General features: G+C 68.3%; 186 protein-coding genes, 1 other RNA gene and 1 pseudogene (1 of these 188 only partly in view). 101 read left to right on the forward strand and 87 right to left on the reverse strand.

All coding sequences use genetic code 11. The annotated features are described in order from the left end of the window. Positions 1–447 precede the first annotated feature (447 nt). The 4 genes from SYV04_RS18075 (at position 448) to SYV04_RS18090 (ending at position 3,728) form a co-directional block, all read left to right on the forward strand. A complete protein-coding gene (locus SYV04_RS18075; RefSeq protein WP_321547062.1) occupies positions 448–672 on the forward strand; it encodes a helix-turn-helix domain-containing protein in 225 nt (74 codons plus the stop codon). Continuing rightward, positions 669–1,892: a tyrosine-type recombinase/integrase gene (locus SYV04_RS18080; protein WP_321547063.1), complete on the forward strand. Its 1,224-nt coding sequence runs from the start codon at positions 669–671 to the stop codon at positions 1,890–1,892. The genes SYV04_RS18075 and SYV04_RS18080 overlap by 4 nt, the downstream gene beginning before the upstream one ends. A gap of 163 nt (positions 1,893–2,055) precedes the next feature. Further along, positions 2,056–2,973: a DUF6310 domain-containing protein gene (locus SYV04_RS18085; RefSeq protein WP_321547064.1), complete on the forward strand. Its 918-nt coding sequence runs from the start codon at positions 2,056–2,058 to the stop codon at positions 2,971–2,973. After that, a complete protein-coding gene (locus SYV04_RS18090) occupies positions 2,970–3,728 on the forward strand; it encodes a DUF5953 family protein (RefSeq protein WP_321547065.1) in 759 nt (252 codons plus the stop codon). The genes SYV04_RS18085 and SYV04_RS18090 overlap by 4 nt, the downstream gene beginning before the upstream one ends. A 376-nt stretch (positions 3,729–4,104) precedes the next feature. Here SYV04_RS18090 and SYV04_RS18095 read toward each other — a convergent pair whose 3' ends face one another. Both SYV04_RS18095 and SYV04_RS18100 read right to left on the reverse strand, forming a co-directional pair. Further along, positions 4,105–5,004 (reverse strand): DMT family transporter, encoded by a 900-nt coding sequence (locus SYV04_RS18095; RefSeq protein WP_321547066.1) that lies wholly within the window; start codon positions 5,002–5,004, stop codon positions 4,105–4,107. A gap of 14 nt (positions 5,005–5,018) precedes the next feature. Continuing rightward, complete coding sequence (locus SYV04_RS18100) at positions 5,019–6,506, reverse strand: asparagine synthase-related protein (RefSeq protein WP_321547067.1); 1,488 nt, start codon at positions 6,504–6,506, stop codon at positions 5,019–5,021. A 215-nt stretch (positions 6,507–6,721) separates the two neighbouring features. Between SYV04_RS18100 and SYV04_RS18105 the strand changes: the two genes are divergently transcribed. The 9 genes from SYV04_RS18105 (at position 6,722) to SYV04_RS18145 (ending at position 15,887) form a co-directional block, all read left to right on the forward strand. After that, positions 6,722–7,582, forward strand: a complete 861-nt coding sequence (locus SYV04_RS18105; RefSeq protein ID WP_321547068.1) for an enoyl-CoA hydratase/isomerase family protein — start codon at positions 6,722–6,724, stop codon at positions 7,580–7,582. After that, the gene (locus SYV04_RS18110) at positions 7,569–9,008 is read left to right on the forward strand and encodes an aldehyde dehydrogenase family protein (RefSeq protein ID WP_321547069.1); all 1,440 of its coding nucleotides are present in this window, start codon (positions 7,569–7,571) and stop codon (positions 9,006–9,008) included. The genes SYV04_RS18105 and SYV04_RS18110 overlap by 14 nt, the downstream gene beginning before the upstream one ends. A gap of 53 nt (positions 9,009–9,061) precedes the next feature. Beyond that, the gene (locus SYV04_RS18115) at positions 9,062–10,111 is read left to right on the forward strand and encodes a class I adenylate-forming enzyme family protein (protein WP_321547070.1); all 1,050 of its coding nucleotides are present in this window, start codon (positions 9,062–9,064) and stop codon (positions 10,109–10,111) included. 14 nt (positions 10,112–10,125) lie between these two features. Continuing rightward, on the forward strand, positions 10,126–11,559 hold the full coding sequence (locus SYV04_RS18120; protein WP_321547071.1) for a B12-binding domain-containing radical SAM protein: 1,434 nt from the start codon (positions 10,126–10,128) through the stop codon (positions 11,557–11,559). Positions 11,560–11,604: 45 nt separating this feature from the next. Further along, complete coding sequence (locus SYV04_RS18125; protein WP_321547072.1) at positions 11,605–12,342, forward strand: NRDE family protein; 738 nt, start codon at positions 11,605–11,607, stop codon at positions 12,340–12,342. Then, positions 12,339–12,977, forward strand: a complete 639-nt coding sequence (locus tag SYV04_RS18130) for an NUDIX hydrolase (protein WP_321547073.1) — start codon at positions 12,339–12,341, stop codon at positions 12,975–12,977. Before SYV04_RS18125 ends, SYV04_RS18130 begins: the two co-directional genes overlap by 4 nt. Beyond that, a complete protein-coding gene (locus tag SYV04_RS18135) occupies positions 12,940–14,202 on the forward strand; it encodes an ATP-grasp domain-containing protein (RefSeq protein WP_321547074.1) in 1,263 nt (420 codons plus the stop codon). The genes SYV04_RS18130 and SYV04_RS18135 overlap by 38 nt, the downstream gene beginning before the upstream one ends. Positions 14,203–14,334: 132 nt before the next feature. Continuing rightward, positions 14,335–15,054 carry a lysophospholipid acyltransferase family protein gene (locus SYV04_RS18140; protein WP_321547075.1) on the forward strand — a complete coding sequence of 240 codons (720 nt, stop codon included), beginning with the start codon at positions 14,335–14,337 and terminating at the stop codon, positions 15,052–15,054. A 95-nt stretch (positions 15,055–15,149) separates the two neighbouring features. After that, a complete protein-coding gene (locus tag SYV04_RS18145) occupies positions 15,150–15,887 on the forward strand; it encodes an alpha/beta hydrolase (RefSeq protein ID WP_321547076.1) in 738 nt (245 codons plus the stop codon). Positions 15,888–15,912: 25 nt separating this feature from the next. Here the strand turns inward: SYV04_RS18145 and SYV04_RS18150 are convergent, their stop codons facing one another. Then, positions 15,913–16,833, reverse strand: coding sequence for a polysaccharide deacetylase family protein (locus SYV04_RS18150; protein ID WP_321547077.1), 921 nt, complete (start codon positions 16,831–16,833; stop codon positions 15,913–15,915). A 249-nt stretch (positions 16,834–17,082) separates the two neighbouring features. Between SYV04_RS18150 and SYV04_RS18155 the strand changes: the two genes are divergently transcribed. The 5 genes from SYV04_RS18155 (at position 17,083) to SYV04_RS18175 (ending at position 26,613) form a co-directional block, all read left to right on the forward strand. Beyond that, on the forward strand, positions 17,083–17,937 hold the full coding sequence (locus SYV04_RS18155; RefSeq protein WP_321547078.1) for a hypothetical protein: 855 nt from the start codon (positions 17,083–17,085) through the stop codon (positions 17,935–17,937). Between the two features lie 64 nt (positions 17,938–18,001). Beyond that, positions 18,002–19,846, forward strand: coding sequence for an OPT family oligopeptide transporter (locus SYV04_RS18160; RefSeq protein WP_321547079.1), 1,845 nt, complete (start codon positions 18,002–18,004; stop codon positions 19,844–19,846). 30 nt (positions 19,847–19,876) lie between these two features. Beyond that, a complete protein-coding gene (locus tag SYV04_RS18165) occupies positions 19,877–23,665 on the forward strand; it encodes a serine/threonine-protein kinase (protein WP_321547080.1) in 3,789 nt (1,262 codons plus the stop codon). After that, a complete protein-coding gene (locus SYV04_RS18170) occupies positions 23,649–25,040 on the forward strand; it encodes a serine/threonine-protein kinase (RefSeq protein WP_321547081.1) in 1,392 nt (463 codons plus the stop codon). Before SYV04_RS18165 ends, SYV04_RS18170 begins: the two co-directional genes overlap by 17 nt. Positions 25,041–25,134: 94 nt before the next feature. Beyond that, on the forward strand, positions 25,135–26,613 hold the full coding sequence (locus SYV04_RS18175) for a hypothetical protein (RefSeq protein WP_321547082.1): 1,479 nt from the start codon (positions 25,135–25,137) through the stop codon (positions 26,611–26,613). A gap of 19 nt (positions 26,614–26,632) precedes the next feature. On the opposite strand, the gene SYV04_RS18180 is transcribed toward SYV04_RS18175, so the two are convergent. After that, the gene (locus SYV04_RS18180; protein ID WP_321547083.1) at positions 26,633–27,994 is read right to left on the reverse strand and encodes a sigma 54-interacting transcriptional regulator; all 1,362 of its coding nucleotides are present in this window, start codon (positions 27,992–27,994) and stop codon (positions 26,633–26,635) included. 239 nt (positions 27,995–28,233) lie between these two features. Between SYV04_RS18180 and SYV04_RS18185 the strand changes: the two genes are divergently transcribed. The 3 genes from SYV04_RS18185 (at position 28,234) to SYV04_RS18195 (ending at position 31,399) form a co-directional block, all read left to right on the forward strand. Next, a complete protein-coding gene (locus tag SYV04_RS18185) occupies positions 28,234–30,264 on the forward strand; it encodes a S8 family peptidase (RefSeq protein WP_321547084.1) in 2,031 nt (676 codons plus the stop codon). Positions 30,265–30,563: 299 nt separating this feature from the next. After that, positions 30,564–30,872, forward strand: a complete 309-nt coding sequence (locus SYV04_RS18190) for a hypothetical protein (protein WP_321547085.1) — start codon at positions 30,564–30,566, stop codon at positions 30,870–30,872. Beyond that, positions 30,848–31,399, forward strand: coding sequence for a hypothetical protein (locus tag SYV04_RS18195; RefSeq protein WP_321547086.1), 552 nt, complete (start codon positions 30,848–30,850; stop codon positions 31,397–31,399). Before SYV04_RS18190 ends, SYV04_RS18195 begins: the two co-directional genes overlap by 25 nt. A 75-nt stretch (positions 31,400–31,474) precedes the next feature. Here SYV04_RS18195 and SYV04_RS18200 read toward each other — a convergent pair whose 3' ends face one another. Then, positions 31,475–33,523: a membrane dipeptidase gene (locus SYV04_RS18200; protein WP_321547087.1), complete on the reverse strand. Its 2,049-nt coding sequence runs from the start codon at positions 33,521–33,523 to the stop codon at positions 31,475–31,477. A 115-nt stretch (positions 33,524–33,638) separates the two neighbouring features. Beyond that, on the reverse strand, positions 33,639–34,367 hold the full coding sequence (locus tag SYV04_RS18205) for a hypothetical protein (protein ID WP_321547088.1): 729 nt from the start codon (positions 34,365–34,367) through the stop codon (positions 33,639–33,641). A gap of 71 nt (positions 34,368–34,438) precedes the next feature. Between SYV04_RS18205 and SYV04_RS18210 the strand changes: the two genes are divergently transcribed. Beyond that, positions 34,439–34,762 (forward strand): immunity 53 family protein, encoded by a 324-nt coding sequence (locus SYV04_RS18210; protein ID WP_321547089.1) that lies wholly within the window; start codon positions 34,439–34,441, stop codon positions 34,760–34,762. A 38-nt stretch (positions 34,763–34,800) separates the two neighbouring features. On the opposite strand, the gene SYV04_RS18215 is transcribed toward SYV04_RS18210, so the two are convergent. After that, on the reverse strand, positions 34,801–35,415 hold the full coding sequence (locus SYV04_RS18215; protein WP_321547090.1) for a hypothetical protein: 615 nt from the start codon (positions 35,413–35,415) through the stop codon (positions 34,801–34,803). A 215-nt stretch (positions 35,416–35,630) separates the two neighbouring features. After that, positions 35,631–39,962, reverse strand: coding sequence for an Ig-like domain-containing protein (locus SYV04_RS18220; RefSeq protein WP_321547091.1), 4,332 nt, complete (start codon positions 39,960–39,962; stop codon positions 35,631–35,633). A gap of 279 nt (positions 39,963–40,241) precedes the next feature. Here SYV04_RS18220 and SYV04_RS18225 point away from each other — a divergent pair, with 279 nt between their 5' ends. After that, positions 40,242–41,756, forward strand: a complete 1,515-nt coding sequence (locus SYV04_RS18225; protein WP_321547092.1) for a carboxylesterase/lipase family protein — start codon at positions 40,242–40,244, stop codon at positions 41,754–41,756. A 116-nt stretch (positions 41,757–41,872) separates the two neighbouring features. Next, entirely contained in the window at positions 41,873–42,232 is a 360-nt protein-coding gene (locus tag SYV04_RS18230) for a type II toxin-antitoxin system PemK/MazF family toxin (RefSeq protein WP_321547093.1), read from the forward strand. Positions 42,233–42,234: 2 nt separating this feature from the next. On the opposite strand, the gene SYV04_RS18235 is transcribed toward SYV04_RS18230, so the two are convergent. From SYV04_RS18235 to SYV04_RS18245, 3 genes are all read right to left on the reverse strand, one after another. After that, positions 42,235–43,587, reverse strand: coding sequence for a hypothetical protein (locus SYV04_RS18235; protein ID WP_321547094.1), 1,353 nt, complete (start codon positions 43,585–43,587; stop codon positions 42,235–42,237). A 105-nt stretch (positions 43,588–43,692) separates the two neighbouring features. Beyond that, positions 43,693–44,235, reverse strand: coding sequence for a superoxide dismutase family protein (locus SYV04_RS18240; RefSeq protein ID WP_321547095.1), 543 nt, complete (start codon positions 44,233–44,235; stop codon positions 43,693–43,695). Positions 44,236–44,355: 120 nt separating this feature from the next. Beyond that, on the reverse strand, positions 44,356–45,924 hold the full coding sequence (locus SYV04_RS18245; RefSeq protein ID WP_321547096.1) for an N-6 DNA methylase: 1,569 nt from the start codon (positions 45,922–45,924) through the stop codon (positions 44,356–44,358). A gap of 185 nt (positions 45,925–46,109) precedes the next feature. On the opposite strand from SYV04_RS18245, the gene SYV04_RS18250 reads away from it, so the two are divergent. The 3 genes from SYV04_RS18250 to SYV04_RS18260 all read left to right on the forward strand — a co-directional run bounded on the left by SYV04_RS18250 (position 46,110) and on the right by SYV04_RS18260 (position 50,614). Next, entirely contained in the window at positions 46,110–48,176 is a 2,067-nt protein-coding gene (locus tag SYV04_RS18250) for a neutral/alkaline ceramidase (protein ID WP_321547097.1), read from the forward strand. A 62-nt stretch (positions 48,177–48,238) separates the two neighbouring features. Then, positions 48,239–48,967: a DUF4476 domain-containing protein gene (locus SYV04_RS18255; protein WP_321547098.1), complete on the forward strand. Its 729-nt coding sequence runs from the start codon at positions 48,239–48,241 to the stop codon at positions 48,965–48,967. A 108-nt stretch (positions 48,968–49,075) separates the two neighbouring features. Next, entirely contained in the window at positions 49,076–50,614 is a 1,539-nt protein-coding gene (locus SYV04_RS18260; RefSeq protein ID WP_321547099.1) for a GspE/PulE family protein, read from the forward strand. Positions 50,615–50,623: 9 nt separating this feature from the next. On the opposite strand, the gene SYV04_RS18265 is transcribed toward SYV04_RS18260, so the two are convergent. From SYV04_RS18265 to SYV04_RS18285, 5 genes are all read right to left on the reverse strand, one after another. Beyond that, positions 50,624–51,586 carry a zinc ribbon domain-containing protein gene (locus SYV04_RS18265; RefSeq protein WP_321547100.1) on the reverse strand — a complete coding sequence of 321 codons (963 nt, stop codon included), beginning with the start codon at positions 51,584–51,586 and terminating at the stop codon, positions 50,624–50,626. 10 nt (positions 51,587–51,596) lie between these two features. Beyond that, the gene (locus SYV04_RS18270; RefSeq protein ID WP_321547101.1) at positions 51,597–52,496 is read right to left on the reverse strand and encodes a TFIIB-type zinc ribbon-containing protein; all 900 of its coding nucleotides are present in this window, start codon (positions 52,494–52,496) and stop codon (positions 51,597–51,599) included. Then, a complete protein-coding gene (locus SYV04_RS18275) occupies positions 52,493–52,615 on the reverse strand; it encodes a hypothetical protein (RefSeq protein ID WP_321547102.1) in 123 nt (40 codons plus the stop codon). The genes SYV04_RS18270 and SYV04_RS18275 overlap by 4 nt, the downstream gene beginning before the upstream one ends. A 155-nt stretch (positions 52,616–52,770) precedes the next feature. Further along, positions 52,771–53,268 carry an endonuclease V gene (locus SYV04_RS18280; RefSeq protein ID WP_321547103.1) on the reverse strand — a complete coding sequence of 166 codons (498 nt, stop codon included), beginning with the start codon at positions 53,266–53,268 and terminating at the stop codon, positions 52,771–52,773. 8 nt (positions 53,269–53,276) lie between these two features. Then, positions 53,277–53,753, reverse strand: coding sequence for a GNAT family N-acetyltransferase (locus tag SYV04_RS18285; protein WP_321547104.1), 477 nt, complete (start codon positions 53,751–53,753; stop codon positions 53,277–53,279). A gap of 98 nt (positions 53,754–53,851) precedes the next feature. Between SYV04_RS18285 and SYV04_RS18290 the strand changes: the two genes are divergently transcribed. From SYV04_RS18290 to SYV04_RS18300, 3 genes are all read left to right on the forward strand, one after another. After that, positions 53,852–55,030, forward strand: a complete 1,179-nt coding sequence (locus SYV04_RS18290; protein ID WP_321547105.1) for a GNAT family N-acetyltransferase — start codon at positions 53,852–53,854, stop codon at positions 55,028–55,030. A gap of 78 nt (positions 55,031–55,108) precedes the next feature. Continuing rightward, positions 55,109–56,083, forward strand: a complete 975-nt coding sequence (locus SYV04_RS18295) for an NAD-dependent epimerase/dehydratase family protein (RefSeq protein WP_321547106.1) — start codon at positions 55,109–55,111, stop codon at positions 56,081–56,083. Positions 56,084–56,137: 54 nt separating this feature from the next. After that, positions 56,138–57,013: a WGR domain-containing protein gene (locus SYV04_RS18300; RefSeq protein WP_321547107.1), complete on the forward strand. Its 876-nt coding sequence runs from the start codon at positions 56,138–56,140 to the stop codon at positions 57,011–57,013. 37 nt (positions 57,014–57,050) lie between these two features. Here the strand turns inward: SYV04_RS18300 and SYV04_RS18305 are convergent, their stop codons facing one another. Continuing rightward, entirely contained in the window at positions 57,051–57,833 is a 783-nt protein-coding gene (locus tag SYV04_RS18305; RefSeq protein WP_321547108.1) for a hypothetical protein, read from the reverse strand. A gap of 203 nt (positions 57,834–58,036) precedes the next feature. On the opposite strand from SYV04_RS18305, the gene SYV04_RS18310 reads away from it, so the two are divergent. Then, on the forward strand, positions 58,037–59,233 hold the full coding sequence (locus tag SYV04_RS18310; protein WP_321547109.1) for a substrate-binding domain-containing protein: 1,197 nt from the start codon (positions 58,037–58,039) through the stop codon (positions 59,231–59,233). Between the two features lie 17 nt (positions 59,234–59,250). Here the strand turns inward: SYV04_RS18310 and SYV04_RS18315 are convergent, their stop codons facing one another. The 4 genes from SYV04_RS18315 to SYV04_RS18330 form a co-directional block, all read right to left on the reverse strand. Further along, positions 59,251–60,132, reverse strand: a complete 882-nt coding sequence (locus SYV04_RS18315; RefSeq protein WP_321547110.1) for an aldo/keto reductase — start codon at positions 60,130–60,132, stop codon at positions 59,251–59,253. Further along, a complete protein-coding gene (locus SYV04_RS18320) occupies positions 60,132–60,932 on the reverse strand; it encodes a M14 family metallopeptidase (protein WP_321547111.1) in 801 nt (266 codons plus the stop codon). The genes SYV04_RS18315 and SYV04_RS18320 overlap by 1 nt, the downstream gene beginning before the upstream one ends. A 144-nt stretch (positions 60,933–61,076) precedes the next feature. Then, positions 61,077–61,514 (reverse strand): Spy/CpxP family protein refolding chaperone, encoded by a 438-nt coding sequence (locus tag SYV04_RS18325; RefSeq protein ID WP_321547112.1) that lies wholly within the window; start codon positions 61,512–61,514, stop codon positions 61,077–61,079. A gap of 132 nt (positions 61,515–61,646) precedes the next feature. Beyond that, the gene (locus SYV04_RS18330; protein ID WP_321547113.1) at positions 61,647–63,701 is read right to left on the reverse strand and encodes a sulfatase family protein; all 2,055 of its coding nucleotides are present in this window, start codon (positions 63,699–63,701) and stop codon (positions 61,647–61,649) included. 243 nt (positions 63,702–63,944) lie between these two features. Here SYV04_RS18330 and dnaE point away from each other — a divergent pair, with 243 nt between their 5' ends. Beyond that, entirely contained in the window at positions 63,945–67,514 is a 3,570-nt protein-coding gene (gene dnaE / locus SYV04_RS18335) for a DNA polymerase III subunit alpha (protein WP_321547114.1), read from the forward strand. A 30-nt stretch (positions 67,515–67,544) separates the two neighbouring features. Here the strand turns inward: dnaE and SYV04_RS18340 are convergent, their stop codons facing one another. Beyond that, positions 67,545–68,807, reverse strand: coding sequence for a serpin family protein (locus tag SYV04_RS18340; protein ID WP_321547115.1), 1,263 nt, complete (start codon positions 68,805–68,807; stop codon positions 67,545–67,547). Positions 68,808–68,997: 190 nt separating this feature from the next. Here SYV04_RS18340 and SYV04_RS18345 point away from each other — a divergent pair, with 190 nt between their 5' ends. The 4 genes from SYV04_RS18345 (at position 68,998) to SYV04_RS18360 (ending at position 75,943) form a co-directional block, all read left to right on the forward strand. Continuing rightward, entirely contained in the window at positions 68,998–69,825 is an 828-nt protein-coding gene (locus tag SYV04_RS18345; protein WP_321547116.1) for a crotonase/enoyl-CoA hydratase family protein, read from the forward strand. 3 nt (positions 69,826–69,828) lie between these two features. Next, complete coding sequence (locus SYV04_RS18350; protein ID WP_321547117.1) at positions 69,829–70,632, forward strand: SDR family oxidoreductase; 804 nt, start codon at positions 69,829–69,831, stop codon at positions 70,630–70,632. 108 nt (positions 70,633–70,740) lie between these two features. After that, positions 70,741–73,914, forward strand: coding sequence for a lamin tail domain-containing protein (locus SYV04_RS18355; RefSeq protein ID WP_321547118.1), 3,174 nt, complete (start codon positions 70,741–70,743; stop codon positions 73,912–73,914). 85 nt (positions 73,915–73,999) lie between these two features. Further along, positions 74,000–75,943 carry a M3 family metallopeptidase gene (locus tag SYV04_RS18360; RefSeq protein ID WP_321547119.1) on the forward strand — a complete coding sequence of 648 codons (1,944 nt, stop codon included), beginning with the start codon at positions 74,000–74,002 and terminating at the stop codon, positions 75,941–75,943. Between the two features lie 16 nt (positions 75,944–75,959). Here SYV04_RS18360 and SYV04_RS18365 read toward each other — a convergent pair whose 3' ends face one another. After that, positions 75,960–77,318 carry a phosphoribosyltransferase family protein gene (locus SYV04_RS18365; protein WP_321547120.1) on the reverse strand — a complete coding sequence of 453 codons (1,359 nt, stop codon included), beginning with the start codon at positions 77,316–77,318 and terminating at the stop codon, positions 75,960–75,962. 271 nt (positions 77,319–77,589) lie between these two features. Here SYV04_RS18365 and SYV04_RS18370 point away from each other — a divergent pair, with 271 nt between their 5' ends. Then, on the forward strand, positions 77,590–78,057 hold the full coding sequence (locus tag SYV04_RS18370; RefSeq protein WP_321547121.1) for a DUF2383 domain-containing protein: 468 nt from the start codon (positions 77,590–77,592) through the stop codon (positions 78,055–78,057). 62 nt (positions 78,058–78,119) lie between these two features. On the opposite strand, the gene SYV04_RS18375 is transcribed toward SYV04_RS18370, so the two are convergent. Continuing rightward, entirely contained in the window at positions 78,120–80,624 is a 2,505-nt protein-coding gene (locus SYV04_RS18375) for a glycogen/starch/alpha-glucan phosphorylase (protein WP_321547122.1), read from the reverse strand. Between the two features lie 155 nt (positions 80,625–80,779). Between SYV04_RS18375 and SYV04_RS18380 the strand changes: the two genes are divergently transcribed. Continuing rightward, complete coding sequence (locus SYV04_RS18380) at positions 80,780–81,367, forward strand: DUF2378 family protein (protein WP_321547123.1); 588 nt, start codon at positions 80,780–80,782, stop codon at positions 81,365–81,367. 9 nt (positions 81,368–81,376) lie between these two features. Here SYV04_RS18380 and SYV04_RS18385 read toward each other — a convergent pair whose 3' ends face one another. After that, complete coding sequence (locus SYV04_RS18385) at positions 81,377–82,579, reverse strand: peptidoglycan DD-metalloendopeptidase family protein (RefSeq protein ID WP_321547124.1); 1,203 nt, start codon at positions 82,577–82,579, stop codon at positions 81,377–81,379. Between the two features lie 232 nt (positions 82,580–82,811). On the opposite strand from SYV04_RS18385, the gene SYV04_RS18390 reads away from it, so the two are divergent. The 4 genes from SYV04_RS18390 to SYV04_RS18405 all read left to right on the forward strand — a co-directional run bounded on the left by SYV04_RS18390 (position 82,812) and on the right by SYV04_RS18405 (position 87,440). Beyond that, positions 82,812–84,722, forward strand: coding sequence for a sensor histidine kinase (locus tag SYV04_RS18390; protein WP_321547125.1), 1,911 nt, complete (start codon positions 82,812–82,814; stop codon positions 84,720–84,722). Next, positions 84,719–85,333, forward strand: a complete 615-nt coding sequence (locus tag SYV04_RS18395; protein WP_321547126.1) for a response regulator transcription factor — start codon at positions 84,719–84,721, stop codon at positions 85,331–85,333. Before SYV04_RS18390 ends, SYV04_RS18395 begins: the two co-directional genes overlap by 4 nt. A gap of 62 nt (positions 85,334–85,395) precedes the next feature. Next, positions 85,396–86,310, forward strand: coding sequence for a dienelactone hydrolase family protein (locus SYV04_RS18400; protein ID WP_321547127.1), 915 nt, complete (start codon positions 85,396–85,398; stop codon positions 86,308–86,310). A 29-nt stretch (positions 86,311–86,339) separates the two neighbouring features. After that, entirely contained in the window at positions 86,340–87,440 is a 1,101-nt protein-coding gene (locus SYV04_RS18405) for an aminotransferase class I/II-fold pyridoxal phosphate-dependent enzyme (protein ID WP_321547128.1), read from the forward strand. A gap of 27 nt (positions 87,441–87,467) precedes the next feature. Here the strand turns inward: SYV04_RS18405 and SYV04_RS18410 are convergent, their stop codons facing one another. The 3 genes from SYV04_RS18410 to SYV04_RS18420 form a co-directional block, all read right to left on the reverse strand. Next, positions 87,468–88,052: a hypothetical protein gene (locus SYV04_RS18410; protein ID WP_321547129.1), complete on the reverse strand. Its 585-nt coding sequence runs from the start codon at positions 88,050–88,052 to the stop codon at positions 87,468–87,470. A 76-nt stretch (positions 88,053–88,128) separates the two neighbouring features. After that, positions 88,129–88,554 carry a VOC family protein gene (locus tag SYV04_RS18415; RefSeq protein ID WP_321547130.1) on the reverse strand — a complete coding sequence of 142 codons (426 nt, stop codon included), beginning with the start codon at positions 88,552–88,554 and terminating at the stop codon, positions 88,129–88,131. A gap of 179 nt (positions 88,555–88,733) precedes the next feature. Then, complete coding sequence (locus SYV04_RS18420) at positions 88,734–89,195, reverse strand: carboxymuconolactone decarboxylase family protein (RefSeq protein ID WP_321547131.1); 462 nt, start codon at positions 89,193–89,195, stop codon at positions 88,734–88,736. A gap of 118 nt (positions 89,196–89,313) precedes the next feature. On the opposite strand from SYV04_RS18420, the gene SYV04_RS18425 reads away from it, so the two are divergent. Then, entirely contained in the window at positions 89,314–89,925 is a 612-nt protein-coding gene (locus SYV04_RS18425) for a pyridoxamine 5'-phosphate oxidase family protein (RefSeq protein WP_321547132.1), read from the forward strand. A 157-nt stretch (positions 89,926–90,082) separates the two neighbouring features. On the opposite strand, the gene SYV04_RS18430 is transcribed toward SYV04_RS18425, so the two are convergent. From SYV04_RS18430 to SYV04_RS18450, 5 genes are all read right to left on the reverse strand, one after another. Beyond that, entirely contained in the window at positions 90,083–90,286 is a 204-nt protein-coding gene (locus SYV04_RS18430; RefSeq protein ID WP_321547133.1) for a DUF5953 family protein, read from the reverse strand. 92 nt (positions 90,287–90,378) lie between these two features. Then, positions 90,379–90,942, reverse strand: a complete 564-nt coding sequence (locus SYV04_RS18435) for an imm11 family protein (RefSeq protein ID WP_321547134.1) — start codon at positions 90,940–90,942, stop codon at positions 90,379–90,381. Positions 90,943–90,951: 9 nt separating this feature from the next. After that, on the reverse strand, positions 90,952–92,322 hold the full coding sequence (locus SYV04_RS18440) for an AHH domain-containing protein (protein WP_321547135.1): 1,371 nt from the start codon (positions 92,320–92,322) through the stop codon (positions 90,952–90,954). A gap of 83 nt (positions 92,323–92,405) precedes the next feature. Beyond that, positions 92,406–93,422: a hypothetical protein gene (locus SYV04_RS18445; protein WP_321547136.1), complete on the reverse strand. Its 1,017-nt coding sequence runs from the start codon at positions 93,420–93,422 to the stop codon at positions 92,406–92,408. Between the two features lie 676 nt (positions 93,423–94,098). Then, positions 94,099–94,581 (reverse strand): hypothetical protein, encoded by a 483-nt coding sequence (locus SYV04_RS18450; protein WP_321547137.1) that lies wholly within the window; start codon positions 94,579–94,581, stop codon positions 94,099–94,101. A gap of 942 nt (positions 94,582–95,523) precedes the next feature. Between SYV04_RS18450 and SYV04_RS18455 the strand changes: the two genes are divergently transcribed. Beyond that, positions 95,524–95,739 carry a hypothetical protein gene (locus tag SYV04_RS18455; protein WP_321547138.1) on the forward strand — a complete coding sequence of 72 codons (216 nt, stop codon included), beginning with the start codon at positions 95,524–95,526 and terminating at the stop codon, positions 95,737–95,739. Positions 95,740–95,823: 84 nt separating this feature from the next. On the opposite strand, the gene SYV04_RS18460 is transcribed toward SYV04_RS18455, so the two are convergent. The 4 genes from SYV04_RS18460 to SYV04_RS18475 are packed head-to-tail and all read right to left on the reverse strand — an operon-like array spanning position 95,824 to position 101,141. Beyond that, positions 95,824–96,402: a hypothetical protein gene (locus SYV04_RS18460; protein WP_321547139.1), complete on the reverse strand. Its 579-nt coding sequence runs from the start codon at positions 96,400–96,402 to the stop codon at positions 95,824–95,826. Between the two features lie 32 nt (positions 96,403–96,434). Further along, positions 96,435–97,928, reverse strand: a complete 1,494-nt coding sequence (locus SYV04_RS18465) for a SpoVR family protein (RefSeq protein ID WP_321547140.1) — start codon at positions 97,926–97,928, stop codon at positions 96,435–96,437. Positions 97,929–97,962: 34 nt separating this feature from the next. Continuing rightward, positions 97,963–99,075 carry a DUF444 family protein gene (locus tag SYV04_RS18470; protein WP_321547141.1) on the reverse strand — a complete coding sequence of 371 codons (1,113 nt, stop codon included), beginning with the start codon at positions 99,073–99,075 and terminating at the stop codon, positions 97,963–97,965. Between the two features lie 2 nt (positions 99,076–99,077). Next, a complete protein-coding gene (locus SYV04_RS18475; RefSeq protein WP_321547142.1) occupies positions 99,078–101,141 on the reverse strand; it encodes a PrkA family serine protein kinase in 2,064 nt (687 codons plus the stop codon). 542 nt (positions 101,142–101,683) lie between these two features. Between SYV04_RS18475 and SYV04_RS18480 the strand changes: the two genes are divergently transcribed. Continuing rightward, positions 101,684–103,258, forward strand: coding sequence for an ArnT family glycosyltransferase (locus SYV04_RS18480; protein ID WP_321547143.1), 1,575 nt, complete (start codon positions 101,684–101,686; stop codon positions 103,256–103,258). Here the strand turns inward: SYV04_RS18480 and mltG are convergent. Beyond that, on the reverse strand, positions 103,255–104,310 hold the full coding sequence (gene mltG / locus SYV04_RS18485) for an endolytic transglycosylase MltG (protein WP_321547144.1): 1,056 nt from the start codon (positions 104,308–104,310) through the stop codon (positions 103,255–103,257). The genes SYV04_RS18480 and mltG overlap by 4 nt on opposite strands. Next, positions 104,311–104,763, reverse strand: a complete 453-nt coding sequence (ruvX, locus tag SYV04_RS18490) for a Holliday junction resolvase RuvX (protein ID WP_321547145.1) — start codon at positions 104,761–104,763, stop codon at positions 104,311–104,313. A 207-nt stretch (positions 104,764–104,970) separates the two neighbouring features. Here ruvX and SYV04_RS18495 point away from each other — a divergent pair, with 207 nt between their 5' ends. Together SYV04_RS18495 and SYV04_RS18500 are read left to right on the forward strand one after the other, a co-directional pair. After that, positions 104,971–106,104: a hypothetical protein gene (locus tag SYV04_RS18495; RefSeq protein WP_321547146.1), complete on the forward strand. Its 1,134-nt coding sequence runs from the start codon at positions 104,971–104,973 to the stop codon at positions 106,102–106,104. A 6-nt stretch (positions 106,105–106,110) separates the two neighbouring features. Continuing rightward, positions 106,111–106,632 (forward strand): tetratricopeptide repeat protein, encoded by a 522-nt coding sequence (locus SYV04_RS18500; protein WP_321547147.1) that lies wholly within the window; start codon positions 106,111–106,113, stop codon positions 106,630–106,632. Between the two features lie 67 nt (positions 106,633–106,699). Here the strand turns inward: SYV04_RS18500 and SYV04_RS18505 are convergent, their stop codons facing one another. The 4 genes from SYV04_RS18505 to SYV04_RS18520 all read right to left on the reverse strand — a co-directional run bounded on the left by SYV04_RS18505 (position 106,700) and on the right by SYV04_RS18520 (position 111,296). Beyond that, the gene (locus tag SYV04_RS18505; RefSeq protein ID WP_321547148.1) at positions 106,700–107,896 is read right to left on the reverse strand and encodes a M48 family metalloprotease; all 1,197 of its coding nucleotides are present in this window, start codon (positions 107,894–107,896) and stop codon (positions 106,700–106,702) included. Positions 107,897–107,964: 68 nt separating this feature from the next. Further along, positions 107,965–109,104, reverse strand: coding sequence for a tetratricopeptide repeat protein (locus tag SYV04_RS18510; RefSeq protein WP_321547149.1), 1,140 nt, complete (start codon positions 109,102–109,104; stop codon positions 107,965–107,967). A 162-nt stretch (positions 109,105–109,266) separates the two neighbouring features. Next, the gene (locus SYV04_RS18515) at positions 109,267–110,385 is read right to left on the reverse strand and encodes an ArsA family ATPase (protein ID WP_321547150.1); all 1,119 of its coding nucleotides are present in this window, start codon (positions 110,383–110,385) and stop codon (positions 109,267–109,269) included. After that, entirely contained in the window at positions 110,382–111,296 is a 915-nt protein-coding gene (locus SYV04_RS18520) for an ArsA family ATPase (protein ID WP_321547151.1), read from the reverse strand. Before SYV04_RS18520 ends, SYV04_RS18515 begins: the two co-directional genes overlap by 4 nt. A 164-nt stretch (positions 111,297–111,460) precedes the next feature. Here SYV04_RS18520 and SYV04_RS18525 point away from each other — a divergent pair, with 164 nt between their 5' ends. Together SYV04_RS18525 and SYV04_RS18530 are read left to right on the forward strand one after the other, a co-directional pair. After that, positions 111,461–111,760 (forward strand): hypothetical protein, encoded by a 300-nt coding sequence (locus SYV04_RS18525; protein ID WP_321547152.1) that lies wholly within the window; start codon positions 111,461–111,463, stop codon positions 111,758–111,760. An 18-nt stretch (positions 111,761–111,778) separates the two neighbouring features. After that, entirely contained in the window at positions 111,779–112,585 is an 807-nt protein-coding gene (locus tag SYV04_RS18530; RefSeq protein WP_321547153.1) for a ParA family protein, read from the forward strand. 6 nt (positions 112,586–112,591) lie between these two features. Here the strand turns inward: SYV04_RS18530 and SYV04_RS18535 are convergent, their stop codons facing one another. Then, complete coding sequence (locus tag SYV04_RS18535; protein WP_321547154.1) at positions 112,592–113,260, reverse strand: polyhydroxyalkanoate synthesis regulator DNA-binding domain-containing protein; 669 nt, start codon at positions 113,258–113,260, stop codon at positions 112,592–112,594. A 148-nt stretch (positions 113,261–113,408) separates the two neighbouring features. Here SYV04_RS18535 and SYV04_RS18540 point away from each other — a divergent pair, with 148 nt between their 5' ends. Continuing rightward, positions 113,409–116,249: a zinc-ribbon domain-containing protein gene (locus SYV04_RS18540; RefSeq protein WP_321547155.1), complete on the forward strand. Its 2,841-nt coding sequence runs from the start codon at positions 113,409–113,411 to the stop codon at positions 116,247–116,249. 7 nt (positions 116,250–116,256) lie between these two features. After that, complete coding sequence (locus SYV04_RS18545) at positions 116,257–117,027, forward strand: hypothetical protein (RefSeq protein ID WP_321547156.1); 771 nt, start codon at positions 116,257–116,259, stop codon at positions 117,025–117,027. Here the strand turns inward: SYV04_RS18545 and SYV04_RS18550 are convergent. After that, positions 117,024–117,239: a twin-arginine translocase TatA/TatE family subunit gene (locus SYV04_RS18550; RefSeq protein ID WP_321547157.1), complete on the reverse strand. Its 216-nt coding sequence runs from the start codon at positions 117,237–117,239 to the stop codon at positions 117,024–117,026. The two genes, SYV04_RS18545 and SYV04_RS18550, sit on opposite strands and share 4 nt — an antisense overlap. Positions 117,240–117,350: 111 nt before the next feature. On the opposite strand from SYV04_RS18550, the gene SYV04_RS18555 reads away from it, so the two are divergent. Further along, the gene (locus SYV04_RS18555; RefSeq protein WP_321547158.1) at positions 117,351–118,076 is read left to right on the forward strand and encodes a glycerophosphodiester phosphodiesterase; all 726 of its coding nucleotides are present in this window, start codon (positions 117,351–117,353) and stop codon (positions 118,074–118,076) included. Here SYV04_RS18555 and SYV04_RS18560 read toward each other — a convergent pair whose 3' ends face one another. The 3 genes from SYV04_RS18560 to SYV04_RS18570 form a co-directional block, all read right to left on the reverse strand. After that, the gene (locus SYV04_RS18560; protein WP_321547159.1) at positions 118,077–118,997 is read right to left on the reverse strand and encodes a hypothetical protein; all 921 of its coding nucleotides are present in this window, start codon (positions 118,995–118,997) and stop codon (positions 118,077–118,079) included. 160 nt (positions 118,998–119,157) lie between these two features. Next, positions 119,158–122,397: an MXAN_5808 family serine peptidase gene (locus SYV04_RS18565; RefSeq protein WP_321547160.1), complete on the reverse strand. Its 3,240-nt coding sequence runs from the start codon at positions 122,395–122,397 to the stop codon at positions 119,158–119,160. Between the two features lie 243 nt (positions 122,398–122,640). Beyond that, the gene (locus SYV04_RS18570) at positions 122,641–123,456 is read right to left on the reverse strand and encodes an EI24 domain-containing protein (protein ID WP_321547161.1); all 816 of its coding nucleotides are present in this window, start codon (positions 123,454–123,456) and stop codon (positions 122,641–122,643) included. A 58-nt stretch (positions 123,457–123,514) separates the two neighbouring features. Here SYV04_RS18570 and SYV04_RS18575 point away from each other — a divergent pair, with 58 nt between their 5' ends. After that, on the forward strand, positions 123,515–124,855 hold the full coding sequence (locus SYV04_RS18575; RefSeq protein WP_321547162.1) for a glutamate--cysteine ligase: 1,341 nt from the start codon (positions 123,515–123,517) through the stop codon (positions 124,853–124,855). 33 nt (positions 124,856–124,888) lie between these two features. Here SYV04_RS18575 and SYV04_RS18580 read toward each other — a convergent pair whose 3' ends face one another. From SYV04_RS18580 to alaS, 4 genes are all read right to left on the reverse strand, one after another. Continuing rightward, on the reverse strand, positions 124,889–125,506 hold the full coding sequence (locus SYV04_RS18580; protein WP_321547163.1) for an outer membrane beta-barrel protein: 618 nt from the start codon (positions 125,504–125,506) through the stop codon (positions 124,889–124,891). Positions 125,507–125,649: 143 nt separating this feature from the next. Then, on the reverse strand, positions 125,650–128,346 hold the full coding sequence (locus SYV04_RS18585) for a TIGR02266 family protein (protein WP_321547164.1): 2,697 nt from the start codon (positions 128,344–128,346) through the stop codon (positions 125,650–125,652). 24 nt (positions 128,347–128,370) lie between these two features. Beyond that, complete coding sequence (locus SYV04_RS18590; RefSeq protein WP_321547165.1) at positions 128,371–129,009, reverse strand: DUF4352 domain-containing protein; 639 nt, start codon at positions 129,007–129,009, stop codon at positions 128,371–128,373. Continuing rightward, positions 129,006–131,693, reverse strand: a complete 2,688-nt coding sequence (gene alaS, locus SYV04_RS18595; protein WP_321547166.1) for an alanine--tRNA ligase — start codon at positions 131,691–131,693, stop codon at positions 129,006–129,008. Before alaS ends, SYV04_RS18590 begins: the two co-directional genes overlap by 4 nt. 108 nt (positions 131,694–131,801) lie before the next feature. Between alaS and SYV04_RS18600 the strand changes: the two genes are divergently transcribed. The 3 genes from SYV04_RS18600 to SYV04_RS18610 are packed head-to-tail and all read left to right on the forward strand — an operon-like array spanning position 131,802 to position 133,659. Continuing rightward, positions 131,802–132,533, forward strand: coding sequence for a HEAT repeat domain-containing protein (locus SYV04_RS18600; protein WP_321547167.1), 732 nt, complete (start codon positions 131,802–131,804; stop codon positions 132,531–132,533). Positions 132,534–132,536: 3 nt separating this feature from the next. Beyond that, positions 132,537–133,265 carry a methyl-accepting chemotaxis protein gene (locus SYV04_RS18605; RefSeq protein ID WP_321547168.1) on the forward strand — a complete coding sequence of 243 codons (729 nt, stop codon included), beginning with the start codon at positions 132,537–132,539 and terminating at the stop codon, positions 133,263–133,265. A 1-nt stretch (position 133,266) separates the two neighbouring features. Further along, complete coding sequence (locus tag SYV04_RS18610; RefSeq protein WP_321547169.1) at positions 133,267–133,659, forward strand: hypothetical protein; 393 nt, start codon at positions 133,267–133,269, stop codon at positions 133,657–133,659. On the opposite strand, the gene SYV04_RS18615 is transcribed toward SYV04_RS18610, so the two are convergent. The 7 genes from SYV04_RS18615 to trmB all read right to left on the reverse strand — a co-directional run bounded on the left by SYV04_RS18615 (position 133,647) and on the right by trmB (position 141,899). Continuing rightward, on the reverse strand, positions 133,647–135,002 hold the full coding sequence (locus tag SYV04_RS18615; protein WP_321547170.1) for a cytochrome P450: 1,356 nt from the start codon (positions 135,000–135,002) through the stop codon (positions 133,647–133,649). The genes SYV04_RS18610 and SYV04_RS18615 overlap by 13 nt on opposite strands. 22 nt (positions 135,003–135,024) lie before the next feature. Beyond that, positions 135,025–137,961 (reverse strand): helicase C-terminal domain-containing protein, encoded by a 2,937-nt coding sequence (locus SYV04_RS18620; RefSeq protein WP_321547171.1) that lies wholly within the window; start codon positions 137,959–137,961, stop codon positions 135,025–135,027. Positions 137,962–138,012: 51 nt separating this feature from the next. Beyond that, positions 138,013–138,426 (reverse strand): cupredoxin domain-containing protein, encoded by a 414-nt coding sequence (locus tag SYV04_RS18625; RefSeq protein ID WP_321547172.1) that lies wholly within the window; start codon positions 138,424–138,426, stop codon positions 138,013–138,015. A gap of 9 nt (positions 138,427–138,435) precedes the next feature. Beyond that, a complete protein-coding gene (locus SYV04_RS18630; protein ID WP_321547173.1) occupies positions 138,436–139,395 on the reverse strand; it encodes a hypothetical protein in 960 nt (319 codons plus the stop codon). 296 nt (positions 139,396–139,691) lie between these two features. Further along, positions 139,692–140,096 (reverse strand): hypothetical protein, encoded by a 405-nt coding sequence (locus SYV04_RS18635; RefSeq protein WP_321547174.1) that lies wholly within the window; start codon positions 140,094–140,096, stop codon positions 139,692–139,694. Positions 140,097–140,143: 47 nt separating this feature from the next. After that, the gene (locus SYV04_RS18640) at positions 140,144–141,190 is read right to left on the reverse strand and encodes a diguanylate cyclase (RefSeq protein WP_321547538.1); all 1,047 of its coding nucleotides are present in this window, start codon (positions 141,188–141,190) and stop codon (positions 140,144–140,146) included. 88 nt (positions 141,191–141,278) lie between these two features. Further along, positions 141,279–141,899 (reverse strand): tRNA (guanine(46)-N(7))-methyltransferase TrmB, encoded by a 621-nt coding sequence (gene trmB / locus SYV04_RS18645; RefSeq protein ID WP_321547175.1) that lies wholly within the window; start codon positions 141,897–141,899, stop codon positions 141,279–141,281. Between the two features lie 80 nt (positions 141,900–141,979). On the opposite strand from trmB, the gene SYV04_RS18650 reads away from it, so the two are divergent. The 6 genes from SYV04_RS18650 (at position 141,980) to SYV04_RS18675 (ending at position 150,269) form a co-directional block, all read left to right on the forward strand. Then, positions 141,980–142,915: a bifunctional riboflavin kinase/FAD synthetase gene (locus SYV04_RS18650; RefSeq protein WP_321547176.1), complete on the forward strand. Its 936-nt coding sequence runs from the start codon at positions 141,980–141,982 to the stop codon at positions 142,913–142,915. Positions 142,916–143,107: 192 nt separating this feature from the next. After that, positions 143,108–144,808, forward strand: a complete 1,701-nt coding sequence (pilB, locus tag SYV04_RS18655) for a type IV-A pilus assembly ATPase PilB (protein WP_321547177.1) — start codon at positions 143,108–143,110, stop codon at positions 144,806–144,808. 51 nt (positions 144,809–144,859) lie between these two features. Then, the gene (locus SYV04_RS18660) at positions 144,860–145,969 is read left to right on the forward strand and encodes a type IV pilus twitching motility protein PilT (RefSeq protein ID WP_321547178.1); all 1,110 of its coding nucleotides are present in this window, start codon (positions 144,860–144,862) and stop codon (positions 145,967–145,969) included. Positions 145,970–146,025: 56 nt separating this feature from the next. Beyond that, positions 146,026–147,270 carry a type IV pilus assembly protein PilC gene (pilC, locus tag SYV04_RS18665; RefSeq protein ID WP_321547179.1) on the forward strand — a complete coding sequence of 415 codons (1,245 nt, stop codon included), beginning with the start codon at positions 146,026–146,028 and terminating at the stop codon, positions 147,268–147,270. Continuing rightward, complete coding sequence (locus SYV04_RS18670) at positions 147,257–148,897, forward strand: two-component system sensor histidine kinase NtrB (RefSeq protein ID WP_321547180.1); 1,641 nt, start codon at positions 147,257–147,259, stop codon at positions 148,895–148,897. Before pilC ends, SYV04_RS18670 begins: the two co-directional genes overlap by 14 nt. Before the next feature lie 10 nt (positions 148,898–148,907). Beyond that, positions 148,908–150,269: a sigma-54-dependent transcriptional regulator gene (locus SYV04_RS18675; protein ID WP_321547539.1), complete on the forward strand. Its 1,362-nt coding sequence runs from the start codon at positions 148,908–148,910 to the stop codon at positions 150,267–150,269. A gap of 22 nt (positions 150,270–150,291) precedes the next feature. Here the strand turns inward: SYV04_RS18675 and SYV04_RS18680 are convergent, their stop codons facing one another. The 6 genes and pseudogenes from SYV04_RS18680 to SYV04_RS18700 form a co-directional block, all read right to left on the reverse strand. Beyond that, positions 150,292–151,059, reverse strand: coding sequence for an ABC transporter permease (locus SYV04_RS18680; RefSeq protein ID WP_422723955.1), 768 nt, complete (start codon positions 151,057–151,059; stop codon positions 150,292–150,294). Then, a complete protein-coding gene (locus tag SYV04_RS18685; RefSeq protein WP_321547182.1) occupies positions 151,059–152,030 on the reverse strand; it encodes an ABC transporter ATP-binding protein in 972 nt (323 codons plus the stop codon). The genes SYV04_RS18680 and SYV04_RS18685 overlap by 1 nt, the downstream gene beginning before the upstream one ends. Next, positions 152,027–152,974 carry a tetratricopeptide repeat protein gene (locus SYV04_RS18690; RefSeq protein WP_321547183.1) on the reverse strand — a complete coding sequence of 316 codons (948 nt, stop codon included), beginning with the start codon at positions 152,972–152,974 and terminating at the stop codon, positions 152,027–152,029. Before SYV04_RS18690 ends, SYV04_RS18685 begins: the two co-directional genes overlap by 4 nt. Positions 152,975–153,055: 81 nt before the next feature. Then, a complete protein-coding gene (locus SYV04_RS18695; RefSeq protein WP_422723956.1) occupies positions 153,056–153,625 on the reverse strand; it encodes a pilin in 570 nt (189 codons plus the stop codon). Further along, positions 153,598–153,691: pseudogene (locus SYV04_RS43765) on the reverse strand (type IV pilin protein); the annotation flags it as partial. The gene SYV04_RS18695 and the pseudogene SYV04_RS43765, both read right to left, overlap by 28 nt. An 83-nt stretch (positions 153,692–153,774) precedes the next feature. After that, a complete protein-coding gene (locus SYV04_RS18700; protein WP_321547185.1) occupies positions 153,775–154,425 on the reverse strand; it encodes a prepilin-type N-terminal cleavage/methylation domain-containing protein in 651 nt (216 codons plus the stop codon). A gap of 246 nt (positions 154,426–154,671) precedes the next feature. Here SYV04_RS18700 and SYV04_RS18705 point away from each other — a divergent pair, with 246 nt between their 5' ends. The 18 genes from SYV04_RS18705 to SYV04_RS18790 all read left to right on the forward strand — a co-directional run bounded on the left by SYV04_RS18705 (position 154,672) and on the right by SYV04_RS18790 (position 179,977). Continuing rightward, positions 154,672–155,658, forward strand: a complete 987-nt coding sequence (locus SYV04_RS18705; protein ID WP_422723950.1) for a prepilin peptidase — start codon at positions 154,672–154,674, stop codon at positions 155,656–155,658. Between the two features lie 16 nt (positions 155,659–155,674). Then, the gene (locus tag SYV04_RS18710; RefSeq protein ID WP_321547187.1) at positions 155,675–156,793 is read left to right on the forward strand and encodes a sensor histidine kinase; all 1,119 of its coding nucleotides are present in this window, start codon (positions 155,675–155,677) and stop codon (positions 156,791–156,793) included. Between the two features lie 55 nt (positions 156,794–156,848). Next, positions 156,849–158,252, forward strand: a complete 1,404-nt coding sequence (locus SYV04_RS18715) for a sigma-54-dependent transcriptional regulator (protein ID WP_321547188.1) — start codon at positions 156,849–156,851, stop codon at positions 158,250–158,252. Between the two features lie 203 nt (positions 158,253–158,455). Further along, positions 158,456–159,538 carry a type IV pilus assembly protein PilM gene (pilM, locus tag SYV04_RS18720; RefSeq protein ID WP_321547189.1) on the forward strand — a complete coding sequence of 361 codons (1,083 nt, stop codon included), beginning with the start codon at positions 158,456–158,458 and terminating at the stop codon, positions 159,536–159,538. A 33-nt stretch (positions 159,539–159,571) separates the two neighbouring features. Further along, positions 159,572–160,261, forward strand: a complete 690-nt coding sequence (locus SYV04_RS18725; protein WP_321547190.1) for a PilN domain-containing protein — start codon at positions 159,572–159,574, stop codon at positions 160,259–160,261. Positions 160,262–160,276: 15 nt separating this feature from the next. Beyond that, a complete protein-coding gene (locus tag SYV04_RS18730) occupies positions 160,277–160,909 on the forward strand; it encodes a type IV pilus inner membrane component PilO (protein WP_321547191.1) in 633 nt (210 codons plus the stop codon). 21 nt (positions 160,910–160,930) lie between these two features. Continuing rightward, a complete protein-coding gene (locus SYV04_RS18735; RefSeq protein ID WP_321547192.1) occupies positions 160,931–161,491 on the forward strand; it encodes a pilus assembly protein PilP in 561 nt (186 codons plus the stop codon). A 49-nt stretch (positions 161,492–161,540) separates the two neighbouring features. Beyond that, positions 161,541–164,303, forward strand: a complete 2,763-nt coding sequence (locus SYV04_RS18740) for a type IV pilus secretin PilQ (RefSeq protein WP_321547193.1) — start codon at positions 161,541–161,543, stop codon at positions 164,301–164,303. 30 nt (positions 164,304–164,333) lie between these two features. Further along, on the forward strand, positions 164,334–164,951 hold the full coding sequence (locus tag SYV04_RS18745) for a hypothetical protein (protein WP_321547194.1): 618 nt from the start codon (positions 164,334–164,336) through the stop codon (positions 164,949–164,951). A 36-nt stretch (positions 164,952–164,987) separates the two neighbouring features. Next, positions 164,988–165,350, forward strand: coding sequence for a roadblock/LC7 domain-containing protein (locus SYV04_RS18750; RefSeq protein WP_321547195.1), 363 nt, complete (start codon positions 164,988–164,990; stop codon positions 165,348–165,350). 105 nt (positions 165,351–165,455) lie between these two features. Beyond that, positions 165,456–166,034: an elongation factor P gene (gene efp, locus SYV04_RS18755; RefSeq protein WP_321547196.1), complete on the forward strand. Its 579-nt coding sequence runs from the start codon at positions 165,456–165,458 to the stop codon at positions 166,032–166,034. Between the two features lie 34 nt (positions 166,035–166,068). After that, positions 166,069–166,662 (forward strand): acetyl-CoA carboxylase biotin carboxyl carrier protein, encoded by a 594-nt coding sequence (accB, locus tag SYV04_RS18760; RefSeq protein WP_321547197.1) that lies wholly within the window; start codon positions 166,069–166,071, stop codon positions 166,660–166,662. A 43-nt stretch (positions 166,663–166,705) separates the two neighbouring features. Continuing rightward, a complete protein-coding gene (gene accC, locus SYV04_RS18765; RefSeq protein ID WP_321547198.1) occupies positions 166,706–168,091 on the forward strand; it encodes an acetyl-CoA carboxylase biotin carboxylase subunit in 1,386 nt (461 codons plus the stop codon). Positions 168,092–168,269: 178 nt separating this feature from the next. Further along, entirely contained in the window at positions 168,270–171,476 is a 3,207-nt protein-coding gene (locus SYV04_RS18770) for a tetratricopeptide repeat protein (RefSeq protein WP_321547199.1), read from the forward strand. An 18-nt stretch (positions 171,477–171,494) separates the two neighbouring features. Continuing rightward, positions 171,495–172,436, forward strand: a complete 942-nt coding sequence (locus tag SYV04_RS18775; RefSeq protein WP_321547200.1) for an ExeA family protein — start codon at positions 171,495–171,497, stop codon at positions 172,434–172,436. Between the two features lie 5 nt (positions 172,437–172,441). After that, positions 172,442–176,353, forward strand: coding sequence for a translocation/assembly module TamB domain-containing protein (locus tag SYV04_RS18780; protein WP_321547201.1), 3,912 nt, complete (start codon positions 172,442–172,444; stop codon positions 176,351–176,353). An 8-nt stretch (positions 176,354–176,361) separates the two neighbouring features. Further along, positions 176,362–179,430, forward strand: a complete 3,069-nt coding sequence (locus SYV04_RS18785; RefSeq protein ID WP_321547202.1) for a POTRA domain-containing protein — start codon at positions 176,362–176,364, stop codon at positions 179,428–179,430. Between the two features lie 10 nt (positions 179,431–179,440). Beyond that, complete coding sequence (locus SYV04_RS18790; protein WP_321547203.1) at positions 179,441–179,977, forward strand: hypothetical protein; 537 nt, start codon at positions 179,441–179,443, stop codon at positions 179,975–179,977. On the opposite strand, the gene SYV04_RS18795 is transcribed toward SYV04_RS18790, so the two are convergent. Then, positions 179,949–181,568, reverse strand: coding sequence for a hypothetical protein (locus SYV04_RS18795; protein WP_321547204.1), 1,620 nt, complete (start codon positions 181,566–181,568; stop codon positions 179,949–179,951). The two genes, SYV04_RS18790 and SYV04_RS18795, sit on opposite strands and share 29 nt — an antisense overlap. Before the next feature lie 128 nt (positions 181,569–181,696). On the opposite strand from SYV04_RS18795, the gene SYV04_RS18800 reads away from it, so the two are divergent. From SYV04_RS18800 to SYV04_RS18810, 3 genes are read left to right on the forward strand one after another with little or no spacing between them, the layout of a single operon-like run. Continuing rightward, complete coding sequence (locus SYV04_RS18800) at positions 181,697–183,583, forward strand: hybrid sensor histidine kinase/response regulator (RefSeq protein ID WP_321547205.1); 1,887 nt, start codon at positions 181,697–181,699, stop codon at positions 183,581–183,583. Next, a complete protein-coding gene (locus tag SYV04_RS18805) occupies positions 183,580–184,038 on the forward strand; it encodes a YaiI/YqxD family protein (protein ID WP_321547206.1) in 459 nt (152 codons plus the stop codon). The genes SYV04_RS18800 and SYV04_RS18805 overlap by 4 nt, the downstream gene beginning before the upstream one ends. 22 nt (positions 184,039–184,060) lie before the next feature. Then, a complete protein-coding gene (locus tag SYV04_RS18810) occupies positions 184,061–185,377 on the forward strand; it encodes a lysophospholipid acyltransferase family protein (protein WP_321547207.1) in 1,317 nt (438 codons plus the stop codon). On the opposite strand, the gene SYV04_RS18815 is transcribed toward SYV04_RS18810, so the two are convergent. Genes SYV04_RS18815 through SYV04_RS18845 form a run of 7 tightly spaced genes read right to left on the reverse strand, consistent with a single transcriptional unit; the run spans position 185,378 to position 192,013 of the window. Further along, the gene (locus tag SYV04_RS18815) at positions 185,378–186,640 is read right to left on the reverse strand and encodes a spinster family MFS transporter (RefSeq protein WP_321547208.1); all 1,263 of its coding nucleotides are present in this window, start codon (positions 186,638–186,640) and stop codon (positions 185,378–185,380) included. Next, positions 186,637–187,566, reverse strand: coding sequence for a Ppx/GppA phosphatase family protein (locus tag SYV04_RS18820; RefSeq protein ID WP_321547209.1), 930 nt, complete (start codon positions 187,564–187,566; stop codon positions 186,637–186,639). Before SYV04_RS18820 ends, SYV04_RS18815 begins: the two co-directional genes overlap by 4 nt. Before the next feature lie 15 nt (positions 187,567–187,581). Beyond that, positions 187,582–188,769 (reverse strand): aminotransferase class V-fold PLP-dependent enzyme, encoded by a 1,188-nt coding sequence (locus SYV04_RS18825; RefSeq protein ID WP_321547210.1) that lies wholly within the window; start codon positions 188,767–188,769, stop codon positions 187,582–187,584. Further along, positions 188,766–190,040, reverse strand: coding sequence for a DPP IV N-terminal domain-containing protein (locus SYV04_RS18830; RefSeq protein ID WP_321547211.1), 1,275 nt, complete (start codon positions 190,038–190,040; stop codon positions 188,766–188,768). The genes SYV04_RS18825 and SYV04_RS18830 overlap by 4 nt, the downstream gene beginning before the upstream one ends. Then, positions 190,037–190,813 (reverse strand): TonB family protein, encoded by a 777-nt coding sequence (locus tag SYV04_RS18835; RefSeq protein WP_321547212.1) that lies wholly within the window; start codon positions 190,811–190,813, stop codon positions 190,037–190,039. The genes SYV04_RS18830 and SYV04_RS18835 overlap by 4 nt, the downstream gene beginning before the upstream one ends. Before the next feature lie 3 nt (positions 190,814–190,816). Further along, positions 190,817–191,293 (reverse strand): protein TolR, encoded by a 477-nt coding sequence (tolR, locus tag SYV04_RS18840; protein ID WP_321547213.1) that lies wholly within the window; start codon positions 191,291–191,293, stop codon positions 190,817–190,819. Positions 191,294–191,305: 12 nt separating this feature from the next. Continuing rightward, complete coding sequence (locus tag SYV04_RS18845; RefSeq protein WP_321547214.1) at positions 191,306–192,013, reverse strand: MotA/TolQ/ExbB proton channel family protein; 708 nt, start codon at positions 192,011–192,013, stop codon at positions 191,306–191,308. A gap of 155 nt (positions 192,014–192,168) precedes the next feature. Between SYV04_RS18845 and SYV04_RS18850 the strand changes: the two genes are divergently transcribed. Together SYV04_RS18850 and murI are read left to right on the forward strand one after the other, a co-directional pair. Next, a complete protein-coding gene (locus SYV04_RS18850; protein WP_321547215.1) occupies positions 192,169–193,176 on the forward strand; it encodes a hypothetical protein in 1,008 nt (335 codons plus the stop codon). A gap of 115 nt (positions 193,177–193,291) precedes the next feature. Further along, entirely contained in the window at positions 193,292–194,104 is an 813-nt protein-coding gene (gene murI, locus SYV04_RS18855) for a glutamate racemase (protein WP_321547216.1), read from the forward strand. On the opposite strand, the gene carF is transcribed toward murI, so the two are convergent. Next, entirely contained in the window at positions 194,101–194,949 is an 849-nt protein-coding gene (carF, locus tag SYV04_RS18860; protein ID WP_321547217.1) for a plasmanylethanolamine desaturase, read from the reverse strand. The two genes, murI and carF, sit on opposite strands and share 4 nt — an antisense overlap. Positions 194,950–195,181: 232 nt before the next feature. On the opposite strand from carF, the gene SYV04_RS18865 reads away from it, so the two are divergent. From SYV04_RS18865 to SYV04_RS18905, 9 genes are all read left to right on the forward strand, one after another. Next, on the forward strand, positions 195,182–195,733 hold the full coding sequence (locus tag SYV04_RS18865; protein WP_321547218.1) for a hypothetical protein: 552 nt from the start codon (positions 195,182–195,184) through the stop codon (positions 195,731–195,733). A gap of 86 nt (positions 195,734–195,819) precedes the next feature. Then, complete coding sequence (gene ftsE / locus SYV04_RS18870) at positions 195,820–196,512, forward strand: cell division ATP-binding protein FtsE (RefSeq protein WP_321547219.1); 693 nt, start codon at positions 195,820–195,822, stop codon at positions 196,510–196,512. Beyond that, on the forward strand, positions 196,509–197,411 hold the full coding sequence (locus SYV04_RS18875; RefSeq protein WP_321547220.1) for a cell division protein FtsX: 903 nt from the start codon (positions 196,509–196,511) through the stop codon (positions 197,409–197,411). The genes ftsE and SYV04_RS18875 overlap by 4 nt, the downstream gene beginning before the upstream one ends. Further along, positions 197,408–198,523 (forward strand): murein hydrolase activator EnvC family protein, encoded by a 1,116-nt coding sequence (locus SYV04_RS18880; RefSeq protein WP_321547221.1) that lies wholly within the window; start codon positions 197,408–197,410, stop codon positions 198,521–198,523. Before SYV04_RS18875 ends, SYV04_RS18880 begins: the two co-directional genes overlap by 4 nt. 69 nt (positions 198,524–198,592) lie before the next feature. Then, complete coding sequence (locus SYV04_RS18885; RefSeq protein WP_321547222.1) at positions 198,593–199,453, forward strand: alpha/beta fold hydrolase; 861 nt, start codon at positions 198,593–198,595, stop codon at positions 199,451–199,453. A 46-nt stretch (positions 199,454–199,499) separates the two neighbouring features. Further along, complete coding sequence (locus tag SYV04_RS18890; RefSeq protein ID WP_321547223.1) at positions 199,500–200,840, forward strand: S41 family peptidase; 1,341 nt, start codon at positions 199,500–199,502, stop codon at positions 200,838–200,840. Between the two features lie 65 nt (positions 200,841–200,905). Beyond that, the gene (locus SYV04_RS18895; protein ID WP_321547224.1) at positions 200,906–202,849 is read left to right on the forward strand and encodes a PEGA domain-containing protein; all 1,944 of its coding nucleotides are present in this window, start codon (positions 200,906–200,908) and stop codon (positions 202,847–202,849) included. A 2-nt stretch (positions 202,850–202,851) separates the two neighbouring features. Then, positions 202,852–203,088, forward strand: a complete 237-nt coding sequence (locus SYV04_RS18900) for a hypothetical protein (protein WP_321547225.1) — start codon at positions 202,852–202,854, stop codon at positions 203,086–203,088. Positions 203,089–203,278: 190 nt separating this feature from the next. Further along, complete coding sequence (locus SYV04_RS18905; protein WP_321547226.1) at positions 203,279–204,256, forward strand: D-alanine--D-alanine ligase; 978 nt, start codon at positions 203,279–203,281, stop codon at positions 204,254–204,256. A gap of 14 nt (positions 204,257–204,270) precedes the next feature. Here the strand turns inward: SYV04_RS18905 and SYV04_RS18910 are convergent, their stop codons facing one another. Genes SYV04_RS18910 through SYV04_RS18925 form a run of 4 tightly spaced genes read right to left on the reverse strand, consistent with a single transcriptional unit; the run spans position 204,271 to position 213,987 of the window. Continuing rightward, positions 204,271–204,864, reverse strand: coding sequence for a DUF2378 family protein (locus SYV04_RS18910; RefSeq protein ID WP_321547227.1), 594 nt, complete (start codon positions 204,862–204,864; stop codon positions 204,271–204,273). 5 nt (positions 204,865–204,869) lie between these two features. Continuing rightward, entirely contained in the window at positions 204,870–207,170 is a 2,301-nt protein-coding gene (locus tag SYV04_RS18915; protein WP_321547228.1) for an AAA family ATPase, read from the reverse strand. After that, the gene (locus tag SYV04_RS18920) at positions 207,167–210,640 is read right to left on the reverse strand and encodes an AAA family ATPase (RefSeq protein ID WP_321547229.1); all 3,474 of its coding nucleotides are present in this window, start codon (positions 210,638–210,640) and stop codon (positions 207,167–207,169) included. The genes SYV04_RS18915 and SYV04_RS18920 overlap by 4 nt, the downstream gene beginning before the upstream one ends. Then, positions 210,637–213,987, reverse strand: coding sequence for an AAA family ATPase (locus tag SYV04_RS18925; protein WP_321547230.1), 3,351 nt, complete (start codon positions 213,985–213,987; stop codon positions 210,637–210,639). The genes SYV04_RS18920 and SYV04_RS18925 overlap by 4 nt, the downstream gene beginning before the upstream one ends. A gap of 131 nt (positions 213,988–214,118) precedes the next feature. On the opposite strand from SYV04_RS18925, the gene SYV04_RS18930 reads away from it, so the two are divergent. Both SYV04_RS18930 and SYV04_RS18935 read left to right on the forward strand, forming a co-directional pair. Continuing rightward, complete coding sequence (locus SYV04_RS18930; protein ID WP_321547231.1) at positions 214,119–214,703, forward strand: pilus assembly protein N-terminal domain-containing protein; 585 nt, start codon at positions 214,119–214,121, stop codon at positions 214,701–214,703. Positions 214,704–214,950: 247 nt separating this feature from the next. After that, complete coding sequence (locus tag SYV04_RS18935; protein ID WP_321547232.1) at positions 214,951–216,468, forward strand: cellulose synthase family protein; 1,518 nt, start codon at positions 214,951–214,953, stop codon at positions 216,466–216,468. A 34-nt stretch (positions 216,469–216,502) separates the two neighbouring features. Here the strand turns inward: SYV04_RS18935 and SYV04_RS18940 are convergent, their stop codons facing one another. The 4 genes from SYV04_RS18940 to SYV04_RS18955 all read right to left on the reverse strand — a co-directional run bounded on the left by SYV04_RS18940 (position 216,503) and on the right by SYV04_RS18955 (position 220,751). Beyond that, positions 216,503–216,973: an SMI1/KNR4 family protein gene (locus SYV04_RS18940; RefSeq protein ID WP_321547233.1), complete on the reverse strand. Its 471-nt coding sequence runs from the start codon at positions 216,971–216,973 to the stop codon at positions 216,503–216,505. After that, positions 216,973–218,262, reverse strand: coding sequence for an HNH endonuclease (locus SYV04_RS18945; protein WP_321547234.1), 1,290 nt, complete (start codon positions 218,260–218,262; stop codon positions 216,973–216,975). Before SYV04_RS18945 ends, SYV04_RS18940 begins: the two co-directional genes overlap by 1 nt. A gap of 69 nt (positions 218,263–218,331) precedes the next feature. Beyond that, positions 218,332–219,738: an NAD(P)/FAD-dependent oxidoreductase gene (locus SYV04_RS18950; protein ID WP_321547235.1), complete on the reverse strand. Its 1,407-nt coding sequence runs from the start codon at positions 219,736–219,738 to the stop codon at positions 218,332–218,334. A gap of 470 nt (positions 219,739–220,208) precedes the next feature. Further along, positions 220,209–220,751: a hypothetical protein gene (locus SYV04_RS18955; protein WP_321547236.1), complete on the reverse strand. Its 543-nt coding sequence runs from the start codon at positions 220,749–220,751 to the stop codon at positions 220,209–220,211. 82 nt (positions 220,752–220,833) lie between these two features. Between SYV04_RS18955 and SYV04_RS18960 the strand changes: the two genes are divergently transcribed. Continuing rightward, positions 220,834–221,802, forward strand: a complete 969-nt coding sequence (locus SYV04_RS18960) for a PEGA domain-containing protein (RefSeq protein ID WP_321547237.1) — start codon at positions 220,834–220,836, stop codon at positions 221,800–221,802. Positions 221,803–221,810: 8 nt separating this feature from the next. On the opposite strand, the gene SYV04_RS18965 is transcribed toward SYV04_RS18960, so the two are convergent. Next, a complete protein-coding gene (locus SYV04_RS18965) occupies positions 221,811–222,347 on the reverse strand; it encodes a hypothetical protein (RefSeq protein ID WP_321547238.1) in 537 nt (178 codons plus the stop codon). A gap of 108 nt (positions 222,348–222,455) precedes the next feature. On the opposite strand from SYV04_RS18965, the gene SYV04_RS18970 reads away from it, so the two are divergent. Together SYV04_RS18970 and SYV04_RS18975 are read left to right on the forward strand one after the other, a co-directional pair. Next, complete coding sequence (locus SYV04_RS18970; RefSeq protein ID WP_321547239.1) at positions 222,456–224,234, forward strand: M1 family aminopeptidase; 1,779 nt, start codon at positions 222,456–222,458, stop codon at positions 224,232–224,234. A gap of 5 nt (positions 224,235–224,239) precedes the next feature. Further along, a complete protein-coding gene (locus SYV04_RS18975) occupies positions 224,240–224,527 on the forward strand; it encodes a hypothetical protein (RefSeq protein ID WP_321547240.1) in 288 nt (95 codons plus the stop codon). Between the two features lie 384 nt (positions 224,528–224,911). On the opposite strand, the gene ftsY is transcribed toward SYV04_RS18975, so the two are convergent. Beyond that, positions 224,912–226,492, reverse strand: a complete 1,581-nt coding sequence (gene ftsY, locus SYV04_RS18980) for a signal recognition particle-docking protein FtsY (protein ID WP_321547241.1) — start codon at positions 226,490–226,492, stop codon at positions 224,912–224,914. 68 nt (positions 226,493–226,560) lie between these two features. On the opposite strand from ftsY, the gene SYV04_RS18985 reads away from it, so the two are divergent. Further along, on the forward strand, positions 226,561–227,115 hold the full coding sequence (locus SYV04_RS18985) for a hypothetical protein (RefSeq protein ID WP_321547242.1): 555 nt from the start codon (positions 226,561–226,563) through the stop codon (positions 227,113–227,115). Positions 227,116–227,123: 8 nt separating this feature from the next. On the opposite strand, the gene rnpB is transcribed toward SYV04_RS18985, so the two are convergent. From rnpB to SYV04_RS19000, 3 genes are all read right to left on the reverse strand, one after another. Next, positions 227,124–227,518: RNase P RNA component class A (gene rnpB, locus SYV04_RS18990), an RNA gene on the reverse strand. A 51-nt stretch (positions 227,519–227,569) separates the two neighbouring features. Then, complete coding sequence (locus tag SYV04_RS18995) at positions 227,570–228,196, reverse strand: ribonuclease HI family protein (protein ID WP_321547243.1); 627 nt, start codon at positions 228,194–228,196, stop codon at positions 227,570–227,572. 5 nt (positions 228,197–228,201) lie between these two features. Beyond that, positions 228,202–228,927 (reverse strand): zinc ribbon domain-containing protein, encoded by a 726-nt coding sequence (locus tag SYV04_RS19000; RefSeq protein ID WP_321547244.1) that lies wholly within the window; start codon positions 228,925–228,927, stop codon positions 228,202–228,204. Positions 228,928–229,223: 296 nt separating this feature from the next. On the opposite strand from SYV04_RS19000, the gene SYV04_RS19005 reads away from it, so the two are divergent. Beyond that, a protein-coding gene (locus tag SYV04_RS19005) for a hypothetical protein (RefSeq protein ID WP_321547245.1) crosses the window boundary here: on the forward strand, position 229,224 shows a 1-nt sliver of it. The gene runs 644 nt beyond the window's last position; only 1 of the gene's 645 nt is visible here; its start codon straddles the right edge of the window (only 1 of its three bases is visible, at position 229,224); the stop codon falls past the right edge of the window.

The following is a 229,224-nucleotide window of genomic DNA, read 5'->3' on the forward strand; positions in this document are numbered from 1 at the left end:
GCTGCGCTTCCTGACGGAACTGCTCCAATTCCTTCTCCAACTCCATGGACCACCTCCCTGGCGTGTGGCCAAGGGAGGTCTCATGAGAGGCCGGAGCCCGTCACGACGGGGCACGGCGAGGTCTTACGACAGCACCCGCAGCGCAACGTTCCCCCTCCGCCCCCCGGACGCGCTCGGGTTGCCGCACAGCTTCGAGCTGGGCGGCTCCTCTCTCCTCACGGCATGGCGCCGCGCGTCCTGGCTACGGGTGCGCAGCGTCGGTCACTCGGCAGCCGGGAGCGTTTCACCCATGCAGGGGCAACACGGAGCACACAACCATTACCCACAGGCCAGCGCTGAGGAACGGCGGGAACCTCACGCGTCCGTGGCCAAGAGGCGCGGCATTCTCAGGAGTGCGGCCCTTCCTCGAACCGAGAGAGCAGCGCCAGTGCGGGAGGGGAGCCAGCCATGAGCACGCCCCTCGTTGCTGCCGACACGGCGCCTGCGTTCCTCACGGTGGAGGAAGCCGCCGAATTGCTCCGCGTGAATCGAAAGACTCTCTACGAAGCGATCCGGCTGGAGCAAATCCCCGGCGTTGCTCGCATCGGCAAAACCCTACGCATCCGCCGCGCTGCCTTGCTAGAGTGGACAGCCGGTAAGGGCCGTGATTCTGCGCTTGGGAGTCGCAAATGAGCGTCAGAATGCGGAAGTGGCAGAACAAGGCAGGGAAGGCTGAGGAGGCTTGGCAAGTGGATTTCATCTTCCACCACCCGGACGGACGGCGGCAGCGAGTCGTGAAGTTCTCGCCTGTGCAGACGCGCCGGGGTGCCGAGCAGTACGAGCGCGAACTCCGCGCCTCTCTCCTCAATGGGACCTTCGGAAAGGAGAACACAGGGGAGCGCCCTATGACGTTGGCGGATTTTGCGCCGCGATTCCTCACCTACAGCGAGAACAACAACAAGCATTCAAGCGTCGTCACCAAGCGGCACCTGCTGGATGATCACTTGCTCCCGTTCTTCGGTCAGATGGCGCTGTCTGCCATTGGTCCGGCACAGATCGAGGACTTCAAAGCGCACATGCGCAAGAAGAAGTCCGCAGCGCGCGCCCGCAAGGAGGCCCCCACGAGGGCCGCCCTTCTTAAGCGCAGCGACGTGGAGCCAAAGCCCTTGAGCCTCAAGACGATCAACAACGTGCTCTCGGCGTTGAGCAAGCTGCTGGCACTGGCGCAGGAACAAGGGGAGATCGCGCAGGCTCCGCGCGTGAAGCTGTTCGGCAAGCTGCCCAAGCCCACGTTCGATTTCCTCAGCTTCGAGGAAGCCGCGCGGCTGATCGACGCAGCCGAGCCGGAGTGGCGGGCGCTGCTGCTGGTGGCGCTGAAGACGGGGCTTCGCCAGGGAGAACTGATCGGACTCCAGTGGAGCGATCTGGATTTGGCACAAGCACGGCTCAACGTGCGGCGTACCATCTGGCGCGGGGTGACGGACTTGCCCAAGGGCGGACGTGAAAGGACCGTGGACCTGCCCGCGTCGGCGGTGGATGCGCTCAAGGCGCACCGTCACCTGAGGGGCCGCTACGTGTTCTGCCAAGAGGATGGCCAGCCGCTTACTGAGGGCAAGATGAAGCAACCGCTTCGCCGCGCGCTCAGCCGGGCGGGCATCAGCCGTGAGGAGGGGCGGATCGGCTGGCATGATCTCCGCCACACCTACGCCAGCCACCTCGCCATGCGGGGCGTTCCGCTCAAGGTGATCCAGGAGTTGATGGGACACGTCACGATCGAGATGACCGAGCGCTACGCCCACCTGAGCCCCGACACGCGGCGAGAGGCGGTCGGTGTTCTTGACCGGCCCCTGCCGCTTGCGCCCGCATGCGACATACGTGCAACACGGATGGAGGAAGCCGCTAACCATCTGTAAAGACGTACTAAAAAAGTGGAGGCGGCGGGAATCGAACCCGCCGCTCGGAGCTTCGGACGAGCGCGATCCAACGCTCTCGCTGCTGGGGCATGCCGATACGCTCCAGCGGAGAACCGGCGTAGCCTTGACCCGCAGCACCTCGCTTGATTGAAAGGACGTGGCCATGCGTGCGCGAACTTGCAGCGCTCCCCTGCTCCTGTTCCTGCTCTCGGCCTGCGCCACGATGGATCCGGGCCCGGGAGAGTTGGAGGACCCGAGTCCCCTGAGTCCGAGATTCGCCAACCTTCAGCGAGCGGCGCAGTACCCGTGGACGGATGATGGGAAATGCGTGGTGCGGGAAGCCTCCAACGAGTGGCCGATCCTTGCGGAGCGGTGCTTTCATGCTCTCGATCGCGACAGGGTCAGGTTTCGGGATGTCACCAAAAGATGCGCTGTCGCCTACGCGGATGCAGCCGCTCCCGCCGTCGTGGCCCTCTGTGTTTTCGCGGCACCCGAGATCGTCGTCGGTGCAGTGATTGTTATTGGCGCGGTGGTGGTAGCCGCCGCCATCCAGGAGGGGATTGATGCTTATCAACGGAACGCATCCCGCGAGCGCGTGAAGCCCAAGGCTCAAACGCAGACCGCTCAGGAACCGTTATCGAACCGAACGCCAAAGCCAAAGGGGTCACCCACCGGAGACATCTTCCCCCCTCCGCCAGAAACCACACCGCGCCGTCCGTCGTGCGAGCCCATCCCGGTGCCGCACGCGGGCGGAGATGTCCCGCATAACGAGTGCGCTGATAAGTTTCCGCCCAACCGTTATCCCGGCATGGACGTATTCGTGGGCAGTGAGCGCTTCGATGCACTGCAAGTCGGTGTGCGCGTGCTGTGGGAGATCAAGACCCACCGGTTTGACACCTACCCTGACTTTATCCAGGAGCGGGAGCTTGATAAAGAGATCGCGCAATTGACTAAGGAACGCGACGCTGCGCGGGTCTGTGGATACGACTTCATCGTTGGGGTGAGCACGCAAGCGCACAAAGATGCGCTGCTGCAACGGGATGAGTCCCTTAAGATCGTCGTCACGGGGTGTAAACGATGACTAGGCGTAGAGCCCTCAGCGTCAGAGTCTACGCGCCTGCGCTCGTGGGCAAAGACGGCCGCACGCTCGATGTCATCCATGGGATGGAAGCGGCACTTCCCGGTTTGCGCATGGCGTGGAGGATCTCCGAAGGCGGGCGCCCCATCGCCTTGCCGCATCGCGACGCGTGGCTCGCGGAGAGGACGCAGAACGGGGGGTTCCCTCTTCTGTGCAACGGGGACGAGAGTTACCCCGTGACGGTTTCGGGGAGGGGAACCTCGGCACTCTTCAGCCCGGGCGGTCAGTCCCTGTTTGAAGTGAACGCAAAACTGCCACTGGACGAGCCCGTCATCGTGGCAGCGGCGGCTATGCTTGAGGCCGTGGCGGAGGGGGCGCGCTCGTTCTGGGGGCGTGCGACGCCAGACGACGCTGCGCTGGACATCGCGTATCAGACAGCACCCACGCAGGAAGGGCCGCCGTCCCCACGCCGGGGGCTGCCCGCACTGAAGCTCTCCCAGCACATCCGTTCGCCTGAGATTCCCTCCTACCTCGGGTGGCTGAACTATTGGTCTGCCGCTGCCGGGCAGGCCATCGGCTTCCCGGATCCTGTCCGTGATGCCGAACTGCTTACGCGGGCGCGTCGCACCCCGTCGGGCGGTTGGGTTGTGAAGCTCACGAATGAGCCGCTCAATCTCGACAACCCCGCCCACCTGGACGCGCTCAAGCGGGCCTACGAGCGCTTCCCGGAGATCGGCGGGCGCGACTCTCCACGCTGAAGGAGGCTGCTGCGCGTCTCCTGCCACACTCCACCGGCCCGAGCTGGCACTGAGGGACGCGACCTGCGCCCGGGCCGAGCTGGCGCTATCTGACGCGCGCCACCATGGCGAGGTGGCGCTGTCCAACGCGCGCGCCCCCAGGCCGAGCTGGACGCGGCGACCCTGGCTGCCCGCCCTGACGAGGCCACTGTCCGACTCGGCCACCTGAGCGCGTGCCATGAGCCTTGGGGACTTGGACCTGGTCCTTTTTTTGGTCCCGAAAAATCGGATTTGGTCCCCACATGCGAGCCCCGACCCCGTTCTCAGAGGGCGGCGCCTTGAAAGCGGTGGGTTGCTCGGCTTGGAAGCGACGGCAATCGAACCCGCCGCTTCGCTCTCACCGAGATGCAACGCTCAGGAACCCCTTCAGCCGCCCCTCGGCCAGCACGACGCCCGTGATGACCAGCCCCGCCCCGGCGAACAGCCTCCAGCTCAGGGGCTCGTCCAGGACGAGCACCCCCAGCGTGACAGCGACGATGGGGATGACGTAGGTGACCAGGGACGCGCTGGTGGCCCCGGTCTCCTCCACCAGCCGGTAGACGAGGAGGTAGGCGACGCCGGTGCCAATGGCGCCGAGGATTCCGACACTCCCGACCACGACCGGCGTGAGATTCATCTCGCCTCGTGCAATCCCTGGCGCTGCAATCCAGAGGAGGAGGGCCGCCAGGCTGATCTGCCCGGCCGAGAGCGCGACGGGCGCGAGGCGACGCCCCGTGATGAACTTCCGGGCGTAGACGAAGCTCACGCCATAGCAGACCGCAGCTCCGAGGCATGCGAGCTGTCCGGCGATGGAGTCCATGGCCTGGCCCGAGTGCCAGGGGTTGATGATCACCGCCACCCCGACGAACCCCAGCAGCAAGCCGCTGATCCGGGCGGAGGAGAAGCGCTCCTCCGGAAGGAACAACCCGGCCAGGATCATCGTGAAGAGGGGAGTGGTGGCGTTGAGCACCCCCGCCAGGCTCGAGGAGATCCGAAGCTGGCCCCATCCGAAGAGGAAGAAGGGGATGATGTTGGCCACCAGCGCCATCACCGTCAGGTGGAGCCAGAAGGTGGGCTCCCTCGGCAGGGTCTTTCGCTGGCTGAGCGCCACGATCAGGAGCACCACTGCCCCCGCCGTCAGCCGCCCGAGCACGATCTGGATGGGACTCAGCCCGCCCAGGGCGAGCTTGATCAGGAGGAAGCTCGCGCCCCAGATGCACGCCAGGACGCCGAGCCGGATGAGGTTGCGACCGGACATGGAAGGACTTCCACTTAGCACGCCTCCGCGCGCAGGCGGTCCAGGTCCAGCTCCTCCACCTCCCGGCGGCCGATGAAGAGCTCACGGAAGACCGCATGGACGAAGCGGTCCTTCGCGCGGTAGTCGCGCACGTTGGAGAGCCCGAGGTAGCGGGCGAAGATGGCGTTGGCGCCGGAGCCCTCGTGGACTCCGATCTTCGTCCGGTACGCCACCTCGTGCGGAAGCCAGCCCTCTCGGAACGAAAGGTCCCGGAGGACCTTCTTGACCTCCTGGCCCTGAAGCTTCATGCGCCCCGGCACCGACAGCGCGAACGCCATCAGGCGGGAGTTCCAGTAGGGATTCCTCACCAGGAGCCCGAAGCGGGACGCGAGGAACGGGGAGAACTCCCCCGTCCACAGGGTCCTGCTGACGAGGCCGAAGAGGTACGCGTTCGCCTGCTCGGGGCCGATCTCCGGTGGGCATACACCCGCGAAGAGGAGGTCGGCGCCGTACCCGGTGAGCAGGACGTCCGCGCGGCCCTCGATGCTCTGGTACAGCAGGTAGAGCGGAGAGGCGATCTCCGCGGAGAGGGAGTCGAACAGCTCGTTGTAGAAGACGGCATTGACGATGCCGTGGATGATGGTGGCGGAGCGGACCTCGTGCTCCTGGTGCTCCGAGCCGGCGAACCGGGCCGCGACCCGTGCCTCCGGGAACTCGTTGGCCAGCTCCGTCCCGACCGAGAAGGTTCGCGTTCCCTTCTGCCGCCGCACCGCGAGCGAAGCCACGAGGCTCGAGTCCAGGCCGCCCGACAGCGACACGCCCAGCTGGCCGCTCGCGCCCCATCCCTGGGTGCATTCGTCGAGGCTCTGCTCGACGAGCTGCTTGAGCCTGGCGCTCACCGCCTCGACGCTGCCGGTGAGCGAGCCCGGACGGTGGATGCGGAAGTATCGCCCCGCTCCCGTCTGGATACCCTTCACCGAGAACTCCACCCAGCCGCCCGGCGCGACCTTCCGCACGTTCTCGAACATGGAGAAGTCATCCGGGAGCTCAGCGCTCGAGTCGAACGCGGCCAAGGGCTTGAGCACCAGGGGGCCCAGGACGCCCGACCGGAAGGCCTTGGCCTCGGTGGTGAAGACGACCCCACCGGGCACGGCGAAGAACATCAGGGGCATGAGGCCGAGCGCGTCCCGGGCCGCCACCACTTTCCCCTGTCGCTTGTCGAAGACGAGCAGGGCGAAGCGCCCCTCCACCAGCTGGAGCGCCTCCAGGCCCAGGAAGTCCACGAGCGCGTGGACGAGCTCGAGGTCCGAGGCCTGTGCCAGGGACGGATTTCTCGCCATCAGCACGTAGGCCAGCTCTCGCCGGTTCAGCAACTCACCCGACCAGACGAAGACGCGCTCGCCGAAGTCCTGGACGTGCGCCTCCCATGAGTCGTCGACCGCGCCCGCGTTGAACCCCACCTGCAGGGCGCCAAAGGCGGAGCCTTTCCCCCCCGCGGCTTGGGGGCTGAGCTGAGCGGCCATCTCGAGGAGCGCCGGCTCGCGAGGTGAGCCAAGTGTCGCAACAAAGGAAGGAATCGGGAGCTTCGTCGGGGGAGTCGGGCGTCTCATTTCGGCGCCGCGTTCTCCTCAATTGGTACGCTCGGGGAGATACCACTTTGGTGGTATCGCTCGGCTCCAGCGCTCTCCCTAGCCTGCGCATCCTCTGACGTTTGTCAGGTGATCTGGCTGAGGAGTTCATGGAGAGCATTCTGCGCGAAGAGTTGGACCAGGGCGTCCTGGTCCTTACCTTTCATAGCGCTGGCCCGCACAACCCTGTCAGTCGCGCCCTCGAGCGCGCGATCATCGCCGCGTGCAAGCGGGCCGAGGAGGACGAGTCCGTCCACGCCGTGGTCCTCTGGGGGGGGCCGGAGCGGTCCTTCAGCGCGGGGGGAGACTTCAACGAGGTGAAGAACCTCGCTGGAGGCCCCGAGGTCAAAGCGTGGATCGAGGGCACGCTGGAGCTCTACCGCTCCATCCTGGACCTCACCAAGCCCACCGTCGCGGCGGTGGATCGCTACGCCATCGGCATCGGCTTCCAGCTGGCGCTCACCTGTGACTGGCGGGTGGGCACCGAGCGGTGCCAGTTCATCATGCCGGAGCTGAAGCACGGCATCGCCTGCTCGCTGGGCAGCTACATGCTGGAGAAGAGCTTCGGACGGCTGGCGATGACCGAGCTCATCTATGGCGGTGAGCCGGTGGATGCCCCCACCGCGCGCCGGATGAGCCTCCTCAATGAGCTCAGCTCCGTTCCGGAGCTCCTCGCTACGGCCCGTGCGGCCGCCGCGCGGCTGGCGGGCTATCCGCAGCTTCCGCTCCGAAGGACCAAGCGCTTCGCCAACACGCGCTTCAGCGAGGGGCTGCGCGAGATCGCCAGTCAGTCGGTCGCCATCCACTCGGAGGCCTTTGCCCACAAGACGGCGCAGGCGCACTTCAAGGCGGTGCTCGGCGCGAAGTACGCGGCGGGGGCTTCTCCCGCCTCCGGTACGGCCGCCCAGGAAGCACCCGCCTCCCTGGAAACGAAGCACGCCGATGGAGCTTCCTTGAATGGCCACACCTGAGCACAGCGGCCTGTCGCACGGACCGAGCGAGCTGCGGCTTCCCTTCAAGGTGGGGGCTCGCACCCGCTTCAGCCATTCCAGCCGGGTGGTGAATGGCATTGGGGATCTCCGGCTCCACCTCTCCCAGGCGCCACGGCTGGCCCAGGTCCAGATGGTGGAGCGGTCCCGTCAGGCGTTCGAGCACCTGCGGAAGCTCCCGGATGAGGAGTGGTTGGCACTGCTGCGGGAGGTCGGGCGGCTCCTCGACGAGGAGTCCCTGCCCATCGGAGACACTCCCGTGGACCCGGAGACGCATGTGGATCTCGTGACGCGCGTGACGGGCGTTCCCACGGTCCGGGTCCGGAGCGCGCTCAAGTCCCTGGTGACCGACCTCCAGCGGATGGAGACCATCCTCTCCACGCAGTCGCCGGATGGGACGGCCGCGGTGTTCCGGACTGGCAGGAGCGAACGGGCGGAGCACGCCTGGACGCTCGCGCCCCAGGGAGAGCAGCTGGCCGTGCGCGTCCCGGCCAACTCCCCGGCCATCAACATCACCTGGCTCATCGCCTTCGCCCTGCGGCGTCCTGTTCTCCTCGCCGCGTCCGCCTGGGAGCCCTTCACGCCGCTGCGCCTGATCGAAGCCATCTACAGGGCGGGCGCTCCGGATGGCGCGGCGTCCCTCGCCTTCGGCGACCTGCTGCCCTTCATGGAGATGGCCGACCAGGTGCTCTGGGCCGGTGACGTGGCTGATCAGCTCTTGTCTCGCGGCCGTCGACTGAAGACCTACCACCAGGGGCGCAGCAAGGCCGTGGTCGTGGGCGAGTTGACGCCCGAGCGGGTGGATGCGCTCACCCGCATGGCCCTCAGCGGCGCGGGCAGGCTGTGTACCAACCTGAGCGGTCTGCTGGTGGTGGGAGATGCCGAGCGCGCGGGCCTGATGCTGGCGGAATCGCTGGCGAAGCTTCCCATCCTTCCTCTCACCCATCCCCACGCGGTCGTCCCTGCCTTCCCCAACCCCGCGATGGCCCGGGCCATCGACGCGGAGATTCGTGCCGCCGAGGCGCGGGGCGCCATCGACCTCAGCGCGCGCTGCACCGCGCAGGAGCGGCTCGTGACCGTGGACGGCGTGAGCTTCCTGCGGCCCACGGTGCTGCTGGTGGACGGGGAGGACCGCTTCTTCGGTGCGGAGCTTCCCTTCCCGTTCGTGACGGTGGCACGGGCCCGCGCGGACGAACTCCCGGCGCGCTGCCGCAACTCCCTGATCATCTCCACCTTCAACGCGGACCGCGAGCTCGTGCGACGGCTGGCCCAGGAGCCGAGCGTCGACAAGGTCTTCCAGGATGACTTCGCCTCCCGGGGCTACGACTCCACCGACCCGCACGAAGGCTTCATGTCCGAGTTCCTCTTTCTCAAGAAGGCCATCTGGCCTTGTCCCGCCGAGGTTTGAAGATGCCGTCCGGAAATCTCTACTTCCCTGACACGACTTTCCTCCGGAGGGTGATGCAGTCCCACTTCGAGCCGGAGACCGGGACACCGTACTGGCTCCAGCGGGACCGGGCGCTCGAGGCCCAGGCGTTGGAGCGCGTACAGACCTTCGAGGACTTCAAGCGGCTCGTGGGCTTCCGGAACATGGAGGAGCAGCAGCGCTTCGAGCGTGACACGCGCTTCATGCCGCTGGAGACGTTCATCCCCCGAAGCGCGCTGCAGAAAGAGTCCTTCATCTGGGCCTCGCAGACGGGGGGGACGACCGGCGCGCCCAAGCATGGCACCTGGGGCTCCTCGTACTGGAAGTCGGTGCTCCAGTTCTCCGACGAGATGCTGGACGCACACGGCGTCCCCCGGGGCGTGAACTGGCTGTTCATCGGTCCCACGGGGCCGCACACGACGGGACGATGGGTCATCTCCATGGCGGAGCGTCGGGGAGGCCGATGCTTCTCCATCGATCTCGATCCGCGCATCGTGAAGATCTTCGGCACGGAAGGGATGTGGTCGGCCTACGAGCGCTACGTCCGGCACATCTGGGAGCAGGTCGACCCCATCCTCAAGCACCAGAACATCGGGGTCCTCTTCGCCACCTCCCGGCTCCTGGAGATGATTCCGGAGAAGGTGGGTCTGGCGCAGTTCAAGAAGCTGAAGGCCATCGTGCATGCGGGGACGACGATGACGCGGGACACCCACCAGATGCTCCGTGAGGAGTGCTTCCCGGGCGTCCCCATCGTCGGCGTCTACGGCACGTCCACCACCAGCGTCAGCTACCAGAAGCCGCCGGATCCGGACGATGACGGGCGGGTCATCTACATCCCGTCCTCGCCCCACGTGGTCATGGAGTGCGTGGACGAGCAGGGCCAGCTCGTGGAGTACGGGCGGGAGGGCCGCGTGGCCACGTACCGGTTCACCGAGGACTCCCTCATCCCCGGCTTCTGGGAGCGGGACATGGCCTTCCGGGTCAAGCCGTTCGGGCGCCATGCGGCGAAGTACCCCTGGGACTGGATCGAGGACCCCTACAGCCCGGAGTTCACGGTCGAGGGCAAGGTCGAGGGCGTTTACTGAAAGGCGGCGGCGTCATGAAAGTTCTTCTGGTCTGGCCTCGAAGCGAGTCGGTGGTGTTGAGCGACGAGCTGAGCTGCTGCGAGCCCCTTCCCCTGGAGTACCTCGCGGGAGCCCTCAAGGGACGCCACGAGGTGGAGATCCACGATTGCCGCCTCGATCCTCCGCTCGAGCAGCGCGCTCGAGAGGGCGCGGCCTATGACGTGGTGGGAGTGGCGGTTCCCTTCACGTGCTCGGCCCGTGCGGCGGTGCAGACCGCCCGTGAGGTGAAGCGACTGTGGCCTCGCGCGCTGCTGGTGCTGGGCGGCCACCACCCGACGGTCTCCAATGAGTGGTTCGCCGACTGCCCCGCCGACTACGTCATCCTCGGGGAGGGCGGAGATGCGCTCCGCGGCCTCTCCGATGCGCTGGAGCAGGGCACCCCCCTGAGCGACGTGGCCAACCTCGTGCCCTTCGAGCGGTTCCTCAAGGACGGACCACCGCCCGTGGGGGCGACGGCCAAGGATGTGAAGCACCTCGCGAAGCCGGACCGGAGCCTGCTCACCCGCCACGCCCAGCGGTACTTCCATTCCTATTACCGTCCCACCGCTCTCATCCGTTTCTCCGCGGGGTGCCCGTACCGCTGTGACTTCTGCATCCTGTGGAAGCTCACCGCCGGGCGCTATTTCACCAAGGCCGTCGACGGCGTCCTGGAGGAGCTCTCCGAGATCTCCTCCGAGAACATCTACGTCGTGGATGATGAGGCGTTCATCGTCGCCAAACGCATGCATGAGCTGGCGGACGCCATCGCCACGGCGGGTTTCCGGAAGAAGTTCCACATGTACATCCGGGCCGACACCGCGGTGCGGAACCCCGCGCTGATGGAGAAGTGGCGCGGCGCGGGGCTGGACTCGGTGCTCATCGGGGCCGAGTCGCTGGAGGAGGACGAGCTCGATGCGTACAAGAAGGGCGCTGGGGCCTCGGAGACGGTGCAGGCCATGCGGCTCTTCCACTCCCTCGGGGTGAAGGTGCGCGCGAACTTCATCGTGCGTCCGGACTTCGAGCGGAAGGACTTCGCCCGGGTGGCGGCCCAGGTGAAGACGCTCGGCGTGGACCTGCCCAGCTTCTCCGTGCTCACCCCACTGCCCGGCACCAACCTCTACGAGCGCGTCCGCTCCGAGTTCTTCGTGGACGGTCCGGAGCTCTACGACTGCTACCACACGCTGCTCCGGACGAAGCTGCCCCTGGAGGAGTTCTACAGCGCCTTCGCCGACCTGATTCAGGGCACGGCCGCGCGCACCGACGTCCCCGGCGCCAGTCAGGCCCCCGTCTTCTATTACTCCACCGGCTCCGCCTTCACTCGGATGATCCAAGCAGTCCGAGATGGCCACAAGCTGGGGGAGCCCGTCTCCGGGACTCCGCACCTGCCACCCGCCGCTCCGGCGAGCTACCCGCTCCCGGTCGTGAGCTGAGGCCGGGCGGGATCGCTCCGAGCAGTGCCAGAGGGAACAGGACGGATGTGCACGGCAATCTTCGTGTTTCGTCCAGGGGAGGCCTGGCCTCTCCTGTGTTGTGGCACCCGGGATGAGGTACGCACCCGCCCCTGGCGTCCTCCCGGGGCGTGGTGGCCCGCACAGTCCCCTCGCGTTGTCGGAGGACTGGATGAGCAGGCGGGAGGTACCTGGCTGGCGGTGGACCCCCGCTCGGCCCGGGCCGCCGTCGTGTTGAACCGGTCGGAGCCGACCGGGGCAGAAGCCTCCCTCAGTCGGGGCAGGCTCCCACTCTGGGCTGTCTCCCAGCCAGACTTCAGCCTCTCCACGGCGGAGGCGGAGCTGTTCCCGCCTTTCAACCTCCTGCTCATGAGCCCGACGCGCTGCTCCTGGTGGAGGTGGGACGGCACCGGGCTTCGCTCACGGAGTCTGGGCCCGGGCACGTACATCCTGACGTCCGCGGACCTCAACGACACGGAGGCCAGCCCGCGGCATCGAAGGTGGCTTCCCCGCTTTGTCGAGGCGGAGCTGCCAGAGCCCTCGCGGGAGGACTTCCTGGGGGCGTGGGGCGGCTGGCCGGAGCTTCTCGCCGACCCACACTCACCGTTCGACGACTGGACCGCGCTGAACGTCAAAGGCTTCTCGCACCTCCCAGGGTACGGGACGTCCTCCGCGGCGCTGGTCGCCCTGTCCGCCCAGGGGACTGCCCGATATGACTTCTGCCAGGGCCCTCCCCACTCTGGCACGTGGCGGCGCGTCCTGTGAGCAATGAGACGTGCGAGCTCCGAGGCCTCCTCGAGCGTGAGCTCCAGTCGAGGCCCAGGCGCTCGCTGGAGATTGCCGGCTTCCGGCGTGCGGCGGTCCTCGTCCCTCTCAGATGCGAGGGCGGAGCGCTGCGGACGACGCTGATCGTTCGTGCGGCGCGTGCGCCCACGCATGCAGGGGATGTGGCCTTTCCTGGGGGATTGGTCGCGCCGGGTGACCAGACCTCGGTGGACACCGCCTTGAGGGAGGCCGAGGAAGAGGTTCACCTCGCGCGCGCGTCGGTCAAGGTGCTCGGCCTGCTCGACGACACCCCAAGTGGCGCGGGCTTCATCATCACCCCGGTGGTCGGATGGGTGCTCGGGGATGCACACCTCGGACACGATGGCTGGGAGGTGTCCGAGTCCCTCGACGTCTCGGTCCAGGAACTCTCGGCGCCGGAGCGACTGACGCGAGCCGGAGTGCGCCAGATTGGCGGACAGCGCTACGCTGCGCTCGAGTATCGCCTGGAGCGGCACCGCATCTGGGGAGCCACTGCCCGGGTGGTGCAACAGCTGCTGGAGATCCTGGAGCGCGCGGCGACGTCGCAGGGAGGGGCATGTGAAGCAGAAGGCCTGCATCATCATCTACAGGAATGACAATGCCTATCACCGCTCGAACCTCGCGGGGTTCATGCGTGCCATCCGGGAGGCAGGTGCCCTGGGCATCTGCCTGGCTCCACAAGGCGTGACCTTCGCCGATGGAGAAGTGGACCTGAGCCGCTCGTACCGCAGTGGTGGCACGCTGCTACTCGCGCCAGGCTCATCGGACGTGCCGGAACTCCGGCGGGAGGTGGGGTTTCTCTGCGAGAGCTTCGAGGTCCTGCGGATCTTCCCGTGTGTGGAGGATGACGTCTTCACCGCCGCGCTCTGCAGGAGGGACTTCCAGGTTCCGGGGCTGCTTCCCGAGGACGCCATCCACTTCCGCGACAAGAACGTGATGGCGCGCCGGGCGGAGGAGCTTGGCGTCCGGGTAGCGGGGTGGGGACTGCCCCTCACACTTCAGACGATCCAGGACTTCATCCGCGACAACGGATTCCCGATCATCATCAAGCCCTTCGATGGACTGGCCGGGCGTGACACCTACAAGGTCTCGTCCGAAGCAGCGCTGGAGCGGGTCTGGACGGCGGTGCGGGACACGCGGCACGACTACCGCGTCGAGAAGTTCGTCGTGGGCTCGCAGTACCACGTCGACATGCTGTTCCGAGAGGGCGAGCCCGTCTTCCAGGCGGTCTGTCGCTACACACATAACGTCCTGGAGTACCAGTCCAACAAACCTCTCGGGAGCGTGCTCCGGATGGACCTCTCCCATGCACCCGAGTCGGACATGGTGCGCGACTGCTGTACCCTGGTGCGCGGGTTTGGCCTTGGAACAGGCGTCATCCATGCGGAGTTTTTCCTGCCCGAGGACGGGCAGCCCGTTTTCGGGGAGGTCGCTGCCCGACTGCCGGGGGGCTACATCGTTCCCCTCTATGCCGAGGCCTTCGGCGTACACCTGGCCTACGAGTGGGCGCGTGCGGAGTTGGAGCCCGCCTACTCGCTGGTGCCTCCCAGGAGGCGTCCCATGGCAGCGGAGTTCATCACGACGTCGAAGCGGGGCAAGCTCGTGCAGGTCGCGGCCCCCGTGGAGCCGCAGGTGGCCAGCCACATCGCCGAGGTGAAGTTCACCCGAAAGCTCGGCGATGTCATCACCGATCCCCGCTTCGTCGCCCACGACACCCTGGGGTACTTCCTCGTCAGGGGTGACTCGGAGGAGGACGCCTTCCACGCGCTCTCCAGGGTCCGGGAGCACTTCACGATCGAGCTGGAGCCCACCCGGGGCTGACGCCCCGTTCTCCTCTGCCCAACGTATCATCCGGAGGAGGCCGTACCTCATCCGAGGGACATGATGCGTGAAGCCACAGCTGGGTCGGACGAAAACCCTCGCCCCGGTGTCGTCTCGAGCCTCGGGCGATGGATGGTGGCCGCGCTCGTCACTGCTGGACTGATGACCGTCTCGAGCGTGGCGTACCCGTTCAGCAAGCAGGGTGCGTACCATCTGAGGAAGGTTTGGGGGCGAGCCCTGTTGCGGATCTTCGGGGTACGCCTGCGGGTGGAGGATCGGAACAGGGGAGCTTACGAGCGACCGCCGTACCTGTTCGTGTTGATGAACCAGACGAGTCTGTTGGAAGCGATCTCGATCTCCGCGGTTGCCCCGGTCCCGATGAACGCCTTCCTCAACATCGAGTTCGGGCTGATCCCGTTCCTGGGCTGGGGAGTATGGCTGCAGGGTGGGGTCATGGTGGTGCGCCAATGGGCGGCTCAGGCGAAGCGCGCGGCTCACAAGGCCAATCAACTGCTCCAGCGGGGAAACAGCTTTGCCATCTCCATCGAGGGGCGGAGGAGCCCGACCGGCGCGCTGCTCCCCTACAAGAAGGGCCCCGTGATCATGGCGCTGACCACGGGCGCGCGGATCGTCCCCTTGTACATGGTGGACGCGCGCCGGTTGTGGCCCTACGGCGAGTGGCGCGTGCGCCCGGGGGAGTTGACCGCCGTGCTCGGCACGCCCGTGTCGCTCGAGGGCCGCGCTCTTGAAGAGCGGGACATCATCGTTGCCGAGTTGGAGGCTCTGGCACGCGCGGAACTCTCGCGCCAGGGCTACAGCGGCGTGGCGCCTCCGCACCCAGAGGGGAGGTGACGGTTGCCGCTCGGCCCGGTCGAGCTCGTCAGGCAGTGAGCGACGGTGCTCGGGAGCCATTTGGGGTGTGTCCGTCACGCTGGCACAATTCCCCCATGGCTCCCGAATATCGCTTCTGGGTGGATGGGCGGATTCCCGTGCTCAAGGTGCATCACGAGCCCCGCCCATCCCCGGCGGTCATCGTTCTGCACGGACTCCGCTCCAAGGCGGATGACCAGCGCTACGATCTGGATCTGCTCGCCAACGCGGGGTTGACCGCCGTGGGCATCGACGCCCCGCATCACGGCGCACGGTGGGACGGGTGGGTGGAACGGATGGCCGACTGGGGCCCGTCGGCGTACCACGAGAACATTCTGCGCCTCGTCCTCGAAGCGGCACCGGATGTGAGCCGTGTCATCGATCATCTGAAGGACGAGGGCCACGGCCCCATCGGGGTCGTCGGTGTCTCCCTGGGTGCGTACACCGCGCTGACCGTGGCGACGTGGGACCCGCGGGTGGAGGCCACGGTCTCCATGCTGGGCTCTCCGGACTGGGCGCCTCGCGACGCGCCCATGACGCACGAAATCTACCAGCTCATGCAGCAGGCGCCGGTGCATCGCCCGGCGGACTGCGCGCGCAACCCGCTGCTGCTGATGAATGCGGGGCGGGACAACCTGGTGTCGCCCCACGGGTCTCGCGAGTTCGCGCGGAGAGCTTGGGACAACCACCCCTGGCTTGGCCGCTACGTCGAATATGTCGAGTACCCCGAGTCGGACCACTTCGTCCGCTCGGAGGACTGGTCGGACATGTGGAGCCGCGCACAGGGCTTTCTGCGCTGGCACCTTCGCGCCTGACGACAGGCCTTACCCCTGAGTCTCTTCAAATGCCCTGCGCTTTCAGGGCTTCGATTTCGAAGTCGCCATCGTCCACCAGTCGCTCCCAGCCTTCGAATTTGCCGAGTCCGAGCGAGCGGGCCATGGACAGCAGCAGGCTTTGGCCGGCCACGGTGCGGTCGGGCTGGAGCTGGTAGATGGGGTCGTTGAAGGCGGCTTGTGGCGTGGTGAGGGTCCAGCCCATCTGTTCGAATTGGGCAATCACATCGTCGAGCCACATCGCATTGATGAGGTTGTGGTGCAGCAGGATGACCTGCGGGATGTCCCTGCCCTGCAGCTTGTATGCGAGTTCGCGGTAGGCGATGGCGCGCTGCCGCACGTGCGCCAGATACGCGGCCTTGATGGGGGTGACGTCGGCCTTGGGGTTCTTCTTCAGGACCTCGATCAGCTTGTCGTTCAGGCGCCAGTCACTGGTGTCCAGTGAGACGTAGGCGTTGCGGTAGCCCTGCTCCTTCAGGAAGGCGCGCATGCCGTCGCGCTTTTCCAACGTGTCCCCTTCACGCAGGTACGTGAAGCGGAACCACTTCGTATAGCCGGGCAGCGTGGAGATGATGCGATCGCATTCGAGAATCTCCTGCTGGTACTGGGCCAGCGTGCTCTTGTGGAGGTCCGGATGCGACATCGTGTGGTTGCCGATGACGTGGCCGGCCTCGCCCCAGGCGCGCGCCAGGGCCAGGCCTTCAGGGCGGTTCGCGCCTCTGTTGGCGGTGACCATCAGCGCGGCCTTCGCCTTGTGTTTGGCCAGGGCGGCCAGCAGGGCCTGATTGCGCTGGGCGGCTGTCAACCGTGGGGTCTCTTCAAGGGAAGGGCCGTCGTCGAACGTGAATGCGACGGACTGTGCGAAGGCCGGAAAGGCGGCGAGCAGGAAGAAGGCGGCGGGGACGAGGTGACGAAAGGTCATCGGCATCGGAAAAGGAGGTTCAGGTTCGGGTGGCGGCCGAGACCTCGGCAAGCGGGATGCCTCCGGGCAACCATCATGGCCCGGGGATCAAAGCCTGAGCCGCCGACGAGCCGCTGCCCCGGCTTCCTGGAGGTTACCGCACTCAACCGTTGTCACGACAACCCTCGGTGAAGTCCTCCGAACATTCGGACGAGAAAACCCGGGCGTGCCAGCGCGGACATGCGCATCAGGTGGGGCACTTCATAAGGAAGTGCCATGAACCGACTCCCTCTCCTGATCCTGCTGCTGGGCCTATCCACCGCCGCATTCGCGCAGGAGCGCTCGCCCGACCCGAGCTTCCAGGCGAGCGTCATGAGCGAGCTGGGCTTCTTGAACGTGCATGCCAACACCGTCCGTTATGGCCAGGGCGGCTCCCTCTTCCGCTTCACGGAGGAAGGAGGCCAGGACAATCTCTTCCTCTTCACCCGGCTGAGCGCGGAGCTCTCCTGGCGCGGGCGGCACACCGCCGTGCTGCTGTACCAGCCGATTGATCTCCGGGGCGAGACGCTGCTGTCGCGGGACATCACCTTCTTCGATGACATCACCTTCCCTGCGGGCACGCCCATGGATGTGCGCTATGGCTTCTCGTTCTGGCGGGCGAGCTACCTCTACGACTTCCTCGCGGGCCCGGAGTGGGAACTGGCCGTGGGCGCCTCGCTGCAACTGCGCAACGCCACGCTCACCTTCACCTCGACGGATGGCCTCCGGCGGTGGTCCAGCCGGGACGTGGGGCCCGTGCCCGCGCTCAAGGTGCGTGGGCGCTACAGCTTCACTTCCGGGATGTGGCTCGGGTTGGAGGCAGACGGCATCTATGCCTCCGGCGGCTTGCTGAACCGGAACAATCGAGCGGATAGCTTCGACGCCGCGATCCTGGATGCCAGCGTGCGCGCGGGGATGCGAGTCACCCGCACGGTGGATGTGTTCCTCAACCTCCGCTACCTCGGTGGCGGCGCGCGCGGCACGGACGACGAGGAGGCCGCGAGGGGTCTTGGTGACGGCTACAGCAGCAACTGGTTGGACACCGCGAGTGTTACCCTGGGATTCATCTATCGGTTGCCCACGGGAAGCTGAGCCTCCCGCTCTCCGCGCGCGGTGGGACCCGAGCCGCCTGCAAACGTGAGAGGATGGGCGCTTCATGGCACGGCCTGTCTCTCGCCTCGAACCCGCGCCGCCCGCGCCTGCGGCGTCGATGCTGTTGCGCATCCCCGGTACGGACCCGCGGGAGGTGGACACCTTCTGGATTCGCGAGGTGTTTCGAGCGGATCGAGTGCCCCAGTTCACCCTTCGCGCGGTGCTGCTGGGGAGCGCGATGGGTGTCGTCGCCTGCGCCGTCAACCTCTACGCGGGGCTGAAGACGGGCATCATTCCCGGCGTGGCGATCATGGCCGGGTTGATCACGTACGTGAGCCACGACGCGATGCGACGCCTGACTCGGGGCATGCCCTTGTCACCGCTGGAGACCTGCTGTGCGCAGGCGGTGGCCTCCGCGGCGGGGTATGCGACGGGCAGCGCGTTGGTGTCCTCTCAGGGCGCCTATCTTCTCCTCACGGGACACCATCCGCCGGGGTGGACGCTGCTGGCGTGGACGTTCGTCCTCTCCGCGCTCGGGGTCTTCTTCGCGGTGCCCCTCAAGCGCCAGTTCATCGATCGCGAGCAGCTCCCCTTCGCCACGGGCACCGCCGCCGCGCTCACGGTGCGCGCCCTGCATGACACGGACACCGAAGGCCGCCCTCGGCTGCGCAGCCTGGGGTTGGGTGTGCTGGTCTCCAGCCTCGTGACCACGGGGCGGGATGCGCTCCAGCTCATGGCCTATACGGTGTCCTTCCCCGGGAGGCAGGGCGGGGTGCCGCTGGAGCGCCTGGGCTTCGGGCTGGACTTGAGCTTGATGCTCATGGGCAGCGGCGCGCTCCTCGGGCTGCGCATCACCGCCTCGGCCCTGCTCGGAGGGCTGCTGATGTACGGAGGGGTGGCGCCGCGCCTGGTCGCCGCCGGCATCCTGCCGCCCGATGCGGAGCTGAGCACCTTCCGCGAATGGAGCATGTGGCCTGCCGCCGCCGTCTTCATCTCCGCCGCGTTGCTGCGGCTGGTACTCCAAGGGCCGGCACTGTTCCGCGCCCTGCGAAGCCTTGCTTCCTCCCGTGACGCCTCCGCGCCACATCCCGTGGACGCGCTGCAGATCCCTCAGCGCTGGTGGGTGGGAGGAGTGGTGGTGCTGGTTCCCGCCACCGTGGCGCTGGCGAAGGTGGGCTTCGGCGTGCCGGTGCTCCACGCCACGCTCTCCGTGGCGCTCTCCTTCATCCTGGCGCTCATCGCAGGCCGCATCACGGGAGAGACGGATGTGACACCCGCGGATGCGCTCGGTTCGGTGACGCAGCTCACCTCGAACCTGCTCCAGCCACGAGACGCGGCGGCTGGCCTCGTCACCGCGGGCATCACCGTCAACACGGCCTGCTCCGCGGCGGACCTGCTGAGCGACTTGAAGACGGGACACCTCCTGGGCGCCCACCCACGCTGGCAGTTCCTCGCACAGCTGCTCGGCTCCGCGGTGGGGGCCGCCGCCGTGGTGCCGCTCTTCTATCTGTTGGTGCCAAGCCCCTCCGCGCTGGGCGGTGAGCAGTTCCCCGCCCCAGGCGTCACCGCCGCCGCGAAGCTGGCCCAGGTGCTCTCCACCGGCTTGGGCTCGCTGCCTCCCTCGCTCCTCGTGGCGTCGGGGTGTGCCGCGCTCCTCGCCGTGCTCCTCACCGGGGTGGAGCACCTGCTGCCGGAACGTGCCCGGCGCTGGGTTCCCTCGCCGGTGGGCCTGGGACTTGGGTTCCTCCTGCCCCTCTCCGCCACGATCAGCATCTGGCTGGGCGGGCTGGTCGCGGAGGGTGTGCGGCGCACGCGCCCCGTGGCTTGGGAGAGGCGCTTCCTCCCGCTGGCCACGGGCTTCATCGCGGGCGAGGGGCTCATGGGGGTCGCCCTGCTGCTGCTGGGATGAGGCCGGTCTGATAGCGTCATGGGGTCTCCCATGCGTTGTCCGACCTGCCACCGCCGGCTCGCGCTCGGGGCTACGTGCCCCGTGCATGCCCAGCGTTCCCAGCCGGCTCCGCTTCCTGAGCCGCTCCCCCCTCCGGATGTGCCAGGCCTGCGCGGCTTCGCCTTGCTGGGGACCGGGGGGTTCTCCCACGTCTTCACCGCATGGCGGGAAGCAGATGGGCGCGAGGTGGCATTCAAGGTGGGCCTTGGCCCACACCGCCAGCGCTTCGCCCTGGAGGCCCTTGCGCTGAGCCGGGTGGGGCCTCCCACGGTGCCGGAGCTGCTTCAACATGGTACGGCGGGAGGGCGGCCCTTCCTCGTGCTGGAGGCCCTGCGTGGGCAGACGCTCGCCGCGTGGATGGCCACGCTCCCAGGGGCTGGGGCTGCCTCCTTGCTTAGGGTGCGAGAGCTGCTCGCCGGCGTGTGCGCGGCGCTGGAGCACGTTCACGCCGCCGGGCTGGCCCACCGCGATCTCAAGCCAGAGAACATCTTCCTACGGGAGGGAGGTGAGCTCAGCCTCCTCGACTTCGGGCTCGCGCGCTTCCTGGAAGCTCCCAGTGAAGGTTCGGGAGAGGGCGCGGTGGAACTCACCCGGGCGGGCGAGCGGCTCGGAACGCCCGTCTACATGGCGCCCGAGCAGTGCCTGGATGCGCGGGAGGCGGGGACCGCCGCTGACATCTATGCGCTTGGGGTTCTCCTCTTCGAGCTGCTGACGGGAGCGCCGCCCTTTACCGGGAGCGCCGATGAGATTCGCCACGGCCACGTCAGCCTTCGTCCGCCCAGCCTCTCGCGGCATGCCGAGCTGCCACCCGCGCTCGACGAGGTGCTGCGACGGTGTCTGGCCAAGTCTCCCGCCGAGCGCTTCGCCCGCGCCGCCGAGGTGCTCTCCGCCTTCGATGCCGCGTGCCGGCTCACCGGGAGCGCCGCGCCTGAGAAAGTCACCCGGGCCGCCGTTTCCGTGGGGCCCGGCTCCGGTGTCCGGTCCGTGGCGCTGTTGGGAGTCCAGACCCGAGCGCCCGTGGATGCGCTGCTCGCGGCGATCGAGCCGCACGGGGGTTCGCTCGCGCGCGCGGGAGTCGGGGGCTACCTCGTCGTCTTCCCCGAATCCCTCTCGGCCGAGGCAAGCCTGCGCGCCGCCGCCCTCGCCGCGTGGCGGCTGATCGAGGAACACGAGGCCGCCGCGGTCCTCCACCTGGCGGAGCTGCACGTCCGCCCCGGGGTGACCAGGACGCGCGTGGCGGGCCGCGCCCTGGAGTCCACGGAGGGCTGGTGGTCCCATGCGCTCCAAGCAGGGCAGGTGCGTGTCACCGCCGAGGCCACGGCGTGTCTCGACGCCGACGCAACAAAGGAGGGGCCCGGAGGCGTCCGGGTGCTGGTCCGTGGCACGGAAGCCTCGGCTCCCACGCCCGAGGCGCTCCCTCTGGTGGGGCGCGAGTCGCTATTGGAGGCGCTGAAGGAGGAGGCCACTCGCAGCCTCGGCCAGGGCGTGCCGGGACTCTGTGTCCTCACCGGAGAGATCGGCTACGGGAAGACCCGGCTCCTGGACGCGCTGGCGGCGAGCTTGGAGGCAGATGGACGGACGCGAGTGCAGCGCCTGCGCGCTCTTCCCCCGGACACCACCGTGCCACATGCGCTGCTCGATGCCCTGAGGGGAGCACCGGCCCCGAAGGGCGCCCCACGTCATGCCGCCGCGCGGGCCCTGGCAGAGCTTCTCCGTCAGCGTGCGCGGGAGGTGCCCCAGGTGCTGCTGCTGGATGACGCGCACCTGGCGGATCCCACCACCCTGGACACGCTGGAGATGGCCACGCTGGCCGGAACCCAAGCGCCCCTGTGGATCTGCGTCGCCGCCCGTCCCACACTGCTGGGCCTGCGCCCCCACTTCGGCGAGCGGAGTGGCCACGTCTCCCGCCACGCGCTGCCGACCCTGTCGCCAGAGACCAGCCGCGCCCTGCTCCTTCAGTTGCTACGCCCGGTGGAGCACATCCCCGAGCCGGTGCTGGCGCGCCTGGAGCAACTCGCCCAGGGCGTGCCGCTGTCGCTGGTGGAGCTGGCGCGGGCGCTGAGGGCCGCCGGGGCGCTGCGCACGTCGCCCGGAGGAGGGTGGTACCTCGCCCCGGATGTGCTGTTGGACGTCTCGGTAACGCCCCTCTTCGAGCGGCTGGCCACGCGCGCCCTCCTCGCGTTGCCCGAGAGCTTCCAGGTGCTGGCACGGCTGTGCGCGGTGCTCGGCAACGAGGTGGACGCGGCTCGGGTGGACCTGGCGCTGCGGAATCTCGACCCACGGGAGGGCGGAGCGCGGGTCGCCTCGCTGGACGCTGGAGCGGGGTTGGCGCGGCTGGAGCGCGCCGGGCTGCTGCGCTCCTCCAGTCCCGGGCGCTTCGTCTTCCGGCACCCACTGTTGCGGGAGGTACTGGAGGCGACGCTGCCGCCGCCCACGCGTCGAGCCCTGCATGCCGCCGCCTTGCGCGCCCTGGGGGGAGAAGGCCTCGCCGAGCGACGCCGGCGTGCTCACCATGCCGCGGGCGCGGGCGCGCACGAAGAGGCCGCCACGGCCTTCTTGGGGCTCGCCGAGGAGGCCCGTCACGCCCACCTCCCCGTGGAGGCCGAGCAGCACTACACCCGGGCTCTCGCGCTGCTACCGGAAGGGGGCACCGAGCGCCGCGCGCGGGCGCTGACAGGTCGCGGACGGGTTCGGCACCGCCTCCAGCGCTTTCGCGAGAGCCTCGAGGATCTGACGTCCGCGAGGGCCCTGGCCGAGGCCCGCGCGGACCACGCCCTGGCCGTGGACCTGCTGTTGGAGGAGGCCACCGTCCGGGACTGGATGGAGGACGTGGAAGGCTCGGCGGAGCGCACGCGCGAGGCGATGGAGCGCATCGAGCAGCTGGATGATCCGCGCCTCTCGGTGCGCTGCACGCTGGCCCGTGGGCGACTGCACGTCCGGATGGGAGAGTGGGAGGCAGCTTCCCGGGTGTTGTCCTCCGCGGTGGAGGGGGCGATAGCGGCCCGGGACTCCGAGACGCATCTGGTGGCCCTGGCGCTGTGGGGGGCGGCCCTGACCTTCCTGGACCGGCCGGAGGAGGCCGCCGCGCGCTTTGGGGAGGCGATCGCGCGCTGCGAGGAGGCGGGGGACGCCCTGCATCTGGCTGCTGCCTGCATCAACCGCGTGCTGCTGTGGCTCAAGCTCGGCGACGTGGGCCGGATGGAGGAGGACCTGCGCCGGGCTCGGGCGCTGGGACGCGAGCTGGGCCACGCGCAGGTGGAGCGCTGGTCCACCTTCAACCTCGCGGAGGTGCTGTACGTGCAGGGCCGTCTGGAGGAGTCACTGCCACTGGCCCGCCGCGCTCACGAGCTGGAGGTGCGCTTCTTCCGAGACCAGCCCGTGCCAGCGGAGGCCCTGCTGATCGCGCGCATCGCCGCGGCGCTGGGAGACATGGCGGAGGCGGCCCGGCAGCTCCGGTGGATCGAGGAGCACTGTCCCCCGCGTTCCCTGCCGCCAGCGGCCATCATGCGGCGATTGGTGGAGCTGCAGGTGCGGGAGGCGGAAGGCGGAGGTGTCTGGGACGCGGAGGCTTGGCGCACGCTGGCGGAAGAGGCCAGGGAGTTGGCCTCCTCGGACGAGATGTCGGAGATCCTGCTTCAAGCGGCCCAGGGCGCGATGCGTCATGGGAACGCTGAGCAGGCACGGCAGTGGCTGGCCCAGGCGGCTCGGGCCGTGGAAGGTGCGCCCTTGTGGCGGACACGCTTGGAGCGCCTGCAAGGAGCCCATGTCACGGAACGATGACGAGCAGCTCTACGGGGAAGTCCTGGCGGTGGGCGCCCAGGTGGGCTCCTGGGTCGTGGAGCGCGTCCACTATTCCGGTCCGGTCTCCATCCTCTACCGCGCGAGAGACATTCGCACCGGCACCCCAGCGGCGTTGAAGGTGATGCACGCACGGTTCTCCGCCGCCAGCACGGCGCTGCGCCGGTTCCGGCGCGAGGCGGCGACCCTCCAGCGGCTGCGCCATCCTCACATCGTGGGCATCCTCGAGCATGGCGCCCTTCCGGATGGGCGGCCCTTCATCGCCATGGAGTGGCTGGAGGGCGGGGATCTCGCCGCCGAGCTCGCCGCGCGCGGCCCGCTCTCCCCTGGCGAGGCGCTGGAGGTGCTGGAGCAGGTCGGCGCCGCGCTCCAGGCCGCGCACCAGGCGGGCGTGGTGCATCGTGACCTGAAGGCACAGAACGTGGTGCGGCTGGCCGGAGGAGGGGAGACGCCGCGCGTGAAGCTGGTGGACTTCGGCATCGCCAAGGGCTTGTTTCCAAGCTCCCCAGGAGCCTCCCCACTGACGCACACCGGCTCGGTCCTGGGCACGCCCCTGTCCATGGCGCCGGAGCAGATCCGCGGCGAGCCGCCGGATGTCCGCACGGACCTGTACGCGCTGGGCGTGCTCCTCTTCCAGCTCGTCACGGGACGGACACCCTTCCAGGGGAGCACGCAGCACGAGGTGGAGGAGCAACACCTGCATGCGCCACCTCCTGGGGCCAGCGAGTACGCCCCGGTGCCCACCGCGCTGGATGCGGTAGTGCGACGGTGTATGGAGAAGCGCCGCGAGGACCGCTACCCGGACGTGGAAGCGGTGCTCGAGGACCTGCGGCGCGGGGTGCGAGGCCTCTCCCCGTCGGTGCCGGTGGAGCAGGCGGTGGCGCTCTACCTGGAGGCGCGCGTGGACAGCGAGCCGGATGACGCGGACCTGGAGCAGCTGGACCAGTTGCTGACGCACGCGGCCAAGAGGCTGGGGGAGCTGGGACTGGAAGTGCGGATGGAAGGCGTGGGCTGCCTGCTGGCCGTGGCTCCCCTGCGAGAGGACCCGGCCCCAACGCGTGCCCGGGTGCTGGAGGAGGCGCTGGCGCTCGTGGAGGACACCGGGGGGCTCCCGTTCCCAGGACGGGTAGGACTGACGGCCATGGTTCACGAGGGTGAGCTGACGCGAGAGCTGCTGCGCCTGCCGGCGTGGGTCGTGACCGTGCCGGAAGGAGGACTGCTGGCGACCGAGGCGGTGCTGCGGGGAATGGGAGCCAGCTTCCTCTCGGAGCCCCTGTCGGGTGCGGCGGGCCTGAGGCGAGTAACGGGAAAGGCTACAACCCACGCGCCGCTGTTGCCGCTCACGCCACACGAGTAGAGGCGCGCGGTTTTCGACCCACGCAGGACGCCATGGCGGCGTTGGCCCGCAACGTGCTTCAGCGTGAGGCACGCAACATTTCCGGAGGAAGCTCGTGACGGTTCGTTCCCAGTCCAGGCTGCTGCGCACGCTCGCCCTTGGGGCCTTGGGGTTCACGCTCCTGGGGGGCTGTGAGCCCTACCCCGTGGATGACGCCGAGCCCATGCGGGCGAGCCAGGAGAGCGACATCAAGATCGCCAACTCCCTCTCCACGGCGGCGCTGGTCTTCAACGGCATCTCCACCAATGCTCAGGCCAACCTGTTGATGAGGACGAACGCGCTGAGCACGCTCTTCAACAACACCTCGACGGCGGACGGGAACTTCATCCGCAACCAGCTCACGGACCCGAACGCGCGCCAGTTCATGAAGTACCTGGTGGGCTGCGCGCTGTCTTCCTCCCAGACGCTTCCCTGGCAGTCCTCTGGGGGGCATTCGGGCGTGTGGATGGGAGGAGCGGGGCTCTGTACGCAGTGGCGGGACATCCCCCCGAGCGCCGCCTGCATGAGGCAGGTGTCCGCCTGCATCCTGGCCCGGAACAACGCGGTCAACCGGCGTGTGGAGCTGTCCGTGCGTGGCGCTCACCTGGATGGGACGGCCTTCAGCCTGGAGGAGGCCCCCCTGCTCGTCGAATACGACCCGGACGTCCCCACGACCGACATGCCCATCCAGAGCTTCAACGCGTGCGCAACCCCGACCGTGGGCGGTGAGCGCGACTGCGGATGGATCAAGGACCGTATCGGCACCTGCACGCCGAACTCATGGGTCCGCTTGGGCGCGGGAAGCATGGCCCAGGATACGAGCGGCCTCTGTACGGGACCTGTCCTCGGTAAGAACAAGGACATCCGGGCTGTGCTCCGGGTGTGCTCTGGCATCGCCGGCTGTGACGACGAAGGCCCCCGCTTCGTGGCGAAGAGCACGGGGGTCTGCAGCCCGGTGCAGAATCCCTCGGTGTCCTTCCAGTGTCCGGCCTCTGGCTACTTCAACGTGATGATGGCCCCCTGGAATTCCACGGAGTCGCTGGGGCTGCTGTACGTGGGCGAGGATTCCACGGCGCAGAACGCCGCGTATCCCGTGTCCGAGGCGCAGGCCTTCCGTATCCGCGAAGGCGCGTTCTACGGCAATCTCTTCACGCGAGGGGTGGCGGCGGAAGTCACCGTCATCCCCAGCAAGACGGGGAGGGGAGATGGCGCGCGGGAGATCACGCATTCGCTGATGTCGGGCTCTGTGTATCCCCAGATGTACGTCTGCCATGATCCGGGCTGGGTGCAGGGGGCTGCCTATGCCACCCATCGCGTGTGCGCGATTCCCGACATGGGTGCCAATTGTGCCGCCAAGCTCGTGGGCTCATGCCAGGCGCCTACAACGGGGTGCGGCACGTTCGACGCGCCTCCCGTCACGGGCGATGGCGACTATGACGACTGCAAGGACCCGGATCTCACCACCTGGAGTGAGCCTGTCACCGTGTATCTCAACGGCCCGTGTGACTTGATGCCGGCAGGCCAGGTCAACCTGTGCAAGCGGCATTTCCCCTGACCCGTACGGCCGCCGAGGCTCAGGGCTTGATGCCGTGGCGGCGCAGCAACCGGTAGAGGTGGACCCGGTCCACCCCCGCCGTGGTGGCCGCCTGGGCCACCTTGCCCTGGTGCTTCTCCAGCAACGCCCGGAGGTAGCGCCGCTCGAAGTCGTCTCCCACCCGGCGGCGCTGCTCGGCGTAGGGCTGGGTGGGATCCACCTCGAACGTGGCGCCCGGCTTGGCCTCCTCCTCGGAGAGGGCCAGCGCGTCCTCGAAGACGAGGCACCGCTCCAGGTAGTTGCGCAGCTCTCGCACATTGCCCGGCCACGCCGCGTGTTGGAGCCGCCCGAAGAACTCCGGGGTGCGCAGGGCCCCGGTGTGCTCCGGAGCCGCCTTCATCGAGGCGAGGAGCTTCTCCACCAGCAAGGGCAGGTCCTCGGGGCGCTGGCGGAGCGCGGGCAGCGGAATGCGCAGCACCGCCAGCCGGAAGAAGAGGTCCGAGCGGAAGCCGCCGGTGTTCACCTCGGCGCGCAGATCGCGGTGCGTGGCGGCGATGAGGCGGATGTCCACCGGCACGTAGGTGTTGCTGCCCACGCGGCGGATCTCCCGGGCCTCCAGCACGCGCAGCAGCTTGGGTTGGAGCTCGGTGGGCAGCTCGCCGATCTCATCCAGGAAGACGGTGCCGCCCTGGGCCTCCTCGAAGGCGCCCTCGCGCCGGGCCATCGCGCCGGTAAAAGAGCCCTTCTCGTGGCCGAACAGCTCGCTCTCCAGGAGGTTGGGCGGGATGGCGCCGCAGTCCACCACGAGGAAGGGCTTGTCGCGCCGGGCGCTGGCCTGGTGGATGGCCTGGGCCGCCTGGCTCTTGCCGGTCCCCGTCTCTCCCTCCAGCAGCACGGTGACATCGCGCGCCGCGGCGCGCTCCAGCAGCGCGAAGCACTCGCGCATGGCCACCGAGGTGCCCACCAGGGAGCCGAAGTGCGTCTGCTCGGAGATCTGGAGCCGGTTGGTCTCCGCGCTGAAGTCGAAGCGCAGCACGACGCGCCCCAACCGCAGCAGGCTGCCGCCCCGCAGGTAGCCCTCCACGACCTGCACGCCATCCACGATGACGCCGTTGGTGCTGTTCAGGTCCTTCACCAGCGAGCCGCGGGGCCCGATGCGCACCTCGCAGTGGAAGCGCGAGACGGTGGAGTCATCCAGCGTGAAGTGGTTGAGCGGATGTGAGCCTATGGAGCACACGTCCGAGGCCGACTCCCAGATGGTGCCGGCGCCAGGGCCCTCCAGCACGGTGATGCGGAAGCGGCGCACGGTGGGCAGATCCCCCGGGCGGCGCGCGTGCTCGTACGGCAAGGTCTGGTGGAGCGGTTCGCTCTCGCTGGGCAGCTCCCGGTCTTGCTCAGGCATGGGGGCAAAGTACCACGCACGCTCCGCGAAACGCGGGCTGTGTCCCACCCCCTCCGGTCCCTGTGACGCGAAAGGTGACAACGGCGCGGGGTTGTAACCCGCGGCGCTACCCGCCCCCCGGGCCGCTTCTCCGTCTTCAGAGCGAGGGACGAGTCCCCGAGGCGTGGCCTGGTTCGTGCTCTGGGGTGGAACTCCCTCGGTGAGTTCGGCCGGCGGGCCCGCTTCACAGGAGACACGCAATGAAACTCAAACACGTGGTGTTCATGACGGCCGCGCTGCTGGGCGGCGTCGAGCAGGCGAACGCGGCATCCTCTCCCGCCTACGAGGCCCCACTGATTCGCGCGCAAGGGGAGGGCATCGAGGGCCAGTACATCGTCGTGCTGAACGAGGGCGCGGACCCCGGCATCATGGCCCGGGGCGTCCAGATCGCGCCGCTGCATGTGTATAACCGCGCCCTGGTGGGCTTCGCCGCGAAGCTGTCCAGCGACCAGCTCAGCCAACTCCGGAAGGACAGCCGGGTGAAGTACCTCGAGCAGGATCAGGTCGTCCGGGCGGATGCCACTCAGCTGATGGACGCCAACGGCGATCCCTGGGGCCTGGACCGCATCGATCAGCGCAACCTGCCGCTCAACGGCCAGTACACCTACACCAGCACGGCCCCCAGCGTGACGGCCTATGTCATCGACACGGGCATCCTGACCAGCCACGTCGACTTTGGCGGCACGGCCACCAACGTCTTCGATGCCTTTGGCGGCACGGGCCAGGACTGTAACGGCCACGGCACCCACGTGGCGGCCACGATCGGCGGCGCGACGCACGGCGTGGCGAAGAACGTCAGCCTCCGGGGCGTCAAGGTACTGGACTGCAATGGCTCTGGCTCCTTCTCGGGGGTCATCGCGGGCATCAACTTCGTGCAGGCCAACGCCGTGGCTCCCGCGGTCGCCAACCTGTCGCTCGGCGGTGGGTACTCGGCCGCCGTCAACGCGGCGGTGACGAGCCTCTCCAACTCGGGAGTCTTCGTCGCCGTGGCCGCGGGCAACAACAACGCGAATGCCTGTAACTACTCTCCCGCGAGCACCCCCGAGGCCTACACCACCGCCGCCTCCACCAAGACGGACGCCCGAGCCACGTACTCGAACTACGGCACCTGCGTGGACGGGTACGCGCCGGGAACCGCGATCAAGTCGGCCTGGCATACCACCAACACCGCCACCAACATCATCAGTGGCACCTCGATGGCCTCGCCGCACGTGGCGGGGTGCGCGGCGCTCTACAAGCAGCAGTTCGGCAACCAGCCGTCGGCGACAGTCGCCAGCGCCATCGCGGGCCTGTCCACGCCGAACAAGATCACCGGAAACCCCGCCGGGACGCCCAACAAGCTGCTCTTCTGCGGCGCCGACGTGTGGAGCAAGGACAAGCCCGTCGATACCGGCAATGAGCCCGACGCGGCCACGGCCAGCCTCAACATGTGGGAGAGCGATGACATCTGGAACTCGCTCTCGGCCTCGGGCCCCAGCCACCAGAACCCGGAGTTCGGCCAGAGCAACTACCTCCATGTCCGGCTGCGCAACCGCGGGCTGACGCAGGGCGGTGGCCCGGTGACGTTCTACTACGCCAACGCCTCCACGGGCCTGGGCTGGTCCGGAAGCTGGACGCCGATCGGCACCTTCAACACGCCTCCGATCAACCCCAACTCTTCCCCGCTCGAGGTGGTGATGCCGTGGACGCCTCCCGCCACCGGCCACTACTGCATCCTGGTGCGCTACACCGGCGAGCCCATGGCCTACGCCGAGACGGCGGACGTCAACTACAACACGCGCCAGAACAACAACATCGTGTGGCGCAACATGAACATCGTGGATCTGGTGGCGGGTCCGCAGCTCGTGAAGTTCATCGTCCGCAACATCCTGCGGCGGCCCTCCTCAATGTCGCTCCGGCTCCAGGACAGCCTGGTGGGTCAGGTGCCGTTCAGCCGCCACGGAGTGCTGACGGCCTACCTGCCGCCGGAGCTCCATGAGCGTTGGTTGGCCGGCGGGGGCCGGGCCATCGGCCTGAAGGACATGGGGCGCGGCTGGTTCCAGGTGGTGACGACGGATGCCGAGTTCCAGGGCATCGCGCTGGAGCCGGGTGAGGCCTTCACGGTGGAGCTGGAGTTCCGGGCCACCGTCCCCACCACGCAGGGCTTCAAGATCGACGCGATCCAGTTCGACAAGGAGCAGGTGGAGCCCATCGGCGGCGTCACCTACCAGGTGCGCATGCCGAGCAAGTAAGCCCTCCTCGAATGAAGCACCGCTGACTTCAGCGGTCAGGGGCCCCATGCCGAGCTGGCGTGGGGCCCTTTCTTTTTGTGCCTCTTCCTCGAACGGCGCCAGTTGCGCGCGAGGCTACAACCCGCGTGCCGCTGTTTCGTTTCAGGTTACCCGGCAAGAGCCGCGAACCCTTCTCCGCTCCGAGAAGCACAGGGGTAGCGTTGGCCCGCTCCGTGCTTATGGGGCGCGTGATCAGCTGAGAAAGGAACACGACTTGAAAACGAGATTGTTCGCGGTGCTGTTGGGACTGGTTGTTGCGTGTGAGCCCGGCTCTGTGGGAGAGGCGGGCCCGCCTGGGCCTCAGGGACCCGAAGGTCCAGCCGGCCCGCAAGGGCCTGCGGGCGCCCAGGGGCCTGCGGGTACACAGGGGCCTGCGGGGCCTCGAGGGCCTGCGGGTGAGCAGGGACTTGCTGGCGCCCAGGGCCCCGCCGGTGCCCAAGGGCCCGCCGGTGCCCAAGGGCCTGCTGGCGCTCAGGGATCTGTTGGACCTGCGGGTGCTCAAGGCCCCGCGGGCCCTCAAGGACCCGCGGGGCCTCCGGGACCCGTGGATTCCGCTAACGTCATCCTGAACACCACCTTCCCCCAGCCCGCCAACTTCAACATCACGGGGAACGGGAAGGTGGGCGGCGATATGAACGTTGGCGGAGAGATGATCGTCGACGGCGATCTGTCGGTCACCGGCCGGGTGTTCGGAGGGCAGACCGTCACCGGCTACCTCCAGCCACAGAACTGGACCTACTCGAAGGTCAGTCCGGTGACGACCTGGTGGCCGCTCTGGTCCGGGCAGATCTCCGTCGCACGCCCGTCGCTTCTCTGGCTCTCTCTGAACGGCTATTGGACGCCTGGCGCAGGTGAGTGCTACGCGACGATCCTCGTGGACGAGGTGCCGCTCGCGGCACCGTGCGGGACGAACCAGGGCCAATGCTGGGGGGCCACCTACTCGAGTGGAAGCGGCGAGAGGTTTCCGCTCGGGTATACCGGCTTCGTCTCCGTCGCCGCGGGCACGCATACGCTGGCCGCCGCGGTGGTGCCAGGGGTAGGCGACACCTGCAGCATCATCGGTGCGCGCATCTTCTACGCGATCATTCCGCAATAAGGCGCGCGGGCCGCGGCTTCATCGGCCCGAGGCCGGGAGAGACACCCCGGACTCGGGCCGAGCACGAGCCGCGACTCAGGTGCAGACCAGCCAGCTGCACTTGCCCGAGAGGCACTCGCGGCCGGCGGTGCAGAGCGCACCCTTCGGCTGCTTGTTGCGGCACTGACCGAGGTTGAGGCCCACGCCGCAGTACTGGTTCGAGGCGCAGTCGTTGTCACCGTCGCAGATGCAGTTGCCAACAGTGCCGGAGCAGCCCTCGCTGGTGTTGCAGGCACCGCTGACGCACTCCTGGGCGAAGCGGCAGGTGTCGCCAATCTGCTTGGAGTTGGGGGCGTAGGCCTTGCCGCAGATGGCGGGGTACTGCGCCTCGCGGGTGGCCTTGGGCACGTAGGCCGCCACGCCGCTGGTATCGATGTCCGCCGCCGCGTCCGCCATGCCAGTGCGCGTGCTGTTTGCCCGCTCCCACATCAGGAGGAACTTCTCGGTCGAGCTCTCCAGGCCCGTGGTGTTGACGCCCAGGTTCTTCATGTCGCGCACCACGTCCGGCAGCAGGCCCACGTGGGCCAGGCCGAACTCGTCGAACTCCGTGCCCAGCCGCGCCGGGCCGGAGAGGCGCTGCTGGTTCATCTGCGCATCCGCCTCGGCCTTGAAGCCGGCCGAGCACGCCCCGTGGTTGCCGAAGCGCGGGCGGGTCTGCTGGATGAAGCCGTTGAGGTCGGCGCCAAACGCCATGTTCACCTTCAGGCCCTGGCGGCCGAACTCATAGGCCTGGGCCAGCGAGCGGGTGGAGCCCTGGCAGCTGTTGGCCACGGTCGTCTTGGTGTAGGTGCGCGTCTCGTCATGCGCGGTGCGCAGGCCGAACATGCCGCCCGTCTGCCGCACGTAGCGAACCACCCACGCGGGCGTCGTCTTCTCGTTGGCCGCCAGATCCGGGTTCATCACCTCGCGGAAATGGCCGTGGGAAATCATCAGCGGGTAGTACGTCTTCGCCTGGGAGATGGCGAAGGCGTCCTGGATGCTGCGCTCGGACATGTGCGCGATGTCGATGATCATGCCCTTGTTCGTCATCTCCTGGACCAGGGCCTTGCCCTCGGCCGTCAGGCCCTTGACGTTGCGGCAGCTCGAATCCACGTCGAAGCCCAGCGTGAAGCCAGGGCCGGTGATGGCGCAGTCGGTGTCGATGTGGCAGTTCTCCAGGAACTGGGCGGCCTGGAAGATGGCGTTGTGAGGCGCCGCGCCGCCGAAGCGGTTGTCCAGCTGATGCACCGGCTGGAGCGAGCGCACGCCGAGGCTGTAGACGCGGTTGAGCTCGGTGAGCCAGTTCTTGGTTCCGAACAGCTTGCTGGACTCGATGGAGAGCACCATGGCCAGCTTGCCGGAGGCGATGATCTGCCGGGCGTGCGCGGGCGACAGGGCGATCTCCGCCCAGCTCGTGCGGGCGTCGAAGTCGCGCGCCATCTGCAGCTGCACGTCGACGTCCATCATCTCGTCACAGGGGCGCTTGAGGTTCTGGTAGGGCAGCGCCTTGCAGAGGAACTCGTTGCTGACCAGCGAGATCATCACCAGGGACATGCCGCCCTGGTGCGCCTTCTGGAGCGAGCCCTCCCAGGACTGCTGGTGGGCGATGGTGTCCCAGCGCGGCCACTGGGTGTTCACGTTCATGCGGCCCAGGTGGATGCCCGTATCCCCCTCGGTGCCTTCGATCTTGCCGATGAACTCCGAGGCGGCGGCGCCGCCCACGCCGAAGAAGGCGGAGAGCAGGGGGACGCTGCCCAGGTTCACGTTGCCCGAGTTGGGGCACAGGTTGAGCATGTTGCTCAGGTCCATGCGGACGCGGGCGTGGTCACTCTCGGGCATCCCTCCATCGCAGCTGGCCAGGGTGCCGGTGTGGCTGCCGTGGAACCAACCGCCAGAGAACGCCTCCTCGGCGAACATGTGGTGGTGCAGCTCGGCGAAGCCCGGGGCGGCCAGCGCCTGGGCCACTTCACCCGAGGGCGCTTCGAGCTCAGCCTGGGCCTCCTGCTCGTCCTCCATCACCGGGTTGCAGCCCTGGTTCAGCGCCAGGACTGACAGGAAAGAGAGGGTTAGACAGCTCCACGAACCGAGGCCAAGACGACTCCGCATGGGGGGCTCCTTCCAATTCAATGGAATGCGCACCAGGAAGTCTCAAAGTTCGGCCGTTTTTACAAGGTTTCCATAATTTTCCTGCATCCCTACCAGACGGCATGTTTTGGAGGGCTCAGGCCGGGAGGTCTCCCACGTGGCGCAGCTCCTCGGCGAAGGAAGAGACCATGTTCGTGTACTCCGTCACCACGGCGTCGAAGCGGGCCTGACGCTCAGCGAGATCCGGGACGTGCTTGTCCTGGAGCTCGGGCAGGTGGAGGCGGAGCTGGCTGCGCAGGCTCATGAGCATTCCGTCGAAGGAGAAGTCGGCCACTGCCTCCAGAGGCTTGACCACGTGCGTCTCGAGGAGGGCCCACTGCTTGAGGAGGCGCTTGCTCACGAGCCGGGTCCTTGCCACGGCGCTGACCTCCACCAACCGTCCGTCCGTCAGCAGCCAGAGGTCGTGGCTGATGAGCATCCCGGTCTCACCCTCCTGGCTGTCCTTGGCGGCGCCGAGGAAGGGGCGGCTGCCATGGAGCCGTTGCCCCGGCACGTCGAGCCACTCGGCCTGGCGGTGCCGGGCAGGCTGGGTGCCCGCCAGGGTTTCCACCTCGCCCACCTCATCCTGGGAGGTGTAGTGGGCGCGGATGGTCCTGGCCCTGAGGCCCAGCTCGGGGAGCACGATGTCGATGAGCTCCTCGAGGACGATGGCCTCGGCACGTTGACGCTCGTCCAGGGCCACATAGAGCAGGGCGTCAGGCTCCGGGAGCGGGGCGCCGCCCGGGAGCTTCTCGCCCTTGATGATGCGCTCCAGCTCGTTGAGGGTCTGGAGCGCCTGCTCCTCGATATGCTTGCGGTTGGACATGCGTCCAGCCTAGTTCAAGCGGGGGGATGGGCGGCCGGTCGTGAAGCGGGCTCACCCGGTGGGAGAAGGTCTTGGACGATCTGACGTGGCTCGAGCAGTGGTACTCGGCCCAGTGTCGCGGGGACTGGGCCAACGACAGAGGTGTGACCATCCAATCCCTGGACAACCCGGGGTGGGTGGTGACGGTCGACCTGGAAGGCACCGAGCTGGAGGCGCGGATGGTGGATGCACTCGTCCTGCGCGCGGGCGAGCCACCGTCGGCGGAGAACGGCAATCTGGGAGGGCCTGACTGGCTCGAGTGTGCCGTCAAAGGCAAGCGGTTCATCGGGGCGGGTGACCCGGGGAAGCTGCGCGCCATCCTCCAGTGCTTCCGCGAGTGGGCGGAGTCGCGGTAGCAGACTCCGCCTTGTTCTCGAGGTCGCCGAAGCGTGCCTCAGAACGCCCTGCTGTTCTTCTGGCTCTGCTGCTCGACCTTGGCCTTCTCATTCGCCGCGATCTCGGCATCCATGGCCTTCTTCCCGGCGGGGACCGTGAAGGTCAGGGAGGTCGTCGTGGAGGGCCAGCCTCGCGATACGGTGATGACCACGCCGTCCTTCCGGTTCCAGGTATGCACGACGTTCCCGAGGCCGATGTTGCCTTTCTTGGAGCTCGGTGCTCCGTACTTCGCCTGGACCATGGATGAGATCCGAGCGACCTGTTCGGTGTCCATGAAGGAGGGGAGCACGTATTCGAGGACCGCCAACTGACCTGTGGCAGCCACGTAGCCCACCTGGAGCTTTTCGGCGCCGTCGAGCAGGTCCTTGGCCGAGTAGATGTCAAACCAATACTTGTCGTCTTCGCGCTCCGGTGTCGCTCCTTCTTTCTTGGCGGCTTCCCGGATGTCCTGTCGCTTCGCGGAGGTCAGCGCCACTCCGAATACGGTGGTTTGCGCTGCCGCCTCGTTCTTCGTTGCGGGTTTCGCGGGTGGATTTGCGCCCGCTGTGGCAGCAAGAAGGAAAACAACGGCAAACCCGGTTGTCGCAACGCTCACCGTTCGATCAAGGCTCATGATGGAACTCGCATTCTCTTTGAGAAGAGTTGACTGGAGGCCCGACTTACCGGCGTCTGGTTGAGCGAAGGAATTTGGATCAAGCCCCCAGGGCTGAGCATACCCCAGAAGTCTTGGACTTTAGTTGACGACTATTGCAGCTGTCGCCCTTCGGTAGACCCACGAGCGAGAGCGTGACGGTGTCCAGGTTGCAGCGGTTGCAGGTCACGATGCCTTCACTGTGCCGTGATCGTCGCATGAATGGTCGAGCTGACCTGGCGCGCTCCGTCCATGCCAAGGCATTCGACAGCCCACCGGTACGTCCCGGGCGGAATCGCCACGGTGGCCTCGTAGAAGTCATAGCTCGTGTGCGGCCAGCTGGGTGAGTAGGACCATGCGTCGGCGGTATTCCCATCGCTCTCCCAGATGGGAATGAACGCTTGGGGTGGATACACTAGGCCATTCTGGCTCGTTTGGACCTTGCAGCTCGAGACATGCTCTCCGTCGTACCGGAGATGGAACCGCTCCCCTGTCGTGATCGTCGGCGGAGTGAACCACTGCCCGTTCGGAATCTCCGTATCATTCACGAACCAGCGGACTTGCGGCACGGGGTAGACGGTGGCTCCAGCGCGCGTTTCCGTGGCCGTTCCATTTGCCGACACACACCTCAACTCCCAGCGGTAGGTGCTGGGCCCCAGGGTGTTGACCGGGCCCCAGTCATGCTCCAGGTCGCTGTATTCGTACCAGAACGCGTCGTTCACGAAGCCCTTGAGCAGGCAGCTGCTTGCGCCCAGGGACTGATAGCGGAAGGCAAAGGCTGGGTCATCGGTGTACCGCGAGAAGCTTGGGACCCCAAGAACGAGGGGGAACAGCGGCGTGGGATCGTCCTTGCTCTTCAGGGTATCCGCGCGGACCGCTCGTCCGTTCACGGAGAACTCCACGGAGGGGGCCGCGGTGGCCACGCGTCGACGCGTATTGGGAACGGGCAGGCCCGTGCCGGGCATGGGGAACGAGAAGGCGCGAACGGCCTGCTCGATCTGCTGCGGCGTCTCGAGCCCATAGGCCTCCGCGAGGTGTACCGCCACGGCCGCCACATGCGGAGCGGCCATGGACGTCCCCGACATCATGGCGACGTTCCCGTCGAGCCCAAGTGACTTCACGTACTTTCCCGGAGCCCACACATCCGCACAGGTATTGGAGCCCGGCTGCGTGCCCTGGAAGATTCCGTGAAACCCTCCGGTGCCATTGAGCGGAACGACCCGTTGACCGTTCTCGTCCACTGCGCCGACGAGCATGATTCCATCCAGCGGGTCGAGCGAGCCGTAGGAGTACTCGCAGCTGTTCGAGTTCTGATTGCCCGCGGCCTCCGCGATGAAGGCACCGGGGTACGCGCCCGCGGGGGTTGCCAGCTCGAGGATTTTTGCCCGCAACGCGATGAGCTCGGACGCGGAGCTGCCCTCGAAGTCCAGCGATAGGTTCACGACCGCCACGCGCCTCGGCTCAGGCTGGGCCAGGATGTCCGCTTTGACCAGGTCGAGCGCTTCCACCAGGCTGCCATTCGCACCCAGGCACCTTGTGTAATCCTGATACTTCACCCGAGTGACCGAGCGGAGTTTGGCCCCGCTCAGCACGCCCACGACCCGTTGACCTGGAGACCCGGAAGGGCTCTCCATGGCCCCGATGGTTCCCGCGACGTGCGTGCCATGGACATAGCAGGGTGGATCCATCCAGCCCGTCACCCCCGTCTTTCCAATCAGGTTCAGTCGCCCGGGCATGTCCTGAACGCCCGAATCCACGACGTACGTGGTGACTTGCTGCGTGCTCGTGACGGGCCCTCCTACCGCCTGCACGCCCCAGGGAATCAAATCGCCCGCGCCTTCGACATCTGTGGGCCAGCGGGTGTTCGTATACGTGGGAGCCGGTCCGGACGCCGCCGTGACCGTCACAGGCGCGGAAGCGGTCGTGGCTCCAGCGTTGTCCGTGGCCTTGGCCTGAAGAGAATACGTGCCCCCTTCGGAGAAGAAGAATGGGAAGCGATACGTCCCCGCCTGCAACCTGCCAGCGCCCAGCAAGGTTCCGTTCGACCAGAAGCTGACGCCCGTGATGGTTCCATCCGGATCGGAGGCGGTGGCGGTGAGCGTCACAGGGCCGAATGGGAGCAGTGCATTGTTGAGCGGGAAAGTCAGTACCACGGACGGCGCCGTGTTCGTCGGTGTGAACGTCACGGTTCTGGCCGTTGCCGTCCTCGTTGAAGCCATGCCGTTGTCGACGGCGCGTGCGTGCAACGTATAGCTCCCTGCCTGGGGCGGAGCCCACGTCAGCCGATAGGTGCCCGTGGCCGGGTGGAACGTGGCCGGGCCGAGCGATGTGCTGCCATCGAGGAACTCGACGCTCTGGATGGTGCCATCGCTGTCAGAAGCCGATGCCTCCAGCAGCACAGAGCCCGGATGAGGGAAGGAGGAGCCGTCCGGGGGCGACACCCAGCTGACCACGGGAGGCTCGTTGGCGGGCAGGGCGTTGATGAGCAGATCATCGATCGAGAGATACGAGAAGCCAGAAGCCGCCGGGTTGGTGCCCTCGATGCGAATCGTATGAACCCCGGCGGTAGCGACCGAGAACGCGTACGTCGTGAAGCCCGTGTAGGCGAAATTCGGTGGCGTGAATCGCCCTGCTTCCACGCCGTCGACCAGCACACGGAAGGTCAGATTGGACGTGAAGCCGTACTGCTTCTGCGCTGCCTTCAGGCTGAGGGTGTAGGAACCCGCGGGAAAGTAGACGCCCTGGGAGGCCCAGCCGCTGCCATTCAGCAGCAAGGTCTGCATCCCTTCCGGAGCCACCGGCCCGCTCCCGGTATAGACATTGGTATTGCCGACGATCATGGCCGAGGGCTGTGCCGAGCTCTGCCAGCCATTCGCTTCCATCACTCGGGAATAGCCGCCGAATTGATGCACGCGCTCGAAGCCCGCGTTGAAGAACGCGGGCACGGCTGGCGCCTGCACGGTGACGACGACGGGCGCGGACACCGTGGAAAGTCCCGACGCGTCGGTGACGCGCGACGTGATGGAGTAGGTGCCAGGCGGAACATTGAGCCAGTCGAGCGAGTAGGGATAGGGGGCGACTCCGAGCGAGGTGGCGCCATGGAAGAACTCCACCTGGCTGAGCGTTCCGTCATAGTCATTCGCGTCAGCCACCAGCGTGAGCGCAAGGGGCGCCTGGAAGCTCTGACCGCTTGCAGGCGCGGTCAGTTGGATCGTCGGCGGTCCCGCGGGTCCGATCCTCACATCATCCACGTACGCGCGGAACCCGTCGTACTGCGGAAGCGAGGAGGTCGCCGAGAACTGGAGCGAGTAGTTGCCTGTGGAGGGTACGGTGAAGGCGGAGGTGCCGAACGGGCGGAACGCCGTCCCCGGAGCGATGCTGGCGAGCTGCGTATTATTGAAGAGTACGCGGAGCGTCATCACCGACGAATTCTGAGCTGCTCGGAAACTCACCCCATAGGTGCCTGGCGGCAGTTGGACGTATTGAGAGATCGAAGCCGGCCCACCGTAGTTGTAGGACATGGACTGGAGATAGGCCGCATGGTTGCCCTCTCCGGTGGGAACGCCGGCGCTGCTCGAGTGCTGGTTCGTCGTGGTCCCTGCCTCGCTGGCGGACAGGGTCCACTCATACGGCGCATAGCTCCGCGTGTTGCCTTCGCCGACCCAGATGGACTCGAAGTTGTTGTTTCGGACGAAAGGCGCCGTACCCCCGGCACCTACCGTGAAGATCACCGGCGAGGAGGTCGTGGAGGCGCCGCTGCTATCGAAGGCCACCGCCGTGATCGAATACGTCCCTGGAGCGACGTAGAGGTTGGCGTGTACCCAGGGCCAGGAGGTGGCGGTGCCGATGCGCGTGGCCCCATTGTAGAAGTCGACCTTGGTGATGGTCCCATCCCCGTCGTTGGGGGTTGCGCGCAGATAGGTGAATGCGGACACGATGGATTGCCCGTGAGCCGGATACGTGAGCTCCACCACGGGCAGGGTGTTGGTGCCCTGGCGATTCAGCTGAACATGATCGACGAGCAGCGCCTGCTGCATGTTGCTCGCCTCCGTGTTCTCGATACGAACCGAGTAGGTGCCGGCCGTCGTTATCGTCACCGGGCTGAAGGTGACCTTGCCGAGTGAGGCCTCTGGCGTCCGTACCCCTGCGTTGAAAGCGCCGATCCGCGCCTGCAGCGACAGGGCCGGGTTGTTTCCAGGCCCCTGCATCGCCAGCAAGCTCAGCGTGTACGTGCCGGGCTGAAGTTGAACCTCCTGCGTGATGGCCCCCTTGGGACGGATGCGCAACCACTGGTGTCCCATCGGCGCCGTCTCGGCCAGGACCCCGTTACGCACGAGCGCGACCGGTCCCACGGTCTTCCAACCGTAGCCCTCCGGAGAGGGCTCGGCGTACTGGCCTGGGTTCAAGCGAGGTGCTTCGAAGCTGTTGTTCACCACTGCTGGGGACTGGGCGGCCGCGACGGCGGCGCTGAGCACCAGCGCTGCGAGAGTCACGTGCTTCGCGACGCGCCACGGGAGGGAAGCTGGCATCCTGAGCCTACAGAGTATTGAGAGGGTTTCTTATCTAGTGGTAAAATCTGAACACACCACCAGTGTCGGCGAGCCCCGTAGCAAAAGCGGGTAGGGCGTGAAAGCGAAAAGCGCTTCTGCCCAGCCGAGGCGCCTGTTCGTGGCCTGGGGGGGCCCGCACAGTCCTGTTCATTTGTCAATTCAACCAAGATCTAAATGGGCCATGCCCAGGCGAGTGACTTATTCCTCGCCGCCCTTTGGTGAGGCCGCAGCTTCCACTCTGGCGAAAGGTGCAAACAGATGGCGAACGAGAAGACTCCCGAGGTTCAGACTCAAGAAGGTCCGGTTCAAGGAATCGTCGAGAACGATGTGTTTGTCTTCAAGGGGATTCCCTACGCCAAGCCCCCCGTAGATGACCTGCGGTGGCGTCCCCCGGCGCCCGTGACGCCCTGGACCCAGGTCCACGCGGCGGACAAGTACGGCCCGTCCTCCTACCAGAACGCGGAGGAGTGCAAGAATGCGGGCGGTGGCGATCCCGGAACGTTGAGTGAGGATTGCCTCTACCTGAATGTCTGGACGCCCAAGTTCGCGGCGGGTGCCCCGCCGTCGGGCCTGCCGGTCATGGTGTGGATCCACGGAGGTGCCTATGTCCTTGGCGCGGGTGGACTCCCGCCCTACGTGGGCTCGCCCCTGGTGAAGAAGGGCGCGATTGTGGTCACCCTCAACTACCGCCTGGGGGCGCTCGGCTTCTTCTCCCATCCGGCGCTGGATGCGGAGAACGCGGGCAAGCCCATCAACAACTTCGGGTTGCTCGATCAGATCGCCGCGCTGCAGTGGGTTCAGCGCAACATCTCCCGCTTCGGCGGCGATCCCAACAATGTGACGATCTTCGGCCAGTCCGCGGGCGGCAAGAGCGTCCTGGCGCTGTTCTGCACGCCGATGGCGCGGGGCCTCTTCCACAAGGGCGTGGCGCAGAGCGTGTATGGGCTCTCGGAGATGTCCCAGGCGAATGCGCGCAAGCGGGGCGTCAACCTCGCGACGCTCGCGGGCCTGAAGGGTGAGAACGCGACGGCCCAGGAACTGCGAGATCTGGAGGCGGACAGCCTCTGGTCCCTGACGCCGGAGGATGCCAAGGAGACGCCCGTCTCCAACGCACCGGTGGCCATCTACGGCGACCAGGTCCTCTCCGAGAGCCTCGCCGACACCTTCCGGAAGGGGACGGAGGCACCGTTGCCCCTCATCCTGGGCAGCACCAGCAATGACTCGAGCGTAGTGCTCGCCTTCGGCGTGGAACCGGTCAAGGTGATCGAGAACCTGCGCAAGAACCTCATCTTCGTGGGGCCGCTCTACCCGGACATCAAGAACGACGACGCGGAGCTGGGCCGTCAGGTGTGCCGGGATCTGCTCTTCACCGTGGTGCCTCGACTGATCGCGCAGCAGCACAGCCAGCGGGCGCCGAGCTGGCGGTACTACTTCGACTACACTGCGGTCGAGCGGCGCCCGGAGAAACCCACTGGGGTCGACCACGGCTCCGATATCCCCTACATGTTTGGGACGTGCGAGATGTGCCCTCCCAACGCGGGTCACTTCAACCAGGAGGATCGGGCGTTCCAGGAGAAGGTCGTCGGGTACTGGTTCGAGTTCGCGCGCTCCGGTCAGCCCACGGCCCAGACGAGCACCGAGTGGCCCGCGCATACGAAGGACCAGGACTCGACGATGCTCCTGGCGCCGACCACCGAAGCCAAGGCGGACTTCATGAAGGGGCGCCTGGACATCTTCGCGGCGCTTGGCAACCTCGGCAACATCATCTCGTAGCTCCCCGCTTCCCATGACGGGGCCCTCGGTGGAGAGCTCGCGTTGATGGGGTAAGGTTGCGGGGAGGCGCGGCAGTACGCCTCTCCGCATCCTTCGGGCCCATGGCACAAGCGCACATGAAGCGCATCAACCGCGGTGACGTGTTCTGGATCGGGCCCGATGACTCGCGAGGGCCTGTCCCGAGCTACTCCCATCCCCACGTGGTGGTTCAGGACGACGTCTTCAACCACTCGCGGATTACGACCGTGGTCGTGTGCGCATTGACGTCGAACCTCCACCGGGCGAACGAGCCGGGGAATGTCCTGCTCGAGGAGGACGAGGGGAATCTGCCCAAGCAGAGCGTCGTGGTCGTGTCGCAGATCTCTTCCGTCGACAAGGACCGCTTGGGCGAACGGATCGGGTCTCTGTCAGACGCACGGGTGGAGCAGATCCTGGCCGGCCTGCGATTCCAGCAAGTGTCCTTCTTCGAGAGGTAGCCTCAGCCCCTCCAGTTCTTCGTACGCAGGAAGGCAGGGTCCCGGAAGTCCCACAGTCGCTCGGGGTGCCGGTCCACGTCCAGCGGGGCGCCATTCCAGTCAACGACCTCCTTGCTGGTGGACCCACGCAGATGGGTGAAGAAGCTCCAGCCCGAGAGCAGCACGAACGCCACCACCCATCCCCGCTTCCACACCGGCTCCGTGCTCGGCGCGCTCAGCTTCTCGACGACCGGAATCAGTAGGAAGCACAGGTACGGCGTCATGTCGGTCATGTACCGAGGGCCGTACGAGTAGCCCGCCCACCAGTGCGGGAAGCTGGAGACGATCAGCCAGTGCAGCAGCAGGATGCCGCCCAGCACCGCGGCCTCCACACGGAAGAGAGTCGAGCGCAGCGACAGGTACAGCCCATAGAACGAGAGCAGGAAGATGGGCGAGTAGATGAACAGCCCGCGCCCAGGGCTGACGAGGTTGCCCGCGAGCGCCTCCAACAGCAGGCTGGCGCTCTGGGGCAGGATCCGCTCCGGCCGGTAGTACGGCGGGAGGATCGCGGCGTACACCGACCAGTTGTAGAGGAAGAACGAAGCCGCCACGAGCAGGCCCATGGCGCAATAGGCCAGGAAGTAGCGCCGGTAGCGGATCAGCACCAGCAGGCTCAGGAGCATCACCGAGATGCTGTTGGTGGGGCGCATCACATAGGACAGGCCGATGAAGAGACCGGCCCAGGGCACGCTGCCAGGCACGCGCCGGCCCCGTACCAGGAGCCACAGGGCAATGGAGAGCATCAGCACGGAGGGCCCGTGCTGCCCCATGTCCCGGGTGGCGGTGGACCAGACGGAGCTGCAGAAGGCGAACGCCCCCGTCACCACCAGGGCCCAGCGCCAGGGGAGCAGCTCGGAGGCCATGAGCTGGATGAACACGGCGGCGAGCCCCATGAGCATGGAGGCGAGCACCATCTCCGTGGTGAAGAAGAACGACGCGTCGATGTCGCCGACGCGCTCGAAGTTCTTCTGCCAGTTGGCGACGCCCTTGCCGACCTTGGGGATGTGGCGGGCGACGGGGGCGACGAGGTTGACCGCCTTGTTGAAGGCCCAGATGGGGCCCAGGGCCACGAGCGCCGAGCCCATGGGGAAGAAGTTCCGGTAGTTCCCGTCGATCTTCTCCACGGCACCGGCGTAGTGGTGGAAGCCCGCCTGGTACTCGTTGAGGTCGGTGTTGCCCTCGCGAATGATGCTGAAGACGGTGGGTAGGCTCCAGAACAGGTCGCCGGCCCCCTTGATGGGGCAGCACTCGTACACGATGGTGACGGCAACGAAGACGGCCACACAGCCCCAGGCGCGTCCTTTCGGCGACTTCATCGGCGGGATCCTCGCAGCGCCGGGCCCCAGCTGAGGCCCGGCGGGCGGGCCTTGTACCATAGGCTCCGAACAAGGACTCGTGCGCCCTCGTCGGGGCTGGAGCTACTACAGCTCCACGACGCCGCAGGCGATGCGGCCACCGGCGTCACCGGCCGGGTCGGTCTTGTGGTCATCGGCCTTGGCGTGGACGACGATGGCCGAGCCATCCTTGTCCATGAGGCTCTTGAGCTTGAGGCCGTTGTTGGCGAAGTGCTCGAACTGGAGCTTTCCCTCCTGGCCCACGTAGAGGTTGGGCAGGTCGCCCGCGTGCTTGCCCTTGGCGGACATGATGCCGTGCTGCTTCTTGCCCGGGTTGAAGTGGCCGCCCGCGGTCTTGAACTCGGGGCCCTCGCACTTGCCCGTCTCGTGGATGTGGATGGCGTGCTCGCCCGCGGGGACGCCGTTCAGGGTGCCCCGGACCAGGAGTCCGCCGGGCGTCTGCTGGAGCGTCACCTCGCCCAGGGTCTGCCCGTTGGGATCCTTGAGGGTGGCGCGGGCGGTCTCACCCTTCTTCGCCTCCGTGGCCGGTGGCGCGGCCTGGGGCTCCTGGGCGAGCGCGGGCAGGGAGAAGGCAAGGGCGGCGGCGGTCAGCGCTGCGTACGGCTTCATACGTTCATTCCTCCGGGAAGTCGGGTGACACGAAGCGCGGGCACACTAATCACCTCGAAGCGTGCTCACAGGAGAAAGTAGGTGCTTCTGTGGAGCGGGCAACGGCAGCGCTCCGTGCCCTCACGCGCCGTCGAGTGGCACCGCGACGACCCGCGAAGCGCCGTAGACGGGCGCCCACACCTGTTGAAGCTCCGGGCCGTTGAGGAAGCGCACCAGCTCGCGGAACGCGGCGAGCGGGCCGCCGAGCCGCTGGGCCCAGGCCCGCCCTCGCGGCGAGAGGTTGGGCACCAGCGGGCCCAACGCCTCCGAGGAGGTGACGGCGCGGGTGATGTCGAGGCCCTCTTCACGGACCCGGAGCGGAACGAGCAGGGGCGCGAAGCGGGAGTGGCGGTGAGCGTGAACGCAGCCCTCCTCTTCCAGCAGCGCGGCGGAGAGCGGGAGCTCGCGCACGTTGAAGAGGAGCTTCACCGCGCCCAGGTGCGGATCATACGGCCCACGCAGCCGGTGGTCTCCGCGGGGGATGAGGCGCCGGTCCAGGTAACAGAAGGCGCGGGCCTCGGGCGGGAGAGCGCCTCGGTGGCGAGCGCCGGCGTAGCGGAAGAAGGGGCGCACGCCGGAGGCACTGACGCTCAGCTCCGGCCCCTGCTTCAGCGCGTGCAGCTTGGGAAGGTGTGCCTCGGGGATGTCATGGGCTCGGGCGAAGGCCCGCAGTCCCGATACAGGCGTCCGGACGAAGTGGCGCAGGCGTTCGAGGAGGCGCTGAGGGTCGTCATCCACGAGCAGCTCGTCGAAGCGCGTCTTCATCCCAGGCAGGCTCACGGGGACGAGCGTGGTGAGCGGCTCGCCCTCGGCTCGCCAGCGCGCGTCCAGGGCGGAGGCCTCGGTGGGAGTCGGGGAGAGCCGCCACTCGGGCGGCTCGGGAGTGAAGGTGGCGCGCTGTCCCTCCCGCTCGAAGGCCACGCGGGTCCTTCGGCCAGGCAGGGAGGTCCACACGGTGATGCAGGTGCGCACCTTGGTGTTCGCGAAGGCGCCGGAGCCAAGGTCCACGACCTCGCGAAGCCTCAACGTGCGCAACAGGGCCTGCCGCAGCGGAGCGTAGAGGAAGGCATCGAGCAGGCTGGAGGGGGTGATGAAGGCCAGCGCGCCGGGACGCTGCGAGAGTCGGTGCGCCGCGACGAGCAGGAAGAACGCGAAGTCATCGCGCAGGCTCGTCCCAGGCGGCAGGGCCAGGGGGATGAGCGCGCGCAGGCGTTCATAGGCGGAGCGGTCCTTCAACAGGGCGGAGGTGCCGTTGTACGGCGGGTTGCCCACCCACAGCTCGAGGTGATTCTCGGGGATACGAGAGAGCAGAGGGGCCAGGCCTCCCCGTAGCGCGTCCCCCACCGCCACCTGTGCGCTCGGCACGCGCTCCTGACACATTCGGGCCACTTCGGGCAGCAACTCCAGGCCACAGAGGTGGGCTCCCGGTCGCATCCGCGCCGCGGCGGCAAGAAAGGCGCCCGCTCCGCAGGCAGGGTCCACCACGGCAAGGGGCCCCTCGGGCAAGTGCGAGAGCGCGAGCCGCAGCGTGCGCTCCACCAGCGGCGCGGGCGTGTAGAAGGCGCCCAGCGCGCGCCGGTCGAGCCCAGGGAATTGGTGGACGAGCGCCTCCTCGTCGAGCACGGGCGGCGCGGGGTAGACGCGCGACATCCGCGCCCATCCTACTCCTCCGAAGAGGGGTGGCGCGGTATTTGACGCGTTGCGCGATTTTGGAGACAGAACGGTATAGCGAAACTACTGGGGATCTCTCCTCGACAATCCCCGGTCTGCTCCTCCATCAAGGGCAGGTTGGAAACGCAGTTCGACTGCCGCGGCTCCGCGGCGGGGGTGGAAAGATGCTGAGACTGTCCCGTTCCTTGCTCCCTTGGGCGCTGGCGCTGACATTGGGCGCGTGCGGCCCGAACGTTCCGTTCGATGAAGAGGCGGCTGTCACGACGCAGGAGGCGGCGCTGACGGGCCCCTGCGCGGGCAACACGTCCTTCCAGGTGGGCTCGGGCATCTACGACATCACGGGCCCGGCCGCGGAGCTGGGGATGATGGGCTATGCGATGCTCGACCAGAAGACGGCGGGCATCCACCAGCGGCTGCGGGCGCGCGCATTCGTGGTCGCCTCGCCCTGCAACGGCAAGCGCGTGGCGTTCGTGAGCGCGGATGCGGGGCAGATCTTCCAGGGCGTCAAGCAGCAGGTGGTGGAGCGGCTGAAGGCGAAGTACGGCACGCTCTACTCGGATGAGAACGTGCTGCTGAGCGCCACGCACACGCACAGCGGGCCGGGCGGCTTCTCGCACTACGCGCTCTACAACCTGACCATCCTTGGCTACGACAAGCAGAACTTCGAGGCCATCGTGGATGGCATCGTCCAGTCCATCGACCGGGCGCACACCAACCTGGCGCCGGGCTCCATCCGCATCCAGTCGGGGGACCTGCTGAACGCGAGCATCAACCGCTCGCCGGAGGCGTACCTGCGCAACCCCTCACCGGAGCGTGGGCAGCACGCCTACGACACGGACAAGAAGATGACGCTGCTGCGGCTGCAGGGCTCGGATGGGGCGGAGGTGGGCCTCATCAACTGGTTCGCCGTGCATGCCACGTCCATGGGCAACGACAACCTGCTCATCAGCGGCGACAACAAGGGCTATGCCTCGTACCTCTTCGAGAAGGCCAAGGGCACGAACTACACGGCGGCGAAGACGTTCGTGGCCGCCTTCGCCCAGAGCAACGAGGGAGACGTGACGCCCAACATCCACGGCGGCACCGACGGGGGCGGCGCCAATGACTTCGAGAGCACGGAGCTCTCCGGGCGCAAGCAGTACGACCTGGCGAAGGTCCTCTATGACGGCGCGACGCAGCTGGTGACTGGCGCGGTGGATGCCCGGCACACGTACGTGAAGATGGACGAGGTGCAGGTGGCACCGCAGTACACGGACGGCACGGCCCGCACCACGTGCGAGGCGGCCATCGGCATCTCCATGTTGGCGGGCGCCGAGGACGGGCCGGGCTTCGGCAGCGAGGGGGCCAGCTGCGAGGAGATCAAGGACATGTGGGGCGCCTTCACCTGCGCGGTGACGACCACGTCCTGTCAGGCGGAGAAGCCCGTCGTGCTGGAGATGGGCACGATGTCGCCCTATCCGTGGACGCCCGAGGTGCTGCCGCTGCAGGTGGTGACGTTGGGCAACCTGGCGGTGGTGGCGGTGCCCTTCGAGATGACGACGATGTCGGGCCGGCGGCTGCGGCAGACGGTGCTCACGCAGCTGGCTCCCATCGGCGTGAACCAGGTGGTGATCGCCGGCCTGTCCAACGCGTATGCCGGCTATCTGGTGACGCGCGAGGAGTACGCGAAGCAGGACTACGAGGGGGCCTCCACGCACTTCGGGCCGTGGACGCTGGCGGCGGTGCAGCAGGAGACGGAGAAGCTGGCGGCGGCGCTGCGCGCGGGCACGACGGTGGCGCCGGGCCCCACGCCCCGGGACCTTCGCAACGAGCAGACGACGCTGCAGACGGGCGTGGTGTTCGACGACAAGCTGCTGTGGGTGGACTTCGGCAGCGTGGTGACGAACGCGAACGCCAGCTACACGCGGGGGCAGGCGGTGACGGTGAAGTTCTGGGGAGGCCACCCGAAGAACAACCTGCGGCGGCAGGGCTCGTTCCTGCAGGTGCAGCGCAAGTCGGGCACCTCGTGGGTGACGGTGGCGCAGGACTGGGACTGGGAGACGAAGTACCGCTGGGAGCGCAACAACTGCGTGCCGACCATGGCGTGCTCGCACGTGACGATCGAGTGGAAGATCCCCTCCAATGCGACGCCGGGTACGTATCGCATCCGGCACGACGGTGACTGGAAGTCCGGCTGGGACGGGCTCATCCGCTCGTATACGGGCTATTCACGCGAGTTCACCGTCAACTAGTTGAATGCCGGGAGCCCTCATGCGTCACTAAGAGCGTATACCCCAACAAGGAAACCCCCCCCATGAGGGCTCTCGTCGTCGCTGTTGCAGTGCTGATGTCGGCCGCCGCTTCCGCGCAGTCCCCGTCCCAGGCCCAGGCGGCCCAGGCGCAGTCCCAGGATCTCAAGCGCGCTCCCCCCCCGGGGCAGCCCACGGGTCCCGTCGCCCCGCCCTCCAGCACTCCCAACTACGGCCCTGGCTACAACGGCCCCTCGGACTCATTCCGGCATGAGGGCACGCTGGTGGTGGTCGAGCGCGAGCGGATGGCGGAGCGCCTGGCCCAGATGGAGCGGCTGCTGGAGAGGGCGCTGGAACGCGCCGAACGCGGCCAGGGGCGAACCAACCTGTTGAAGCTGGGAGACGAGCTGGACGCGATGCGGGATGCGCTGAACAACGCGCCGGATGTGCGTCGCTACCAGCCGCGTCCCCAGCCGCCCCCGCCCCCGCCTGCGCCGACGCCGATGGTGCAGCCCATCACGGAGGACCAGCTCCAGAAGCTCACGAAGTCCATCAACCGCGAGTCCTTCGGGGACGGGAAGCTGCGGGTGCTCGAGTCGGCGGCGAGCCAGCAGTACTTCCTGGTGCCCCAGGTGCTGAAGCTGCTCCAGCGCTTCACCTTCTCGGGAGACCGGATGCAGGCGATGCGGGTGCTCTGGCCGCGCGTGCTGGACCGCGAGAACGCCTACCAGCTCTACGGGGCCTTCAGCTTCCCCAGCGAGAAGGAAGAGCTGCGGAAGATCATCGGTAACTGATGAACCCAGGCAGTCTCGCCCCTTCCCGTGCAAGCAAGCGCGGGAGGGGGCGTTCTTTTTACGGCGGCTCAGAGGAACAGGGGGGACCCTCGGTGTAGCCTTGAGGCCATGTCGCAAGGCTCCGAAGAAGGCTTCTCAGAACTCTCGCAGTACCAGCTCGACCGCGGTTCGATGCGGCTGCTGCCCGAGCCCTTCTGCCGTCGCCACTTCGTGGTGGTGCTGGGCAAGGTCGACCCGGCGGCGCGCCATGCACCCGTGACGGTGGGCATGCTCAACCCGGATGTGCCCCATGTCCTGACGCAGATCAGCGACTTGCTGGAGCGACCCCTCCACGCGGTGCGGCTCAACCGCTATGAGATCGAGTCCGCCCTGGAGACGGGCTTCGGCGTCGGGCCGCGCGTCACGGCGGATCTCGTCATCCGGCCCCGCCCGCCCTCGCGTACCAAGCCCACGGCGGTCGAGATGCTCGACTACATCCTCTCCATCGCCGTGGAGAAGAAGGCCTCGGACATCCACATCGAGAGCTACCCCGCGGACGTGGACCTGCGCCTGCGCATCGACGGCATCCTCCACCAGCTCTATACGGACATGAGCCCGGAGACGGTCCACGAGGTCGTCAACCGCATCAAGGTGCTCGCCCAGATGGACATCACCGAGCGCCGCAAGCCCCACGATGGGCGCATCCGGGCGGTCATCGAGCTCGGCGAGAGCCAGCGCAAGGTCATCGACTACCGCGTGAGCGTGGTGCCCAGCCCGGCGGGTGAGGACGTCGTCATCCGCATCCTCGACGCGAACGCTGGCCTCGTCCCGGTGACCCAGCTCGGGATGAGCCAGGACATGCATCGCACCTTCCTGCAGTTGCTCGCCAACCCCGAGGGACTGGTGCTCGTCACGGGGCCCACCGGGAGCGGGAAGACCACCACGCTCTACTCGGCACTGGCCCAGCTCACCGATGGGCGCAAGAAGATCATCACCGCCGAGGACCCCATCGAGTACTTCGTCCCCAAGATCAACCAGAAGCAGGTCAGCGAGCACATGCCGTACCCCGTGCTGCTGCGGGCGCTGATGCGCCAGGACCCGAACGTGCTGCTGATGGGCGAGGTCCGCGACCTGGAGACGGGCAGCACCGCCATCAACGCCGCTCGCACCGGCCACATCGTGCTGGGCACGCTCCACACCGCGGACGCCGTGGGCACCATCGGCCGCCTGCGGGGCCTGGAGCTGGATGACACGGACATCGCGGACGCGCTGCTGGCTGTCCTGGCCCAGCGGCTCGCGCGCCGCGTCTGCGAGAAGTGCTCGGAGCCGAGAGAGCCCACCGAGGAGCAGCGGGCGCTGTTCGGCCGACTCCTGGACGGCATTCAGCTCCGGGCGGGTCGCGGCTGCGACCACTGCCACCACACGGGATACCGCAAGCGCGTCGGCATCTTCGAGATGCTCGTGGTGGATCCGGGGATGCAGGATCTCATCGTCGCCGGCGCCCACAACGCACAGCTGCGCAAGTACGCCCGCGAGAAGGGCTTCAAGACCATGGTCGATGACGCGCTGGAGAAGATCGCCTCCGGCCAGACCTCGCTGGACGAGCTCGTGCGCGTGGTGCCCTACCGGCACATCATCGCCACCCGCGACGAGCGACAGGGAAAGTGAGCAGGGAGCTCACGAGCGCAGGAACAGCATCGCCACCACCAGGATGACCGCCAGGACGGCGAGGCTGGTGAGGATGACCTTCGTCCAGGAGACGGGCTTCTCTCCGAGGACGCAGCTTGCGTCCTGTCCGTGGACCACGACGCGGTACAGCTTCGAGCCGTAGCGGTAGGCGAGCACGTAGGCGGGCAGCGCGTAGTTCGTCGTGTTCAGGCCCGACAACACTGGCGACACGTGCAGGTTGCGGTGGCGGCGGCCCGGCAGCTCCGTCTGGGAGATGCGCTCTCGGGCCGTCTTCTCCACGGCGGCCAGGATCTGCTTCCGGGCGCCCGAGCGCGTCAGGTCGAAGAGCTCCACCTGCGCGCCCTCGGGCCCCTGAGGCGCGGAGGTGGCCTGGGCGATGTCATAGGACGGCGCGAGTCGGTCCGTCTCCTTCTCCGTCAGCCCTCGGGAGGCGGAGACCAGGATGTGGTGCAGCACGAGTTGGGCCATTCCCGCGTGGGGGGCCCAGGCACTGCGGTGGGCGCCCGCGTCGGTGTCCGCCGTCCAGCTCACCTCGACCCGCGCGCTGAACTCCCAGCCCGGCCACCACAGCGGCTTGAGCGAGTCCAGCGCGGCGCGGCTGGCCAGGTCCGAGGGCCGGAAGAAGCCGCTGTTGCCCAGGAAGGCCGATAGCGCCTGCCGCGCTTGCTCCGGGTTCACCGCGAAGGGGACGAAGTGCTCCGCTTGATCGATCGGGTCCTCCTGCGTCTCGAGGTGCATCTCCGAGGCGCAGTAGGCGCACCGCGGCGCCTGGGCCTCCACCGAGTACGCGATGGCCGCCCCGCAGGTGTTACAGCGGATGAGTCGGGCGCGCTCTCGCTCCGCCAGCGCTCGGGAATCGCGGGGCGTGGGGAGCGCGCAGACGGGGCAGCGGAGGTCCTCGGCCTCCAAGGCGCTGTGGCACCGCTCGCACTGGGATTCGACGGCCAGCATCGCGGTCCCCTCACTTCGACGAGAACAGCAGGTACAGCCCGCCCGCCACCAGCAGGGCCAGCAGCACCGCCAGGGCCACCTTCACCCAGGACACGGGCACCCGGCCATACACCTTCCCGGTCTGCCCGTTGACCAGGAAGCGCAGTGGCGGCTTCTGGAGATCGTGCCGCAGGGCCATCACCCACACCGGAAGCAGGCACACCACCAGGGCTTCGTTGTGGAATCGCGTCGAGAACGAGAGCTCGCGGTGCGAGTCTCCCGGCATGAAGGCGGCCAGCCGCTTCTTCACGTAGGCCGTCACCTCGTCGCGCGCCTGCTCCATGCACTGCTCCTGTGCGAGCGAGGGCTCCTCGGTGATCCATCCGGCCACGAGCGCATCGTGGTAGCGCCGCAGCCCGCGGAGATCGAACGGCTCGATGTGCTCCAGCTCGTCGTTGGGCAGGCCCGAGGAGGCGGTGACGATGACATCCGGCACGTACTCCGTGTGACGGCCCCGCAGTGGGCGCCACTCGGTCTTGGTGACCTGTCGCGTCTTGGTGACGGTCCGGCCGTTCTCGGTGGTCGTGTACGTCTCCGTCTCCGTGTAGTTCTCGCCGATGGAGGCGCTGAAGTCGGACTCAGCCAGCGCGCTGTAGAGCCACGCAGGCACGTAGATGCCGCGCAGCTCCTCGACCGAGGCGTTGCGCACGCTGGAGGGAGCCCAGAAGCTGCGCCGCAGCAGGTTCTGCCGCGCCAGCTCCTTCGCCTTCGCCGGGGTCTGCACGAAGCCCAGCGCGAACGTGGGCGGAGGTCGGTCCCGGCTCGGAGGTCGCTCCACCACCGAGGGCGCGGCGCAATAGGGGCACGTCGTGGTGCGCAGCGTCTCCGCCACCACGAGCTGCGCGCCACAGGACTGGCAGGAGAGGTTCACTCCGAGACCTCCTCGCCCGATCCACCCGTCGAGCTTCGACATGAACCAGACAGCAGGATGCGCTGCCCGTTCTGGTCCGCCCACGGGTGCGAGGCGTCGAAGAACTCATTGAGGGGCATGGCCGTGAGGTACCTCCGCGGCGGTAGGGAGCACCGGAGGGCCGCATCTTAGGGAACTCGAAGGCGTGGGGGCGAGGGTACCTCGTGGGGAAGCGTTGCCGGCCAGACGCGCAGTGCGTCCCCGCGTTACGCTCCATTCTCTTGGGCGCGAGGGCTCACGCCTCCCGGCAGAGCCGGTCCGCGCGCTTGAGCAGGGTGGGCAGGCGGGAAGGGCCATGCATGCGTTGGATGCACGCGGCGGCTGCCTGCACGTCCATGCCCACGGCGGTGACGAGCAGGGCCCGCTGGCTGGCGCCGCGCAGCACGGGCAAGGAGACGCGGCTGGATTGGAACGTCGTCTTCGCCACGCCGATGACAGGCACGCTCTGCCCGAGCGCCTCGTACAGGTGGGCGCCCAGCCCGGGCCTTTCCTCGCCTCCGAGCCACACGTAGCCGTCGATGACCACGGTCACCAGCGGCGCGGGCGCGAGGGCCAGCACCCGCAGCAGCGCGGGCAGCTCCCGGCGGTAGAACTCGCCGGGGACATAGGCCTCCGCTGGAGGCCCCCGGTCGATGAAGTGCGCCGCCTCGGCCGCGTCACCCCAGTCCTGGAAGAGGACACACGCGGCCACCGTGGCGTCGGGGCGGTAGTCCACGTCGACACTGGCGAGCATGGCGGAGCTCAGGCGGCGGTCGCGGCGAAGCGCTCGAGCGCCTCACCCGTCATGCGGCACAGCTTCCACTCGGGTGAAAGCGCCGCGCCCAGGGACTCGTAGAACTGGATGGCTGGCGTGTTCCAGTCGAGCACCATCCACTCGAAGCGCCCGCAGCCCCGATCGACGGCGAGCCGTGCCAGCCGCGCCAGCAGCGCCTTGCCGTGTCCCTTTCCGCGCTGCTCGGGCAGGACGAAGAGGTCCTCCAGGTACAGGCTCGGCCGGCCCAGGAAGGTCGAGTAGCTGTGGAAGAAGAGCGCGTAGCCCACCACCTGGCCCGCGTCCTCGGCCAGCAGCACCTCCGCGTAGGGGCGGGGGCCGAAGAGGTGCTCGCGCAGTTGTGTCTCGGTGACGACGACCTGGTGCGAGAGCTTCTCGTAGTCGGCCAGGGCGCGGATGAGCTGGAGGATGGCGGGGACGTCGTGAGCGGTGGCGAGGCGGATCATGCGCGCGATGCTAGCGCCTGGCCGCCGGAAGCGCGTGCCCTGGATGTGTCCGCCGCGTATCGTGCATGCCCTCGCGAGATGCGAAGGAGGATATGGGCATGGAGACGGGCAAGTCGGAGTTCGGTCCCCCGGCGGCGGAGGAGATGTCGGTGGTGGCGGACATCCTCTCCCAGTCGTTCGCCACGTCGGCCCAGGAGAGCGCCGCGGCGCTGGAGAAGTCGGGACCGGCGAACCTTCGAGTGTTGCGCGAGGCGGGCGAGGTGGTGGGCACGGCGTTCCCCATCCCCATGGGCCAGTGGTACGGCGGGCGTCGGGTCGCCATGGCGGGCGTTGGCGGAGTCGGGGTGGCTCCGAGTGCTCGCGGGCGGGGCACGGCCACCCGGCTCATGCAGCAGGTGCTGCAGGAGTTGCGAGGCAAGGGCTTTCCCCTCTCCGTGCTCTATCCGTCCACCCAGGCGCTCTACCGGCGCGTGGGCTACGAGCAGGCCGGGAGCCGGTTCGAGCTCCGCGTGCAGGTCCAGGGGCTGGATTTCACGGAGCGGACCCTCTCGCTGCGGCCGGTGAAGGCCTCCGATCAGGCGGCCCTCCAAGAGGTCTACCGCCGCCATGCCTCGTCGCGGCCGGGCTACCTCGATCGGGGCCCCTACAGTTGGGAGCGCATGAGCAACCCCCGAGGCGAGACAGCGCACGGGTTCCTCGTCGAAGGGGCTAGCGGCGTGGAGGGCTACGTCTACGTCGTGCGTCGCCGCCAACAGGGCTTCATGCAGGAGCTCTTCCTTACGGACTTCGTCGCGCTCACCCCTGCCGCGGCCCGGCGGCTGTTGAGCTTCTTGGGAGACCACCGCTCGCTGGCCACCGAGGTGGCGTGGACGGGCAGTTCGGCTGACCCGCTGCTCTTCCTCCTCCGGGAGCAGCGCTACCAGGCCAAGCTGCTGTTCCACTGGATGCTGCGCGTGCTGGACGTCCCCGCTGCCCTCGAGGCTCGGGGCTACCCGGCGGGGCTCTCCGGCGCGCTCCACCTGGAGGTGGAGGACGAGCTGTTCCCCGAGAACCGTGGGCGCTTCCTCCTCGAGGTGGAGGGAGGCCAGGGCCGAGTCCGGCGGGGCGGGGAAGGGCGGGTGAAGCTGGACATCCGCACGCTCGCGCCGCTCTACACGGGCTTCCTGTCCCCGGAGGCGCTCCGGTTGGCGGGGGCGCTGATGACGGATGACGCCTCCATGCCCGTGGCCGCGGCGATGTTCTCCGGGGCTCCGCCGTCCATGGCGGACATGTTCTGACGGTGCCCACACGCGCCGGGTGGTGGCGGTGGCGCGCGAACGCTGGTAGGCGTGGAGCCTTCGACGAGGAGCAAGGTCATGCGGGCGTTCGTCACCGGTGGTTCCGGATTCGTGGGCAAGCGGCTCATCGCGGCGCTTCGGGAGAAGGGGCACGCGGTGCGCGCCCTGGGGCGCTCCGTGGCGGCCCGCGGCGAGGTGGGCCAGCTCGGGGCCGAGCCCTGGGAGGGAGACCTCTCGAACGTGGAGGCGCTCAAGCAAGGCATGGACGGCTGCGAGCTCGTCTTCCACTCCGCGGCGTTGGTGAAGCCCTGGGGCGCGCGGGCCGAGTTCTTCGAGGCCAACGTGCGCGGCACGGAGAACGTGCTGGAGGCGGCGCGGGCGGCGGGCGTCAAGCGGCTGGTCCATGTCAGCACCGAGGCCGTGCTCGTGGACGGTACGCCGACGGCCAACATGGATGAGACGCGGCCCCTGCCGAGCAAACCCATTGGCCATTACTCGTCCACCAAGAACGCGGCGGAGCGGCTGGTGCTCTCGGTCAACTCGCCCGAGCTGACCACGGTCGTCGTGCGCCCTCGCTTCATCTGGGGCAAGGGGGACAATGCCGTCCTGCCCGCGATCATCGAGGCGGTGAAGTCCGGCAGGTTCCGCTGGGTGGACGGCGGTCACTACAAGACGTCTACCTGCCACGTGGTCAACTGCGTGGAGGGGATGCTGCTCGCGGCGGAGAAGGGCCAGGGAGGACAGGCGTATTTCCTCACCGACGGCGAGCCGGTCGACTTCCGCGAGTTCATCACCGCGCTGCTGAAGACGCAGGGGGTGGACCCGGGCCGCAAGACGATTCCCCGAGGGCTCGCCATGGGGGTGGCCACGGTGTCCGAGGCCCTCTGGAGCTTCCTGTCGCTGTCGAGTCCTCCGCCTCTCACCCGCTCGGAGCTGCTGCTGGTGGGCTGGGAAGTGACCGTGAACGACGAGAAGGCGCGGCGGGAGCTGGGCTACAAGGAGCGGGTCACCCGGCAGGAGGGGCTGCGCGAGCTGGAGCAGGCGAAGGCCTGAGCAGAAGCCCCGGCCCGTAGTAGCGTGAGCCACTCCAGCCCGGAGGTCCGTGTCATGCGCAGGTTCGAGTTCGTCGAGGGCTCCAGCTCCAAGTTCTGGATTCCGGAGCTGGAGGGCAGCACCTTCATCGTGACGTACGGGCGGATTGGCACCGCGGGGCAGCGCAAGGAGAAGGCCTTCCCCGACGAGGAGAGCGCGCGGCGCGAGTACGAGCGCAAGGTCGCCGAGAAGGTGCGCGAGGGCTACAAGGAGGTGAGCGCCGAGGGCGAGGCGCCCGCTCCCGCGCCGGAGAAAAAGGAGAAGGCGCCACCGCCCAAGGCGGAGCTGCCCCGGCGGGTGCGCCCGGCAAAGCCCACGGCGGAGCAGGTGACGGCGGCCGCGCAGGCGCTCTCGGCGCTGGAGGGGCGACTCGGCAAGCGGAGCTGGCAGGTGCGCGTGCAGGCACGGCGGGCGCGGCGGGTGCTCCGGAGCCTTGGAGGCATCGACCCCGCAGCGCATGCCTCGCTGGGCCCGGCGTTCGACGCGTTGATGGCGCGGGTGGTGGCGCCCAAGGGCGAGGAGCGGCTGCCGCTGCGGCTTGCGATGATGCTGCTGGCGGAGCTGGATGTGGCGGCGTTCGTCCGGGCCACGCAGCTGTGGAAGCGCGCTCCGGCGGGAGCTCCGGCCTCCGCGAGCGCCGTGGCGTTGGCGAGCGAGGTGGAGGCGCTGGGCGAGCCGGAGCTGGCGCTGCGCGTGGGAGTGCTCCTGGCCGAGCGCCCCGAGCTCCGCGGAGGCTCCGAGCCGGGCTGGCAGCGGCGGTGGAGCTTGCTCAAGCCCCACCTGGAGGCGCACTTCCAGCAGAAGGGCGGAACGCTCGAGGCGCACCTGCGCACCTTGGAGAAGGGGGGAGACCCCCACCTCGCGCAGCGTGCCTCCCGGATGGGGGCATGAGGCCCAGGAGCCCGGCTGGCCGAGCCCCGGGCCCGAGCTACTCCGCCTCTTCCTTCTTCTCGGCGCCCAGTCGATCAATCTCCTCGGCGGGGTAGGACTTCGCGGCCTCCAGGTAGCGCGAGGCCTGGATGCGGCGGCGATCCTTCTTGCTGATCGACTCCGGAATGACGAGCGTGGGGTCCGCGCCGGAGGGGGCCTCCACGGTCAGCCCATCGCAGAAGAGCCACCGCTTCTTGCCGTCGCTCTCCTGGCGGGCGAAGTACAGGTCGCCGCTGCCCACGGCCGTGCCCGCCTTGCAGAAGTCCTGCTTCGCGGTGGCCTCGCGCTTGGCCGAGTCCTCCTTCCACTTCTGCTCGGCGATGCGCGCGTCCGCGGCGGCAAGCACCTCGGGGGCCGCGTCCAGCCGGGCCTTGGCGCTGGTGAGCACCTCCTCGCCCTTCTTGGTGAGGTCCGGGAACGGCGGCTTGCGCTGGAAGTCGCATGCGCGCAGCCCCGCGATGTTCTTGCGGTGGGCGTCCACCACGGGCCCCAGCGACTGGGAACCCTCGCGCAGCAGCTCCACCTGCTCGGCCGTCGCCTCGGGCTGGGTGGCGGCCTCCGTGCCGGAGACGAACTCTTCCAGCAGCGTGTTGATCTTCGTCAGCTCATCGGAGAGCCGACGGGGATCCACGCCACAGATCGAGCCGCGTACCAGGCCATAGTCCCGGTACTCGATCTTGGTTCCGCCCAGGGTGTAGCTCTTCGAGGGAGGGGGCTTCTTTGCCCCGCACGCCATCAGGGTCAGGCACAAGGCCGCGAGAAGGATGCGAAGTGTACTCATGAGTCGTCTGAGCCTCCGACGTGACATTGCCGTGACAGGGGCGCAACGTCCAGGTGAGTTGAAGGTCCGGCCTTTTGTGGACTGGCCGTCGCGGGGGAGGAATATCACGATGCGTAAGAGCTATGTCGTCCGGATGGGAGAGACGGCAAGATCGGCTCTTCCGAGGAGCCCTTGAGGTCCTCCCGCGAGGCGCGCGTCACACCATGAACTCCAGGGCACTGATCATCATTGGCCTCATCGCGGCGGTAGGAGGAGTCCTCTACCTGTCGCGAGATAGCGGTGATGCGGGCAGGGCGGTGAGCGGGCAGGAGCGCGGGCCGAGCAAGCCCGTGAAGTACCCGGAGGTGACGGAGATCTCCTTCCTCTACAGCACGGAGAAGGAGGCGTGGATCGAGGAGGCGGCGATTGCGTTCCAGAAGGAGAACCCCTCCATCCAGGTGCGCCTGATGGGGCAGGGCTCGCTGGATGCGGCCCAGGCCATCCTGGATGGGCGGGAGAAGCCCACGGTCTGGAGCCCGGCGGACAGCGCGGTGCTGAAGTTGCTGGAGTCGGACTGGGCGACGGAGCCCTCGCGCGGGCCGCTGTTCGCGCGGGAGGGAGAGGACGCACCGCGTCCGCTGGTGATGACACCGCTGGTGTTCGTGGTGTGGGAGGACCGGGCCCGGGTGCTGCTGAAGGCCAACGAGGGCAAGTCCATCTCCTGGAAGGTGATCCACAAGGCGGTGGCGAGTGACCAGGGCTGGCCAGCGATTGGGGGCCAGGCGGACTGGGGCTTCGTGAAGCTGGGGCACACGGACCCAACGCGCTCGAACTCGGGGCTGCAGGCGATGCTGCTGGCCACGCTGGAGTACTACAACAAGCGCACGGGGCTGACGGTGGGGGACCTGTTGGATCCGAAGTACCAGGAGTGGATCCGGCAGTTGGAGAAGGGCGTCACGAGGCTCGAGGCGTCATCGGGCACGTTCATGACGGACATGATCCGGTTCGGGCCCGCGAAGTACGACATCGCGGTGGTGTACGAGAACCTGGCGATCTCGAGGATCGCGAATGCGCAGGAGCGGTGGGGGAACCTGAAGGTGTACTACCCGCCGGTCACGCTCTGGAGCGACCACCCGGCGGCGGTGCTACAGGGGGAGTGGGTGACGCCGCAGCAGAAGGCGGCGGCGCGGCAATGGCTGGCGTACCTGCGGAGCCAGAAGGTGCAGGAGCGAGCGTTGGCGTTCGGCTTCCGGCCGGCGGATTCGGCGGTACACATCAAGACGCAGGATGCCTCGAACCCATTCACGCGGCTGGCGGAGCACGGAATCCAGGTGGACGTGCCCCCAGCGGCGGAGGTGCCGGAGGGGGCGGTGGTTCGCAACCTGCTGACGATGTGGTCGCGCGTGGTGGGCAACCGCTGAGGCGGAACCCCCAGGGTTCAAATCTGTCCGTCCCACCCGTGGTCGTTGCGCCGGAACGCGTCGCGGATGTGATTGACGAGCTCCGGCGCCAATTGGCCGTGCTCCAGGGCGCGCACGTTGCGCATCAGGTTCTCCACCTTCGTGGTGCCCACGATGCAGGTGGCCACGCCGGGGACGAAGGCTGCGAAGCGCAGCGCCAATTCGCTCCAGTCCAGGCCTCGCGGATCCAGCGCCATCTGGCGCATCCGGTCCCAGTAGAGCGCTACGTCCTGTGCTCCCGGGCGCTCCGAGAACCGCCACGGTGCATTCCCCAGGGGCCGCTTGGCGATGACCCCCACGCCGCGCTCCCGCGCGCGTGCGATTCCCCAGTCGATGGCGCGCTGGTCGAACAGGTTTACAGACACCTGGATCGAACCGAACCTGCCCATGTCCAGCGCGTGCGCCAGCGCGTGGTTGTCCCCGGAGTACGCCGCCACGCGCACCTTGCCCTGCTCCACGGCCCGCGTGAGCGCGTCCACGACGCCGGGCCGCTCCAGGACATCGACGGGGCACGAGTGGAAGTGCATCACGTCGATGACGTCCGTGCGCATCCGACGCAGCGCCAGCTCGATGCCCTGGGTGATGCACGGGCCCGTCCAGTCCTCCACGCCCGGCACGCCGTAGCCACACTTGGTGGAGAGCACGAACTCCCCGCGGCGCCCCTGCAGGTGCCGTCCGATGCGCTCCTCGGAGGCCCCATAGCTGGGCGCGGTGTCGATGAGGTTGATCCCCGCATCCAAGACGCCGTGGAGCAGCGCCCCAGCCTCATCCTCGGACAGCGTCGCGTCCCCCACGGGCCCTGCCCCAAATCCAAGAACCGAGACCTGTAGGCCGGTGTTTCCCAGGGGACGGCGCTCCATCACGTTCCTCCACGCGCGGCCAGATCGATGAAGCCGCGAATCCAGATGAGATTGACTGCGTGGCAGGAAGCTAGCGGAGTGCGCGTGGTGGTCTCCAGCGCGGCGGCATAGGGCACGCCCTTGCGCAGGAAGTAGTCGGTCACGCTGCCGTCATGGGACTCGATGAGCCCATCGCCGTCCGTGTGGTTGTTCTCGTCCACCTTCTGGTTGCGGATGACGGAGACGTGGGCCGAGGCCGCCTCCATCATCGGCCGGTACGCTGCCTTGTCCCCGAACGTGTACGCGTACGTGGCGGGAGTCCCCAGGTAGTTGTCCTGGTGGATGTCGAGCGCGGCCGCGGGAGGCGGGAAGCGGTCGATGTCCGCCCGCACGGCGCGCGTCTCCTTGGGCCCCCCGTCATAGAGCGTCCACCGCAGGAAGGACTCGCCGCGACTCAGCTCTCCCTTCCAGGTGCCGGGCGACACCTCGTAGCGGAGGAAGTCGTTGTTCGGGCGCTCGCCGCTGCGGTTGTAGCGGGTGCCTACCTCGAAGCCGGAAGGATTGATGCACGGGTAGACGCGCAGCCCCACGTCTCTCGCCCGGGCGTAGGCCACCACTTCCGCGAAGCTCTCCGCCAGCGTGAGGGGCCCGGCGGGCTCCTCTCCATGGAAACCGGAGGTGATGACGAGCCACCGCGAGCCGGGGACCGTCAGCCGGAAGAGGGGATATTCCTTCCCCGCCTCCAGCACGCGGCCGTACTCGGCCACCTCCGCGAGAGCGCCATGGGACAGGATGCGGCGAGCGTAGTCCGTGTAATCCACGGCTCGAACATAGTGAGAGGCCCCCCCTCTGCCTATCTGCTCTCACCTCCGCCGTTCAGTGCGGCACTTCGGGCTGGTCCTCGGGCCCAGGGGTACCGGGCCCCCTCTCGGAGGGAGAGGGGACTTGCCGGGCCGACGCAGTGTTTACTTGATGCCCATCTTCTCGCGGTACTCGGTGGACAGCTCCTTGCGCTGGGCCGGAGTCAGGGTGCGATGCACCTCCAGCGCGGCATCCGTTACCTTGTGGGCAAACGCGCGGATCTCGTCGATGCGAGTGTCCACCAGGGCGTGCAGCCGCTGCGCGTCCGGGGCATCCGACTCGAGCTGCGTCAGTACCTCCATGCGCGTGGCCTGGTGCTCCTCCGCCAGGCGCTTGCCGTCCTCGAACAGCCGGTCCTTCACGGCATGGACGGACTTCTTCTGCGCGTCGGTGGCGTCCAGGTCATCCAGCTTGTCGTCCAGCTTCCAGGTGACCATCTGCTTGATGCGCTCGGGGTCCCGGTTCCAGCCGCCGCCGCGGAAGCCGCTGAGCAGGACGACGGCGAGGACGGCGGAAGCGGCGATGGCGATCTTCTTCTTCATGGCGTGTTCTCCTGTGGGAGCCCCGGAGAGGGCCCGAGGTGTTGCTTCGCCTCAGTGGCGACGGTGCAGAAGATGCCCCCCGGGCATTGCGAGCGCTTTGGCGCTTCGTAAAGAAGTGTGAAGCGTCCCCGCCTACCGGGCTCCGAGCCCCGTCGGACGCTCCCGGGCGAGCTGTTCCCTCAGGCGGGCCACCACGTCCGGGTGCTCGGCGGCCACCTCGCGCGTCTCCGCCGGGTCGGCGATGACGTCGTACAGCTCCACCTTCACCCCCTGGGGAGTCGGCAGCTCCAGCAGCTTCCAGCGCCCGAGGTACAGCCCTCGGTGCTTGGCGGCGTCCACCGTCTTCTCCCACTCCGGCTTCAGGGCGATGTCTCCCGAGGGCTCCACCGTCGCCGTCTCGTAGACCCACGGATAGGGGATGCGTACCTGCTGGTACTGCTGGCCGTCTCGGTCGGAGAACCAGAAGTCCGTCTCGATGAGGGCGGGAGCCTCCGGCAGCTCGGGGACCTGCGCACCCGGCGCGACGAGCGGCGCGAGCGAGCGGCCCTGGAACGTCTCGGGCGCGGGTACTTCCAGCAGCTCGAGCAACGTGGGGGCCACATCGAGAGAGCGGGCGCGCAGTTCCACCGTGCGCCCCTCGGCCACTCGGCCCGGCAGACGTAGCGCGAAAGGAATCCGGAGCGCGGCGTTCCCCCACAGGTGCTCGCCATGTCCCAGCCCTCGGCCCTCGTCGGCGAGGTGCTCCCCATGGTCGGACAGCAGCACCACCAGCGTGGAGTCCGCCAGGCCTTTGCGTTCCAGCTCCGCCAGCAGCTCGCCCACCAGCGTGTCGAAGGCGAGCACCCCCGCGTCATAGTTGCCGACGAGCGCGGCGATGTCCTCGGGCGTGGGAGGCGTGGTGCCCGGAGGCACCTCCATCTGCGGCGTGGCGCCGAACCGCCACGGGCCGCGATAGCCCTCGGCGACGAAGCGGCCCTCATGAGGGTGGGGCGCGGCATAGGGAAAGTGCGTCGTGGAGGCGAAGACGAGCAGCGCGAAGGGCGCGTCCTCTCGAAAGTCCCCAAGGACACGCCGGGCCGCGTGGCGCAGGGGCGCGGGATCGGTCAACTCGGGCAACTGGCCGCGCTCGGGAAACAGCCCCGGGGCGAGCGCTGTCCACGGCAGCAGGGCCACATGGGTGACGAGCATCCGTTGACGGATGAGGTCCGGAAAGTTGAAGGCGGGGGCCTCCACGTGTTGGAAGCCGAAGCGGAAGCGGGAGAACAGGTCCCCCGCGTAGTCGGACACCACCGCCGTCTGCCAGCCTGCCGCACCCAAGGCGCTCGCGAGCGTGACGAAGGGCGTCTGGCGCACCTCGTGCCCCACCAGCGTGTGCCGTAACGGATGCTGCCCCACCCACTGCGAGGTGAGGATCGTCGCCCACGAGGGCGCGGTGCGCGGCATCTGCACCAGCGTCTCGCGGAAGCGGGTGCCCTCGCGCATCAGCCGATCGATGTTCGGAGACGTCGGCCGGTCATACCCGTTGCCCGAGAGGTGGTCTGGTCGGAGCCCATCCGCGGCGAGGATGAGGAGGTTGGGCCGCCCGGGACGTGACGACGCGGGCGCCTGCGCCCAGGCCTCCCAGCCCAGCCACCCGAGTCCCAGCAACACGGCCAGCGAGCCAGGCACATGCCCCCAGCGAGCCGGGCCCCGGAGCCCTCGTACCAGGAGCGCCAGTGGCACCAGCACCACGGGCGTGAGCGCCACCGCGCGCCAGAGCAGGGGAGAAGCGCCACTCATCGCGAGCAGCAGCGATTGAGTCCACCCCGCGCGCTCGTACAACGTGGCCGCGTACAGGTGCGGATGGTGTGCCAGGTCCGCCAGCACCAGGGGCACCTCCACCGCGAGGCACGCGAGCGCGCTCCCCCAGAAGAGGGCCCGGCGGCTGACGCCCACCGCCCACAGCCCGGCGCCCAGCCACGCTCCCAGTGCGAGCCCCATCACCGTGTACGCCAGGATGAGTCGTCCCACCTGTCCCAGCACCACGCCCCGGAACTCGCTCCACACCCACTCCTCCAGCAGGCGGCTCGCGTTGCCCTGGTAGCCGAGCTTCATGTTGAGGACAGCGCACAGTGTGTAGAGCGCCAGGAACACCAGCAGGCCCGCCCGGCAACCGAGCAGGAGGGCACGTCCCAACGAGACAGGCACGGTCGGCTTTCGCGAATAGCGGGAGTTCAAGTGGAAATGACGCCGAATCAACGGGAAGGAGGCATTCTTTCGAGCGCCAGCCGACCCTGGAAGTTACCTCTTCCAGCTCCAACGGTGGCATGGCACAAATCGTGCCGGAGGCCGACTTCTTGGCCTGGGCGCCTCCTCAGGTCGTACTAGCGGCCCGCTGTCTGGGGTCCTATCGTTCGCTCGCCTCTTCGCTCGCAGGACGTCACTACCGCCATGTCTTTTACCCATCTCCACCTGCACACCCTCTACTCCCTCCTGGATGGCGCCATCCGGATGAAGGACCTCATCAAGACGGTGAAAGAGAAGGGGATGTCGAGCGTGGCCGTGACGGACCACGGCAACATGTTCGCCACCATCGACTTCTACAAGAAGGCGAAGGACGCGGGAATCAAGCCCATCGTCGGCATGGAGGCCTACGTCGCCGGCACCAAGGGTCGCGAGGACCGCACCGAGAAGGTGGCCCACCACCTCATCCTCGTGGCCCAGAACGCCGAGGGCTACGCCAACCTGCGCTACCTGGCCTCCATGGCGTACATGGAAGGCTTCTACTACCACCCGCGCATCGACAAGAAGATGCTGGCCGAGCACAGCAAGGGCCTCTTCGCGCTCACCGCGTGCCTGGGCGGTGAAGTCACCAGCGCGTGCTTCCGCGGGGACATGGACCACGCCCGCAAGGCGGCGCTCGAGTACAAGAACATCTTCGAGCCGGGCCACTTCTTCCTCGAGGTGCAGTCCAACGGGATGCCCGAGCAGGACAAGGCCAACGAGAACCTCAAGCAGCTGAGCCGGGACCTCGACATCCCGCTGTGCGCCACGGCGGACGCGCACTACATCAAGCGCGAGGATGCGCGGGCGCACGAGCTGCTCATGTGCATCGCCAGCGGAAAGACGCTGGCGGATGGCAAGCGCATGAAGCACTCCACGGACAAGCTCTACGTCACCAGCCCCGAGGAGATGCTGGAGTTCTTCAAGGACATCCCCGAGGCCGTCCACAACACCCAGCGCATCGCCGAGCAGTGCAACCTGGAGCTCAAGCTGGGCAAGCCCATGCTGCCCACCTTCAAGGTGCCCGACAGCCACACGCCGGACAGCTTCATGGCGGAGCTGGCCTTCGAGGGGCTGCACCAGCGCTTCAAGGAGCTGCACGCGGCCAAGGTCTCCTACCCCATCGATCCGGACCAGTACCGCGCCCGCCTCAACCTGGAGCTGGGCGTCATCCAGAAGATGGGCTTCAGCGGCTACTTCCTCATCGTCCAGGACTTCATCAACTGGGCGAAGAAGAACAACATCCCCGTGGGGCCGGGCCGTGGCTCGGGCGCGGGCTCGCTGGTGGCGTACGCGCTGCGCATCACCGACCTGGATCCGCTCCCGTACAACCTGCTCTTCGAGCGCTTCCTCAACCCCGAGCGCGTGTCGATGCCGGACTTCGATATCGACTTCTGCCAGGACCGGCGCGACGAGGTCATTCAGTACGTCTCGCACAAGTACGGCGAGAAGAACGTCGGGCAGATCATCACCTTCGGCAGCTTGAAGGCCAAGAGCGTGCTGCGCGACGTGTGCCGCGTCTTCGCGCTGCCCTTCAGCGAGGGGGACCGCATCGCCAAGCTGGTGCCCGAGGTGCTCAACATCACCCTGAAGGAGGCCATCGAGCAGGAGCCTCGCCTCAAGGAGATGATCGAGAAGCCCACCAACATCGGCGAGGTGGAAGGCAAGCCAGTCACCACCAAGGACGTGTTGGAGATCGCCCTGGCGCTGGAGGGCCTGCACCGCCAGCCCGGCATGCACGCCGCCGGCGTCGTCATCGCCGACAAGCCGCTGTGGGAGTTCGTCCCCGTCTACCAGCCGCCCGGTGAGAAGACGCTCATCACCCAGTTCGCCAAGGACGAGGTGGAGGCCGCGGGCCTGGTGAAGTTCGACTTCCTCGGGCTCAAGACGCTCACGGTGATCCAGAACGCGCTGGATCTCATCAACCGCAACCACCCCAAGGAGAAGCCGCTCGAGCGCAACGACATCCCCCTGCATGACGAGAAGATGTGGGCGCTGATGGCCCAGGGCGACACGGCGGGCGTGTTCCAGATGGAGTCGAGCGGCTTCACCGAAATGGTGATGAAGCTCAAGCCGACGTGCTTCGAGGACGTCATCGCCGCCGGCGCGCTCTACCGCCCGGGTCCGCTCGACTCGGGCATGGTGGACGTCTTCATCAACCGCAAGCACGGCCGCGAGCCGGTGGTGTACCCGCACCCGGCGCTGGAGCCGGTGCTCAAGGACACCTACGGCGTCATCGTCTACCAGGAACAGGTGATGCAGATCTCCCAGGTGCTGGGAGGCTACACCCTGGGTCGCGCGGACCTGCTGCGCCGCGCGATGGGCAAGAAGAAGGCCGAGGTGATGCAGGCCGAGCGCGCCGGCTTCCTCGAGGGTTGCAAGAAGGGCAACGTCGACCTGAAGGTGGCCGGCGAGATCTTCGACCTGATGGAGAAGTTCGCCGAGTACGGCTTCAACAAGAGCCACTCGGCCGCCTACGGCCTCATCACCATCCACACGGCGTGGCTCAAGGCCCACTACCCGGTGGAGTTCATGGCCGCCCTTCTCACCAGCGAGAAGGACAACACCGACAAGGTGGTGCGGCACATCGGCGAGGCGCGCGAGTCGGGCCTCCAGGTGCTGCCGCCGGACGTGAACCTGTCGGACATGGCCTTCGGCGCGGTGGAGGGGAAGATCCGCTTCGGCCTGGGCGCCATCAAGGGCGTGGGCGAGGGCGCCATCGAGGCCATCGTCGAGGCGCGCAAGGAAGGGCCCTTCAAGAGCCTGTTCGACTTCTGCGAGCGCGTGGACAGCCGGCGCGTCAACCGCAAGGTGCTGGAGGCGCTGGTGAAGGCTGGCGCGTTCGACTTCGAGAAGCGCCCGCGCCGCCAGCTCTTCGAGACGATTGAGAAGGCGATGAACCGCGGCTCGTCCAGCCAGAAGGACAAGGCGGCCGGGCAGAGTTCGCTGTTCGGCATGCTGGCGGGGCCGGCCACGAGTGGCGGCGGGGCCGGCGCGCTCAAGGACGAGTACGTGCAGGTGGAGGAGTGGCCGGAGAAGGAGCGGCTGTCCTTCGAGAAGGAGGCCATCGGCTTCTACGTGTCGGGCCACCCGCTGCACCAGTACGAGAAGGAGCTCAAGCGCTACGCCCGGCCGGTGACGGCGGTGCAGCGCGCGCGGCGGGACGAGAAGATCAGCGTGGGCGGCATCATCGCGGCCCTGCGCGAGCGGCCGACGAAGACGGGCAAGCGCATGGCGTGGGTGACGCTGGAGGACCTGTCGGGCTCCATCGAGCTGGTGTGCTTCCCGGGCAAGGAGGGTGGCCGCTCGGTGATGGGCAAGGACGGCAAGTGGACCAAGGGCGGGCCCAAGCCGGGCTACGAGCACTGGGAGACGCTGCTGAAGGGGGATGACCCCATCCTGGTGACGGGCTCGGTGCAGATCAGCCAGCGCGACGAGGACACGCCCACCGCCGAGCTCATCGTCGAGGACATCCAGAGCCTGAAGGCGGTGCGCGAGAAGCGCACCAAGCGGCTGGAGCTGCGCCTGCCGGCGGACCTGGTCACCGAGGAGCGGCTGACGAAGCTGTCGGCCATCGCCAAGCAGTACGCGGGTGCCACGCCGGTGGCGGTGAGCGTGCTGTTCCCCAATGAGGCCGAGGCGCTCATCGGGGGCACTGGGCTCAAGGTGCAGGTGAGCGACGAGCTGCTGCTCGCCGTGGACAAACTCTTCGGGATGAAGGTGGTGGAGCTGGGGTAGTGGCCCCAGCCCGAGTCCCGGCTGGGCGACTCAGGGCTTCACCACCCGCCCGAGGAAGAGGACGGTCTTCGTCTCCACGTCCTCGATGAGGAAGAGGAAGGGCCGGTTCACGATGATCGACTCGGGCTGGGAGACCGGCCCGATGGTGATTCCCGTGGCGGCAGCGGCCTCGGTGCCCGTCTCGTCCACGGAGATGAAGGCCTTGTGTCGAGCGCTGGTGATGGCCAGGCGCTCCTGGGTGGTGATGCCCGAGAGGTCCGCCTCGCTGCCGAAGGCGTCGACCATGCCCAGCGTCTGCAGGGCGCCGGTCAGGGGAACCTCTCCCTCCAGCTTGAACTTCGGGATGCCGAGCGCGAGGTATTCGCTCTGCATCTCCGCGCGAACGCTGTCCAGGAAGGACGCGGACAGCCGCCCCTCGATCTCCTCGAACCGGCCCGCATCCGGAACGATGAGCAGCATGCGGAAGGCCTTCCCCACATAGGGGAGCGCCAGGGCGTTGAAGCCGTCACCGCGCTTGCGCGGAGTCGAGTCCGAGCGATGCATCATCTGGACCTGCTGCTGCTCTCCTCCCAGCAGGTGGAAGGCTCCGCTCTGGGTGAGCTGGGTGGGGAAGGTGGAGGACCAGGCGCCTTTGAAGTAGAGCGCGTTGACCAGCGCCAGCCGCGTGTCCGACTTCACCGAGCCCTCGGGGAGCAGCTCCTGGATCCGGTCATTCGTGTGCGCCTCGACCCAGTCGTTGATCTGGGAGCGGATGGACTCGGGCTCCCGCTGGAAGTCCACCCCGCGGATGCCGGCGCCGTAGTGCTGGGCGAGCACGTCGAGGAAGGCGGGCTCGAGGGTGTAGCCCTTCTGGGCCCAGGTGGCGTTCACCACGCGGAGTTCCGGAGGCGGCTGCTTCTGATCGCCTACCTGTTCGGCGCGGCCCGAGAGTGCCAGATCCAGCGCGTTCATCGCGGGGTGGAGCCGCTCCTGGGGGAGGGTGAAGTGGAGTGCCTGCCGCATCTGCTGCTCCGTGTTGCCCCGGGCTCCCGCGTACACCATGGCGAACGCCTGGGAGATGCTGAACGGAGAGAAGAAGACGTTCTCCCCGGGCTTCTTCACCTGCTGGTACAGGGCCACTCCGAAATCGGTGTTCCCGGAGGCGAGCGATGCCAGGTCCTCGGTGGAGGCGGTGGGCTCTTCCACCCGCTTCTTGTCCGAGGCGATGAGCTCGCCGGGGGCTTCGGGGAGGCCTTGGGAGCAGCCCGCCAGCAGCAGCGCGGCGGCGAGCGTGGAAGAAAGCCAACGTGTCATGTCATCTCCTCGAGCGGCTGGTTGAGGTGGGCTCACAGCAAGCCGCGTGCGCGGCGCGGAGCCAAGGGACTTCGGGCACTTGAGGCGCCCACCCGCAGGCGAATGCCTCGGATTTCTGAGGCGGGGTGGTGAAGTCGTGGACGCCACTCTCTCGTTTCTGGTCAAGTGCCGCCCCCGAGGGAGGACACGTATGGCGACGGCGTACAAGGCACTGCGCATCGAGAAATCCGAGGGCGTGGCCGAAGTCATCCTCACCGGTCCCGGCAAGGGCAACGCCGTGGGGCCCGACTTCTGGCGGGAGATGCCAGAGGTCCTGCGCGAGCTCGACGCGGACGCCTCCGTCCGGGTCTTGCTGCTGCGCGGCGACGGCGCGCACTTCACCTACGGGTTGGACCTGCCGGCGATGTTGGAGTCCCTGGGGCCCATGCTGACGGGCGACAACAACACCGCCTTCGAGCGCACGCAGCTCATGCGGCTCATCGAGCAGATGCAGGGCGCCACCGAGGGGCTCGCCCGCTGCCACAAGCCGGTCATCGCGGCGGTGCATGGCTGGTGCATCGGCGCGGGGATGAACCTCATCGCCGCCAGCGACTTCCGCTACTGCTCCCAGGAGGCGAAGTTCAGCGTGCGCGAGGTGCGCGTCGGCATCCTGGCGGACCTGGGCGCGCTCCAGCGCCTGCCGCGCATCATCGGCGAGGGCCACACGCGCGAGCTGGCTTATACGGGCGGGGACTTCGACGCGGAGCGGGCCTTGCGCATGGGGCTCGTCAACCAGGTGTTCGCCTCGCCCGAGGAGATGCTCACCGCGGCGCGCGCCACCGCTCGGAAGATCGCCGACAACCCGCCTCTGGTCGTCCAGGGCGCCAAGCAGGTGCTGGAGTACTGCGCGGACAAGTCCGTGGAGGACGGCCTGCGCTTCGTGGCGGTGTGGAACTCGGCCTTCCTGCAGTCGAACGATTTGACCGAGGCGTTCGCGGCCTTCATGGAGCGGCGGCCTCCTCGCTTCCAAGGGAGATGAGCCATGGCTGAAGGGGTATTCAAGGACGGGCTGCTCGCGGGCAAGGTGGCCTTCGTCACCGGCGGCAGCAGCGGTATCAACCTCGGCATCGCCGAGCGCTTCGTGCAGGCTGGCGCCAAGGTCGTCATCAATGGCCGCAACGTGGAGAAGCTCGAGGGCGCGGTGAAGTCGCTCCAGGCCCACGGCACGGCCATGGGCGTGCCGGCGGACGTGCGCGACTACGCCTCCGTGGAGAAGGCTTTCCAGACGGCGCGCGACGCGTACGGGGAGATCGACATCCTGGTGTGCGGCGCGGCGGGCAACTTCCCGGCGCCGGCGCTCGGCATGTCCTCCAACGGCTTCAAGGCGGTGATGGACATCGACGTGGTGGGCACCTTCAACGCGTGCCGGGCCGGCTTCGAGCACCTGCGCAAGCCGGGGGCCTCGGTCATCAACATCTCCGCGCCGCAGGCGTTTCTGCCCACGGCCATGCAGGCGCACGTGTGCGCGGCGAAGGCGGGCGTGGACATGCTCACGCGCGTGCTGGCCATCGAGTGGGGCGGCGCTGGGGTGCGCATCAACTCCATCTCCCCGGGGCCCATCGATGACACCGAGGGCATGCGGCGGTTGGCGCCCTCCGAGGATGCGCGCAACAAGATCGTCCAGTCCCTGCCGCTGCAGCGCATGGGCGCCAAGTCGGACATCTCCAACCTCGCGCTCTTCCTGGCCTCCGACGCGGCTTCCTACATCACCGGCTCGGTGATGCTGTGCGATGGCGGCTGGTCGCTCCTGGGCTCGGGGGTGATCATGCAGGCGATCAGCGGCTGACCGCCTGCCTGGTCTGGGGTGACATTCCGGGAGGCCTCGCGGGTCTGGTAGAAGCGGGCAGGGTGCTCGCCGTGGCCTGGGTGCCGCGAGGGCCTACCGGAGAGACGCATGCCGCTTCGTTCCCTCTCGCTCGCCTGGCTGCTCGGGCTGAGCCTCCTGGTCCTCGCTCTACTCACGGGGTGTGGCGGGGGTGAACCGAAGCCGCCGACTCCACCCACGCCACCGACTCCGCCCACAGCGTCTCCGGATGCGAGCCGCTCCTCGGTCGCGGTGGCTCCGGCGACGGGGGCTCGGGCGGACGGCAGTGACCTGGTGACGGTGACCGTCACGGTGCGCGATGGCTCCGGTGAGCCCTTGTCCGGGTATGCGGTGCGACTCGAAGTCTCCGGCGCGGGCGTCGCCGTCACGCAGCCCACGGTGAAGAGCAATGCCAGCGGCGTGACGACCGCCTCGGTGACGTCCACCCAGGCAGGGCTCAAGCAGGTGACGGCGCTGGTCGAAGGTGGGGAGGGCGTGGTGGTGCTCGACGAGCGGCCCTCCATCGAGTTCGTGAACCCTCCCGCGACGAAGCTCGTCTTCTCGGAGGCGGCCCTGTCGGCGATGGCGGGCGAGCCGGTGGGCCCGGTGCTGGAGGTCTCCCTTCAGGATGACGCGGGGCGCACCGTGACGGAGGCGGTGGACGAAGTCTCGCTCTCGCTGGCGGCGGGGCCTCCTTCGGCGGTGCTGGAGGGCTCGCTTACGGCGCGGGCCGTCAACGGCGTGGCGCGGTTTCCGGGCGCGGTGCTGAAGCAAGCAGGCACGGGCTATGCGCTGAGAGCCACGTCGGGCGGGCTGGCTCCCGCGACGAGTTCCTCCTTCGAGGTGCTGCCCGGGGCGCCCACGGCGTTGCGGTTCGTCACCCAGCCCGTCGGCGGCCGGGTGCGTGCCGCGCTCTCTGCCGTTCGGGTCGAGCTGATCGATTCCTTCGGCAACCGCTCGCGTGTCTCCAGCCCTACGGTGGTGGTCTCTCTCTCGGGTGGAAATCCCGCCTCCCAGCTCAGCGGCACGCTGGCCGTGGATCCTGTCGAGGGCCTGGCGACCTTCTCAGAGCTCTTCGTGGACCAGGAGGGCGGCGCTTTCCAGCTCACGACGGGGGCCGGCGCGCTTCCCACGGTGGACAGCAATCCCTTTGATGTCCTCGACGGTACGCCCCCGGCCGCGGTGTCGCTCACGAGCACGGGCCAGTCCTTCTCGAGCATCACGCTGGCCTGGACCGCCGTGGGGGATGATGGAAGCCTGGGCCAGGCCACCTCCCACGAGCTGCGCTACTCGACGCTTCCCATCACCACGCGGGAGGAGTTCGACGCGGCGACGCTGGCGATGTCCGGAATTCCCCAGGCGCCTGGGAGCGCGGAGTCCTTCACCGTCGAGGGATTGAGCGCCGCCACGCGGTACTCCTTTGCCGTGGTGGTCTGGGACTCGGCGGGCAACGCGAGTCTCCCAGAGGCTCAACCTGTGGCGACCTTGGACCCCTGCGAGGGCGTGGTCTGCGAGGTGCCCGAGCCGACCTGCGCGGTGGACGCCGTCACGCGCGTCACCTTCAGCTCCACCTGTGTCCTCGATGGCAACGCGCCCACCTGCCAGGACACGGAGACGCGAGTGGCCTGTCCTGGCGCGGACGGGGTGTGCTTCGCGGGGGCGTGCGGCACCGCGTCCGGGCCGGCGCCGGGTGAGTTGTCCATCTCCGAGCTGATGCACAGCCCGTCTTCCGGAACGACGGAGTACATCGAGCTCCACAACGCCTCGCAGCGGCTGCTGAACATCGCCGGCGTCCAGGTGGAGCACACGGCGGGGGGCGCTGTTGCCGGAGGCTTCACGCTGAGCTCCGGACCGGGCCATGCGGTGCTCATCCCCGCCGGAGGCTCGTACGTGCTCGGCCAGAGCGAGGACTTCGCGACCAATGGCGGCGTCCCCGTGGACTACGCCTACGGCTCCGCGTTCGAGCTCGGCGCAGAGGGGCGCCTCACGGTCCGCACGACGTCCGGCACGCTGCTCGAGGACTTCACCTGGTCGAGCAGCTTTCCACAGACGTCCGGCCGCTCCATGAACCTCGCCTCGGCGGTGGTTGGCACGTGGGCCTATCGGCAGCCCTGGTACTGGTGCGACTCGAGCGTGGACGTGCGGCTGCTCGGAGGCGATTACGGGACACCGGGTCAGCCCAACGAGACCTGCGGGGTGAACGTGGGCCCGGCGCCGGTGTTCTGCAACATCCAGTACCCAAAGACGTTCCCCGACCCGTTCGATCCGTGGACCTATCCGGCGGTCATCCCCTACGGCTCGCGGAAGACCCTCTACAGCCAGTTCTCGGCCCCGAGCCTGACGGACCGCAACCTCGCGGGCAACGACGACTACCCGCACGTCCAGGTGGAGCTGGGCTACGGCACGAGCGCCGACCCCGCCAACTGGCAATGGTCGTCCTCTCGGTTCAATCCCTTCTACGACACGACCTCGCCCGCGTTCGATACCTATAAGGATGAGAACTGGGGCTGGCTGCGCATCTTCACCCCAGGGACGTACTCCTACGGCTTCCGCTACCGGCTGTATGACCCGGTGGGGCGCTCCTTCTCGGGCTACACGTACTGCGACCAGAACGGCATCGCCCCTGAGCCGAGCGTGGGGAATTACGGCACCGTGACGGTGGGCGCGGAGCCCCTCGGTCCCACCGACCATGTCGTCATCAGCGAGTTCTCCTCGAGGGGCACCGATGGCGTGTCCGTCAACGACACCGACGAGTTCATCGAGCTCTACAACCCCACCGAGACCGCCGTGGACATCAGCGGGTGGAAGGTCCAGTACCTGCCCGCGCAGGGGCGGCACTTCCAGGACCTCGCCACGGTGCCCCAGGGAACCAGCCTCGCGCCCCGGAGCTTCTACCTCATCGCCCACACCGGCTATGCCGGCAGCGTGGCGCCGGCGCTGCGCTACGCCCAGCCCACCTCGCACGAGGGGGGCAACATCCGAATCGGCTGGAACTGGCTGGGCTCGAACATCGTGGACTCCGCCACGGTGGACAACCTCGGCTGGGGCTCGGCCTACGCGCCCGAGGGTGAGGCTGCGCCAGTCGCCAGCGCCGCCGGCAGCCTGGAGCGCAAGGCCGCCCTCCTGTCCACGCCTGGGAGCATGGAAGGGGGGGCGGACGCCACCCGAGGCAATGGCATCGACTCGGACTGGAATGCGGATGACTTCGTGGTGCGCACGGCCCGTCAACCGCAGAACAACGCCCACCCTCCAGAGTCTCCCTAGCGGCAGGCCGGCCTCCAAAGCTGCTGCTCCAGGTCGCGCCTCGCATTAGCTTGGGGCGCGACCCATCTCCTCCAGGAGCAGAACCGTGCCTGCCACTCCCGACGCCGCCCGTCTCATCACCTGCCCGCCGGAGGAGTTCCGCCGCGCCAGTGAGGCGGCCCTGGCCACCGCGCGCTCTGGCATCGAGCGTCTGAAGTCCCTGCCGGCTCCGCGCAAGGTCCGCGAGGCCCTCGAGATCTACGACGAGGCCACCGCCGCCCTCTCCGACGCCAGCGCCCGCGCCAGCGTCGCGCGCCACAGCCACCCGGACGAGGCCATGCGCAAGGCCTCCGAGGATTCCGAGCAGCAGCTGGAGATGCTCGCCACGGAGATCGCCCTCGACCGGGGCGTCTACGACGTCATCGCCTCGCTGGATGTCTCCGGAGAGGACGCGCCCACCCGCAAGTGGGTGGAGAAGCTGCTGCGCGACTTCCGACGCGCCGGCGTGGACCGCGACGAGGCCACGCGCACCCGGGTGAAGGAGCTTCAGGAGGAGCTGGTCCGCATCGGCCAGGAATTCGACCGCAACATCCGCGAGGACGTGCGGACCGTGGAGCTGCCGCCCTCGGCCCTCGAGGGGCTGCCGGCCGACTACGTGCGGGCCCACGCGCCGGGGCCGGACGGCAAGGTGCGCATCACCACCGACTACCCGGACCTCGTGCCCTTCATGACGTACGCGAAGGATGGCTCGGCGCGCGAGAAGCTGTGGCGGGCCAACCGCTCCCGCGCCTTCCCGAAGAACGTGGAGGTGCTGCAGCGGCTCCTGGAGCGGCGCCACGAGCTGGCCACGCTGCTGGGCTACGTCAACTGGGCGGCCTACGCCACCGAAGACAAGATGATCCGCAGCGAGCGCAACGCGGGGGACTTCATCGAGAAGATCGCCACCGCTTCAGAGGAGCGCAGCCGCCGCGACTACCAGGTGCTGCTGCAGCGCAAGCGCCAGGACGAGCCGGGCGCCACGCGCGTGGAGCCCTGGGACCAGGCGTACCTGGACGACCGGGTGAAGGCCGAGCAGTACAGCTTCGACTCCCAGTCGGTGCGCCCCTACTTCGAGTACACGCGGGTGAAGCAGGGCGTGCTGGACATCACCTCGCGCCTCTTCGGGGTGAGCTACCGCCGGGTGGCGGGCGCTCCCGTGTGGCACCCGGACGTGGAGGCGTATGACGTGCTCCAGGGGGAGACCCAGGTCGGCCGCTTCTACCTGGACATGCACCCCCGGGCCGACAAGTACAAGCACGCGGCCCAGTTCACGCTGGTCACCGGCAAGCAGGGGCAGCGCCTGCCGGAGGCGGTGCTGATGTGCAACTTCCCCAAGCCCGGCGTGGAGCCGGCGCTGATGCAGCACGGCGACGTGGAGACGTTCTTCCACGAGTTCGGCCACTTGCTGCACCACCTCTTCGGTGGGCACACGCCGTGGGCGGGCCTGTCGGGGGTGCGCACCGAGTGGGACTTCGTGGAGGCGCCCTCGCAGATGCTGGAGGAGTGGGCCCGGGACGTGGCCGCGCTGCAGTCCTTCGCCAGGCACTACCAGACGAACGAGCCGCTGCCCGCGGACGTCATCCAGCGGATGAAGAAGGCAGACGACTTCGGCAAGGGCCTGTGGGTGCGCCAGCAGATGTTCTACGCGGCGCTCAGCCTGGAGCTGTACCGGCGCACGCCCAAGGGGCTGGATGCCACCGCCGTGGTGCGCGAGCTGCAGAGCAAGTACACGCCCTTCCCCTACGTGGAGGGCACCTACTTCCACCTGTCCTTCGGCCACCTGGATGGGTACTCGGCCATCTACTACACCTATATGTGGTCGCTGGTCATCGCGAAGGACCTGTTCACGGTGTTCCAGGACAAGGGGCTGCTCAACCCCGAGCCCGCGCAGGCCTACCGCCGCGCCGTGCTGGAACCGGGAGGCTCCAAGGACGCGGCGGTGCTGGTGAAGGACTTCCTGGGCCGCGACTACGACTTCCGCGCCTACGAGACGTGGCTCAACGCGGGGTGAGCGCCGGGCAGAGGCGCTAGGGAGCGGGAGAAGCCCCCAGGCCCAGGCTCGCCCGCTCCAGGTGTCGGAGGAGCCATTCGCTCGCCAGGCGCGCCACCTCATCGAGCGCGCCTGGCTCCTCGAAGAGGTGGGTCGCGCCGGGGATGATGACGATCTCCCGCTGGGCGCTGAGCTTCGCGCTGGCGCACCGGTTGAACTCGATGACGGAGGTGTCCCTGCCTCCCACGATGAGGAGCGACGGGGCACGGACCTGCTCCAGGCTGTCCCAGGCGAGGTCCGGCCGGCCTCCCCGAGAGACGACGGCGCTCACCCGGCTGGGGCGCTCGGCGGCGGCCACCAGGGCCGCGGCGGCTCCGGTGCTCGAGCCGAAGTAGCCGATGGGGAGCCCCCCGAGCACCGGGAAGGTCTCGGCCCAGTCGGTGACCTGGACCAGGCGGCGCGCGAGCAGGTCGATGTCGAAGCGCAGCTCCGCGGTCACCTCGTCGATCTCCTCCTCCTCGATCGTGAGGAGATCCATGAGGAGCGTGGCCAGCCCGTGCTGGCGAAGGATCGCCGCGACATGGCGGTTGCGAGGGCTGAACCGGCTGCTGCCGCTCCCATGGGCGAACAGCACGAGCCCCCGGGCTCCTGGCGGCAGCGAGAGCGTGCCCTTCAATGACGCATTGCCAATGGGGATGGAGACCTCCTGCTCGAGCCCCAGGACTCCCGAGGGGGAGGGCCGCGCTTCCGGGCGCTTGATGTCCCGGCGGGTGTACTCCAGCAGCCGGATGACCTCCGAGTCGGGGACCTGATGGAAGTCCGCGTACCAGCCTCCAATGGCGTGCAACTCGGAGGAGGCCTCGACACAGGCGACGTCCTCCACGAGGGGCCGCAGCTCCTCGAGGGACTGGGAGGCGGCCACGGGCACCGCGAGGACGATCTTCCGTGGCCCGACCTGCCGGAGTGCCTGGATGGCGGCTCGAACAGTGCCCCCCGTGGCGATGCCATCGTCCACGAGGATGACGGTCCGACCTTGCAGCCGGGGAGGGGGCCGGCCTGCCCGGAAGCGCTTCACCCGTTCGGCGACCTCCTCCGCCTCCTCTTCGATGATCTCCTCGACGTCCTCATCGGAGGCGCCCACCTCCTCCATGGTCTCCCGGTTGAGGTAGACGATGCCGCCTTCGGCGACCGCGCCCAGGCCGAGCTCGGGATAGGTAGGGGCGCCGACCTTGCGGACGACCCAGACATCCAGGGGAGCCTCCAGCGCCCTGGCGACTTCATACGCGACGACGACGCCCCCGCGAGGGAGGCCGAGCACGATGGGCGCCTCGTGCTTGTACCCGAGCAGCAACGGAGCGAGTCGCCGTCCCGCCTCCTCTCGATTCACGAAGCGCATGGTCCCTCCCGGCCAAAGCGAAAAGCAGTCCACGTTAAAGAAGGCACTTTCCGAGCACGGGGCCAGCAGGGAGGACGCGCCTGGAAGGAGTGAGGCCCGAGCGGCCAAGGCTCGCCCGAGCGGCCCATGTCCCCGCTCCGTGAGAGACCGAGCAGCCGCCCTGCCTCATTCACGCATGCATGCCCCAGACCCTGGGGCCATTGAGGTCACCCCGGGCCTTCCCCAGCTTGTGCTGCGCGGATTCCCCGCGTGACGGCAGCAGGAGGGCAGGATGGCGGTGATGGACAATCAGAAGATGATCGAGCGGCTCAATGATCTCATCGCGCTCGACTACGACGCCGTGGGGGCCTACGAGGCGGCCATCGATCGCATCCACGAGGAGTTCCTCCGGATGCGCCTGCGGGAGTTCCAGCTGGACCACCGGCGCCACATCCAGGACCTCTCCATCGTGGTGGAGAGGATGGGCGGCAAGGCCCGCGAGAGGCCGGACGTGAAGGGCTTCCTGCTCAAGGGCTTCACGGCCGTCACCGCGCTGATGGGGACCGAGGCGGCGCTCCGGGCGATGCAGGGCAACGAGCGGCTCACCAACAGCACGTACCGCAAGGCGATGGAGCAGGAGTGGACGGACGACGTGCGCCAGATCATCGACCGCAACTTCCACGATGAGCAGCGGCACCTGGCCTTCATCGAGGAGTCACTGCGCACCCGGTCCTGGGAGCAGACCGGCATGCACCCCTGAGCCGCCGCCGGGACAGCGCCTGCCTCGGGCCCGAGAAGAGCCCAGGCAGGCGCGTCACCCGCTTACGACTCCACGGGAGTCTGCTTCACGCGCCAGATCTCCTCCGCGTACTGCCGGATGGTGCGATCCGAGGAGAAGATGCCCGCCCGCGCCACGTTGAGGATGCACTTGCGTGTCCAGGACTCCGTGTCCTGGTAGGCCCGCGCCACCTCCTCCTGCGCCTGCAGGTACGAGGCGAAGTCGGCGAGCACCAGGTAGCGGTCCTCCTCCAGCAGCCCGTCCACCAGCGGCTTGAAGAGGCTCTTGTCCTCCGGAGAGAAGAAGCCCGAGGCGATGAGGTCGATGGCCTCGCGCAGCTCCAGCTGCTCGTTGTACACCTCGCGCGGCCGGTAGCCCGCCTTCTTGCGGGCGATCACCTCGTCCGCGGTGAGCCCGAAGAGGAAGAAGTTCTCGTCGCCCACCGCCTCGCGGATCTCCACGTTGGCGCCGTCCAGCGTGCCCAGCGTCAGCGCGCCGTTGAGCATCAGCTTCATGTTGCCGGTGCCGGAGGCCTCCATGCCCGCGGTGGAGATCTGCTCGGACACGTCCGCCGCCGGGATGATGCGCTCGGCGAGGCTCACCCGGTAGTTGGGCAGGAACACCACCTGCAACCCCGTGGTGCCCGCGTCGCTGTTGACCACCTCGGCGATGCCGTTGATGAGCCGGATGATGAGCTTGGCCTGCTGGTAGCCCGGCGCCGCCTTCGCCCCGAACAGGAACGCCCGGGGGTGGATGATGGTGGACGGATCCCTCCGCGCCCGCATCCACAGCACCACCGTGTGCAGCGCGTTGAGCAGCTGGCGCTTGTACTCGTGCAGGCGCTTGATCTGCACGTCGAAGATGGCGTTCGGATCCAGGTTCACCCAGCGCAGGTCCTTCACGTGCTGGGCCAGGTCCTGCTTGTTCTGCTGCTTCACCTCGCGGAACGCCTTGCGGAACTCGGCGTCGTCGGCGTGCGGCTCCAGCTCGCGCAGCCGGTCCAGGTTCGTCTCCCAGCCCTTGCCGATGCGCTCGGTGATGAGCTTGGACAGGCGCGGGTTGCACCACGTCAGCCAGCGCCGCGGCGTCACCCCGTTCGTCTTGTTGTTGAAGCGCTCGGGGAACATCGACGCGAAGTCCGGCAGCACGTCGCGCCGCAGCAGGTCGGTGTGCAGCGCCGCCACGCCGTTGACGCTGTGGCTGCCCACCACCGCCAGGTGCGCCATCCGGATCATCTTCTCCGGGCCCTCCTCCACCAGGCTCATGCGCCGCATCCGCTCCAGGTCGAACGGGTAGCGGATCTGCACCTGCCGCAGGAAGCGTTGGTTGATCTCGTAGATGATCTCCAGGTGGCGGGGCAGCAGCCGCTCGAAGAGCGTCGCCGGCCACTTCTCCATCGCCTCGGCCAGGAGCGTGTGGTTGGTGTAGCCGAAGGTGCCCTGGGTGACGTGCCACGCCTCGTCCCACGGCAGGCGCTTCTCATCCACCAGCACGCGCATCAGCTCCGCCACGGCGATGGCCGGGTGCGTGTCGTTGAGCTGGATGGCCGCCTTGTTGGGGAAGTCCTTGAAGTCGGTGTGCGTCTTCAGGTACCGCCGGACGATGTCCGCGATGGAGCAGGCGACGAAGAAGTACTGCTGCTTGAGCCGCAGCTCCTTGCCCGCCTGGAACGCGTCGTTGGGGTAGAGGACCTTGGAGATGACCTCCGAGTCGTTCTTCTCCACCACCGAGCGCTCGTAGTCGCCCGCGTTGAACAGCAGCAGGTCGAACTCCTCGCTGGCCCGCGCCTGCCACAGCCGCAGGGTGTTCACCGTGTTGTTGCCGAAGCCGGCGATGGGAGTGTCGAAGGGCACGCCTACGACCGTTTTTCCCCCCACCCAGCGGGCAACGCGCTGGCCGTCGGCGCCCTGGTGGTGCTCCACGCGCCCGAAGAAGCGCACCGGCACCGCCTTCTCCGGCCGGACGATCTCCCAGGGGTTGCCGAACTTCAGCCACTCGTCGGCGCGCTCCACCTGGTAGCCGTCGACGATGTCCTGCGTGAAGATGCCGAACTCGTAGCGGATGCCGTAGCCCATGCCCGGGTAGGCGAGGGTGGCCAGCGAGTCGAGGAAGCACGCCGCCAGTCGCCCCAGGCCGCCGTTGCCCAGGCCCGCGTCCGGCTCCATCTCGATGAGGCGCGTCAGGTCCACGCCCACCTCGCGCATGGCCTGCTCGGCGGCCTCGTACATGCCGGTGTTGATGAGGTTGTTGCCCAGCGCGCGGCCCAGCAGGTACTCCGCGGACAGGTAATAGGCGCGCTTGACGTCCTTCTCGTAGTAGGTGCGCGCCGTCTTCACCCAGCGGTGTGCCAGCCGGTCTCGCACCGCCAGCGACAGCGCCATGAAGCGGTCATGCGCGGTGGCGGTCTCCGGATTCTTCCCGCGCGAGTAGCGCACGTGCTCCAGAAAGCCCCGGCGCACATTCACCGGGTCCTTGCCAGTACGCGAGACGTCCTCCTCCTCGGACTGCTGCGGGGAGTTGGGGGACTGAAGCCTCAGCGGTTCTGCCATCGAAGGGGATCCTCTCTAAGGGTCCATGGGCCACGGCGGGCCGGAACCCTCCGTTTATCGCGACTGGTGGCCTGGCTCCACCCCTGCGTGAGGGTCTGCTAGAAAGGACGTCAGGCAATCGGGGGGCCTGCAACGCATCGGAGGCCAGCATCCGCATGTCCCCAGAAACCACCGAGCTCGCCCGCCGCCTGGAGCTGGCGCAGCCGGTTCATACGGTCCGAGGGTTGGCTTTCACCGCCGTGCTGGATCTGGTGGCGGAGCGCGCGGGGGAGCAGGCGGCTGACTGCCTCGCCCAGGAGCTGGGGCTCCAGCGGGTCGTCGACTTCTTCTCCTACCCGGCGGGCGACTTCACCCGCCTGCTCTACGCTGCCGCGGACCGGCTCCAGCCGCACCTGGGCTCCCAGCAGGAGGGGCTCCGGGCCTGCGGCTCCGCATGCCTGGAGCGCTTCTTCTATACCTCCACGGTGGGGCGAGCGCTGGCGAAGATCATCGGCAGGAAGGATCCGGCGCGGGCCTTCGCGCACACGCCCGTCGCCTACTCCACGCTGGTGAACTACGGCTCGCACACCTGCGAGGCGGTGAACTCCCGGAAGCTGCGCCTGGTGTTCCGCGAGGACATGCAGCCGGCGCCCTTCCATGAGGGCACCCTGGCCGCCGCCCTCCGCGTGACGGGAGTGGAGGGGAGGGTGACGAGCACCATCCACTCCCTGGACCACGCGGAGTTCTTCCTCGAGTGGGAGTAGGGGCCCCGCTCAGGGCGCGGCCGCGGCCGCCTGGGGCTCCGAGCCCGAGCCACCGGAGGCCGTCGCCACGGAGATGGAGTCGAGCTGCGAGGCCAGCTCCTTCGCCTTGACGAGGAAGTCGGGCAGGTGCGCCTTGGGCAGCGGGTCCGCGCGGGGGTACTTCTGGTTGAGCGGGTTGACGAAGGCCCCGTTGCGCTTGAGGGCGAAGTGCAGGTGCGGCCCGGTGCTGCGGCCGGTGTTGCCCGAGTAGGCGATGACCTGCTTCTGGCTCACCCGGCCGCCCATGCGCACGCCCGAGCCGTAGCGCGACAGGTGCAGGTAGCACGTCTCGAAGCCGTTGGTGTGCCGCACGCAGACGGTGTTGCCGCCGGCGCCCGTGTTGCCCAGCTTCGTCACCGTGCCGTCCGCCACCGCCCACACGGGGGTACCGATGCCCGCGCCGTAGTCCACGCCGTTGTGGTTCTTCACGTACTTGAGCGTCGGGTGGACGCGCGAGCCGAAGCCGCTGGTGACGTGGGCGAACTTCAGTGGGCTCTTGAGGAACGTCTTGCGCGCGCTGGTGCCGTCCTCCTGGAAGTAGTTGGGCTGCTCGGTGCCCGGCTGGTAGCGGAACACGCGCTTGGTGCCCACCAGTCCGCCCTCATAGGCGGCGGCCAGCACCTCGCCGTAGCGCAGCACCCGGCCCTTGGAGACGAACTTCTCCACCAGCGCCCGTGCCTTGTCGCCCTTGCGCGTGTCCCGGTAGAAGTCGATGTCCCAGGCGAACACGTCCGCCAGCACCACGCCGATGCCCGGGTCCTCCCCGGCCGCCAGCGCCGCCTCGTAGAGCGAGGTGGAGATCTCCAGGGAGACGAGCTCCACACGCTTCTCCACCTCGATGGTGCGCTTGCTGCCCACGTACTTCTCTCCGTCGCGGCGCACCTGCCACTCGTCCACCGCGCTCTGCCGGTAGTCGAAGAAGTCCAGCACGCCGCCGCTCAGCACCAGCCGGAACTGGTCCCCGGGGCGCGACTTGCGGAAGTCGAACACGCCCTCCAGGGCGGAGATGACGGCCTCGACCTGGGCGTCAGGAAGCGCCGCGTCATGCAGGGCCTGGGCGAGCGTCTGCCGCGGCTCGATGCGGCGGTTCTTCACTTCGTAGCGGACGGAAGCGGAGGCGAGCGGGGCGGCCAGCAAGGCCGCCAGGCAGAGCAGGGGAGGGATGATTCGCATGGGCGCTGATACAGGAGTGTAGAAGAGGTTCTCCTGGAGAGCCAGAATGTGGCTGGCCCACGAGAGGCCTCCAGGCAGGCGAACAGGCCGCGCCGCATCGGCACCTTCGCCTCGCAGGCGAGAGGAGGCGGCCGGGTGATCCCGTTCCCGACAAGGTCGCCCGCGGCGGCACCGCCGGCGAAGGTGCCTGCTGCCTCGGGCATTTGATACGACCCGTGCCATGGAGACTGCCATGTCCTGGCGCACGGTCCTTGTCTTCTGCCTCCTCTCGCTGCTGTCCCCCCAGGCGGTGGCCCAGGAGGCGCGTCCGGCAGGAAAGTCCGTGCTCCTGCTCATCCCCGAGGACACGGCGTTGCCTGCCATGGCAACGCTCGTCGCCAGTCTCCGCTCCTCCTTGTGGGAGACCCAGGACGGCCCGATCACGCTGGATGTCGAGAGCCTGGATCTGGGCTGGGCCCGCGGGCCTGCCTACACACACGCCCTGCACACCTGGTATCTGGCCAAGTACCGGGAGCGCCGGCCGGATGCCCTCATCGCCTTCCGCTCCGACGCCATCCAGGTGGCCCTGCAGCTGCGCCAGGCGCTGTGGCCGGACATCCCAGTGATCGTCCTCTCCGAGGACGAGCGGCTCTGGGAGCAGCAGCCTCGCCCGGAGCGGGTGGCGGGCCTCTTGCTGCACTATGACCTGCGGACCACCGCGGAGCTGGCCCTGCAGCTGCTGCCCGGCACACGGAGGCTGGCGCTCATCAACGGCTCCAGCCCCTGGGAGCGCGCGCAGCAGGAGCAACTGGTGCGAGAGCTGCAACCGCTGCTGGCGCAGCGGGGGCTGGAGTTCATCGACCTGAGCAACCTGCCGCTGGCCGAGCTGCTCGATCGCGCGAGGACCCTGCCGGACGACACCACGGTCCTCACCTTCACCTTCATGACCGATCCCAGCGGGAGACCCTTCGTGGGGCGCGAGATCGCACGCATGTTGCTCTCCGCCAGCAATCGGCCCTGCTTCGCCCTCCACGACACCGTACTGGGGGTGGGGTTCGTCGGCGGAGCGCTCGTCAGCTACGAGGCGGTGGGCCAGCAGCTGGGCATGCTCACCGCCCGCGTGTTGCGCGGGGAGCAGGAGGAATTCCTCGCGCCCCTGAAGCCGGCACCCGTGGACACGCTGACGGTCGATGCCCGCGCGCTGCGGCGCTGGGGCATTCCCCGCGATCGGGTGCCTCCCGGGGTGCGGCTCGCCTTCGACGAGCCCACGCTCTGGGAGCGCTACCGCTGGTGGGTCCTGGGGGCCCTGACGATCAGCGGCCTGCAGGCGCTGGTGGCCGGGGGGCTCGTGGTGGAGCGCCGCCGCCGCATGCGTGCCCAGGCTGAGCTCGTCGAACGCCAACGCCTGGAGAAGCTCGCGGAGCTGGAGGCGCGGCGAACCCTGGATCAGCTGGCCCACGTGAGCCGGGTGGCCGCCCTGGGTGAGCTGGCCGCCTCGCTGGCGCATGAGCTCAACCAGCCCCTGGCCGCCATCCTCAGCAACGCCCAGGCCGCGCGCCGCCTGCTGAACGCCACCCCCGCGGAGCTGGACGAGGTGCGCGAGGCCCTCGGGGACATCATCTCCGACGACAAGCGCGCGGGCGAAGTCATTCACCGCATGCGCGCGCTGCTCAAGCGGGGGGAGCCCCTGCAGGAGCTCCACTCGCTCAATGACGTGGTGCGCGAGGTGACGCGCCTGCTGGCCAACGACATGCAACTGCGCGGTGCGGACCTGCGGCTGGCGCTGGCCCCGTCGCTGCCCGCCGTCCAGGGGGACGGAATCCAGCTCCAACAGGTGGTGCTCAACCTGCTCGTCAACGCCATGGATGCCATGGTCGATGTGCCCGTGGGCAAGCGCCAGCTTCGGGTCCTCACCGCTTCGCCAGGCCCGGGGCAGGTGGAGCTGAGCGTGCAGGACTCGGGAGCAGGGATCGAGCCGGCGCGGCTGGCCCTCATCTTCGAGCCCTTCTACTCCACCAAGGCGCACGGGCTGGGCATGGGGCTGTCCATCAGCCGCTCCATCGTCGAGGCGCACGGCGGCCACTTGCGAGCCGAGAGCCCTCCGGGTCAGGGGGCTCTCTTACGGTGCTTGCTTCCCGCGGCGCACACGGAGTCCTCGCCATGACACAACCCCCTGCCACCATCTTCCTCGTGGACGACGATGAGTCCGTGCTGCGGGGGCTGAGGCGACTGCTGCGGGCCGTCGGCTATGCCTCGAAGTCCTTCGCCTCGCCCGCCGAGTTCCTCGCGCAACTGTCCGGGGACATGCCGGGCTGCGCCGTGCTGGACCTGCGAATGCCGGGGCTCAACGGGCTGGAGCTGCAGCAGGCCATGGAGTCCAAGGGCTGCCACCTGCCTGTCATCTTCATCTCCGGCCACGGGGATGTGCCGGCCAGCGTCAGGGCCATGAAGGCCGGCGCGGTGGACTTCCTCCTGAAGCCTTTTGATGAGCAACAACTGCTGGGAGCCATCTCCCAGGCCTTGCTCAAGGACGCGTCGGCGCGCGTCGGCCGCACCGAGACAGCCGCGCTGCACGCGCGTCATGCCGTCCTCACTCCCCGCGAGCGCGAGGTATGCACGCTGGTGGCCCAGGGGCTGACCAACAAGGAGGTCGCCCAGCAGCTGGGCACCACCGAGAAGACCATCAAGGTGCATCGCGCCCGCGTCATCCAGAAGCTGGACGTGGACTCGGTGGCGGAGCTGGTGCGGTTCGTGGACCGGCTGAGCCAGGGCTGAGCCCGCGCTGTGTAAGCACCAGCACCGCCCAGCCTCCCTGTACGGTAGCCTTCGTGTTCACCATGCGCGCCTCTGCTCTCCCTGCCGTGTTCCTGGTCGCTGCCTGCATTGCTTCGCCGCCCTCCGCGTGGGGCGCGGGGCCAGATGACGAGTTCAAGGCTCGGATCGCCCTCTTCACGTACGACACCCAGGCTCCGTTCAAGCTCCAGGAGGTGTCCGTCGAGAAGCGTGGGGGCGCGACCGTGCGTGACATCACCTTCGTGGCTGCGCCGGACCGCGAGCCGGTCAAGGCCTTTCTCGTCGTACCCGACGGCGCGGGCCCCTTCGCGGGAGTCCTCTGGGTGCATTGGCTCGGCGAGCCGAAGACCACCAACCGCACCCAGTTCCTGAACGAGGCCGTGAGCTTGGCCTCCCGGGGCGTGGTCTCGCTGCTGGTGGACGCCATGTGGTCGACGCCCAAGTGGTACGGGAGCCGGGTCCCCGAGCAGGACTACGAGAACTCCCAGCGTCAGGTCATCGCCTTGCGGCGAGCCATGGAGCTGCTGCTCTCGCAGCCCCAGGTGGACAAGGCCCGCGTCGGGTTCGTGGGCCACGATTACGGCGCCATGTACGGGATGCTGGCCGCCGGAGTGGCGCCGCGGGCGAAGACCTACGTGTACATCGCTGCCGCGCCCAGCCTCAGCGACTGGGCCTTCTTCGGCAAGCAGCCCCTGTCCAAGGCGGACTACCTCCGCCAGAACGCGGTCCTGGAGCCGAGCGACTACCTCCGCCAGGTGAAGAACGCGAGCACGCTCTTCCAGTTTGGAAAACAGGACGAGTACGTCTCGCATGCCAGCACCGCCATCCTGTTCGGCGCGGCCCAGTCGCCCAAGGAGCGGCGCTTCTATGAAGCCGAACACTCCATGACGCCCGCGAAGATCGCCGAGGAGCGCGATGCCTGGCTCCTCAAGGAACTCGCTCCGCCGGCGGCGCGCTGAGGATAGTCTCTTCGACCGAGGGAGGCTGCGTGCGCTACGTCCGAATGCCGATCGAGGTGGAATCACCCGAAGAGTACGGTTACGGCAAGATCCGCTACAACCTGTCCGAGAGCTCGATCGCGGACCAGAAGCTATCGGATCTGAAGGTCACGTTTCCGGACCTCACCCTTCTCTACGGCGAACATCGTGGCAACGGTGCGCTCCGCGAGCTGATTGCCGCGGGCAGCGGTGGCCTGAGCGCCGACGATGTCCTGATGACGACCGGGGCCGCGGGCGCGCTGTTCATCATCTCGACGGCGTTGCTCGACGCCGGAGACCAACTGGTCGTCATCCGACCGAACTACGCCACGAATCTCGAGACGCCGCGGGCGATCGGGTGCGACATCCGCTTCTTCGACCTGAAGTTCGAGGAGGGCTTTCGCATCGATCCCGACAGGCTGGCCGCGGCCGTGACGCCGCGGACGAAGCTCATCAGCATCACGTGCCCGCACAACCCGACCGGCGTCATGTTGACCGAGGCAGAACTTCGCCAGCTCTCCGACCTGGCGAAGCAGCGGGGCTGCTATCTGCTGGTCGACGAGACCTACCGTGACTTGTCGTACGACGGCGTGCTGCCGCTCGCGGCGTCGCTGGGCGAGCACGTGATCAGCGTGTCGTCACTCTCGAAGGCGTATGGTGTCCCCGGCATCCGAGTCGGCTGGCTGATCACCACGAACAAGCGCTTGCAGGAAGTCTTTCTCGCGGCCAAGGAACAGATCAGCATCTGCGGCAGCATTCTCGACGAGCACGTGGCGCTGACGGTGCTGCAGAACCGGCAGGCGCTCCTCGAGCCGGTGCTGGCGGAGATGCGCCGGCGCCTGGCTCAAGTCACACATTGGATGCAGGGGGAAGATCGGCTCGAGTGGGTGCGCCCCGCTGGAGGAGTGGTGTGCTTCCCTCGCATGCGCGCAGAGCCGCCGGGCGGTGTGGCCGCATTCTACGCGCGGCTGCTCGAGAAGCACGGCACGTACGTCGGTCCCGGGCACTGGTTCGAGATGCCCGACACGCACTTCCGCCTTGGCTACGGCTGGCCCACGGCCGACGAGCTCACCAGCGGCCTCGCCGCGATCTCGAAGGCGTTGCGCGGCTGAGGATGCGGCGCTCCTCCGGGGTGTCTTCTACCCGCCGATGTACCAGGTGATGCCGAGGATTCCACGCACCGGTCCTCCCTCGGCCGAGACGTTATCCTGACTCGTTCCGTTGAACCGGGTGCCCTCCGCGAGCGGTACCGCCCCATCCACTTCGAGCGCCAGCGACACCGGGCGGAAGAGGAAGACCTCGAGTCCCGCGCCCGCGGTTCCGTAGACAAGCGTCGTCACCGGATCCAACAGCCGCGCCCCTACGCGGGCGTTCAGCCGCACCGGGCCGAGCATCCCCGTCCGCAGCGTCAGCCCCGCGCCATAACCGGAGTAGGGCCCCTCGCGTTCCGCGTTCAACTCCGCCGAGGCGAACAGCCCCACGTGCGGGGTGAAGTCATAGCCAAGCCGCAGCCCTACTCCGCCGCCCTTGCGAAGCTCCACCTGGTAGTCCTGCTGCATGAAGGAGTCTTCCACGTGGAGCGTCCAGCCCGAGAGCATGTGGACATGCGGCTGGAGATACAGGCCCGAGGGCGGTGGCGCCTCTTCCTCCTCAGCGGCGAACGCAGGGGACAGCGACAGGAACACCGACAGCACCGCGCCGCGAGCCACAAACTTCTGGAGCATTTCTTGAGTCCTCTCGGGAGGATTGCGCGCTCCCACGCCAGAGCGCATCGAGCGCCCTGGACTCTTCGCCGCACCGCTACCCCGCCTCCCCGTCGCGGCTCGCCAGGACGACGTAGTACCCGTCTGGATCCCGGAGCCACATCTCCCGGTGCTGGGGCGCCGGGTTCACGTGCGGCTCCTCGACCACCGTCGCTCGCAGCTTCCGCGCTCGCTCCACGGCCGCATCGAAGTCGTCCACCTCGAACCACAACAGGACGCCATGTCCAACCGGTGCTTTGTCCCTGCCCATGAGGTTGGGGTGGTCTTCGTCCTCCCAGCTGTGGAGCTGGAGGATGAGCGAATCCCCGCTCATCAGCCGGTCATAGAAGAGCCGGTGCGGATGATCCGGGTCCCCGGAGGACTCCACGCCCAGCAGGGCCTTGTACCAGGTGCTGCTGGCCTTCACGTCTCTCACCGCGATCAGCGGTTGAGCGCGCACGGGTGCTTGTTTGGATTCAGCCATACACTCCTCGCTTGAGGCCGCTCATCATGCGAGGACCGACGCGCCGCCGTCTTGAACGAAATTGACCCAACCTTCGCGGACTTCAGGACGTCCAGGCACAGGCGCGTCATGCCCAGCATCCGGTACGCGATGTGGAGCAGCCGGGGCAGAGCGGGTCGAAGACGTCCGCAGGAGTTGAATCAGGCGGCTTCACCGCGAGGGGTTATCGGATGCACGGCCCGGAAGCCGAGGACGAGCCGGTTCGCGGTGTTGATGACGCCAATCATGAGGGTCAGCTTCACGATCTCCTCTTCGGTGAAGTGCGGTTTGAGCGCGGCGTAGTCCTCGTCGGGTGCGTGCGTCTGGGCGACGAGTGTCAGGGCCTCGGTCCAGCCCAGGGCCGCCCGCTCGCGGTCGGTGTACAGCGGCGACTCACGCCAGCCGTTTAGAAGGTAGATGCGCTCCTCGGTCTCCCCATGCGCGCGGGCGTCGCGGGTGTGCATGTGGATGCAGAAGGCGCAGCCATTGAGCTGGGACGAGCGGATCTTGACGAGCTCGCGGAGGCTCGGCTCCAGCCCCAGGGCCTCCACCTTCTTGCTGAAATCCACCATGAGATTGAGGGCGTCCGGCGCGACCGCGAAAGCATTCATCCGGGGCTTCATGTGTAGGTCCTCGTTCTGGGGGGGCGAAGTGCCCTTCCATCCCCAGGACGACGCAGCCGGTGCCGCGTGTGACATGGCCATTTCAAATGCCTAAAAAGGACCCAGGAGGCGCCCCCGGATGAAGACCGTGAACGATGTGGAGACGCTCGAACGCCTGTACGGGGTTCCCGGGAAGTCGTCCGTGCTCAAGGAGGTGGATCATCTCCACCCTGCATACCGGCCCTTCATCGAGCGATCGCCGTTCATGGTCCTCGCCACGTCCGGCCCTGGAGGGCTGGATGCATCGCCGCGAGGAGACCCCGCCGGGTTCGTGGTCATCGAGGACACGCGCACGCTGCTGCTGCCTGACCGCCGAGGCAACAACCGCATGGACTCGCTGCGGAACATCCTGGCGGATCCTCGCGTCGCGCTGTTGTTCTTCGTCCCGGGCGTGAACGAAACCCTGCGTGTCAACGGCCGGGCGAGCATCGTCATCGAGCCGTCCATGCTGGAGCGCTTCACCTTCGATGGGAAGGCGCCGCGCTCCGTGCTGCGCATCACTGTGGAGACGGTCTACTTCCAATGCAGCCGCGCGCTGGTCCGCTCCAGGCTTTGGGACCCAGCTCGGCACGTCACCCGCGCCGAGTTCCCAAGCCCCGGCTCCATCCTCGAGGCGCTGAGCCCGGATGACTTCGACGGCGACGAGTACGATCGCGAGCTGCCCGGCCGGGTGAAGGCGACGCTGTACTGAGCATCCAGCGTCCACGTCGATGGGCTCGCTCGCGAGGCAGCTCCCAGTCAGAGCGCGAGCGCGACGGCCCATCGAATGGGGACGATCAAGGGTGAGAGGCCTCTTGGATTCGCACCCTCCCATCGCCTGCACCCGCGCAGGGCGCCCCGAGCCGAGGTCACGGCGCCGAGCGCCTGCCGATCTCCGGGAAGCGCTCGTAGGCGCGCTTCAGCGCCTCCAGGTGGGCGGGGTTGTCGAGATCGAGCGGCGCGTCGGTGAGCTGCACGACCCATCCGCCCGATTCCGTGCGCCGCGCCCGCGAGAGCAGCTCGGCGTCACGAGCAGGAGCCGGGGACCCGATGGCTCGTGCGGCAGTCGCCAAGATGTCCTTAAGGAAGGAGTTCTGTCCGCCGCGGGCTCCACCGGGCCGAGCTGGCGCTGCCCGACATGGGACGCCGCCCCTCCGGGCCTTGACTAGACCTCCTCGAACCTTGTGCCTGTGGCGCCCATGCCCTCTAAGGCATTCTTGATTTCCTCGGAGACGATCAGCGGGCTGCTCCAACCCTCGCACCGCAACACCAGGGCGCTTCCCGCCTTGGCCTTGTCGATGCGCATGTCACGCACGGAGGCATACTGACCGACCTTGTGAGGCACTCCGTCCTCATGCGTCCAGAGTTCGATCCGGGACGCCTGTTCGTCGATACATCGGATGAGGCGTGTGGCCACGAGGATGAGGTACTGATCCGGTTGGCCCTCCACATCCACGGGGAGCAGTTGCACGTCCTCCGGGGCCAACCCCGCGAACGTGGAGGCGACCCGGACATGAACCACCGGGATGTTGAGGCCAGCCTCTGTGTAGTCCAGCGGCTTGCCCTCGATCTCGATGGGGATTTTCAAGCGGCTCTTGATATGGACGGGCGTTCCCCTCCAAAAATCGTAATCGTCCACTTTGACGCCCTGAGTGTTCCGGGGCATCGCCAAGTGCCAACGGTTCGGGAACTTCACGTCGTCGGCCAGTCTGAAGAAACGCTTGGGCATGGACTCCGTTTATCGCTGCTTGGCTTGAGTGACGAGTTGGTTCAGTTCAGTTTCCGGGGTGGCGATCTGCTTGGCCAGTTTCCGGAGTCGGGCCGTCAACGCCGCCCGGCAGTCCACGACGCTGCGACAGGCCGCCGTGGCTTCGAGGAGTTCGTCCAAGATGAGCTGATGATACCGCTCGGGGTGTGGTCCGTAGTGCCCGGGCAGAGGCAGCTTGTTCGCCGGATCCTCCATCGACATTCCCGCCTTGGCGAAGATGTCTCGGAACCTCGGTGTCCACGGGCCCCCGCGCACGGTGGACTTCTCGTTGCAGATGGTGGCGATGTGGTGCGTCTCGATGCAAGGGCTCGTGCTGCCACTGCCACTCGCCCCCATCGTCATTGCGGTGGCGGCCACCGTCACGCTCGCGCTCTCGGCGCTGAGCGCGATTTCCTCCACCACGCCCAACGCGGACAGCGAGATTTTTGCTGTGCCCTCGGCCTGCACGGCGACCTGGGCCGAGCCGGGCAGCGTCGGCACCTTCGCCGCGAACAGTTTCGCCGTCGAGCCAATGGCCGCCATCAGCAGCATGGCGCATGCGCGCGCTGCCTCTCGCCCGAGGAGTCTCCCGAAGCGCTCGCCCGCCTCGCGGATCTGCTCGAAGGTGGTCGCCACCTTCACCTCGTCCATCAACTGGAGCCAGCCGTTCACGAGGTTGAGGAGCGTGTCAACGCCGACATACAGAATCAGTCCCACGCCGACCACCGCCACCAGCGCCGGAGCCACCGGGTTGATCGCCATGATCAGCAGCATGGAACCCAACGTCCACAAGACCGTGTTGATGAGTGCGCGGACTTCCACCATCTCTCCCAGCGCTTTCTCCATCTCGTCGATTACCGGGCCCTTGCTCAGGGCCAGCGCCCAGATGTAGCGGCCGTGCCTGTCCAGGTAGCGTCCACCCACCAGTGCGCCCCCGAGACAGTCGCCGTAGAAGCTGTGAACGCGCTGGCACCAGACCCGGTAGCGCTCGGCTGTCTCCAGATCGTCTTGCGTCAACGTGCCGTCCCAGGACTCGCCCGGACTCATCGGCACCAGCTTCTTGTCCTCTCGCAGGTAGAGGTAGTTGCCGAACTGCGGGTCCATCTGAAACATCTTCTCGGCCGTCTGACGTGGCGTGCCTGACAGCCGCACCTCGTGCGCCAGTCGCCTCATGGCCTGCTGGAACTCCGCTGGGTCCACCACGACGGGTTGCAGGTCCACCGTGCGGGGAATGTGGACGACGGCTTTGCCCTGACCTGTGTCGTCCTCCACGTGGGAGACCCTCGGGACGCTGCTGCATCCCACGAGGAACGCGAGGGCAAGTGCGCTGATCTTTCTCCACGGAATTCGCCTCAGACCCATGTGTCACTCCTTCATGCGAGGAGGGGAGAAGGTTAGAGGGCTGCCCGGGGAGAGGAGGAGCCGCCGGCCCAGCTACGGCACCGTCACAGCAGGTTCAGCCAGGCAATGATGTCCTGCGTCTCCTGCGGAGTGATGAAGATGCCCCGGAGAGCCAGAGCGCCGGTGTAGTGGAGCAGCACGTCATCCAGCGTCTTGGCGGAGTTGTCGTGGAAGTAGGGCGCCGTGTTCTTGATGTTGCGGAGCGACGCCATCTTGAAGAGGTTGAAGTCCTCCAGGCGCCCCGTGATGAGGAAGCGGCCGGGATCCGGCGAGATGCGCACCTCCGGGAGTCCACCCGGGCGCTGGATGACGAACGTGTACACGGGAGACAGTCCGGGGTTGATCTCCGAGATGAACGCGTTGGAGAAGCGCGAGCCGGGAGGCTGGCCGAGGAGGTTGCGAGGGCCCGTTTCGTTGAGCAGGGGGCCGCCGTGGCACTGGCCACAGAGGCCATCCGGCCGGAAGAAAGCCCGGCCTCGCTTCTCCGAGGCAGTGGTGCCCTCGGGCAGCCCTGGCGCTACGCCCGTCTGTGCGTAGTCCCGCATGGCCTGTGAGGAGAAGAGGGTCTGCTCGAAGCTGGCGATGTCCGCCAACTCCTCGGCAGTGGGCTCTCGTGTTGCCTGGGCATGTCCCAGGATGGCGCTGTGGGCCTGGCTCGTGAGGGTTGGCTCACGCCCGTCCGCCATGAGCACCGGGTCCAGCGCGGGAGTGTCGAGGGTGCTCGGAATGCCGCGCCGCAGGGTGACCTGGGTGGCGAAGGGGTTGAGCAACAGCCGGGTGTTCGAGGGCAGCGGTACCGAGACGAGGATGGTCGCGTCCCTCAGCAGCCGGTGGTAGGACCTGCCCGTCGAGCCGTCATCGCTGTCGATGGCTCGGAACATGGGCTCATCCGGGTTGCTCGCATACCGTGCCTGGAGGTCCGCGGGGGTGACTGTCCCCGTGGCCAGGCTGTGGCAGGTTTCGCAGGTGCGCCCGTTGCCACCGAAGGTCTCTTGACGGAAGAGGCCCTCGCCCACCGTCAGCGTCTGTCCCATGGCCACCGCGTCAGCGCGAGTCTCCACTCCGCCTGCGTCCGTGAGAGGGGTGCCCCCACAGGCCGTGGTAAGCCACAGGGTTGCCAACGTGGCCACATGGAGACGCTTCATCGTGTTCAGTGCCATCCTGGATCTCTCTGCAATGAGGTTCTGTCCTCAGTTGCATTGAAACCGCGAGAGTGGATCTTTTGATGGCCTCGCGCTTCCGAGCGGGCACCAGGAGCCACGGACGCCTCACCCTCGGCTTGGACTCATTGGCAGTTGGCCGCCTCCTGCCTCATCCGGACCGTCTCCTTCCTCCAGGGCGACAGCAAGCCAGGCCACACGGCGGCGCGTCGTCGCAGATGCGCTCCTCGAAGAGCAGCGGCAGGTTGAGCAGGCCACAGGACTGCGGCAGGCCCGTGATGAGCCTGCCCCGGTACGTGGAGCGGGACGTCAGCCCGGTTGGAGTGCGGAGTGTGAGTGTCATTCCCAGCGAACCGGTGGGCCTGCCCGAGGCCAGGGCGTAGGCCTCCGTGCTTGAGATCGCGGAAGTGATCGCCGGGCCTGGACGCGTCTTCTCCCGCCGGCTCCAGCGTCTTCCTCCTGGCCTGGGGCACAGGAGGTCTCACGAGAGCCGGGAGCCCGGCACGACGGGGCACGGGGAAGTCTTACGACCTGCCCGACGCGTCCGGCCTGGACACTCGCCACGAGCCACGGCGCTTCACCGCTTCAATCCTACTGATGCCGCTACCCCTCGCGCATGAGCGATCCCCAGCATTCCTTCGCGGCGTAGGTAATGGCTCTTGCGGATGCGCTTTAGGGTCTGCTCCACCGCGTCCAACATGGCGAACGCTCGCCGCGCCTTCTCTGGGAAGCGGGGTAACGATTGGACGTAGAGACACGCCACGTTGATCCGATGGGTAATGTCCGCGTATCCGAGTCGCTGACAACGGCGCAAGAGCGGGCCGAACTCTTCCCACCCCGCCCCGCTCGCGTATGCCTGAGTGATGATCAACTGCATCGCCAGCCGATCGACGTGCAACCGCTCGGCGGGGGTTCTTGCCTCCTGCTTGAACTCCTCTGCCTGCGCGAGCATTGCGCGCTTGATCTCGGTGTATGGCGTGTCAGCCTTGAACAACTGGACCAAGAGATCATCGGTACGCCGAGAGACACTGTGCCACCAGTCTTTGCGAGTGCGCCGCACGCTTCAACCTCCCGGGCAGGGCTTCTCGTTGGCTTCCGCTGGCCACTCCCCCGAACGTTGGCAGAGGATAAAGCACGAGCGGCACTGGCTCTCACCGTAAACGCGCAACTCCGCGTCACCCCCCACGAACTCACGACATCTCACGTAGAACTCTTGGCATCGCTTGTTCCACTCCCTCTGTTCTTCGGGTGTGGGAATGGGGGGCGATACTGGCTCGGGGTTCCTCTTCGGAGCGGGCTGGGTCTGAGGCTTGGGCTGAGTCTTGGGGGGGCCAGCCATCCCTGTGCAGCGCTCCCAGGCTCCGGGGTGTTCCTTGAGGCAGCACGTCTCGGTGTCGTCTCCCGGTTGGCATCCCATCCCGTTCATGTAACAGCCCGTCCCCAAGAGGAGGACAGGGAGCATCAGGAGCACGCAACGCGCCGCACGACATGCAAACACGCTCGGTCGTTCCATGAGACGGCCCCCAGAAAGCTGCGGGATCAGTCAGCCCCGGAATTATCGGAACCACGGCGCCCCTGTTGCGTAGGCACGCACCGCCCGGCCCACGGCACGGGCAAGCGGTCGCACGTGGACGAGAACAGGGGGCGCGCGGCTCGCACACGTGACCAGCCAGCCGGATCGCCGCGCAGGGTCGCGTCGAAGAACGCGGTGACTGCCTAAGCCCCCGGACATAGATGTTGATCACCTGCTGCTGCCGCATCCCGCCCGGCGGGTCTCCCCGTCGAGGGCGCAGTAGAGGGCCACCGGCAGCCCTCACTTCGAGGTGTGCAACAACGATGACCGAGGGCTTAGTTCGTCCCGCGCAGGGCATCCTCGCCGGCCTGGCTGATAACTCCTGGCAGGAGGTACGGCAGGATCGGAGAAAACGCCGCCACGTCGGTGAAGTCGTAATGGGGCGCGCTAGCGATCTGCAGTCGGCACGAAGGACCGCCCAGGCGCTCGATGAAGGCCTCCCGTCAGTACCGAGAGGCGGTGACGAGCCGCTTCGCCAAGGGTGCGCTCGTCAAGGTGCAGGTGCGCAACCAGAAGGGCAAGGCGGTGGTGGACTTCAAGGGGATTCCCCTGGACCAGTTGGCCAGGCTGGTCGAGGCGCTGACGGCGGAGCTGCCTCCGGCGCGCGAGCTGCAGCCGGGGGCGAAGGTCGTGCCCCTGGCGTGAGTCCGGGGTGGAGTGAAGCGGCGGCCCCCTCCCGGTTCCAGGGGAGTGCCGCCTTTCGTCTGTGCGGGTGTTCGCGTTCAGCGATTACCGCGGCTGCTGCCGCTGGCGCTTGAGGCGCTGGTACTCCTGCCACGCCTCGTCGGCCCGGGCGAGGATGCGCGACAGCTCTTCCTCTTCCTGGGTGAGGGGCTCCTCCACGGGGCCTCCCTCGCCCGAGGCACCCACGCTGCCGCCCTCGGCCGCCGCGTGCGCCAGCCGCACCGCGGCCGACTGCGTCGCCAGGCCGGGCCACGTGGTGCGGCCCCGCTCGATGCTCACCTCGGCCCAGGGCTCGTCCGCCTCATTCTCCCGGGGGTCGAACACCAGCCGCGCCCGCAGGTCCCCGTGGTAGCGGACCATCAGCGCACCCAGCACCTTGTGGAAGAAGGCGCCCTTGGCGTCCTGGGAGATGAAGATCTCCACCAGCTCCGCAGCGTCTCCCTCCAGCTGGAAGCGCAGGAAGCTCTCCTGACCTTCCTGCTCCAGGGTCAGCGAGCCATCATCCTCACGTGCTACCTGTACCGGTAGAGCCGAGCTCAGCTCCACGGGCAGCCGCTCCAGCGCGAGCCTGGGCAGCTCCAGCCGGAACGACAGCACTTCCACTGCTTCAATACGCGAGCCCATCTGTCCTTCACTCCGGCCGCCTCTAGGGCGCGCTAGAGGTCGACCTTCTTCTCCGAGTGGTTCTGACCGTCATAGCGTAGCATGACACCCTTGCCATCGTAGCGGGTAACGATGTTCACCGGTCGACGCCAGAGCGCCTGTAGGTTTCTCAGGGTTTCCCGGGCGTAGTCGCCCTTCAGGTCCTGGCCGTCATGCTTGTGGGCCAGGAGCATCTCGCTCCGGTTCTCGAAGTTACCGTCCACCACCTCGATGATGGGCTGGCCGAAGTTGGTCAGGGACTGGAGCAGCTTGGACTTCACCTTGCGGAACTCCCGGTCGAGGATCTCCCAGGAGTTGCGCTTGTCGTTGAAGCCGTAGACGAACAGCTTCTGCTCGATGGCGAACTCGGCGGTGAGGAACGTGTCGATGAAGGTGATGTCGTTGTAGTGCTTGCGGACCTCGAAGATCTTCTCGCGGCCGGCGCCCAGCTTCTTGTCCCACGAGCTGCGCGCCCGCAGGTCATCGCACTCGTCCCACTCCTTGCCGAAGCGGCCCTTGTTCCAGCGCTCTTCGATGTCGCGCCACAGCTCGATGCCCAGCTTGTACGGGTTCAGCGCGCCGGGGCGGGTGCCCATGGTGCCGGAGTGCCGGTCCGCGTAGTCGATGATCTCGTCATCCTTCAGGGCGCGGCGCGTCATGATGGTGGAGTGCCAGTAGCTGGCCCACCCCTCGTTCATGATCTTCGTCTGGCCCTGGGGCGCGAAGTAGTAGGCCTCGTCGCGCAGGATGCTGAGGATGTCGGCCTCCCACGGCTCCAGGGGCGCGTGCTCCAAGAGGAAGTAGAGCACGTCGCGCTGGGGGCGCTCGGGGAACTTCTTGGCCTTGAGCTTCTCGTCCTCGACCTTCTTGCGCTGGGACTCGAGGAACTCGGACGGGTTGATGAAGCCGCGCATGTACTCGCGGCCGACCTTGAAGCCCTCCACGCGCTCGTTGGCCTTGGCCTCGTCCTCGGCCCGCTTGGGGTCCGGGTTGCGGCGGATGTGAGGGGCGTGCTGGTCGATGAGGTTCTCGAGGCTCAGCGCCTTGTCGATGAAGTCCTCGACCTTCTCCACGCCGATCTTGTCGATCCACCGCCGCACGCGCGTGGCGTGGTTGGCCATCTCGTCGATCATCCGCCGGTTGGTGTGGCGGAACGAGAAGTTGTTCTTGAAGAAGTCGCAGTGCCCGTACACGTGGGCCATCACCAGCTTCTGGTCCACGTCCGCGTTGCTCTCCAGCAGGTACGCGTAGCAGGGGTCGTTGTTGATGACGAGCTCGTAGATTTTGCTGAGCCCGTACTCGTACCCCTTGGAGAGCTGCTCGTACTCCATGCCCCAGCGCCAGTGCGGGTAGCGGTTGGGGAAGCCTCCGTAGGAGGCCACCATGTTCATCTCGTCGTAGGTGACGACCTCGAAGATGGTCTCGAAGAAGTCGAGGCCGAACTGGCGCGCGTAGCCCAGGATCTCCTCGTTGAGCTTGGCCAGGTGGGGTGTGAGGCTCTTGGGCATCGGGCGGGTGCTCCGTGGGGGCGGGCGGGGCGCTTCAACGTCCCTTGCCGAGGAAGTCCTTGATGGAGTTGTAGATGGCGTCCTTGTCGGCGATCTCGCTCAGGGCCACGTTCTGCTGGTCGCCCACCGCCTCGCGCAGGTCCTTGATGAACTGGCCGCTGCCGTAGGGGCTCTCCACCTGCCCGTAGGCGAACTGGTTCACGTTGGGCAGCACGTCGTTCTTGAGCATGTCGATGCACTGGCGCGTGTCGTCCGCGCTCCAGTTGTCACCGTCCGAGAAGTGGAACGGGTAGATGTTCCACGCGCTCTTGGGGTAGTCGGCCGCGATGATGTCGCGGCAGAGCTTGTACGCGCTGGAGATCATCGTCCCACCCGACTCACGGGTGTGGAAGAAGGTCTCCCGGTCCACCTCGCGCGCCACCGCGTCGTGGATGATGTAGCGCGACTCCAGCCCCTTGTACTGGTGGCGCAGCCACGTATCGAGCCAGAAGCTCTCGATGCGGACGATCTCCTTCTGCTCGTCACCCATCGAGCCCGACACGTCCATCATGTAGATGATGACGGCGTTGGTCTCCGGCAGGTCCTGCAGCTTGTAGCTGCGGTAGCGCCGGTCCTCGCGGGTGGGGATGATGACGGGCTTCTTCGGGTCGTACGTGCCCGTGGCGATCTGCCGCTTCAAGGCCTGCTTGAAGGTGCGCTTGAAGTGGCGCAGCGACTCCGGGCCGGTGGTGTTGATGCCCGTGTACTTGATCTTCTGGGTGACGATCTTCTCGTTGTGCCGGCGCTCGATGTGGGGCAGTTGCAGCTCCTCGCCGAGGATCTGCGCCAGCTCGTCCAGAGTGACGTCGACCTCCAGGGCGTGCTCGCCTTCGCCCTGGCCGGCCTGACCGTGCCCGTCCCCGGGCTGTACCTGCCCGGGGCCGAGCGTCTGACCCACCTCGCCGTCTCCCTGCCCGACGCCGCCCTGCTCCTTGTGGCCGTACTTGAAGCGCGGGATGTCGATGAAGGGAATGGGGATGGAGATGGCATCCTTTCCCTTCTTGCCCAGCATCTCGCCCTTCTGCACGTACTTGCGCAGGTTGGCCTTGATCTTCCCTCGGACGATCGCTTTGAAGCGGGAGTGGTCCTGGTGGATCTTCAGCGACACGGCTACTCCTTCGCGTCCCCGCGGGCGAAGATGCTCGCCACGAAGTTGAGCACGTCCGTGGAGCAGATCTCGCAGTAGCCGTAGTTCTTCATCATCCGGTCCTTCACGAGATCGATCTTCTCCTGCGTCTCCTTGTCCACCACGCTGGAGATGAGGTTCTTGAGCTTGATGCTGTCCTTCTGGTCTTCGAACAGCTTCAGCTCGAGCGCCTTGTGGAGCCGCTCGTTGGTCCGGTAGTTGAAGGTCTTGCCCTCCACGGCGAGCGCGCCGATGTAGTTCATGATCTCGCGGCGGAAGTCGTCCTTGCGGCTCTCGGGGATGTCGATCTTCTCCTCGATGGCGCGCATCAGCCGCTCATCCGGCTCCTCGTAGAGGCCGGTGTACTTGTTCTTGACCTTCTCCTTCTGGGTGTAGGCCTTGATGTTGTCGATGTAGTTGCCGCACAGCTTGCCGATGGCGTCCTCGTCGGCGGAGATGGCGCGCTGGACCTCGTTTTTGACGATGTCCTCGTACTCCTGCTTCACCGTGGTGAGCAGCTCCTTGAAGCGCTTGCGCGAGTCCTCGCTGTTGATGAGCGAGTGCGTCTTGAGGCCCGCGTCCAGCTCGTTGAGCACCATGAACGGGTTGATGCAGCCCTCGCCCTTGTCGCTCACCAGGGCGTTGGAGATCTTGTCCTGGATGTAGCGGGGGCTGATGCCCTCGAGGCCCTCGCGGATGGACTCCTTGCGGAGCTCCTTGATGTTGTCCTCGGTGAAGTTGGGCAGCGTCTTGCCGTTGTAGAGCTTGAGCTTCTGCAGCAGCGACAGGTTGTGCTTCTTGGGCTCCTCCAGGCGCGTCATGACGGCCCACATGGCCGCCATCTCCAGCGTGTGCGGAGCGATGTGCTTGCCCTTGATGGCGCGCGAGTTGAAGTCCTTCTCGTAGATCTTCACCTCCTCGCCCAGCTTGGTGATGTACGGCACGTCGATCTTCACCGTACGGTCACGCAGAGCCTCCATGAACTCGTTGTTCTCGAGCTTCTTGTACTCGGGCTCGTTGGTGTGGCCGATGATGACTTCGTCGATGTCCGTCTGCGGGAACTTCTTCGGCTTGATCTTGTGCTCCTGCGAGGCGCCGAGCAGATCGTAGAGGAAGGCCACGTCCAGCTTGAGCACCTCGACGAACTCGATGACACCGCGGTTGGCGATGTTGAACTCGCCGTCGAAGTTGAAGGCGCGCGGGTCCGAGTCCGAGCCGTACTCGGCGATCTTCCGGTAGTTGATGTCACCGGTGAGCTCGGTCGAGTCCTGGTTCTTCTCGTCCTTGGGCTGGAAGGTGCCGATGCCGACGCGGTCCTTCTCGCTGAAGATGAGCCGGTTGACGCGGATGTGGCTCATCACCTTGGCGAAGTCGCCCTGGTACTGCGTCATCAGGTCCTTGAAGACGAAGCGGCAGGCGGGGCACAGCTCACAGCCGTCCGGGATGGTGTAGCCGCTCTCGGGCGGGGACAGCTCGGCCAGCACCTTGGGGCGCCACTCCCGCGGGATGAGGTTGAGCGGCTCCTCGTTCATCGGGCACTTCATCTTCTCCTTGGTGACCGTGCCGTCCGGCTGCTTCTTGTCGGTGGTCCAGGAGAAGGTGTAGGCGGCACCCTCGGGCGTCTTGGAGTACTCCTCCATGCCCTTCTTGAGCAGGCGGGCGATGGTGGACTTGGAGGAGCCCACCGGGCCGTGCAGGAGGATGACGCGCTTCTCGGTGCCGTAGCCCTGGGCGGCGGACTTGAAGACGTTCACCAGCTTCATCAGCGGCACGTCCAGGCCGAAGATGGCGTCACGGCCGCCGAACTTCTCGTCACTGAAGAAGTGGTAGCGGATGAGCTTCTTCTTGTTGTCGATGTACTCGGTCTTTCCGTGACTGAGGATCATGTCGTAGATCCTCTGGTAGGCCGTGCGGGTGATCTTCGGGTTCTTCCGGACGATCTCGAGGTAGTCCTCGAAAGAGCCCTCCCAGTTGAGTTCCGCGTAGGTCTTCGTGTCCTGCAATGCGGCGATTCTGGAGACCCACGAACCCTTCTCAGCGTCCTTCATGTCTCTCCCTCGCGGCCACCCGGGAGCACGAAGAGTCGCGCACACGAGGAGCCAGAATTTGAACCTGGGGGGCTAGCAAGCCATTCCAATTTCACCCCACCACCGGGTCCCAGGCGAAGCAACACGTCCTGGTGCCCCTTCGGGACCCCGCCGCGGAGTGGGACCGCGTGGTCAGCTCGTGTCGGGGGAGCCCTGGGGGCACACCCTCCACGGGGTGAAAAGGCAGCTTGATTATAAGGACCCGAACCCCGGCGGGTAGGGTCCAACGGCGCAACACAGCTTCATTGAACGTCCAAAGGTCGATGTTTCGGCCAGTTGGCACGGTTCCTGGGGGTTAAATCCCCCCACCTGTCGACATAACGGCCTGCGCCAGAGGCGTGCAACCTACAATCCCCCCAGTCGCAGGGGGAGAGGTAGGACACCCCCCCGGCCCCTGGTGGGCTGGAGCCACCGGGGGTGGTGGGTTGGGAGGGGGGAGGGGAACCTGCCAGGACACGGGGTTCCTTGGTTTTGCGGCGTACCTGCGTATCCTCCGCGCCGCCATGGCGTCCGCTCTGTCTCCCGCTCCTGTGTCACCTCCCTCGTTCCTCTCGGCGGTGCCGGCGCCGGAGCATGAGCCGAGCACGCGGCTGCTCATCGGCCTGCTGCTCGTGGCGGCCCTGGTTCCTCGCCTGGTGGTGTTCCCCGTCAACGAGAACCGGTATGGGGACTCGGTGGTGCGCACGGAGCTGGCGGAGCGCTGGCTTGGCGCTCCCCATCTGATCGAATCCTTCCAGGACGGGGCGCTGCAGTTCGGGCCGCTGCACATCTACCTGGTGGGCGCCGCGCTGACGGTGCTGGAGCGGGAGCACGCGGGCCGTGCGGTCAGCCTGCTCTTCGGCGTGCTGTCCGTGGTGCCGCTGTTCGTGCTCACCCGGCGCTTCTTTGGCTGGCGCGCGGGGGTGTGGGCGGGGCTGGCCTTCTCCGTCTGGGGCATGCACCTGCAGTTCTCCACCACCGCGGGCAGCGAGGCGGTGTCCCTGTTCTTCATGCTCTGCGTCTTCGCGCTCTACGGGCAGGCGCTCGAGGAGCGCCGGTTCGGCCCCATCTTCGGGGCGGCGATGTTGCTGAACCTTGCCTGTGCGTTGCGCTACGACGCGTGGCTCTACATTCCACTGCTCGCGTTGCTGCCGATGTTGTGGGCGAGGGACCGGATCGCCGCCACCACGCTGGCGGTGGCGTTTGGCCTGCTGTGCCTGCCCTTCCCGCTGCTGTGGATGCAGGGCAACGAGCTGGCGCACAGCGACCCGTTCTATCCCATCAAGTTCATCGACGAGTTCCACCGGGACTGGGTGGCGAACTCCACGGTGGGGTGGAGGCAGTGGTGGTTCCGGGTGCAGAGCCTCTTCTTCTGGCCAGGGACGGCGGTGCTCACGCTGACGCCCGGGGTGGCGCTGCTGGGCATGGTGGGCATGGTGCGGGCGTGGCGGCAGCGGCCGGAGACGCGGTGGCTGGTGCTCGCGGCGCTCGTGCCGGCCGTGTTCTACACATTCCGGGCGGCGGTGCTGACCAACTTCGTGCCGCTGGGGCGCTTCGCGGTGACGCAGATCGTGCTGCTGCTGCCCTTCGTCGCGTACGGCTTCTCCGGCTGGGTGGGGGAGTGGGGGCCTCGGGCGCGCCAGGTGGTGGCGGGGATCACCGTCGCGCTCGCGGTGCTCATGCCCGTGGCGCTGGGGCTCTATACGTTCCGGGCCGATGGCGGCGTGCGGGAGGTGCTGCGTCCCATCAGCCCAACGTCCACCAACCTCCAGCCAGTGATGGGGGCCGCGCGATTCTTGAAGGAGGAGGTGGCCGCGAAGGGCGGGGCGGTGGTGCTCGACAGCGATGCGAGCTTCCAGGACTTGCAGCTCGGCTTCTTCTCCGGGCTGCCGGATGAGCGCGTGGTTCGCCTGCGCTGGCCCGACTTCCGCGCGCAGTTGGAGACGGTACGGCCCGAGTACCTCGTGCGCTTCGATGAAGGCGGGCTCGTGCGCGAGCCAGGCGTGACGCTGGAGGGGCGGACCCTCACGCTCGGTGGCGTTGCGTATGAGGAGCTGGAGGGCTTCGCCCCGCCGGTACACGTCTACCGGCGTCGTTAGTTGCCCTGCTGGCGCTTCTTTCGGAAGAACTGCACCTGCCACTCGTGTACGGCGGCCTCGTGGCACTCCAGCGTGGGGCAGAAGATGTGCGTGCCGTCGTTGCGGGAGACGAAGAAGAGATCCTCGCAGTCCAGCGGGCGCAGGGTGGCCTCTAGCGCGGCGGCTCCGGGGCTGGCGATGGGGCCCGGGGGCAGCCCCACCCGGGTATAGGTGTTGTACGGGTGCGCCGTCTCCAGGTCCTTCTTGGTGATGTTCTTCGAGTACACCCCGCGCAGCAGCCGCATCGCGTAGATGACCGTGGGGTCCGTCTGTAGCTTCCACCCCATCTTGAGCCGGTTGTGGAAGACGCAGGCGATGCGCGGACGCTCCTCGGGGGCGCCGGTCTCCTTCTCCACGATCGAGGCCAGGGTGAAGGCCTCCAGCACGTCCAGCTTCACCTCGTTCTTGCGCTGGGCGTTCGCGCGCCGGTACGCCTCCAGCGCGCTGGCCACCATCTTGGTGAGCACCGCCTCCTCGGTGGCCTTTCGCGTGAAGGTATAGGTGTCCGGGTAGAGGAAGCCTTCGATGGAGCCGGCCGGCACGCCGATGTCCGCCAGGAAGCGCCGGTCCGCCGCCAGCCGCTCCAGCTTGCGCAGGTCCAGCTTCAGCTCCGAGCTCGCGACGATGGGGAGGATCTCCTCGGCGCGCAGGCCCTCCGGCACGGTGAAGCGGTACGTCTTCACCTGACCGGAGACGATCTTCTCCAGGGCCTGCCCGGGGGTGAGCGTCCCGGTGAACTCGTACTCACCGGCCTGGAGCCGGGGGCCCAGTTGCTCCCGGCGGATATAGAGGTAGAGCAGGTCCGCGTCGGTGACGACGCCCGCCTCGGCGAGCAGCTGGGCCAGCCTCTTGGGGCCGGTGCCCGAGGGGATCTCGACGGTGGCTGCCGTGGGGAGGGTGACGGGGGCCGAGGCGAACGCGGTGATGCGCCGCTCGCGCAGGAAGTACCAGCCGCCGGCGGCCGCACCCGCGAGCACCCCGAGGACGAGCAGGGCGAGGAGCGCTTTCTTCACTCAGTACTCCGGGTCGAAGTCGTCGGCGTGGAGATCGGCGGCGGGCCGATGGGCGTCGAGCCAGCCCTGGAGGATGAACTGCGCGGCCACCTGGTCGATGACCTGGCGGCGTTTGGCCCGGGTGAGGTCCGCCTCGAGCAGGGTGCGCTCGGCGGCCACGGTGGACAGCCGCTCGTCCCAGAACTCCACCGGCACGCCGAGCGCCTGTCCGGCCGTCTCCGCGAACTTCCGGGAGGCCTCGGCGCGAGGGCCCTCGCTGCCGTCCATGTTGAGGGGCAGCCCCACCACGATGCGAGACACCTCGTGCTCGCGGACCAGCTCGGACAGCTCGGCGAGGTCCGCCTTGAGGTTGGTCCGCCGCACGGTCGTGATGGCCTGGGCGGTCAACCCGAGCCCGTCCGAGACGGCCACTCCGATGGTCTTGGTTCCCACGTCCAGGCCCATGGTCCGCATGGCCGCGGGACTCTAGTCGCAATCTCGCGCCGTGGACTCCACCGTCCACGGCGCCGGACGGGTCTCGTTCAGCGGGAAACCTAACCGGCTGAATTCGCTGGAGGTGGCAGTCCCCAAGAGGTTCGGCACCCCGGCTGCAATGCGCATGGCCCGCCAAGGCGCGGCGACTGGCAGTTCCAACCTCTTACCCGCCGCGCGGGAGGCAACATGCTCGACTTCATCAAGAACGCAGTGAACACCCTGGCCGGGCCGATGGCGACCGCCGCCGACTTCGCCGGGGACAAGCTGGGGCTCCCCCCGCTGCTGACCAACTCCATCAAGGCCGTCGCCGGGGCGGTGACCGGCAATGTGATGCTGGCGGCCAGCGGTGCGATGGGCGTCGTCTCGGAGCTGCAGAAGAACCCGGCCGCTCAGACGGAGTTCTACCCGTGCAGTGACATGATGCGGGCCCAGCAGGGCTACGCGAGTCCGGCGCAGACGTCCTCGGCGGCGGCCTCCAGCACGGGCACCCTGGAGCCCAGCGTCCTCGAGTACCGGGAGGCGCTCAAGACGATCGCCGCCAACTACGGCCTGCTCGACACGCTGTGCGGCAAGCAGAACGGGAAGTTCGACATCGCCACGCTCCAGGCGGCCTCCCACCACCCGAACCTCTCGCCCGAGCTGCGCTCCGCGGCGCACTTCCTGCTCGGGCACCCCGAGTACCGCAACATGGTGGACACCGCCGGCGAGGGCGGTCGGGTGGACGGCACCATCAGCCAGAAGGACGTGCAGAAGGCGCTGAAGAAGGTGAACGACGACATCGCGCAGTACGGCGTCCGCCAGCCGTCGACCCCCGCGCCGTCCGTGCCGGCTCCCGCTCCCGCTCCGTCCACGCCGCCTGCGGGGACGTGCCCTCCGCCCGCGGGGACGTGCCCTCCGCCCGCGGGGACGTGCCCTCCGCCCGGTCAGCCGAGCACTCCCGTGCAGGGCACGCCGGTGCCGACGCCCCCGCCCTCCACGGGCGGCTCCGGCTCGGGCGTGAGCGACATCATCAACAACCCGAACATGAGCATGGAGGAGAAGCTCCAGGCCATCCTCATGATGATCACCCGCGACACGGACGAGGAGATCCTCGGCGTGATGCAGGAGATGGCGAACGTGCGGGGCGAGCGCGCCTCGCTGGGGACCGGACAGACGGACCCGTCGCGCGCCGCGAAGCTCGAGACGAGCATGGAGCAGCTCAACCTGCGCCTCCAGAAGCTGATGGAGAAGCGCAAGCAGATGTTCGACCTGATGAGCACGATCTCCTCGAAGTTCAACGAGATGGCGAAGGTGGCCATCCAGAACCTCGGCCGGGCCTGAGCCGCCATGGGACGCGTCATCAAATACCAGGGAGACACGACGATGGAGATCCGGTCCGAGACGGTGGCGAGGCTGAAGGCGTTCGCGCGAGGCGAGGTGACGTGGGCGGAGGTGGAGGGGATGACCTTCGAGCAGGCGAAGGCCATCGCGCAGGTGGGCTGCGACCTGGCGGCGGCGGGGCGCTACGAGGAGGCGCGCGTGCTCTTCGAGGGGCTCGTGGAGGGCAACCCGAAGGACGCGGCCAGCCGGGCGGCGCTCGGCACCGTGTACCAGAAGCTGGGGCGGGTGCAGGAGGCCATCGCCGAGTACAACGCGGCGCTGGAGCGCGACCCGCGCAACCCGGTGGCGCTCGCCAACCGGGGTGAGCTCTACCTGCGCCAGGGCCAGCAGCAGGGCTTCACCGACATCGCCAACGCCGTGGAGGCGGACCCGCACGGAGAGACGGTGGCGGGGCGGAGGGCCCGGGCGCTGGTGAAAGCCATCACGCTGGTGGCGGTGGAGAAGATGAAGGAGGCGAAGCCGTCGTAGTGCCGTTCGGCGGGTGGGCCTGGGAGGGAAGGTGGAGAGGAGGGTGGGCCCACCCGCTGGTGGCTTTTCAGGGCTGGGAGATGGCGGCGATGCGCTCGCCGATGGGCGGGTGGCTCATGCCCTTGAGCACCTGCCACCGAGGAGGCTCGGGGTCCATCTTGTTCACCCGGGCCGCCTTGACCAGCATCTGCCGGAAGGTGACGGGGTCACCTGTGAGCCGCAGGGCGAAGCGGTCGGCCTCGTACTCCCGCTCTCGGGAGAAGGCCCCCGAGATGGGGCCGAACACCGTCGTCACCATGAAGAACAGCAGCATGAGGGCCGGCACGGTGCGGATGTCCGCGAACTGGGTGGTGCCAAACCAGCCCCGGGAGGCGGAGAGCCGCAGCAGTCGGTCGATGATGAAGAGGAAGAGCACCAGCGCCAGCGAGGAGGCGATGCGGCCCGGCCACTTGGACTCATTCACGTGGCCGGCCTCATGGGCCACGGCGGCGAGGACCTCTCCCTCGGTGAACTCCCGCAGGATGACGTCGTTGAGCACGATGGTGCGCGTGGGCCCCTGGCCGGCGAAGTAGGCCTGCACGCGCTTGGAGACGACGGAGGTCTTCTCCACCACGATGTCCGCGAAGGTGATGTCCGCGCGTGCCAGCAGCGCGGTGAGCTGGGTGCGCAGGGGGCCGGCCTCCAGGGGCTTCTGCTCGTAGAAGAGGCGCCCGCGATACGGATCGATCATCGAGGAGGCCAGCAGCATCAGCACGGCCACGGGCACGCCCAGCACCAGCCACCAGCGCTTGATTCTGCGCGCCAGGCCGTAGAGGCCGAAGACCAGACACGCCACGAGCATGCACCCCATCGCCACGCCCTTGAACGTGTCGCCGAGGTAGCGCATCGGCGTGTACGTGGACATGCCGTAGCGGTGCTCGAGGATGTAGGAGAAGTACACGTCCGCCGGGAAGAAGAGGACGGTGAAGGTCAGCTGCAAGGAGAGGGCGAAGATGAGCGCCGCGCCCCAGCCGCTGCCGCCCCAGAGCCGGTCGAAGACCTTGAGGAACACGCGGCTGCCAGGCGCGGTGCGCAGGGCGCTGAACCGACGATCGAGCCGCGCGGCGGTAGCCTCGGCGAACCGGTGGTAGGGCTTGTTGAGCACCCCCAGCATGAGCCCCAGCAGTCCCAGGTTGATCAGGGGCACGACCGCGCTGCGGACGTACCACGGGAAGTGGTACTCCTTGATCTCGGCCAGTTGCTCGGGCGTGAAGATGGGGTCCATGGGCGGGACGAGAGGCTATGTCGCCTCCCCCCCATGTGCCTAGGTGGCCCCCGAGAGGGGCCTTTCGCTCAGGAGTGCGGCTCCGAGGTGGGTTGGGGCGGGGGAGTGGCGTCCGACTCGTTGTCCGCGTCCGCCAGCAGCAGCTCCTTCACCTTGCGCAGGCTCTCGCGCGTGCGGTCCACGAAGGTGTTCTGCGAGCCGATGCGCTCGGCGGCCTCCAGCGTCCGCTCGTAGATGTTGATCGATTTGGTGAGCAGCACGCGGATCTTCTTGCGCAGCTCCTGGCGGTACACCTGTGCCTCCTCCGCGTTGAGCTCCGGAGGGGCTGGCGAGTTCACCATGTGGTCGTACAGGTTCTCGTACATGGCGCCGATCTGCGCGCCCGCCGCCGTGGCCCAGTAGCCGTTGCCCACGCGGATGGAGCGCAGGTAGTGGCCCTGCGCCGACAGGAGCAGCTCGGCCTTGTAGTTGAGGTCCTCGGCCAGCTTGTCGCCGCCCCTCTTCGGGTCGAGCTTCACCGCCTCGTAGTGCAGCCGGTAGATCTCCCCGATGAAGAAGTGCGCCTGGGCCGGGAAGTAGTCGTCCACCTCGTCCTTGTCCGACAGCCCCTCGTAGGTGGTGAGCACCTTGCGCAGTGTGGCCTCGGCCTGCTCGGAGCGGCCCGCCTCCAGCTCACAGATGCCCTGCTGGACCTGCGCCTCCATGCGGCGGCCCGCCGGGATGTCCTCGCGCGCGGCCACCTTGGCGAGCAGCGCCGCCGCCTCCTCGAAGCGCTCCAGGTGGTACTGCGTCTCCGCCACGCGGAACGCCGCATCCAGCGCGTCGTCCTGCCCCTTCTCCGCGTCCGCCAGCTCGACGAAGCGGTGGTAGGCGTCCTCCCACTCCTTGAGGCGCTGGTGCGCCAGCCCCGCGTTGTAGAGCGACGGGCGCCGGTGCGGGCTCTGCGGGTGGAAGTCCACCAGGCGCCCGAAGTAGCGCGCCGCCTGCTTGAAGTCTCCCGCCGCGAAGGCCGAGGTGCCTCCGGCGAACAGCTCCTCGTCGTTGAGCTTCTCCAGCTCGAGGTCCGCCGTCACCGTCACCGCGTCGAATTCGATCTCCTGCCGGCCCGGCTTGTCCTCTCGCACCGCCGTGCCCGTGGTGCGGCACCCGGCCAGTCCCATCAGGCCCACCACGCCCACCAGCAACCACCGTCGCCATGTGCCTGACATGTGCGTCCTCTTGCTCAAGTTCACCGTCCAGGCCCTCCCGGGCCAGCGTTCCTCAGGACAGCGCCAACCCGCACAGGGTTCCGTTGCACCCGCGCGCCCCAGCTTAATCCCCACCGGGGCTTCTGGCTTCCCTGGCTGCCTGCCCGAAGAGTGGACATGCGCTCAGGGAAACGGCGTGTTCCCCAGCAGGAAGAGGCCCGTGCGCCACAGGGCTGTCAGGTCGTGAACGTCCAGGTCGAAGCGGGGCACCCGGATGATGGGCGTGCCCGGGCAGGCGGCCTCGAGCTGCTGGATGGCGGCGGCGTCCTGCTCGGCCAGCACCTTCAGCTCGTTCAGCGTCTCCACCATCTTGTCGCGGCGCGCGGGGGTGAGGCTCTCCGCTTCCTTCCACAGCTCCGGCGGCGGCAGGGGGTGGACGCGGTTGACCACCAGCGCCAGCACCTCCATCTGGTTCTGCTTCAGCAGGGAGTGGAAGTGCGTTACCTCGTCGAGCCGCTCCGAGTGCGGGCCGGTGACGAGGACGAAGCCCGTCTGCTTGTCCCTCAGCAGCTCGCGCACGCCCCGAGCGCGCTCCCGGAAGCCCTCGTTCATGGAGGAGATGGCCAGCATGAAGCTGGACAGCTCCTGGAGCGTCTCCGTTCCCGTGAACTTGGAGAGCGTCTTGGCCATGTAGCTGCTGCCGAGGTTGAAGAGCGACAGGCCGAACTTGCCCGCCTTGAGCGCCGGCGCCAGCAGCCACTTGGCCGCCTCGTTGTCCAGGAAGTCCAGGATGCGGTTGGGCGCGTCCAGGAAGTCCAGCGCGTGCGCGGTGGGCGGTGTGTCCAGGACGATGAGCTCGTAGGCGCTGCGGCGGCGCAGGTCCCACAGCTTCTCCAGTGCGATGTACTCCTGGCTGCCAGCCAGCGCGGTGGAGAGCGACTGGTAGAAGCGGTTGCCGAGGATGCGCTCGCGCTGGTCGGGTGGGGCGAACCGCGTAATCAGGTCGTCCCACGTCTGCTTCATGTCCAGCATCATCGCGTACAGCGAGGCCTTGGGGTGGACGCCCAGGCTCTTGAGCACCGTGGCGGGCACCTGCGTCTCGGCGTTGCCCAGGGCGCTGAGCCCCAGGGCGTTGGCCAGCCGCTTCGCCGGGTCGATGGTACACACCAGGCTGGAGCGCCCATCCACCGCGGCACGCAGCGCCAGGGTGGCCGACACCGTGGTCTTCCCCACGCCGCCCGAGCCGACGCAGACCAGGACGCGCTTGTTCGCCAGCGCGGCGGAGAGGGCCGTGTCGCTCATGAGGTTCCCGTCACGAGGTGCTCGAGGTGTCCCATCACCTGCTCGATGGCCGCCCGCCCGAAGGAGGACACGAAGAGTCGCGGCACCGGATGCACGGGTACGTGCAGGTTGCGCTCGAGCTTCATGCCGGAGAGCACCGCCTGGGCCGCGCGGTCATGGTGCGCCTTGGCCGCCTGGTACAGCTCCGGGTGGCCGGAGAGCGCCTCCAGGTCTCCCTCGCTGAAGCGCTCGGTGAACGTCGCGTTGAGCACGGCCGCATGGGTGCGGATGCGGAGCTGATCTCGCAGCGCCGAGTGCAGCTCCAACGCCTCGTTTACCGGCAGCTCCTCCGGCAGCGCCACCAGCACCGCCGCCGTGACCTGGGGATCCACCAGCAGGTCCCTCATCTTCAGCGCCTCGCGCGTCATCGGGCCGGGTGGCAGCGTGCGCAGCAGCACGTGGGGCACGTTGAGGAAGGTGATGGCGTGGCCCGTAGCCGGCGCGTCCAGGACGATCGTCTCGTAGCGGTCCCTGCCGTCCGGCAGCTTCTCCTGCAGGTGGTAGAGGATCTTCCCCAGCATCACCAGCTCTTGCAGCGAGGGGATGAAGCGCAGGAAGTAGCGCACCACGCGGTTCTCGAAGACCGTCTTGTAGAGCGTCTCGAAGCGCAGGACCATCAGCGCGTACTCGCGCATGGCCTCCTGGGGCCGCACGTCCACCGCCCAGAGGTTCTCCTCCAGCAGCGAAACCTCGGGGCCCGCGGGCGGGCGCTCCAGGAAGCGGCTCACGCGCTCCTGGGTGTTCACCTCGCACACGAGGGTGCGGCGGCCGGCGCGCGCCGAGCGCAGCGCCAGCGCGGCCGCGATGGTGCTCTTGCCCACGCCGCCCTTGCCGGAAACGATCCACAGGCGCTTGTCGAGCAGGCCGGCCATAAGAGAGCGGCGAACCGTAGGGATGGGTCTGCCCCCTGTCAACGCACTCCCGCGCGCGGATTGCCCTGCTTGACACGCCGCGTTGGCAACCTTCACAGTGCGCCGTTTTCTTCCAGACGCTCTGGGGGGCCCCGCGGGCCCCGCGCACGAGGATCCCTACGTCCATGCTGAAGAACAACCCTGTGATGAAGAAGCTGGTGGAGACCGGTGAGGAGCGCATCGGAAAGATCGCCCAGCAGCTGCTCTCCAACGAGAAGTTCGTCGCCACCGTGCAGACGCTCGTGTCGCGCTCGCTGGCGGCCAAGGGCACGCTGGACTCGGCGCTGCGCACCGCCCTGTCGGCGATGAACCTGCCGTCCACCGCGGACCTGGAGCAGCTGCGCACCAAGGTGGATGACCTGGAGAAGCTGCTCTCCTCCGTGGAGAGCAAGATCGACGCGCTGGTGGACAGCAAGAAGCAATAACCCCAGGAGCCCCCCGCCATGCGGCGCATCGCGTTCATCAACGAGAAGGGTGGCACCGGCAAGACGACGCTCGCGGTGAACACCGCCGCGTGGCTCGCCCAGGAAGCCGGGCTCAAGGTGCTCCTCGTGGACATGGACACCCAGGGGCACTCCGGGAAATCCCTGGGCGTGGATGTGCGCACGCTGCCGCGCAACGTCTTCCACCTGCTCACCGACAGCCGCGTGCAGCTGGAAGAGGTGGTGCAGCCCTCGGCCGTGCCCGGGCTGAGCGTGCTGCCCTCTTATAAGGAGATGGCGGACTTCCCCGTGGAGGTGGCCCAGGACGCGCGCCGCTCCCACCGGCTGGCCGACCGGCTGGCTCCGGCGGAGGCGGCCGGCTTCCAGGCCATCGTCTTCGATGCGCCGCCCTCCATGGGGCTCACCACCCGCAACATCCTCGTGGCGGCCTCGGAGGTGGTGGTGCCGGTGGCGCTCACGTACCTGGCGCTCGATGGGTGCGCGGAGATGGTGGAGACGGTGCGCAAGGTGGGCGAGGCCGAGGGCCGGCCCGACCTGCGCGTCACCAAGGTGGTGCCCACGCTCTACCGGAAGACGGCCCTGGCCGACGCCATCCTCGAGCGGCTCAAGGCCTACTTCCCCGACTCGCTCGCCTCCACGCCCCTGGGTTTCAACGTGAAGATCGACGAGGCCCAGAGCCACGGGAAGACGATCTGGGAGTACGCCCCCAAGAGCCGCGGCGCGGAGATGCTCGCGGCCATCGCTCGGGAGATCCACGAGGCGCCCGCCGCTTCCAAGAAGAAGAAGCAGGCGCCCCGCGTGGCGTGAGTCGCCTTACGACTTGCCCTGCTTCTCCAGCTCGTCGAGCTTCTTCTCCAGCTCCTCGAGCCGCTGGGTCAGCGACTGCATGTCGCGGCCGAGCGCCGGCAGGTTGCCGGTGAGGTTCTCGACGACGTGCCGCACGCGCTCGTCGATCTTCTTCTGGAAGTCCTCGAAGGCGCGCTGGCTGGCCTTGAGCAGCTCCGCGGGGTTGATGGTCGCTCCGCCCGCCTGCCCCTCCTGCGGCTGGGGCTGGGCCTCTTCCGAAGGCGCCTCCGACTCAGGCTCGTCGCCGCGCTTCTCGTCGCGCCGCAGGAGCTTGTCCAGGCGCGACTCCGCCTCCTCGCGGATGGAGGCCACGCGCGGCGTCACTTCCTTCTGGATGAAGCCCGAGATGGACTCGCCCGGGTGGCGGATGATTTCGCGCAGCACCGCCAGCGGCATCTGGTTCTTCTTCTTCTCCTCCTCGAAGATGATCTGCGCGAGCGTCACGGAGGTCAGATCCTCCTTCGTGCGATTGTCGACAATTCGCACCTCGACGCCGTCTTTAATCATCGCGGCGATCTCATCGAGCGTGACGTACCGGCTCTCCACGGTGTCGTAGAGCTTCCGGTTGGTGTACCGCTTGATGACTTTCGGCTCCTTGCCGCCTGGAGCGCTGCTTGCCTGCTCTGCTTCGCTCATTTTTCGGTTCTCCGCCCGTGTCCGGAAGGGTTTCCCGTGAAGCCGGAAAGCCGGGACCCTGTAGCAAAGGGGGGTTAGAGGAGCAAGCTGGCTCGGTTGCCTGCTCGCGACGGCGCCTCAGCCCGCCTATACTGCCCCACCTGCCCGAATGATCGTCAAGTGTGAGCAGTGTCAGACGCGGTTCAAGATCCCCGATGAGAAGGTGACGGACAAGGGGGTCAAGGTCCGCTGTACCAAGTGTGGCCACACCTTCCGCGTCACGAAGGAGTCGGCGGCCGCCGCTACCGGTGCGCCCGCGCCGGTTCCTCCCGTTCCTGGCGCGCCCTCGGGCGATGCCGGGTTCGACCCCTTCGCGCGCTTCGGCACCGCCCCAGAGCCCAAGGGCGTCCAGGTCACTCGGCCCGGCTTCTTCGCCGAGGGTGTCGAGGCCAGCCGCACGGCGCCCCCGCCCGGCCTGCCGCCAGCGCCGTGGAACGCTCCGGACTCGGGCGTGGAGGAGGACGCCTTCCAGGAGACCACGCGGGTCATGCCGCACCTGCCGGTCCCCATGGAGGCGCGGCCCCCTGTGCCGTCCCTGCCGCCCGTGGGGTTCGACTTCGATGCGCCGGAGGCCTTGCCTGCTCCGGCCCCGCCTCGCGGAGCCACGCCTGTCCCCGGCCAGGGCTTCGCGCCTCGCGGAGCCACGCCTGTCCCCGGCCAGGGCTTCGCGCCCCGTGGGGCGACGCCCGTTCCCGGCCAGGGATTGCCAGGAGCCAGGGGCGCGGCGCCGATGCCGGGTGGCATTCCCGCTGTCTCTCCCGTGGCGCCCAAGGCTGGGGCGAACCCGGTGGCGCCCGCGGCCAAGCGGCCCTCCACGGCGGGCATGCCCCGGCCTGGGGCGCTTTCCGCTGCCCCGGGCGTCGCGGCTCCCGCGCGACCGGCGCCCAAGCCCGCGGCTCCCGCGCCGGCCGCGGCTTCCGTTCCTCCCGCGGCGGACCTGTTCGCTGAGTTCTTCTCCGGAGCGCCTGGAGCGCCCGCCGTTCCGCTGCCGGACCTGCCTCCGCCCAGCGCCACCCCCGCGCCCCTGACCCCCGCGCCCGTGAAGGCGTCGGGCGGCTCACCCCTCGCGCCGTTTGGCGCCCCGGACAAGGGGGCCTTCGGCGCGGTGGACATGGACCTGAGCGAGCCTCCGCCCGACCTCGGTCCTCCGCCGGAGTTCGACTCCGACCCCATGTTCTCGGAGCCCGCGCCCACGCCCGTGGCGCCGCCTCCGCCCGTGGCGCCACCTCCGCCCGCGCCCATGGCCATGGGCCGGCCGACGCCGCTTCCGGTGGCTCCCACCCCGGGGCGGCCTCTCGCGCCGCCCGCCGCCGCTCCTCCGAAGGGGCGCGCCCCCGCGGCGCAGACGGCTGCGCCCGCGATGGGACGCATGGCTCCTCCGGCCATGGCACCGCCCGCGATGGCTCCTCCGGCCATGGCGCCTCCCGCGATGGCTCCGCCCGCGGTACACGCGCCGGTGTCGGCCTCGCCCTTCGCGGATGAGGATCCCTTCGGTCCGTCGAATGCCGACTTCAGCGAGCCGGCACCCGACTTCGAGCAACCGCTCGCGCCCCCGCCCGCTGCGCCCGTACCCGCGCCCGCGCCCGCACTCTCGGCCCTGCCCTTCGCGGACGAGGATCCGTTCGGCACGGCTGGGGTGGACCTGAACGCCCCGCCCCCCGACGAGGCCCCCGCGCCTGCTTACGCGGCGGCGCCCCTGCCGGTTCCGTCTCCGCCGGGAGCGGGCGCTCCCATGGACGAGTTCGCTCCTCCGGGCCCCATGGAGTTCGGGTTCGCCGATGAGCAGCTCCCCTCGGGGTCCGCGCCCATGGCCGACCCGTTCGCGGCGCCTGCGCCTGGCGGAGGCATGGACGATCCGTTCGCGGCGCCTGCGCCCGGCGGAGGCATGGACGATCCGTTCGCGGCCCAAGCCGCGGCGGCCCTGGACGACCCATTCGCGCCGCAAGCTTCCGACGCCGGCGCCATGCCGGATCCGTTCGCCGCGCCGGCCTCGGCAGGCACCATGGACGATCCGTTCGCGGCGGCGGCCGCCTCCGCGGGCGGCATGGCCGATCCGTTCGCGACGGCGGAGCCTGCCTTCTCGCCCACGGAGACAGGGCGCCAGATGATTGGAGGCCCCGAGCAGGGCTTCCTCACCCAGACCGATACGAGCCACCAGACCATCAGCCCCACCGACACAGGGCGCTCCATGCTCGAGTTCCCGCCTCGCGGGGGCGCGGAGATGCAGGTGGAGGGCGAGGGCGGTGGGCACGCGGTGGGCTCTCGCGAGCTGATCGATCTGCCGTCCCAGCCCGAGGCGGCACAGGCCGCCCCGTCGATGCCCGCGCCGAACCTGGCCTCTCCCGCCATCGCCCGTCCCGCGGGCCGTCCGGCGGACATGGGCATCCCCGAGCGGCGCAAGCCGACCGCGGCCCAGCAGGTGACGGGGCAGGTGGCCTACCTCACCATCGCCGCGGGGCTGCTGCTGGCCATCATGGCCGTCAGCGGGGTGTACGTGAAGCAGGGCAGGGTGGACATCTCCGCCCTGTCGCCGGGGGAGCTGATGAAGCTGGTGACTCCCAGCGACTTCGCCATGCGCAACGTCACCAACGGCCTCTATGACACGCGCGGGGGCAACCCGGTCTTCTACGTCCGCGGAGAGGTGGAGAACCGCGCCTCGAAGCCCATGCGCGTCAAGGTGCGGGCCTCGCTCTATGACGGCGGCCAGCGCGTGAAGTCCGAGGAGGGGCTTGCCGGAGTCACGGCCACGGCCGAGGATCTCCACGTCATCACCAGCCCCGAGGCCTCGGCGCAGCTGCGCTCCCGCCTGGATGCCGGCTCCACGGTCATCGCTCCCGGAGGCCGGGCGCCCTTCGCGCTCGTCTTCCAGGAGTACCCCCAGGAGCAGCTCGCCGACTTCCGGCTCAAGGTGACGATGGAGCCCGCCCTCGAAGAGGGAGGCAAGCCGTAGCGAGGCCATGCCCACCCAGGAGCAAGCCAGGAACCTCGCGCTGCGGCTGCATGGCTTGAGCGGCGGCGGGGAGATCCTCCGCAAGGCGGTGGCGCGTGAGCTGGCGCGGGTGGATCCCCTCGACGCCAACGAGCTGGTGGGCCACCTCATCGCCCTGGCCCGCTCGGGTTGGGAGCCGGCCACCCACATCCTCTCGGCCTGTGTGAAGGCGCTCGCCATGGAGGCCGAGCACATTCCCTACGCGGAGGAGCTGCGGCGGCTGGCGCACGTCCAGTCCCTGCCCACCGTGGCGGACCTGTTCGCCGAGGGCCCCGCGCGCCAGGAGATGGACAAGGGCGCGGCGGCCAAGGCGGACGCGCGCGTCTTCACCCAGTCGCTGGGGCACCTCAAGCAGCAGGCGCGCCTCACGAGGGACCCGGACGTGCTCTCGCGCCTGGCCACGGCGAGCGATCCCTCCGTGGTGCGCAACGCCCTGCTCAACCCCCGGCTCACGGAGCCGCTCGTGGTGCGCATGGCCGCGCGCCGCCCGGCTCGGCCCGAGCCGCTGTTGGAGATCTGGAAGTCCCCACGCTGGTCGGTCCGCCACGCGGTGCGCCGGGCGCTCGTCTTCAACCCGTACCTGCCGCCGGAGGTGGGGGCGAAGATCGTCCCCCTGCTCAACGTCACGGACCTGGCGGAGCTGGCGGGCGACTCCTCCGTCCACCCGTCCCTGAGAGAGCAGGCCGCCCGCCTGCTGGAGCAGGACCCGGCGGGCAAGCGGGGGAGCGGCGGGGCCTAGCCGCGCTTGGAGTCGGTGTACTCGGCGTCGGTGGTGCCGCGGCGCGAGTCGGGCAGGGGCTTCACGTCCACGAAGTCCTGGCCCTTGGAGGCCTTGCGGAACGAGTAGACGAACTTGCCCACGGCGTTGCCGAGCTGCCCCATCCTCGCGGCGGAGAAGACGATCACCAGGATGAAACCGAGAACGATGAACTCTCCGAGGCCCAGCCCCATACGCCTCACAGTGCAGCAAACCCCAGGGCGAGGCAAGTGACCTGTCAGTAGCGGACGGAAGGCCCCTCGGGGCTTGCCGCCCTGGGCCGATTCTGGCTCAGTCTGCCGCCCATGCTCCTGCTCGCCCACCGGGGTGCCAGCGCTGATGCTCCCGAGAACACCCTCGATGCCTTCGCCGAGGCCGTGAAGCAGGGGGCCGACGGCGTGGAGTTGGACGCCATGGTGTGCGGTTCGGGCGAGGTGGTGGTCTGCCATGACGAGCGGCTGGACCGCCTGGCGCGCCTGCCGTGGGAGGTGCGCACCACGCCCTATTGGAAGCTCCAGCGCGCGGACGTGGGCAGCCCCCTGGGCTTCGCCCCCGCGAGGATTCCCCTCCTGGAGGAGGTGCTGGATGCACTGCCCGCGCACTTCCTCATCAACATCGAGCTCAAGTGCGACCACTTCGATGACGGAGGGCTGGCGGTGAAGGTGGCGGAGCTGGTCACCCGGCGAGGACTGGCCGAGCGGGTGGTGGTCTCCAGCTTCAACCCCCTGTGCCTGTTCCGGCTGGCCGCCGCCGCGCCCACGCTGCGCCGGGGCTTCCTCATCGACCCGGACAAGCCGTGGGGCCCTCAGGCGTACGTGCTCACGCCGCTGGTCTCCTCGCACTCGGTACACCCGTTCCACGAGGCGTGTACCCCGGAGCGGGTGACGGACTGGAACACGGCGGGCCTGCGCGTGGCGGTGTGGACGGTGGACTCGCCCGAGCGCGCGCGGGAGCTGGAGGCGATGGGGATTTCCTACCTCATCACCAACCGGCCCCGCGCTCTGCGCGAGGGGCTGCGCCGGGCCGCCTGACTAGAAGTCGAGGCCCAGCGAGGTGTTGAAGGTGAAGATGCTCGGCAGGCCGCGCGTCTCGCTCTCCGGATTGGACGGGTCGACCTTCACGTTGCCCAGGCGCGTGACGGAGATCTCCGCGCCCAGCTGCAGCACGCCGCCGATGAACCGCACGCCGCCGTAGATGCGCTGGTTCATGTTGTCCTTGAGCCGCACCCGCTCATAGCTCGCCGTGTTCTGCAGCAGCACCTCCGTGCTGTCGCAGCGGGGCGCGGCCTGGTTCTGGGGGGCGCACGTGGAAGCGTCCACCGGGAAGGCGATGCGGCTCGAGGAGCCGCTCACGAAGGTGAAGTCCAGGCCTCCATACGGGGTGAGCGTCACCATGCCGCCCAGGGGGAACTGCTTGCCGATGCCCGCGTCCAACCCGGAGGCGGTGAGGCTGAAGTCGCGCACGCCCATCAGCTGGGTGACGTGGGCGCGCACGCCGATGTCCGGCAGGTACGTGAAGCCCTCGTTGACGGCCCACTTCACCTCGCCGGTGGCGGCCACCATGCGGCTCTTCTCCACCCAGCCCACGCGCGCGCCCAGCTCCACCGAGAAGGGCAGGCCCTTGCGGACGTGAACGGAGGGCACCAGCACCGAGCCGGGCTGTCCCTCCTGCTCCGTGGGGATGCGGACGCTGTCCGGGCCCGGCAGGCTCACGACGGACAGCTCCGCGCTGACGTTGAAGGCCGAGTGCCCCAGCGTCTCCGGCGGCATCAGGTTCGTCGACGTGAGGGTAGCGGCGAAGGCCCGGCTGAAGGCCTGGAAGTCCGCGTTCGCCGTGGAGCCCTGAGCGTTGGGGTTACCGAAATTCTCGATCTGCAGATCGTAGGCATCCGCGTACGCCGCGGCCCCCGACACGAGCGTCGCGAGAGCCACCCACCGACTGAACGCGTGCATCCTCAAACCGCCTCCCAGGCGCTCGCCGGCAGCAGGCGCCAGAATCTCGCTGGACGCTAACGTGGGCCTGCCAAGAGCGTCAATAAAACGGGCGGCCCCGCCACCGAGGCTTGAAGCCTCGAGGGGAGCCGCCCGGGAGGACCGCAGAGGTGGATGCGGTCTACGGCGTCTTCGTGGGCTGCACCGGCGAGGGCGTGGTGGCCAGCTTCTGGGCCACTGCCTCCGGCCGGCGCCGGACCACCAGCGTCTTACGGCTGGCGAAGTCGGCGCTCTCACGCGCCACCACGAGGATGTTGTTGTTGCCCTCCTTCAGCGCGAAGTCCGCGGAGAACTTCAGCTTCTGGGGCTCCTCGCCCTTGGGGTCCACCGCCTTGAAGTAGACCTTCTGGTCGTTGACGAGCACGTACACGTCCAGCAGGCCGTTGGGGTCCGTCACCGTGCCCGACAGGGTGAAGCGCTCCCCGTTGGCCATCACCCCGCCCTGGGACGGATCCACGTCCAGGCGGATGTCCGGCGGAGACAGGGTGGTGAGCAGGTCCAGCTTCTTGATGGGCGTCGCCTTGCCGCCCTTCACCTCACGGACCTCCGAGGCGCGCACGAAGGCGAAGCGATCGTCGGCCAGGGACACCTTATAGAAGCCCTTGGAGACCGCCGTGGCGGTCACCAGCGACTGCATGCCCACACGCGCCACCGGCCGGGAATCGGCTACCGCCGAGCCATAGAGCTCGGTCTTCTCCGCCAGCTTCACCACCGTCTTGGCCGGCTCGAACGCCGCGACGGGCGCCTCGGTCACCGGCAGCTGCAGCTTCTCGGTGACGAACTCCTCCAGCGGCTCGTCGATGATGGCCAGCTTCAGCGGGAAGGTGTCGCCCTTGTAGGGCTTCTTCACCTCGAGCTGGAAGCGCGCCGTCTTCGTCTCGCCCGCGGCCAGCTCGCCCAGCTTGAAGCGGCCCTTCTCGATAAAGATGTTCGGGTCGCCCGCGTTCTTGATCGTCGCGAACGAGTCCATCGCCACGCCGGTGCCCACGTTCGTCACGTCCAGCACCACGGTGACGCTCTCGCCACGCTGGGCCACGCCATCACCGTTGCAGGCCTGGCAGTCGTCCAGCACCTGCCAGCTGAAGGCGAAGGCCGGGCGGGGCAGCTCCAGGAAGCCCACCTCGCTCACCAGCGTCTTGGGCAGCGCGCCATTGTCGTCATAGAACTTCACCGTCACGTCGTCGCGGCGTGAGGTCATGTCCTTGGGCAGCTTCACCTGCACCTTCCACGTCTTCTTCTCGCCCGGCGCCAGCGCGCCGAAGAGGAACTCGCGGCGATCCAGGTAGGCGTTGTCGCTCTCGGTCCACGCATGCACGCGCTTGAGCGGCTCGCTGCTCTTGTTCTCCGCCGTCAGCACCATCTCCATCGACTCACCGGCGTGGATGGGCTTGTCGGAGCTCGGAGAGAAGGTGGCCTCCAGCTGCACGTTCTTCGGCGTGGCACCCGGGCTCCAGTCGATGCCCAGCGCGGCGATGGCGGAGTTGATGCGCTGCTCCTCCTCCTGGCGCTTCTGCTCGATGAAGGCCTTGCCCTGCTTGAGCTGCTCCTGGCGGTTGCTCGAGGTCGCCTTGAGCACGAAGTCGCGGGCGAAGAGGACCTCGAAGTCCTCCTTGATCTCGTCCTGGCTCTCGGCGTCCAGCTGGTCGTCCAGGTCCTCACCCTGGCCGGCCACGTCCACGTCCAACAGCGGGTTGGGTCCCTTGGAGCCCTTGGCGTCCTTGCCGTCCTTGGCATCCTTCTGCGCCGTCTTCGGAGCGGCCTTCTCCTTCTCGGCCTCCTTCTTGGCGACGGTGGCCTGCGCCTTCTCGTCCACCTTGAGGTACTTCAGGCTCTCCAGCGGCTTCTCGCGGTCCAGCACGTCCTCGCGCTTCTTGGCCACCTTGTCGGAGTCCGGGTTGCCGAAGTGCTGATCCAGGTCCGCCTCGCCGATGGTGCGGCGCGGGGCGAACACGTCCAGGCGCTCCTCGGTGACGCGCGTGGGAATCAGCTGGATGTCCGGGACGATACCGACCTCCTGGATCGACTTGTCGCCAGGCGTCAGGTACTTGGCGATCGTCAGCTTCAGCGCGCTGTCATCCGGGAAGTCATAGAGCACCTGCACGCTGCCCTTGCCGAACGTCTGCCGGCCGATGATGACGGCGCGGTCCAGGTTCTTCAGCGCGCCGGCGACGATCTCCGAGGCCGAGGCACTGCCCGCGTTCACCAGCACCGCGATGGGGTACTTGTCCTCGCCGTCCGTGGGACGCGCGCGCTTCTCCTCGCGCAGCTTGTCCGACAGGCCCACCGTCGCGACGATGACGCCGTTGGACAGGAACGTGTCCGACACCTGGATGGCCTGCTCCAGCAGGCCGCCCGGGTTGCCACGCATGTCCAGCACCAGGCCCTTCATCGGGCTGCCCTTGGCCTCGGAGGCCTTGCGCAGATCCTCCAGCGCCGACTCGAGATCCCTCGTGGTGTTGCCCTGGAAGTTCTTCAGCCGAACGTAGCCCACGTTCTGCGAGAGCAGCTTGTGCTGCACGCTCTCGATCGAAATCATCGCGCGCGCCAGCGTCATGACGCGGGGCTTGTCCCAGCCCTTGCGCTCCACGGTGATGGTGACGCGGCTGTCCACCGGCCCACGCAGCTTGGACACGGCCTCGTTGAGGTCCATGTTCACCGTGGACTCCTCGGAGATCTTCTTGATCTGGTCGTCCTTCTGGATGCCCGCGCGGTGCGCCGGCGTCTTGGGCAGCACCTTCACCACGGTGAGGTTGCCCTCGCGCATCTGGATGACGAAGCCCAGGCCACCGAACTCACCCTTGGTGGACAGCTTCATCTCCCGGTACAGCTCGGGCCGCAGCAGCACCGAGTGCGGGTCCAGCGTGGAGAGCATGCCGTTGACGGCCGCGTACTCGATGTCCCGCGTGTCCTCGATGGGACGCATGTTCTTGGAGATGAAGTCGAAGACGTCCTTGAGCGTGAAGGACATCTTCCACAGCGAGTCCACGTGGCTGATGTCGAAGTCACGCGTCTTGCCGTTGACGTTGAGCGCCAGCTTGCCCGTCTCCGCGTTGCCCTCGACGAGCACGTCCGGGACGCTCTTCTCCACGTACTCCAGCGCGGAGATCATCATCTCCTTGGGCTTCACGCGCTTGGGGTCGACGTAGTTGTCCTTCACGTAGAGGATGACCTTCGTGAAGACGCGCAGGGAGGACAGCTCGTGCGGTGCCTTCTCCCCCTTCTGAGCAGCCGAGCCGCTCGCGCTCTGGCTCGCCTCGGCGGCTGCCATCGTCAGGGGAATGGGTGCCCCGTCGCTGCCCACGAGGGCCCAGGCGCCGAGGAGAAAGGCGACGGCGATGATCCGGCGAAGCGTTCGCGGCATGGTTCATCCAAGCTGGGGCACGGAGCACCCCGGGGTGTTGCGTGAAAAGCCGTGTGAATCCGAGTGGTTGTCGAGGACGGAAGGCACCGAGAGCAGCCGGCCAAGCCTAATCATGGACTTCGGGTGCTTCAAGGCATCCTCTGCTCTGTAATCAGGAGGAACGTTCCTGGCGGTCACTGCGTTCCCGGCCACCCCCGGGATCACAGCCTCTAGAAGGCCAGACACCCGGGGGCCCTGTTTATTTCAAGGCAGGGCGCGCGAGGCGGCCGAGGGAGGAGGCGGCAGGTGGCCGGCGGCGCGCAGGCCGCGGTACAGCAGGGTGCCCGCGACGATGGCCACCGGCAGGAAGAAGGTGTTGAGCACCGGCACCCAGAGGAGCAGGTAGACGCCCGCGCCGAAGCCCAGGCAGAGGGCCCGCCGCTCGCGCATCATCCGCCGCACCTCGGCGAAGGGGTACAGGTGGCGCGTCATGGGGCTGGCCAGGTGCTCGCCGGCCATCCACAGCATGGTCCACAGGCTGCCCAGCACCGTCCACAGGATGCTGCCCACCCCGGGGATGAAGTGGAGCGGCAGCAGGACGAGCAGGCCCAGCAGCATGAAGAAGATGCGAGCCAGGGTGTGTGCGATTCCGGTCAGCACGCCCCGGACGAAGCTCCGCAGGGTGAAGGGCAGGGGCTGGAAGTCGCCGCACTGCTCCTCGGTGGTCTCCGAGATGGGGTCCTGCAGCGGGGCGAGCAGCAGCGGGGGGAGGGCGTTGGCGCCCACCACCAGGCCCACCACGAACGTGAGGAAGACGACGAGGTACCAGAGGCCCTTGCCGTACCAGGACTCCGGGCGGGCGAAGAAGTTGCTGATCAGCTCCGGGGTATAGGTCCAGAGGAGCACGACCAGGACGACCAGGCTCACCAGCGTGACGACCGCGCACAGGGCCGACAGGAGGAAGAGCTTGGGGGTGCGGAAGATGAGCCCGAAGGCGCGGCCCAGCAAGCCCACCCCCTGAAAGAAGTCCGAAGCGGCGGTGGGACGGGGAGTGAAGTCGGGGATGGGAGTGGGGGTCATCCGGGGGCGGTGCGCAAATGAGAGCGTCGGTGGCTACCTACGTTATATAGGCGCGGCCATGTCTCTGGATCTCAAACGAGCAAACGTCCAACCCATTGCTTCCATTGACGCGCTGGTGGACACCTTCCGCGCCGCCGAGAAGCCCCGGGCCGAGCACCGGCTGGGCATCGAGCACGAGAAGTTCGTCTACACGAAGGTGGGCGCTCGTTTCGTCCCGTACGAGGGCCCCTCGGGGATAGGCGCACTGCTGGAGAAGATGGGGGCGGGGGGCGGCTATACCCCCTTCCGGGAGACGCCCGAGTCTCCGGTCATCGCCCTCCAGCGAGGCATTGAGACGGTGTCCCTGGAGCCGGGAGGCCAGCTCGAGCTGTCCGGCAGCCCGTTCGTCACCGCGCGCGAGGCCCACGCCGAGAACCTGAGGCACCTGTCCGAGGCGAAGGCCGCCGGAGAATCGCTGGGGCTGCAACTGGTGGCGCTGGGCTACCGCCCCTACGGCACGACGGCCGAGATGCCGTGGATGCCCAAGAGCCGCTACATGATGATGCGGCGCTCGCTGCCGGAGCGCGGCCGTCTGGCGCTGAACATGATGTTGATGACGTCCACCGGGCAGGCCTCGTACGACTGGGCGGACGAGGCTGACGCCGTGCGTAAGACGGTGCTGGTGGCGCGGCTGGCCCCGCTGATGGTGGCGCTCTACGCCAACAGCCCGCTGCTGGAGGGCAAGCCCTCGGGCTTCATGTCCTTCCGCAACCGTGTCTGGGAGGAGGTGGACCCCACCCGCTGTGGCTACCTGCCGTCCTTCTTCGACGGCTCGTTCTCCTATCGCCAGTACGTGGAGTGGGCGCTGGACGCGCCGCTGCTCTTCCTGCGCCGGCGCGGGGAGTACCTCTACCCGAAGCTCACCTTCCGCCAGTTGATGAAGGAGGGCTTCGAGGGCCAGCCCCCGGACATGGGGGACTGGACCGACCACCTGTCCACGCTCTTCCCCGAAGTGCGCCTCAAGAAGGTCATCGAGGTGCGTGGGGCGGACTGTGTCGGGGCGGAGATGACGGGGGCGCTCGGTGCGCTGTGGCGCGGGCTGCTCTACGAGAAGGGCGCCATGGACGAGGCCGAGCGGCTGCTGCCGAAGCTGTCCTTCACCGAGCACCAGGCCTTCCACGACACCGCGCGTCGCGAGGGGCTCTCCGGGCGCCTCGGGCAGCAGGAACTGCACCGGCTCGCCTCGGAGATGGTGGGCATTGCCCGCCGGGGCCTGGAGCGTCTGGATCCCCAGGACGCGCCGCTGCTGGAGCCGCTGGCCCGAGTGGCTGCCTCGGGCCGCTCGCCCGCCCAGGCGGTGCTGGAGGCCTGGGAGAAGGACCCGCGCCCGGAGGCGGTGCTGTCGCGCTTCACGCTGTAGCCAGGCGCGGGTCGGTCGTCGGGGTGGGGTTGCTTAGAAGCGCCCACCCAGGGTGATGCTGGCGTTGAAGAGGCTGCCGTCGGCATCTCCGGCGAAGTCGTCGGCATAGCCCTCGCCATACATCAGCCGGTAGGTGGCGCGCGCCCCCGCGAAGATGGCGCCGAAGTTGTAGTCCACGCCCGCCGCCAGCGGCACCTCGCTGACCACGTCGTTGTCGAAGAGCGTCTCCGCCCCATCGCTGACGTTGAGGTAGCTCAGACCCACGCCCGCGCCCACGTAGGGCCGCCACTTCTGATCGATGAGCGGGCCTGCCTTGGCGAGCAGCCCGACGTTGTGGCGGTACAGGGCCTCGCCGTCTCCGACGATGTCATCACTGATGGGCAGGCGCTGCCCCTCGTACCCCAGCTCGACGCCCAGGGCCTTCCACACCTGCGCTCCGGCCGCGATGCCTAGCAGCGGGCCCGTGTCGGTCTCCTCTCCCAGCTCTCCTGTCACGCCACCGAGGCCGACGCGGACATCCAGGCCGACCTTCGCCCGCTCCGCATCGAAGTCGAGTTCCTCGTCCACGCGCTGGGCCTCGATGGCCAGCGCTGGACCCGCGAACAACACCGCCGCTGTGGCGAGGCTCCCCATCACCGAACGAATCCGCATTGCGCCCTCCGAGATTGTGAGTCACGGAACAATCTGGGCATCCACGTGGAGTGGGAGTGGGGGGCGTCATTCCGAGCGGATGCGCCCGTATGGGCTCCGGAGCAGGAGCCTCGGGGCTGGACGCCTGCCTGCTGGCCGGGCGCCTAGCGTTTGCCGAACAGCTTGCGCAGCCCGGAGAACAGGCCGGTGGGGCGCGCCTCCACCTCTGTGGCGAACGGAGAGCGGGCCAGGAGCGCGTCCCGAGCCGCGTCATCCAGGTCCTCGGTGACGAGAGGTACCGGCTGCCGCTTCGAGCCGGGCAGGGTGGCCGACAGCGAGAGGATGCCGTCCTGGGAGAGGGAGAAGTGAATCTCGGCCTCGCCCGCGCGCTCGAGCTGGAAGTGGAGCGCGCCGAGGTACTCGCTCTCGGCGACCAGGGGCGAGGGGCCCTGGAAGAGCGCGAGCGAGAGCGGGCCCAGGGTGACGGGCAGCACGAGCGTCTTGTCCGCGGGCAGGCGGGTGTTGCGCTCGAAGACGCGGCGGATGGTGCCTCCGCGCTCGCCGACGCCCAGGGGCACGGAGAGAACGTCGGAGACGGTGGCGCCCGGCTTGCCCGAGTCGATCTCCAGCAGCGAGCGCCCGAGGAGCGCCGCGCCCAGGGCCACCGCGCCGAGCGGGTCCACGTCGGAGCGCACCGGCACCCCGAGGCTCTCCTCGAGCCGCCGTCGCACGAGCGGGGCGCGGCTTTGGCCTCCCACGAGCAACACCGCGTCCAGTCCCTGAGGGGTGAGGGCGCTCGACTCCAGCACCTCGCGGGTGGCCTCTGTCACGCGCTGCGCCAGGTCTGCGGTGAGCGCCTCCACGCGTTCTCGGCTGAGGGAGAGCTGGGCGCCTCCCCGCAGGGAGACGGTCGTCTCCTCCTGCTCGCTGAGGACCACCTTGGCGGACTCAGCGGCGGCGCGCAGCGAGCCCCAGTCGGGCGGAGACTCCGGCGAGGGCTCGGCCTGCCCTCGCAGCTCCGCGTTGAGCGCTTCGGCGATGCGCGCGTCGAAGTCCATGCCGCCGAGCATCGGCTCGCAGCCGGTGGTGACGATCTCCAGGTCATCGCCGGTGACTTGCACGACGGAGATCTCCAGCCCGCCTCCGCCCAGGTCCACCACGAGGACGCGCTTGCGAGCCAGTCCGCGCCCGTGGCCGTAGGCGAGCGTCGCCGCGGCGGGGGCGTTGAGGATGCGTGAGACCTGGAGGCCCGCGAGCTCGGCCGCCTCGCGCAGGGCGGCGCGCTGGCGGGCATCGAAGTGGGCTGGGACGGACAGCACCGCGCGCGTCGCCTCGCGGCCGAGGAACGCGGCGGCGGAGGACTTGAGCTCGCGCAGGAGGTGGGTGGCGAACTCGGTCAGGGGAATGACGCGGCCATGCAGCTCGACGCTCGCGTCACCGCGCGGATCGGCCGTGACGGAGAAGGGCAGACCCACGAAGCCGCGAAGTCGAGGGGAGCGGGCCCGCAGTCCCAACAGGCGCTTGAGGCCAGTGGCGGCGTGGCGTGGCGTCCGCTCGGCCTCGGCCTGGGCCGCCGTGCCGACGAGGAGCTGCCCGGAGGCGTCAACCGCCAGCATTGAAGGCAGGCCTCGCGCCTCCTGGCCGCCCGTGGGGATGAGTCGGGGCGCGCCTTCGTGGAACACCGCGACCCGGGCCTCGGTCGTGCCCAGGTCGATGCCAAGCACCACCTCGGGAGCGGCGGGCGCCACGGGAGCGGCGACAGGCACCTCGAGCACCGTTCTCCTGCGGCCCTTGAACTCAGGGCTGCGGCGGATGTCCTCGGGTGGGGCAGGCGCGGGGGCCTCGACGCGAGGAGGAGGCTCCTCTGGGGCACGCTCGATCGGCGCGGCGGGAGCAGCGGGCTCGCGCGCGACGGGGGGAGGTGTTTGCACGGAAGCCGGAGCGGGATCCACCGGCGTGGGGTTCCGCGCAACGGGAGGCGGCTCGGTTCGGGTGGCCGTAGGAGCGGCGCTGGGTGGTGCGACCTGAACAGGAGCGGGTGGTTCGGCCCGCGTTGCTCCCACGGTGCTGCTCGGTGGCGCGACGGGAGCGGCGGGCGGAGGGTCCACCGGAAGGGGTTGCACCGGGCGGACCGGTTCAGGCGGCCTGGCGAAAGGAGCCTCCACCGGTGGCGTGGGGGACTGACGCTGGGGAGGTGGCTCGGCGCGACGGGGAGCTTCTGCCTGAGGCGCGGGAGGCGCCGCCACGGGGCGTGTCGTCGCCGTGGGAGGCCGCACCGCTTCCGGTGGCGCGACTGCAGGCGCCGAAGGAGGCGCGGCCGCAGGCGCCGGAGCCGTCCGGCGAACCATCCCGGGAGGTGGCGGCGTGGAGAGGAGGCCTGCGGCGTTGGTGCCCACGCTCGGAGCTGGAGGCGCAGCGGGTGCCGCCGGGCGCCTCTCGGCAGCCACGGGCGCGGGGGACGCAGCGGGAGCCGGAGTCGGTGTCGCGACGGGACGCGATGGCGCGGCAGGCGCAGCACGGACCTCCGGAGGCGAGGCGGGCTCCCCACTTCGGTACGCCACCAGCCGCTCGATGAAGACCTTGCTCGGCGCATCCAGCTTCACGAAGCGCACGGTCATGCCCGAGCGCCCGCCGCCTTCATCGATCTGCGCCTTCACGACGACGCCCTCGCCGCGCAGCAGCCGCGTCCCATCGGCGAGGACGAACTCGAAGGCGAGCGCGGTGCCCTCCTCCTTGAGGGCTCGGGTGGCGATGAACACACCCCCACGCGCGACGTTCGAGCCGTACTTCTCGATGAACTCCTCCTCCGTGGTGTACGGGAGGCGGATGCGCAGCGGGAGGAGGTTGGGCGCGACCGTCACCGTTCTCACCGCCTCACGGACGACTCATTGCAGCGCGAGGCGAACGTCCCCGCTGCTGGCGGGGAGCACGAGCGTCATTCCAGCGCCGATGGCCGCCGGGGGCAGCTCGAAGAGGATCACCACCTCGGTGCGCTCCTCGAGCTCCCAGGTGCGCCGCAGCTCGCGCGTGCCGCCGACGATCTGCGCGTCTCGGGCCACCCGGTGCTCCTTACCCTCCGCATCCACCAGCCGCGCCCCCTCCAGGGACAGGCTGACGGGCGCCGTGCCCACGTTCTGGGTGACGAGGTGTACGCTCAGGAAGCGCTCCTCGGTGGTGAGGCCCACCTTGCCCGAGCCCTGCACCGAGTTCGAGGCCAGCAGGCCCGTGAGCTTCACGGCCAGCGAGTCCACGTGAACAGTGTCGTTCTTCTCGGGGAGGGGCAGCTTCTGGCTCTCGGCGCCCTCACCGGTGGCGAGGTCCGCGAGCCCCGCGTTGGGGCCCACGGGAACGTCGGAAGCCTGGACGGGCGGGCCCGAGGGCGTACCTCCTTGCTCCACGCGCTTCGCCTCGGCGCGCAGCTTGGCGAGCGTGCGGTCCTCCTGGGGCGGAGCCTCCTCCTTCGTGCAGCCCCACGCGAGGGCCGCCGCCAGGAGCAACGGGGAGAGGGAGGTGCGCACGCTCATGCCCGGCTCTTCACCAGTTCGTACAGCTTGTCGAGCGCCGCGGGCAGCTTCGTCGCGTCCGGGCCACCGGCTTGCGCCATGTCCGGCTTGCCGCCGCCCTTACCACCCACCTCCTTGGCCATCTCGCGCACCAGGTCACCCGCGCTGATGCCCTTGGCCACCAGGTCCTTCGTGGCGGCCACGAGGATGAGCGCCTTGCCGTCCTTCTCTCCGCCGATGGCGATGACGCCCGAGCGGATGCGGTCTCGCAGCTGGTCGGCCAGCCCGCGGTAGACCTTGTCGTCGGCCGGGTCGATGCGGGTGGCCAGCACCTTGATGCCGTTCACGTCGCGGGCCTGGTCCAGCAGGTCCTTGCTGGAGGCCGTCTGCGCCTTGACGGCCACCTCCTCGACCTTCTTCTCCAGCTCCTTCACGCGCTTCTGGGTGGCCTCGACGCGCTTGGACAGCTCCTTGGGGCTGGTCTTCAGCAGGTCGGCGGCCTTGCGCAGCTCGCGCTCGGTCTCACGCAGGTACTGGAGCGCGCCCACGCCGGTGACGGCGGTGACGCGGCGCACGCCCGAGGCGATGCCGCTCTCGCTGATGACCTTGAAGAGGCCGATGTCCCCGCTGCGGCGCACGTGGGTGCCGCCGCACAGCTCGGTGGACTGCGGATGCACGGTGACGACGCGCACCGTCTCGCCGTACTTCTCGCCGAACATGGCGACGGCGCCGGACTTCTTCGCCTCGTCCAGCTTCATGACGCGCGTCTGGGCCTCGGAGTTCTCGCGGATCCAGGTGTTGACGATGTCCTCCACCTGGTCGAGCTGCTCGGGGGTGGGCACCGCGAAGTGCGAGTAGTCGAAGCGCAGGTAGTCCGGAGCCACCACGGAGCCGGCCTGCTTCACGTGGTCGCCCAGCACCATCTTGAGCGCCTTGTGCAGCAGGTGCGTGGCCGAGTGGTTGGCGCGGATGGACTTGCGCCGCTCGCCGTCCACGCCGGCCTGCACCGCGTCGCCGACCTTGAAGGTGCCTTCCTTCACTTCCACCTGGTGGACGACGAGGCCCTGCACCGGGCGCTGCGCGTCCTGCACCAGGGCCACCGCCTTGCCGCCGTGGCCGACGATGCGGCCGGAGTCACCCACCTGTCCGCCGGACTCGCCGTAGAAGGGCGTGCGGTCCAGCACCAGCTCCACCTTCTCGCCCGCGGTGGCCTGGCCCACCTCCTGGCCGTCCTTGAGGATGGCGCGCACGGAGCCCTCGCCCTCGTGACCCTCGCCCTCGTAGCCGAGGAACTCGGTGGTGCCCAGCTGCTCCGCCAGCTTCAGGTAGACAGCCCCCACCGCCTTGTCGTCGGTGAGCTTGCCCGACGCGCTGCCGCGAGGGCTGTTCATGACCTCCCAGAACTTCGTCAGGTCGACGTCGTAGCCGCGCTCGCGGGCGATGATCTGGGTGAGGTCCCACGGGAAGCCGTGGGTGTCATGGAGGAAGAACGTCGACTCGCCGGAGATGACCTTGCCGCCGCTCTCCTTCAGCTTGGCGATCTCCTCGTCGATCATCTTCAGGCCGCGGTTGAGCGTGCGCCGGAAGCTCTCCTCCTCGTGGCGGGAGACCTCGAGCGCGAAGGTGCGGTTGTCGCGCAGCTCGGAGAAGGCGTCGCCCATCAGCTCGATGACGCGGTCCACCACCTTGAAGAAGAACAGCTCGTCCAGGCCCAGCAGCGAGCCGTGGCGGATGGCGCGGCGCATGATGCGGCGCAGCACGTAGCCGCGGCCCTCGTTGGAGGGCTGCACGCCATCGGAGATGAGGAACGCGGCGGCGCGGCTGTGGTCCGCAATCACGCGCATGGAGGCCCCGCCCTCCTGCGTGTACGGCTTGCCCACCAACTCGCTGACCTTGCCGAGGATGCCCTGGAACAGGTCGGTGTCGTAGTTGGAGCGCTTGCCCTGGACGACGGAGGCGATGCGCTCCAGGCCCGCGCCGGTGTCGATGGAGGGCTTGGGCAGCGGGATGAGCGGCGCGTCCTTCTCTTTGCGCTCGAACTGCATGAACACGAGGTTCCAGATCTCCAGCCACCGGTCGCAGTCGCACGCCACGCCTTGGCACTTGCGGCCCGCGGCCACCTCGGCGCAGGGGATGTCATCGCCCTGGTGGAAGTGGATCTCCGAGCACGGGCCGCACGGCCCCGTGTCGCCCATGGCCCAGAAGTTGTCCTTGTAGCCGAGCTTGTAGATGCGCTCGCGCGCCACGCCCTGCTTGGCCCACAGCTCGAAGGCCTCCTCGTCCCAGGGAATGCCCTGCTCACCGTTGAACACGGTGACGGCCAGGCGCTCCGTGGGCAGGGCCAGCGTCTTCGTCACGAACTCCCAGGCGTAGGCGATGGCCTCGGCCTTGAAGTAGTCGCCGAAGGAGAAGTTGCCGAGCATCTCGAAGAACGTGTGGTGCCGGGCGGTGTAGCCCACGTTGTCGAGGTCGTTGTGCTTGCCGCCGGCGCGCACGCACTTCTGCGAGGTGGTGGCGCGGCTGTAGTCGCGCTTCTCACGGCCGGTGAAGACGTCCTTGAACTGGACCATGCCCGCGTTGGTGAACAGCAGGGTCGGGTCGTTCTGGGGGACCAGCGAGGAGGAGGCGATGCGGCGGTGGCCGCGCTCCTCGAAGAACTTGAGGAACGCCTCGCGGATTTGGGAGGCGGTAAGAGCGGAAGGCATGGTGTGGGTATATGCCACAAGAGGACGGTCCGCAGGAGTTCTTGCTACCCGAGCACTCAGCAAGCCAGCGATCGAGCCCAAAGGTGGGATACACTCCGCCCCTGTCCCATGCGGCTGCTCTGCATCGTCCTCTTCCTGGTGTCCTTCCCTGCTCTGGCGCAGGTGGATGCCCGCGTGGCCTTCCTGACCCGGCAGTTGGAGAAGGGTAAGGATCCACGTGCTCGTTCCCAGGCGGCGCTGGTGCTAGGCGCTACCGATGAGCCCGACGCCATGGGCCCCTTGTGTACGGCGCTCAAGGATGAGAGCGAGGTGGTGCGCTCCGCCGCGGCCAAGGGGTTGGCGACGCTCAAGGAGGTCGCCGCGCTCGACTGCCTCAAGGCGCACAAGGAGGAGGACGCCGCCACGCTGGTGGCGGTGCGCGAGGCCATCCAGGGCCTGGAGGCGCTCAAGTCGCGTCCTCCGCGCATCTACGTGGACCTGGAGGACCTGAAGGACAAGACGGGCGCGCTGCCGCCGGACCTGCTGAAGGCCACGCAGGACCGGCTGAAGCGGCGGCTCCTCCAGTCGGGCGCGCTGCTGGCGCCGCGCAAGGAGCCGAAGAAGACGGCCAAGGGCGTCCTCAAGAAGCACGGTATTTCGGGTTATCGCCTCTCCGCGGAGGTCCGCACCACGGAAGAGGGGGGCCTGAGAATCGTGGTCGTCTGCCTCACTTATCCGGACCTGGCGCTGCTGGGTCAGGTAGATGTGCAGGCGTCTGGAGCCCAACCCGCGGATCTCCTCAAGGCGCTGGCCCCCAAGGTCATCGAGGAAGTCGCGGCAACTCTCGAGTGGAGCACTTGATTCATGTCCCGAGTCGCACAGGAAGACAGCAAGAAGCGCAAGTGGCGCAACTTCCTCCTCGAGCCACGCTTTCAGCTCAAATTCACCGGGTATTTGATGGCCGTGTCGCTGGTGTTGGCGGCGCTGCTGGGCACCTTCCTCTTCCGTAACACGCAGGCGCTGCTGAACATGGCCGGTGAGGCGGTGGAGTCCCGCTCCCACGCGGCGGAGGCCAGCCGCGAGCTGTCCAACGCGACGCTCTCCAACGAGCTGCTCAAGCGGATGGGAGACCCGGTCTTCGCGGCGCAGCTGGAGTCCACGTCGAAGGAGATCGACGCGCGCTTCGAGGCCGAGCGCTCGGCGGTGGTCTCACAGCGCGCGGAGCTGGTCCGGCGCCAGCGGCTGACGTGGCTGGCGTTCGGCGGGACGCTGGCGGGGTTCATGGGGCTCATCGCGCTGGTGAGCATCGCGCTGACGCACCGGGTGGCCGGTCCGCTGATGCGCATCCGGCGCATGGTGAACGACGTGGCCTCGGGGCAGCTTCGCCCGCCTCCATATGGGCTGCGGGAGAAGGATGAGCTGAAGGACATCTTCGACGCGACGCGGGGGATGATCCACGTGCTGCGCAAGCAGCAGGAGGACGACCTGCTGGTGCTCTCGCACGCGCTGGAGCGCGCGCGGCAGCAGGGCGTGGAGGGGGAGTGGGTGGAGGACCTCAAGGCGATGGAGGCTCGGATCAAGGGCCGCTTGTAGAATGTCGGCGCCTGGAGTCATCCGCCGACTCTTCGGGACCGCGACCCATGCGGTGCGGACGGCGGTCGGGGTGGTGACGACGATCATCATCGTCGCTCGACCGAACCGGGCGGGCAGTGAGCGGGCGCGGAAGAACGCGGAGCGGATCATCGCCGCGTGCAAGGCCTTCCGGGAGAGGCATGGCCGGTTCCCCGACACGTTGGAGGAGCTGGTGCCGGAGTTCTTCCCGGAGCTGCCCCCCGCCAAGTACGCGGGCCCTCATTTCGGCTTCGTGTACGACGTGAGCGGAGGGGAGCTCGGTCCGAAGCGGCACGTGCTGGGCTGGACGGAGCTGATTCCCTTCGGGCGCCCCTTCTACGTCCTGGAAGAGGAGCGCTGGGGTTACCTGGACTGAGCCCCGGCCCGGTGGAAGCGGAGCTGGATGCCGCTCTTGGGCTTCGGGAAGGGGAACAGGACGTATTGGAGGTCCTGCCCTGGCACCAACTCCCAGGTGTAGTGCTTGAGCAGCAGCGCCAGCATCACGCTCATCTCCACCATGGCGAAGTGCTGGCCCAGGCAGATGCGCGGCCCGCCACCAAAGGGAATGTACGTGCCCGGCTTCTTCTGCTCCTGGCGCTCGGGGCTGAAACGCTCGGGATCGAAGTGCTCGGGCTCCGTCCAGTTCGCCTCCGCGCGCGTGGCCCCGATGCTCACCATCACCGTCCAGCCCTCGGGGATGCGGTAGCCGTTGTAGACGACCTCCTGCGTGGTGGCCCGGAAGGCGCCGCCGATGGGCGGAATGAGGCGCATCCCCTCGAAGAGGAGCCACGTCAGCCGCGGCGTGCCCCTCAGCGTGTCCAGCGTGAGGGGCGTCGGCAGGGCTGCGAGCGCGTCGCGGCCCTTCTGGAGCTCCTCGGGGTGCTGTGCCAGGAGCAGCATCAGGTTGGACATGGCCGTCACGGTGGTGTCGTGCCCGGCGAACAGCAGGAGCTGAAGCTCCTCCACGATGGTCTCTCGCGGCAGCGGGTTGCCCGCGTCGTCCCGGCTGTTGATCAGCGAGCCGAGCAGATCTGGCGGCTGCTCCGTGCGCTGTTGCCGCTCGGAGACCACGCGGTCCAGGGAGTCCAGCATGGCCTGCTTCGACGCGAGCGCGCGTCCGAAGGGGGTGAACGGCAGGTTCACGGGCGCGACGCTGAACAGCCCCGCGGTCCATGTCTGGAAGTGCCGCAGCAGGAAGGGCACGTCCACGCTGTTCTGGCCGAAGATGAGCGTCAGGGCGATCTCGAACGTCAGGGTGCGCATGGCATCCCAGAGGCGGAAGTCGCCGGGCCGCGCGGCCCACTGCTCGAAGTGGCGGGTCGCCAGCGCCTCGATGGTGGGCACGAAGTCGCGCATCGCCGCGTAGCTGAAGTGCGGCGCGAGCAGGCGCCGTCGCTCCAGGTGCTCCTGGCCTTCAATCAGCGAGAGGCAGCGGGCTCCCAGAAGCTGGCGGATGGCGTAGCTCCACCGGTTCTTCAGGTACTTGCCCTCGCCCGCGAAGATCCACTGGTTGGCCTCTGCGCCGATGAGGAACACCGTCTTGCCGCCGAGGATGTTCGTGCGGAAGACGTCGCCGTGCTGCTTCCGCCGAGCGTTGATGAACTGCTGGGACCCGCGCAGGAAATCCAGCGTCTCGCCGAGCAGCGGAAGCCCAAAGCTCCCAGGCGGCAGAGGGACTTCCTGGGGCGTCGAAGGCGGGGTGGAGGCTGGAGGAGTCATCGGGAGCGCCTCTCTGACAGCTCTAACGGTGGGAATCGACGGTCAGGCCCATCTCGCGCAGCTCCGTATGGAGCTTCAAGCGGGCCTGCGCCCAGGGCAGGGCTTCCACGCGGTAGCCCGACAGGGCCTCGAGGATCTGCTGGCGGTAGCTGGCGTTGCCTGGGTCGGCGATGACGACCACGCCGCGATCGCCATACGAGCGGATGAGCCGGCCGACGCCCTGGCGCAGGAGCAGCAGTGCCCGGGGGAGTCGGTAATGGATGAAGCCCAGGTATTCGCTGCCGCCCCGCGCCAGGTGCTCCTCGCGGGCGGCCACGAGCGGCCGGGAGGGCGGCTCCAGCGGAAGCTTGTCGATGAAGACGCACCCCACGCCGCGCCCGGGGATGTCCACGCCCTGCCAGAAGCTCTTGGTGCCCAGCAGCACCGTGCCCGCGTCCCGCTCCTGCCGGGCCGCCAGCGAGCGACCGTGTCCGCGCGTCTGGCGCATCACCTCGATGCCCAGGGGCTCCAGCCGCGTCTGCACCTCGCGGCCCACGCGCTCCATCCGCCGCGTGGAGGCGAAGAGCCCCAGCACCCGGCCGCCCATTACCTGCGCCAGCCCTGAGATGCGCATCGACGCCCACTCCACGAAGGGCTCCTCGTGGGCACGGGGTGCGTCCGTCACCAGCACCACCAGCGCCTGCTCGCGCAGCTTGAACGGGGAGGGCGCTCGCATCAGCCGAGGCGCCGGCGTCTCGCCCCTTCCGAGCAACCCCAGTCGCTTCAAGACGAACGGGCTCTCGGGCCCCGTGCTCAGCGTCGCGGAGGTGAGCACCAGGGACCGCTTCTGGGCCGCGAAGTCCTTCGACACGTAGGCGGACACGTCGATCGGCTGTGCCCCCACGCTCCAGCGCTGTCGCTTGGGCTCGGCCGTGGCCGCGTAGCACCGGCCCTCGGCCGGCTCTCCCGCGAGCTCCTTCGCCAGGCCCGTCAGCTCCGCCAGCTCCGTGGTCGCGCCGGACAGCTCGCGCTCCAGTGTGGGCTGCCGTGCCGCCAGCTCGGGCAGTGCCTCCAATGTCCGCACCGCCAGCAGCTTGTGCAGCTCCTGGAGGGTCTCGTGTACATCCAGCAGCCCCTCGCGCACGGGCTCCCAGGCCGGGGAGGCCCGCACCGCCGCCGTCACCCGCAGCTCCGGCGCGTATGCCGCCTCGTCCGAGTCCTCGTGGGGCGTGGCCGCCGGCTCGCACAGCTGGGTAATTCGCTCGCCCAGCCCCCGAGCGGCGGACAGCAGGGCGCCGAGCGCGGACTCCACCTCGTTCATCAACACCTTGCTCTCGGCCCGCCGCGTCCCGGCGAGCGCCCGCCGCAGCTCCGCGAAGAGGCCGCGCCGCCCATCCCGCCCGTGCAGCCGCTCGGTGAGCCGGGCGAAGGCCAGCTCCGACAGCTCCAGCGTGAGCGCCGTGGTGGCCACGTCCTCCACCTCGTGCGCCTCGTCCAGCACCAGGTGGTCCAGCTTCGGGTAGCGCGCGGGCCACGCGAAGGCCAGGGACTGGTTGATGACGAGCACGTCCGCCGCCTTCGCCTGCGCCACCGCCGAGTGGTAGTAGCAGCGGTTGAAGTGCGGACAGCGCTCGCCGAGCGTCGTCGCCGCCTCCGAGCGCACCGAAGGCACCAGCGCGCCCAGCACCGGGAAGCGCTCGCGGAACCAGTGGCTCAGCCGGTCCAGGTCTCCGTCCGGGCCTCTCCTTAGGAAGGCGCGCAGGTACGCGCGGGGCGCCCGGGCCTCGTGCCCCATGCCCGGCTCCACCCGTGTTGCCTCCAGCGCGCGGCGGCGGCACAGGTAGTTCGTCTGCCCCTTGAGCAGCGCATAGCCGAAGGCGCCGCCCGTGGCGCGGTGCAGCCGGGGCAGGTCCTTCTCGATGAGCTGGTCCTGCAGCGTCTTGGTATGGGGCGCCACGCCCACCTTGCGCCCATTGCGCGCGGCGAACAGCGCCGCGGGAGCCAGGTACGCCAGGGACTTGCCCGTGCCGGTGCTCGCCTCCACCGCGAGCTGTCCCCCGTCCGAGAGCGTGCGCGCCACCGCCTGCGCCATCTCCAACTGGGCCAGGCGGCTGGCAAACCCCTCCACCGCCTTCTCCAGCGCGCCTCCGGGCCCCACCAGCGCCGCCACCTCGTTCGCCTTCACCGGCTGCACGGGCGTTCCAGGCTCGGGCTCCGGAGGCGCCTTGGCCCCCCCGGCGCGCAGGCGCTCGGGACGGCCCGGCAGAAACCCTCCGGTCGTCTCCAGCTTCAGCCCCACCGGAGTCTCCCGGCACGCCTCCCACAGGCGAGAGAGCATCGCCAGCAGCGGACGCTCCTCCGAGCTCCCCTCCAGCTGCGCCTCTCCGGCCTCCACCTGGGCGAGCCGCAGGGACATGCGCGGATCCAACGTGGACAGCAGATCCGCGATGTCATCCGCGCGGCCCTCGCGGATGCACCCGTCCAGCGCGTGTACCAGCACCGCATGCGTGGCCAGACAGTCGGTCACCACGCGGTGTGCGGTGCGCGGCTGGAGCCCCGCCCACCGCAGCATCGCCTCCAGCGAGTGGCTGGACAGCTCCGGGTGCAGGTAGTGCAGCAGCTCGCACGAGTCGAGCACCGGGGCGCGGATGGGCCCCAGCAGGTCCGGCAGGAAGCCCTTCTCGAACGGCGCGTTGTGCGCCACCACCGTCCAGCCGGCGAGCGCCTCGCGCAGCTCGCGCAGGTCGCTTCCGAAGCGGGGCTTGCCCGCCAGCATCGTGTCGTCGATGCCCGTCAGCCGTCGGATGGTGATGGGCAGCGGCCGAGAGGCGGAGTACAGCCGCGCGATGCGGCGCACTTCCTGGCCGTTCTCGAAGAACAGCGCGCCCAGCTCGATGACCTCGTCCACGCGCGGGTCGAGTCCCGTCGTCTCGAGGTCGAGGAAGACATGCCGGGTGAAGAGTTCCGCCGCGCCGCCCATGGGTCGGCCCCAGCCTACCCTCCTTCCCGCGTAGGGCGTAGCGCCCCGGGGCTACTCCACCATGAACACGCCGCTGATCATCTGCCCCATGGCGCAGCCGTAGGTAAGCGTTCCCGACTTGTTCGGGGTGAACGCGATTTCCACGGGCGTGTTGAGGGGCAGCGGGGTGTTGATGTTGTACTCCTTCATCACCAGCTCATTGGCGCACGTCTGGTCCGTCTTGCGCGTCACCACCAGCTTCACCGGCTCGTCCTTGGTGAGGGTGATGGGGCTCGGCTCGTAGCCCTTCTCCGTGACGCTCAGTGAAATCTCGCGCGGACCCTCGGAGGGCTTGCGAGCCTGGGTGGCCGCGGGCGCCTGCTCGGGGGGCTTGGATTCCTTCGAGCACCCCTGCTGCGAGGAGAGCACCGCGGCGGAGGCCGCCAGGGCGAGCAGGGGCTTGATGATCTTGGAGAAGAAGCGCATTCGGTCCTCTTAGGCGTCGGGAGCCGGCTCCGAGGCGAGGGCCTCGAAGCGCAGGATGGCGTGCAGGGGAACGAAGACCTCGGTGCCGGGCTCACCCAGCAGCAGGTCGAACCGCCCCGCCTTCAACAGCGGAAGCTTCAGGGTGATGCCGTTGCGCAGCACCAGCTTCACCGGCTGCCCCACCTGCGGCAGGAAGGGGCGCGGATCCGAGTACGGCCGCTTGTCGGGCTGCCGGGCGACGCTGGCGGGCTTCTGGGTGAGCTTCGCATCGCGCTCCAGCGTGGGCAGCATCTTGTCCCAGTCGGCCCGGCGCGCCAGCACCACCACCTGGAGCTTCTCCAGCCGGCTGGTGCGCTCGAAGGTGAAGGCGATGGGCTCCTCGGCGGTGAGCGTGTCCAGCACGGTGCGCTCGGCGAGCACCACCGCCATCTCCGTCTTGGTGGAGATGAGCGTGGCGAGGAAGTCGGCCACCGCGGCGTTGTCCACCTCGCCGCGGGCCTGCTTGATGGCGGCCTTGCGCTGGGTGCGCTCCTTGCGCGCCATGAACTCCGCCACCGTCATCCCACTCTGGAGCACGCCGAAGGCATCCCCGAGCGACAGCCCCGGCGTCTGGCCCATCAGCGCGTACACTTGGTCGAAGCGCTTGGCCTCCTCGGCGTGCAGCTTGCGCCAGATGCGGCACTTCATCTTCCCTTCGAGCTCACCCTTGGCGATGCGCGCCGGAACGTGCTCGCGCTGGGCCAGGGCGAGGATCTGCTCGGGCGTCGGCGGCGGCCGGGGCGTGCTCGAGCGGAAGGGAGGGCGTCCGCCGCCGGGGCGGGGCGCGAAGCCGGAGCCCGGAGGCCCCGAAGGCCGAGGGCCCGAGGAGGGCCGGGGACCCGAGGCGTACGGTCGAGGCGCGGGCGCCGCGGGCCGAGGTGGCAGCGCGGCGGTGCCCGTCGGGGTGCCAGGGACCGGAGCGCTGGTCACTGGCGCACTCGGCGCGGGAGCCGCCGGAGTCACGGTGCCAGGAACGGGAGCCGCCGGAGGCGGGGCGCTGGCCGCAGGAGTGGGGGGCGTCGGGGCGCTGGGAGCGGGTCTGGGCGTAGGTGCCGACGAGGGCCGGGGGGTGGGAGAGGGAGTCGCGGTCGGCGCAGAGGAGGCGCTGCCCGGCGTGGCGGCAGGGCGCCGGATGACTTCGACTGCGGGAGCTACCCGCCGTGGCTTCCGATCGTTCACGGTTTCACGCTACCTGATAGCCGGGTGCAAGAGTGAGCACCCGGGCCTTACTGCTTTAAGGAATCTGATAGATCGATCTTCCATCCGGAGGCCTCGCGCACCATCCGGACCTCACGCGCCTGGCCCGAGGAAAGCACGCGCACCGTCGCCGCGTCGCCCTCCTCACGCACGACCGTGACCTCCGTAACATCCGCCGGGGTGGCGGAATTCACGAAGAACAGCTCGTAGGGCTCGGCCTTCAAGCTCCCTCCCGAGGCCTCTTTCAATTTCTGGGCCTGGGCATCGATGACGTCGCGGGTGGGTTGGGACAGCGCGGCATAGGCCTTCTTGTAGTCCTGCTTCCGCACGTGGGTGTGGAAGGCGGTGTAGGCCGCCACGGGCGAGTCGGTGCCACGGCAGCCGACGAAGCCGAGCAGGGCGCACACGAGGAGCAACATCGCGGACAGGCGCATGTCGTACGATCTAGGCCAAAGCCCGTCCGGCGCAAAGCGGCACGATGTCATTCTTCGTGCTGGCGAACGCGGTTTCGCCCCGCTCCCTTGGCGGCATAGAGACACTCATCGGCCGCGTGCATCAGCTCCTCCATGGTCTGCAGGGAGGGGGAGGGGATGGAGGCCAACCCCAGGGAGGCCGTGCAGCGCACCGGGCGCTTCGTGCCATCCGAGGCGCGGTGCTCCAACTGCAGCCCTTCGATGGCCTCGCGCACCCGCTCACAGGCCCGCAGCGCGTCCTCCGGGCTCGTCTCCGGCAGCAGGGCGATGAGCTCTTCGCCGCCGTAGCGCGCCAGCAGATCCACCTCGCGCAGCCGCGCCCGCGTCACCTGGGCCACCGCTCGCAGCACTTCGTCCCCGAAGGGGTGCCCGTAGGTGTCGTTGACGCGCTTGAAGTAGTCGATGTCCAACATCACCAGCGACAGCGGCGAGCGGTAGCGCCGGGCGCGGGCGAACTCCTCCTGCAGGCGCTCCTCGAAGTAGCGGCGGTTGGACAGGCCGGTGAGCGGATCGGTGCGGCTGAGCGCCAGCAGCTCCTCGCGCTTGCGGGCCAGCTCCTTGTTGGCCCGGTCCAGCTCGCGGTTCTTCTCGATGAGCGCGTCCTGCAGCCCCTTGAGCCGCAGCATGGACTTCACCCGCGCGCCCAGCTCCAGCATGTCGAAGGGCTTGACCAGGTAGTCATCCGCTCCCAGCTCCAGGCCCTCCACCTTGCCGGCCGCCTGGCGCGCCGTCATGAGGATGACGGGGATGAAGCCGAAGCCGCCCTCGCCCGAGTTCGCCTTGACGATGCGGCACACCTCCACGCCGCCCAGGCCCGGCATCTCCACGTCCATGAGGATGAGATCCGGCCGGTGCTCGCGGATGGCCGAGAGCGCCTGCGCTCCGTCTCGCGCCTCGCGGAACGTGTAGCCGTGGGGCGCCAGGCCCTGACGCACGTGCTGCACATGCGCCGGGTCGTCATCCACCAGCAACACGGTGCGGCCGGCGAACTCCCCGCTGGGCGCGGGACGGCGGTTGCCTTCCGGCATCTTCTTGCTGGTGCTGTCCGGTATCATCTCCACCCCAGAACCCTCCAGCAGCACGGGCGTTCCCGGATTCTCTCCAGGTGGGTGGGGGATGCCAAGTCACTCCCTCGGTATTCTTTCAAGCAGGCTTGATGAGCCGGCCCCGGTAGACGGGCTCGCCGCTCTGGAGGTAGCGCCGCTCTCGCGTCGAGGGCACCTCCTCCGGGTCATACGGGTGGAACACCCCGCGCCCGAGCGGATTGACGAAGCCAGCCTCCTCCAGGACGGAGAGCATGCCCACGCCCCGGTCCTCCACGTCCGTGCGCAGATCGAACCGGCCTCCAGGCGCCAATCTGTCCAAAAGAAGACGGGCGAACTCCGGCTGGATGATGGCGCGTTTGAAGTGGGAGCGCTTCCACCAGGGGTCGGGGAACTGCAGGTGGACGACTGCCAGGGAGCCCGAGGCGAAGATGCGGGGCACGATGGCGCGCGCATCGGCCTCGATGACGCGCAGGTTCTTCAGGCCCATCTTCTCCCCGCGCGCCTGGGTGTCGCGGGCGTACTTCTTGCGCCACTCGAAGCCCACGTAGCGGACCTCGGGGTGGCGTCGGCAGTACTCCAGGGCGTGGCCGCCAGCGCCCGAGCCGATCTCCAGCTCCAGCGGGCCGGAGAAGCCGAACTCCGCGTCCCAGTCGGGCGGGGCTTCGAGCTTCATGAACTTCAGGCCGACCGGGTCGGGCAACAGGCGGGGACGAGCCATGGCGTGGGCCGCGCTCTATGCACGAGGGCGCGGGGCTTGAACAAGGCAAAAGCGCGGGGTTGGGGGTATACCGGCGGGCCATGAAGGTCTTCCACGCGGTGACGGAGGCAAAAGAGGCGAAGGAGCTGGCCGGCGGAGCGATCGCGCTGGGCAACTTCGACGGAGTCCACCTGGGCCATCAAGCCCTGTTCGCCGAGGCTCGGCGCCAAGGCGTCACCGCCGCCGCGCTCACCTTCAACCCGCACCCGGGCAAGGTGCTGCAACCGCACCTGGCCCCCAAGCTCATCACCCTGCTGCCGCGCAAGCTGGAGCTCTTCGAGGCGTGCGGCCTGTCGGTCGCCATCGTCCAGCCCTTCAGCCGCGAGTACGCGCGCACCTCGGCCACCGCCTTCGAGGAGTCGCTGCTGGACGAGGTGGGCGTGCGGCACGTGGTGGTGGGCAGCGACTTCACCTACGGGGAGAAGCGCAGCGGCACCGTGGAGACGCTGCGCGAGGCCGCCTCCCGCCGAGGCGCCCAGGTCCACGTGGTGTCCCCGGTCGCCGTCGAGGGCGTGGTGGCCTCCTCCAGTCGCATCCGCGAGTACATCCTCGAGGGCCGGGTGAGCGCGGCGCACCGGATGCTCGGGCGGCCGTTTGATCTCGACGGCATGGTGGTGGCGGGCGCCGGGCGTGGGCGGGGTATCGGCTTTCCCACGGCCAACGTGGACACGCAGAACGAGCTGCGCCCCGCGCCGGGCGTCTACGCCATCCGCGTGCGCCTCAAGGAGGAGCTCGGCGGCTCCTGGCGCCCGGCGGTGGCCAACATCGGCGTCAAGCCCACTTTTGGAGGCTCCGAGGTCACCATCGAGGCCCACCTGCTGGACTTCAGCGGAGACCTCTACGGCAAGGAGCTGCGGGTGCAGTTCCTGGAGCGACTGCGCGCCGAGCAGCGTTTTGGCTCCGTGGCAGAGCTCGTGGGCCAGATCAAGAGGGACGTCGAGGCCGCCCGGCCGGTCATCGCCCGAGCAGACAGCTGAGAGTTTTTCTGTGTGAGTTCAATGGCTTGCGACTTTTGCAGACGCCCGGCAGTTACCTTGACAGGGTACGCGTCCCTTCTCTCTAATCCATGAGCGGACTCTGCCAACGGGTCCGAATCTCCAACGTGCCCTCGTTCGCGCCCTGCGCCCCGGGGGACCCTGCCCGTTTTTCCTTCCGCTTGAGGCTCAAGAATGTCCGGTCGACTTGGTGAACTGCTGGTCCGCGAGAACCTGATCACCGTCCAGGCTCTCCGCAAAGCGCAGGAGGAACAGCAGAAGAGTGGCGCACGCATTGGCACGGCCCTCATCAAGACGGGCGCCATCGAGGAGTCCAAGCTCACGGACTTCCTCTCCAAGCAGTACGGCGTGCCCGCGATCAACCTGAAGGACTTCGACGTCGACTCGGAGATCATCAAGCTGGTCCCGAAGGAAGTCGCCGAGAAGCACCTGGTCATCCCCGTCAACCGCGCCGGCCCCTCGCTCATCGTGGCGATGTGTGATCCGTCCAACATCTACGCGGTGGACGACCTGAAGTTCCTCACCGGCTACAACATCGAGGCGGTGGTGGCCTCGGAGATCTCCATCCGCGAGGCCATCGAGCGCTACTACGCCGAGAAGGGTCCCTCGCTGGACGCCATCGTCGGCGAGATGGCCGATGACATCGAGGTCGCCAAGGACGAGGACGAGAACATCGAGGAGATGGCCAAGGCGGCTGACGACGCGCCGGTGGTCAAGCTGGTGAACCTCATCCTCATGGACGCCATCAAGAAGGGCGCGTCCGATATTCACGTCGAGCCGTACGAGAAGGACTTCCGCGTCCGCTTCCGCATCGACGGCTCGCTGTACGAAGTCATGCGCCCGCCGATGAAGCTGCGCAACGCCATCACCAGCCGTCTGAAGATCATGGCCGAGCTGGACATCTCCGAGCGGCGCCTGCCGCAGGACGGCCGCATCAAGATCAAGATGGGCGGCGGCAAGGAGATGGACTTCCGCGTCAGCGTGTGCCCCACGCTGTTCGGCGAGAAGGTCGTTATGCGTCTGTTGGACAAGTCGAACCTCCAGCTGGACATGACCAAGCTGGGCTTCGATCCGCAGCCGCTGGCCTGGTTCAAGGAGGCCATCGAGCGTCCCTACGGCATGGTGCTGGTGACGGGCCCCACGGGTTCGGGCAAGACGACGACGCTGTACTCGGCGCTCTCCTCGCTCAACCAGATCGACACCAACATCTCCACCGCCGAGGACCCGGTCGAGTTCAACTTCGCCGGCATCAACCAGGTGCAGATGCATGAAGACATCGGCCTGAACTTCGCCGCGGCGCTGCGCAGCTTCCTCCGTCAGGACCCCGACATCATCATGATCGGTGAGATCCGAGACTTCGAGACGGGCGAAATCGCGGTGAAGGCGGCGCTCACGGGCCACCTGGTGCTCTCCACGCTGCACACCAACGACGCCCCTGGCACGGTGAGCCGTCTGCTCAACATGGGCATCGAGCCGTTCCTCGTGACCGCCTCGCTGAACCTGATTCTCGCCCAGCGTCTGTGCCGCCGCCTCTGCAAGGACTGCAAGCGCCCGGCGACCGAGGTGGACGAGAAGGCCCTCATCGACGCGGGCGTGCCCCCGGAGCGGATGGGCCAGTTCACCATGTACGAGAAGGTTGGCTGCCGCGAGTGCAATGACCGCGGCTACCGCGGCCGCGTGGCCGTGTACGAGGTCATGCCCTTCTGGGACGGCCTCAAGGAGCTGGTCATCAACGGCGCCTCCGCCGCCGAGCTCAAGCAGGAGGCCATCCGCCTGGGCATGAGCTCTTTGCGCATGTCCGCCCTGGCCAAGATGATGGACGGCGTCACCACCCTCGACGAGGTCGTGGGCAACACCGCTCCGGACCGCTTCTAAGAACCTTTCCTCTCCACTTCACACCCCACCGGCTCACAAGGGATTTCTTCCGTGGCAAACCTGCACCAGCTTCTCAAGGCGATGGTCGAGAAGGGCGCTTCCGACCTCCACGTCACCACTGGCTCTCCGCCGCAGCTGCGCGTGGACGGCGAGCTGGTGCCATTGAAGACGGCGCCCCTCACGCCGGTGGAGACCAAGCAGCTGTGCTACTCCATCCTCACGGATGCGCAGAAGCACAAGTTCGAGGAGGACAACGAGCTCGACCTGTCCTTCGGCGTGAAGGGCCTGTCGCGCTTCCGCGCCAACATCTTCATGCAGCGCGGCGCGGTGGCCGGCGCCTTCCGGACCATTCCCTTCAAGATCCTCACCTTCTCGGAGCTGGGTCTGCCGGCGGTGGTGGCCGAGCTCATCAAGCGGCCTCGCGGTCTCATCCTCGTCACCGGCCCCACGGGCTCGGGCAAGTCGACGACGCTGGCGTCGATGATCGACAAGATCAACAGCGAGCGTCATGAGCACATCATGACGATCGAGGATCCGATCGAGTACCTGCACCCGCACAAGAACTGCCTGGTCAACCAGCGCGAGGTGGGCGCCGACACGCGCAACTTCAAGACGGCGCTCAAGTACATCCTCCGCCAGGACCCGGACGTGGTGCTGGTCGGTGAGCTCCGAGACCTGGAGACGATCGAAGCGGCGCTCACCATCGCCGAGACGGGCCACACCTGCTACGCCACGCTGCACACCAACAGCGCGGTGCAGACCATCAACCGCGTGCTGGACGTGTTCCCGCCGTACCAGCAGCCTCAGGTCCGCGCTCAGCTCTCCTTCGTGCTCGAGGGCGTGATGAGCCAGTCGCTGGTGGCCAAGGCAGGCGGTCCGGGCCGCGTGCTGGCGCTGGAGGTCATGGTGCCCACGCCCGCTATCCGCAACCTGATCCGTGAGGACAAGGTCCACCAGGTCTACTCCTCGATGCAGGTGGGTCAGGCCAAGTACGGCATGCAGACCTTCAATCAGGCCCTGGCGGCGCTGCTCCAGCGCCGGATCATCAGCCAGGAAGAGGCCCTCGGCCGCTCCAGCGATCCCGAGGAGTTGCGCAACATCCTCGCGGGCGGTTCTCCGGGTCTTCAGCAGCGGCCAGGCGGCGGAGCCCCCGGCCGTTAGTTATGGGTTTTTCAGACGCGCGGTAGACTCACGGTTCCCCGCGGAGGTCCAGAGTTATGGCAGCACCTCAAATGCAGAAAACGGCTTCGGCCAAGAAGACGACCCAGTGGCTCTGGGAGGCGAAGAGCAAGAGCGGGGAGCTGAAGAAGGGCGAGATGGAGGCGGGCGACGCCGAGGCGGTCAACGCGCGCCTCAAGTCGCTGGGCCTCAGCCCCGTCAAGGTCAAGAAGAAGCCGATGGAGTTCAACCTCCCGGCGCTCTCCGGTGGGGTGACCGGCAAGGACATCCTGATCTTCACGCGTCAGTTCGCGACGATGATCGACGCGGGTCTTCCCCTGGTGCAGTGCCTCGAGATTCTCGGCAGCCAGATGGACAACCCGGCCTTCCGCAAGGTCATCTTCGCCATCAAGGGCAAGGTCGAGCAGGGCTCCACCTTCGCCGACGCGCTGAAGGACCACCCCAAGGTCTTCGACGAGCTGTTCGTGCAGCTGTGCGCCGCGGGCGAGGTGGGCGGTATCCTCGATACCATTCTCAACCGTCTGGCGACCTACCGTGAGAAGGCGGAGAAGCTCAAGCGCAAGGTCAAGAGCGCGATGACCTATCCGGTCATCGTTATCTGCGTGGCCATCGGCGTGACGGCGCTGCTGATGCTCAAGGTGACGCCGGTGTTCGCCAAGATGTTCGGTGACTTCGGCTCGGCGCTGCCGGCTCCCACCCAGTTCGTGGTGGACATGTCCGAGTGGCTGCAGAAGTACATCATCCACCTGGTGGTCGGCATCGCCAGCTTCGTCTTCGCCATCGTCACCACGTACCGCAACCCGAAGGGCCGCAAGCTGCTGGACAAGCTGATGCTCAAGGCGCCGGGGTTCGGCCCCGTCATCCGCAAGGTGGCCGTGGCGCGCTTCACCCGCACGCTGGGCACGATGATCGCCTCGGGCGTTCCCATCCTCGACGCGCTGGACGTGACGGCGAAGACGGCCGGTAACCGCACGGTGGAAGAGGCCATCTACTACGTCCGTGGCAAGATCGCCGAGGGTAAGAACATCGCTGGTCCGCTGCTTGAGACCAACGTCTTCCCGTCGATGGTGGTGCAGATGATCGGCGTCGGTGAGGCGACGGGCGCCATGGACGCGATGCTCAACAAGATCGCCGACTTCTACGACGACGAAGTGGACGCTGCCGTCGCTGGCCTCACGGCGATGATCGAGCCGCTGCTCATGGTGTTCCTGGGCGGCGTGGTCGGTGGCTTCCTCATCGCGATGTACCTGCCCATCTTCTCGATCGCCGGTGCCATCAAGTAGAGCTGCCGCGGCGCTCGCCCCATTGCCGGGCGAGCCCGAGCTGCGGGTCCGGTTGACATGGCTGTCCGTCTTCCGGACCGTGGCCACCAGTCTGCTGCTGGGCGTGTATGCGCTCCGGTTGCTGGCGGCCCCGCGTGAGCTGTCGTTCAACGACACCTTCGCGTTCATCGTCATCGGCCTCGTCTACGTCCTCACGCTCATCTACGGGCTGTGGCTACGGCGAGGCCGGGTGGGGCGCTCGGCCGTCATCGTCCAGGTGGCGGGGGACATCCTCATCGCCTCCGGCCTCGTCTCGGTGACGGGCGGGCCCGAATCTCCCTTCTCCTTCACGTACTCGCTGGCGGTCATCGCAGCCTCCATCCTGCTGTCGCAGCGCGGGGCCTTCGTCACCGCTGCGGTGTGCTCGGGGGTGTATGGCGCGCTGGTGGTCACGCACCTGCTGCGCATCAGTGCCTCGCCGCCTCCCTCGCTGGTGGTGCGCGCAGCCTTCCACTTCGCCAGCAATGCCCTGGCGCACTTTCTCATCGCCGCGCTGGCCGGCTACCTCAGCCGGCAGCTCCTGGCGGCCGGTGGGCGACTGTCGGCCAGCCAGGCGGATTTGCGGCGCCTGGCCACGCTCCACGAGCAGATCCTCGACAGCACCCCGTCCGGGCTCCTCACCTGTGAGACCGACGGGCGCATCACCTTCATCAACCGCGCGGCGCTGATCATCCTCGGGATGGACGACGCGGCCGTGCGGCACCGGCCAGTGCAGGAATTGTTGCCGGGGCTGCCCGGCCTGGAGCGCGTGCCGCGCTACGAGCTGAAGGTGGACACTCCGAGAGGGCCCCGAATCCTCGGTTTGACGCTGGCGCCCCTGGAGGGCACCGAGCGCGCCACGCGCCTCATCGTCTTCCAGGACCTGACGGCGCTGCGGCGCGCGGAGGACGAGCTGCGGCGGGCCGATCGGCTCGCGGCGCTGGGGACGCTGGCGGCGCAGCTGGCCCATGAGATCCGCAATCCACTGGCGGCCATGCGCGGCTCGGCGCAGATGCTGTCCCAGGACGGGGCAGGGGACCCAGGCGTGGCGCGGCTGACCAACATCCTGCTGCGCGAGTCGGACCGGCTGTCGCGGCTGGTGGAGGAGTTCCTGCGCTTTGCCCGCCCGCCGCCGCCTCAGCGCAGGACGGTGGACATGGAGGGTCTGGTGCGCGAGACGCTGGAGATGCTGCAGACGGATCCGCTCAGCCGGGGAGTGGCGCTGGAGACGGACCTGGCGCCGGTGTCGGCCTCGGTGGACCCGGATCAGATCCGGCAGGTGCTCATCAACCTGGTGCGCAATGCCTTCGAGGCGGCGGAAGGCGGTAAGGTGCGCGTGTCCCTGGGAGGCGAGGGAGGCACGGCTCACCTGCGTGTCTGGGACTCGGCGGGGGCCATCCCAGAGTCACACCTGGGGCGTATCTTCGAGCCGTTCTTCACCACGCGCAGTGGTGGGACGGGCCTGGGGCTGGCCACGGCATACTCCATCGTGCGGGCGCACGAGGGGCGGCTTCAGGTCACCTCCTCGCCCGAGGCGGGGACGGAGTTCATGGTGGAGCTGCCGCTATCGGCTGAGGAGGTTCAGGGTGCACGTGTTGGTAGTGGATGACGAGCTGTCGATGCGCGAGTACCTCGAGGTGCTCCTGACGCGCGTGGGCTATCGCGTGAGCATCGCGGGCAGCGAGAAGGCGGCCTCCGAGGTGCTGGGCTCGGGCAGTGTGGACGTGGTCATCTCCGATATGAAGCTGGGGCAGGGCAGTGGGCTCAACGTGCTGAAGGCCGCGCGCTCCCTGTCGGCGCCGCCCGAGGTCATCCTCATCACCGCCTTTGGCACGCCGACGGCCGCCGTGGAGGCGATGCGGGCCGGCGCGTACGACTACATCTGCAAGCCCTTCGACAACGAGGAGCTGAAGCTCCTGGTGCAGAAGGCGCTGGAGAAGCGCGGGCTGCGCGAGGAGAACCGGCAGCTGCGCCGCTCGCTCAGCGGCATGCGCGGGCTGTGGGTGGGTGACAGCCCTGCGATGCAGGAGGTCTGGGGGCTGGTGGAGAAGGTGGCTCCCAGCCGCACCACCGTGCTGATTACGGGCGAGAGCGGCACCGGCAAGGAGCTGGTGGCGCGTGCGCTCCACCTGCGCAGCACGCGTGCCGGGGCGCCCTTTACTCCCGTCAACTGCGCGGCGCTCAACGAGGGCGTGCTGGAGAGCGAGCTGTTCGGCCATGTGAAGGGCTCCTTCACGGGCGCGCAGACGGACCGGGCCGGCATTCTCGTCTCGGCGGGCGAGGGCACTGTCTTCCTGGACGAGATCGGCGAGGTGCCGATGTCCACGCAGGTGAAGCTCCTGCGCGTGCTGCAGGAGCGACGGGTGAAGCCTGTGGGCAGCTCCTCGGAGGTGCCCTTCCACGCGCGCGTGGTGGCCGCCACCAACAAGCGGCTCGAGGTGGAGGTGAAGGCGGGCCGCTTCCGCGAGGATCTGCTCTATCGCCTCAACGTCATCACCGTGGACCTGCCGCCCCTGCGTGAGCGCAAGGGAGACATTCCGTTGCTGGCGCGCCACTTCCTGGCGCAGATGCGCGAGGAGCTGGGGCGGCCCAACCTGGACTTCTCCTCGGCCGCCATCGAGGTGCTGGAGCGCTACCCGTTCCCTGGCAACGTGCGCCAGCTGCAGAACATCGTCGAGCGCGCCGCCACGCTCTCGGACACGGATGTGCTCGGTCCGGACACGCTGCCGCTGGCCCTGCGCGGCGAGCGCGAGCCGGAGGCGCAGGCCGCGGGCACGGTGGAGCTGCCGACGGGCTTCTCGCTGGAGCGCTACCTGGACGACGCGGAGCGGCGCTACCTGTTGACCGCGCTGCAGCGAGCGGGAGGCGTGAAGACGCGCGCGGCGGAGCTGCTCGGGCTGAGCTTCCGCTCCTTCCGCTACCGCGCGGCCAAGCACGGCCTCTCGGACCGAGAGGACGGGGGCGAGCCCGGTCCGGAGTAGCGACCGGGCCGGCCCGTGGGGCCTACTTGAAGTCGCGGCGCGAGAAGAGGATGACCGCGATGACGATCATCACCGTGGCGTAGGCCACCGCGTAGAGCATCGACGGGACCAGCTCGCCGATGGGCGTGGGAATCTCGTAGGTGGCCTGTACGCGGTAGTTGAGCCGCGAGAGGTTGGGCAGCGCGTAGTAGATGCCCTTGCCCACCCACTGCAGCAGCGGGCTGTCCGCCTTGCGCGACATCTCATAGATGTCGCCGCCCAGGTGACCGGCGAAGTACGCGCCAATGGTCACCGTGGCCGACACCATCTGGCTGGAGAAGCTCGACATCGCGAAGCCGATGCTGCTGAGCACCAGCAGCTCGAAGAAGAGCATGCCGATGGCGACGAACTGCGCCTCGGTGATGAGCGTGCCGTACAGGGCGATCTGCGCGAAGAAGAGCACCCCCATGGCCAGCAGCAGCACCCCCAGCGTCAGCATGTTCCCCGCGAAGCGCGCGGTGAGGAACAGGGCGCGGGAGATGGGCTTGGAGACGATGAGGAAGAGCGTCTTGCGTTCGATCTCCCGGCTGAGCATGCCGCTGGAGAGGAACACCGCCAGCAGCACCAGGACGATGCTCATGACGCCGATGCCCACGTCCGTGAGCACCCGGTCGAAGGTGGAGACGCTCAGGTTGGTGAGCAGGGTGGAGGCCACCAGGAGCCCGAAGGCAAACGCGCCGACTACCACCGTCACCCGGTTGCGGCGGGCCTCCCGGAAGCCATTGAGCGTGAGCGCGAGGAACGGCCGCATCATGACTGGATCTCTCCTCCCACGGTTCCGTGCTTGGCCTCGCTCATCGCCTGGAGGAACAGGTCCTCGAGCGAGAAGCGCGCCGGTTGCAGCTTGGTGACGCGGCCACCCGCGCTCAGCACGCTCTTGAGCAGCGGCTGCACGTGGGCGTCTCCGGCGCGCACCAGCACGCGGTTGGACAAGTCCTGGGCCTGCTCCAGCGGGTGGCCCAGCCCCCGCACCGCCTCCAGCTCCAGCCCCTCGATGGTGAGCTCCACCAGCGGCACCTGCGCGGTGAGCAGCTCCTGCACGCTGCCCTCACGCGCCAGCTTGCCGTTGACGAGCACCGCCACGCGCGTGCAGAGCGCCTCCACGTCCGGGATGATGTGCGTGCAGAAGAGCACCGTGGTGCCCCGCTCGCGCTCCTGGAGGATGAGGTCGCGGATCTCTCGCCGGCCCACGGGGTCCAACCCGCTCGTCGGCTCGTCCAGCACCAGCAGCTTGGGCCGCCCGACGATGGCCTGCGCCAGGCCGATGCGCTGCACCATGCCCTTGGAGTAGCGGCGAATCTGAAGGCTTGCGGTGCGCGCCATGCCCACCGCGCCCAGCACCTCCTTCACGCGCCCGTCCAGCTCATGGCCGCTCAGGCCCACCAGCTGCCCCGCCAGCCGCACGAACTCCTCGCCCGTGAGGTACTCGTACGGGGCGGGGTTCTCCGGCAGGAAGCCCACGTTGCGGCGGGCCTCCTTCGCGTCCGGCTCGTGCCCGAAGATGCGGGCCATGCCGCTCGTCGCCTGGACGAGGTTCATCAGGATCTTGATCGTCGTGGACTTGCCGGCTCCGTTGGGTCCGAGCAGGCCGTAGACCTGTCCTGGCTGGATGGCGAGGTTGAGGCCTTGGAGGGCCAGCACCCGCTTGTTCATCCAGAATCCCAGCCGGTACGTCTTCGACAGGTCCCGGGTCTCGATGGCCAGCGTTTCGGTGGCGCTCATGGGGGGCTCTGGGTGTCTTGCTGTGGTTGCTGCTGCTGCTGTTGCTCCTGCTGCTGCTCCTTCTCACGGGCCCTCTTGCGGAAGTCGAGAGGCTCCAGACGCACCGGGCTGGAGGTAGAGCTGGAGCGCCCGTCGGGACCGATGATGATGACTCCGCCCATGGGATCCTGGGGGATGGAGGGCAGGTCCCCCTTGGAGACCAGCTCCGAGAGCGTCTGGGGCAGCCGGCCCTCGCGCTTCTGGAAGGCGGCGATGGCGTCATCCACCTGGATGAGCACCTTCTCGCGGTGGATCTCGTTCACGCGCTCCTCGAACATCTGGCGCATCTCGGGATCCGTTTCGCTGTCCCGGAAGGACTCCACCAGCGCGAGCGCGGCGTCGAAGCGCCGGTTGTACGCCAGGAGCCGCGTGGCGATCTCTGGCACGTACTTGTTCACGTTGGGCAGCGTGGCGGCGATGCGCAGGTGCTCGGCGGCGGCCGCGTGCTCTCCGTGGAAGTAGCTCAGGTTGTAGGCCAGGAACAGCCGGAGCGCGGAGTTCTCGGGGAAGTTCTTCACTCCCTTCTCGAGGATCTTCCGGGCCTCCGTCGTGTTCACCCACGTCTCGCGGCCGAGGTTGGTGGGAATGGTGTTGCCCGCGTACATGTAGACCTTCTCGAACTTGGGATCGAGGTCGGTGACCAGATCCGAGTAGTAGAAGAGGTCTAGATAGCGGGTGGGGTCCGTCGTGCTCTCGCTGCCACGGCCCGCGGCTTGGATGGCCTGCAGCCAGTAGTAGTCGGTGACGAGCGAGCGCTGGCCGGCACCGACCACGCGCAGCATCTCGATGCGAGGCAACAAGGGGGCCCGATAGGGCCCGCGGGGACGCTCACGAGGAGGCTCGGAGAGCCAGGAGACCGTCCCCACGCTGATGAGTAACAGCACCAGGGGGATGAAGGACTTCATGGCGGGGTCCGTACACTACCACCAGGATGGAGGCATCGAGAGGAATTCGCACGGACAACAGCGGGAAGCAGGCCCTATTTCCTAGTCGCAGGAGACGTCGTTGCTGACGTTGAAGGGCTCACCGGCAGAGACGCGCTCGGGCTGGGCCGTGACGGGGCAGGCCGGCGTCACCAGGCCATCCGAAGAGGAGACCAGCCAGGTGTCGGCCGCATCACCGAACGAGTTGTCCACGTCGCCAGCGGCAAAGCTCATGAAGTCCCAGTTCGCGCCGTCGCCGAACATGCCCGGGTCCAGGCCCATGCCGTTGGCGGTGGCCTTGGTGTTCCAGTTGGCGGCGGTGGGCGGCACGCGCGGGAAGAGCGCCGGCATCCCCGTGAACTTGAAGCGGTCCACCTCGATGCAGTCGTCGGTGGGGTGCTGGGTGATGTTGACCGCCGACCGGTCCTCGGAGGCCGAGCAGGGGTCATTCATGTAATAGGTGAAGCGGTTGCCGCGCTCCGGGGCGAAGCCAGGCACGCGGATACCCGACTGCGGCTTCATCTCGAAGGTCCTCAACCCGGTGAACAGCGTCTTCAGGTTGGAGTTGACCTCCGACTGACGCGCCCGGGCCTGGAAGCGGATGAAGTTCGGGATGGCGACGGCAGCCAGGATTCCAATGATCGCCACGACGATCATCAACTCAATCAGCGTGAAACCGTGAAGCTTGCGACGGGGCATGTGAGTGCCTCCCAAACAAAACAGGCTGGGATGAACGAGCATCCCAGCCTGTTTCTTATCACGTAAGGTGATGTACGTCTGAATCAGTCGCAGTTCACGTCGTTGCTGATGTTGAACGGCTCGCCAGCGGCGACCTTCTCGGCAGGGCCCACGGGAGCCGGGCAAACCGGCTGCAGCTCGCCGTCGGACGAGGAGATGGACCACGCGTCAGCGGCGTCCAGGGGGCTGTTGTCGACGTCGCCCATGCCGTAGGCGAGGAAGTCGAAGGAGCCCGTGCCACCCGCGGCGTTGAAGATACCGGCGTCCATCGCCATGCCGTTCGCGATGGCGTTGTTGTTCCAGGTCGCGGCGCCCAGGGCAACGACCGGGAAGGTCGTGGGGAAGCCCGCGAACTTGAAGGTGTCAACGCCGATGCACACGTCGTTGTCGTGCTGGACCACGTTGATGGCGCTGCGATCCTCGAACACGCCGCAGCCGTTATCCAGGTGGTAGCTGTAGCGGTTGCCGCGCTCGGGGGCGAAGCTGGTGGCGCGGATGACCGCGGGAGGCGTGCGCTGCTGGGTGCGCAGACCGGTGAAGAGCGACTTGAGGTTGGTGTTCACCTCGGACTGGCGGGCGCGCGCCTGGAACCGGATGAAGTTCGGGATGGCGATGGCGGCCAGGATGCCGATGATCGCAACCACGATCATGAGCTCGATGAGGGTAAAGCCACGATTGCGACGGGTCTGGGTCATGGTCTGCTGCTCCTTGCAGTCGGCGAGGACTGGGGGTCTGAACGACGACGCAAGACATAGCAAAGGTCGCGCCACTTGCGCCAGATCTGCTAAGTGGGCTGATCTTCGTGGGATAGGGGGGCGGGGTGCCGGATCAGGTCAGGTCTGATCGACAAAATTTGGCACCCGGCGACGAATTTGGGCACCCAGGGCCCGGAGAGGCTAGCCTCTCGGCCCTCCATGGACCCGGAGTTCCCGCCTTTTCTAATGACGTTGCTGGCTGTCTGGCTCTTCATTTTGGGCCTGTGCGTCGGCAGTTTCCTGAATGTCGTTGTTGCTCGAGTGCCCCACGGGCAGAGCATCGTCAAACCACGGTCTCGGTGCCCGAAATGCGGGCACACGCTGTCCTGGTACGAGAACATCCCGCTCCTGTCGTGGCTGGCACTGCGGGGCCGCTGCCGAGGGTGCAAGTCGCCCATCTCCATCCGCTACCCGCTGGTGGAGCTGCTCACCGGGTTGCTCTTCCTGGCCTGCCTGCGGCGCTTCGACTGGTCGTGGGAGCTCGTCGCCGCGCTGGTGCTCATCACCCTGTTGGTGCCGCTCACCTTCATTGATCTCGAGCACTGGATCCTTCCGTTTTCCCTCACCGTGCCCGGCATCATCGCGGGCGTGGCACTCGCGGTGCCCCGGGGGATGGAGGCACTGAGGGACGCGGCCATCGGCGCCGCGGTGGGCTTCCTCGCCTTCCGGCTGATGGAGTACCTGGGCTGGAAGCTGTTCCGGAAGGAGGCGCTGGGGGGCGGGGACAAGTTCCTGGTGGCGATGCTGGGGGCATTCCTGACCTGGAAGGCGCTGCTGGGCATCCTCTTCCTCTCCTCGCTCCAGGGCGCCGTGGTGGGGGTGCTGCTCATCGCGCTCACTGGCCGCGCGGGGCCGCGTACCGAGGTGCCGGAGTCGGAAGAGCCCGAGAAGGAGGCTCCGGAGCCCGAGCTGACGATGACGTGGGAGTTCACGAAGCCAGGGCTGCCGCTGTGGCGCCGGTTGGTGTTGGTGCCCTGGTGCCTGCTCTTCCAGCCCATCCCGGACGAGCCCAAGGACGAGGCGGGCGAGGAGATCGACTGGGTGCCCGGCACGACGAACATCCCGTTCGGGCCGTGGCTGGCGCTGGCGGGCCTGGAGATCCTCCTGCTGGCGCCGTGGCTGTCGCGGGTGCTGCCGCCCCAGCTCGCCTTGCTGCTGGGCGGCCTGCCGTGAGGGGGCCCGAGCCGAGATGAAGTGGCGCATCGCCAGCGTGGCCTTCCTGCTGGGCTCGCTCTCCACGGGTCTGTCGTGGCTCACGCTCCAACCCGCGCTCATCCGCCTGCTGGACGTCACGCGCCGGCTGGCTCCTCCCGACAGCCCCGAGGCAGAGGTGCTCTCGCGCGTGCGCGGCTTCCTGCCCTTCGCGCTCGCGCTGGATCTGCTGGTGCTGGCGGTGCTGGTGTACTTCGTGCTGGACCTCACCGTGGGCCGGCCTCTGAGGGCCACGGAGATGGCGGTGGAGCAACTGGGCCGGCTGGAGCTGAATCTGCCGCCGGTGTCCCAGGGCGGACCGCTGATGTCGCGCATCCAGAGCGCGCTCAACCGCATGGCCGAGGCGCTTCGCCGGGAGCAGGCCCTCACGCGCTCTCAGGTGGAGGCGTTGCAGCAGGCCAACGCGCGACTGGCCCGCGCGCATACGGAGCTGGTGTCCGCCGAGCGGCTGGCCACGGTGGGAAAGCTGGCCGCGGGCGTGGCCCACGAGGTAGGCAATCCCCTGGCGGGCATCCTCGGCTACCTGTCCCTGGCGCGCATGAAGGCCACCAGCCCGGAGCTGAAGGAGTACCTGGGCCACATTGATCATGAGGTGCATCGCATCGATAGCATCGTCCGGGGGCTCTTGGACCTCGGGAGGCCTCGGCCCGCCACGCTGGCGCCGGTGGACATGAGTCAGGTGGTCGAGACGTGTGTGCGGCTGGTGCGTGCCGGGCCGGAGCTGTCCCATGTGGAGGTGGACTTCACGCTGGAGCCCGGGCTTCTGGCTCGGGCGGACGCGGGGCCGCTCTCACAGATCGTCATCAACCTGCTGCTCAACGCCGCGCAGGCGATGAAGGGGCAGGGCAGGGTGCGCGTCTCCACCCGGCGCGAGGGGAGCGAGGCCCTGCTGGCGGTGGAGGACACCGGCCCGGGTATCCCTCCCGAGGTGATGCCGCGCCTCTTCGAGCCCTTCTTCACCACGAAGGAGGGCAAGGGCACGGGGTTGGGGCTCGCGGTGTCGCTGCACCTGACCCAGAGCATGGGCGGGCGGCTCACCGCCGAGAACGTTCAGGGGAGCGGTGCCCGCTTCACCCTCCACCTGCCGGCGACCTGAGCAGGGAACTACCTTGAGTCAGGACGCTGGGGGATGATGGGTCCCCCGAGCGACCATGCCCACCTTTCGATCCATCCTCGTCGCCGATGACGAGCCCTCCATCCGCCATGTCCTCACCCTGGTGCTCAACGGGCACGGGTACGAGGTCCGCGCCGTGGCCGACGGCGAAGAGGCCCTGCGCGAGCTGGCCGCGCGCAGCTACGACGTGCTGCTGTGTGACGTGCGCATGCCCAAGCGCGACGGCCTGTCCGTGCTGCGCCAGGCCATCGCTGATCAGCCGGGCCTCACCGTATTGGTGATGAGCGCCTATGGCTCGCAGGAGCAGGCGCTGGAGGCGGTGGGCGCAGGCGCCTACGACTACGTCCAGAAGCCCTTCAAGCCCGAGGAGATCGTCTTCGTCCTGCGCAAGGCCGAGGAGCGCGAGCGGCTGGTGCGCGAGAACCAGCGCCTGCGCAAGGCCGGCTCCGCCCCCATCGAGCGCATCCTCGGAGAGAGCGAGGGGCTCAAGGCGGTGCTGCGCCAGGTGGATCGTCTCGCGCCGGTACACACCACCGTGCTGATCACCGGTGAGAGCGGCACGGGCAAGGAGCTCATCGCTCGCGAGCTGCATCAGCGTTCTCCCCGAGCCGCGCTGCCCTTCGTCGCCGTCAACTGTGGCGCCATTCCCGGAGGGCTCATCGAGAGCGAGCTGTTCGGCCACGCCAAGGGCGCCTTCACCGACGCGCGCACCGCCAAGCGCGGCCTGTTCAGCGAGGCCGACGGCGGCACACTCTTCCTGGACGAGGTGGGTGAGCTGCCCCTGCCCGCGCAGGTGAAGCTCCTTCGCGTTCTGCAAGAAGGAGAGATCCGACCAGTCGGAGAAAGCCGCTCGGAGAAGGTGGACGTGCGCGTCATCGCCGCCACGCTGAGGGACCTGGGCAAGCTGGTGGAGCGGGGCGAGTTCCGCGAGGACCTCTATTACCGCCTCAACGTGGTGAACCTGCGGATGCCGCCCCTGCGCGATCGCCGCGAGGACATTCCGCTCCTGGCCCGCACCTTCATTGCTCGCTTCAACCGCGAGCTGAACCGCGAGCCGCCGGTGCAGGGCCTCAGCCCCGAGGCCGAGGCGCTGATGGGCGTCTACGCCTGGCCGGGCAACGTGCGCGAGCTGGAGAACGCCATGGAGCGCGCGGTGCTCCTGGCGGATGGGCCCCAATTGCTGCCCTCCAACCTCCCCGAGCGGCTGTGGACGGCCTCCGCGCCCGCCAGCGCACCCTCGCCCGTGCAACAGCCTGGTAGCGACCTGTCACTCAAACGCGCCATGCGGGAGCTGGAGGAGTCGTACATCCGCGCAGCTCTGCGCCGCACCAAGGGCAACCGCACCCGGGCCGCCGAGGTGCTGGACATCAGCCATCGCGCGCTCCTGTACAAGATCAAGGAGTACGGAATCGACCCCGACGCCGAGGCGGAGAAGAGCTAAGCGTGCAGGTGAGCACAGTGGGGGGTATTTGACGGAGCGCGCCCCAGGCCGGAAAATCGGCCCCGAGAGGCGTTACTGCGGGGGCGCGGGCGGAGGGCACGGCGGGCGTGCCCGACCGGCCGTGGAGCGAGCGGGCGCCGGTCAACTTTTAGGCGGGGTTGCGCGCTGGTGCTACGCTGGCGCCCTCTCCACGGGAGAACTGAATGGCGAAGGGCAAACTGGCACTCGGTCTCGATATCGGATCGACCTCTGTAAAGATGATCCTCCTCAAGGAGCAGCGCAAGCGCGGCGAGGTCGGCTACGCGCTGCAGAGCTTCGGCATGAAGGCGCTGCCGCCGGAGGCCATCGTCGACGGGGCGTTGATGAACTCGACGGCCATCGTCCAGGCGGTACAGGAGCTGATGAACGAGCTCAAGGTGAAGAGCAAGGAGGTCGCCATCGGCGTCTCCGGCCACTCGGTCATCATCAAGAAGATTCAGATGCCCCGCATGAGCCAGGAAGAGCTCGAGGAGAGCATCCAGTGGGAGGCGGAGCAGTACATCCCCTTCGACGTGAAGGACGTGAACATCGACACGCAGATCCTCGACTCGGGCGCCAATGACGCCACCGGGCAGATGGATGTGCTGCTGGTGGCCGCCAAGAAGGACATGATCAACGACTACACCACCGTGGTCTCCGAGGCGGGGCTGCAGCCGGTGGTCGTCGACGTGGACGCCTTCGCCGTCCAGAACATGTTCTCGGCCAACTACGACATCCCCGAGAAGGAGACCGTGGTGCTCATCAACGCGGGCGCCTCGGTGGTCAACATCAACATCATCTCCAACGGAATCACCGTCTTCACGCGTGACGTGACGATCGGTGGCAATCAGTTCACCGAGGAGATCCAGAAGCAGCTCAACGTCTCCTACGAGGAGGCCGAGGCGCTGAAGATCGGCGGCAACGGCTCGGACGCCGACGCCGTGGTGCCTCAGGAAGTGGAGCGCGTGCTGACCAGCGTGGCCGAGCAGGTGGCCGGCGAAATCCAGCGCTCGCTGGACTTCTACGCGGGCACCGCCGCCGACGCCAACTTCAGCAAGGTCTACATCTCGGGTGGAACCGCGAAGATCCCCGCGCTGTTCAAGACCATCGAGAGCCGCGTGGGCGTGCCGGTGGAGATCCTCAACCCGTTCAAGAAGATCGAGATCGACAACCGCAAGTTCGACCCGAACTTCATCATGGATGTGGCGCCCGTGGCCGCGGTTGCCGTGGGGCTGGCTCTGCGCCGTCCCGGCGACAAACTGAACTGATAGACCCCTCTCCCTGAGAAGGAACCGACGCATATGATGATCCGCATCAATCTTCTGCCCGTCCGGGTGGCGAAGAAGCGGGAGATGGGCAAGCAGATCCTTGTCCTCTTCGCCGCTGTCATCGTCGCTGCGGTCGTGGGCAATTACATGTGGTACGCCGATCGCGACGCGGAGTTCCAGGCGAACGCCGCGGGCATCCGCCAGGTCCAGACGAAGATCGAAGAGCTCAAGAAGGTCATCGGCGAGGTCGACAAGATCAACGACCGCAAGGCCGAGGTCGAGAAGAAGCTCGGCGTGCTCGATGGTCTGCGCAAGGGCCGCTCCGGTCCGGTGAAGATGATGGACGCGCTGGCCTCCGCGATGCCCAAGAAGCTGTGGCTGCGCAACTTCATCGAGGACAAGAGCGGCGTGAAGATCGCCGGCTCGGCCGTCAGCCACGACGAGGTGGCCGAGTTCATGCGCGGCCTGAGCAGCATGGTGTGGACGCCCAAGGGAATGGGGCGGCTGGTGGAGCAGCGGCGCGACGCGAAGACGAGCCGCGTGGAGCTGCTCACCCCGGACGCCACCATCGAGGAGTTCCCGGTGTCGGCCATCAAGCCGTTCTTCAACGCCATCGAGCTGAAGGACGCGGTGCAGAAGACGGCCTCGGCCTCGAGCAGCGACCCGAACGCCATCTCCACGGTCGACTTCAACATCAACCTGACGGCCAACTACGCCATCTGAGAGGCCTCGCGAACCATGGAACAGTACCTCGACAAGATTGCGAAGGCCCCCGCGGGCATCAAGTACGGCGGCCTGGTGGGCCTCGTCGTCGCCCTTACGGTGGCCAACTTCTTCCTGCTCGTGCAGCCGACGGAAGACAAGATCAAGCTGCAGGTCGAGCAGCGCCGCAAGCTCGACCTGGACCTGGCCGAGAAGAGCGAGATCGCCCAGAACCTCAACGAGCGCCGGCGTGAGCTGGACGTGCTGGATCAGAAGCTCGCCGAGGCCCTCACCGAGCTCCCGGAGAAGAAGGAGATCGACGAGCTGCTCGCGCAGATCAACGACATCGGCAAGAAGTCCGGTCTGGAGATCGCCCGCGTGGAGCCGGGCAAGGAGACCATCGGTGGCGGCGAGTTCTTCGCCCGCATCCCGATCAAGATGACGGTGAGCGGCAACTATCACGAGGTCGCCATGTTCATGCAGGAGATCGCGAACATGCGCCGCATCGTGAACGTCAATGGCATCACGCTCGACAAGCCGGCGGTCAAGAACGAGAAGGTCATCCTTCAGAGCTCGTTCGTGGCCACGACGTTCCGGTTCATCGAGGCCAGCCAGATGCCGCAGGATCCGAAGAACAAGGGCAAGAAAGTTGCGCCGGCCCCCAAATAGGGTGACAAGAGGAACCAGAGGATGAAGACGCTCAAGTACAAGATGACCACGGCTGCGCTGGCGCTCTCGCTGGTGGCTTGTGGCGGTGGACAGAAGGCGGCGCCCGCGCCGGCCAAGCCCACTGCTGCCAAGCCAGCTGCCACCACCGCCGACGCCAAGAAGGACGCGGTCGTCGAGTCCTCCGTGAACTACACGTACAACCCGGTTGGCAAGCGCGACCCGTTCCGCAGCCCCCTCGAGGAGCTGCAGGGCAGCAAGCAGGACACGGTGGTGACGTCCTGCAGCGAGCCGCTCTGCCTGTGGGACATCGACCAGCTGAAGCTGGTCGCGGTCGTCACTGGCGACGCCAACCCCATTGCCATGGTGGAAGATCCCCTGGGACGCGGGCACATCGTGCGCCGCAACGCCCGCATGGGACGCCAGGGCGGCCGGGTGACACAGATCCTCCGGGACTCGGTGACGGTCACCGAGTTCATCCAGGCGGAGGGGAAAGTCATCCCCAATCCGGTGGGCCTCCAGCTCAAACCGGATGTCAAGCGGGACCCGATGTACGACCTGTCCACGGGCAGGAACTGGGAGTAGCTCCTCGGGCCAGCAGCCCGGGCCCGATTCCAACTTGTAGAGGGGTAGCATGCTCGCGAAGAGCGATGTGACGAGGGGCAAGTGGATGATCGCGGCTGCTTTGGCGGTCGCGATTGCGGGCGCCAGGGCGGACGGCGCCGAACTCAATACGCTGCGCGATCTGCAGGTGCGGCAGACGGGTAACGGGGCCCAGGTAGTGGTCTCCGGCACCCGTCCGCCCACCTTCACCGTGTTCCGGCTCAGTGGGCCGGAGCGACTGGTGGTGGACCTCTCGTCCGCGGATGCCACGGGTATCAAGGGCCATCACAATGGCCAGGGTCCCGTTACGGGCATCGTCGCCTCGCAGTTCTCGGACGAGCGCGCCAGCGTCGGCCGGGTGCTGGTGGCGCTCGACAAGGCCTCGCAGTACGACGTGCGCGCCGACGGCAACCGGGTGATCATCTCGGTGGACGGCGGGGCGGCCAAGGTCGAGACGGCCCAGCTCGAGGCGAGCAAGCCCGAGGCCCGTCCCGAGCCCAAGGCCGCCGAGGCCGTCGCCCAGGCGCCCGTCACGGCTCCCGCGGCTCCGGTCACCCCGGCGCCGGTGGTGGCCCGCTCCGCGGCGCCCCAGGTGGCCCCGGTGGTGGTCGAGGCGGGTGAGCCCCAGGCGGCTCCCGCTCAGGCCGCGCTGCCGGAGAACGTGGTGGCCGCCGAGGCGGATGAGCGCGAGGTGACCAACCCCGCCCACCGCATCACCGCCATTACCTACGCCAAGGACACGCTGGCCATCCGCACCGATGGCGAGATCGCCCGCTACGAGGTGCTCGAGCTGGCGGATCCGCCGCGCCTGGCGCTGGATGTGTACGGCGTGGACCTGGATGCGCGTACCCCGCGCGTGAATGGCAAGACGCTCAAGGGCGTTCGCGCCGGTGAGCACGCCGACAAGGTTCGGCTGGTGCTCGACGTTCCGGCCGGCATGCCCGCCTACCGCGTGGACCGCGCGGCTCGGGGCCTGGAAGTAGTGCTCGGCGCCGCGGTGGCTCGCAAGGCTCCGCCCGCTCCCGCGCCTCAGGAGGCCATCGCCGAGGTCGCTCCGCTGCGCCCGGCGCCCATGGCCGCCGAGTCGGCCCAGGCCTCGGTGGTGGACGTGAAGGACCTGTCCTTCGTCGAGAGCGACGATGGCGGCCGCGTGCAGATCAAGCTGTCGGGCCCGGCCACCTGGAAGGTGGACCGCCCGGATCCGCGCAGCGCGGTGCTGACGCTGGAGAACGCGAAGCTGCCCCGCAAGCTGGAGCGCAGCCTGGACACCAGCGCGCTGGAGACGCCGGTGAAGATGATCAGCGCCTTCTCGGTGCCGGGTGAGGGCCAGCGCGTTCGCGTGGTGGTCGCCGCCGACGGGGCCATCGAGGAGACGGTGACGCAGCACTCGGGCTCCATGAGCTGGAACCTGTCGGTGCAGGGCGTGAAGACGGAGCAGGTCGCCGTCACCCAGCGCACCGCCGGCTTCACCGCCGAGGAGTCCACCTACGCCGCCGAGGGCGCGCCGAAGCAGGCCCGCTACCGTGGCAAGCGCGTGTCCTTCGAGTTCAAGGACATCGACATCCAGAACCTGCTGCGCGTCATCGCGGAGATCTCCAAGAAGAACATCGTCGTGGCCGATGACGTGAGCGGCAAGGTGACGATCCGCCTGCGCAACGTGCCCTGGGACCAGGCGCTGGACCTCATCCTGCGCACCAAGAGCCTGGGCAAGGAGGAGGTGGGCAACATCGTCCGCATCGCTCCGCTCAAGACGCTCGAGGAGGAGGCGCGGCTGCGCCAGGAGACCCTCAAGGCCAAGCAGCAGCAGGCCGACCTGCTCGTGAACCTCATCCCCGTGAACTACGCGGTGGCCGCCGACATGCAGGCGCGCGTGAAGGACATCCTGTCCGAGCGCGGCTCGGTCTCGGTGGATGCGCGCACCAACGTGCTCATCGTGAAGGACGTGCGTGCCAACATCGAGAAGGCGCGGGCGCTGGTTCGCAACCTCGACACGCAGACGCCGCAGGTGCTCATCGAGAGCCGCATCGTCGAGGCGAACACCGCCTTCAGCCGCTCGCTGGGTGTGCAGTGGGGTGGTCAGGGCCAGCTGGCGGCCGCCACCGGTAACACCACCGGCCTCATCTTCCCCAACTCGGTCAACGTCTTCGGTTCGGCGCCCGGTGAGTCGCCGGGTCTGCAGACCCCCAACTACGCCGTCAACCTGCCGGCGCCTACCAGCCAGGGTATCGGTGGTGCGCTCACCTTCGCCTTCGGTTCGGCCGGTGGCGCGCTGGGCCTCAACCTGCGCCTGTCCGCCGCGGAGAACGAGGGCTACGTGAAGACCATCTCCGCGCCCAAGGTGACGACGCTGGACAACAACACCGCTCGCATCAGCCAGGGTGTGTCCATCCCGTTCAGCCAGACGTCGGCCCAGGGTACCAACACCCTCTTCGTCGAGGCGCGCCTGTCCCTGGAAGTCACGCCGCACATCACCCAGGACGGCAGCATCCTGATGAGCATCAACGCCGCCAACAACCAGCCTGACCCGGCCAACACCGGCGCCAACGGCCAGCCGGCCATCCAGCGCAAGGAGGCCAACACGCAGGTGCTCGTGAAGGACGGCGACACCACGGTCATCGGCGGTATCTACGTGCGCCGTGGCAGCACCGCCACCGCCGCCATCCCGTTCCTGTCGAAGATCCCCGTGCTGGGCTTCCTCTTCAAGCAGACGACGGAGCGTGACGACCGGCAGGAACTGCTCATCTTCATCACGCCGCGCATCCTCAACCGGCAGACCATCGCGCAGTCCCTGTAGCCAGGGACGTGTCAGATACGGAGTCCACTTATGAAGCGACTGATGCTCATCGCGGCGCTGGCCGCCAGCGCCTCCGCGTGTGTCGAAGGGAACAGACCGGTTCAGCTCCTGGAGGCCAGGCCCCTGGACCCCACCAGCGACTGTGAGCCGGGCGGGCCGGTGCTCAACGGCCGGCTGAACTTCGACATCAGCCAGCAGTACCGGATGGCCTTCACCCTCGCCTCGCCGCTCGGGGACACCTCCGGTGCCAGCCTCGACTTCTACGGCGAGGAGATCATCCTCAGCTACGAGGCGCGCAACCCCTCGGTGTCGCTCAAGGAAGAGCGTCGGCCCATCTACCTCGTGGTGCAGGGCGCGGATGACGACAGCACCGTGGAGGTCAACCTGATCGGCGATGAGGCCCGCCCGCGGCTGGAGACCTCGGTGCCGTCGTCGCCGGAGGCCATGACGCTGCTGGTGTCGATGAAGATCGCCGGCAAGCTCTCCTCGGGGGCCTCGGTGGAGACCAACGAGGTGAAGTTCCCCATTGTCATCTCCCGCGAGGGCAACCCCTGCGCGGCCGGAGAGGTGCCCACCCTGGGCGAGGGCAACGCGGCCTGCTTCAACCCGGGTCAGGACGGTCAGGCGTTCACCTGCCAGACGCCTTGACGGGCTGACGGTCTTCTCCTATCAGCGCTCGTCGCCATGTCCTTCCGCGCACACTTGGAGTCGGTGGTCAGTCAAGTCGACGGAGCCCTCGCGTGTAGCGTGATGGGCTTCGACGGCATCTCCGTGGAGACCTACCAGAAGGACGAGGCCACGGACCTCGAGCTCAACGGGGCCTGGGTGGAGTACGCCAACCTGCTCACCCAGTTGAAGAACGCCGCCGACGTGTTGAAGACGGGGGCGGTGACGGAGTTGAGCGTCAACAGCGACAAGGTGTTGACCATCATCCGACTGGTATCGCCCGAGTACTTCCTCGTACTGGCGATGCGGGCGGAGGGTAACTACGGCAAGGGCCGATACGTGCTGCGGGTCACCGCGCCGAAGGTCCGCGCCGAGTTGTAGGGCAGGCGAGCAGACGGAGCGCCTGCCTCCGCTTTCCCCCTTCCAAAGGGAAAGGCCATCGGCTAGACACCCCGGACTTTTTCAGCAGTCCGAAGGAGCTGTTCCATGGCCGGTGTCATTGATACCTCCGATTTCCGCAAGGGACTCAAGATCGAGATCGACGGCGAGCCGTTCGAGATCGTCGAGTTCCAGCACGTCAAGCCGGGCAAGGGTTCCGCGTTCGTGCGCACGACGATCCGCAGCCTGCTCACGGGCCGCGTGCTCCAGCCCACGCTGAAGTCGGGCGAGAAGGTCGGCAAGCCGGACATCGAGGACAAGGAGATGCAGTACCTCTATGTCCAGGGCGAGGACTTCTACTTCATGGACACTCGCAACTACGAGCAGACCTTCCTCAGCGAGAAGGTGCTCGGCGAGGGCAAGAACTTCCTGAAGGAGAACATCAACGTCTCGGTGCTCTTCTACAACGGGAAGGCCATCGGCGTGACGCTGCCCAACTCGGTGGACCTCAAGGTCACCAAGTGCGATCCGGGCGTGCGTGGCGATACGGTGTCCGGCGCGCTGAAGCCCGCGACGCTGGAGACGGGTTACACGTGCAACGTTCCGCTCTTCATCAACGAGGGCGACGTGTTGAAGATCGACACGCGTGACGGCAAGTACCTCACGCGCGTGGCGACCGCGGGCTAGACCGGGGCTGAAGCTCCGGCCGGAGAGGGGACGCATGGCGACGAAGCGCAAGGCAACCCGGACCGAAAGCGAGCCCACGCCAGCTGGCGGCGGACGCGACCCAGGGGCAACCTCCCTGGACGTGGATGCGCTGCGGCAGATCGTGGAGATGCTCGAGGCGTCGGATGTGACGCGGCTGGTGTGGCAGCGAGGCGATGAGCGGCTCTACATCCGCCGCGGCCATGGCCCGGCGCCCACCATTGTCCACGCGGCGCCGGTGAGCCCGTCGGTGAGCCCGGTACCCATGCAGACGGTGGAGTATGCGGCGCCCGCGCGCGCTTCGGCGCCCGCGCCGGCGGCTGCCGCGCCCGCCGCTGCTGCCGCTCCCGCGAAGGCGGCGGAGAAGCCTGGCCAGCTCATCACCAGCCCGTTCGTGGGGACGTTCTACCGGACGCCCGCCCCGGACCAGCCTGCCTTCGTCGAGGTGGGCGCGGTGGTGAAGAAGGGCCAGGTGCTCTGCATCATCGAGGCCATGAAGCTGATGAACGAGATCGAGGCCGAGCTGGCGGGACGGGTGGCCGAGATCCTGGTGGAGAACGGGCAGCCGGTGGAGTTCGGCCAGGCGCTCTTCCGCATCGAGCCGGCGTAGCGCGTGCGGGCCGGCCGCGCGCCGGCCTCCAAGGAGGCAGGGCGTGTTCAAGAAGGTGCTGATCGCCAACCGTGGGGAGATTGCCCTGCGGGTCATTCGCGCCTGTCGGGAGCTGGGCATCGCCACGGTGGCGGTTCACTCCACGGCGGACGCCAATGCGTTGCACGTGCGCTTCGCGGACGAGTCGGTGTGTATTGGCCCGCCGCCGTCCAAGGAGAGCTACCTCAACATCCCTCAGCTGCTGTCTGCGGCGGAGATTACCCGGGCGGACGCCATCCACCCCGGCTACGGCTTCTTGTCGGAGAACGCCGAGTTCGCCGAGGTATGTGAGAACTGCAAGATCCGCTTCATTGGTCCGCGGCCGGAGATGCTGCGGCTGATGGGCAACAAGATCCGCGCCAAGCAGGCGGCTCGCGAGGCGGGCATGCCGCTGCTGCCGGGCAGCGCCGGCGTGGTGAAGGATCCGAAGGAGGCGGAGGCGATCGCCCGGGAGATCGGCTTCCCGGTCATCCTCAAGGCCGCGGCGGGTGGCGGCGGCAAGGGGATGAAGATCGTCCGTGATCCGAACGCGCTGGCGCAGGCGTTCTCCACGGCCGCGGCGGAGGCGGTGGCCAGCTTCAACAACGGCGATCTCTACATCGAGCGGTACGTGGAGAAGCCGCGCCACATCGAGATCCAGATCGCCGCGGACGAGCACGGCAACATCATCCACCTGGGCGAGCGCGAGTGCTCGGTGCAGCGGCGCCACCAGAAGCTCATCGAGGAGAGCCCCTCGCCGGCGCTCACCCCGGAGCTGCGCGAGACGATGGGGCGCGTGTCCGTCGAGGCGATGCGCAAGCTGCGCTACAACAACGTGGGCACCATCGAGTACCTGCTGGATGAGCACGGGCAGTTCTACTTCATGGAGATGAACACCCGCATCCAGGTGGAGCACCCGGTGACGGAGCTCGTCACGGGCGTGGACCTGGTGCGCGAGCAGATCCGCATGGCCTACGGCCACCCCCTGCGCTTCAAGCAGGAGGACGTCCAGATGCGCGGGGCGGCCATCGAGTGCCGCGTCAACGCCGAGGATCCCGTCACCTTCGCGCCCTGGCCGGGAAAGATTACCGGCTACAGCGTGCCGGGTGGCTACGGGGTGCGTGTGGACTCCGCTGCGTATGAGAACTACACGGTGCTCCCGCACTACGACAGCCTGCTGGCCAAGCTGATCGTCCATGCGGAGGACCGGGAGACCGCCATCCGCCGGATGCAGCGGGCACTCGGGGAGTACGTGGTGGAGGGGATTCGCACCAACATTCCCTTCCATCGGGCCGCACTGGCGGAGGAATCCTTCCGGGAAGGCAATTACGACACCCGGTTCGTCGAAAGACTGCTTGCCAGTGAAACGGGCACGCACCGGCTGAAGAAAGCCATCGAAGAGACGCCGTAGCGCTCGCCTGCCTGGTGAGCCTTCGCGCAACCCCCTGATCCGCCTCGGTTGGGGGTCCGGCGATTTCTTGACCCGCGAACGAAGATTCCGATAGCCTCGGGCTTCTCTCGCCGTCTCCCTGAGGACGCAGGAACCCCAAGAAGTTCCGAGGGGTTAGCCCGGCCGGAAGCCCTGCTCGATGGACAAGAACAAGATCATCGAAGCTGCCGCGAAGCTCGTCGCGAAGGGCCAATACGACAAGGCCATCAAGGAGTACCAGAAGGTCCTCGAGTCGGACGCGAAGGACGTTCGTGTCCTCCAGAAGATGGGGGAGCTGTACCAGAAGAAGAACGACAACCCCCAGGCGGCGCACTACTTCACCAAGGTTGCCGAGAGCTACTCCTCCGACGGCTTCTTCCTGAAGGCCGTCGCGCTCTACAAGCAGGTCCTCAAGCTCAACCCCAACCTGCTGGAAGTGAACCTGAAGCTGGCGGAACTCCACCAGCAGCTCGGACTGATGTCCGAGGCGATGGCCTACTTCCAGATCGTCGCCAACCACTACGACAAGGCTGGCGACACCAAGGCTTCGCTCGACACGCTCAAGCGGATGGTCGACCTCGACCCCGAGAACGTGGCGTCGAAGATGAAGCTGGCCGAGCTGTACGCGCGCGAGAACATGACGAAGGAGGCGGTGCAGGAGTTCAAGCGCGCCGCCGAGTACCTCAAGCGCAACAGCCGCACGGACGACTACGCACGCGTCATCGAGCGCCTGTCCACGCTGGAGCCGGACAACATCGCGCTGGCCAAGGAAGTGGCGGCCAGCTACCTGGCCAAGGCCGACTGGAAGCGCGCGCTGGCCAAGCTCCAGCTCGCCTTCAAGGCCGATGGCCGCGACGTCGAGACGCTCAACCTGCTCGCCCAGGCGTTCCAGGGGCTGGGGCAGACCTCGAAGACGGTCTCCGTCTACAAGGAGCTGGCCAAGGTCTACCAGGACACGGGTCGTGGTCAGGAGGCCAACGGCGTCTGGGAGAAGATCGCGGCGATTGATCCGCAGGACGCGGAGCTGCTCGCGCGCAATGCGGCCCCCGCGCCCTCGGCGCCCGCGCGTGCTCCGGCGCCCGCAGCCCCCGCCCGGGCGCCCGCGCGTGCTCCAGCCCCGGCGCCTGCTCCGGCCCCCGCGCCCGCGCCGGCCCCCGTGGCCCGTCCGGCGCCAGCCCCTGCGCCCGCTCCGGCTCCTGCGCCCGCTCCGGCCCCCGCACCCGCGCCTGCTCCTCGGGCCGCGCCTCGCTCCTCGCCCACGTCCATCCCCACGCCGGTGATGACGGGGGGAAGCACGGCGCCGGCCACGCTCGCGGGCGTGTTGACGCGCGACCAGCTCTCCAAGCTGCTCACGGAGACGGACGTCTACGTCAAGTACGGCCTCCACGACAAAGCGCTCGAGCACCTGCGGAAGATCTTCACGGTCGACCCCGAGAACCTCGACGCGCACGAGCGGGCCTACAACATCTACGTCGCCGCCGGGAACACCGCGCAGGCCTCCGAGCAGTTGCTCAACGTGCTGCGGCTCTGCACGCGCCGCGCGGACGTGCCGCGTGCCCAGCCGTATCTGGCCACCATCCTCCAGGAGAACCCCAACCACCCCGAGGTGCCTGCCTTCCTCGCCGTGCTGCGTACTGAGCAGACGGGGGCGCAGGTCGCCGCGCCGGTCGAGTCGCTGGGCGAGGACGCCATCCTGGTGGAGTCCAACGACGAGGAGATCGTCGTCGCCGAGCCGCCGGATGACGCGCTCGCGCAGCCGCCGGGAGACGAGCTGGCGCTGGCCACCCTCAGCGGGTCGGACTCCGACGAGATCGTCGATGACGGCCACGACGAGGCGGTCATCAGCGACGAGGCGCTCGTCGGCGAGAGCATCGTCTCCGACGAGAGCGATTACTACGGCTCCGAGGACAGCACCTCGGTGTCCATGTCGGCCGATGAGTCGCTGGCCGACGAGGGCCTGGTCGTCGGCGACGACACGACCTCCACGAACCTGGTGGACGAGCCGCTGGCGGAGGACGAGGCCTCGTTCGCTGACGTCGAGGCGCCGTCCGCCGAGTACGTGGTGGACGAGCCCATCGTCACTGGTGGGGATGAGCCCATCGTCACCGGCGACGATGAGTCGTTCGGCGAGGAGGCTGGTATCTCGCTCGGGGACGACGAGCCGCCTCCCACGCGGCCGGCGATGCCCTCGGCGCAGCTGCTCCAGCGCACCACGGAGACGACGGGCTCTCGGGACGCGCTGGGCGACGACGACGAGATGCCCACGCGGGTCTCGATGCGCCCGCTGGAGTCCGAGTCGTTCGAGAGCGAGCCCGAGGTGACGTCGGCCGGCATGCCGGCCTACTCAGGCGAAGACGAGGTGGAGGAGCACACCACCGTCGTCGGTGCCGTGCTGGGCGTGGAGGCCTCCGCCGACGAGTCGTTCGGACAGGACTACGCGGAGCCCGGTGCCGAGGCGCAGGGCGAGCCCACCGCGGAGTCGGCCACTGGGGAAGAGGAGGAGGAGCCCGCGTCGGAGGAGTGCGACGAGGCCAGCTTCTTCCTCGATCAGGGGCTGTACGACGAGGCGCGAGAGATCCTCGAGACGGTGCTGATCGCCTTCCCGAACCACCGGCGCGCCGGCGAGATGATGGCGCAGCTGGAGGCGGCCCAGGCTGGCGGCGCGTCGACGACGGAGGAGACCGAGACGGCCGAGCCGGTGTCGGTGCCCTCCGTGGAGCCCATGGTGGAGGCCTCGGGCGAGCGCGACGCGTTCGACCTGGCGGCGGAGCTGGCCGGAGAGATCGACGGGCTGGGTGACGACTCGCCGGCCCCGGCGGCCTCGGAGGATGACTTCCAGTACTCGGTCGAGGAGGTCTTCGCCGAGTTCAAGAAGGGCCTGGAGAAGGTCGTCAAGCCCGAGGACGTGGACACGCACTACGACCTGGGCATCGCCTACAAGGAGATGGGCCTGTCCGACGACGCGCTGGGCGAGTTCGCCGTGGCCCGCAAGGGCTGCGTGGGCAAGCCGCGCGAGCTGGACTGCATCACCATGATTGGCATGCTGCACGGCATGCGTGGCGAGCACGCGGAGGCTGTCAACGCCTTCCGCGAGGGGCTCACCAGCCCGGTCGCCACGGGCGAGGCGGCCAAGGCGCTGGGCTTCGAGCTGGCGCTGGCCTACGAGGCCCTGGGCGAGGCCGGCAAGGCGCTCTACCACTACCAGCGCGTCGCCAAGCTGGACCCGAAGTACCGTGACGTCTCTTCCCAGGTGTCGCGGCTGTCGGCTGTTACAGTACCCGAGGATGACCCCATCACCCCGGCGGCGGTTCCCCCTCCTGCAGCCGCGGCAGGCGCGCCGAAAGCGCGCAAGGTAGGCTACGTGTAGTCCACGTCCGGCGAGCCCATGACGACCTACCTCGACTTCTACGAGCTCACCGCAGAGCCCTTCTCCAACGCCCCGGTCAGCCGGTTCTATTACAACTCCACCCAGCACTCGCAGGCCCTCACCCGGCTGATGCACGCCGTGAGCTACATGAAGGGCCTGTCCATCCTGGTGGGGGACATCGGCGCGGGGAAGACGACGCTGGCTCGGCGCATGCTCGACTCGCTACCCGAGGCTGAGTACGAGGCCGCGCTGCTGGTCATCATCCACTCGGGCATCACCGCCAACTGGCTCTTGCGCCGCATCGCCCTGCAGCTGGGCGTGGAGAACCCGGCCCAGGAGAAGCTGGCGCTCCTGTCCCAGCTCTACCAGCGCCTGCTGCAGATCTACGAGTCCGGCAAGAAGGCCGTCGTCCTCATCGACGAGGCCCAGATGCTGGAGACGCGCGAGCTGATGGAGGAGTTCCGGGGCCTGCTGAACCTCGAGGTCCCCGAGCGCAAGCTCATCTCCTTCGTCTTCTTCGGCCTGCCGGAGATCGAGAAGAACCTCAAGCTGGACCCGCCGCTCGCCCAGCGCGTGGCCTTCCGGTACAAGCTGGAGCCGTTCACCGCCGAATCCACCGAGGCCTACGTCAAGCACCGCCTCCGGCTGGCTGGCTCGCCCCGGGTGCCCTTCACCCCCGAGGCGCTGCTGGCCATCCACAAGGCCTCGGGCGGCACTCCGCGCGTCATCAACACCTTGTGCGACAACGCCCTCTTCGAGGGCTTCCTGGCGCGCCAGGAGTCCATCGATGAGGCCCTGGTTCGTCGGGTAGCCGACAACCTGGGCCTGGTGGGCTCGGCGCTGCCGGAGAGCGCGGGCGCGGCCAGCAAGCCGGCCTCCACGCCCGCCAGCCGGGCAGCCGGCTCGAAGGTCGATCTCGCGGAGATCGACCGCTATCTCGAGGGTCTCGGTAAGCTGTAGCCGCTTTGGCCTCCCAGAACCGTCAGGGCGCGCGTCGGGCGCTGCTCGTGGTCGTCCTCCTGCTCGTGGGGGCGGTCATGGGGCTTCGTACGCGCGTGGCCTGGGACACCGCGTGTACGGTGGCGCGGAGGCAACTGCCGGAGGTGCTCGGGCTGGACGTGGGCATCGGCCAGTGTGAGCTGGATCCGCTGGGCCAGAAGGTCGTCATCCGCGGCCTGTCCCTCTTCGCTCCCGGCACGGACACGCCGCTGTTCGCCGCGGATCTCGCCGAGGTGCAGCTCGGCCTCTCCAGCCCCTTCTCGGGCAAGCTGGCCCTGGACCTGGTGAAGGTGCAGCGGCCTCGCGTCGCGCTGGACCTATCCAAGCCCTCGAAGACCTCGCGTGACACGCCGAGCACGTGCGCGCTGGAGCCCCTGGAGCGGTTGAGGATCTCCCGGCTGGCGCTCTCCGGCGCGCAGGTGCGGCTGGCGCTGCCCGACGGCCGGCGTGTGGAGGTGATGGACCTCGACATGGGCTGGAAGGAGCGCTGGGGCATCGCCGAGTTCGACGTGGAGGCCCGCCGCGGCGTGGTGGACCTGGGGCCGAGCCGAGGAGAGCTGGCGCTGGGGCGGCTGGTGCTCAGCGGCGGCCTGGACGTGGACGCGGAGTCGGTGGAGCTCAACCGCGCCGAGGTGGCGCTGGACGAGACCAGCGTGAGCCTCTCCGGGCGCGTGGAGCAGCTCTGCGACCCCGTGCTGGCGCTGGACGCGCAGGTGTTCCTGCCGCTGCGCACGCTCACGCAGGCGCGCCTGTTGCCGAAGCAGGCCTCGGGCCATGTCTGGTCCCGCCTCACGGTGAATGGCCGGCCGTCGGCGCCGAACGTGGCGGTGGAGGTATCCGCGAGCAACCTCGCGTATGAGCGCTTCGGCCCCACCAGCCTCACGGCGCGGCTGCACTACGCGGGCGAGCGGGTGCGGGTGGAGAAGCTCACGGTTCCCGTGGGCAGCGGACGCGTCGAGGTGCAGGGCACGGTGCGGCTCACCCCGAACCTCCCCGTGGAGCTGGAGGTGCAGACCTTCGATGCTTCCTTCGGCCGCATCCTGGCGCAGGCCGGCGTGGAGGGCTCGTGGGTGGACTTCCCCGCGACGACCACGGGCCGCCTGTCCGGGACGCTGCTGCCACGGCCGCAGCTCGCGGGTGACGTGGACCTGCGCACCGGCCGCTTCGTGCTGGCCACGCATGCCTTCGATGCGCCGGAGCCGAAGGGAATCACGCTGCTGGAGTTCGACCGGGGCCGTGTGCAGGCACAGGTGAAGCTCCTCCCGGACCGGGTGAGCTTCACCGGCGCCCAGGTGGAGTCGGGAGGCTCCAAGGCGAACGCGGAGGTGACGCTCTTCTACGACTCGACGCGCGGGCTGGAGGTGCGCGGCCAGGGAGAGCTGGACCTGTCGGACTTCGGCGCCATCGCCGAGCTGCCGTGGGCGGGCTCGGGTGGGACGTCCTTCACCGTGGTGGGGCCATACGCGGACGTGAAGGTGGATGCGAGCATGTCCATGCGCGACTTCACCTTCTGGGGCTTCGGGCTGGGCGTGGTGCAGGGCAAGGTGACGTACCACGACAAGGTGATCAACTTCCCGGCGCTGTCCGGGCAGAAGGGGCGCACCCAGTACTTCGGCAAGGCGGCGCTGACCTTCGGCTCGACGATGCATGCGCGCGCCGAGGTGAACGTGCCTCAGGGCCGCACGGAGGACCTGCTCGACATCATCGCGGGGCTGCACCCGAACATCGCGGTCATGCAGGGCACGATCGCGGGCGTGGCCTCCGGGCGCGTGGAGATCGACAGCCCCGTGGACCGCTTCGAGGGGCTGGCGGCGTTCGACTTCAAGGACACCACCTATTACGGGCGCCGCATGGGCAGCGGCTCGACCCGGCTGCGCTTCGTGGATGGCAAGGAGATGGTGCTGGAGCGCACCGTGCTCGAGGGCCCGCTCGGCAAGAGCTGGGTGGAGGGCACCTTCACCTTCGCGGGTGGGCTGGACTACCGCTTTGGCGGCGAGGACCTCTCGCTGGCGGAGGCGGTGGGGCAGGAGTTCGCCACGCGCATGGGCCTGCAGGGCACCCTCACGCTCGCGGGCACCGTGTCCGGCAACTCCACCCTGCCCATCGTCGAGGCGACGCTGACGAGCCCTCGGGTGGCGTTCGCCGACCGCGACCTGGGCCCGATGCACCTGGTGGCCCGCATGGAGGGCAGGGACCTCGACATCACCGGCAAGCCCTTCCGGGACGCCAGCGGCTTCGTGGAGATGAAGGTGAAGGAGCCGTTCCCCTTCGAGGCCTCCGTGATGCTGGCGCTGCCGGAGATCCGCCCGCTGCTGCCCGCCAGCACCCTGACGCAGGGCATGTCCGGCGCGCTCTCGGGCATCCTCAGTGCCCAGGGCAACATCCGCAACTGGGAGGCCGTGCAGCTGAGCGCCACCGTGGACCAGCTCACCCTGGCGCGTGGCGGATTCCGGGGCGCCAACGAGGGCCCGATCGCCCTGAGCTATGTGAACGGCCGGCTGGAGGTGCAGTCCTTCGCCTTCCGGGGCCCGGACACGGAGCTGTCCGCCACCGGCTGGCTCGGCCCTCGCGCCATGGACCTCACCGTGCGCGGCGCGCTGGACATGCGGGTGCTCGAGTCGCTGGTGCCGGACCTGGAGCGTACCGGCGGCCGGATGGAGTTCCAGGCACAGGCCAGCGGCCTCATGGACAAGCCCTCCCTGGCGGGCGAAGCGAACCTCTCCGATGGGCGGATGGCCTTGCGCGGCCGGCCCGTGACCCTGCGCAACCTCTTCGGGCAGGCCACCTTCACCGAGCAGGGCGTGTTGCTCAAGGGGTTCCGGGGCCTGCTCAACGAGGGGAGCGTCCGCGCCAGCGGGGAGATTGCCCTCAAGCAGCTCGTGCCCGACCGGCTGTCGCTGGTGGCGGAGCTGGAGAACGTCACCTACCGCTTCTCGGATGACCTGCCCGTCACCGCCTCCGGGGACTTGCAGCTCACGGGCACGCCGGACGCGATGCTGCTCGCGGGCGACGTGGACATCCTCCGGCTGCGCTACCAGAAGGGCCTGGAGCTCGACAGCGTCCTCAAGAACCTCGGCCGGCGCAGCGGCGTGCTGCCCACCACGGCGGACAAGCCGCGCGAGTTCCTGACGTATGACGTGCGCGTACACCTGAGGGACGTGCGGGTGGACAACAACCTGGCGCGCGCCCGGATGCTGGGCGACCTGCGGCTCACCGGCACCAACGTGCGCCCCGGGCTGCTGGGGCGGGTGGAGGCGGCCGAGGGCAGCCAGGCGTTCTTCCGCAACAACCAGTTCGCCATCAGCCAGGCCCAGGTGGAGTTCCGGGACCGGTACGGGTTCGATCTCGTCTTCGACGTGCGCGCCCAGACGCAGGTGCGCGAGTACACCCTGAAGCTGCACGCGTTCGGGCCTCCGAGCGACCCGCAGGTGCTGCTCTCCTCGGAGCCCTCGCTGGCGGAGGGTGATGTGCTGTCGTTGCTCACCCTCGGTGTGACCAGTACGGACCGGGATACGGCGGCCTCGGCCAGCGCGGGCCTGGCCGCCGAGGCGCTCTTCAACGTCTCCGGCCTGGACCGGCAGGTGAAGCGCTTCCTACCGCGCAACGCCATTTTGAAGGACCTGTCCTTCCAGATCTCGACCACCTACAACGATGCGACCCGGCAAGCGGAGCCGACCGCACAACTTGAGTCGAAGATCCTCAGCGACCAGCTTAAGATCGGTATGACACAGCCGGTCAGTGGGCGAGGGACACGCGCCCGCGCCGAGTACCGCTTCGACAACCGCCTCTCCGCTCAGGCTCAGTGGGACAACGAGAACAACGAAGCCTCCTTCGGCAACCTAGGGCTCGAGCTCAAGCTGAGCTGGGAGGTCGAGTAGCGCTCGCCGTGTGCCTGCTGGTGGCCGGCGTGGCCCTGGCGCAGGAGCCGTCCCCGAGCGCCTCGGAGGACGTGGAGCTCGAGGCGTCCGTGGCGCCCGCGGTGCTGGAGGTGGAGCTGAGCCTGCCGCCGGGCTCGGACCCCCGGAGCCTGACCGAGCTGTTCGAGCTGGTGATGGTCCGTCGGGGGCAGGTGCTCTCGCCGCTGGCGGTGCGCCGCAGCGTGGAGCGCCTGTGGAACACGGGCCGCTTCACGGACGTGGTGGCCCGGGTGGTGGACGTGCCTGGCGGCGTACGGCTGGTGTTCCAGCTCACGCCGGTGCAGCGGCTCTCGCGGCTCGTCATTGAGGGCAACGTCGTCCTGCGGGACGATGAGATCCGCGACGCCAGTGGCCTCCAGGAAGGGGCGCCGTTGGACCCCGACGGGTTGGACACCGCCCTCGCGGCCATCGAAGAGGCCTACATCCGCAAGGGCTATGACCAGGCCCAGGTGAAGATGACCCAGGAGCCCACGCCGGGTGGCGTCGTCCTGGTGTTCACGCTCGAGGAGGGCGAGCCCACCCGGCTGGGCCGCGTGACGCTCACGGGCAGCTTCGGGCTGCCGCTGCCCCGGCTGATGGAAGCGCTGGGGCTGGAGGTGGGCGCGGTGTTCGACCGGGCCCGGCTCGATGCCGGCCTGGAGCGGCTGCGCGCGGTGCTGCGTGAGCAGCGCTACTACCGGGCGCGGGTGGGCACTCCGCTCGTGACTCCGGAGAAGGGCGTCGCGACGGTGGCTCTGCCGGTCTCCGCCGGCCCGCGCTACACCTTCCACTTCCACGGCAACCACCGCTTCCCGTCCGCGCTGCTGCAGCGCGTGCTGTCCTACGACGGCACGGAGGCGCTGGATCCGGGGATGATGGAGCACCTGGCGCGACGGGTGGCAACGTTCTACCGCTACCGTGGCTTCCACGATGTGCGCGTCACACCGCGCGAGGTGCGCCGGCCGGACCACGAGGAAGCGGTGCTTGCCTTCGACATCGAGGAGGGCCACCCGCTCGTCGTGACGCAGGTGCGGTTCCAGGGCAACCGGGCGCTGCCCAGCGGCGTGCTGCGCGAGGTGCTCGCCGAGCGCGTCCGTGCCAGCGAGCCGCTGCCCGACGTGGCGCTGCCGCTGCGGGACGATCCGCTCCAGCTCGATGGGCGCGACACGCGAGGTCCGCGCTCCCTGCCTCTCGCGCCGGATCCGCACACGGTCTTCGTGGAGGATGCGTACTTGGAGGCCGCGGAGGTGCTGACCGAGGCCTACCGCGAGCGTGGCTTCCCGAACGCCCGGGTGAGCTTCCGCCACCTGGATCTGGACGTGGCGGGGCGCACGGCGGTGGCCGAGTTCGTGGTGGAGGAGGGGCCGGAGACGCGGGTGGGCGAGGTCATCGTCGAGGGGCTGCCGGCGGGCCTCAGCGCCGAGGGGCTGGAGCTGCGCCGGGGCGACTCGCTGAGCGAGGAGGCGGTGGATCGCGCGCGCCAGGGGCTCGTGCGACTGCTCGCGCGGGCGGGCTACCTGTTCGCCCGGGTGGAGGTGGAGGCGCAGCCGGGCGGCGAGGACCCGTGGGACATGAAGGTGCGCGTGGTGGTGGAGCCGGGTCCGCAGGTGCGCGTGGGCCGCATCATCATGCAGGGCCTGGCGCGCACGGATGAGCGGACGGTCCGCGCGCACCTCGACCTGGAGGTGGGTCGCACGCTCGACCTGGAGAAGCTGGGCGAGGGGCGGCGCCGGCTCGCGCGCCTCAACATCTTCCGGCAGGTGGAGGTGCAGCTCCGGGAGCCGAACCGTCGGGAGGAGATCAAGGACATCCTGGTGACGGTGCAGGAGCGCCCTCGCATCGATGGCGAGGTGTCGGGCGGCTACTTCCTGGTGGATGGTCCACGCGTCACGCTGGATACGGCGTTCCCGAACGTGGACGGCCAGGGCCTCAACCTGCTGGCGCGCGCCAAGGTGAACTACGTGGGCTGGAGCGCGGAGGCGCTCTCCGGCAGGTACTCGCTCGACAGCGGGCAGGACGCCTCGCTTCAGGGCTGGGATGGCTTCGGCGGGCGCGGCAGCGTGTCGCTCACCCAGCCTCGGCTCAACCTGTTCCTGCCGTTCGAGATTGGCGGGCGCGCGGACTTCATCGGTGAGCGCGTCCACCGGCCCTCGTACCTCTCGACGCGGTTCGCGGCGGTGGCGGGCCTGGACTGGGCGGCGGCCCGGTGGCTGAGCCTGTCGCTCCAGTACGAGCTGGAGCACAACCGGCTGAAGTCGCGCGGCGGTGTGCTGCGGGTGCCGAGCCGGGCGGACCAGGAGCGGCTGCGCTTCCCGTACGGCGTCTTCACCCTGCACTCGCTGCGCCCGTCGGCCACGCTCGACTTCCGCGACGACCCGACGAATCCGCGCCGGGGCCTGCTCATCTCCACCAGCGCGGAGCTCACCCGCGACCTGAGCGTGGCGCCCACCGACGCACAGGGCGCCTCCGCGCCGGACTTCCCCATCAACGAGGTGAAGCTGTCCAGCAGCGTGAGCGTGTACGCGCCGCTGGGGCGCCGGGCCAGCATCGCGCTCTCCGCGCGGGCGGGGACCATCATCCAACTGACCGACGGGGCGCAGTCGATCGGCTCCAAGCTCTTCTACCTGGGCGGTTCCTCCAGCCTGCGCGGCTTCCGGGAGGACGGGGTGCTGCCCGAGGACCAGCGCGAGGACGTACGCCAGCAGCTGATCGACTGCCGCGCCATCATCGATCCGTCGGGTTGCCCCGAGGCGCTGGAGGCGGTGCTCTCCGGGCAGGCCCCCATCAGCCAGGGGGGCGAGTTGTTCACCCTCGGCAAGCTGGAGCTGCGCCTGCCGGCCGTGTCCTCGGTGGACCTGGGCCTCTTCTTCGAGGCCGGCAACCTCTGGGTGGACCGGACCAATTTCGATCCGAGCGCGCTGCGGTACACCGCGGGCGTGGGCCTGCGCTACGTCACGCCGGTGGGCCCGCTGGCCTTCGACGTGGGCGTCAACCTCGACCGGGACGAGGCCATCAACGAGCCGACCTCCCAGTTCCACTTCAGCATTGGTGTGTTCTAGGGAGGTGCGCGTGCCCACTGCCTGGAGAGCCCTGCTGGTTGCCAGCGCCACCTTCGTGGGGAGCATGGGGTGCGTCAGCGCTCCGGAGGAGGTGAAGGCCTCGACGCGGCCGAAGTGGATGCCGCCGGAGATGAAGTGCTCGTCGGATGCCATCGCTCAGATGGAGCGGATGCAGCTGAAGGTGGGGGACCGCATCCCCGTCGTCGTGGACGAGACGCAGAACCGGCCGGGCTCGGCGCACTACAAGAGCCGGTTCGTCATGTCCCTGCCGAAGGTGGAGGAGGGCGAGCTCAAGGACATGAGCATCGCGGGCTATCTGTACGTGGCCAACCACCGCGTCTTCGGCCGGTATGACCGCGCCTACGTTCGCTATTACGAGGACGGCAAGCTGCGGGACTTCTACGAGGTGCCCTTCTGCGGCGTGCTGGTGGATCCCCGGTGGGACAAGGACGGGGAGGGGATCATCTCCTACCCAGGCCCGGAGCCGGGCACGGCGGTGGTGCAGGACTCGCAGGGCGTCATCCAGGTGGTGGATCAGTTCCCCTGAGGTAGGCATCGACCGCCTCGAAGGTGCGCGAGACCTGTTGGCGGTACTCGGCCGGGTACGCCCACCACAGGCTCTGGAAGTGGAACAGGGACGTCAGCGTGGCCACCGCGGAGAGCGCCACCACGAGCGTGAATGCCCGGGGGGAGAGGAGACGAGACGCTCCGCTCCCGGCGCCCGCATGGCGCAGGTACGCCGCGAGGAACCAGACCCCCAATGGGAGGAACTCGGCGGTGAACCGGTAGGCCAGCCAGTAATAGGAGAGGATGAGCACGCACTGGGCAGCAAAGGGCAGCGCGCAGAGCACGAGCAGCTGCCGTTCCCCCGGGCGTCCCCGGAGCGCGAGCCCACCCGCGAGCCCGAGCACGAGCCACGGCGAGACGAGCAGTGGCGAGATGATCAGGGTGGTGAGGTCGCGGTAGAGCTCCGGCCGAGGAATCATCAACGGGCGGGCGAAGCGCAGGAATGGTGCCTGGGCGCTGAAGTGCTCCAGGGAGATGCGGAAGTAAGCCCAGGCGCCGCTGGGGATACGGCTCCAGTGGAACGCGCTGTCCACGCCCTGGGGCTTCGGTCCTCCGTAGGCATCGAGTGGGGCGAACGCGAGCGGCGAGCCGAAGCGTGCGTGGTTGTACCAGAGGGAGAAGAGTCCCGCGGCCAGCGTCGGAAGCAGTGCCAGCGCCACGCGCCCCACGACTCTGGACAGCGGCTGCTGCTCTCTACGCACTTGAAGCACGAGGAACCGCAGGGCGAGGCCCACGGTGAGCACATAGAGCGGCAGGCCGAAGGTCACCCGCGAGAGGAAGGCGACGCCCGTAGCCGCCGACAGCAGGGCGAGGCTTCTCCATGCTCCCGCGTCATCCCGGAGTACGCCGAGCGCGAAGGACACGCCCCACAGGGCGGCACACAGCCCCCAGAGAATGGCCTCGTGGTACAGGTTCGCGAGCGAGCCCAGGAGGACGAGCGGCGAGCCCAGGCCGAGGGCGGCCAACGACGCGAAGAACAGGACACTACGTCCTCGGGCATCGAGCCGTTCGTTGGCGGCGAGCTGTCGGCGGCAGATGGCGGCGACGGCCCACAGGCAGAGCAGGAGCGCCAGGAAGCCCGAGGCCCGAGACCAGAGTCCGTACGCGGAGGGCGCGAGCAGGTCCGGCAGCACGCGCAAGAGCGCGGGGAACGGGCCGAAGTACATGACCGTGCGCCCGCCGGAGCGCCAGGCTTCGATCTGGATGTCCTCGGGACGGACCTCCGCCGAGCCCAGGCGGAGGCTGCGCGCCAGCGAGTCGTACGCGCTGCCCAGCGCCTCGCGCACATCCCACGCGAACGTCCCCCGCGTAACGAGCCACGCCTGGAAGGCCACCAGGCAGGCGAGGACCACGAAGGTGGGCACCCCGGACGGACCCTCGCGCCAGCGTGCATGGGCGAGCATGAGCGCCGCCCCAGCGCAGGCGGCGAGTGCCACGGAAGGCGTGGTGATCCAGGCAAGCACCAGTCCCACGCCCAGGCACGGAGCGAGCGGCTTCAGGTGGCGGCCGAGTGCTTCGATCGCGCGTCGCCTCGACGGCTGCGCACTCTGGCTCTTTCCCAGGAATTCCAAGACGGCCCCAGCCCTTAGCACGCTATCCACGGCGAGGATGCCTGTGTTACTGCCGTGGAAGGCTCGCCTTCCCTCTCGCGAGCGCCGACATCAGTTTCGGGGCGTAGGTGTGCCTCGTAAGGCCACGTATGACCCCCGTCGAGCGATTTACTGCCTGGATAGTGGATGACAGCGCCCTGGAGGCGGAGGCGGTTCGGCGCGCGCTGGCGGGCTCCTGCGATGCCGAGGTGTTCCGCGACGGCCCCTCCGTCCTCGAGCGCATCTCGATGGCGCCATTGCCCGACGTCGTCGTGCTCGACTGGATGCTTCCTGGCTCCTCGGGACTCGAGGTGTGCCGCTTCCTGCGTCAGAACTGGGACGAGGCGGAGCTGCCCATCCTCATTCTCACCGCGAGGGGGACCAAACCGGATGTCGTCGAGGGGCTGTCCGCCGGAGCCAACGACTACGTAGCCAAGCCCTATGCAACCGCCGAGCTGGCCGCGCGAGTCTCGGTGCTCGTGCGGCTGCGGCGCACCCACCTGCGTGCGCTTCGGGCCGAAGCCGAGGTGCGGCAGCACGAGCAGGAGTTCCGCCGGTTGGCGGAGAACCTGCCGGATGTCGTGGCACGCTTCGATCCGCAGCACCGCCACCTCTACGTGAGCCCGAGCATCACCCGCATCTCGGCCCTTTCTCCCGAGCGCTTTCTTGGCAAGACGAACGCCGAACTCGGCATGCCCGCGCAGCAGGTGGCCCAGTGGCGCGCCGCCATCGATGCCGCGCTGCAGGGGCGCGAGGTGTCGGTGCGCTTCGAGTTTCCCGCCGAGGACGGACTCCGTCACTTCCACTCCCGGGTCGTTCCGGAGCGCGATGAGCAGGGGCGCGTGGAGTCGGTGCTGTGTATCGCGCGAGATGTAACGGCCCAGGTCCGCGCCGAGCAGGCCATGCGCGAGAGCGAGGAGCGGCTGCGGCTGACCATCGAAGCGGGGGAGGTCGGCACGTGGGATGCCCACCTCCATACCCAAGCGCTGAACTTCGATGCTCGCGCCAAGCGGTTCTTCGGGCTCTCCCCGGACCGGCCGATGAGCGTGGAGCACTTCTTCGCGGCGCTGCACCCCGAGGATCGCGAGCGCATCCGCTCCGACGTGGAGGTCGCGGTCAAGGGTGGCTTTGAAGGCGTATTCCAGCCCGAGTTCCGCACGGTGGGCTTGGAGGACGGCCTCGAGCGCTGGGTGGCCGCCCAGGGGCGCGTCATCTTCGACGTTCAGGGCAAGGCCGTGCGGTTCCTCGGGACGTTGAGGGACATCTCCAATCTCAAGCGTCAGGAGGAGGAGACGCGCAGGATGCAGGAGTTCGAGCAGAAGCTGGTGGGCATCGTGGGGCACGACCTGCGCAACCCGCTGGGCGCGATCCAGGTCTCCGCGGCCCTGCTCGAGCGGCGGCTCAGTGAGCCCGCCCTCGTGCGCAAGGCGCAGGTCATCTCCGCCGCGGCTGGCCGGGCGGGTAACATCATCAGCGACCTGCTCGATCTCACGAAGGCGCGGCTCGGCGGAGGAATCCCGGTGCATCCTCAGTCGTGCGATCTCCACGAAGTCATCCGCGAGGTCGTGGAGGAGCACAGCGCCGCGCACCCCGCGCGTCAGATCCGCCTCGGGTTGAACGACGCGGCGCAGGGCACGTGGGACCGGGAGCGCCTCGCGCAAGTGGTGGCAAACCTCTTGAGCAATGCCCTGAACTACAGCCCGCCGGAGACGTCCGTGGAGGTGGCGACGGAGAAGGCCGAGGAGGAACTTCTCGTGCGCATCCACAACGAGGGGCCTCCCATTCCCGAGGCGCTGCGCGCTCGGCTTTTCGAGCCCTTCAAGCGGAGCCTGGAGGGGCAGGTGCGGCGCGAGGGACTGGGGCTGGGCCTCTACATCGCCGAGCGCATCGTGACGGCACATGGGGGACACATCGACGTAGCCTCCTCCGCGCAGCACGGCACCACCTTCAGCGTTCACCTTCCCTGGCGTGCCCGGGAAAGCCTGGAGCGCCAGTGAAGATCTGGGTCGATGCCGATGCGTGTCCGGGACCGGTGCGAGACATCCTCCTGCGCGCCGCCGAGCGCCTGCGGGTCCCCACTGTCTTCGTGGCCAATAAACGCCTCAACCTGCCGCGCTCGGAGTTCGTCTCCTCGGTGCAGGTCGCCGGAGGCCCCGATGTGGCGGACGCGCACATCGCCGCCGCGGCCCAGGCCGGCGAGCTCGCCATGACGCAGGACATCCCCCTGGCCGCGCTGCTCGTCCCCAAGGGCGTGGTGGTGATCGACCCCCGGGGAGAGCTCTTCAGCGAGGAGAACATCGCCGAGCGCCTCTCGGTGCGGAACTTCATGCAGGAGCTGCGTGACAGCGGGGTGATGACAGGAGGGCCCGGGGGATTCTCCGCCCAGGATCGGCAGCAGTTCGCCGCCACCCTGGACCGCGAACTCACGCGGCTGCTCAAGACGCGCGGGTGACGTGTCGGTGTAGAGTCCGGGCGTGTTCTACGCGTTCATCCGTGGCCTGGTGTCCCTGACGCTGGGGCTCTTCTACCGAGTGAAGGTGAATGCCCCGGCCTCCGAGCCCGAGGGCCCGGTCATGTTCGTGGGCAACCACCCCAACGGCTTGATCGACCCGGCGCTCTTGTTCGTCATCACCCGCCGCCACGTCACCTTCCTGGCCAAGGAGCCCCTGTTCCGGCTGCCCGTCATCGGGTGGATCCTCAAGGGGCTGCGGGCGCTGCCGGTGTACCGCAAGCAGGACAATCCCACGCAGATGACGAAGAACGAGGGGACGCTGGAGGCGGCGCGCACGGCGTTGGTGCAGGGGCGCGCCATCACCATCTTCCCGGAGGGCAAGAGCCACTCGGAGCCGATGCTCGCGGAGCTGAAGACGGGCGCGGCGCGTATCGCCCTGGGCGCGGCGCGCGAGGGAGCCCCGGTGCGCATCGTCCCGGTGGGGTTCACCTACTCGGAGAAGCACGTCTTCCACAGCGCGGTGCTCATCGATGTGGGGCCCGCCATCGAGGTGGCGCCCTTCCTGAAGCTCGATGCGGAAGGCGGTGCGGGGGAGAAGGAGGCGGCGCGCCAGCTCACCGAGCGCATCGCCGGAGCGCTCAAGGCCGTCACGGTGAACCTGGAGCGGTGGGAGGACCTGCCGCTCATCCAGATGGCCGAGCAGCTCTACGCGTTCCGCCAGGGCGAGAAGACGGACCGGGAGCGCCTCAAGCACTGGGCGCGAGGGCTCCAGCTCTTCCGGACCGAGCAGCCGGAGCGCTTCGAGCAGGTACGCGCGTCCCTGATGTCCTTTCAGCGCCGACTGGAGCTGGTCCACGCGGACCCGAAGGACCTGACGCTCGTATACCGCACCGGGCAGGTGACCACGTTCGTGCTGAAGAACCTGGCGCTGCTGTGCCTGGGGCTGCCGCTGTTCCTGTTGGGGCTGGTGCTCTTCGGCCTGCCGTACCAGGTGCCGCGGCTGCTGGCGCGCAGCGCCGAGCTGGATACCCAGGCCACGGTGAAGTTCCTGGCCGCGCTGCTCATGTCCCTGCTGTGGTGGCCCGGGCTCACGGTGGCCGCGTGGCTGCTGGGCGGCTGGGGGTGGGGCGTGGCGGCGCTGGTGGGCGTGCCGCCGCTGGCGCTCTTCACCCTCTACTTCTCCGAGCGCTGGGTGGTGCTCAAGCGCGACATTGGCGTGTTCTTCACGCTGGGGAGTCGCGCGAGGCTCAAGGCCCTGCTCCTGCAAGATGGGGAGCGGCTGTCCACCGAGGTGGAGCGGCTGGCCGGCGAGTACCGGCCTCGAATGGAGCAGGCCTGATCAGCGCTGCTGGGGTACGGCTTCGCGGAAGAGCTTCGCGCCGATGATGAGCGCCACGCCGCCCAGCAGCACCGGCACGGCGTTCACCTCGATGGCGGTGGTGAGGCTGGCCACGTCGGCGATCTTCCCGATGAGGGTGGGGGAGATGGCATCCCCCAGCAGGTGGATGCACAGCACGTTGAGCCCCATGGCGAAGGCACGGAAGGCGGGCTGCACGCAGTTGACGATGGCCGCGTTGATGGGGCCGCTGTTGAGGAAGATGAGGAACTGCGCCACGCCGATGACGGCGAACGTGGCGACCTGCGACTCCAGGTTCACGGCGATGAACATGCACGGGGCCGCGAGCAGCAGCCCCAGTCCGGACATGCCCAGGCCGCCGCCCTCGCGCTTGCGGTCCAGCTTGTCGCCGAGCCACCCGCCCGACACCGTGCCCAGCAGGCCCGCCACGGCTGTCACCGCGCCGAAGAGGAAGCCCGCCTCGGACTCCGTCATTCCGCGCGTCTTCACCATGTAAGAGGGCATCCAGAAGGCGAGCCCGCCCACGGAGAACGTCATCAGCGTGTAGCCCGCCGTGGTGGCCCAGAATGCCTTGTTGCCCGCCAGCCCCGAGAGTCCCACGGAGAAGGGCATCTTCGTCTGGGCGTCCGGCCCGTCCATGGCTCCCCGCTGGGGCTCGGGCATGAAGAAGGCCATGATCGCGAGGATCAGCCCCGGGGCGCCACCGGCGAAGAAGGCCACGTGCCAGGAGTACGTCTTGCTCAGGAACCCGCCCAGGCCGTAGCCCGCCGCCGCGCCCACGGGGATGGCGATGTAGAAGAACGCCAGCATGCGGGTGCGCATGGAGCGGGGGTAGAGGTCCGAGATCATCGAGGGCGCCACCGCGCCGTAGCCCGCCTCGCCGATGCCGATGAAGGCGCGCGCGACCAGCAGCGCCACGAAGGAGGCCGCCAGGCCCGAGGCTCCGGTGGCGAGGCTCCACATGAGCACGCCGCCCGCCACCAGCATCTTCCGGGGGACGCGATCCCCGAGATAGCCGCCGAGGGGCGAGGCCAGCATCAACACGATGATGAAGACGGTGCCCAGCATGCCCGACTGGGTGTTGTTGATGTTCAGGTCCGCCTGGATGGAGGGCAGCGCGGCCGCGACGATGTACCGGTCGAGGTAGTTGACCAGGTTGATGAGGGTGAGGATGAAGAGCGCGTAGCCCGCGCGCACGGCGGGCGTGGTGGGCTCGGCGGCGGACACGGCGGGAGTCAGGTTCATGTCCGGGAGGCTCCGAAGCGGTGGGCCAGTAGCCCCCAGCGCAGGCCGCGGTCGCTCACGCGGCACTGCTCCAAGCGCAGGGCGCGCAGGGCTTCCAGCAGCACGAGCGCGCCACAGGAGATGACATCCGCGCGCTTGGGCTGGAGGCCAGGGAGCTTGCAGCGCTCGGCCAGCGGGGTGCGGAAGAGCTGCTCCACGAGCTGCTCGAGCTGGGCGCGCGTCAGCGTGCCGCCGTGTACGCGCTCGGAGTCATAGGGGTCGACGCGGTGCTGCATCGCGTAGAGCGTCGTCACTGTGCCGGCCACGCCCACCAGCTCCGCGGTCGGCGGAGGCGGGGGCAGCGAGGCGAAGGTGTCGCGCAGGAACTTCTCGACGCGCTCGCGCTCCTCGGTGGAGGGGGGATCGTTTCGGATGAAGCGCTCGGTGAGGCGGACCGAGCCCACGTCGTAGCTGTGTCGGAAGTCCACCCGGCCGGCGCTGTTGCCGTAGATGAATTCGGTGGAGCCGCCGCCGATGTCGATGACCAGCAGCGGCCCGGCCGCCTCGCTGCCGAAGTCCATGTGGGCCGAGGCGAACGAGAGCTGCGCCTCCTGCTCGCCGGAGATGATCTCCACCGTGACGCCAGCGCGCTCCTTGGCGGCTTGCAGGAACTCCGCGCCGTTCTGGGCGTCGCGCGCCGCGCTGGTGGCGGACACAGCGATGCCCTCGGCTCCGAGTGAGCGCGCCTCCTGGGCGAAGGCAGTGATGACGGAGAGCGTGGCCTCCATGCCTTCGGGAGACAGGCGGCGGCTCTGATCCACTCCTCGTCCGAGGCGGGTGATCTCGGCGCGCTCCACGACCGACTGGAAGCGACCCTCGGGAGTTCGGTCCGCTACGAGCAGGAGGACCGAGTTGGTGCCCACATCAATAGTGGCGAAACGCGGCATTGGCCGCGAGCCTACTCAACGCAGCAGCGCTTCCAAAGCCTCGGCGAGGGTCTGGTACTCGGTGTGCGTGTTGTAGAGCTGGGCGGACAGCCGGAGGTGGCGTTGGGGCGCCTGGGGCCAGGCGGTGACGGGCACCTCGATGCGCCACTCGTGGAAGAGCCGGTCCTGGAGCGGATCCAGGAAGAAGGGAGGAGGCGGCTGCAGGGGAAAGCCGTCGGGCAGGCCCACGGTGGCCATGGCGCCCACCATCTCCTCCGGGCAGTGGGGCTCCACGCCGAGGCGCTCGCAGAGCATCCGTCGCGCGGCCAGCACCTTGTCGCGGTTGTCCGCCATCAGCGCGGGCCAGCCTCCCGGCAGCATGCCGCCCATGACGCGCAGGGCGTGGGGGACGCAGAGCGCCGGGGTGGGGTCGGACGTCCCCGTCCAGTCGAAGTCCAGCCGGAAGTGCGAGCGGTCCTTGCGTGTCGAGTTGTGGCCGTGGCTCACCGAGAGGGGCTTGAGCGGTGCCTGAAGGTCTCTGCGTACGTGGAGGAAGGCCACGCTCTTGGGCGCGCACATCCACTTGTGGCAGTTGCCGGTGTAGTAGCCAACGTCCAGCTCTCGCAGGGACAGCGGCACCTGGCCCGGGCCGTGGGCGCCATCCACCAGGGTCTCCACGCCTCGCTCGCGCAGCTTGCGGGCCAGCTCCTGGATGGGGAGCACCAGCGCCGTCTGGCTGCTGATGTGGTCCAGGAGCACCAGCCGGGTGCGCGGGGTGACGTGGGCCAGCACCGCCTCGACGATGGCCGCCGGGGTGGGGTGGGGCCAGGGCAGCTTCGCCACGACGACCTTCGCGCCCCAGCGGCTGGAGGCCCAGTCCAGCGCGTTGCGCGAGGCGTTGTACTCGTGGTTGGTGGTGAGCAGCTCATCGCCGGGCTCGAAGCGCAGCGCGCGCAGCACCGTGTTCACGCCCGCGGTGGCATTGGGCACAAAGGCCAGGTTATCCGCGTCCGCGCCGACGAAGGCGGCCAGGGCCACGCGGGCCTCGTCGAGCATCGCCTCGTACTCGCGCACGAAGAAGCGCACGGGCTCGGCCTCCAGGCGCGCGCGCAGCTCCGACTGCGCTTGGAGCACTTCGGTGGGGCAGGCGCCGAACGAGCCGTGGTTGAGGAAGCGGATGTTCGGGTCGAGCGACCAGCGCGCCCGGAAGGGCGAGACGCTCATGGCGCCCAGTCGGGCGTGAGTCCACCGGCCTTGTCCATGGGCAGGGCCAGCTGATTGTTGCCCTCGGCCGTCATGACGTAGAGCCGCGGGGCGCCGTCGCGCGTGGAGGTGAAGAGGATGAGGCGGCCGTTGGGCGAGAAGACGGGCTCCTCGTTGTTGCCCTGGTCCTGCGTCAAGCGGGCGATCTTCCCGGTGTCCACGTTCACGGTGAAGAGATCGAACGCGTTGCGCTCGTCGCGCGCGGTGAACGCGATGAGGTCTCCGCGCGGCGACCAGTCCGGCGTCTGGTTGTAGTTGCCCTGGAAGGTGAGGCGCCGCGCGCCCGTGCCGTCCGCGTTCATCACGTAGATCTGCGGCGAGCCACCCCGGTTGGACACGAAGGCGATGCGCTTGCCATCCGGCGACCAGGCGGGGCTGGAGTTGATGCCGTAGGGCGTGTCGGTGACGCGCTTGGGGTCGCTGCCGTCCGCGCTGGCCACGTAGAGCTGGGTGCTCTCGCCCTGAGCCAGCGCGTAGGCGATGCGCTTGCCGTCCGGCGAGAAGGCGATGCCGGTGGCCATCTGCCCGCTGTTCTCGAGCTGGCGAGCCTCGCCCCCGGGCGCCTGGATGTAGAGGTCCGGTCGGCCACGGCGGTACGAGGTGAAGGCCACGGTGCCACCGGGCCCCAGGGCGGGCAGCAGGTTGATGCCGCCGCTGGTGACGGCGCGGGCGTTGTTGCCGTCCCAGTCGGCCAGGTACACGTCCCGGTTCTGGCCGGCCTTGCGCACGAAGGTGATGCGGGACAGGAAGGGGCTCGACTCGCGGGTGAGGTGTTTGTAGAGCGCGTCGGCCAGGAAGTGCGCCAGCTGGCGGGGCTCGGGGGTGGGCACGGAGTGGCTCACCTTGAGGTCCTCGCGACCGGTGCCCACGTTGAACAGGCGCAGCTCGCCGCGCAGCGTGCCGCCCTCGGCGCCCAGCTGCACCTTGACCAGCGACTCGGCGCCCACGTCCGTCCAGCGCGAGAAGTTGATGCTGCCCGCCGTCATGCCCTCCTTGGCGTCGGCGGTGAAGCTGGCGCGGTCCAGCACCTGGAAGAGGCCCGAGGCGCGCAGGTCGAACATGAAAGGCTCGTCGAACTCGGCAGCGGCCTTCTTCCCGCCGTCATCCACCGAGAGGGGCGCGGGGACGGCCAGGGGCAGCGGGCGGAAGTTGGCGCCAGAGATCTGGATGACGGGGGCCTGCGCGAGCGCGGCCAGGGGCAGGAGTACCAGGGAGACGAGGAGGGCTTTCACGGGCGGAACTCCAGGACGACGCCCTGCTTCTGGAGCGCGTCACGAAGATGATCAGGGGGAGGGGAGAACGGGGAGGCCTTCTTCACGGCGGCCACCACGGCGGCGTCGAACAGGTCGTTGCCGCTGGGCGTGGACAGGCTCGCCTCCAGCACCTCGCCGATGCGGCCCAGGCGCATCTTCACCTGGGCCTTGAGGTACATGCGCTCGGTGTCGGGGATGGTGTCGGCGACGTTGTAGTTGCGGCGCACCTGGGTGGAGAGCAGGGCGTAGTAGCGCTCGCCCTCGGCGGTGGCGGAGTCGCCGTCCGGATCGCCATCCTCGGCGCCTTCCAGCTCCTCTGGTGCCTGCTTCGCCGTCTTGTCGAAGGCGCCAAAGAGCCGCTTGCGCCGCTCCTCGGCGGAGGCCTCGCCCTTCTGCGGCGCGGGCTTGGGCGCGGGCTCGGGCTTCACCCCGGGCACCGGCACCGCCACCTTCTCCGGGGGCGCGGGCGTGGGAGTGGGCGGAGCAGGCGGAGCCTTCACCTCCTTGGGCGGCGGCGGGAGCTCCTCCTTGCGCGGCAGCAGCTTCTGGTCTCGCGGCTTGCCCTGGCGCACCAGGGTGGCGCGGATGACGGGCGGGTTCGGATCCACCTTCGGCCCGGAGGTGAGGAACGAGTACAGCGCGCCCAGGACCACCAGCATCGCGTGGCCACCCACGGAGACGCCGAGGAACAGCCCCATGCGCGAGGGCCGGGCAGCGAGCATGCTCTGGGAGACGGCCGGGTGCAGGGCCATGGGCTAGCGCTTCGCCTCCTTCTTGCCGCTCTTGGGCGGCGGACTGCCCTTGGACGTCGCGGCCGCCGGGGTTGGGTCCGTGATCATCCCCACATTGGCGATGCCCGCGCGCTGGGCGGCGGCCATCACCTCCACCACCACGCCGTAGGGCACGTCCCGGTCCGCGTGGAGGTACACCTCCTTGTCGGCCTGGGCCTTGGCGTTGGCGGCCAGCTTCGTCTCCAGCTCCTCCAGAGGCACCTCCGCGTCACCGATGAAGACGCGGCGCCCGGCGTCGATGGAGAGCACCACCTTCTTCTCGGTGGCCTCCACCGGAGCGGCCTTGGTCGCGGGCAGGTTCACCTTCACGCCCTGCTGGATGAGCGGCGCCGTCACCATGAAGATGATGAGCAGCACAAGCATCACGTCCACCATGGGCGTGACGTTGATCTCGCTCATGGTGGTGCGACCCTGGCCCTTGTTGCCTCCTCCCATGCCCATGGCGGCGCCTCGCTACCGGAAGAAGTGCCGCTTGATGATGTTCAGGAAGTCGGCGGAGAAGTTGGACATCTCCGTGTCGAAGATCTTGATGCGGCTGACGAACGAGTTGTAGGCAACCACCGCCGGAATCGCGGCGAACAGGCCCGCCGCCGTGGCGAACAGCGCATTACCCACTGGCGCGGCCACCGTGGCCAGCGTGGCGTTGCCCTTCTCGGCGATCTGGTTGAAGGCGTTGAGGATGCCGATGACCGTGCCGAACAGGCCCACGAAGGGCGCCGCCGCGCCCACCGTGCCCAGGAAGGGCACCCGCGCTTCCAACTCCGTAATCTGCGTCGTGGCGGCCCGGTTCAGCGCTCGCTCCACGTTTTCGATCCCGCCCAGCCGCTCGGCCATCGCCCCCTCGGTGCCCTCCTTCGTCTGGGCCAGCTTGCTCAGCTCCTCGTACCCCGCGCAGAACACCTTGGAGAGCGGGGAGCCGTCCAAGCTCTGGGCCGTCTGGTAGATGCCCTCCAGCCGCGTGGCCTTCCAGAAGGTGTCCAGGAATGTAAGTGACTGTGCGCGAGCCTTGGAGAGCTGGCGCTGCTTCATGACGATGAGGGCCCAGGAGGACACGGACACGCCCATGAGCAGCACCAGCACGGCCAGCTCGATGAGGGACGCGTCGCGGATGATCTCCAGGTAGTTCATGGCGCCGAGCGCCAGGGGCAGGTGGGACATCATGGGGAACAGGCCGTAACACTCCGATCCAGGGTGGTCAAACAAAGCCGGCTTGGCGCGAGGGCATCCGGGAAGGCTTGAATAATTCCCGACCCCCCCCGTCCTTGAGGGCACAACGGGTTGAACGCCCGGACGCCCCCAACACACGCGGTGCCTTCATGAACTCCAGACTGCTCCTCGCATTCCTCTGCGTCGCTTCACTGTCCACCGGATGCATCATCGTCGATGACGACCACCCGCCCGCTCGCCGGGGAGACGTGACCTTCATGTGGACGTTCGCGGGCCTGCGCTGCGACGGGGCGCGGGACGTGTACGGGGTGAACATCCAGATCCCCGGTGAGTCCCTCCACAACGGCGGCCAGTACGGCTGCAACACCAACAACGTGGATGGCATCGTCCTGCACGACTTCGTGCCCGGCACGTACAACTTCCAGATCCAGGCGGTGGACTACCGCAACGTGGTCATCTTCGAGGGCTCGGGTTCCTTCGTCATCAACGGCGACGCGCGGGTGAACATCGACATGGTGCCGGTGGGCAACAGCAACAACAGCTCCTACGCGTACCTGACCTGGACGCTGCCCGGGAACAAGCTGTGCAACCAGGCGGGCATCACCACGGTGGAGATCACCCTGGATGACCTGCCGCCCGAGAACTTCCCCTGCTTCCGGGGCCAGGAACTGCCGGGTCTGCAGACGCCGTACCTCGCGCCGGGCGAGCACTACATCGACTTCATCGCCAAGGACTCGACGGGCCGTCCCCTCTACTACTTCCGCGGCAGCCTGAGCACGCAGGCCTACAACCCGGTCTCCGCCAACTACCACCTCACGTCGGGCGGCGCGGCCATCTCCTGGCGGTTCTCGGACGGCTCGGTGACGTATGACTGCTTGCAGGCGGATGGCTCGCCTGGCTTCCGGGTGGGGCTCAACTTCCGCGACGTCTTCACCAACGAGCTGGTGTACGGCGAGGAGGGGGACTGGCAGGTTTGCAGCTCCAAGCCCATCACCTACAGCTTCCTGCGGCCCGGCACCTACAAGGTCATCCTGATCGCCACGACGTCCAACGGCATTCAGTACCGCTCCAACCCCAACATCCCCAACCTGGTCGTGCAGGCCGACCAGTTCCCGGGGCCCAACCAGGCGCTCGAAGTGACGCTGTTCCGCCAGTAATCCAGGTCAGCAAGGGTTGAGGGCACAGCAGGAGGGTCGGGGAGCAAGCCCCGGCCCTCTTTGCATTTGCGGGGTGGCGTGGGCGTTGGCATCAAACGTGATAGGGAGCCGGGGTATGCGGCAAGGCAGCCACAGTCCCATCGGGGTGTTCGACTCAGGCGTCGGCGGGCTCACGGTCCTCAAGGCGCTGATGGAGCGACTTCCCCACGAGAGCGCCCTGTACCTGGGCGACACGGCGCGCGTCCCCTACGGCACCAAGTCCGGCGAGGTGGTGACGCGCTACTCCCTCAAGAACGCCGAGTTCCTCATGGAGCGAGGCATCAAGCTGCTGGTGGTGGCCTGCAACACGGCCTCCGCCGTGGCCCTGCCGGCGCTGTCGGCGGCCCTGCCGGTGCCGGTGCTGGGGGTGATTGGCCCTGGCGCCCGCGCGGCCCTGCGGAAGACGCGGGGTGGCGGGGTGGGCGTCATCGGTACGCCGGGCACGGTGCGCTCCGGGGCCTACCAGCGCGAGCTGCAGGCGGCGGAGCCGAACGTCCGGGTGAAGGCGCGGGCCTGCCCGCTCTTCGTCCCGCTGGCGGAGGAGGGGTGGACCGCGGGCGAGGTGCCGCGCCTGGTGGCGCGCGAGTACCTCACGGACTTCGCCCAGGACGGCGTGGACACGCTGGTGCTGGGCTGCACGCACTACCCCCTCCTCAAGACGGTGATCGCCGAGGTGGTGGGGCCGCGCGTGGCGCTGGTCGACTCGGCGGAGGCCACGGCGGAGGCGGTGGCCGCGCTGCTCGGAGAGCGCGGCATGCTCGCCTCCCCGGGGCCCACGCCCGCGTACGGCTACTTCGTCACCGACGTGCCGGAGCGCTTCGTCGAGGTGGGGGCGCGCTTCCTCGGGCGCCCCATCCCGACGGCGGAGCAGGTGGACCTGAGCTTCTAGGCGGAGTGCCGCGCGGAGGAGACGGACTCCGCGTCCTCGGCGCTCTCCAGCAGTGCCTTGGCGGCCTGCACCATGGGGGCCTCGGTCTTGGCGGTCGAGTTCATCAGCTCCGCGGCTGCCTCCACGCCGATGTCATCCTTGCGCGGAATGAGCCCGGTGAGCCGGGTGACGATGCGCTCTGCCAGGGAGAAGAAGCCGATCATCAGCAGCGGCTTGTTCAGCCAGCCCACGGTGATGCAGTAGTACTTGTTGAAGGGCGCCGTGTGGTGGATGCGGTGGTGCGCCGGCGGCAGGATGAGGTGTACCCGCTGGAAGAAGGCGATGACGGGGGACGGCTCGTCCAGGTGCGACCACTTGTGGAACTGGTTGGTCGTCATCACCCAGAAGATCATCGAGCCCAGGAAGGCGGCGAGGAACACCCACGCGGAGCTGGTGTGCGGCATCATCACGCAGCCGATGGCCACGGGGATCGAGATGGCGCAGTTGTTACCGTTGGTCTCGATGAAGTCGTGGCGGGTGATGGCCTTCTCGTCCACGTGGTGCTCGCGGAAGGGCCGCACGAAGGCCTTGCCCAGCACGGGCATGTCCGCCGAGCCCCAGGTATCGGCCATCCAATGCACGAAGCCGGAGACGAAGTCCGAGGCCAGGTAGCCCAAGAGCACCGCGCTCAGCAGCAGCCACGGGCCCACATGGGGGTTGCCCCACAGTTGGTACACCAGGAACAGCTCGAGGGAGAGGAAGATGACGATGCTGGCGATGTCCATCGCCCGGATCGCGGGCGAGTAGCCCTTGGCCAGGACCTGAGCGTCCTGCTGGCGCAGTTTGTTCGTGACGTTGTTCTTCATCTCACACCTGGTTGGCAGCGCCGGGAACGATGTTCACGGAGGGACGTACGTAGCCTAGCCGCAATCCGGTTTTCAACGAACTGGAGGGAGGCTCGAACGGCCGGAGAGCAGGCACGCCTCTTCTTGCCCTACATCGGCGGAAAAGCGGCCTGCCGGGCGAGATTCGGACCGAAGCAGGCGACGCTTAACTTGTTTCGCTCAGGGGGCACTGCTAGCTTCCGACGCCTTCGGCATGGCGAAAACCTTCGAGAAAGCCGTCACCGGCTTCAACCACAACATCAAGCACAAGGGGAAGGTCTACCACGTCCAGACCGAGGACTCGGGGGTCAACAACCCTCACATCATCACCCACCTGTTCGTGGGTGGGAACATCCTCGCCTCGAAGAAGACGTCGTACGCCGACATCCTCAACGCCGAGAACCTGGCGGAAGTCGTTCGCGAGTTGATGGAGGAGCAGCACAAGGAGATGCTGCGCAACCTCATCAACGGCGTGTACGACAACTACGAGTCCATCGCCGCCAAGCACTACCAGCCCGGGCAGCTGGCCTCCGACATGGAGCCGCCCAAGGCGCCGGTTGCACAGCCCGCGGTCGCCAAGCCTCCGCCTCCGCCTCCCGCGGTTTCCGCGCTGCCTCCCGAGGTGGCCGCCGCTCGTGCCATGAAGGTGCAGCCGAAGATCAACGAGATCGGCGTGGAGACCCTGTTCGGCGAGGACCTCATCTCCGAGAAGAGCCTCGACGAGGTCATCCTCAGCTACCTGGCGGGCGAGGGCGAGCAGTCCTAGCCCCGTAGCTCCCTTCCCGGGCTGGCGAGCAAGGGAGGGTCACGGATTGGTGCGATGGCCCAGATGGGGCCACAATCGCGCCGCCGATGATCCAGATGTTCCATGTGTACAAGTCCTACCCGGGCGATCCGCCGGTCCTCTCGGACATCAACCTCCACGTCGAGAAGGGGGAGTTCATCTTCCTCACCGGGCCCTCGGGCGCGGGGAAGACGACGCTCCTGAAGCTCCTGTTCTGCGCGGAGAAGGCGACCAAGGGGCAGATCCTCGTGGGCGGCCGCAACATCGCGCGCATCCGCGAGTCGGCCGTGCCGTACCTGCGGCGCAACATCGGCGTGGTGTTCCAGGACTTCAAGCTGCTGCCCCAGCGCACCGTGGAGGACAACGTGGCCTTCACCCTGGACGTGCTGGGAGTGCCCCGGGCCGAGGCGCGCGAGAAGGTCCACCGCATGCTCAAGCTGGTGGGGCTGGAGCACAAGGCGCGCTCGTACCCGCTGCGCCTCTCCGGTGGAGAGCAGCAGCGCGTGGTGATTGCCCGCGCGCTGGTGAATGATCCGACCATCCTCTTGGCCGACGAGCCCACGGGCAACCTGGACCCGGCGCTCACCGTCGAGATCATGGACCTGCTCAACCAGGTCAACATCCGCGGCACCACGGTGATGGTGGCCACGCACGACAGCACGCTGCTGGCGCGCTACCAGAAGCGCACGGTGCGCTTGGAGCGCGGCTTCATCGTCTCGGACGAGGACGGCGTGAAGGCCGCGCGGCGGATGGCGGTATGAGCGCGCTGGCCAAGGTCTCCTACTTCTGGCGCTCTGCAGCCGGAGGGCTCAAGCACTCGCCCTTCGTTCACTTCATCGCCATCACCACCATCGCCATCGCCCTGTTCGCCGCGGGGCTGGCGCGCACGGCGGGGTGGGCGCTCGACGGGCTCCAGGCCTCGCTGGGCGGCGAGGTGGAGGTGACGGTGTACCTGGCGCCGGAGCTGACCGCCGCGCAGGTGGAGGAGATGCGCGCCAAGCTGGAGACGGCCAGTGGTGGCAAGGCCGTGCTGGTCAATCCGGACGAGGCGCTGTCTCGACTGTCCCGTGAGCTGGGAGATCTGGGTGACGCGCTCTCGCAGCTTCCGGAGAACCCGCTGCCGCCCTCGCTGGAGCTGTCGGTTGCCCCGGAGCAGCGCACGCCCGAAGGGCTGGAGGCGCTGGCGCTGCAGGTCAGAGCGCTGCCGGGCGTCACGGGCGTGGACTATGGCCGGGAGGCAGTGGAGCGGCTGACGGCCATCGCCCGGGCGCTGCGCTACGGAGGGCTCGTGGCCTTCGCGGTGGTGCTCTTCGCCACCGTCATCATCGTCGCCGCCACGCTCCAGCTCGCCATCTACGCCCGGCGCGAGGAGATCGAGATCCAGAAGCTGGTCGGCGCCACGGACCGCTTCGTCAAGGCGCCGTTCCTCATCGAGGGGCTGCTCCAGGGCGTCCTGGGCGCGGCGGTGGCGCTCCTGGGGCTGTGGACCTTCGGGCGGCTGGTGGGGCCCACTCTGGCCTCGCTCTTCTCGTTTCTCCTAGGGCCGGCGAGCTCCGAGTCGCTGGTACGGCCCGGGCTGGCCCTGGAGCTGGTACTGGCCGGCGGCATGCTGGGGCTGGTGGGCAGCTTCGTCGCGGTGGGGCGCTTCTCGCGGGTATGAGCCGGGCGTTCCTCCTCACGGTGCTGCTGTCTGCCACCGCCGCCCTCGCGCAGGACGAGGCGGCGGAGCGGGCAGCGGTGCGCGAGCAGATCGCCGCCCACAAGGCCACCCTGGTCCTCATCGAGTCCAAGAAGGTCTCCGTGCTGGAGGGCATGGAGCTGCTGGAGCACATGGTGGGCTTCTCCCGTAAGCGCGTGCAGGCGCTGGAGAAGGACCTGGCCGCCTTCCGCAAGCGCGTGGCCGCCGCCGAGCGCGAGGAGGCCGTGGTGCGCGAGGTGCTTCAGCAGCAGCTGCGGCGGCTCTCTCCCCGGCTGCGCGCCCTGTACCGTCTCACGCGCCGTCAGCCCGTGGAGGTGCTGCTCACCTCGCGGGACTTCTCCTCGCTCATCTGGCGCGCCCGCACGCTCGAGGCGACGATGAAGAGCGACCTGGAGCTCCTGCGCGCCGTACGGCATGTGGCCCGGTTGGAGCAACAGGCCTTGCGCGAGCTCAAGCGCCTTCAGGGCTCGCTCACCCTGCGCGCCTCCGTCCTCAAGGAGCAGGTGTCCCTCGCCGAGCAGCAGCAGGCGGCGCTCCGGGACGTGGCGGCCACGCTCTCGGGTGAGGCGGATCTGGCCAAGCGGGCGATGCGCGAGCTGGAGCAGGCCGACGAAGAGCTGTCGCGGATGTTGGAGGACATGGCCGAGGGCATCCCCACCACGGGCTTTCGTGCGCTCAAGGGCAAGCTGCCGTACCCCGCCGCGGGCGTCGTGGAGGTGGGCTTCGGCAAGGTGGTCAACCCGCTGTTCAACACCGTCACGGTGCAGAAGGGCGTGGACATCCGCGCCGCGGAGGGCAGCCCCGTACGGGCCGTGGCGCCCGGAAAGGTCGTCTATGCCGGCTGGCTGCGTGGCTATGGCAACCTGCTCATCCTCGACCACGGCGGCGGCTATCACACTCTCATGGCCCACCTGGCCACGGTGACGGGCACGACCGGGGCGGAGCTGCAGGGCGGCGACGAGGTGGGCACCGTGGGAGACACCGGCTCGCTCAAGGGCGCCTACCTCTACTTCGAGATTCGCAAGGGCGGTCAGGCCGTGGATCCGGTCCCCTGGCTGACACGGTCTCCTTAACGCGCTGCGCAAAGCCCGTGCGCCCGTTAGGCTATTCTCCAGGACCTTCAACAAGAGCGAGGGAGCACGGTGGATCTGCTGGGAGGCATGCAGAAGGCAATGCGCCGCGTGTTGGTCGCGCGGGGTGTGCAGTCCAAGGTGGTCCCCGTGGCCGGCCAGTCCGTACACATGTACGAGCTGAAGGGACAGGGCAAGGGACCGCCGGTGGTGCTCGTCCACGGCCTGGGCGGCTCGGCCAACGGCTTCGCCGGGGTGTTCTTCGGGCTGAGGCGGCGCTTCTCCCGGGTGCTGGCGGTGGACCTGCCGGGCCATGGCTTCTCCTCGGAGTACTGCGGCGGAGAGGTATGCGTACGGGGGCAGTTCGACGTGCTACGCGCCTGGCACGAGCAGGTGGTGGGTGAGCCCGCCTTCGTGGTGGGCAACTCCCTGGGCGGCGCCATGGTCGTCAACCTCGCCGCCGAGGCGCCTTCGCTGGTGAAAGCCCTGGGGCTGGTAGCGCCCGCGGGCGCCGTGCTCACCCAGGAGGCGACCGATGCGCTGCTCTCCTCGTTCGCCATCCAGACGCCCGCTCAGGCACGTGCGCTCACCCGGCGCCTGTTCCACAAGCCGCCCCTGGCCCTGATGCTCTTCGCCACCGAGCTGAAGAAGTTCTACGCCACCACCACCGTGCAGGCGCTGGCGGCGGAGGCCCGGGTCTCCCGGGCGAGTCTCGCGCCGGAGCTGCTACGCGGTCTGTCCATGCCCGTGCTGATGCTGTGGGGAGGAAGCGAGCGGCTGCTGCCCTCCGAGACGCTCGACTACTACCGGACCCACCTGCCGGCGCACGCACAGGTGCGGGTGGTGAAGGGCTTCGGCCACGTCCCCCAGGTCGAGCGGCCCGACGAGCTGGTGTCCCACCTGGTGGGCTTCGCCGACACGGCGGGCTTGTAGGCGCGGGTGTAGACTGCGTGGGCCACTGCCGGAAAGGACGTACCCCGTGAAGGGCCTGCTCCCCTCGTGGCGCGCGGCGATCGCGGCGGGCCTGCTGCTCGTCGCTCCCACCGCGCGCGCCGACCGCGAAGACAACACCTACAAGAACCTGGAGGTCTTCGCGCGGGTGCTCTCCTACGTGGAGAACAACTACGTGGAGTCGGTCGACAACCGGAAGCTCATGCACGGCGCCATCAAGGGCATGCTCGAGACCCTGGATCCGCACACCATCTTCATGCCCCCCGAGGTCTTCAAGGAGATGAAGATCGACACCTCCGGCGAGTTCGGAGGGCTGGGCATCGAGATCGCCCGCAAGGGCGAGAGCATCATCGTCGTGGCCCCCATCGACGACACGCCCGCGGCCCGCGCCGGCGTGCGCTCCGGGGACGAGCTGCTGCGCATCGATGACGAGAGCACCGAGGGCAAGGACCTGCCCTGGGCGCTCCAGAAGATGCGCGGCCCCGCGGGCAAGCGGGTGCTGCTCACCATCATGCGCGAGGGCTTCAGCGCGCCGCGGGAGATCGCCATCATCCGCGACCACATCCGCATCGTCTCCGTGGAGAGCGCGCTCTACGGGGGCATCGGCCATGTGAAGGTGAAGAACTTCCAGGACCGCACGGACCTGTACCTGCGCAAGGAGCTGGACCGGCTGCGCACCCTCAACGGGGGCAAGGAGCTGCGTGGACTGGTGCTGGACCTGCGCAACAACCCGGGCGGGCTGCTGGATCAGGCGGTGGCGATCAGCGACCGCTTCCTGCCCGGCAACCTCCCCATCGTCAGCACGCGCGGACGCAATGGGCGCAACGCCTCCGAGGAGCGCAGCAAGGACCGCGACACGGAGGCCAACTACCCCGTGGTGGTGCTGGTGAACGCCGGCAGCGCCTCGGCCTCGGAGATCGTCGCCGGAGCGCTGCAGGACCACGGCCGCGCCGTCATCATGGGCACGCAGACCTTCGGCAAGGGCAGCGTGCAGACCGTCATCGAGCTGGAGGACGGCTCGGGGCTGAAGCTGACCATCGCCCGCTACTACACGCCCAAGGGGCGCAGCATCCAGGAGCGCGGCATCACCCCGGACTTCCTCGTGCCGGACGAGGCCGGCGGCAAACCTGGCCGTGAGGCGCCTCGGGAGAAGGACCTGGAGCGCCACTTCAAGGCGGAGCCCATCATGTCGCTGCCCGAGCAGCCCTCCAGCCCGCGCGCGCTGCCGGCCAACCTCAAGCCCTGGGAGGCCTCCTCGAAGCTCAAGGACTACCCCCTCAAGATCGCCCTGGAGTACCTCAATGGCATGGCCTCCGAGTCCGCGGGGACGGCTCCGGCCCAGGCGGGGACGGGAACCACGCAACGTTAGTTGCTTTCCCAACTGGCGTTTCGCCGCCCAGTCCGTTTAATGACCGGCGAATGGTGGGAAGAGAGATGCGACATCCTTTGAACCGCATGTTGCAGGCTGCCCTGAGCGGCCTGCTGGTGGGTCTGCTCGCCGCGGGCCCAGCCTTCGCGCAGCAACCTCCGCTGCGCCTGTTGCCCCGAGTCCTTCCGGCCGCGACTACGCCGAAGATCGGGGTGGTGGTGATTCCTCTCGATGCGGCCGCCCAGGCCCAGTTGCCACGGCTGACCTACATGGCCGAGCAGGCCGCGGCGGACGCCGGACGCTTCGAGCGGGTGCGCCTTGCCGACGTGCTGGACTCGCAGGGGGCCCGCGCCCGAGAGCAGAAGGCTCAGGAGGGAGCCGCCGCGATCCAGGAGGGCCAGAAGGCCTACGACGAGCTGGACACCCAGAAGGCGCTCGAGCAGTTCGAGCAGGCGGCGGCGGCGTACGAGGCCAGTGACTTGTCCCGGCACTTCACGGACATGAGCCGGGCGCGGGTGATGAAGATCGCCTCGTATGTGGCCAACGGCGACAACAAGGCCGCCACGAAGGAGCTGAGGGACATGCTCGGCCGCAACCCGCGGGCCGAGTTCTCGCCCAACTTCTTCCCGCCCGATGAGCTCGCCCTCGTCGAGAAGACCCGCAAGGCCGTCCTGGCCCAGGCCGACAAGACGCTGGAGGTGAAGACCGGCACGGTGGGCGCGCAGGTCTACGTGGACGGGCAGTTCCAGGGCATCTCCCCCGTGACGGTCTCGGGCCTCTCGCGGGGCGACCACTACGTCACCGTCATCGCCCCCGGCTATGCCCTGGCCCAGGAGCGGGTGAGTGGCACCGAGGCGAGCTTCACCCTCGAGCCCGTTCCGGCCGCGCAGCGCCTGGAGGCGTGGGTCAAGCGCATCGTGAAGGAGCCCGAGGACGAGGACCGGGACAAGTCGCTCCGGGAGTTCGGCGCCTTCGCGGGCACCGCTCAGGTGCTGGCGCTGCTCGTGCGAGGCACTCCCGGGCCGGCGGCTCAGGATGCCATCGCCCTGCGCCTGGAGGTGTCGGATGGCCACAACCTGGGCTACGCGGTGGGGCCGGTGCCCTCCTCGGGCGAGGCGATGGATGCGGCGATTCAGTCCCTGCTCTCCAGCGCCCTGGCGACGGATGCGCCCCGGAAGGATGGGCCGGTGCGCCACTTCGCCTCCGGAGGGCCGAGTCCGGGCCGCCGGACGGCGGGCTATGTGCTGATGGCCGCGGGCGCGGCGCTCCTGGCGGGCGGCGTCTACTTCGGCCTGGAGGCCTCTTCTCGCTCGGATCGCTTCAAGGAATTGCCCCAGACGGACGCGCGCGCGGAGAAGCTGCGCTCGGACGGCAAGACGTTCGCGCTCATCGCCGACGTGGGCATCCTCGCGGGCCTGGGCTCGGCGGGAGCGGGCGCCTGGCTGGCCTTCGCGGGCGGCGGTAGCGGGAAGAAGGAGACCCGGCCGAGCCGTGTGACGCCGCCGCCGACGCCGGTGCGTGAGCAGCAGCCGACGCCTGCCACTCCCACGCCGCGTCCAGAGGACAAGCCCAAGCCCGAGGCCACGCCGCAGAGCAAGCCCCCCGCCAGTACCCGCGAGGAGACGTCCAAGCGTGAGGCGGAGGAGGCTCGCAAGCGCGAGGAGGAGGAGAAGCGCAAGCGCGACGAGGCCGCCAAGCAGGAGGAGGAGAAGCGCAAGCGCGAGGAGGAGGAGAAGCGCAAGCGCGACGAGGCCGCCAAGCGTGAGGAGGAGGAGAAGCGCAAGCGCGACGGCGACTCGCGCCTCAAGCAGGAGGAGGAGCAGCGCAAGCGCGAAGAGGAAGCGCGCCTCAAGCAGGCCGAGGAGGACAAGCGCAAGCGCGAGGAGGAAGCGCGCCTCAAGCGCGAGGCGGAGGAGCAGCGCAAGCGTGAGGCGGAGGAGCAGCGCAAGCGCGAGGAAGAGAAGAAGAAGCGGCCTCCACTCGATGAAGACGATCTGCGGAACTACTAGCCATGCGCTCCCTACGAACCCTGTGGTGGCTTGCGGCGCTGTGCCTGTCCGGGTGCAGCCTGTTGCTGGACTTCGATCCCGAGGGCCAGCCCTGTGACTCCCAGAACCGGTGCCTCGAGGGCTACACCTGCCAGGCACAGGTCTGTGTCTCCTCGCCCGGCGCGGATGGAGGCACCGGCGCCAACGCCTGCGACACCCCCGAGGGCTGCCCCGAGCAGCCCCCGGCCGAGGCTCGCTGAACCCGCCTGCCTGCCCCCCGAAGCGTGGCCCACGGGCCACGCCGTGGCTTCGAGGCCGCAAGTTACAGACATGTATACCCGTGAAATTACAGGGTTACACCCACTCCCGGCGGCAGTTTTCGTGACCTGTAGCACGAGTGATGTTGGCATCCGGCGTGCTGAGGGACTGACCCAGGAGGAATTCATCAACATGGGCAAGCGCGTTGGAGTGCTGATGGGCGGGTGGGGCGAGGAGCGGGAGATTTCGCTGAAGACTGGAGAAGCGGTGGTGGCCGCGCTGGAGGAGCAGGGGCACACCGTCACCCGCGTCTTCGCCGGGCCGGGCCTGGATCGGGTGCTCCGGTCGGCCGAGATGGACGTGGCCTTCCTCGCGCTGCACGGGCGCATGGGCGAGGACGGCAAGGTGCAGGGGCTCTTGGAGCTGCTCGAGCTGCCCTACACCGGCTCCGGGGTGATGGCCTCGGCGCTGGCGATGAACAAGCCCTTCGCCAAGAAGCTCTTCCGCCTCCACAACCTGCCCACGCCGCAGGGCTACCGCATCGGCCGCGCCGAGCTGGACAAGCTCCAGGAGCGCCATGGGGACCTGGGCTTCCCGTGCGTGGTGAAGCCGGCGTGCGGCGGCTCCTCGGTGGGGCTGGCGCTGGTGAATGACGCCGAGGCGCTGACCTCTGCCGTGGCCGAGGCGTGCCGCTACGGGGGCGAGGCCCTGGTGGAGCACTTCGTGCGCGGCCGCGAGGTGACGGTGGGCATCCTCGGCGGCGAGGTGCTCGGCAGCTGCGAGATCTCCTATCCCCGCGAGGGCTTCGACTACGAGGCCAAGTACAAGACAGGCGCGCGCTACTTCCTGCCGCCCCGGCTGTCTCCCACGCGGCTGGCCAACGTGGAGCACCTGGCGCTCGCGGCCTGGCAGGCGCTGGGCTGCCGCGGCTACGGCCGGGTGGACCTGATGTGCTCGGATGAGGAGAACGACTTCGTCCTGGAGGTCAACACGCTGCCGGGCCTGACGCCCATGAGCCTGTTGCCGAAGATCGCCGCGCAGCGGGGCATCTCCTTCCCGCAGCTCGTCGAGCGCATCCTGGAGCAGGCGACCCGCGACGAGGCCGGGGTGACGGAAGCGCCCGAGACGGCCACCGTGCAGCCCGCCACGCTCCGCGCCGTGGGCGGCTGAGGCCCGGCGGAAGCCTACGGACTCGGGGGGGGCTGGACCGAGATGCGGTAGGTACAGGCGTGGCCATCGTAGTGCGCGATGGTCACCTGGAACTTGCCCTGGCCGAGGTGCTTGAGGATCGCGCTCATGATGCCGAGCGTGATCTCCGGGAAGCGGCCCACCTCGTTGACCCAGACTTCATAGAGGTCGCGGTTGATCTCGCGCACCTCGGTCTGAACGAAGTTGTTCGCGTTGCGCCAGGCGCGCGAGAGCCGATCGAGGGCCATCTTCACGCTGAACAGCCGCATGGCGGCGAGCGTCGCGCGACCGACGAGCGTCCGCGTGAAGGCATCCACCTGCAGCTCGCCCAGCGCCCGCAGCGCCACCTCTTGAGGGACCCCGCGATAGAGGCGCTGCGCGGCCACCTCCATGCACTTCTCCAGGACCTCCATGGGGTAGGCGGGCAGCAGCGGACGCGACAGGTCGAGCCCCACATCTCGCAGCGCCTGCTGGAGCTCCGGAGTCACCCTTCCCGCGAGGACCTCGTTGAAGAGCCTGTCGAAGGTCTGCCCGAAGACCAGGTGGGGCGAGGCGGTGTCTGTCGCGGTGAGGCTCATCGCTGCGGCCATGATAATCAGGCTTCGAGGATCGTCGCGAGTACGCGTGACTCGGGCCTCAATCCCCGCTCGGCCTCGCTTCCGGCCACGACCACCGGTAGGATCGCGTCCTCCAGCCGGGCGTCCGCCGCGAGCCTGACCGCGATGGGTGCCATCACCTTCGCTTCAATGAGGCGCTTGAGGGGGCGGGCGCCCAGCTTCGGGTCATTGCCGTGCCGTGCCAGCCAGGCCCGCGCGTCCGGCTCCACCACCAGCCGCAGTCGGCGCCGCAGCAACCCCGCCCGCGAAGCCGCCTTCTCCAGCTCGAGGTCGACGATGCGCAGCACGTCCGCCTCCGCCAGCCGGCGGAAGGGGATGACATGGTCGATGCGGTTGAACAGCTCGGGCCGGAACGCCTGGCGGACCGCGCGTAGGAAGTCTCCCGAGCCGCGCTCGGCCCCGTAGCCCACCGGCTCCGACTGCTCGACGCCGAGGTTGCTCGTCATGCAGATGACCGTCATCCGGAAGTCGACCCGCCGCCCCAGGCTGTCGGTGAGGCGGCCCTCGCCGAGGATTCCGAGCAGCAGATCGAAGATCTCCGGGTGCGCCTTCTCCAGCTCGTCGAAGAGCACGAGTGACAGCGGCTGTTGCCGCACCCGCTCGGCCAGGCTGGTGATGCCCGGCCCCACCTCCATCAGCCGCTGCGCCGAGCCGGGCAGCATGTACTCGGACATGTCGAGCCGGATCATCCGCTCTTCGTGGCCGAAGAGCGTGCGCGACAGTTGCTTGGACAGCTCTGTCTTCCCCACGCCCGTGGGGCCGACGAACAGCAGCGTGCCTACCGGCTTGTCCGGATCATTGAGGCCGGCCTTGAACCGCGCGAGCACGCCCGCGGCCAGCTCGCAGGCGCGATCCTGGCCGATGACTCCCTGCGCGAGCTGTGTCGTGAGCGTGCCCTGCTCGGCGGGGATCTCGTCACTGATGAGCTGCAGCGGCAGCCCGGTGTAGCGCGCGTAGGCCTCCGAGGCATCGCGCGGGTAGAGCGTTCGGGTCTTGCCGCGCTCGGCCTGCTGGTCCAGCCAGTCCATGAAGCGGAAGGCCTTGCCCGGGAACAGGCTGTCGCGCTGGAACATCTCCAGGTGCCCGACGACCTGCCGCAGGCCCATGGGGTGCAGGTGTACACGGCTGCGCCGGGTCTCCTGGTAGCGCCGCATCAGCTCCGGCACCTGCGAGGTGGCTGGCTCCTCCAGGCGGATGATGCGGAAGGGACGCAGCGCCTCGGGGAAGCGCCGTTGGCAGCGCTCCAGCTCACCCTCGGTACACTCGGCGATGAGGGAGATCTCCTCGCTCATCACCGCGGGCAGGAGCAGATCTCCAATCGAGGAGCCGTCCGGCTGGGGGGCCAGGATCGAGGTGAGCCGATCGACGTAGAGGTAGTCGTTCTCGAACGAGAGCGCGTCGACGATCTGCAGGCAGCGCTCCTGCCACATGCCCAGGTACACCATGCCGGCGACGATTCGCTCGGCGCTGGTGCGCCAGATCTTCGGAAAGTGCTTCTCCTTCTCGTCGCGCCGCTTCTCCGAGAGCCAGCGCGCCAGCTTCAGCACCCAGCTCGTCTTGCCCACCCCCGGTCCTCCCACGAGGAGGATCGAAGCGGGCGGCTGGCGCAGCACGAAGGCGCGCCAGTCCTCCATCGGAGCGCCGTCGTAGACCAGCGGCAGCGCCCGTCCGCTGCGCGCGCGCGAGGTCAGCTCCTCGCCGATCGCTTCAAGCACTGGCGGGGCGGGCTCCTCGTCGGAGTGGGGCCGCTCGGCCTGTCGCAGCCCTCCCGGATCCCAGCTGTGTACGAACTCCTCGCCCTCGTGGCGGAAGTCATAGAGGCCCTGCGGCTGCTCGCCGAGCAGGGCAGTGGTGAGCGCGTGCTGGAGCACCTCGCGCGCGATGGACAGCTCCTCGAGCACGAACGACCAGCCAAAGCGAGGCACCAGGACACGGTAGGCGCCGGACTCCAGCTTTCCGTAGACGTACGTGAGCTTCAGCGGCACCAGCGCCTTGCCAATCACCGGCCGCTTCTTGTGTACCGTCTGCGGATGGACCTCCACCGTGAGCGTGCGCGCCTGCAGGGACTCTTCCCACAGGAACCGGTTCAGCATGGAGGCATCGTCCATCATCAACTGCCGCACCCGCGCCTCGAGCTGCGCGTAGACCTCGGCTTCGCTGGCGCCATACGCGGACGGGGCAGGGGCGTCGAAGAGACTCTCCCATACCGGCAGCAGCCGGCCCGTGAGCCTGCCGTCGTGGTGGGTGGTGAAGTAGACGCGAAGGCTCTTGTCGCTCATGGCGCCACACTCCCGTCCGCCGGGTTCTGGGTCATTCGCAGCCGCCACAGGGCGGGCAGGGCCTCCCCGGGAGACCGCACCCGGTGGCTGCCGCTGTAGGTGAGCAGGTAGTCATCGAGTTCCAGCACCGACACGGCATCCGGGCGGGTGGGGGGCTCGAAGCGGTAGGCACGCATCACCGGGGCGGCTGCCTCGGGGTTCTCGGGCAGGGGGCGGGTGCCCTCCTGGCGCGCCTTGTGGAAGGCCTGGAGCTTCGCTTCGTGCTGGGTGATGAGCGCCAGGGGCTCCGGGGCGGACTCCTCGTACACTCGCACCTTGACGATCTCCGGGAGCCGTCCCGAGGACTGCCAGACGTGCAGGCCGGCCTCTCCCTCGAAGAAGGGGCGCACGCCGGGCCCCACCTTCTTGAGCACCAGGTGTACGGGCTCCATGCCCAGGCGCAGCATCTCCGACAGTTGCCCGTAGCCACCCGAGACGAGTGTGCCGTCGGACATGCGCGCGGCGAAGCTCTCGAACTCGCCTCGTGCGTGGGCATAGGCCTCGCAGAGCCACCGGGTGAGCAGCGAGCCGGAGTCCCCACCCTGCCGCCACTGGCCCAGGGGCAGCAACTCCAGGGTGACGACGTGCTGATCGGAGCGGGAGAGCTCCCGGAGGATGCGCTGCAGGAAGTAGACCTCCGAGAGGGCGTCGAGCATCTGTTCGCGGGAGACGACGCGCACCGGCTCGAACGCCCGCCGATCGAAGAGCCGGACGCGCTGGCCTTCGGAGCGGCTGTGGGGCTGGGGGCGCCGCTCCAGGACGCCGAAGTGCTCTACCTCGATCATCTCCCGGGCTTCCTCCTCGGGTGCCCGGGCAAGGGCCTCCAGCTGGGCCGCGAAGTTCTCCAGGTGCAGCCGCATCGCGTCCAGCGTGTAGAGCGACTCGGCATGGTCTCGCTCGCCGGCTTGTAGCCGCTCCAGGTGGAGGCGGACCTGCTCGGAGAGCGCGCCCAGGTTCTCGCTGTGCCGCATGTGCTGCACCTGCTCGCGCGCCTCGAGCACCTTTTCGCGCAGCTTCGCCACCGGCAGGGACAGGAGGGGCTCGAGCGCGAAGCCTTCGAGCGCGGGCTCTCGGGGGACCAGCGCGTCGGCCTGCACCTCGAAGCGGCCGTCCCGGGTGTAGAGCTGGAACAGCCGCATCAGCGCCTGAGGCCCTCGGATGATGGCCTCGGAGAGCACCTGCCCGACCTTCTCCTCCAGGTAGCGCTTGAGCGGGCGCGCGCCCAGGGTGGCATCGAAGGCCTCCGCGACGATGCGCCGCTTCACCGCGTCATCGGCGGACACGAAGATGTTGCGCGACGTCAACCCACGACGCGCCAGCAGCCGCGCCAGCTCCTTCTCGACGACCTTCTCCCCCGACTCCCGCGAGAGGGGCGAGAAATGCACGATGCGGTCGATGCGGTTGAAGAGTTCGGGCGGGAAGAACTCGCGCACGGCGCGGTCGGAGTCGAGGGCCACCGAGCGCGCGTCCTGCTCGCCGATGCCCACCGCCGGTCGCTGGCGGGCTCCGAGGTTGCTGGTCATCACGATGACCGTGTGCGTGAAGTCGGCGGTCTCGCCCGAGGCATCGGTCAGCCGGCCTTCATCGAACGTCTGCAGCAGCAGGTTGAGCAGCGCAGGGTGCGCCTTTTCAATCTCGTCGAGCAGCACGAGGGTGAAGGGTTGCTCGCGGATCTGGCGTGTCAGGCGGCCCTCGGGTTGCCAGGCATCCCCGGTCAGACGCGCCACGGCATCCGGAGTCTGGAACTCGGCCATGTCGAGCCGCACCATGCGCGAGTCATCTCCGTACAGGTAGCTCGCCAGGGCCCGCGCCAGCTCGGTCTTGCCTGTTCCCGTGGGGCCGGTGAACAGGAAGACGCCATAGGGTCGCCGGGGGTCGGTGAGCCCGGCGTGGATGCGCACGATGAGATCGCACGCCACCGCCACCGCCTCCGACTGACCCATGACCTTTCGAGAGAGCGCGGTGCGCACCTCGTCCGGCTCCAAGCGCTTGCCGGGATGGAGCAGGAAGTCCGGCAGGCCCGTCCTTCGGGAGAGGTGCTCGAAGAGCATGCCGACATGCACATGTCGGCCGGTGCCGCCGTAGTCCACCGCCAGCTCTCGCAGCAGATCGAGCGCCTTGCCCGGCAGCGCGGCGCCCGCGAAGAGAGAGCCGGCCTGTTCGAGCAGGGCCGGGAAGAGCGGAGGCGCCCAGATGACGCCGTGGCGGCCCTCCAGCTCCCGGGCCTCGTGCAGCAGCATCCGCAGCGTCTCGTCGGCGCTGGTGGGCCGCACGTGCAGTTGCGTGAAGAGCGCGGCGAACGAGGGGGCGTCGGTCTCCAGCCGCTGGAGCTGCTCCGGCGTCACCGTGCCCACGAGGGTGATTTCCCCGCGTGCCAGGGGCCCCTGGAAGAAGAGGGCGAGGTTGGCGTCGCTGTCGCGCGAGCGGCCAATGCGGCCGAAGGCGTGCAGATCCTCGATGAAGAGGATGCGGCGCCCGCCCCGTGAGTCCTCGAGCAGCTTCAGACAGCGCTGCTCCCAGTCGCCCACGTAGCTCATGCCGGCGATGATGCGCTTGCCGGCCAACGCCCAGACCTCGGTGACCTTGTCCAGGTTGCGGTGGCTCCGGAAGTCCTCGGCCTCGAGCTGCTCGGCGACGAAGCGCCGAAGCAGGGTCCGCTTGCCAGAGCCCGGCGGGCCCACGAGGAGCACCGGAGTGCGTCGCTCTCCGCCGAGGAGCAATTGGAGCTGCTCGCGGTAGGGGCTGCGCGGCATGCCGGTGTCGAGCGCGCCCTCCGCCGCCTGGACGGTCAGGTTGGTGCCCAGGTTGCCCAACACCTGGTTCCCTCCCTGTTTCTGTTTCTTCTTCTTGCCGGGTCGATCGTCCAGCTCGAGATCGTCCCAGGGCCCCTTCTTCTTGCCCAGCTCGTCGAGCAGCGACTTCGTCCGGGCCACGAACGAGAGCGCGGTGAGGCTGTCCTTACGGCTGGTGCGCAGCTCCTCGTGCTCGTACGCCTCCAGCCTGGCCCAGGTGCGGGTGAAGAAGGCCTTCGCCTGGTCTTCCAGGCCCTGCTCGGGATCGATCGGGAACCACTCGTCCTGGCGAAGGGGATGGTAGGCGATCGTCAGGGGCTCGGCGCGCGTGCGCCAGCGCGGTTCGAGGATCAACGGGAAGACGCCGGACAGCCGCCGTGTCTCGGCGCCCGCCTGTACCCGCTTGAAGTCCAGCTCGAGCCGCACCCGCTCCAGGCGGATGCCTCGCGGCAGCTGGAAGTAGGACAGCTCGCGGATGGGCAGCTCGCCGAGGGCGGTCCGCAGCTCATCCACGAGCTTGCGCTGCAGCTTCACCGTGTTCTTGCCCGTGCGGCTGCGGGTATGTGGGCCCAGCGCGAGCGTCGTCCAGCGCAGACCGGAGGACTCCCGGCTCTGGTAGATGGCGATGGTGAGGTTCATCGCTTCACCTCCCGCACCGCGTCGAGCTCGAAGGAGAAGAGGCCCTCGCGGTCCAGGCCGCCTGCCAGCTCGGCGAGGGAGATGTGCGCGAGCAGGATGAGCTCGAGGTCTTCGAAGTAGTTCCGTCCATTGAGCGTCATCACGCGCGCCCCACCGCACAGCGCGAGCAGCCCGTCGGCGCGGTGCTCACGTGCGGCTGGCATGATGCGCAGCTGCTTGAGGGTGGACGTCGCCCAAGGGCTGACCGCGGGCTGCGCGAGCTCCTTCGGGGACAGGCTGCTGCGCATCGCCACCGGCTTGACGGTGAACATGAGCGGGCCTTCCTTCTCTCCCGTTCCCTCGAAGCGATGCAGCCCGGCCTCGAGCGCCAGGAACACTCCCGCATTCGCTCCCTGCACCGAGAGCAGCAGCTCGCGGAAGGGACGCTCGGGCGCGGTGAGGGCTCTGCGCAGGGCCTCGGCCCCGAGGGGCTCGCCCCATTTGCGCCGGCGCTCGCTGCTCTTGCTGGTCTCCAGCGGCCGGGCCTCGACATGCCACCGGCGCCGCAGTGCATCCTCCAGCAGGGGGAGGAGCCAGCGTTCCAGGGCGCGTCCCTCGTCAGCCTCCTGGAGCACCAGGGTGATGTCGTCCCGCCTCGGCAGCATCGCGAGCAATACCGAGGGCATCCGCCGGTTCAAGGCCTGGAGCTGTTCGCGGGCGTCGCTGACGAAGGGCTCGACGTCCTGCTGTTCGAACAGCGCCATCAACGCCAGCTCCTCGGCGGCCACCAGCGCCGCGTGCAGCTTCTGCACCTGCGCCCAGAGTCCATCGAGCCGGTGGTGCTCACTGCGCAGCATCGCTACCGAGGCAGCGCCGGGCCCTCGCTCGTCCCGCTCTCCTTGGGAGAGCTGCGCCACCAGGAAGGCGATCTGCTCCTCGAGCTGCACCACCGCGTCGAGTCGGAAGAGCGCGTCCACGGTCCGCCGGTCCGTCTGCAGCTCCGTCACCTGTTCGAGCTGGTTGCGCGCCGCGCGAGGGCTGCCCTTGTGCAGCTCCACCGCGAGGACTCCCTCGCGCAGGGAGATGTCCACGCGTCCGCCCTGCGCATCTCGCCCCGCGGCGGACAGCGCACGCGCCACGGGGACGACGAGGTGTTGGTCCAGGTGCCTGCGCATGGCTCGCGCGCCATAGGCTTCCTGGTACCCGGAGGTGGCCAGGGTGGCGGTGACCTCGGGAGGGACCTCCAGGGTGATTCCTCGCTGGAGCAGGCCGCGCCGCTGGCCGAGCTTCTCCACTCCGAGCCGCGCCACTTCCGCTACTTGCTCGGAGGTGAGTGCGTGGAAGGGGATGATCTGATCGATGCGGTTGACCAACTCGGGCCGGAAGTGCCGGTGTACTTCGCGCAGGTAGTGGGAGGAGTCGTCCACCGCTGTCGCGCCGATGCCCAGCGGAGTGCGGCGATGAGCCGCCCCGAGGTTGCTGGTCATGATGATGAGGGCGTTGTGGAACCAGGCCGTGCGTCCGCGAGCATCCGTGAGCCGCCCTTCGCCGCACACCTGGAGGAGCAGGTCGAAGACAGCGGGGTGGGCCTTTTCGATCTCATCGAGCAGGAGCACGCAGAAGGGCTGCTGGCGCACGCGCCGGGTGAGCAGGCCCTCTCCCTGCTCGTTGCCACGGATGAGGCGCTCGGCGGCCCAGCCGTCCATGAACTCGCTCATGTCGAAGCGGAACAGCCGCTCCGGCGAGCCGAAGAGGAAGGTGGCCAGCAGCCGCGCCAGCTCGGTCTTTCCCACGCCGGTGGGGCCGACGAAGAGGAAGGTGGCCAGCGGTTTGCCCTGCGGTTGCAGCCCGGCCTTGACCATGCACAGCGTCTCCACGACGCGGCGCACCGCCTGCTCCTGGCCAATGAGCTGGCGGCGGAAGACAGCCTCCACGTCCGAGGCGAGCAGCGCGCGGTCCTCGCGCAGCAGGAACTCGGGGACGCCCGTCTTCAGGCTGAAGAGCGAGTAGACCTTCTCGCGGGTGAGCATGGGCACCTTGCCATCGCCGGTGCGCTCCTGCTGGACGCCTGCCCGCATCTCCTCGTACAGCCGCACGGCCTTGCCCGGCAGCGCGCGGCTGGGGAGGTAGCGCTCCGCCAGGTCCACGAGCGGCTCCACCGCGTCGTCGGCCAGCGTCGGCCGCGAGGACTCCTCCTTCCGCTGCCAGGCCACCCGCGCTCTCAGGGCCTCGGAGGTCTGTCGGGCGCTGAGCGGCTCCAGGCGCACGCGCGTGAGCGCGGCGAAGAGGGCGGGTTGACGGCTCTCCAGCAGGTCGAGCGACTCGGGGGCGAGCTCGCCCAGGAATCGGACCTTGCCCTCCTCCAGGAAGGGCTTCATCGCCCCGGGCAGGTCGATGGACTCCGTGGAGTGTTGTGCGAGCAGCTCGCCCAGGTTCTCGAAGTAGAGGATGGCGTCCAGGTCGTGCGCCGCCCGCATCACCCGCAGCACGCGCTCCTGCCACTGGCCAAAGCCGGACATGCCCGCGATCAGCCGCGAGCCGCTCGTGGCATAGACCCGCCGCTCACGCCCAGCCTTTCGCTCGGCGCGCAGCCACGCGGTGAGCAGCTCCGTCTTGCCCGCCAGCTCCGGCCCGACGAGCAGCACGCCCTGCCGCTTCTCGCCGCTGAGCAGGTTCGCCAGCAGCGCCAGCTCCGTGTCCCGGCCGATCAACGGAGGGCCGCGTTTGGCCTCGTTGCGCTCGTGCAGCACCGTGGAGACGGAGAGGAGCACCTCGTGCGCCTGATCGCGCTTGAGCTTCTCCTGCTGCCGCTTCCGGGCCTGCCGGGCCTTCTCGCCGAACGCGTCCTGGCGCCGGAGCTTGAGCTGCACGGTCTCCAGCGCCACCGACTTCGGCGGCAGCAGCCGCAGGTACTCGTGGGAGTTGGGCTCGCGCGCGGTGAGGATCCGCTCCACATCCGCGCGAATGGCCTCGAGGACGTCCTGGTTGCGCGCCACGTAGACCGTGTGGTCCAGCGCGGGGACGAAGGCCCAGGTCTCCTGGGGCAGGGGAACGATGACCGCGGCCAGCTCCAGGGTGGTCGGCTTGAAGAGGCGCTTGGGCAGGTCGGCGCGCGGCGCCAGCACCTCGATCATCTCGATCCGTACCTGCTCGGGCAGGGAGAAGCGGGCGAGGATCTCCGGCTCCACCCGCGACAGGTGCTCTTCCAGGAAGAGGCGCTGCTCGGCCAGGCAGGCCTCCCGGGTGGGCGCGTGGCTCGTCATCGCGGGCGCGGCGACAGGGAACGCCTGGTGGTCGCCGTTCCACAGTTGCTGGCAGAGCAGCGGGGTGGCGAAGTCGAGGGTCCCGGCGACGTCGGAGGAGGCCATGTGGCCCTCATCCTATGACGTCATTCCCTGCCATGGCAGGAACGCTACACTTCCGGCTCATGCGCTCCCTTTCGTGGCTTCTGCTCTGCCTGCTCCTCCTCCCCCTGCCCGCGAGGGCCGCGGAGCCCGCGGTGCAACTGGCCCCGGGCGCGCAGACGGTGCTCGACTTCACTGGCATCCGCCGCATCGCCGTCGCCAACCCGGACGTGGCGGACGTGAAGGTGGTGGGCAAGACGCAGCTGCTCATCGTCGGCAATCGCCGCGGTCGCACCGCCCTCACGGTGTGGACCGACAAGGGGGAAGTCCAGCGCACCCTCGTGGTGGAGCCCCCTCGGGTAGAGGAGTTGGCCCGGGAGCTGAAGGCCCTCGGCTTCTCCTCGCTGGAGGTTCGCCCCATCGGTGATCAGGTCGTCGTCGACGGGCAGGTGGAGTCCTTCCAGGATCTGAAGATGCTGCGCCAGGCCGTCGCGGGGCTCTCCTATGTGAAGCTCCTGGTGCGGGTGGATGCCCAGGTCGTCCAGGCGAGCCTCACCGTCACCGCCGAGCAGATCAACGCCGCCTTGAAGCGCAACGGCATCACCTCGGCCACGGCCGTCGTGGTGGGCCGGCGCATCCTCCTGGAGGGCTCCGTCACCGACGAGGCCGAGCGCGACAAGGCCCAGCGCATCGCCGACTCGTTTTATGAGGAACTCAAAGGGTCCATCGGCCCACAGTGACGTACGTGCTTCATGGAAGGTCCAACCCAAGGCCTCGGGCCGGGGTTTTGTTTGACACGAACTTGACGCATCCCTATTGTCCGGCGCCATTCGTCTGTCCGAGGGTTAAATCCCTGTGTTTTCGGGCAGATACGGGCGGGGGTTCACCGGATCCGGCAGCGGCGGTCCCGTGTGAGCGCAGGTTCATGGCCGCCGCGCAAGGGAAGCACCGCGCGGGAGCACCCGCGGTAGGGGTTGAGCGTCACCGATGACCACCGTCGAGATCATCTTTCTGGGCGTGTACTTCGCCGTCCTGTGCGTGTTGGCCGTGTACGGCTCGCATCGCTACCGGATGGCGTACCTGTACTACCGCCATAAGTTCAAGTTGCCCACGCCCAAGGGCGTGCTGCCGTCCCTGCCGCGCGTCACCATCCAGCTGCCCATCTTCAATGAGATGTACGTGGTGGAGCGGCTGGTGGATGCGGTGTGCCGCATCGACTACCCGCGCGATCTGCTCGAGGTCCAGGTGCTGGACGACTCCACGGACGAGACGTGCGGCATCGCCCGCGCGTGCGTGGAGCGGCACCGGCAGAAGGGCATCGACATCGTCTACATCCACCGGCAGAACCGCCAGGGCTTCAAGGCGGGCGCGCTGGAGAACGGGCTGAAGCTGGCCAAGGGCGAGTTCGTGGCGGTGTTCGACGCCGACTTCGTGCCCAGCCCCGACTTCCTGCAGCGCACGGTGCCGTTCTTCTCGGATGCGAAGGTGGGCATGGTGCAGGTGCGCTGGGGCCACCTCAACCGTGAGTTCTCCATCCTCACGCAGGCCCAGAGCATCTTCCTGGACGGGCACTTCATCATCGAGCACACGGCGCGCAACCGCTCCGGGTGCTTCTTCAACTTCAACGGCACGGCGGGCATCTGGCGCCGCAACACCATCTCGGACGCGGGCGGCTGGCAGCACGACACGCTCACCGAGGACCTGGACCTGAGCTACCGCGCCCAGCTCAAGGGCTGGCAGTTCATCTTCCTGCCCGAGGTGATTTCACCGGCCGAGGTGCCGGTGGACATGAACGCCTTCAAGAGCCAGCAGCACCGCTGGGCCAAGGGCTCCATCCAGACGGCGAAGAAGCTCTTGCCCACCATCCTCAAGAGCGACCTGCCGTTCGCGGTGAAGCGCGAGGCGTTCTTCCACCTCACCAACAACATGGCGTACCTGCTCATGGTGTTGCTGTCGGTGCTGATGCCGCTGTCCATGGTGGTGCGCTTCCACCACGGCCTGTACGGCACGCTGTTCCTGGATCTGCCCTTCTTCATCACCGCCACGGCTAGCGTGTGCGTCTTCTACGTAGCCACGCAGCGAGAGCAGGGCCTGAGCGGGTGGGGGCGGGTGAAGTACCTGCCGTTCCTGATGAGCCTGGGCATCGGCCTGGCGATCAACAACGCCAAGGCGGTGCTGGAGGCGCTGCTCAACCAGCAGTCGGGCTTCGCGCGCACGCCGAAGACGGGCTCCGAGGGCAAGAGCGTCAAGCACGTGAAGAAGAGCTACCTGGGCACCAAGACGCTGATGCCCATGATCGAGCTGCTCTTCGCGCTCTACTTCACCGGCGCGCTGTGGTTCGCCATCGACGCGCGCATCTACACCTCGGTGCCCTTCATCGTCCTGTTTCAGGCGGGCTTCCTGTACGTGGGCCTGTCCAGCCTGCTCCAGGGCCGCCTGAAGCCCGCGGACGCCCCCGCTCAGGAGCTCAAGTCTCCTGAGGAGGGGGCGCACCGGGCCGCCTGAGCTGACTCAGGCAGGGAGGGATGCCCTCCCTGCATCAGCCTGGGCGTGGCGAGAGCTCATCGGCGTGGAGCGATGAGAGAAACGCGGTGAAGTCCTCGGCCAGGCGGTAGAGGTTTCGCTCACCGGCCGGCGCATAGCCGTCCCAGTAGAAGATGGCGCCTGGGTGCTCGCCGGCAATCGACAGACACAGCTTGTCGGCGCCCTCGGTCGTTGCGATCGGGAGCAGCCCGGCTGGGATGCGATCCCTGAACACCTCGAGGTTCCAATCGAGGTTGCACGATACGACAGGGTCATTCAGCCCGAAGAACAGATGGATTCGTCCCGGCGATTGGGACTCCAGACCGGTGATCGCCACCAGGTCACGTTCGGGGCGCCCGCCGTTCGTGGCCAGCAGGAACTCCCGGTACGAAGCGGGGAGGGCAAGACCATGCTTCGTCTCGAAGGACCTGAGCGCCTCTTCCTGGAGGGGTGGCCCTCCCTCGAACGTCCGCAGCGAAGCAGCCATCACTGACCTCCCGCGAAGCCACCGGTGTGACCCGTTCTGGCGTGGATGTCCGTCGGAACCAGCTGCAGGGTCGTTCGGTCCTGGTGGTGATGCCAGGTCATACCCTTGGGAGTCTCCCGCAGTCCCGCTGCCTTGTCCCGCTCGTAGACGAAGAGCGCAGCCTCTCGCTGAGCCTGCATGTAGCGGGCAAGCTGGCGCATCCCTTCTCCGCCCAGCCGCTCCCACAGCCGATCAGCTACCTCCGCCAACCCCTTGAAGCCCAGCTCCGGTACCGTGAGTCGCTGCACGCGCACCCATCTGGGGCTGCCTTGGCCCTCGGAGACGAAGCGCACCGCCTTGCCTCCAGCGTACAGAGCCACCAACACCACCGCCGCGGAGAGCTCTCGCGAGGCCTGCTCGTACTGACCTTGCGTCAGCGAGTACACGCCATGGCACGTGCCGGCCACCAGGTTGTAGAAGCCCAGGGGCACCCCGAACGTCAGCGCATCGAAGCTCCCCAGCGCTACGCCGTGCGGCGAGAAGGCTGCTTCCAGCTCTGCGCGCTCGATCTCATCGAGCACCTGCTGATACGGCAGGGGCAACTGCCCTCGTTGCTCCGTGTACTTCAGAGTCAGCGCGCCGCGCCTGAGCTCACTGGTGGAAAGCGCTTCGGTGGCGGCGCTGACCATGCCCCGGACGACATCGCTCGGGCGCTCGGCTCGGTCTTCCGGGCTCGCAAGACTCAGCCCCCGCTGCCGCAGCGTCTCGCGCACGGCGCCCATGGGCCCCAACGTCTGTTCCAGGTGCTTGTCTTGAGCCAGCAGCCGCAACACCTGCTGGATGTCATCCGTGAAGGCCGAGTGGAGGAGGAAGAGTGCGAACACCTGAGCCCGGCTGGCGCCGTACTCCCGCGTGGCGGTGACGAGGAAGGCGGCCCGCTTGCGGTTGAGGTTTTCGGCTCCTGCCCGTAGGGGCCCCAGGGTGCCGAGCCGCACAGCGGACCAGTCATCCAGCCCGTCAACCAGCCGGGCCATGTCCACCCCGCGCTGCAACTCGATGAACTCCGCGGGGGAGGTGCATGCCAGGAAAGGGGAGAGTACGTCCTCACCGGAGGACAGCTCGGGCCAGCCCCGAGGCACCGGCTGCCCTCCGCAGGAAGGAGGACCCTCCTGGGAGGGGAGCGCTCCCAGGAGCACCGTGTCAGGCCAGGCGCGAGAGCGCCCGCCGCGCAGGGACGGCTCGGGTCCAGCGCAACCGGCGATGGTCCAAGCCATCGTCGCCGCCAGACCCAGCAAGAACTTCCAACGCACGGACGCTCCCCTCACCTGGGTGAACGTCCCAGCGTCTCGCGATTGGGCTCAGAGCGCCAGCGGCCAGCGTCAGGCCGGGGCCCGGGGCAGGGTGTCCACGTTGGCCCGCCGGGGCAGGGGAACGAAGAGGCTCTTGAGCCCATAGGCGGCGAAGGCGGCGAGCAGATCCGGCCGCAGCAGCGCCGCCATTCCCCGCCTCATGTGCATCACCTCGTAGAACTGGCGGCAGGCCAGTGTGCTCACCGAGGTGAGGTCGATCAGCGTCCCGAACGCCCAGTGCAGCAGCCCCAGCCCCGGGAAGCGCTGGCCCTGCGCCTGCGGGTACTTCAGGTCCATCGTCGTGCCCATCATCCAGGGGATGGAGAGCAGCTGGGAGAGCTTGCGCTGGAACCGCCGCGACAGCCCTTGCATCGTCCCCGGTGAGGCGCGCTTGTGCTCCACGAGCGTCTGCCCCAAGAGCTGCGCGCTCAGGCTGCAGACCGTCATCCCCTGGCCGTACACCGGGTTGAGCGCGCAGACCGAGTCGCCCAGCAGCACGAAGGCCTCCGGGAAGTTCTCCATCCGCTCGTAGTGCAGCATCCGGCTCGAGGGGATCTTATGCACCACCGCCTCCGTGAGCGGCTTCGCGTCCCGGATGGCCTCGTAGATGTCGGGCTGAGGCAAGGAGCGCGCGAACTCCAGGAAGCCCTTGTCGTCCCTCGGCGGGTCGTCGCCGAAGTAGCCATGGAGCGTGACGAGCCAGCGTCCCCCCTCCACGCGCGCGATGAAGCCCCCGCGCGATTGCTCCGGCGCCCGAGGGAACATGGCCATCATCTTCCAGTCACCCCGGTAGTTCGGAGGCGGCTCGAAGAACCGGCTCGTGTACGCCAGCCGCAGGCGGATCTCCTCCTCCTCGGGCTTGCCGTAGCCGAGCGCCTCCAGCCACGACGCGGCGCGAGAGCCCCGGCCTCCCGCGTCCACCACGAGGTCCGCCATGAGGGTCTCCTCTCCCTCGGGCGTCTTGAAGCGCACGCCCATCACGCGGGTGTGCGCGGGATCCGTGATGAGCCCCTCCACCGCGCAGCTCGAGCGCAGCTCCACCTGCGGGAGCGCGGCGACGCGGCCTCGCACCTTCCACTCCAGCCAGGTGCGGGTGCAGAGGATGAGCTCGATTCCGCTGATGTAGCGCGTCTTCCACGAGCCCGCCGTGTACCAGGCCGCGTCGCGCCCCATGTCCATGCGCTCCGCGCCCTCGGAGTACATCTCCCGCATCAGGCCGGGGAACAATGTTTCGAGCACGTGGAGCCCTGCGTCCAACAGGCCGTGGGCGTGTCGCCCTTGAGGCACTCCCTTGCGAGCCTCGGGCCCGTTGGGCTCTGGGTCTCGCTCGAGGATGATCACCTGCTCGAAGTGGTCTGACAGCACTCGGGCGCCCAACAGGCCCGCCATGCTGCCGCCAATGACAATGACTCGTCCGAATCGCTTCTCACTCCGCATGGACTTCCCCCTGGTGCGCGAAGATACGCACAAGGTTACGGCACTCTGACCCTACTTGTGGAGTTCCCCTCGTACGAATGCCCCTCTGGGTATTCCTCTACCCATGCCAAGTGAGTGCCTGTCCCCCATTTGCTGAGGACCCATTCAAAGGTGGGCACTGAAGAATCACCGCCACTGGCACTGCTCGATTCCTGCTGCGGTGCTCGAGGCGAACGCGCTTCTTGCCTGTTCGGGGAGCAGGCTCCAGTCGAGCCGAAGCTCTTCACCCACGGCAGCACTGCGATTCGCGTGGGCTCCCGGGCGATCTCACCCGAGGGATGGACCGCCTCCGGTCGCATCGGGTCCTGAAGGACACCCCTATCCCCGCCTGCTCGAGCAGCACTTTGTGTGAAGTGTCGCCTGGCGGAAGGACTGGGAGTGACACGCCTGGTGCTGGCGCTCAGGGAGTGAGCGCCGTCGCTGCGCCTGCCTCAGGGCATTCCGGCGTCAGGCACTCCCGCGTCGGGAGCACCCCGGCGCAGCACCTGCTCCGTCCACTTCGGGGGAGCGCCACTCGGAGGCGGGCGGCACGCCTCGTCCAGGGCCGTGCTCGTCACCGTGCGCAGCTTCAGGCTGTCGTCCGCGCAGGCCGTCACCTCCGTGGGGAATTTCACCGGGCACGGGTTGCCGGAGACGTTGAAGCCCGTGGCGCGCGTCTCCCCCACGAAGCCCTGGGGCGTGCGTGAGAGCACCAGGTTGATCCCTCCCGCGTCCGGAGAGCCGCCCACGCCGCCATCCAGGCGCGCGCTCACCACGGTGAGGGACAGGGTGCGCCCGTCATCCTCCGCGACGTAGCGGAAGGCGGGGTTGCCCACATGGTGGTATTCCCCCGCTTGACTGCTCTCGCAGCCGGAGGGAATGCGCACCGGCTCCGGCTGGGTCCCTCCGGAGGAAGGGGACCTGGCAGGGCAGGCCAGGAGGGTGGCGAAGGGCAGGGCACCGAGGACGAGGAGGGAACGCAAGGAAAGAGACATGGGCGCGCATCTTTCATCACCCCGTCTTCCGGTGGCACAGCGTTTGACCCCCCCGTTTCGACTCTCTAACCTTCTGTCCGCCATGTCCCTTCGCCGCGCCGCCGTCTTCGCCCTGCTGGCCGCCCTGGTGGCCCCCCCGGCCCTCGCCCAGGACGATGATCTCCTCGTCCCCATCGAGGCGACTCCGAAAGAGTCCAAGCCCAAGCCCAAGCCGGCCAAGCGTCGCCCGGCCAAGAAGCCCGCGAAGAAGCCCGCCACGGCGCAGAAGCCGCCTCCGGCCCCGGCTCCCGAAGACGACCTGCTCGTCCCCATCGCCGCTGGCAAGACGGAGCTGCTCGTGCGGCTGGGCGGGGGCGTGAAGGGTGCGCGCCTCCTGGTCGACAACAAGGAAGTGGGAGCGCTGCCCCAGGGCGCGTTCACCGTGGAGCCGGGCGAGCACCTCGTGGTCGTCCGCCGGCCGGGCTTCGCCGAGTTCTCCCGCCGCATCAACGTCGAGAAGGGCAAGACGGCCGAGCTCTCCGTGGCGCTCGACGCCGTGGCCGGCGTGGTGAGCGTGAACGCGGACGTGCCCGGCGCCAAGGTCTCCATCGACGGGCAGCCCCGGGGCCAGGTACCGCTCGCGAACGTGGAGCTCAAGCCGGGCTCGCATGAAATCGTCGTCAGCCGCGAGGGCTTCGAGTCCGACGTCAGCCGCATCGCGGTCCGCGCGGGCCGCGACTACACCGTCAGCGCCCACCTGAAGCCCGTAGAGGGCAGCAAGCCCCCCGTCGTGGCCAGCGCGGATCGCCCGCAGCAGCCGGTGCTCACGCCCACCACTCCGACGGTGGACCCCCTGACGCCGGTGGCTCCGCCCGAGGAGCCCTCCGTGAGCGAGGACCGGCCGTGGTTCAAGCGTTGGTATGTCTGGGCCGGCGTGGGCGCGGTGGTCGCCGCCGCGGCCGCCGGCACGGTGGTGGCCACCCAGGGGGGTTCCGCCCGGCCGCTGAGTCCGGAGGAGGTCTGCGGTGGGACGTGCGACGGCACCCTCAACGGCGTCGTCCGGTTCCGATGACCTGCTGACTACTGGCCGCGCAGGTCGTCCTCGGTGGCGCGGTTGGGGGACTCGAGCAACAGGAACACGTTGCTCACCCGGCCGACCCCCGAGTAGTCGAGCACGGTGGCGCGCACCTTGAAGGGCGCGCTCTCGGGCAGCAGGTTGGTGACGTCCACCTCGCCCGCCTCGAAGGCGAAGGACATGCGGCCCACACTGTCCACCCGCTCACGGCCGATCAGCACGCCGTCGGTGAAGCCCACCGCGCCTCGGTTGAGCACCTGGCCCTTGTCGCCGAGCACCTCGAGCAGGATGAAGTTGTCCACCGAGAAGCCCTCCTTGCCCGCCGCGTCGCCGTAGAGGCGCGCCCGTGCTCCCTCCAGCCGCAGCAGCGCTGTCTCTCCCGTGGCCACCACGCGCGGGGTGCGCTCGAAGTCGCGCGTGTCGATCTCCACATCCTCGCGCCGGGCTTCGATCTGCGAGGTCTCCCGCTCGGCCGTGTCCGCCAGGAGCTGCAGCGCTCGCGGAGGCCCGCTCCGGGTGGGGGTTGCGGGCACTTGTTTCATGCACGCGAGAAAGGAAGCAGCCACAGCGGCGAGGAAGAGTGTTCGGGCGGTCATTGACTACAGGGTTGTAGCGAGCGCTTCGCGGAAGGGTCAACTAGCATTGCCCCCATGGCGCTCGCTCCTCGATGGTGGGTCCCCGTGCTGCTGCTCCTCTCGGCTCCGGCCCTGGCCGGAGGCTCACCCGAGGTGCAGCTGTGTCTGCAGCACCTCAAGCCCGCCGAGAAGGAGCGCGCCACGAAGGTGCTCGGCTCGTTGGAGGAGCTGCCGCTCTATCGGGTGCAGCTCGAGGTGGATCCGGCGAAGCGCGAGGTGAAGGGCCGGGTGCAGGTGGAGGTTCGCGCCAAGGGGCGCACGCGCTCCGAGGTGTTCCTGCGGGTGACGCCGAACGCCGCCACGGGCAAGGCGGTGGTGCTCTCGGAGCCCAAGGTCGACGGCAAGCCGGTGACGATGGAGCGGCCGGAGCCCACGTTGATCCGACTGCCGCTCGATCCTCCCCTGGAGCCCGGCGCGATGGCGACGGTGGAGGTGATGCTGCAAGCCCGCGTGCCGGCGGCGAAGAAGAACGTCGGCTCGCTCCTGGGGGCGCTCGGCAGCTCGGGGCCTCCGGGGGATTATGGGGCTTTCTCGGCCACCAGTGACTTCGTCAGCCTGGTGGGCATCGTCCCGATGATGCCGCCGATGAACCCGGACGGTACGCCGTGGGCGGGGCCCTCGGGGATTGGCGATCTGGCGCTCTATGACCCCTCGAACGTGCTGGGCACCATCACCGTCCCGGCGGGCTGGGACGTGCATGCCACGGGCGTGGCGATGGGCGAGGTGCCGGAGAAGAGCGGCATGCGGCGCTACAGCTTCGCCTCGGCGCTGGTGCGGGACTTCCCGGTGTTCGTCTCGCGTGGCTACCAGAGCGCCTCGAAGACGGTGGAGGGCGTCACCGTCGAGAGCTTCTACTCGGCCCGGAACGCGGCGGTGGGCAAGCGCGTGCTGCAGTACGCGGCCTCGGCCATCTCGGAGTTCGACAAGCGGCTGGGGCCTCTGCCCTACAAGCACTTCCGCGTGGTGGAGGCGCCGCTGTCCGATGGCGCGGGCGGCATGGAGTTCCAGGGACTCATCACCGTGGGCACCTCGCTGTACCGGGGCGCGACGGACCCCAACAGCATCTTCGAGGGAGTCCCTGGCATGGAGATGCTGCAGGGGATGATGCAGGGGATGGCGGCGCAGGGTGGGGGATCGTTCGGAGATGATGCGAGCCCGTTCGCCAACATGGCGAAGACGCTCGAGCGCACGCTGGAGTTCACCGTCGCGCACGAGGTGGGGCACCAGTACTTCGCGGGCCTGGTGGGCACGGACCCCATCAAGGACCCGGTGGCGGACGAGGCGCTCACGCAGTACGCCTCGGTGCTCTACTTCGAGTGGGCGCATGGCAAGGCGGCGGCGGAGTCGCTGCGGCAGGAGGCGCTGGTTTCCTCCTATCACCTGTACCGCATGTCGGGAGGGGAGGACGGGCCCGCGCACCGGCCCACCGAGACGTTCTCCAGCTCGATGGAGTACGGCGCCATCGTCTACGGCAAGGCGCCGCTGATGTACCACGCCGCGCGCAAGCTGGTGGGGGACGACGCCTTCCAGCGGGCGCTGCGCTCGTACGTGGACACCTATCGCTACAAGTGGGCGTGCGCGGACTGCTTCCGGAAGGAGCTGGCCAAGGCGAACCCTTCGCATGCCGGGGCGCTGGAGCGGCTCCAGGACCGGTGGTGGGAGCAGGCCCACGGGGATGAGGACCTGGGCGCGCCCACGCTCGAGTCGCTCATGGGCGGCATGGGGGACATGAAGATCGACCCCGAGACCCAGAAGCTGCTGGAGCAGATGCTGGGCCCCATGCTGGGCCAGTAGCGCCCATGAGTATTCACAGGAAGGTGCTGTGGGGCTGGGCGCTCGGAGTGCTGCTCTGCCTGCCCCAGGCCTTGTATGCGGCAGTGCCGACTCCTCCTGTGGTGGAGGCACTCCCCGCTGTTACCGAATCCACGCGCGCCCGGATGCTGGCCCTGCTTGCGCAGGGCAACGTTCCCGGCGCCATCGAGATGTGGAAGGTCCACACCGGGCGCGAAGTCCCCAAAGCCCTGCGGGCCATGCAGAATGCCTACGGAGCGGCCAATCAGGTGGCGGGGACCTGCATCGGGAACTGATGGGGCATGGGGGGAACACCGCTGGTGCAGACGGTGGAGAGTCTATGACGGCGAGATCTCAGCCCCGCTCCAAGCGTTCGGTCTTCCTGCTCGACGTCCTCCTGGAGATCCGGGAGGAGGCCAGGCGCGGACGGCCCATGTGGCTCTTCTTCGGCGCCGAGCAGTTCGATGCGATGGTCGCGTACATCACGGGCTACATCTCCTGCTGCCACCGCAACGGTTTTCAGGACCGGGAGTGGGGCGCGTTCATGGCGTGGCTGCGGGACGTGCGCAAACGCATGCCCGAGGGCTGGGCGCGCAAGTACGTCGAGGACGCTGGTGGCGACCACGTGAAGGCGATGGTGAAGTTCCTGGACTACGTCGCGGAGTTCCGCGACCTGCCCGCTAGTCGAAGAGCGCCTTCACGAACTCGCGGGGCTCGAACCGGCGCAGGTCGGCGATCTTCTCGCCGACGCCCACCCACACCACCGGAATCTTGAGCTCGTCGCAGATGCCGATGATGACGCCGCCCTTCGCTGTGCCGTCCAGCTTGGTGAGCGCGATCGATGTGACGCCCACCGCCTCCTGGAATTGCTTGGCCTGCTGAATGGCGTTCTGTCCGTTGGTGGAGTCCAGCACCAGCAGCACTTCGTGAGGGGCGCCTGGCAGCGCCTTGCCCATCACCCGGTGTACCTTCTTCAGCTCCTCCATCAGCGGAGCCTTGGTGTGCAGCCGGCCCGCCGTGTCCGCGATGACCACGTCGGCCCCTACCTCTCGGGCCTTCTTCACCGCCTCGAACACCACCGCGCCCGGATCCCCGCCTTCCTCGCCCTTGATCAGCTCCGCCTTGGCGCGATCGGCCCACACGTCCAGCTGCTCCGTGGCCGCTGCGCGGAAGGTGTCTCCCGCCGCCAGCACCACCTTCTTGCCCTGACCGGTGAGCTGCGCCGCCAGCTTGCCGATCGTCGTCGTCTTTCCCGCGCCGTTGACGCCCACCACCATCACCACGTGCGGCGGCCCGCCGCCCTCCAGCGAGCGCGGCACCGGTAGGTCGACAATTCTCGCCACCTCGTCGCGGATGAGGCCCTTCATTCGCTCGGGGTTGCTCAGCTCGTTGCGCTTGAGCTTCTCGCGCGCCACCTCCACCAGGTTCGAGGCCGTGCGCACGCCGATGTCCGCGGTGAAGAGGATCTCCTCCATCTCCGCCAGCACCGACTCGTCCACCTGGCGGTTCTGCCCGAACAGGCCGTTGAGCCGGGCCATGAAGCCTTGGCTCTTCGTCTTGTCCAGGCCCTGCGCCAGCGTCTTGCCGGCCTCGGCCTGCAGCTTGGCTCGCTCGGCCGCAGCCTCCGCCTGCCGGGCTGCCTCCGCCTCCGCCTCCGCCTGGGCCTTCTGCTCCGCCAGCAGCCGCTCGGCCTCCTCGCGCTCGCGCTTCTTGCGCTCCCGGGACTCCTCCTCGAGCGCCTTCTTGGCGCGGTACTCGGCGCGCTTCTCTTCCTCCTCCTGCTCCTTGAGCGCCCGGACTTGCGCCTCCAGGCGGGCGCGCTCGGTGGCATCCTTGGTCGTCTGGGCAGCGCGGGCAGCCTCCTCGCGCTGGCGGGCCAGGGCTTCGGCGCGGGCATGGGCCGCGTCGGCCTCGCGCTGGCGGGCCAGCTCCGCCTCCGTCTTCGGCAGCTCTACCCGGAGCTGCGGCGTCTCGGCGGGCAGCGTGGGCTTCTCGGCCTCGATGGGCTTCGCCGGCTTACCGGGCTCGGGCGCGCGGCGCGGCTTGAAGAAGAGCTTGCGCAGCGCCAGCAGCATCAGCACCGCGAAGAGCGCCAGCACCCCGTAGCCCACCACGGTGGACACGGGGCTGGCCTCGGGGGCCGGCACCCCCGTCTCGGTACCCGGAGGGAGGCCCGGCGTCGTCGGCTCCGGCGGAGCCGGAACGGGAGCGGGGACCGGCACCTGCGCGGCGAGGACGTCCAGGAAATTCGGAGTCTTCATAGGGCGCACCGCTTATACCAATCCCCTGGTGGATGCAGCGCCCGTGGACCGGTAAAAACCGCTCCACCATGCGCCTTCCGTCTCTTTGTCACCTCCTGCCCAGCCTGTTGCTCTGTGCCTGCATCGTCGAGGCTCCCGGAGGCGCCAGCGAGGCCGAGCGGCGCCAGGCCACCGTGCAGCAGGTGCCGCCGCTGTCCATCAAGAGCGGCGCCAACCTCGGCGGGAAGGTGGAGATCGCCGGCGCCTCGGTGCAGCCGGGCAGGGTGGTGCCGGGCGAGCCGGCCCGCATCACCGTCTTCTTCAAGGTGCTCCAGGCCATCCCCGAGGACTTCACCGTCTTCGTCCACGTGGAGGACGCCGAGGGGCGCATGGAGCGGATGAACCTCGACCACAAGCCCGCGGGTGGCCTCTACCCCACGACCCAGTGGCGGCCCGGGGAGACGGTGAAGGACGAGTTCTCCCTCTACCTGCCGCCCGACACCCAGGCGCGCAATGTCGTCATATGGATGGGGCTCTGGGACGCGCGCACCGACGCCCGCATGCCGCTCACCAACCCGGAGGCGGTGCGCAATGACGGACGCCACCGCCTGCTGCTGGCGCAGGTGCCCGTGGCGACACGCTGAAGGGAAAAAACCGGAGCGGCCCTGTAAGCCGAGTTTTGTCCCCACCCCTTTCGGAGTGGGCGGCGAACATTCGTCTAGGGCCCTGGTTGCCCAGGGGCCTCATCAGCGAGCAACCCGGACGCTTCGGACGGGCAATCCTTGTCCCCCAACCGCGAGGACGCGTCCCTATTGGCTCTTGCTCCAGGTGGGGTTTACCGTGCCGCTCGAGTCACCCCGAGCGCGGTGCGCTCTTACCGCACCGTTTCACCCTTACCCGCCCCTTGCGGAACGGGCGGTTTGTTTTCTGTGGCACTGTCCTGCGAGTCACCTCGACTGGCCGTTAGCCAGCACCCTGCCCTCTGGAGCTCGGACTTTCCTCCCGCCACCCGTTCCTGCAGTGGCCAGCGTTCACCCGGGCCGCTCCGGCACTCCGCGTCTTACAACAAGTCGCGGGCCGGCGGCACTCCGAAGGCGGCTACAGCTTCTCGTCGATGGCCCGGTTGCTCATCTCATCCGCCGCCGCGTTCATCTCTCGCGGCACGTGGACCAGCTTCACCCGGGAGAACTCATTGAGGAGCTTCACCGCCTCCTCATACAGGGGGCGCAGCGTCGCGCTCTTCACCTGGTAGCGCCCACCCAGCTGGCGGATGAGCAGCTCGCTGTCGGCGAACACTTCGACTTCCTTGGCCCCCAGCGCCTTGGCGTGCTTGAGCCCCAGCAGCAGGGCCGAGTACTCGGCGTAGTTGTTCGTCTGGTGCCCGAGGTACTTGCCCAGCTGGGCCACCACCTTACCGCCCGGCTCGATCAGCACCGCGCCGGCACCGCTCGGGCCCGGGTTGCCGCGGGCCGCGCCATCCGAATACACACGCAGTCGGGGCAGGGGCTCACGCGGCTCCTCGGAAGGCTCGGCCGGCGCGGGAGCCGAGGGCTCCGCCGCACCCGGGGGACCTCCCAGACGCTCGGCGGCCTCCTCCAACAGCTGACCCAGCCGCTCGCGGGTGAGCCCCCGGAACGCGCGCACCGTGGCGGTGAGCGGCTCCTCCCGCGCGATGTGGCGCAGGATGTCGGCCTCGCTCGGCGGCGGCTTCGTGGCGCGCGGCACGGTGCCTACTTCTCGGTGGGCTCGGCGAGCGCCTCAACCGCGAAGATGATGCGGTTGCACGACGGGCACACATCCGTCCCCAGCGAGGTGCGCAGCTGGTTGTAGAGCTGCGGGGGCACGTTCATGTTGCAGCCCTGGCAGGTCCCCGCCACCACGCCCACCAGCGCGGGCAGCTTCTTCTTGCGCACCGTGTCGTAGCGACGCAGCAGGTTGGAGTCCACCGAGGACGCCACGCCCGAGCGCTGTCCCTCGAGCTGCTTCACCTGGCCCTCGGCCTCGGCGAGCTTCGAGCGCAGCTCCGTCATGCGTGTGACGAGCTGCTGCTGGCGGGCGGCGAACTCCGACTCCTTGCCCTTGACCGCCTCTCGCGCGGCACCCAGCGTCTTGGTCAGCTCGACCAGCTCGTCGGCCATGGTGAGGTTCGCCTTCTTGGCGATGTCGATCTCACGGGCCAGCGCCGAGTACTCACGCGTGGAGCGCTGCTCGGCCAGCCGCGCCTCCCACTTCTTCACCTTGTCCTTCTCATCGGTGATGTTCTGCTCGAGCTGGGACTTCTGCCGCTCGATGTCCGCCACCCGGCTGCGCTCGGCCTCGATCGCGCTGCGCGCCGTTCCGAGTTCGCGTTCCAGCTCGGCGATCTGCTTGGGGTGGACGTCCGCGGCCTTCCGCAGCGCGGCAACCTCGAGATCCACCTTCTGGAGGTTCGCCAGCGCCTTCAATTTCTCCCGCAAAGTTGCTGCCTCCCACGAGGACCACACCGGCGTGTGGCCGGCGCACATCTACCAACAAAATGCATTGGGGTCCAACGCGCAGATGGTCTGAACGTCATCCCCGCCGTCTCTTTGGGTCCGGATTTGAAACGGCTGGGGCGAACCGTTACACGGCCTGCGTGCGCAATGCTCTCCTTGTCGGTGCGCTGATTTCCAGCGCGCTCCTGCCTGCCTGCCGTCCTTCCTCGGAGTCCGGCGCCACGCCGCCCGCCTCCGCTCCAGCCACGTCCGCCCCCACGCCTCGCGCGGCGGCGCCCG

The sequence above is a fragment of the Hyalangium ruber genome (assembly GCF_034259325.1).
Classification (GTDB): Bacteria; Myxococcota; Myxococcia; order Myxococcales; family Myxococcaceae; genus Hyalangium_A; species Hyalangium_A rubrum.

What these genes read in the sequence shown, in the direction of transcription:
- SYV04_RS18985 (WP_321547242.1), top strand. Translation starts at nt 226,561, where the DNA reads ATGCGCCTTCCGTCTCTTTGTCACCTCCTGCCCAGCCTGTTGCTCTGT.
- ftsY (WP_321547241.1), bottom strand. Translation starts at nt 226,492, where the DNA reads ATGAAGACTCCGAATTTCCTGGACGTCCTCGCCGCGCAGGTGCCGGTC.
- SYV04_RS18970 (WP_321547239.1), top strand. Translation starts at nt 222,456, where the DNA reads ATGGCGCTCGCTCCTCGATGGTGGGTCCCCGTGCTGCTGCTCCTCTCG.
- SYV04_RS18950 (WP_321547235.1), bottom strand. Translation starts at nt 219,738, where the DNA reads ATGCGGAGTGAGAAGCGATTCGGACGAGTCATTGTCATTGGCGGCAGC.
- SYV04_RS18420 (WP_321547131.1), bottom strand. Translation starts at nt 89,195, where the DNA reads ATGAAGCCCCGGATGAATGCTTTCGCGGTCGCGCCGGACGCCCTCAAT.
- SYV04_RS18410 (WP_321547129.1), bottom strand. Translation starts at nt 88,052, where the DNA reads ATGCTCCAGAAGTTTGTGGCTCGCGGCGCGGTGCTGTCGGTGTTCCTG.
- SYV04_RS18150 (WP_321547077.1), bottom strand. Translation starts at nt 16,833, where the DNA reads ATGCCGATGACCTTTCGTCACCTCGTCCCCGCCGCCTTCTTCCTGCTC.
- SYV04_RS18915 (WP_321547228.1), bottom strand. Translation starts at nt 207,170, where the DNA reads ATGAGCGACAAGAGCCTTCGCGTCTACTTCACCACCCACCACGACGGC.
- SYV04_RS18260 (WP_321547099.1), top strand. Translation starts at nt 49,076, where the DNA reads ATGTCGCAAGGCTCCGAAGAAGGCTTCTCAGAACTCTCGCAGTACCAG.
- SYV04_RS18145 (WP_321547076.1), top strand. Translation starts at nt 15,150, where the DNA reads ATGGCTCCCGAATATCGCTTCTGGGTGGATGGGCGGATTCCCGTGCTC.
- SYV04_RS18940 (WP_321547233.1), bottom strand. Translation starts at nt 216,973, where the DNA reads ATGGCTGCTTCGCTGCGGACGTTCGAGGGAGGGCCACCCCTCCAGGAA.
- SYV04_RS18230 (WP_321547093.1), top strand. Translation starts at nt 41,873, where the DNA reads ATGAAGCGCATCAACCGCGGTGACGTGTTCTGGATCGGGCCCGATGAC.
- SYV04_RS18675 (WP_321547539.1), top strand. Translation starts at nt 148,908, where the DNA reads ATGCGCGAGTACCTCGAGGTGCTCCTGACGCGCGTGGGCTATCGCGTG.
- SYV04_RS18265 (WP_321547100.1), bottom strand. Translation starts at nt 51,586, where the DNA reads ATGCTGGCCGTCGAATCCCAGTGCGAGCGGTGCCACAGCGCCTTGGAG.
- SYV04_RS18080 (WP_321547063.1), top strand. Translation starts at nt 669, where the DNA reads ATGAGCGTCAGAATGCGGAAGTGGCAGAACAAGGCAGGGAAGGCTGAG.
- SYV04_RS18955 (WP_321547236.1), bottom strand. Translation starts at nt 220,751, where the DNA reads ATGTCTCTTTCCTTGCGTTCCCTCCTCGTCCTCGGTGCCCTGCCCTTC.
- SYV04_RS18345 (WP_321547116.1), top strand. Translation starts at nt 68,998, where the DNA reads ATGGCGACGGCGTACAAGGCACTGCGCATCGAGAAATCCGAGGGCGTG.
- SYV04_RS18565 (WP_321547160.1), bottom strand. Translation starts at nt 122,397, where the DNA reads ATGCCGCGAACGCTTCGCCGGATCATCGCCGTCGCCTTTCTCCTCGGC.
- SYV04_RS18700 (WP_321547185.1), bottom strand. Translation starts at nt 154,425, where the DNA reads ATGACCCAGACCCGTCGCAATCGTGGCTTTACCCTCATCGAGCTCATG.
- SYV04_RS18435 (WP_321547134.1), bottom strand. Translation starts at nt 90,942, where the DNA reads ATGCCCAAGCGTTTCTTCAGACTGGCCGACGACGTGAAGTTCCCGAAC.
- SYV04_RS18835 (WP_321547212.1), bottom strand. Translation starts at nt 190,813, where the DNA reads ATGGCCCTGCACCCGGCCGTCTCCCAGAGCATGCTCGCTGCCCGGCCC.
- SYV04_RS18075 (WP_321547062.1), top strand. Translation starts at nt 448, where the DNA reads ATGAGCACGCCCCTCGTTGCTGCCGACACGGCGCCTGCGTTCCTCACG.
- SYV04_RS18730 (WP_321547191.1), top strand. Translation starts at nt 160,277, where the DNA reads ATGGAACAGTACCTCGACAAGATTGCGAAGGCCCCCGCGGGCATCAAG.
- SYV04_RS18620 (WP_321547171.1), bottom strand. Translation starts at nt 137,961, where the DNA reads ATGGGCGGCGCGGCGGAACTCTTCACCCGGCATGTCTTCCTCGACCTC.
- tolR (WP_321547213.1), bottom strand. Translation starts at nt 191,293, where the DNA reads ATGGGCATGGGAGGAGGCAACAAGGGCCAGGGTCGCACCACCATGAGC.
- SYV04_RS18815 (WP_321547208.1), bottom strand. Translation starts at nt 186,640, where the DNA reads ATGAACCTGACTCCCGCCGTGTCCGCCGCCGAGCCCACCACGCCCGCC.
- SYV04_RS18220 (WP_321547091.1), bottom strand. Translation starts at nt 39,962, where the DNA reads ATGCCAGCTTCCCTCCCGTGGCGCGTCGCGAAGCACGTGACTCTCGCA.
- SYV04_RS18590 (WP_321547165.1), bottom strand. Translation starts at nt 129,009, where the DNA reads ATGAGCGTGCGCACCTCCCTCTCCCCGTTGCTCCTGGCGGCGGCCCTC.
- SYV04_RS18905 (WP_321547226.1), top strand. Translation starts at nt 203,279, where the DNA reads ATGGGCAAGCGCGTTGGAGTGCTGATGGGCGGGTGGGGCGAGGAGCGG.
- SYV04_RS18910 (WP_321547227.1), bottom strand. Translation starts at nt 204,864, where the DNA reads ATGGCCGCAGCGATGAGCCTCACCGCGACAGACACCGCCTCGCCCCAC.
- SYV04_RS18300 (WP_321547107.1), top strand. Translation starts at nt 56,138, where the DNA reads ATGCGCAGGTTCGAGTTCGTCGAGGGCTCCAGCTCCAAGTTCTGGATT.
- SYV04_RS18600 (WP_321547167.1), top strand. Translation starts at nt 131,802, where the DNA reads ATGCGGCTGCTCTGCATCGTCCTCTTCCTGGTGTCCTTCCCTGCTCTG.
- SYV04_RS18750 (WP_321547195.1), top strand. Translation starts at nt 164,988, where the DNA reads ATGTCCTTCCGCGCACACTTGGAGTCGGTGGTCAGTCAAGTCGACGGA.
- SYV04_RS18305 (WP_321547108.1), bottom strand. Translation starts at nt 57,833, where the DNA reads ATGAGTACACTTCGCATCCTTCTCGCGGCCTTGTGCCTGACCCTGATG.
- SYV04_RS18880 (WP_321547221.1), top strand. Translation starts at nt 197,408, where the DNA reads ATGAGCCGGGCGTTCCTCCTCACGGTGCTGCTGTCTGCCACCGCCGCC.
- SYV04_RS18525 (WP_321547152.1), top strand. Translation starts at nt 111,461, where the DNA reads ATGCTGAAGAACAACCCTGTGATGAAGAAGCTGGTGGAGACCGGTGAG.
- SYV04_RS18580 (WP_321547163.1), bottom strand. Translation starts at nt 125,506, where the DNA reads ATGCGGATTCGTTCGGTGATGGGGAGCCTCGCCACAGCGGCGGTGTTG.
- SYV04_RS18250 (WP_321547097.1), top strand. Translation starts at nt 46,110, where the DNA reads ATGCTGAGACTGTCCCGTTCCTTGCTCCCTTGGGCGCTGGCGCTGACA.
- SYV04_RS18235 (WP_321547094.1), bottom strand. Translation starts at nt 43,587, where the DNA reads ATGAAGTCGCCGAAAGGACGCGCCTGGGGCTGTGTGGCCGTCTTCGTT.
- pilC (WP_321547179.1), top strand. Translation starts at nt 146,026, where the DNA reads ATGGCAGCACCTCAAATGCAGAAAACGGCTTCGGCCAAGAAGACGACC.
- SYV04_RS18520 (WP_321547151.1), bottom strand. Translation starts at nt 111,296, where the DNA reads ATGGCCGGCCTGCTCGACAAGCGCCTGTGGATCGTTTCCGGCAAGGGC.
- SYV04_RS18960 (WP_321547237.1), top strand. Translation starts at nt 220,834, where the DNA reads ATGTCCCTTCGCCGCGCCGCCGTCTTCGCCCTGCTGGCCGCCCTGGTG.
- SYV04_RS18105 (WP_321547068.1), top strand. Translation starts at nt 6,722, where the DNA reads ATGGAGAGCATTCTGCGCGAAGAGTTGGACCAGGGCGTCCTGGTCCTT.
- ftsE (WP_321547219.1), top strand. Translation starts at nt 195,820, where the DNA reads ATGATCCAGATGTTCCATGTGTACAAGTCCTACCCGGGCGATCCGCCG.
- SYV04_RS18180 (WP_321547083.1), bottom strand. Translation starts at nt 27,994, where the DNA reads ATGCCTGAGCAAGACCGGGAGCTGCCCAGCGAGAGCGAACCGCTCCAC.
- SYV04_RS18540 (WP_321547155.1), top strand. Translation starts at nt 113,409, where the DNA reads ATGATCGTCAAGTGTGAGCAGTGTCAGACGCGGTTCAAGATCCCCGAT.
- SYV04_RS18395 (WP_321547126.1), top strand. Translation starts at nt 84,719, where the DNA reads ATGACACAACCCCCTGCCACCATCTTCCTCGTGGACGACGATGAGTCC.
- SYV04_RS18090 (WP_321547065.1), top strand. Translation starts at nt 2,970, where the DNA reads ATGACTAGGCGTAGAGCCCTCAGCGTCAGAGTCTACGCGCCTGCGCTC.
- murI (WP_321547216.1), top strand. Translation starts at nt 193,292, where the DNA reads ATGCGGCAAGGCAGCCACAGTCCCATCGGGGTGTTCGACTCAGGCGTC.
- SYV04_RS18155 (WP_321547078.1), top strand. Translation starts at nt 17,083, where the DNA reads ATGAACCGACTCCCTCTCCTGATCCTGCTGCTGGGCCTATCCACCGCC.
- SYV04_RS18480 (WP_321547143.1), top strand. Translation starts at nt 101,684, where the DNA reads ATGGCGTCCGCTCTGTCTCCCGCTCCTGTGTCACCTCCCTCGTTCCTC.
- SYV04_RS18400 (WP_321547127.1), top strand. Translation starts at nt 85,396, where the DNA reads ATGCGCGCCTCTGCTCTCCCTGCCGTGTTCCTGGTCGCTGCCTGCATT.
- SYV04_RS18370 (WP_321547121.1), top strand. Translation starts at nt 77,590, where the DNA reads ATGGCGGTGATGGACAATCAGAAGATGATCGAGCGGCTCAATGATCTC.
- SYV04_RS18705 (WP_422723950.1), top strand. Translation starts at nt 154,672, where the DNA reads ATGACGTTGCTGGCTGTCTGGCTCTTCATTTTGGGCCTGTGCGTCGGC.
- SYV04_RS18875 (WP_321547220.1), top strand. Translation starts at nt 196,509, where the DNA reads ATGAGCGCGCTGGCCAAGGTCTCCTACTTCTGGCGCTCTGCAGCCGGA.
- SYV04_RS18200 (WP_321547087.1), bottom strand. Translation starts at nt 33,523, where the DNA reads ATGCGGAGTCGTCTTGGCCTCGGTTCGTGGAGCTGTCTAACCCTCTCT.
- SYV04_RS18170 (WP_321547081.1), top strand. Translation starts at nt 23,649, where the DNA reads ATGTCACGGAACGATGACGAGCAGCTCTACGGGGAAGTCCTGGCGGTG.
- SYV04_RS18110 (WP_321547069.1), top strand. Translation starts at nt 7,569, where the DNA reads ATGGCCACACCTGAGCACAGCGGCCTGTCGCACGGACCGAGCGAGCTG.
- SYV04_RS18085 (WP_321547064.1), top strand. Translation starts at nt 2,056, where the DNA reads ATGCGTGCGCGAACTTGCAGCGCTCCCCTGCTCCTGTTCCTGCTCTCG.
- SYV04_RS18325 (WP_321547112.1), bottom strand. Translation starts at nt 61,514, where the DNA reads ATGAAGAAGAAGATCGCCATCGCCGCTTCCGCCGTCCTCGCCGTCGTC.
- SYV04_RS18365 (WP_321547120.1), bottom strand. Translation starts at nt 77,318, where the DNA reads ATGCGCTTCGTGAATCGAGAGGAGGCGGGACGGCGACTCGCTCCGTTG.
- SYV04_RS18165 (WP_321547080.1), top strand. Translation starts at nt 19,877, where the DNA reads ATGCGTTGTCCGACCTGCCACCGCCGGCTCGCGCTCGGGGCTACGTGC.
- SYV04_RS18685 (WP_321547182.1), bottom strand. Translation starts at nt 152,030, where the DNA reads ATGAGCGCCACCGAAACGCTGGCCATCGAGACCCGGGACCTGTCGAAG.
- SYV04_RS18350 (WP_321547117.1), top strand. Translation starts at nt 69,829, where the DNA reads ATGGCTGAAGGGGTATTCAAGGACGGGCTGCTCGCGGGCAAGGTGGCC.
- SYV04_RS18865 (WP_321547218.1), top strand. Translation starts at nt 195,182, where the DNA reads ATGGCGAAAACCTTCGAGAAAGCCGTCACCGGCTTCAACCACAACATC.
- SYV04_RS18920 (WP_321547229.1), bottom strand. Translation starts at nt 210,640, where the DNA reads ATGAACCTCACCATCGCCATCTACCAGAGCCGGGAGTCCTCCGGTCTG.
- pilB (WP_321547177.1), top strand. Translation starts at nt 143,108, where the DNA reads ATGTCCGGTCGACTTGGTGAACTGCTGGTCCGCGAGAACCTGATCACC.
- pilM (WP_321547189.1), top strand. Translation starts at nt 158,456, where the DNA reads ATGGCGAAGGGCAAACTGGCACTCGGTCTCGATATCGGATCGACCTCT.
- SYV04_RS18340 (WP_321547115.1), bottom strand. Translation starts at nt 68,807, where the DNA reads ATGACACGTTGGCTTTCTTCCACGCTCGCCGCCGCGCTGCTGCTGGCG.
- SYV04_RS18710 (WP_321547187.1), top strand. Translation starts at nt 155,675, where the DNA reads ATGAAGTGGCGCATCGCCAGCGTGGCCTTCCTGCTGGGCTCGCTCTCC.
- SYV04_RS18775 (WP_321547200.1), top strand. Translation starts at nt 171,495, where the DNA reads ATGACGACCTACCTCGACTTCTACGAGCTCACCGCAGAGCCCTTCTCC.
- SYV04_RS18535 (WP_321547154.1), bottom strand. Translation starts at nt 113,260, where the DNA reads ATGAGCGAAGCAGAGCAGGCAAGCAGCGCTCCAGGCGGCAAGGAGCCG.
- SYV04_RS18160 (WP_321547079.1), top strand. Translation starts at nt 18,002, where the DNA reads ATGGCACGGCCTGTCTCTCGCCTCGAACCCGCGCCGCCCGCGCCTGCG.
- SYV04_RS18555 (WP_321547158.1), top strand. Translation starts at nt 117,351, where the DNA reads ATGCTCCTGCTCGCCCACCGGGGTGCCAGCGCTGATGCTCCCGAGAAC.
- SYV04_RS18560 (WP_321547159.1), bottom strand. Translation starts at nt 118,997, where the DNA reads ATGCACGCGTTCAGTCGGTGGGTGGCTCTCGCGACGCTCGTGTCGGGG.
- SYV04_RS18205 (WP_321547088.1), bottom strand. Translation starts at nt 34,367, where the DNA reads ATGTCCAACCGCAAGCATATCGAGGAGCAGGCGCTCCAGACCCTCAAC.
- SYV04_RS18800 (WP_321547205.1), top strand. Translation starts at nt 181,697, where the DNA reads ATGACCCCCGTCGAGCGATTTACTGCCTGGATAGTGGATGACAGCGCC.
- SYV04_RS18570 (WP_321547161.1), bottom strand. Translation starts at nt 123,456, where the DNA reads ATGACCCCCACTCCCATCCCCGACTTCACTCCCCGTCCCACCGCCGCT.
- SYV04_RS18575 (WP_321547162.1), top strand. Translation starts at nt 123,515, where the DNA reads ATGTCTCTGGATCTCAAACGAGCAAACGTCCAACCCATTGCTTCCATT.
- SYV04_RS18640 (WP_321547538.1), bottom strand. Translation starts at nt 141,190, where the DNA reads ATGATACCGGACAGCACCAGCAAGAAGATGCCGGAAGGCAACCGCCGT.
- SYV04_RS18385 (WP_321547124.1), bottom strand. Translation starts at nt 82,579, where the DNA reads ATGCGAATCATCCCTCCCCTGCTCTGCCTGGCGGCCTTGCTGGCCGCC.
- SYV04_RS18125 (WP_321547072.1), top strand. Translation starts at nt 11,605, where the DNA reads ATGTGCACGGCAATCTTCGTGTTTCGTCCAGGGGAGGCCTGGCCTCTC.
- SYV04_RS18415 (WP_321547130.1), bottom strand. Translation starts at nt 88,554, where the DNA reads ATGGCTGAATCCAAACAAGCACCCGTGCGCGCTCAACCGCTGATCGCG.
- SYV04_RS18255 (WP_321547098.1), top strand. Translation starts at nt 48,239, where the DNA reads ATGAGGGCTCTCGTCGTCGCTGTTGCAGTGCTGATGTCGGCCGCCGCT.
- SYV04_RS18500 (WP_321547147.1), top strand. Translation starts at nt 106,111, where the DNA reads ATGGGACGCGTCATCAAATACCAGGGAGACACGACGATGGAGATCCGG.
- ruvX (WP_321547145.1), bottom strand. Translation starts at nt 104,763, where the DNA reads ATGCGGACCATGGGCCTGGACGTGGGAACCAAGACCATCGGAGTGGCC.
- SYV04_RS18680 (WP_422723955.1), bottom strand. Translation starts at nt 151,059, where the DNA reads ATGCGGCCGTTCCTCGCGCTCACGCTCAATGGCTTCCGGGAGGCCCGC.
- SYV04_RS18295 (WP_321547106.1), top strand. Translation starts at nt 55,109, where the DNA reads ATGCGGGCGTTCGTCACCGGTGGTTCCGGATTCGTGGGCAAGCGGCTC.
- SYV04_RS18545 (WP_321547156.1), top strand. Translation starts at nt 116,257, where the DNA reads ATGCCCACCCAGGAGCAAGCCAGGAACCTCGCGCTGCGGCTGCATGGC.
- SYV04_RS18455 (WP_321547138.1), top strand. Translation starts at nt 95,524, where the DNA reads ATGAAGGCCTCCCGTCAGTACCGAGAGGCGGTGACGAGCCGCTTCGCC.
- SYV04_RS18375 (WP_321547122.1), bottom strand. Translation starts at nt 80,624, where the DNA reads ATGGCAGAACCGCTGAGGCTTCAGTCCCCCAACTCCCCGCAGCAGTCC.
- SYV04_RS18240 (WP_321547095.1), bottom strand. Translation starts at nt 44,235, where the DNA reads ATGAAGCCGTACGCAGCGCTGACCGCCGCCGCCCTTGCCTTCTCCCTG.
- accB (WP_321547197.1), top strand. Translation starts at nt 166,069, where the DNA reads ATGGCGACGAAGCGCAAGGCAACCCGGACCGAAAGCGAGCCCACGCCA.
- SYV04_RS18550 (WP_321547157.1), bottom strand. Translation starts at nt 117,239, where the DNA reads ATGGGGCTGGGCCTCGGAGAGTTCATCGTTCTCGGTTTCATCCTGGTG.
- SYV04_RS18460 (WP_321547139.1), bottom strand. Translation starts at nt 96,402, where the DNA reads ATGGGCTCGCGTATTGAAGCAGTGGAAGTGCTGTCGTTCCGGCTGGAG.
- SYV04_RS18635 (WP_321547174.1), bottom strand. Translation starts at nt 140,096, where the DNA reads ATGCGCCTGTCCGCGATGTTGCTCCTCGTGTGCGCCCTGCTCGGCTTC.
- SYV04_RS18390 (WP_321547125.1), top strand. Translation starts at nt 82,812, where the DNA reads ATGTCCTGGCGCACGGTCCTTGTCTTCTGCCTCCTCTCGCTGCTGTCC.
- carF (WP_321547217.1), bottom strand. Translation starts at nt 194,949, where the DNA reads ATGAAGAACAACGTCACGAACAAACTGCGCCAGCAGGACGCTCAGGTC.
- SYV04_RS18770 (WP_321547199.1), top strand. Translation starts at nt 168,270, where the DNA reads ATGGACAAGAACAAGATCATCGAAGCTGCCGCGAAGCTCGTCGCGAAG.
- SYV04_RS18465 (WP_321547140.1), bottom strand. Translation starts at nt 97,928, where the DNA reads ATGCCCAAGAGCCTCACACCCCACCTGGCCAAGCTCAACGAGGAGATC.
- SYV04_RS18115 (WP_321547070.1), top strand. Translation starts at nt 9,062, where the DNA reads ATGCAGTCCCACTTCGAGCCGGAGACCGGGACACCGTACTGGCTCCAG.
- SYV04_RS18820 (WP_321547209.1), bottom strand. Translation starts at nt 187,566, where the DNA reads ATGCCGCGTTTCGCCACTATTGATGTGGGCACCAACTCGGTCCTCCTG.
- SYV04_RS18290 (WP_321547105.1), top strand. Translation starts at nt 53,852, where the DNA reads ATGGAGACGGGCAAGTCGGAGTTCGGTCCCCCGGCGGCGGAGGAGATG.
- SYV04_RS18735 (WP_321547192.1), top strand. Translation starts at nt 160,931, where the DNA reads ATGAAGACGCTCAAGTACAAGATGACCACGGCTGCGCTGGCGCTCTCG.
- SYV04_RS18275 (WP_321547102.1), bottom strand. Translation starts at nt 52,615, where the DNA reads ATGCCCCTCAATGAGTTCTTCGACGCCTCGCACCCGTGGGCGGACCAG.
- SYV04_RS18605 (WP_321547168.1), top strand. Translation starts at nt 132,537, where the DNA reads ATGTCCCGAGTCGCACAGGAAGACAGCAAGAAGCGCAAGTGGCGCAAC.
- SYV04_RS18690 (WP_321547183.1), bottom strand. Translation starts at nt 152,974, where the DNA reads ATGAAGTCCTTCATCCCCCTGGTGCTGTTACTCATCAGCGTGGGGACG.
- SYV04_RS18845 (WP_321547214.1), bottom strand. Translation starts at nt 192,013, where the DNA reads ATGATGTCCCACCTGCCCCTGGCGCTCGGCGCCATGAACTACCTGGAG.
- SYV04_RS18095 (WP_321547066.1), bottom strand. Translation starts at nt 5,004, where the DNA reads ATGTCCGGTCGCAACCTCATCCGGCTCGGCGTCCTGGCGTGCATCTGG.
- SYV04_RS18610 (WP_321547169.1), top strand. Translation starts at nt 133,267, where the DNA reads ATGTCGGCGCCTGGAGTCATCCGCCGACTCTTCGGGACCGCGACCCAT.
- SYV04_RS18495 (WP_321547146.1), top strand. Translation starts at nt 104,971, where the DNA reads ATGCTCGACTTCATCAAGAACGCAGTGAACACCCTGGCCGGGCCGATG.
- dnaE (WP_321547114.1), top strand. Translation starts at nt 63,945, where the DNA reads ATGTCTTTTACCCATCTCCACCTGCACACCCTCTACTCCCTCCTGGAT.
- SYV04_RS18615 (WP_321547170.1), bottom strand. Translation starts at nt 135,002, where the DNA reads ATGACTCCTCCAGCCTCCACCCCGCCTTCGACGCCCCAGGAAGTCCCT.
- SYV04_RS18475 (WP_321547142.1), bottom strand. Translation starts at nt 101,141, where the DNA reads ATGAAGGACGCTGAGAAGGGTTCGTGGGTCTCCAGAATCGCCGCATTG.
- SYV04_RS18530 (WP_321547153.1), top strand. Translation starts at nt 111,779, where the DNA reads ATGCGGCGCATCGCGTTCATCAACGAGAAGGGTGGCACCGGCAAGACG.
- SYV04_RS18280 (WP_321547103.1), bottom strand. Translation starts at nt 53,268, where the DNA reads ATGCTCGCCAGTGTCGACGTGGACTACCGCCCCGACGCCACGGTGGCC.
- SYV04_RS18740 (WP_321547193.1), top strand. Translation starts at nt 161,541, where the DNA reads ATGCTCGCGAAGAGCGATGTGACGAGGGGCAAGTGGATGATCGCGGCT.
- SYV04_RS18725 (WP_321547190.1), top strand. Translation starts at nt 159,572, where the DNA reads ATGATGATCCGCATCAATCTTCTGCCCGTCCGGGTGGCGAAGAAGCGG.
- SYV04_RS18215 (WP_321547090.1), bottom strand. Translation starts at nt 35,415, where the DNA reads ATGAGCCTTGATCGAACGGTGAGCGTTGCGACAACCGGGTTTGCCGTT.
- SYV04_RS18505 (WP_321547148.1), bottom strand. Translation starts at nt 107,896, where the DNA reads ATGGACCCCATCTTCACGCCCGAGCAACTGGCCGAGATCAAGGAGTAC.
- SYV04_RS18245 (WP_321547096.1), bottom strand. Translation starts at nt 45,924, where the DNA reads ATGTCGCGCGTCTACCCCGCGCCGCCCGTGCTCGACGAGGAGGCGCTC.
- SYV04_RS18715 (WP_321547188.1), top strand. Translation starts at nt 156,849, where the DNA reads ATGCCCACCTTTCGATCCATCCTCGTCGCCGATGACGAGCCCTCCATC.
- SYV04_RS18440 (WP_321547135.1), bottom strand. Translation starts at nt 92,322, where the DNA reads ATGGGTCTGAGGCGAATTCCGTGGAGAAAGATCAGCGCACTTGCCCTC.
- SYV04_RS18285 (WP_321547104.1), bottom strand. Translation starts at nt 53,753, where the DNA reads ATGATCCGCCTCGCCACCGCTCACGACGTCCCCGCCATCCTCCAGCTC.
- SYV04_RS18825 (WP_321547210.1), bottom strand. Translation starts at nt 188,769, where the DNA reads ATGAGCGTCTCGCCCTTCCGGGCGCGCTGGTCGCTCGACCCGAACATC.
- SYV04_RS18510 (WP_321547149.1), bottom strand. Translation starts at nt 109,104, where the DNA reads ATGTCAGGCACATGGCGACGGTGGTTGCTGGTGGGCGTGGTGGGCCTG.
- SYV04_RS18925 (WP_321547230.1), bottom strand. Translation starts at nt 213,987, where the DNA reads ATGGCCTCCTCCGACGTCGCCGGGACCCTCGACTTCGCCACCCCGCTG.
- SYV04_RS18650 (WP_321547176.1), top strand. Translation starts at nt 141,980, where the DNA reads ATGAAGGTCTTCCACGCGGTGACGGAGGCAAAAGAGGCGAAGGAGCTG.
- SYV04_RS18225 (WP_321547092.1), top strand. Translation starts at nt 40,242, where the DNA reads ATGGCGAACGAGAAGACTCCCGAGGTTCAGACTCAAGAAGGTCCGGTT.
- SYV04_RS18185 (WP_321547084.1), top strand. Translation starts at nt 28,234, where the DNA reads ATGAAACTCAAACACGTGGTGTTCATGACGGCCGCGCTGCTGGGCGGC.
- SYV04_RS18140 (WP_321547075.1), top strand. Translation starts at nt 14,335, where the DNA reads ATGGTGGCCGCGCTCGTCACTGCTGGACTGATGACCGTCTCGAGCGTG.
- SYV04_RS18975 (WP_321547240.1), top strand. Translation starts at nt 224,240, where the DNA reads ATGAGTATTCACAGGAAGGTGCTGTGGGGCTGGGCGCTCGGAGTGCTG.
- SYV04_RS18900 (WP_321547225.1), top strand. Translation starts at nt 202,852, where the DNA reads ATGCGCTCCCTACGAACCCTGTGGTGGCTTGCGGCGCTGTGCCTGTCC.
- SYV04_RS18380 (WP_321547123.1), top strand. Translation starts at nt 80,780, where the DNA reads ATGTCCCCAGAAACCACCGAGCTCGCCCGCCGCCTGGAGCTGGCGCAG.
- SYV04_RS18355 (WP_321547118.1), top strand. Translation starts at nt 70,741, where the DNA reads ATGCCGCTTCGTTCCCTCTCGCTCGCCTGGCTGCTCGGGCTGAGCCTC.
- efp (WP_321547196.1), top strand. Translation starts at nt 165,456, where the DNA reads ATGGCCGGTGTCATTGATACCTCCGATTTCCGCAAGGGACTCAAGATC.
- SYV04_RS18935 (WP_321547232.1), top strand. Translation starts at nt 214,951, where the DNA reads ATGACCACCGTCGAGATCATCTTTCTGGGCGTGTACTTCGCCGTCCTG.
- trmB (WP_321547175.1), bottom strand. Translation starts at nt 141,899, where the DNA reads ATGGCTCGTCCCCGCCTGTTGCCCGACCCGGTCGGCCTGAAGTTCATG.
- SYV04_RS18425 (WP_321547132.1), top strand. Translation starts at nt 89,314, where the DNA reads ATGAAGACCGTGAACGATGTGGAGACGCTCGAACGCCTGTACGGGGTT.
- SYV04_RS18120 (WP_321547071.1), top strand. Translation starts at nt 10,126, where the DNA reads ATGAAAGTTCTTCTGGTCTGGCCTCGAAGCGAGTCGGTGGTGTTGAGC.
- SYV04_RS18515 (WP_321547150.1), bottom strand. Translation starts at nt 110,385, where the DNA reads ATGAGCGACACGGCCCTCTCCGCCGCGCTGGCGAACAAGCGCGTCCTG.
- SYV04_RS18625 (WP_321547172.1), bottom strand. Translation starts at nt 138,426, where the DNA reads ATGCGCTTCTTCTCCAAGATCATCAAGCCCCTGCTCGCCCTGGCGGCC.
- SYV04_RS18850 (WP_321547215.1), top strand. Translation starts at nt 192,169, where the DNA reads ATGAACTCCAGACTGCTCCTCGCATTCCTCTGCGTCGCTTCACTGTCC.
- SYV04_RS18100 (WP_321547067.1), bottom strand. Translation starts at nt 6,506, where the DNA reads ATGGCCGCTCAGCTCAGCCCCCAAGCCGCGGGGGGGAAAGGCTCCGCC.
- SYV04_RS18745 (WP_321547194.1), top strand. Translation starts at nt 164,334, where the DNA reads ATGAAGCGACTGATGCTCATCGCGGCGCTGGCCGCCAGCGCCTCCGCG.
- SYV04_RS18315 (WP_321547110.1), bottom strand. Translation starts at nt 60,132, where the DNA reads ATGGAGCGCCGTCCCCTGGGAAACACCGGCCTACAGGTCTCGGTTCTT.
- SYV04_RS18965 (WP_321547238.1), bottom strand. Translation starts at nt 222,347, where the DNA reads ATGAAACAAGTGCCCGCAACCCCCACCCGGAGCGGGCCTCCGCGAGCG.
- SYV04_RS18310 (WP_321547109.1), top strand. Translation starts at nt 58,037, where the DNA reads ATGAACTCCAGGGCACTGATCATCATTGGCCTCATCGCGGCGGTAGGA.
- alaS (WP_321547166.1), bottom strand. Translation starts at nt 131,693, where the DNA reads ATGCCTTCCGCTCTTACCGCCTCCCAAATCCGCGAGGCGTTCCTCAAG.
- SYV04_RS18895 (WP_321547224.1), top strand. Translation starts at nt 200,906, where the DNA reads ATGCGACATCCTTTGAACCGCATGTTGCAGGCTGCCCTGAGCGGCCTG.